Annotated in this window: 153 protein-coding genes, 6 tRNA genes, 1 other RNA gene and 4 pseudogenes (2 of these 164 only partly in view); 48 read left to right on the top strand and 116 right to left on the bottom strand. The window is 54.7% G+C overall.

The genetic code is table 11. The features are described 5' to 3' along the window. Window positions 1-752: the 5' portion of a tyrosine--tRNA ligase gene (gene tyrS / locus GN112_RS29340; RefSeq protein ID WP_155313408.1), read on the bottom strand. 538 nt of this gene lie to the left of the window's left edge; the window shows 752 of its 1,290 coding nt (coding positions 1-752); the start codon lies at window positions 750-752; the stop codon falls past the left edge of the window. Window positions 753-945: 193 nt separating this feature from the next. On the opposite strand from tyrS, the gene GN112_RS34645 reads away from it, so the two are divergent. After that, window positions 946-2,202, top strand: a complete 1,257-nt coding sequence (locus GN112_RS34645) for a hypothetical protein (RefSeq protein WP_231716904.1) — start codon at window positions 946-948, stop codon at window positions 2,200-2,202. A gap of 67 nt (window positions 2,203-2,269) precedes the next feature. On the opposite strand, the gene rny is transcribed toward GN112_RS34645, so the two are convergent. The 19 genes from rny to GN112_RS29245 form a co-directional block, all read right to left on the bottom strand. Next, window positions 2,270-3,832, bottom strand: a complete 1,563-nt coding sequence (gene rny / locus GN112_RS29330) for a ribonuclease Y (protein ID WP_155313407.1) — start codon at window positions 3,830-3,832, stop codon at window positions 2,270-2,272. A 156-nt stretch (window positions 3,833-3,988) separates the two neighbouring features. Further along, a non-coding RNA gene (gene ssrS / locus GN112_RS29325) (6S RNA) lies at window positions 3,989-4,168 on the bottom strand. Window positions 4,169-4,274: 106 nt separating this feature from the next. After that, window positions 4,275-4,568 carry a cell division protein ZapA gene (locus GN112_RS29320; protein WP_162459169.1) on the bottom strand — a complete coding sequence of 98 codons (294 nt, stop codon included), beginning with the start codon at window positions 4,566-4,568 and terminating at the stop codon, window positions 4,275-4,277. 31 nt (window positions 4,569-4,599) lie between these two features. Beyond that, window positions 4,600-4,845 carry a hypothetical protein gene (locus GN112_RS29315; RefSeq protein WP_155313405.1) on the bottom strand — a complete coding sequence of 82 codons (246 nt, stop codon included), beginning with the start codon at window positions 4,843-4,845 and terminating at the stop codon, window positions 4,600-4,602. A gap of 282 nt (window positions 4,846-5,127) precedes the next feature. After that, on the bottom strand, window positions 5,128-5,535 hold the full coding sequence (locus tag GN112_RS29310) for a F0F1 ATP synthase subunit epsilon (protein WP_155313404.1): 408 nt from the start codon (window positions 5,533-5,535) through the stop codon (window positions 5,128-5,130). A gap of 18 nt (window positions 5,536-5,553) precedes the next feature. Continuing rightward, window positions 5,554-6,969 carry a F0F1 ATP synthase subunit beta gene (gene atpD, locus GN112_RS29305; protein ID WP_155313403.1) on the bottom strand — a complete coding sequence of 472 codons (1,416 nt, stop codon included), beginning with the start codon at window positions 6,967-6,969 and terminating at the stop codon, window positions 5,554-5,556. Window positions 6,970-6,991: 22 nt separating this feature from the next. After that, window positions 6,992-7,882, bottom strand: coding sequence for an ATP synthase F1 subunit gamma (atpG, locus tag GN112_RS29300; protein ID WP_155313402.1), 891 nt, complete (start codon window positions 7,880-7,882; stop codon window positions 6,992-6,994). Window positions 7,883-7,934: 52 nt separating this feature from the next. Continuing rightward, window positions 7,935-9,452: a F0F1 ATP synthase subunit alpha gene (gene atpA / locus GN112_RS29295; protein WP_155313401.1), complete on the bottom strand. Its 1,518-nt coding sequence runs from the start codon at window positions 9,450-9,452 to the stop codon at window positions 7,935-7,937. Next, complete coding sequence (gene atpH / locus GN112_RS29290; protein ID WP_155313400.1) at window positions 9,452-10,003, bottom strand: ATP synthase F1 subunit delta; 552 nt, start codon at window positions 10,001-10,003, stop codon at window positions 9,452-9,454. The genes atpA and atpH overlap by 1 nt, the downstream gene beginning before the upstream one ends. After that, complete coding sequence (locus GN112_RS29285; protein ID WP_155313399.1) at window positions 10,003-10,617, bottom strand: F0F1 ATP synthase subunit B; 615 nt, start codon at window positions 10,615-10,617, stop codon at window positions 10,003-10,005. The genes atpH and GN112_RS29285 overlap by 1 nt, the downstream gene beginning before the upstream one ends. Then, window positions 10,617-11,042, bottom strand: a complete 426-nt coding sequence (locus GN112_RS29280; RefSeq protein ID WP_155313398.1) for a F0F1 ATP synthase subunit B — start codon at window positions 11,040-11,042, stop codon at window positions 10,617-10,619. Before GN112_RS29280 ends, GN112_RS29285 begins: the two co-directional genes overlap by 1 nt. A 145-nt stretch (window positions 11,043-11,187) precedes the next feature. Further along, window positions 11,188-11,592: a bactofilin family protein gene (locus tag GN112_RS29275; protein WP_162459168.1), complete on the bottom strand. Its 405-nt coding sequence runs from the start codon at window positions 11,590-11,592 to the stop codon at window positions 11,188-11,190. A gap of 61 nt (window positions 11,593-11,653) precedes the next feature. Next, window positions 11,654-12,757 (bottom strand): rod shape-determining protein RodA, encoded by a 1,104-nt coding sequence (rodA, locus tag GN112_RS29270; RefSeq protein ID WP_155313396.1) that lies wholly within the window; start codon window positions 12,755-12,757, stop codon window positions 11,654-11,656. A gap of 3 nt (window positions 12,758-12,760) precedes the next feature. Continuing rightward, window positions 12,761-14,635 (bottom strand): penicillin-binding protein 2, encoded by a 1,875-nt coding sequence (mrdA, locus tag GN112_RS29265; protein WP_231717169.1) that lies wholly within the window; start codon window positions 14,633-14,635, stop codon window positions 12,761-12,763. Further along, window positions 14,632-15,156 (bottom strand): hypothetical protein, encoded by a 525-nt coding sequence (locus GN112_RS34640; RefSeq protein WP_231713979.1) that lies wholly within the window; start codon window positions 15,154-15,156, stop codon window positions 14,632-14,634. The genes mrdA and GN112_RS34640 overlap by 4 nt, the downstream gene beginning before the upstream one ends. After that, window positions 15,153-15,989, bottom strand: coding sequence for a rod shape-determining protein MreC (gene mreC, locus GN112_RS29260; RefSeq protein ID WP_155313394.1), 837 nt, complete (start codon window positions 15,987-15,989; stop codon window positions 15,153-15,155). The genes GN112_RS34640 and mreC overlap by 4 nt, the downstream gene beginning before the upstream one ends. A gap of 3 nt (window positions 15,990-15,992) precedes the next feature. Next, window positions 15,993-17,033, bottom strand: coding sequence for a rod shape-determining protein (locus GN112_RS29255; protein ID WP_155313393.1), 1,041 nt, complete (start codon window positions 17,031-17,033; stop codon window positions 15,993-15,995). A 123-nt stretch (window positions 17,034-17,156) separates the two neighbouring features. Next, complete coding sequence (locus GN112_RS29250) at window positions 17,157-18,245, bottom strand: serine hydrolase domain-containing protein (protein WP_162459167.1); 1,089 nt, start codon at window positions 18,243-18,245, stop codon at window positions 17,157-17,159. Window positions 18,246-18,257: 12 nt separating this feature from the next. Then, the gene (locus GN112_RS29245) at window positions 18,258-19,178 is read right to left on the bottom strand and encodes a S66 peptidase family protein (protein WP_162459166.1); all 921 of its coding nucleotides are present in this window, start codon (window positions 19,176-19,178) and stop codon (window positions 18,258-18,260) included. Window positions 19,179-19,237: 59 nt separating this feature from the next. Between GN112_RS29245 and GN112_RS29240 the strand changes: the two genes are divergently transcribed. Then, window positions 19,238-19,314: transfer RNA gene (locus GN112_RS29240), tRNA-Pro, on the top strand. Between the two features lie 150 nt (window positions 19,315-19,464). Here the strand turns inward: GN112_RS29240 and thiM are convergent. From thiM to GN112_RS29215, 5 genes are all read right to left on the bottom strand, one after another. Beyond that, window positions 19,465-20,277 (bottom strand): hydroxyethylthiazole kinase, encoded by an 813-nt coding sequence (gene thiM, locus GN112_RS29235; RefSeq protein WP_197743431.1) that lies wholly within the window; start codon window positions 20,275-20,277, stop codon window positions 19,465-19,467. After that, a complete protein-coding gene (locus tag GN112_RS29230) occupies window positions 20,252-21,094 on the bottom strand; it encodes a superoxide dismutase (RefSeq protein WP_231717168.1) in 843 nt (280 codons plus the stop codon). The genes thiM and GN112_RS29230 overlap by 26 nt, the downstream gene beginning before the upstream one ends. A gap of 70 nt (window positions 21,095-21,164) precedes the next feature. Further along, on the bottom strand, window positions 21,165-21,659 hold the full coding sequence (locus GN112_RS29225; protein ID WP_231717167.1) for a tRNA (cytidine(34)-2'-O)-methyltransferase: 495 nt from the start codon (window positions 21,657-21,659) through the stop codon (window positions 21,165-21,167). Next, a complete protein-coding gene (locus GN112_RS29220) occupies window positions 21,659-22,990 on the bottom strand; it encodes a M48 family metalloprotease (RefSeq protein ID WP_155313390.1) in 1,332 nt (443 codons plus the stop codon). The genes GN112_RS29225 and GN112_RS29220 overlap by 1 nt, the downstream gene beginning before the upstream one ends. Window positions 22,991-23,085: 95 nt before the next feature. Then, a complete protein-coding gene (locus GN112_RS29215) occupies window positions 23,086-23,433 on the bottom strand; it encodes a zinc ribbon domain-containing protein (protein WP_155313389.1) in 348 nt (115 codons plus the stop codon). Window positions 23,434-23,696: 263 nt separating this feature from the next. On the opposite strand from GN112_RS29215, the gene GN112_RS29210 reads away from it, so the two are divergent. The 4 genes and pseudogenes from GN112_RS29210 to GN112_RS29195 all read left to right on the top strand — a co-directional run bounded on the left by GN112_RS29210 (window position 23,697) and on the right by GN112_RS29195 (window position 27,850). Next, complete coding sequence (locus tag GN112_RS29210) at window positions 23,697-24,539, top strand: amidohydrolase family protein (protein WP_155313388.1); 843 nt, start codon at window positions 23,697-23,699, stop codon at window positions 24,537-24,539. Between the two features lie 984 nt (window positions 24,540-25,523). Beyond that, the gene (locus tag GN112_RS29205; RefSeq protein WP_155313387.1) at window positions 25,524-25,937 is read left to right on the top strand and encodes a YncE family protein; all 414 of its coding nucleotides are present in this window, start codon (window positions 25,524-25,526) and stop codon (window positions 25,935-25,937) included. A 12-nt stretch (window positions 25,938-25,949) separates the two neighbouring features. Then, window positions 25,950-26,378 (top strand): annotated as a pseudogene (locus GN112_RS29200) (DsbA family protein); the annotation flags it as partial. Beyond that, window positions 26,375-27,850: a two-component system sensor histidine kinase NtrB gene (locus GN112_RS29195; protein WP_155313385.1), complete on the top strand. Its 1,476-nt coding sequence runs from the start codon at window positions 26,375-26,377 to the stop codon at window positions 27,848-27,850. The pseudogene GN112_RS29200 and the gene GN112_RS29195, both read left to right, overlap by 4 nt. 21 nt (window positions 27,851-27,871) lie before the next feature. Here the strand turns inward: GN112_RS29195 and GN112_RS29190 are convergent, their stop codons facing one another. The 11 genes and pseudogenes from GN112_RS29190 to GN112_RS29140 all read right to left on the bottom strand — a co-directional run bounded on the left by GN112_RS29190 (window position 27,872) and on the right by GN112_RS29140 (window position 47,540). Next, on the bottom strand, window positions 27,872-31,816 hold the full coding sequence (locus tag GN112_RS29190; protein ID WP_155313384.1) for an efflux RND transporter permease subunit: 3,945 nt from the start codon (window positions 31,814-31,816) through the stop codon (window positions 27,872-27,874). A 103-nt stretch (window positions 31,817-31,919) separates the two neighbouring features. After that, the gene (locus GN112_RS29185; protein ID WP_155313383.1) at window positions 31,920-33,713 is read right to left on the bottom strand and encodes a heavy metal-binding domain-containing protein; all 1,794 of its coding nucleotides are present in this window, start codon (window positions 33,711-33,713) and stop codon (window positions 31,920-31,922) included. Between the two features lie 132 nt (window positions 33,714-33,845). Next, the gene (locus GN112_RS29180) at window positions 33,846-34,232 is read right to left on the bottom strand and encodes a hypothetical protein (protein ID WP_155313382.1); all 387 of its coding nucleotides are present in this window, start codon (window positions 34,230-34,232) and stop codon (window positions 33,846-33,848) included. Between the two features lie 21 nt (window positions 34,233-34,253). Then, window positions 34,254-34,724 (bottom strand): annotated as a pseudogene (locus GN112_RS29175) (DsbA family protein); the annotation flags it as partial. 12 nt (window positions 34,725-34,736) lie between these two features. Next, on the bottom strand, window positions 34,737-34,967 hold the full coding sequence (locus GN112_RS29170) for a hypothetical protein (RefSeq protein WP_155313380.1): 231 nt from the start codon (window positions 34,965-34,967) through the stop codon (window positions 34,737-34,739). Between the two features lie 57 nt (window positions 34,968-35,024). Beyond that, entirely contained in the window at window positions 35,025-36,821 is a 1,797-nt protein-coding gene (locus tag GN112_RS29165) for a S8 family serine peptidase (protein ID WP_155313379.1), read from the bottom strand. A 69-nt stretch (window positions 36,822-36,890) separates the two neighbouring features. Next, entirely contained in the window at window positions 36,891-37,343 is a 453-nt protein-coding gene (locus GN112_RS29160) for a hypothetical protein (protein WP_155313378.1), read from the bottom strand. A 161-nt stretch (window positions 37,344-37,504) separates the two neighbouring features. Then, window positions 37,505-39,346 carry a cadherin-like domain-containing protein gene (locus GN112_RS29155; RefSeq protein WP_162459165.1) on the bottom strand — a complete coding sequence of 614 codons (1,842 nt, stop codon included), beginning with the start codon at window positions 39,344-39,346 and terminating at the stop codon, window positions 37,505-37,507. Window positions 39,347-39,362: 16 nt separating this feature from the next. Further along, window positions 39,363-40,727 carry a multicopper oxidase domain-containing protein gene (locus GN112_RS29150; protein WP_155313376.1) on the bottom strand — a complete coding sequence of 455 codons (1,365 nt, stop codon included), beginning with the start codon at window positions 40,725-40,727 and terminating at the stop codon, window positions 39,363-39,365. Window positions 40,728-40,742: 15 nt separating this feature from the next. Continuing rightward, window positions 40,743-42,020, bottom strand: a complete 1,278-nt coding sequence (locus GN112_RS29145) for a multicopper oxidase domain-containing protein (RefSeq protein WP_155313375.1) — start codon at window positions 42,018-42,020, stop codon at window positions 40,743-40,745. Between the two features lie 78 nt (window positions 42,021-42,098). Next, window positions 42,099-47,540 carry a peptidase associated/transthyretin-like domain-containing protein gene (locus tag GN112_RS29140; RefSeq protein ID WP_155313374.1) on the bottom strand — a complete coding sequence of 1,814 codons (5,442 nt, stop codon included), beginning with the start codon at window positions 47,538-47,540 and terminating at the stop codon, window positions 42,099-42,101. An 835-nt stretch (window positions 47,541-48,375) separates the two neighbouring features. Here GN112_RS29140 and GN112_RS29135 point away from each other — a divergent pair. After that, window positions 48,376-48,753 carry a hypothetical protein gene (locus tag GN112_RS29135; RefSeq protein WP_155313373.1) on the top strand — a complete coding sequence of 126 codons (378 nt, stop codon included), beginning with the start codon at window positions 48,376-48,378 and terminating at the stop codon, window positions 48,751-48,753. Window positions 48,754-48,864: 111 nt separating this feature from the next. Here the strand turns inward: GN112_RS29135 and GN112_RS29130 are convergent, their stop codons facing one another. From GN112_RS29130 to GN112_RS29090, 9 genes are all read right to left on the bottom strand, one after another. Next, on the bottom strand, window positions 48,865-49,860 hold the full coding sequence (locus tag GN112_RS29130) for a hypothetical protein (protein WP_155313372.1): 996 nt from the start codon (window positions 49,858-49,860) through the stop codon (window positions 48,865-48,867). Then, window positions 49,857-50,543 (bottom strand): ABC transporter ATP-binding protein, encoded by a 687-nt coding sequence (locus tag GN112_RS29125; RefSeq protein ID WP_155313371.1) that lies wholly within the window; start codon window positions 50,541-50,543, stop codon window positions 49,857-49,859. The genes GN112_RS29130 and GN112_RS29125 overlap by 4 nt, the downstream gene beginning before the upstream one ends. A gap of 159 nt (window positions 50,544-50,702) precedes the next feature. Next, complete coding sequence (locus GN112_RS29120; protein WP_155313370.1) at window positions 50,703-51,839, bottom strand: ABC transporter permease; 1,137 nt, start codon at window positions 51,837-51,839, stop codon at window positions 50,703-50,705. Continuing rightward, window positions 51,836-52,162 carry a hypothetical protein gene (locus GN112_RS29115; RefSeq protein WP_155313369.1) on the bottom strand — a complete coding sequence of 109 codons (327 nt, stop codon included), beginning with the start codon at window positions 52,160-52,162 and terminating at the stop codon, window positions 51,836-51,838. The genes GN112_RS29120 and GN112_RS29115 overlap by 4 nt, the downstream gene beginning before the upstream one ends. Window positions 52,163-52,184: 22 nt before the next feature. Continuing rightward, window positions 52,185-52,691, bottom strand: coding sequence for a nitrous oxide reductase accessory protein NosL (locus GN112_RS29110; protein ID WP_197743430.1), 507 nt, complete (start codon window positions 52,689-52,691; stop codon window positions 52,185-52,187). Continuing rightward, the gene (locus GN112_RS29105; RefSeq protein ID WP_155313368.1) at window positions 52,684-53,238 is read right to left on the bottom strand and encodes a nitrous oxide reductase accessory protein NosL; all 555 of its coding nucleotides are present in this window, start codon (window positions 53,236-53,238) and stop codon (window positions 52,684-52,686) included. Before GN112_RS29105 ends, GN112_RS29110 begins: the two co-directional genes overlap by 8 nt. A gap of 34 nt (window positions 53,239-53,272) precedes the next feature. Beyond that, a complete protein-coding gene (locus GN112_RS29100) occupies window positions 53,273-54,637 on the bottom strand; it encodes a sigma-54-dependent transcriptional regulator (RefSeq protein ID WP_155313367.1) in 1,365 nt (454 codons plus the stop codon). Between the two features lie 18 nt (window positions 54,638-54,655). Then, the gene (locus tag GN112_RS29095; RefSeq protein WP_155313366.1) at window positions 54,656-56,554 is read right to left on the bottom strand and encodes a GAF domain-containing sensor histidine kinase; all 1,899 of its coding nucleotides are present in this window, start codon (window positions 56,552-56,554) and stop codon (window positions 54,656-54,658) included. A gap of 111 nt (window positions 56,555-56,665) precedes the next feature. Beyond that, complete coding sequence (locus GN112_RS29090; RefSeq protein ID WP_155313365.1) at window positions 56,666-57,091, bottom strand: MerR family transcriptional regulator; 426 nt, start codon at window positions 57,089-57,091, stop codon at window positions 56,666-56,668. A 14-nt stretch (window positions 57,092-57,105) separates the two neighbouring features. Here GN112_RS29090 and GN112_RS29085 point away from each other — a divergent pair, with 14 nt between their 5' ends. The 3 genes from GN112_RS29085 (at window position 57,106) to GN112_RS29075 (ending at window position 58,191) form a co-directional block, all read left to right on the top strand. Beyond that, on the top strand, window positions 57,106-57,375 hold the full coding sequence (locus GN112_RS29085; protein ID WP_155313364.1) for a hypothetical protein: 270 nt from the start codon (window positions 57,106-57,108) through the stop codon (window positions 57,373-57,375). Between the two features lie 292 nt (window positions 57,376-57,667). Continuing rightward, window positions 57,668-57,829: a hypothetical protein gene (locus tag GN112_RS29080; RefSeq protein ID WP_155313363.1), complete on the top strand. Its 162-nt coding sequence runs from the start codon at window positions 57,668-57,670 to the stop codon at window positions 57,827-57,829. Next, entirely contained in the window at window positions 57,826-58,191 is a 366-nt protein-coding gene (locus GN112_RS29075; protein WP_155313362.1) for a hypothetical protein, read from the top strand. Before GN112_RS29080 ends, GN112_RS29075 begins: the two co-directional genes overlap by 4 nt. A gap of 17 nt (window positions 58,192-58,208) precedes the next feature. Here GN112_RS29075 and GN112_RS29070 read toward each other — a convergent pair whose 3' ends face one another. Then, window positions 58,209-60,269 carry an NAD(+) synthase gene (locus GN112_RS29070; RefSeq protein ID WP_155313361.1) on the bottom strand — a complete coding sequence of 687 codons (2,061 nt, stop codon included), beginning with the start codon at window positions 60,267-60,269 and terminating at the stop codon, window positions 58,209-58,211. Window positions 60,270-60,443: 174 nt separating this feature from the next. Here GN112_RS29070 and GN112_RS34950 point away from each other — a divergent pair, with 174 nt between their 5' ends. The 3 genes from GN112_RS34950 (at window position 60,444) to GN112_RS29055 (ending at window position 62,748) form a co-directional block, all read left to right on the top strand. Continuing rightward, window positions 60,444-60,701, top strand: a complete 258-nt coding sequence (locus tag GN112_RS34950; protein WP_162459164.1) for an IS66 family transposase — start codon at window positions 60,444-60,446, stop codon at window positions 60,699-60,701. 383 nt (window positions 60,702-61,084) lie between these two features. Next, window positions 61,085-61,885 (top strand): hypothetical protein, encoded by an 801-nt coding sequence (locus tag GN112_RS29060; RefSeq protein ID WP_155313359.1) that lies wholly within the window; start codon window positions 61,085-61,087, stop codon window positions 61,883-61,885. 14 nt (window positions 61,886-61,899) lie between these two features. Then, window positions 61,900-62,748: a FlgO family outer membrane protein gene (locus GN112_RS29055; protein ID WP_155313358.1), complete on the top strand. Its 849-nt coding sequence runs from the start codon at window positions 61,900-61,902 to the stop codon at window positions 62,746-62,748. A gap of 406 nt (window positions 62,749-63,154) precedes the next feature. Here the strand turns inward: GN112_RS29055 and GN112_RS29050 are convergent. Continuing rightward, window positions 63,155-63,304, bottom strand: a pseudogene (locus GN112_RS29050) (IS1595 family transposase); the annotation flags it as partial. 268 nt (window positions 63,305-63,572) lie between these two features. On the opposite strand from GN112_RS29050, the gene GN112_RS29045 reads away from it, so the two are divergent. After that, the gene (locus GN112_RS29045; RefSeq protein ID WP_155313357.1) at window positions 63,573-64,193 is read left to right on the top strand and encodes a hypothetical protein; all 621 of its coding nucleotides are present in this window, start codon (window positions 63,573-63,575) and stop codon (window positions 64,191-64,193) included. A gap of 64 nt (window positions 64,194-64,257) precedes the next feature. Then, window positions 64,258-64,926, top strand: coding sequence for a FlgO family outer membrane protein (locus GN112_RS29040; RefSeq protein WP_155313356.1), 669 nt, complete (start codon window positions 64,258-64,260; stop codon window positions 64,924-64,926). A 379-nt stretch (window positions 64,927-65,305) separates the two neighbouring features. Here the strand turns inward: GN112_RS29040 and GN112_RS29035 are convergent, their stop codons facing one another. The 3 genes from GN112_RS29035 to GN112_RS29025 form a co-directional block, all read right to left on the bottom strand. Then, the gene (locus tag GN112_RS29035; protein WP_155313355.1) at window positions 65,306-65,914 is read right to left on the bottom strand and encodes a flavin reductase family protein; all 609 of its coding nucleotides are present in this window, start codon (window positions 65,912-65,914) and stop codon (window positions 65,306-65,308) included. Between the two features lie 50 nt (window positions 65,915-65,964). Further along, window positions 65,965-68,085, bottom strand: coding sequence for a TonB-dependent receptor (locus tag GN112_RS29030; RefSeq protein WP_155313354.1), 2,121 nt, complete (start codon window positions 68,083-68,085; stop codon window positions 65,965-65,967). Window positions 68,086-68,201: 116 nt separating this feature from the next. Further along, window positions 68,202-68,720, bottom strand: a complete 519-nt coding sequence (locus tag GN112_RS29025) for a helix-turn-helix domain-containing protein (RefSeq protein WP_155313353.1) — start codon at window positions 68,718-68,720, stop codon at window positions 68,202-68,204. Between the two features lie 312 nt (window positions 68,721-69,032). Here GN112_RS29025 and GN112_RS29020 point away from each other — a divergent pair, with 312 nt between their 5' ends. From GN112_RS29020 to GN112_RS28960, 12 genes are all read left to right on the top strand, one after another. Beyond that, window positions 69,033-69,416 (top strand): hypothetical protein, encoded by a 384-nt coding sequence (locus GN112_RS29020; protein WP_155313352.1) that lies wholly within the window; start codon window positions 69,033-69,035, stop codon window positions 69,414-69,416. Continuing rightward, entirely contained in the window at window positions 69,409-72,423 is a 3,015-nt protein-coding gene (locus tag GN112_RS29015) for a DEAD/DEAH box helicase (RefSeq protein WP_155313351.1), read from the top strand. The genes GN112_RS29020 and GN112_RS29015 overlap by 8 nt, the downstream gene beginning before the upstream one ends. A gap of 1 nt (window position 72,424) precedes the next feature. Then, on the top strand, window positions 72,425-77,317 hold the full coding sequence (locus GN112_RS29010; RefSeq protein ID WP_155313350.1) for a hypothetical protein: 4,893 nt from the start codon (window positions 72,425-72,427) through the stop codon (window positions 77,315-77,317). A 139-nt stretch (window positions 77,318-77,456) separates the two neighbouring features. After that, entirely contained in the window at window positions 77,457-79,628 is a 2,172-nt protein-coding gene (locus GN112_RS29005) for an AAA family ATPase (RefSeq protein WP_155313349.1), read from the top strand. After that, the gene (locus GN112_RS29000) at window positions 79,625-80,464 is read left to right on the top strand and encodes a hypothetical protein (protein WP_155313348.1); all 840 of its coding nucleotides are present in this window, start codon (window positions 79,625-79,627) and stop codon (window positions 80,462-80,464) included. Before GN112_RS29005 ends, GN112_RS29000 begins: the two co-directional genes overlap by 4 nt. Window positions 80,465-80,507: 43 nt before the next feature. After that, complete coding sequence (locus GN112_RS28995) at window positions 80,508-87,134, top strand: DEAD/DEAH box helicase (RefSeq protein ID WP_155313347.1); 6,627 nt, start codon at window positions 80,508-80,510, stop codon at window positions 87,132-87,134. Window positions 87,135-87,142: 8 nt separating this feature from the next. Then, on the top strand, window positions 87,143-89,212 hold the full coding sequence (locus GN112_RS28990) for a UvrD-helicase domain-containing protein (protein ID WP_197743429.1): 2,070 nt from the start codon (window positions 87,143-87,145) through the stop codon (window positions 89,210-89,212). 76 nt (window positions 89,213-89,288) lie between these two features. Beyond that, window positions 89,289-89,762 (top strand): peroxiredoxin family protein, encoded by a 474-nt coding sequence (locus tag GN112_RS28980; RefSeq protein ID WP_231717166.1) that lies wholly within the window; start codon window positions 89,289-89,291, stop codon window positions 89,760-89,762. 283 nt (window positions 89,763-90,045) lie between these two features. Then, window positions 90,046-91,365: an L-cysteine desulfidase family protein gene (locus GN112_RS28975; protein ID WP_155313344.1), complete on the top strand. Its 1,320-nt coding sequence runs from the start codon at window positions 90,046-90,048 to the stop codon at window positions 91,363-91,365. Further along, window positions 91,358-92,995 (top strand): lipopolysaccharide biosynthesis protein, encoded by a 1,638-nt coding sequence (locus GN112_RS28970; RefSeq protein WP_155313343.1) that lies wholly within the window; start codon window positions 91,358-91,360, stop codon window positions 92,993-92,995. The genes GN112_RS28975 and GN112_RS28970 overlap by 8 nt, the downstream gene beginning before the upstream one ends. Beyond that, a complete protein-coding gene (locus GN112_RS28965; RefSeq protein WP_155313342.1) occupies window positions 92,992-94,089 on the top strand; it encodes an SPFH domain-containing protein in 1,098 nt (365 codons plus the stop codon). The genes GN112_RS28970 and GN112_RS28965 overlap by 4 nt, the downstream gene beginning before the upstream one ends. Then, complete coding sequence (locus tag GN112_RS28960) at window positions 94,086-95,114, top strand: SPFH domain-containing protein (RefSeq protein ID WP_155313341.1); 1,029 nt, start codon at window positions 94,086-94,088, stop codon at window positions 95,112-95,114. The genes GN112_RS28965 and GN112_RS28960 overlap by 4 nt, the downstream gene beginning before the upstream one ends. A gap of 63 nt (window positions 95,115-95,177) precedes the next feature. Here GN112_RS28960 and GN112_RS28955 read toward each other — a convergent pair whose 3' ends face one another. Genes GN112_RS28955 through GN112_RS28935 form a run of 5 tightly spaced genes read right to left on the bottom strand, consistent with a single transcriptional unit; the run spans window position 95,178 to window position 100,022 of the window. Beyond that, the gene (locus GN112_RS28955) at window positions 95,178-95,516 is read right to left on the bottom strand and encodes a TolC family protein (RefSeq protein ID WP_155314439.1); all 339 of its coding nucleotides are present in this window, start codon (window positions 95,514-95,516) and stop codon (window positions 95,178-95,180) included. Window positions 95,517-95,567: 51 nt separating this feature from the next. Continuing rightward, window positions 95,568-96,908, bottom strand: coding sequence for an MFS transporter (locus GN112_RS28950; protein ID WP_155313340.1), 1,341 nt, complete (start codon window positions 96,906-96,908; stop codon window positions 95,568-95,570). Between the two features lie 34 nt (window positions 96,909-96,942). Continuing rightward, entirely contained in the window at window positions 96,943-97,761 is an 819-nt protein-coding gene (gene rhaD, locus GN112_RS28945) for a rhamnulose-1-phosphate aldolase (RefSeq protein ID WP_155313339.1), read from the bottom strand. Window positions 97,762-97,808: 47 nt separating this feature from the next. Next, on the bottom strand, window positions 97,809-99,047 hold the full coding sequence (locus GN112_RS28940; protein ID WP_155313338.1) for an L-rhamnose isomerase: 1,239 nt from the start codon (window positions 99,045-99,047) through the stop codon (window positions 97,809-97,811). 51 nt (window positions 99,048-99,098) lie between these two features. Then, window positions 99,099-100,022, bottom strand: a complete 924-nt coding sequence (locus tag GN112_RS28935; RefSeq protein WP_231717266.1) for a rhamnulokinase — start codon at window positions 100,020-100,022, stop codon at window positions 99,099-99,101. Window positions 100,023-100,042: 20 nt separating this feature from the next. Between GN112_RS28935 and GN112_RS35465 the strand changes: the two are divergent. The 3 genes and pseudogenes from GN112_RS35465 to GN112_RS28925 all read left to right on the top strand — a co-directional run. Then, window positions 100,043-100,108 (top strand): annotated as a pseudogene (locus GN112_RS35465) (DeoR family transcriptional regulator); the annotation flags it as partial. A gap of 24 nt (window positions 100,109-100,132) precedes the next feature. Next, window positions 100,133-100,705 (top strand): DeoR/GlpR family DNA-binding transcription regulator, encoded by a 573-nt coding sequence (locus tag GN112_RS28930; protein ID WP_414736155.1) that lies wholly within the window; start codon window positions 100,133-100,135, stop codon window positions 100,703-100,705. A gap of 413 nt (window positions 100,706-101,118) precedes the next feature. Then, window positions 101,119-101,481, top strand: a complete 363-nt coding sequence (locus GN112_RS28925) for a hypothetical protein (RefSeq protein WP_155313335.1) — start codon at window positions 101,119-101,121, stop codon at window positions 101,479-101,481. Window positions 101,482-101,504: 23 nt separating this feature from the next. On the opposite strand, the gene GN112_RS28920 is transcribed toward GN112_RS28925, so the two are convergent. Together GN112_RS28920 and GN112_RS28915 are read right to left on the bottom strand one after the other, a co-directional pair. Then, window positions 101,505-104,165, bottom strand: a complete 2,661-nt coding sequence (locus GN112_RS28920) for a response regulator (protein WP_155313334.1) — start codon at window positions 104,163-104,165, stop codon at window positions 101,505-101,507. 107 nt (window positions 104,166-104,272) lie between these two features. Continuing rightward, window positions 104,273-106,363: an ATP-binding response regulator gene (locus tag GN112_RS28915; RefSeq protein WP_155313333.1), complete on the bottom strand. Its 2,091-nt coding sequence runs from the start codon at window positions 106,361-106,363 to the stop codon at window positions 104,273-104,275. 221 nt (window positions 106,364-106,584) lie between these two features. Here GN112_RS28915 and GN112_RS28910 point away from each other — a divergent pair, with 221 nt between their 5' ends. The 3 genes from GN112_RS28910 (at window position 106,585) to tdh (ending at window position 110,144) form a co-directional block, all read left to right on the top strand. Continuing rightward, a complete protein-coding gene (locus tag GN112_RS28910) occupies window positions 106,585-107,604 on the top strand; it encodes a GGDEF domain-containing protein (protein WP_155313332.1) in 1,020 nt (339 codons plus the stop codon). 247 nt (window positions 107,605-107,851) lie between these two features. After that, entirely contained in the window at window positions 107,852-109,042 is a 1,191-nt protein-coding gene (locus GN112_RS28905) for a glycine C-acetyltransferase (RefSeq protein WP_155313331.1), read from the top strand. Window positions 109,043-109,109: 67 nt separating this feature from the next. Then, window positions 109,110-110,144 carry an L-threonine 3-dehydrogenase gene (gene tdh / locus GN112_RS28900; protein ID WP_231717165.1) on the top strand — a complete coding sequence of 345 codons (1,035 nt, stop codon included), beginning with the start codon at window positions 109,110-109,112 and terminating at the stop codon, window positions 110,142-110,144. A gap of 22 nt (window positions 110,145-110,166) precedes the next feature. Here tdh and GN112_RS28895 read toward each other — a convergent pair whose 3' ends face one another. The 54 genes from GN112_RS28895 to GN112_RS28630 form a co-directional block, all read right to left on the bottom strand. Beyond that, window positions 110,167-110,406, bottom strand: a complete 240-nt coding sequence (locus tag GN112_RS28895) for a hypothetical protein (protein WP_155313330.1) — start codon at window positions 110,404-110,406, stop codon at window positions 110,167-110,169. Between the two features lie 136 nt (window positions 110,407-110,542). Then, complete coding sequence (locus GN112_RS28890; protein ID WP_231717164.1) at window positions 110,543-112,330, bottom strand: acyl-CoA carboxylase subunit beta; 1,788 nt, start codon at window positions 112,328-112,330, stop codon at window positions 110,543-110,545. After that, a complete protein-coding gene (locus tag GN112_RS28885; protein WP_155313329.1) occupies window positions 112,312-112,704 on the bottom strand; it encodes a carboxymuconolactone decarboxylase family protein in 393 nt (130 codons plus the stop codon). Before GN112_RS28885 ends, GN112_RS28890 begins: the two co-directional genes overlap by 19 nt. A 224-nt stretch (window positions 112,705-112,928) precedes the next feature. Beyond that, on the bottom strand, window positions 112,929-114,221 hold the full coding sequence (locus tag GN112_RS28880) for a TRAP transporter large permease (protein ID WP_155313328.1): 1,293 nt from the start codon (window positions 114,219-114,221) through the stop codon (window positions 112,929-112,931). A gap of 53 nt (window positions 114,222-114,274) precedes the next feature. Then, a complete protein-coding gene (locus tag GN112_RS28875) occupies window positions 114,275-114,769 on the bottom strand; it encodes a TRAP transporter small permease (RefSeq protein ID WP_155313327.1) in 495 nt (164 codons plus the stop codon). A 127-nt stretch (window positions 114,770-114,896) separates the two neighbouring features. Next, window positions 114,897-116,120 (bottom strand): TRAP transporter substrate-binding protein, encoded by a 1,224-nt coding sequence (locus GN112_RS28870; protein WP_231717163.1) that lies wholly within the window; start codon window positions 116,118-116,120, stop codon window positions 114,897-114,899. Window positions 116,121-116,195: 75 nt separating this feature from the next. After that, window positions 116,196-117,347, bottom strand: coding sequence for a hypothetical protein (locus GN112_RS28865; protein WP_155313326.1), 1,152 nt, complete (start codon window positions 117,345-117,347; stop codon window positions 116,196-116,198). Window positions 117,348-117,752: 405 nt separating this feature from the next. Then, window positions 117,753-118,373, bottom strand: a complete 621-nt coding sequence (gene rplQ / locus GN112_RS35580) for a 50S ribosomal protein L17 (RefSeq protein ID WP_155313325.1) — start codon at window positions 118,371-118,373, stop codon at window positions 117,753-117,755. Window positions 118,374-118,381: 8 nt separating this feature from the next. Beyond that, complete coding sequence (locus tag GN112_RS28855) at window positions 118,382-119,401, bottom strand: DNA-directed RNA polymerase subunit alpha (protein ID WP_155313324.1); 1,020 nt, start codon at window positions 119,399-119,401, stop codon at window positions 118,382-118,384. A gap of 81 nt (window positions 119,402-119,482) precedes the next feature. Beyond that, window positions 119,483-120,112, bottom strand: coding sequence for a 30S ribosomal protein S4 (gene rpsD / locus GN112_RS28850; RefSeq protein ID WP_155313323.1), 630 nt, complete (start codon window positions 120,110-120,112; stop codon window positions 119,483-119,485). 70 nt (window positions 120,113-120,182) lie between these two features. After that, window positions 120,183-120,569 carry a 30S ribosomal protein S11 gene (gene rpsK, locus GN112_RS28845; protein WP_155313322.1) on the bottom strand — a complete coding sequence of 129 codons (387 nt, stop codon included), beginning with the start codon at window positions 120,567-120,569 and terminating at the stop codon, window positions 120,183-120,185. Between the two features lie 26 nt (window positions 120,570-120,595). Then, window positions 120,596-120,976 carry a 30S ribosomal protein S13 gene (gene rpsM / locus GN112_RS28840; protein WP_155313321.1) on the bottom strand — a complete coding sequence of 127 codons (381 nt, stop codon included), beginning with the start codon at window positions 120,974-120,976 and terminating at the stop codon, window positions 120,596-120,598. A 13-nt stretch (window positions 120,977-120,989) separates the two neighbouring features. Beyond that, complete coding sequence (gene rpmJ / locus GN112_RS28835; RefSeq protein WP_083456323.1) at window positions 120,990-121,103, bottom strand: 50S ribosomal protein L36; 114 nt, start codon at window positions 121,101-121,103, stop codon at window positions 120,990-120,992. A gap of 90 nt (window positions 121,104-121,193) precedes the next feature. Next, window positions 121,194-121,412, bottom strand: coding sequence for a translation initiation factor IF-1 (gene infA / locus GN112_RS28830; protein ID WP_054696899.1), 219 nt, complete (start codon window positions 121,410-121,412; stop codon window positions 121,194-121,196). A 70-nt stretch (window positions 121,413-121,482) separates the two neighbouring features. Continuing rightward, window positions 121,483-122,793: a preprotein translocase subunit SecY gene (gene secY, locus GN112_RS28825; RefSeq protein ID WP_155313320.1), complete on the bottom strand. Its 1,311-nt coding sequence runs from the start codon at window positions 122,791-122,793 to the stop codon at window positions 121,483-121,485. A 2-nt stretch (window positions 122,794-122,795) separates the two neighbouring features. Further along, window positions 122,796-123,236 carry a 50S ribosomal protein L15 gene (rplO, locus tag GN112_RS28820; RefSeq protein ID WP_155313319.1) on the bottom strand — a complete coding sequence of 147 codons (441 nt, stop codon included), beginning with the start codon at window positions 123,234-123,236 and terminating at the stop codon, window positions 122,796-122,798. A 3-nt stretch (window positions 123,237-123,239) separates the two neighbouring features. Next, on the bottom strand, window positions 123,240-123,413 hold the full coding sequence (gene rpmD, locus GN112_RS28815) for a 50S ribosomal protein L30 (protein WP_414736154.1): 174 nt from the start codon (window positions 123,411-123,413) through the stop codon (window positions 123,240-123,242). Window positions 123,414-123,440: 27 nt separating this feature from the next. After that, window positions 123,441-123,938, bottom strand: a complete 498-nt coding sequence (gene rpsE / locus GN112_RS28810) for a 30S ribosomal protein S5 (protein ID WP_155313317.1) — start codon at window positions 123,936-123,938, stop codon at window positions 123,441-123,443. Window positions 123,939-123,964: 26 nt separating this feature from the next. Next, window positions 123,965-124,333 carry a 50S ribosomal protein L18 gene (rplR, locus tag GN112_RS28805; RefSeq protein ID WP_155313316.1) on the bottom strand — a complete coding sequence of 123 codons (369 nt, stop codon included), beginning with the start codon at window positions 124,331-124,333 and terminating at the stop codon, window positions 123,965-123,967. Between the two features lie 70 nt (window positions 124,334-124,403). Continuing rightward, window positions 124,404-124,943 (bottom strand): 50S ribosomal protein L6, encoded by a 540-nt coding sequence (gene rplF / locus GN112_RS28800; protein ID WP_155313315.1) that lies wholly within the window; start codon window positions 124,941-124,943, stop codon window positions 124,404-124,406. A 78-nt stretch (window positions 124,944-125,021) separates the two neighbouring features. Beyond that, window positions 125,022-125,426 carry a 30S ribosomal protein S8 gene (gene rpsH / locus GN112_RS28795; protein ID WP_462477458.1) on the bottom strand — a complete coding sequence of 135 codons (405 nt, stop codon included), beginning with the start codon at window positions 125,424-125,426 and terminating at the stop codon, window positions 125,022-125,024. A gap of 37 nt (window positions 125,427-125,463) precedes the next feature. Continuing rightward, window positions 125,464-125,649: a type Z 30S ribosomal protein S14 gene (locus GN112_RS28790; RefSeq protein WP_155313313.1), complete on the bottom strand. Its 186-nt coding sequence runs from the start codon at window positions 125,647-125,649 to the stop codon at window positions 125,464-125,466. A 29-nt stretch (window positions 125,650-125,678) separates the two neighbouring features. Then, window positions 125,679-126,218 (bottom strand): 50S ribosomal protein L5, encoded by a 540-nt coding sequence (gene rplE / locus GN112_RS28785; protein ID WP_155313312.1) that lies wholly within the window; start codon window positions 126,216-126,218, stop codon window positions 125,679-125,681. Between the two features lie 32 nt (window positions 126,219-126,250). Then, window positions 126,251-126,580: a 50S ribosomal protein L24 gene (gene rplX, locus GN112_RS28780; protein ID WP_162459163.1), complete on the bottom strand. Its 330-nt coding sequence runs from the start codon at window positions 126,578-126,580 to the stop codon at window positions 126,251-126,253. A gap of 29 nt (window positions 126,581-126,609) precedes the next feature. Further along, window positions 126,610-126,978 carry a 50S ribosomal protein L14 gene (rplN, locus tag GN112_RS28775; RefSeq protein ID WP_155313311.1) on the bottom strand — a complete coding sequence of 123 codons (369 nt, stop codon included), beginning with the start codon at window positions 126,976-126,978 and terminating at the stop codon, window positions 126,610-126,612. Between the two features lie 18 nt (window positions 126,979-126,996). Then, window positions 126,997-127,254, bottom strand: a complete 258-nt coding sequence (gene rpsQ, locus GN112_RS28770; RefSeq protein WP_155313310.1) for a 30S ribosomal protein S17 — start codon at window positions 127,252-127,254, stop codon at window positions 126,997-126,999. 9 nt (window positions 127,255-127,263) lie between these two features. After that, window positions 127,264-127,467, bottom strand: coding sequence for a 50S ribosomal protein L29 (gene rpmC, locus GN112_RS28765; protein ID WP_155313309.1), 204 nt, complete (start codon window positions 127,465-127,467; stop codon window positions 127,264-127,266). Then, a complete protein-coding gene (rplP, locus tag GN112_RS28760; protein WP_155313308.1) occupies window positions 127,464-127,880 on the bottom strand; it encodes a 50S ribosomal protein L16 in 417 nt (138 codons plus the stop codon). Before rplP ends, rpmC begins: the two co-directional genes overlap by 4 nt. Window positions 127,881-127,898: 18 nt before the next feature. Beyond that, a complete protein-coding gene (gene rpsC, locus GN112_RS28755; RefSeq protein ID WP_155313307.1) occupies window positions 127,899-128,549 on the bottom strand; it encodes a 30S ribosomal protein S3 in 651 nt (216 codons plus the stop codon). 13 nt (window positions 128,550-128,562) lie between these two features. Then, a complete protein-coding gene (rplV, locus tag GN112_RS28750) occupies window positions 128,563-128,904 on the bottom strand; it encodes a 50S ribosomal protein L22 (protein WP_155313306.1) in 342 nt (113 codons plus the stop codon). Between the two features lie 16 nt (window positions 128,905-128,920). Continuing rightward, window positions 128,921-129,202 carry a 30S ribosomal protein S19 gene (gene rpsS / locus GN112_RS28745; RefSeq protein WP_155313305.1) on the bottom strand — a complete coding sequence of 94 codons (282 nt, stop codon included), beginning with the start codon at window positions 129,200-129,202 and terminating at the stop codon, window positions 128,921-128,923. A gap of 67 nt (window positions 129,203-129,269) precedes the next feature. Further along, complete coding sequence (gene rplB / locus GN112_RS28740; protein WP_155313304.1) at window positions 129,270-130,094, bottom strand: 50S ribosomal protein L2; 825 nt, start codon at window positions 130,092-130,094, stop codon at window positions 129,270-129,272. A gap of 17 nt (window positions 130,095-130,111) precedes the next feature. Further along, on the bottom strand, window positions 130,112-130,399 hold the full coding sequence (rplW, locus tag GN112_RS28735; protein ID WP_155313303.1) for a 50S ribosomal protein L23: 288 nt from the start codon (window positions 130,397-130,399) through the stop codon (window positions 130,112-130,114). Further along, window positions 130,399-131,019 (bottom strand): 50S ribosomal protein L4, encoded by a 621-nt coding sequence (gene rplD / locus GN112_RS28730; RefSeq protein ID WP_155313302.1) that lies wholly within the window; start codon window positions 131,017-131,019, stop codon window positions 130,399-130,401. Before rplD ends, rplW begins: the two co-directional genes overlap by 1 nt. Window positions 131,020-131,100: 81 nt before the next feature. Next, window positions 131,101-131,730 carry a 50S ribosomal protein L3 gene (gene rplC / locus GN112_RS28725; protein ID WP_155313301.1) on the bottom strand — a complete coding sequence of 210 codons (630 nt, stop codon included), beginning with the start codon at window positions 131,728-131,730 and terminating at the stop codon, window positions 131,101-131,103. A gap of 15 nt (window positions 131,731-131,745) precedes the next feature. Continuing rightward, window positions 131,746-132,057 (bottom strand): 30S ribosomal protein S10, encoded by a 312-nt coding sequence (rpsJ, locus tag GN112_RS28720; RefSeq protein WP_456236859.1) that lies wholly within the window; start codon window positions 132,055-132,057, stop codon window positions 131,746-131,748. A gap of 17 nt (window positions 132,058-132,074) precedes the next feature. Next, window positions 132,075-133,268: an elongation factor Tu gene (gene tuf, locus GN112_RS28715; RefSeq protein ID WP_155313290.1), complete on the bottom strand. Its 1,194-nt coding sequence runs from the start codon at window positions 133,266-133,268 to the stop codon at window positions 132,075-132,077. 127 nt (window positions 133,269-133,395) lie between these two features. After that, window positions 133,396-133,866 carry a 30S ribosomal protein S7 gene (gene rpsG, locus GN112_RS28710; RefSeq protein ID WP_155313300.1) on the bottom strand — a complete coding sequence of 157 codons (471 nt, stop codon included), beginning with the start codon at window positions 133,864-133,866 and terminating at the stop codon, window positions 133,396-133,398. Window positions 133,867-133,906: 40 nt separating this feature from the next. Continuing rightward, complete coding sequence (gene rpsL / locus GN112_RS28705) at window positions 133,907-134,278, bottom strand: 30S ribosomal protein S12 (RefSeq protein ID WP_155313299.1); 372 nt, start codon at window positions 134,276-134,278, stop codon at window positions 133,907-133,909. A 112-nt stretch (window positions 134,279-134,390) separates the two neighbouring features. Continuing rightward, window positions 134,391-138,800 carry a DNA-directed RNA polymerase subunit beta' gene (gene rpoC / locus GN112_RS28700; RefSeq protein ID WP_155313298.1) on the bottom strand — a complete coding sequence of 1,470 codons (4,410 nt, stop codon included), beginning with the start codon at window positions 138,798-138,800 and terminating at the stop codon, window positions 134,391-134,393. 69 nt (window positions 138,801-138,869) lie between these two features. Beyond that, window positions 138,870-142,955: a DNA-directed RNA polymerase subunit beta gene (rpoB, locus tag GN112_RS28695; protein WP_155313297.1), complete on the bottom strand. Its 4,086-nt coding sequence runs from the start codon at window positions 142,953-142,955 to the stop codon at window positions 138,870-138,872. 140 nt (window positions 142,956-143,095) lie between these two features. Then, window positions 143,096-143,485: a 50S ribosomal protein L7/L12 gene (gene rplL / locus GN112_RS28690; RefSeq protein ID WP_155313296.1), complete on the bottom strand. Its 390-nt coding sequence runs from the start codon at window positions 143,483-143,485 to the stop codon at window positions 143,096-143,098. Window positions 143,486-143,552: 67 nt separating this feature from the next. Then, window positions 143,553-144,077, bottom strand: a complete 525-nt coding sequence (rplJ, locus tag GN112_RS28685) for a 50S ribosomal protein L10 (protein WP_155313295.1) — start codon at window positions 144,075-144,077, stop codon at window positions 143,553-143,555. A gap of 293 nt (window positions 144,078-144,370) precedes the next feature. Then, complete coding sequence (gene rplA / locus GN112_RS28680) at window positions 144,371-145,075, bottom strand: 50S ribosomal protein L1 (protein ID WP_155313294.1); 705 nt, start codon at window positions 145,073-145,075, stop codon at window positions 144,371-144,373. Window positions 145,076-145,157: 82 nt separating this feature from the next. Then, entirely contained in the window at window positions 145,158-145,580 is a 423-nt protein-coding gene (gene rplK / locus GN112_RS28675; RefSeq protein ID WP_155313293.1) for a 50S ribosomal protein L11, read from the bottom strand. Window positions 145,581-145,647: 67 nt separating this feature from the next. Further along, window positions 145,648-146,178 (bottom strand): transcription termination/antitermination protein NusG, encoded by a 531-nt coding sequence (gene nusG / locus GN112_RS28670; protein WP_155313292.1) that lies wholly within the window; start codon window positions 146,176-146,178, stop codon window positions 145,648-145,650. A gap of 16 nt (window positions 146,179-146,194) precedes the next feature. After that, window positions 146,195-146,551, bottom strand: a complete 357-nt coding sequence (gene secE / locus GN112_RS28665; RefSeq protein WP_155313291.1) for a preprotein translocase subunit SecE — start codon at window positions 146,549-146,551, stop codon at window positions 146,195-146,197. Between the two features lie 82 nt (window positions 146,552-146,633). Continuing rightward, window positions 146,634-146,710, bottom strand: a tRNA-Trp gene (locus GN112_RS28660). A 36-nt stretch (window positions 146,711-146,746) separates the two neighbouring features. Continuing rightward, window positions 146,747-146,890 carry a 50S ribosomal protein L33 gene (gene rpmG, locus GN112_RS28655; RefSeq protein WP_456236865.1) on the bottom strand — a complete coding sequence of 48 codons (144 nt, stop codon included), beginning with the start codon at window positions 146,888-146,890 and terminating at the stop codon, window positions 146,747-146,749. 27 nt (window positions 146,891-146,917) lie between these two features. Beyond that, window positions 146,918-148,111, bottom strand: a complete 1,194-nt coding sequence (tuf, locus tag GN112_RS28650; protein ID WP_155313290.1) for an elongation factor Tu — start codon at window positions 148,109-148,111, stop codon at window positions 146,918-146,920. A 69-nt stretch (window positions 148,112-148,180) separates the two neighbouring features. Next, window positions 148,181-148,257 (bottom strand) — tRNA-Thr (locus tag GN112_RS28645). A gap of 68 nt (window positions 148,258-148,325) precedes the next feature. Continuing rightward, a tRNA-Gly gene (locus GN112_RS28640) sits at window positions 148,326-148,401 on the bottom strand. A gap of 133 nt (window positions 148,402-148,534) precedes the next feature. Further along, window positions 148,535-148,619: transfer RNA gene (locus tag GN112_RS28635), tRNA-Tyr, on the bottom strand. Window positions 148,620-148,639: 20 nt separating this feature from the next. Then, window positions 148,640-148,715, bottom strand: a tRNA-Thr gene (locus GN112_RS28630). A 395-nt stretch (window positions 148,716-149,110) separates the two neighbouring features. Between GN112_RS28630 and GN112_RS28625 the strand changes: the two genes are divergently transcribed. Further along, window positions 149,111-150,973 (top strand): lytic transglycosylase, encoded by a 1,863-nt coding sequence (locus GN112_RS28625; RefSeq protein ID WP_231717162.1) that lies wholly within the window; start codon window positions 149,111-149,113, stop codon window positions 150,971-150,973. Between the two features lie 26 nt (window positions 150,974-150,999). Here GN112_RS28625 and GN112_RS28620 read toward each other — a convergent pair whose 3' ends face one another. Both GN112_RS28620 and GN112_RS28615 read right to left on the bottom strand, forming a co-directional pair. Continuing rightward, window positions 151,000-152,697: an ABC1 kinase family protein gene (locus tag GN112_RS28620; protein WP_155313289.1), complete on the bottom strand. Its 1,698-nt coding sequence runs from the start codon at window positions 152,695-152,697 to the stop codon at window positions 151,000-151,002. A gap of 10 nt (window positions 152,698-152,707) precedes the next feature. Further along, a complete protein-coding gene (locus tag GN112_RS28615) occupies window positions 152,708-153,025 on the bottom strand; it encodes a phasin family protein (protein ID WP_155313288.1) in 318 nt (105 codons plus the stop codon). Window positions 153,026-153,418: 393 nt separating this feature from the next. On the opposite strand from GN112_RS28615, the gene GN112_RS28610 reads away from it, so the two are divergent. The 14 genes from GN112_RS28610 (at window position 153,419) to GN112_RS28545 (ending at window position 167,274) form a co-directional block, all read left to right on the top strand. After that, window positions 153,419-154,168 (top strand): ATP-binding protein, encoded by a 750-nt coding sequence (locus GN112_RS28610; RefSeq protein WP_155313287.1) that lies wholly within the window; start codon window positions 153,419-153,421, stop codon window positions 154,166-154,168. A gap of 107 nt (window positions 154,169-154,275) precedes the next feature. Then, window positions 154,276-155,226 (top strand): histone deacetylase family protein, encoded by a 951-nt coding sequence (locus tag GN112_RS28605; protein WP_155313286.1) that lies wholly within the window; start codon window positions 154,276-154,278, stop codon window positions 155,224-155,226. A 57-nt stretch (window positions 155,227-155,283) separates the two neighbouring features. Beyond that, window positions 155,284-155,961: a CBS domain-containing protein gene (locus GN112_RS28600; RefSeq protein ID WP_155313285.1), complete on the top strand. Its 678-nt coding sequence runs from the start codon at window positions 155,284-155,286 to the stop codon at window positions 155,959-155,961. Between the two features lie 13 nt (window positions 155,962-155,974). After that, window positions 155,975-156,805 (top strand): 50S ribosomal protein L11 methyltransferase, encoded by an 831-nt coding sequence (locus GN112_RS28595; RefSeq protein ID WP_155313284.1) that lies wholly within the window; start codon window positions 155,975-155,977, stop codon window positions 156,803-156,805. 25 nt (window positions 156,806-156,830) lie between these two features. Next, window positions 156,831-157,670: an MBL fold metallo-hydrolase gene (locus GN112_RS28590; RefSeq protein ID WP_155314433.1), complete on the top strand. Its 840-nt coding sequence runs from the start codon at window positions 156,831-156,833 to the stop codon at window positions 157,668-157,670. 9 nt (window positions 157,671-157,679) lie between these two features. Then, on the top strand, window positions 157,680-158,432 hold the full coding sequence (locus tag GN112_RS28585) for an SIR2 family NAD-dependent protein deacylase (protein WP_155313283.1): 753 nt from the start codon (window positions 157,680-157,682) through the stop codon (window positions 158,430-158,432). A 50-nt stretch (window positions 158,433-158,482) separates the two neighbouring features. Further along, window positions 158,483-160,054: an ASKHA domain-containing protein gene (locus GN112_RS28580; RefSeq protein WP_155313282.1), complete on the top strand. Its 1,572-nt coding sequence runs from the start codon at window positions 158,483-158,485 to the stop codon at window positions 160,052-160,054. 352 nt (window positions 160,055-160,406) lie between these two features. Beyond that, a complete protein-coding gene (locus tag GN112_RS28575; protein ID WP_155313281.1) occupies window positions 160,407-160,853 on the top strand; it encodes a cytochrome c3 family protein in 447 nt (148 codons plus the stop codon). Between the two features lie 75 nt (window positions 160,854-160,928). Next, window positions 160,929-162,212, top strand: a complete 1,284-nt coding sequence (locus GN112_RS28570) for a 4Fe-4S dicluster domain-containing protein (protein ID WP_155313280.1) — start codon at window positions 160,929-160,931, stop codon at window positions 162,210-162,212. Then, on the top strand, window positions 162,202-163,164 hold the full coding sequence (locus GN112_RS28565) for an RnfABCDGE type electron transport complex subunit D (RefSeq protein ID WP_155313279.1): 963 nt from the start codon (window positions 162,202-162,204) through the stop codon (window positions 163,162-163,164). The genes GN112_RS28570 and GN112_RS28565 overlap by 11 nt, the downstream gene beginning before the upstream one ends. Before the next feature lies 1 nt (window position 163,165). Beyond that, on the top strand, window positions 163,166-163,759 hold the full coding sequence (rnfG, locus tag GN112_RS28560; protein ID WP_155313278.1) for an RnfABCDGE type electron transport complex subunit G: 594 nt from the start codon (window positions 163,166-163,168) through the stop codon (window positions 163,757-163,759). A 15-nt stretch (window positions 163,760-163,774) separates the two neighbouring features. Beyond that, window positions 163,775-164,398: an electron transport complex subunit RsxE gene (gene rsxE, locus GN112_RS28555; protein ID WP_155313277.1), complete on the top strand. Its 624-nt coding sequence runs from the start codon at window positions 163,775-163,777 to the stop codon at window positions 164,396-164,398. A gap of 18 nt (window positions 164,399-164,416) precedes the next feature. Beyond that, window positions 164,417-164,989, top strand: coding sequence for an electron transport complex protein RnfA (locus GN112_RS28550; protein ID WP_155313276.1), 573 nt, complete (start codon window positions 164,417-164,419; stop codon window positions 164,987-164,989). A gap of 176 nt (window positions 164,990-165,165) precedes the next feature. Continuing rightward, the gene (locus GN112_RS28545) at window positions 165,166-167,274 is read left to right on the top strand and encodes an FAD-dependent oxidoreductase (RefSeq protein ID WP_174247677.1); all 2,109 of its coding nucleotides are present in this window, start codon (window positions 165,166-165,168) and stop codon (window positions 167,272-167,274) included. Window positions 167,275-167,382: 108 nt separating this feature from the next. Here the strand turns inward: GN112_RS28545 and GN112_RS28540 are convergent, their stop codons facing one another. From GN112_RS28540 to GN112_RS28530, 3 genes are all read right to left on the bottom strand, one after another. Then, on the bottom strand, window positions 167,383-168,357 hold the full coding sequence (locus GN112_RS28540; RefSeq protein ID WP_155313275.1) for an RluA family pseudouridine synthase: 975 nt from the start codon (window positions 168,355-168,357) through the stop codon (window positions 167,383-167,385). Window positions 168,358-168,371: 14 nt separating this feature from the next. Then, window positions 168,372-168,935 carry a CarD family transcriptional regulator gene (locus GN112_RS28535; RefSeq protein ID WP_155313274.1) on the bottom strand — a complete coding sequence of 188 codons (564 nt, stop codon included), beginning with the start codon at window positions 168,933-168,935 and terminating at the stop codon, window positions 168,372-168,374. Between the two features lie 267 nt (window positions 168,936-169,202). After that, window positions 169,203-169,806 carry the 3' end of a sodium-translocating pyrophosphatase gene (locus GN112_RS28530; protein ID WP_162459162.1) on the bottom strand. It continues 1,397 nt past the right edge of the window, so only the last 604 of its 2,001 coding nucleotides appear in the window; the start codon falls outside the window, past its right edge — the gene reads right to left on this strand; it ends in the stop codon at window positions 169,203-169,205.

Here is a 169,806-nt window from a genome sequence, read left to right as displayed (position 1 = left end):
TAATCATAGGGGGAGGTCCGATCCGGGTCGAGCCAAACCGCCCCCGCCGCCGTCTTGCCCATTTTTGCACCGCTGGCGGTGGTAATCAACGGGAAGGTTATGCCAAAAGCGCTCTTGCCTTCAACCCGCCGTATCAGATCGATCCCGGCAACGATGTTTCCCCATTGGTCGCTTCCTCCCATCTGCAGGCAGCAACCGTAACGTTTGCGCAGTTCGAGAAAGTCGTAAGCCTGCAGCACCATGTAATTGAACTCGATAAAACTCAACCCGTCATCGGAATCCAGGCGCATCTTGTAGCTTTCTGCCTTGATCATCCGGTTGACCGAAAAGTGCCGTCCGATATCCCTTAAAAACGGAATGTATGCCAACTGCGTCAGCCAGTCCGCATTGTTGACCATGATGGCCTGCTCATTGGAAAAATCAATGAATCGGGACAACTGATTCTTCAACCCCGTCACGTTGGCAGCCACATCTTCAACGGTGAGCAGCTTGCGCATTTCGGTTTTTCCACTGGGATCCCCCACCAGGCCGGTACCGCCACCCACCAGCGCAATGGGTCGGTGTCCGCAACGCTGCATATGCGCAAGGGACATGATGGGGACCAGGCTACCCACATGCAGGCTCGACGCCGTGGGGTCAAAACCAATATAGCAGGTAATTTGTTGCGCATCGAGGTAGTCGCGAAGTTCTTCATCGTGGGTGGTTTGCTCGATAAAACCGCGTTTGCGGAGGACATCCAGAACGTTTTCCATTTTTTCTCTCACTTTAATCATTTCTGATTATAACGGATTTTGGGGAGTTTGATTCCAATAAGCCGAACATACAGTGGCCTATCCCCCGACAAAAACACAACATGTTGATATTATTGAAGATTTGAGTCTAGACTTTTTACTAATAATTTTATATAGTTAGAGACACATCCCGCCAAAGGAGGTCTCTAACTATATGGGAATAGCAGATACAAGATCCGCTAACCGAAACAACAGAATCATATGTTTGCCCTTTTCTCAAGGCAATTATGAATGCAACATACTCAACCCGGTTGATTTCAGAACTTCCGTAAACAAAAGGATCGAACTGTTTCCGGAATTATTCCCGGCTGAAATCGAAAATGGATATCGGATGAAGGATCTTTATTACTCAAAAAAACAATCCATATGGATCCGTCGAATTAAAATATCCGGTGTTGCTTACACCATTCGTCCTTCATTTGTACTGCCATACCTCGTTGGATTTGTTGACGAAATCGAAGATGCAATGTTTTTTAGAAAGTTCGACATACCATTTTGGGCCATAAGTCGTGTTTTCGGAAAAGATCCCATGTATTGGTATCGAATCGAACAATCTATCGGGCGAAACAGCATTGTCGGAACAACTGTCCGAAATCCTCAAGATGTTCCCGAACATCTTGCCGCTGATGAAAAGCATACTCGAATTTTAGGTGAAAAAACGTATGTGGCCACGACAGTTGGTGATGGCTGTATTCTCGGTGCAGCCGTTGCCAAAGACGCCGGAGAACAAGCGTTAACAGATGCGTATCAAGTGTACAAACAAGAGGCCCAGTGTATAAAGCCGGAATATTCACCGGAAACCGTGAATATGGACGGCTGGAAAGCCACCCGAAATGCGTGGCAATTCCTCTTCCCGGCAGTAGTTATCATTTGCTGTTTTCTTCATGTGTTTATCAAAATTCGTGACCGTGCCAAAAAGAAATACCGAGATATTTTTGAAAACGCCGCATCAAAGCTATGGGAGTGTTATCGCGCTGAAAGTAAGGCATCGTTTTCCCAAAGAATAAGAAGGTTGTACGAATGGTGCGAAAAGAATGCTGTGCCATCCGTTATCATAGATCCCATAACGAAGTTACGGAAAAACATTGCCGCCTATCGTGTTGCCTACGATCATCCTAAAGCACACCGAACCAGTAACATGGTTGACCGGTTGATGCAAAGAATGGATCGCCACCTGTACAGTACCCAATATTTTCATGGATCGATGGATGCAGCGCAGTTGAGTATTCGAGGATGGACGCTCATCAATAATTTTTCACCATACAATCCTCGAACGGTTAAGTTGCACAATGGATTTAAAAGTCCGGCGGAACAGCTAAACCAATTCAGATATCACAACAACTGGTTGCAAAACTTGTACGTTTCGGCTTCTTTGGGTGGGTACCGGAGACCTCCCCAAAATCCGATATAATCAGAATCATTTTAATTCGCGTGACGCCAACGACAAGGATACCACGCCCTTTGTACGGGGATGGGGTTTATTTATTTGCATACTCCACTGCCCGCGTTTCCCGGATAACCGTCACCTTGATCTGGCCGGGAAAGGTCAACGACTCTTCAATCTTCTTGGCGATATCTCGGCTTAGCAAAACCGATTCCTCATCGGACACTTTTTCACTTTCCACAATGACGCGAATTTCGCGTCCGGCCTGAATGGCATATGTATTGGAAACCCCTTTAAAGCTGTTGGCAATGCCCTCGAGATCTTCTATCCGTTTAATGTAGTTTTCGAGCAGCTCTTTTCTGGCGCCGGGTCTGGCACCGGAAAGTCCATCGGCGGCCTGGACCAGCAGGGCATAAACAGAAGATGGGGGAACATCCTCGTGATGGGCGGCAATGGCGTGAACCACACCTTGGGATTCCCCAAATTTTTTTGCCAATTTTGATCCGATCACGGCATGGGGGCCTTCGACTTCATGATCAATGGCCTTGCCAATATCGTGAAGCAGCCCCATCCGTCGGGCAACCTTCTCCTTTAATCCCAATTCGGAAGCCATGATCCCGCACAAAACGCCCACCTCAACCGAATGCTGCAATACATTCTGGGCATAACTGGTACGATACTTCAAACGCCCCAGATACTTTATCAACTCGGCATGAATCCCGTGAACCCCAAGATCGAAGGCTGCTTGCTCGCCTGCCTCTTTGATGGCCGTATCAACCTCCTGACCCACTTTTTTAACAACGTCCTCAATGCGTGCCGGATGAATTCGTCCGTCAGAAATCAGTTTGATCAACGATAGCCGGGCGACCTCCCTCCGAACCGGATTGAATCCTGACAAAATGACCGCCTCCGGCGTATCATCAATGATCAGGTCGATTCCGGTAGCCGCTTCAATGGCACGGATGTTGCGGCCTTCCCGCCCGATAATACGGCCCTTCATTTCATCACCCGGCAGCTGAACCACCGAAACCGTTCGCTCGGCAACGAAATCACCCGCATACCGCTGGATGGCGGTGGCCATAATTTTTTTGGCTTTTTTATCGGCCTCTTCCTTGGCTTCGTTCTCGATCCGTTTGATCAGTTTGGCACCCTCATAACGCGCCTCGTTTTCCATCGCCCGGATCAACAGTTCCTTGGCCTGCTCTGCCGTCAACGTTGATATTCTTTCCAGCTGTGCCTTCTGTTCATCGAGAAGCGCTTTGTATTTTTCTTCATCTTCGGTGACAATTCGCTGCCTTTCCGATAAAGAGGATTCCTTGGCAGCAATATCGTTTTCCCGTTGATCGAAAATCTCTGCCTTGCGATCGATATTTTCTTCTTTCTGGATTAACCGTCGCTCGAGCTTTTTTAATTCGGAGCGGGTCTCTTTGGCCTCTAATTCAAATTCACTTTTCATTTTGAAGAGGATATCTTTGGCCTCGACGCCCGCCTCTTTTATCAAACTTTCCGCTTCGTTTTTGGCTGCATTGGTTATTTTTACGGCTTCATCCTCTGCATCCCTGAGTTTCTTCGATCCAATGGCACCTTTGAAAAAAACAGCTGCAGCGCATCCGGCCATTGCGGATATCACTGCAATCAAGAGCGTATATATGTTCATGCGTATCTCTCCGGCTGCTAAAATGTAGATGTATGTAAAAGCGCATCATCTGACTGCCAGATGACGTCCTTAATAGCCTTTTGGGAATTATGATACAAGACTGGCGTACATGCTTTGCTCGCACGCCTGAGAGGAAGAAATGGTGAAAAGCGGTGGTGTACCCCCACCATTGTGCCGTGTTGGCCGGTCTTTGATCCAAGGGATCAGGTGGGCGCCTTGTAACTTCTTTAGGCTTTTCTGTACAAGCAGAACTTGCTCACCGAAGTTAGGTAAGGCTCCCGTCAAGTGAGTGTTGGGTCAAAGTTCACCTTCCAATCACGAACACGGCAGGGGTTGATTCAGTGCGCCTTTTTCAATCACGGTTGCTGGTACCAACACAGATACCGCGTGTCTCTTAAAAGTGAAAAAGTGTTATCTCATCGATAGTCGGGAGATCGCAGCGTTATTGCATCGCTTTTTCCAGCTCGCTGAGAACCACTGCAGATTTTTCGGTCATTCGGTCAAACAGCTGCTGATAACATTTTTCGAGTTTGTAATTTTCACTGGCAAAATTAAGCCCTGTAAGAATTAAGATGGTCTCTTTATCGACATTGACCGGTTTACCGTCAAACTGGGATTGGACCTTCCTGACGGCGTCTTCGAAGTGGGCGGCTACCTGTTTCGCATCAGCCTCACCGGGTTCTGTCTGGAAGGTAAATTTACGACCAAATATTTGCAGTGTGACCGTTTTCTCCAATTCACATCCGTTCCTAAAATCGCAGGTCGGTTTACGGATCCTCTTTTACCCCTTCTAATCTTCCGATCAGATTGTCAATTTTCGTCCTGATGAGTTCAGTAAATGCATCGTGCTTTTTTTCTATTTCTTCTTTTTCGCGGATCAGATTTTCCAGCTGCCCGATCCTGCTGTTCAGATCCTCGTTTTCCTGTTGTAAGTGCTGGCGTGCTTTTACAACTTGTTCCACTTTTTGTTCAATGAGTTCAAATTGTTGAAGTATTGCTTCTATATCCAGCATATTATCGTTTTCCTTGATTCCTATATAACCGGGCCAGGGTTTTTAAGTCAAGTGAATTTACCGGACGCCCCACGGCCATCACACACCGACCGGAGGAAACCATTTTCACCGACCGGCTGCTGGCCGCCGGCTCCGATTGATGATCAGACATCTTTGCCAAATGCAAAAAGGGGCAAACCGGATCCGGTTTGCCCCCCCTGTGTTTATCGCTACGCAATCGATACCGGAGTCATCTTCGGGCCAGCATCACTACTGATGGCCCTTCAGACACCCGTAAATAAATCATCGTGTCTCTGCAAGCTGAATTCGGCTGATCGCACGAAGCAACGCTGCTTTGGCACGGACATAATCAATGTCTATCTCGGTGCCTTGCATCCGCTTTTCCGCCCGCTCCACTGCTGCTTTGGCCCGTTGGACGTCAATGTCCTTACGACGTTCAGCCGACTCGGCCAAAACGGTGACGCGATCGGGAAGCGCTTCGGCAAAGCCGCCGCTGACAAAAACAAACCGCTCGCGACCACTTTCATCCTTGTATTTCAGGGAGCCGGTCTTCAGTGTGGTCAGAAAAGGCGTGTGTCCGGAAAGTACGCCGAACTCACCCAGTGTACCCGGCGCCATGACGATTTGGGCACCTTCACTGACAACAGACTTTTCAGGTGTAACCACTTCAAGTCTTATGTTTTCCGCCATTGGTTGCCTCTCTCTGTATTAAGCCTCGGCCATTTCTTTTGCCGCTTCCAGCACTTCTTCGATACCACCCCTCATGTAGAAGGCCTGCTCCGGAATGCTGTCATGAACACCTTCGCAGATCTCTTTAAATGCACGAACGGTATCCTCAACCTTCACGTATTTTCCAGGCTTGCCGGTAAACGTTTCGGCCACGTGGAAGGGCTGTGACAGGAAACGCTGGATTTTGCGGGCTCGCTGAACGGTCAGTTTGTCTTCGTCCGACAACTCTTCCATACCAAGAATGGCAATGATGTCCTGCAACTCTTTGTATTTCTGCAGCATGGTCTGCACCTGCCGGGCGACCAGATAATGTTCCTCGCCAATAACCATGGGGTCGAGAATCCGGGAGGTGGAGTCGAGCGGATCCACGGCAGGGTAAATCCCCAGCTCGGCAATCTGCCGGGAAAGGACAACGGTTCCGTCCAAGTGGGCGAATGTGGTTGCCGGCGCCGGGTCGGTCAAGTCATCGGCAGGTACGTAAACACACTGAACGGCGGTAATGGAACCTTTGTCCGTTGAGGTGATACGTTCCTGCAGACCACCAAGGTCCACGGCCAGGGTCGGCTGATAACCGACCGCGGAGGGCATACGACCGAGAAGGGCGGAAACCTCAGACCCGGCCTGGGTGAAACGGAAGATATTGTCGATAAAAATCAGCACGTCCTGTCCCTCTTTGTCGCGGAAATATTCCGCACAGGTCAGGGCAGACAGGGCAACACGGGCACGAGCCCCCGGAGGCTCGGTCATCTGCCCGTAAACCAGGGCGGCCTTGGGGAGAACGCCGGATTCTTTCATCTCGTGGTAAAGGTCGTTACCCTCACGGGTACGCTCGCCCACACCGGCAAACACGGAGATACCGCCGTGCTGCATGGCAATGTTGTTGACCATCTCCATCATGATAACGGTTTTGCCCACGCCGGCACCACCGAACATACCCATTTTACCGCCACGGGGAAACGGCACGAGCAGGTCGATCACTTTAACACCGGTCTCGAGCACACGGACTTCCGTGTCCTGCTCGGTAAACAGCGGAGCCGGGCGATGAATCGGCATCATCTTTTCCTGGCTGACCGGACCAAGTCCGTCCACCGGGCGGCCGACAACGTTAAGCACACGGCCCAGGCTGGCTTCGCCGACGGGCATCATAATCGGTGCGCCGGTATCTTTCACTTGCATCCCGCGCACGAGACCGTCGGTAACGTCCATGGCGATCGTACGCACGACATTGTCACCAAGATGCTGCGCAACCTCGACAACCAGGTTGTCTTCCTCGTCGTTGATGGCCGGGTTGCTGATCAAAAGTGCAGTAAGAATGTTCGGCAACTGTCCCTGTTCGAATTCAACGTCCACAACAGGCCCCATAACCTGCGTGATTTTACCTATATTTTGTGACATTTACAGCCTCCTCAAATGTTTTTTACCCCTTCAGGGCCTCGGCGCCACCGACAATATCCATCAGATCGGCAGTAATGGCTGCCTGCCGGGCTTTGTTGTAGGCGAGAGTCAAATTGTCGATCATATCGTTACACGCCTTGGTGGCGTTATCCATGGCGCTCATCCGGGCAGCATGCTCGCTGGTGGATGTTTCCAAAAGGCCCCGGTATATCTGAACATACACATTGCGCGGCAGAAGATCGCCCAGCAGTTCCTCCGCTGAGGGTTCGCAGAGGTGTTCGGCCAAGTACTCCGCCGGCTCGTCCGCCTCGTCGGTGTCGGTTTCGATGGGGGGAATCGGCAACAGTTTCTGCATGATCGGAAGTTGTTTGGCCATGCTGACGAACTCAGAATAGACGAGGTAGACCTCGTCATAGGTGCCATCCAGAAAGCCATCGACCAATTTTTTTCCGGCTGTTGAAGCGACGTTGAAACCGAATTTGCTGCCAACGACGCCCAGGTGCTCGTCGACAAGATCGTGATTTCCTTTCCGGCACCAGTCCCGGCCTTTTTTGCCGAAACAGGTAAAGGAGTATGCTGCGTCCTGGTTAGGATTGTTTTTGATGAAATTTTTTACCGAGTCGGTAAGATTGATGTTGAAGCCGCCGCACAACCCCCGGTCGGATGTGCAAATGACCACATGGATCTTTTTCACATCTTCTTTGGGTATCAACAGGGGGCTGGCTTCGTCACCGGCCTTTTCCGCCAGACTGCCAAGAACTTCAGAGAATTTTTCAGCATAGGGGCGAAATCCGTCCATCGCCCCTTGTGCGCCACGCAACCGTGAGGTTGCCACCATGCCCATGGCCTTGGTGATCTGCTTGGTCTTCTTGACACCCTGGATTTTAAGCTGGACATCCTTTAATGATGGCATAAAGTTTACGTCCTTATTGCATTAGGTCTTAAATTCAGCAGTTTTCCAAGCCCTATTTAATGGTGTCTTTGAATTCTTCGCCGTAAGCCTCAAGGGCGCTCTTCAGCATGCCTTCGATCTCGTCGGTGATATCCTGTGCTTCTTCCAGTTTGGAGAAGATCTGCGGATAACGCTCTTCGACAAAGGGATAGAGGCCGGCTTCATACTTGGCAACCATGTCCGAGGCAAACTGATCCAGGTAGCCGCGGGTGGCGGCGTAAAGAATCGTGACCTGTTTTTCGTGAGACAGCGGTTTATACTGGGGCTGCTTGAGCACCTGCACCAAACGCTCACCACGGGTCAGCTGACGCTGGGTGGCGGCATCCAAATCACTACCAAAAGCGGCGAAGGCTTCGAGTTCACGGAACTGGGCCATGTCCAGCCGCAAGGTACCGGCCACCTTCTTCATGGCTTTGGTCTGGGCCGCACCACCGACGCGGGATACCGAGAGACCGACGTTGATGGCCGGACGCACACCGGCAAAAAACAGGCTCGGCTCCAGGTAAATCTGGCCGTCGGTAATGGAGATCACGTTGGTCGGGATGTAAGCGGAGACGTCACCCGCCTGGGTTTCGATGATCGGCAATGCGGTCATGGAACCGGCGCCGAGTTCGTCACTCAATTTGGCGGAGCGTTCCAGCAGCCGGGAGTGGTTGTAGAAAATGTCGCCCGGATAGGCTTCACGTCCCGGTGGACGTCTGAGCAGCAGGGAAACCTGGCGATAAGCGGCCGCCTGTTTGGAAAGGTCGTCATAAATGATCAGGGCGTGCTGGCCCTTGTCACGGAAGTATTCGGCCATGGCGCAACCGGCGTAAGGTGCCAGGTACTGAAGGGTGGCCGGATCGGAGGCACAGGCCGAAACGACGGTGGTGTATTCCATGGCGCCTTCACGCTCGAGGACGGCGGCCACCTGGGCAACGGTGGATTTTTTCTGGCCACAGGCCACGTAAATGCAGAACACGTCGGTGTTTTTCTGAGCCAAAATGGCGTCGATGGCAACGGCGGTTTTTCCGATCTGGCGGTCACCGATGATCAGCTCACGCTGCCCCTTGCCCACCGGAGTCATGGCATCGACTGCTTTGAGGCCGGTGTAGCAGGGCTCATGCACCGATTTTCTGGCGATAACACCAGGGGCCACCATCTCCACACGACGAAAATCCGGGGTCTCGATCGGGCCCTTGCCGTCAATCGGCTCACCCACACCGGAGACCACACGGCCGAGAACGGGTTCGCCAACGGGCACCTGGGCGATCTTGCCGGTCCGTTTGACCATGTCGCCCTCTTTGATGCCGGTGTCATCACCCATAATGGCGATACCGACGTTGTCCTCTTCCAGGTTGAGCACCAGACCGAGGATGCCGCCGGGGAACTCCACCAGTTCGAGTGCCATGGCTTTCTCGAGGCCGTACACGCGGGCGATCCCGTCACCCACTGACAGAACGACACCGGTTTCGCTCAGTTCAATCTTCTTGTCGTAATCCGTAATCTGTTCTTTGATGATCTGACTTATTTCTTCAGCTCTTAGTTCCATTAGACACTCTCACCCCTTTTTAAAGATTGTCTCATATTGAGCAATTGAGTCCTCACGCTTCCGTCAAGAACCAGATCGCCGATGCGGGTCACGATACCGCCGATCAGGTCCGGATCCTGCTCAACCTCCAGAATGATATCTTTACCTGTCCGTTTGGACAGGGCCGAGCGAATTTTATCGATGGCTTCGGAGGACAACTCCGTGGCCGAAACCAGGCTGGCCCGGGCAACCCCCTTGAGTTCATCGGCAAACTTCTGGAAAAAGTCGTTGATGTTACCCAAAAAGCCGATTCGCCCCTTGTCGAACAGAAAAAGGAGAAAAGTGGCCATGGCTTTGGACAGGTTCAGATTATCGATCAAATTCAACAGCACCTTCTTGCGACCGTCCGCGTTGTAGAGCGGGTTGACCAGCACCTGCTGAAGGCTCTTTTCCTGCTCGATCAGTTTTGCAAAAGCGCTTAACTCTTCCCGGTAGGTATCCGTCTGGCCATCTTCTTTACCGATCAGCAGAAGCGCTTTGGCGTACCGCCTTGCAATCGCCAAATTCTTCACTATGCCACCACCTTCTCTAAATATTCATCCACCAATTTTTCCTGGTCGTCCGAAGTGATCCTCTGTTTGATGATCGCCTCGGCCTTTACCAGTGCCTTTTCCACGATTTCTTCCTTGAGCGTCGCCTTTGCCTGCAGAAATTCGTACTCGATATTCTTGCTGGCCTGCTCTTTCAGCTTCTCGGCGGCCGCTTCGGCTTCTTTCAGGATTCTGGCTTTGGCGTCTTCACCCTGCTTGATGTATTCGCCGAGCAAGACTTCAGCCTCCTTGTCCAATTCGGCCATTTTGGTGTCATACTCGGCCAGCTTTGCCTCCGCCGTCTTCTTTTTCGCCTCGAGCTCCTCCAGTTGCTCCTTGATCCCCTTAATCCGTCCGCCCAATGCCTGGGAAACGGGTTTTTTGAGAACCAGAAAAAGTCCGATGAACAGCACGGCAAAGTTCATTACCCGATAGGTGTCCGTAGCCACCCATCCCTTGGCGCCGGCCTCTTCGTGCTCCCCCCCGGAGGACGCAAGCGCCAGGGCCCCGCTACCAAACAAAAGAAGCGCAGCCATCAGCAGTGGTATGATCCACCGACCCCGGTTGCGCTTCCGTCTGAAGATTGAAACGTTCATTAAGCAACCCTCCCCAATATTTTTTGTTCTATCGCATCTGCAAATGCGTCTATTTCTTCTTCGAGAGCGGTTTTCACGGTATCCATCTCCGCAGCGATTTTGGCCTTGACCGATTTGAGTTCAGCCTGGGCGGACTCGTTGATCTTGCCGACGATCGCCTTTTCCTCCTCCATGGCCGCCTGCATCAGGGTCTCTTTTTCTTTCTGGCCCGCAGCCCTGGCCTGGCGGATACCGTCTGCATATTCCTTTTCTTTGGTAACGACTTGCTGGGCGGAGTCGTCAATGGCGGTTTCCAGTCCATCCACTTTCGCTTTTCGCTCCGACAAAATCTTCCGGATCGGTTTGTAAAGCACCATGTTCAAAATCCAGATCAAAAGCAAAAAGTTGACAATTTGCAAGACTATAGATCCATCGACGCTTACCATATAGGAGCCTCCGTTGAAGTAAGATTTAAAATTGCCGAAACTGATAAATTGTCTATGAATGATATAACTTACGAAAGGTGCGAACTCCGGCGGTCTATACCATCAGAGTTATTGAATTGTCAAAGGTTTTTTAAAAATTAATCGGTCATGCGGAGCCTGCGTCAGGCTTTTGTTTGGCTTCGGCCGGGGGCTTTGCCGTCAGTGGCTCGGGCTTTGTCATGCTGCAGTTTCCATTGAACTGAACACCGGATTCGATGGAGACGACCGGTGCCTGAATGTCACCGGTGATCTTGGCCGGGGCATTGACCTCAATACGCTCGGAGGCGTGGACATGGCCGTTGACCGTTCCCTTGATAATCGCCGTGCCGACCCGTATCTCAGCCTGAACCACGGCCCGTTCGCCAACGATCAACATGCCCTTCTCGGAAACGATTTTCCCACTCACGGCACCATCCAGCCGGATCGTATCCTTGAAAGCCAGGGTGCCCTCGATGGTGGTTCCGGTACCCAGCAGTGTGGAGATGTGATCCGCCGGCTCTTTTTTTTTCATTGTGTCCCCCTGTTTCTGTGTCTTGAACATCAATCTCCCTGCCCCCTGCGCACCATTCGCGTTATTCAAACTTGAAACGCCGCATACTTACATTCATCAGCAAACCAATCCCCATCAGCATGGTAATGATTGACGAACCGCCATAACTGACAAAAGGCAGGGTGACCCCCACCACGGGCATGAGTCCCATCACCATTCCGATGTTGATCAACACCTGCCAGGCAATCATGGCGGTCACCCCAACGGATAGAATGATCCCGAAAGGATCCCGGCAGCGGCCGGCAATGTTCAATCCCCAGGCAATCATGATCATAAACAAAACGATCAGGGTCAGGGATCCGGCCATCCCCCACTCCTCGGACAGTACCGAAAAAATGAAGTCGGTATGCTGTTCAGGCAAAAAAGAAAGGGTATTTTGGGTTCCCTTCAAAAACCCCTTGCCGGTAAGCATGCCCGATCCGATGGCGATTTTCGACTGGATGATGTGATAGCCGGCGCCCAGCGGATCGCGATCCGGGTTAAGAAAAGTCAGGATCCGCTGCTTCTGGTAACCCCGCAGAAAAAACCAGACCAGCGGAACCAGCATGGTAAACGTGGCCACCAGCCAACTGAAGGTTCGGCGTTCGATTTTGGCGAACAGGGTCATTACACCGGCAATCAAAGCGATCACCATGGCGGTTCCCAGATCGGGTTGCCGGACGATGAGGGCAAAGGGAATCGCCGTCAAGAAAACCGGCATCATCAGATCCCGAAACGACATTCCCCCGGTACTGATCATTTTGGCATAATAGCGGGCCAACACAATGATAACCGCCACTTTGGCCATCTCCGAAGGTTGTAGGGAAAACGGCCCCAGCGATAACCAGCGGCGGGATCCGCCGACGTATTTACCGAAAAACAGAACCGCAACCAGAGATGCGACCGAAGCCAGATAAATCGCATTCGCGAATCGCTCGAACTGTTTGTAATCAAAAAGAAAACTCAGCACCATAATCACCATCCCGCCGCCATACCAGATCAACTGCTTTTTAAACAGGACAATGTCCGGTGGCGCTGCACCGGCGGACACGGCACTGTACAGCACCACCAGCCCGATGCCCCCAATGGCCAGGGTCAGGGTCAGCAACCCCCAGTCAAAACACTGCAGCAACCGTCGATCAAACATGCATCAGTCTCCCTGGCCGGGTGCAACCGAACCTTCCGGAGCGGTTGTATCGGCAGCTTGCGAACCACCGGAAAGATAGAAGCGGATCATTTCGGCGGCTACCGGTGCCGCCGCACTGGACCCATGCTCGCCATGTTCCACGATCACGGAAACGGCGATTTTCGGATGCTCACGCGGCGCATAGGCCACAAACCAGGCATGATCCTTGATCGGCTCCCCCTGGCCGTCACCATCGGTATCCTCTTCCCGCCGCCCCACCACCTGGGCCGTTCCGGTCTTGCCGCTCATGGCCATGCCGTCCAGCCGGCTGCGCCAGGCCGTCCCATGGCGGGAATTGACCGCCTTGAACAATCCTTCACGGACAATATTCAAGTTTTTTTCACTAACCGGCAGGCGTCCGACCACCTCCGGGGTACTGTCATAAAGCGTTTTGCCATCGGCCGTACGGATGGTCTTGACAATTTTGGGTCGGTAGCGGGTGCCCCCGTTACCCACCGTAGCGGCAACCATGGCCATCTGCAAAGGTGTGGTCAGATTGAATCCCTGGCCGATCACTACCGACAGCGTCTCGCCTTTCTGCCAGGATATCCCGGTGCGGCGTTTCTTCCATGCGGCGGTGGGAACCAGCCCGCTGCCCTCGTGGTTCAGATCGATCCCCGTGGGTTCTCCCAATCCGAAGGCCCTGGCGTACCAGGCCAGACGGTCGACGCCGAGTTCCTGCCCCAGCTTATAAAAATAGACATCACAGGATTCGCTGAGTGCCTTGTAGATGTCCACTTCCCCATGTCCCCAACGTTTCCAGCAGCGATAGGTGCGATTGCCGAATTTGAGAAAACCGGGGCAGAAGACCGAACTGCTTTCGTCAATCAGCCCTTCTTCAAGACCGGCGGCAGCGGCAATGATCTTATACGTCGAAGCGGGGGGGTATTCGGCCTGAATGGCCTTATTCTCCAGCGGATGCTGCGGATCGGAGATCAATACGTTCCATGCATCGTGGCTCATCCCCGAAATAAAGGCGTTCTGGTCAAAAGAGGGACTCGAAACCATGGCCAGAACCTGGCCGGTATCGGGTTCCACCGCCACTGCCGCACCGGCCTGGTCGACCAGCAGTTCCTCGGCCACCACCTGGAGGGCATGGTCGATGGAGAGCACCACGTTGTTTCCCGGAACCGCATCCACCGTACTGAGCACCCGGACCACCTGGCCGGTGGCATTGACCTCCACCTGCTGACCGCCGCGTTTGCCGCGCAGCCACGGCTCCCTTGCGCGTTCAATGCCGTACTTGCCGATATAGTCGCCGGTTTTGCACCCCTGATGGCGCTTTTGCTTCAACTCATCGACGTTGATCTCCCCCATATAACCCAGAATGTGGGCCGCGCTGGGACTGAACACGTAATCCCTGCGCGGCGAAATGTTCACCATGATGCCGGGCAGGTCCCAGCGGTTGACCTCAATGGCAGCCAGTTCATCACGACTGATATCCGGTTTGAGCAGCACCGGTTTATAGGCCCGGGAACCCTTGGCCTTTTCCAGCTGCGCCCACAACTGCGCCTCGGGGATACCGGAGTAATCTGACAATTTGGCAATGGTGGGCTCGAGGGGGCCGGCATCCTTGACGATGATATTCAAATCGTAGGCCGGCCGATTATCCGCCAGAAGGCGGCCCTGGCAGTCGTAAATCAACCCCCGGGTGGCATCGACATTTTTCAGGCGGATGCTGTTGATCTCCGACTGACGGCGAAGTTCCGCCCCGTTGATGACCTGAAGGTAAAACAGACGGGCAATCAGGATTACGAACGCAGCCACCACAATGGTTAGCGCCACGCTGAGTCGCTGGCTGAACCACTCACTGTCCACATTGTCCAGGTAATTGGTCAAGGATTTCCCAATGAATTTTTCCGGGCGAAATACGATTTCCCCAATCCATCGACGGTTTTCTGCCCACGGATAAACAGCAGCATGAGGAAGGGACCGGTAACCGTACCCCAGAGGATCTGTCCGGCAACGACAGAAAAAAGGGACTCCACCGGCCATGCCGCCGAAGCCAGCACAACGGCCGAAAAGGCGACTGCCAGGCTCTCAAACGCCACACCGGCGATCACCAGCAGCGGCATCAGAATCACATTGCCCACATGCAGGAACTGAATGGCCCAACGCCCGCCCGCATACATCCACAGGTAGACACTCAGGTAGACACCGAACACACCACCGGAAATTCCGTCCATCACCAGCCCCCCCACAAGAAGCGCCGGGAGGGCTTCCCGGGGCCGCTGGCAGACCGCCAGATAAACCACGAACGGAGCAAACAGATCATACAAATAGGCCGCCCCTCCCACCAACAGGGTGGTTTGAAGGATGATCAACCCAAGACAGACAAGCAACAGATAGGCAACTATCATCGTCCACCGTGAAACATCTCAACGGCCGGTTTATATATGACAAACACCTCTTCAAGAATCTCGAAGTCCACGTCCGGCGTGACCGACACCTTTTGAAAAATACCGGCGTTCGACCGCACGACTTCAGAGATGCGCCCCACCCGCAGGCCCTTGGGGAAAACGCCGTCAAGGCCTGATGAAACCACCGTATCCCCGACACGGATTTCGTGTTTGCGCAACACGTAATCGAAAATGCAGAAATCGGCACCGCCGCCCTTGACGATGCCGCGCGCACGGGTCTTCTGGACCAGGGCGTCGACGGCACTGTTGGGATCGATCAGCAAAAGCACCTTGGCAAAGTGCCCCGAGGCCTCGACCACCACGCCCACAATCCCCTCGGGGACCACCACGGGAAGTCCCTGGCGGATGTCATTGACGGTGCCTTTGTCCACAATGATCGTTTTGGACCAGGGCGACGGGTCCTTGCCCACCACCTGGGCGGCAATCATGCTTCGGGGGGTCTCGTCGTCAAAGTCCAGCAGGTGGCGCAACCGGGCATTGGCCAGTTCGGTCTCACTGCACCGGTTGAGCTTCTGCAGACTTTCACCCAGTTTTTTTTTCAATTGCCGGTTTTCCTCGGCCGTGGAAACCAGGAAAAAGTAACGCTGCCAAACCGACTTGATCGACTGCATGAAGGCGGTAAGATGCTTTTGAAATGGGGAGACGATGATCATCGCGCCCCGGCCAAGGCCGGCAGGGGCCTGGGCATGTTTGCCCGTTATGGTCAGGAGGATGACGTTCACCGCGACCAGAACGATCACCACGGCAACCAGAATCATCCTTTTTGAAAACATGGGTTAGATGATAATAACCTGTTTGAGGATTTCGATGCTGTCCAGCGCCTTGCCGGAGCCCAGGGCCACGGTGGAAAGGGGATCTTCGGTCACCGTAATGGGCAAACCACTTTCTTCCCGAAGCAGTTTGTCGAGATTTTTCAGCAGGGCGCCTCCACCGGTCAGCACGATGCCGCGGTCAACAATATCGGCGGCCAGTTCCGGCGGTGTCTGCTCCAGGGCGATTTTCACCGTTTCAACAATGGCTTCGATCTGCTCGGATATGGCCTCGCGAATCTCTTCGGAATCGATGGCCAGAATCTTGGGAATACCGGTCACCAGGTCACGCCCCTTGACCTCGATGGTCTCCACCTTGTTGGGATCCGGATAGGCATTACCGATGGTGGTTTTGATGATCTCGGCCGTACGCTCACCGATGAGCAGGTTATACTTGCGTTTGACATACTGGATGATGGCCTCGTCCATCTTGTCGCCGGCCACCCGCAGGGAGCGGCTGTAGACGATACCGGCCAGGGAGATGACCGCCACCTCGGTGGTACCGCCGCCGATGTCCACCACCATATTACAGGTGGGCTCGGTGATCGGCAGGTCGGCGCCGATGGCCGCCGCCATGGGCTCCTCGATGAGAAAAACCTCGCGGGCGCCGGCCGACTCCGCCGATTCGCGCACGGCACGCTTTTCCACCTGGGTGATGCCCGACGGCACGGCGACGATGATGCGCGGCCGGACAAAGGTCCGCCGGTTGTGCACCTTGTGGATGAAGTGACGCAGCATGGCCTCGGTCACTTCAAAATCGGCAATCACTCCATCACGCATGGGACGAATGGCCACGATATTTCCCGGCGTGCGGCCCAGCATATTCTTTGCTTCCAAGCCGACAGCCAAAACCCGGTTTTTGGTGCGATTGTCCGTACGCACGGCCACCACCGAAGGTTCACTGAGAACAATGCCTTTGCCTTTGACGTAAACAAGCGTGTTGGCCGTGCCCAGATCAATGGCCAGATCGCTGGAAAAGACTCCCAGAACGGAATCGATAAAGTTCATGCCGCCTCTTATTGTAATTGATTCGTAACGTCCCCGAATGGCCGCTTTGCCCGGAGGGCACACTTTTTGAACGGGTACCAGAAACATCCGGTCATTTCAAGCCTTAATTTGTTGAAATCAGCTTTAATTCGATTGAATTCCAATTTGTTCCATGATCCTGTCGTGGATCATGGGGCGGAATTGACGCAATCGGTTGTTCCACCGGAAGGGGTGCACCCTATTGGTCAGCAGGATCACGGTAACATCCTGTTTGAGATCCATCCAGAAAGAGGTCCCGGTAAATCCCAGGTGCCCGATGGTGTCGGCCGAGAAATGGCACCCGGCGCTGGAGCCGGCCACCGCCGGTCGGTCAAAACCAAGGGTAAAGCTGCGTTGCGTTTCTCCATATAACATCTGACCAAGCATTTGTCGTGAGAAAAGCGCATCGTCCGGTACCCCGCGAAGCCCCTTGGCCAGCCGGCAGAGCAGGTCAAAAACCGCCTCGGCCGTGCCGAACAGACCGGCCTGCCCGTCGATCCCGCCGACCGCCCAGGCGTTGTCATCATGGACTTCGCCGACCAGCAGGCGGTTTCTCACTGGACAGAGTTCCGTGGCGGCAAAAGTGCGATCGGAACGCGTGCCGGAAAAAAGATCGATGAAAAACAGGTCGCCAATCCCCATGGGTCCGTAAACCCGATCGGCCAGAAAGCGGTCCATGGGACAGCCGGCCACCCTTTCGACCAGCCGGCAAAGCAGCATGAAGCCCAGATCGCTGTATAGGGTCGCCGTGCCGGGCGGGGCAGAAAGCGGCACTGTTTTCAACAATTCCAGCACGGCAGCTTTACGCATTTTCGGGCTAATGGACTTCATCATCATGTAGAAAAGCCGGTGAGCCGGCAAGCCGCTTTGATGGCAAAGCAGTTGCCGGGGGGTGATGGCGGCCTTATCACTGCAGGCCAGTTCCGGCAGGATCGTCCCGACCGTCTGGTCCAGGGCGATGGCGCCGGTGTCGACCAGCCGGGCCACGGCCAGGGTCGTGGCCATCGGTTTGGTCAGGGAGGCCAGGTCGAAAACCGTCCGACGGGTCATCGCTTCGCCGGTGAAGCGGTTCGCCAAACCGTAGGCCTTAAAAAGCACGGGGTACCCCGACCGGCCAACCAGGAGAACGGCGCCGGGGAAAATTCGGTCCCGCAGCGCCTGTTCCATCAGATCGTTAACGGAGTCGAAAATCATCGCCGTCCCCATTCAATCCAGCGCGGGCGAGCCAAACGCCAATGTACCGGAGGCCGTATCCAGAACGGCAGCGATGCCCACCGGCAAGGTCGTATTGGTCCCTTCGTGGCCCACCGGAAATCCGCCCAGGATCGGGATATCCAGGTCGCCCAGCCGATCGGTCACGATCCGGTCGACCTCCGTGTTCGAACCGCATTGGCTGAAGGTCCCCAGGGCCAGGCCGGCGAGGTTGTCGAAACAACCGGCCAGACGCATCTGGGTCAACATCCGATCAATGCGGTAAGGTGCTTCGCCCCGATCCTCGACCAGCAGGATCGCAGCGTTGAAATCGGGCTGAAACGGGGTGCCGAGCAGATGACAGAAAAGGGTCAGGTTGCCGCAGCAAAAGCGCCCGCTGGCCCGTCCCGGCGACAGCACCCGGGGCGGTTCGGCAGGCAGCCGAATCGGTGCCCGGGTGGTCAGAGCCGATAAAAACCGCTCATGGGTAGCGGGATCGCCGTGGCCCAGGGTCGTTACCGTGGGGCCATGAAAAGCCACCATGCCGCAGCGGCGGGTAAGAAAATCCAGCAGCACCGTAATGTCGCTGAACCCGACAAAAGGTTTTGGGGTCCGGGCAATGACCGCCGCGTCGAGCAGCGTAAGAATGCGCATGGCACCGTAACCGCCACGGGCACTGATGATGCCGTCGATCCCCGGATCGCTGAACAGACGCATCAGTTGATCCGCCCGCCGGCGGTCCGTACCGGCCAGGTAGCCGTCCCGATCAAAGATATCTGGCGGCACCACCAGTTTGAATCCCATGGCACGCAGGACCTGGCTACCGGCCTCGAAAGCCTCCTTGTCAAAGGGACTGGCCGGTGCGGCAATACCAAAGGTATCGCCGGGTTTCAGCACCTTTGGGCGGTTTCGTTGTGAAAAAGGCGGTGCGCTCACTTTTTTGGGTCGTCTCCTTGACACGGATTAATGATGGTGATAGATGTCGGTTTTCTCGTCGGGGCGTAGCGCAGACTGGTAGCGCACTTGAATGGGGTTCAAGGGGTCGGAGGTTCAAATCCTCTCGCCCCGACCAGATCAAAAAGAAGAAAACAGGGGATTGCGGTTAACATCGCAATCCCCTTTTTTCTTGCTTTTTTGTCCGGGGTACAAACTGGGGAGCAAGAATGGCTGTCCCCCCGGCACGGTTTCATCGAGACAATCGCCAATGCTGACGAAGGCCTCTTCATCCGGATTCGTCTACCTTGAGCCAGACATCAATCTCGGCCTGTCCGGCAGCATACAGGGCGTCTATAAAAGCGATATAAAAGCTTCCCGGCCGGTCACTCACCTTCAGGGCCAGTTCCCCGCACAGTCCGTAAAAACCAAAGGCGGCGGCCACGGCGTCAAGGCGGTCCGCGCCGGCCACGGCGCAAAAGGCGCCCACCACGGCCGACAGGCCGCATCCCAGACCGGTCACCCGGGTCATCAGCGGCACCCCGTTGGCCACACGCAGGACCCGGTCGCCGTCGGTGATCAGGTCCCGCTCACCGGAGATGGCCACCACACAGCCGTAATGGCTGGCAATACCTCGGGCGGCATCGACCGCCGCATCGGACAGGGTTAGGGAAGAATCCACGCCCTTGGTTGTCACACCGGCATCGACCAGGGAAAGGACTTCGGATGCGTTCCCGCGGATGACCGAGACCGATGCGTCATCAATGAGATTACGGACACTGCGCGACCGATACGCCGTGGCACCGGCTCCGACCGGATCGAGGATCACCGGGCACTCCGTGCGGTTGGCGGCCCGGGCCGCCAGGAGCATGGCCTCAACCCATGGATCCGACAGCGTACCGATGTTGACCACCAGGGCCCCGGCCAGGGATGCCATCTCCTCGACCTCATGACGGCTGTGGGCCATGACCGGGGACGCCCCCACAGCCAGCAGGATGTTGGCCGTGGCATTCATCACCACCAGATTGGTGATGTTGTGAATCAGGGGCGCCGTTTTCCTGATTTCAGCGAGAAGATCAGCCGTGGTGCGCTTCATCGGCATGGGACGATCCTTCCTCTTCGGCCGCCGCGGCCGAAGCCGCTTCCTGGGGGTCAGCCGGGGTGGCAGCGTCGGATTCGGTATCGGTTTCTGCCTGTTCTGTCTGCGCTTCCATCTCGGGCAGTTGGCTGGCCACGAAGTCCCAATTGACCAGATGGTCCAAAACGGTTTCGACAAATTCCGCACGCCGGTTCTGGTAGTCCAGGTAATAGGAATGCTCCCACACGTCCACTGCCAGAAGCGGCACCAGACCGTGGGCGATGGGCGTGTCCGCATTGCTGCCGGTAAACACGGCCGGCTGCCCGTCCTCAAGCACCAGCCAGGCCCACCCGCTGCCAAACCGGGCACCGGCGGCACTCACAAAGGCCTCCTTGAAGTTCTCGAAGCTGCCAAAGGCGCCATCGATCATCTCGGCCAGCAGCCCTTCGGGCGCACCGCCGCCCTCGGGTGTCAGGCAATTGAAAAAGAAGGCGTGATTGTACGCCTGGGCGGCATTGTTGAAAATTGCTTGGCGGTCTTCATCGCCGGAGGTCATGCGGATTACCTCCTCGGGCGATTTTCCGCCGCAGTCCGTTCCCCGGGTCAGGGCAATGGCCTTCTTCACATAACCGGCATAATGCTTGTTGTAATGCAGGTCCATGGCCTGGGCACTGATGTATGGGGACAGCGCCTCAAGCGTGTAGGGCAGCGGTTCCTTCACGAAATGGGCCGGCTCATTGCCGATCCCGCATTGCACCATAAACAGCGCCGCCAGGATACAGACCGACAAAAGGGATGCACGCAGAACGAATCGACGTTGCTTGACGGGATAACTTGCCATGGGTTTTCTCCTTTTCAATTTTTCGAATGAACGGGTTTGTTAAAAGTATAGGCATTCATAATACTTACCATCATGGCGGTCGGCCGGCCCTGAGGCTTTCGTACAAGGCAATCCCCGCTGCCGTGGAAAGATTCAGCGACCGGATCGCGCTGCTGATGGGAATGCGGTAGCAGGCGTCGGGATAACGGGAAACGACAGTGTCGGGCAGGCCGCCGGTTTCGGAGCCGAACACCAGAAACATCCGCTGAGGTGCGGGCATCTCCCAGAATAGCCGCGCGCCCCCCTTTGAGAAAAGTACCACCTCGCCGTCCCGCGGAGCCATAATCTGGCAAAAGGCATCAAAACTGTCCCATACCGTCGGCACCACCCGATCCCAGTAGTCCAGGCCGGCGCGTTTGACCTGGCGGCTATCCAGTGAAAAGCCCAACGGGCGGATCAGGTGCAACCGGGCTCCGGCCCCCAGGCAGGTGCGGCCGATATTACCGGTATTCCAGTGGATTTCAGGCGCCACCAGAACCACATGGCGTTCCGGGCCATCCGGATGCAGTTCGCTACAGACGGACACTATTTAACGACTCCCCACTCCTTGAGCCGCTTGTAGGCGTATTGGGCCTGATCCCCCTGCTGAACGTTCTGCAGGTACGTCTTGTAGGCCTGGGCCGCCGGTTCGAGCCTTTCCATGCCCTCCAGGGAGAGCCCCTGGAAAAACACCGTATTGGGATTGCCGGGCAAACGCTGCTGGTAAACGGAGAAATCTTCGTAAGCCGCGGCATATTTTTTATTGCGAAGCTCGGTAATCCCGCTGATATGGTAGGCCTGGGCCTCTTGGGGGTAGACCTGTTTGGCGCGCTGGACATATCGCTCGGCGGCGGCGTTTTTTTTCTGAGCCAGCTGACACTTGGCCATCAGCAACAACCCGGTATAATCATCCGGCGCCTCGGCCAGGGCCTGTTTGAAAAGCGCCTCGGCATCACCGTATTTTTCCTTGCCCATGGCCTCCTCGCCATCCTGCATTTTTTTAATAGCCCCCTTGATCTTCCTGAGCCGTGCCGTGTTGTCCATGTAACGGTCCCGGTACAAAGGGTTGCCATTGAACCGGGCATAGTCGTTTTTCGCCTGGCTTACCGCCGTCTGGTAACGCTCCGTGGACATGGGATGGGTGGAGAAAAGCAGATCGGTGGCACTGGCCTGATGCTGGTTCATGGTGTTGAGCATCTCCATCAGGCCGACCATGCCCTGGGGACCATAACCGGAACGGGTCATGTATTCCATGCCCAGCCCGTCGGCCTGGCGCTCGTTGTCCCGACTATAAGAGGCCAGCAGGGCGCCGGACCCCAGCTGGCCGAGCTGGCCGGCCAGATCACCCGCTCCCGATCCGATGGCTGCACCGGCAACAATGGACAGTCCCCCCACCGCAATGCTGGCCAACTGGGCCTTGGACATGCTCGATGCGGTATGCCGGGCATTGACATGCCCCAGCTCGTGTCCCAATAGAGCCGCCAGTTCGGCCTCGTTGCCCAGTTCCAGAAGGATTCCCCGGGTGCAGGCGATGCTGCCGCCGGGAAAAGCATAGGCGTTCACGTAGTTGGCATTCACGCAATGGAAGTCGTAGGGCATTTGAGGGCGATGGGTATTGGCCGCCAGGTGCTTGCCCGTGGTCTGAACGTAGTTCTGCAGGGCCCGGTCCTGGGTGGTTCCATAGTCGGAAGAGAACTGATGGGGCGACTGTTTTTTGTCGATGGCAATCTCCTCGTCTTCGCTCATCATCATCAGCTGGGACCGGCCCGTAACCGGATTGGTCGCGCAGCCCGTGGCCAGCCCGGCAGTCGCCATGGAGGTCATGATGAGAAATTCACGGCGGCTCAACCCATTGATTGCCCGTCTTGAAATCCGCATATCCGCCTCTCTCCTGATTGGTTTTGTTATCGGTCGGTTGTCCATGGCCGGCCGTCTCCTTGGTCCGGGAAAGGGTCGCCGGCAGCCCATCCGGATCATGCCCGCTGACCGCAATGCGGACAATAGTTGAAGGAGCGGTCAAAGGACTTCCCACAGGCCACGCAGGTGATGTCGGTTCCCGACAGGGGCGCTGCCGGCTCCGGCGATGGGCCTGTGTTCATGGGCCGCCCACAGTACTCACAAAGCAGAAACCGCTCCCCCTGTTTAACCCGGACCAGGGGGATGAAAAACAGGCTCAGGTAGTGGTCCACCCGGGTGGTATAGGCCTGCATCCGCCCGCATGCGGGACAGCGACGGGGCTGGTCATCCACCCGCCGGGTTTTGGGTTGTACGCCAGCGATCAGAAACATGGCGTCCTTTTTATTAACATCGGTCATCGGCATGCGGGGCACTATCCGCCCAGGGTGATCGCATTTAGAGCCGGGATTAGAAAAATCTGGTCGCAGGCATGGCCAGCTCCTACAGAAGACGGTGTAGAACCAAACGATTGGCACACGTAGGAGCGGGCCATGCCCGCGAAAAAACAAAAATCAATCCAAATGCGATTGCCCTATCTCTCCGCCGTTTGGCGGTTGCATGGTCAGGCCGTATTGTTATAAGAAAAATGGTCTTAGTCAATATACAAATCCCTTGGAGGAGGAACCCCATGATCATCGATTTTCACGTACACACGTTTCCCGCCGAAATCAGGGACCACAGGGAGCGCTTTCTGGACGACGAACCCGAATTTAAAATGCTCTACGAGAACCCCAAGTCCAAGCTGGTGTCCGCCGAGGACATCATTGCCATGATGGACGACCAGGGGGTGGACATCTCCGTGGTGTTCGGCTTTCCCTGGCGCAATGCCGACACCTGTCGGCGCAACAACGACTATGTCATCGAGGTGGTCAACCAGTACCCGGAGCGCCTGCGGGGGTTCTGCTGCGTGGACAGCCTCAATCCGGACGCCGCCGATGAGGTTCGACGCTGCCTGGATGCCGGACTCAGCGGTGTGGGCGAGCTGGCCTTCTATGGCTGCGGCATCGACGACCAGTGCCAGATCAGTCTGGACCCCATCATGTCCCTGTGCCGGGAACGCGACCTCCCCGTGCTGCTGCACACCAACGAGGAGGTGGGGCATCTCTATCCGGGCAAAACCCCCAACACCATGATCCAGATTTATGAGACCATCTCCCGCTTTCCCGACAACACCATCGTTCTGGCCCACTGGGGAGGGGGGATTTTCTTTTACCAGCTGCTCAAAAAAGCGGTCAAAGAGACACTCAAGAACGTCTATTACGACACCGCCGCCTCACCGTTTCTCTACGACAGCCGGGTCTACGCCTACGCCAGGGATCTGGTGGGGATCGACAAGGTGCTGCTGGGTACCGATTACCCGCTGCTCAAACCGGCCCGTTACCTCAAGGAGATGCGCGAGGGCGGCCTGAGCGAGGCGGACATGCAGCGGGTCTGCGGACAAAATGCGGCCGGGCTGTTGAAACTGAAATGAGCCAGCACGGTTGATAAAACCCGTCCAGCAAATGGGACACCTGCCCCGGACGGCGCCCTCACCGTCCGGGCGGTTATTTTTTTGATAGGCCCGATGGGCATTGCCCGGACGGAATCATCCTTGAATTTGCCGAGTACAAACGGTCCTGACCGAACACAGGACGATGCATGCCGGCGATGTCAAGTTTCTCTCATTGCCTTGACACCGTTGCGCATGCCACCGCCGCCGTCCTGATCGGCGCTCGGGCAAATACAAGGCATACGAATACCGACGCCGGTCCGCCTCAACCCTTCTCTCCGGGCAATATTTATCGTCATGCTGGTTCATGGAATCACTTCCAGCCATCTGATAGTGTTTGAGATAATGTTTTTGGCAAGGCCAGAGGGAGGAAGCTGTATAAGCCATACCGCGACGACCGATAACGTAGCCCAAAAACATTATCTTGAATGCTATGAGTTTGATTAATCGTCCCGCAGTGCCTTCCCATCCTTCGTAAGCACACGGTTTTCCCATCTGATGGGAAGGCACAACGGCTTGAATTCAATCCACAGCATGGGTCGTGCCACCGACCGGCTAATGGATATCGCCCCTCTCCGAGCGCTGTCTTTTTTCATTCCCATCTCACCCGCCAGTGGTGAGGCCATTTCATTTTGCAGCAGCATGCTTACTATTGATTTAGAATTCAGTTGGTTTTCTGATTCTGTGTCAAATTGACATAGCCTATTTTGAACGCCCTTGGGGGGACGATCCCCAAGGCGGACCATATTACCACGCCAATTCCAGAGTAATGCCCTCACAATGGTGAATCAGCCGATACCAATAGCATCTTTGAAACGGCTCCTCACCTATGGGTTGCCTTTGCACATTAGCGGCGCCGAAGGAAAATCCGTTTTGCTTGTGTGTATGGTTGGCGAGTTTTTTGCTGACTCAAAGGAGAGAAGATTCATTTCATTCTACAAAGCGCTATCGAGGAAAAGGTGATTTATGCGATTTAATTTTTCAAGAACATTGTTCATTCTACTAATGGTGCTGGCTGTGTGCAAAACCGCCTGGGCAACCGCCGAGTGGCAGGTCCTGCAGAACATCCGGCTCGACGCCAAACCAGTGGATGTGATTGTCGCCGCTGACAATCGCTGGATCTATCTGCTCAACGATCGAGGGCGGCTCCTGATCTATGGGACCAACGGGCAGTTGAGGGACCGCATCGACGTAGGACCGGACATCGACCGGATTAAGGCCGGCCCCAGGGAAGACCTCGTTTTTCTGATCAGCCAGACCCGCAGTACCGTCCAATTGATCAGCGTCAGTGTGATCGAGTCCATCGACACTTCGTCCGCACCGTTCAAGGGACCGGCCGATGCGCCGATCACCGTGGCCGTGTTCAGCGATTTTCAATGACCGTACTGCGCCCGGCTCGCGCCGGTTCTCGATCAGGTGATCGAGCAGTATCCCCAACAGGTAAAAATCGCCTTCAAACACTTTCCCCTGCGAAACCACCGTTTTGCCACCAAAGCCGCCCAGGCCGCCGTGGCTGCCGGGCGGCAGGGACATTTCTGGGAATTTCATGATCAGCTGTACAAGCGTTACAACCGGCTGAATGACCAGGCCATCGAAGAGATTCGGGCCGCCCTCGCCCTGGACCCCGAACAGTTCAAAGCGGACATGCTGGCCCCCGGCACCATCGCCCGGATCAACGCCGACATGCAAAGCGGTGCCCAGGCCGGAGTCCGGGGAACGCCGACGGTGTTCATCAACGGCAGGCGGCTGATGGACAAATCATTGCACGGTTTCCAGGTGCTAATCAATCCACTGCTCGACCAACTAAAGGTGACGGAATGACAGGAGAAGCAACAAAAACATCCGGTTTTGCTCCATGGCTGACGGCCAACCTGAAATGGCTGATGACCCCCCACAGCCCGCTGCGCACGCTGGGAACGATCGCCATCGCCGTTTTTATCGGCGAAACCACCGTGATGCTGATTCTCACCCTGCTTCCCCCGCTGCCGGTTTTTTCCGAAGCCATCGTCGATTCGACCCTGCTGATCGTGGTGACCTCTCCGGCCCTTTACCTCTTTTTGTTTCGACCGATCATTCGGCATATCAATCAGCGGGAAGAGGCCGAGCGCAGCCTCCGAAAAAACCGGGATCTGCTGCAGACGGTATTCAACGGCATTTCGGACCCGCTCATTTTGCTGGACGCAGAGGCCCGTGTGAGAATGATCAACAAGGCCGCCGGCCGCTATTACCGGATCGGCGATCGGTTCATTGACGGGCAGCCCTGTCACGTCGTTTTCATGGCCGGCGATCAGCCTTGCCCGGAATGCGATATCCCCCATCGGATTACCGAAAACACCAGCCACACATTCGAACGCAAAGGCCTGTTCGACCCGACGCGTATCGAAGAAGTGGTGGTCTACCGTTCCGGTGAATCGTCCAGCGATACGGGCGCGGCGATCATGAAAATCACCGATGTGACCGAATCCCGCATGCTGGAGCGTCAGATGCGGCAGCGGGAACGGCTGGCGTCATTGGGACTGTTGATCTCCGGCGTCGCCCATGAAATCAACAACCCAAATACTTTCATATCGTTCAATATACCGATATTAAAGGACTATCTCGATGAACTCATCCCCATCATCGACGATTATGCCGAGGGGCATACGGATTTCGAAGTGGCCAACATGCCTTATACCGAATTCCGCCAGGATCTCTTCAAACTCATCGAAAATATCACCCACGGATCCCGGCGCATCGACACCATCGTTTCCCAGTTGAAGGAATTCTCCCACATCCGGGACGGCCAGAAACTGGATGAAATGGATGTTGCGGCGGAGATCGACAGAGTGGTGACCCTGGTCAATCCACAAGTCAAACGCATGGTCAAGCGGTTCGAAATGGATGTCGCCCCCGGCCTGCCACGGCTGTTTACCGACAGCCAGGCCATTGAACAGGTCGTTCTCAACCTGCTGATCAACGCCTGCCAGGCGGCGGACAAACCCGATTCATGGGTTCGCCTGAAGGTCGATGCGTCCGCCACGGACCCGTATGCGCTGACCATTGAGATGAGGGACAACGGATGTGGTATGGACGAAACCACCATAAACCATATTTTCGACCCGCTGTTTACCACCAAGGGACCCGATTCGGGAACCGGCCTGGGCCTTTACATCTGCCACAATCTGGTGGACGGCCTTGGCGGCATGATCGAGGTCAGCAGCCAGGTCGGTGAAGGCAGCACCTTCCGGGTGGTGGTTCCCGATCTCCGATCACACGCTTCCCGGCCGGCCGAAACACCGAAACTTCAAAATTGACCGTATTTTTCTATCGCTCCATTAAACCGCCCCATCCCCATTTTCCCTTTTGGCCCCTGAAGCGCCCAGGATGCGGCACATTTCAACGGCCGCCGCGTGTTCCTTGATCGCACAGTAAAGCACCGGTACCACCAACATGGATACCAGCCCGACAGCCATTCCACCCACCGTCGGGATCGCCATGGGAACCATGATGTCGGCACCGCGTCCCTTTGAGGTCATCACCGGCAGGAGCGCCAAAATGGTGGTGGCGGTAGTCATCAGACAGGGACGCACCCGCTTCAGACTGGCATGGATGGTCGATTGGCGGATCTCGGCGATGCTTTGCATTTTCTTCCGCGCAAAAGTGTTTTCGAGGTAGGTCGCCATGACCACCCCATCGTCCGAAGCGATGCCGAACAGTGCCAGGAATCCCACCCAGACGGCCACACTCAGATTGATGGGGTGAACCTGAAAAATCTCCCGCATGGCCGGTCCGAACAGCGGGAAATCGAGGAACCAGGGCTGCGCGTAGAGCCAGATCATGATGAACCCGCCGGCCCAGGCCACGGCCACCCCCGAGAAAACCAGCAGACTGGTGGAAACGGATTTGAACTGGAGATAGAGAATAATAAAGATAATGACCAGGGCCAGCGGCAGGATGACGTGCAGCTTCTTGTCGGCCCGAACCTGGTTTTCATAATTACCGGTAAACGAAAAGCTGATCCCCTCGGGGATGTCCAGCTCACCATCCTCGATTTTTTCCTTCAGATATTGCCCGGCCGATTCGACGACATTGGTCTCGGCAAATCCCGGCCGTTTGTCAAACAGCACATACCCAACGGAGAATGTGTCTTCACTCTTGATCACCTGGGGACCGGGAACATAGTTGATCGTGGCCAGTTGAATCAGAGGAACCTGGGTGCCGTCCGGGGCCGGCACCAGAACCTCGCCGATGGTATCCAGATGGTCGCGCAGTTCGCGCAGATAGCGCACCCGCACCGGGTGCCGTTCGCGCCCCTCGATGGTGGTCGAGATCTGCTTTCCGCCGATGGCCACTTCGATCACATCCTGAACCTGCTGCAGATCGATGCCGTACTGGGCGATGGCGCGGCGATCGATATCGATCTCCAGGTAGGGTTTGCCGACGATGCGGTCGGCGATCACCGAAAGCGGATCGACGGAAGGAACTTCCCGGAGATATTTTTCGATCTTCCGGGACGTCGTTTCAATGGTCTGCAGGTCGGAACCGATGACTTTGACCCCCATACTGGCTCGAATGCCGCTTTGCAGCATAACCAAGCGGGCCGATATGGGCTGAAGCTTCGGAGCCACCGTGGTTCCGGGAATCGAGGCGGCGGCGACAATCTCATCCCAGATGTCGTCGGGTGTTTGAATGCCCGGCCATGCGTTGCGCTGGTCATTGATCGCCGGGTCCAGCCTCGGCCGCCAGAGACGGAACGGTTGGCCGTGGCTGTCGGGAATCAGACGCTGATGGCCGTCTCTGAGAAATTGTCCCCGGACATGATAGGGGCGCCCGTCCGGTGCGGCCAGGGGATGGCCCTCAACATTGCGAAAGAAGTCGAGTACGGTAGAATCAAAACGAAAGGTACCAATGGTTCCGTCCGCATCCCTGAGGTACTCGTCATGGTAATTGATCAGGGTTTCGATCATGGATACCGGGGCGGGATCCAGCGGGCTTTCCGCGCGCCCCAGCTTCCCGACCACGGTATCGACCTCCGGGATCGCCTGAATCGCCCGGTCCTGGCGCTGGAGAATATCCATGACTTCACCGATGGAGGCATGCGGCATGGTGACCGGCATGTACAGGAAGGCGCCTTCGTCCAGGGGGGGCATGAATTCCTTGCCGATCCCGGGAAACTGACGCGCCAGAAACGCCATGGGTAAAGAATTTCTCACGAGACCGGGCAGCCAGGCCGTCAGAGGGCCGGCACCCTGCCACACCGTCACGCCGAGCAGCAGGATGAGTAAGGGGACGGTAAGAAAGGTGACCTTGTGACCCAGGCACCACCCCAGAATACGCGGGTAGTAATGCTGAAAGGTCCGGAATCCGCCCAGCAGCAAACCGATGACCAGCACCACGAAAAAGAAGTTGGGCACCAACCCTTTTCCCAGCCCCAGCGGCCGCCAGTAATTGGCGAGCACCAGCGCGACGCCAATGGCCACCAGCAAGGAGTTGACCTGCCGCATGCGGCGACCGATGGGTGCCGGGACCCTGAGGGTCAACAGGTTGTAGGCCCCGATGATGGCGACGAAGCCGCCGACTTTCCAACCGATCGTGAAGACCAGCACAGCTCCCAGGTAGATCAGGCCCTCATAGAAAACCCAACCGCCCTTGCGTCGCCCCGCCTTGCGGGTGAAAAGCACCTGGGCAAGGGGGGGAATCACACACAGGGCGACCATCAGCGAAGCCAGCAGGGCAAAGGTTTTGGTGAAGGCCAGGGGGCGGAAGAGCTTGCCCTCGGCCGCCACCATGGTGAACACCGGCAGGAAACTGACAATCGTGGTCGAGACCGCGGTCAGAACGGCGCCGCTCACCTCACGGGCGGCCCTGGCCACCACCGCCGTACGGTCCTCGGCCGGATCGGCCCGATCCAAATGCCGCAGGATATTTTCGGTCATGATGATACCCATGTCCACCATGGTACCGATGGCAATGGCGATGCCCGACAGGGCCACGATATTGGCGTCGACGTAGAACACCTTCATGGCGATAAAGCAGATCAGGATGGCCAGGGGCAGCAGGCCGGAGATGAGAATCGAGCTCCGCAGGTGGACCATCAGCAGGATGACCACGATGATGGTCACCAGAACCTCCAGGGTGAGGGCCGAGCGCAGGGTGTCCAGGGTTTCGAGGATCAGACCGGTGCGATCATAAAAGGGAACGATCTTCACCTTGCTGAGCGTGCCGTCGGTGAGTTGCCGTTCGGGCAGCCCCAGGGCGATCTCGTCAATCTTGGCCTTGACCCGCTTGATCACCGCCAGGGGATTTTCCCCGTACTGGACCACCACCACCCCGCCCACGGCTTCACGACCTCCCTTGTCCAGGGCGCCGCGGCGGTCGGCCGGTCCGCGGCTGACATGGGCCACATGGCTGACCAGAACCGGCGCCCCATCGACGGTTTTGATCAGGGAGTTCTTGATATCGGCCAGATCCTTGATCAATCCGAGCCCGCGGATCACGTACTCCACCCGGTTGACTTCTATGGTTCGCGCGCCCACATCCACGTTGGCCCGGCGAACGGCATCGACCACCTCTTCCAGGCGGACGTTGCGATAGCGCATGCGGTCCGGATCGACGTCGATCTGGTACTCCTCGACAAAGCCCCCCACCGAGGCCACTTCGCTCACGCCCGGAACGGACAGGAGGGCATAGCGCACGTACCAGTCCTGAAGGGTTCGGAGTTCGTGCAGATCCCATCCGCCGGAAGGATTTCCCTGGGGGTCGACCCCTTCCAGGGTGTACCAGAAAACCTGCCCCAGGGCCGTGGCATCCGGCCCCAGGGTGGGCTTGACCCCCTGGGGCAGGTCGCGGCCGGGCAGGCTGTTGAGACTTTCCAGCACACGGCTGCGCGACCAGTAAAAGTCGATGTCGTCGTTGAAAATAATGTAGATGAGTGAAAAACCGAACATGGAGTAGCCCCTGAGGGCCTTGACGCCGGGAAGTCCCATCAGGGAAACGGAAAGGGGGTAGGTGATCTGGTCTTCGACATCCCGGGGAGAGCGGCCGCTCCACTCGGTAAAGACAATCTGCTGGTTCTCCCCGATATCGGGAATGGCGTCCACCGGCACGGGGTCACGCCACAATCCTCCCAGATGCCAGTCGAAAGGGGCTACCACCAGCCCCCAGCCAATCAGGATGATGGCCATGAGGCCGACAATCACCTTGCGCCGCATACAAAAGTAGATGAGCCTTGCAAGCCAGGAAGACGACGGAAGGCATTGGGATGTCGAAGTTTCGTTCATGGGCTATTTCGCAAGAAGAATGTTCAATTGTTCGTAAAAAACGACGAGCACCTCAGACATTGCCTTCTCCCACTAAGAACGGACCTTCGATGACCAGGCCCTTTTATCGAATTTCCTTTTTCAATTTCTCCAACCGCGCTTTGATTTGACGGTATCGGTCGGCCGACGGCTTGCGGGCCGCCGGACGTGAAATCCCTTTCGCAGTAGACGGCATCGGTTCCATTTTATCCTCATGCCCCATGGCGGTCATTCCCATGGCCGGGGCGGCGGCGTGCCGGGAGTGCCCGGCCATCGTCGCCTGATGGCCGCTGTCGTGGTGCATCAGGCCGGACCCGGCGATTTCCGTCTCGACCTTTCCGGTGGTGGGCATCGCCATGGCCGGCATGGCGGCATGGCCGGCGTGCATCCCCATCATCGCCCGGCGGCCGGCACCTTGCTCCATCATGCTGGGTTTGGCAAGAATTTGAACCGCGCTGTCGATCTTGAAGTTGCCGTTGGTCACCACCGTCTCTCCTTCCATGAGTCCCTGCCTGACCACATAGTAGTCGCTGGCCCGCGGCCCCAGCAGCACCTCACGCCCCTCATAGGTTCCCGATTTTCCAGGGTCCTCGACGTAAACCACCGCCCGATTTCCGGTGATGAGAGGAGCGGTGTCGGGGATCACCAGGGGGGCGCCGGCTGATTCCTCCCCGGGTGCCGCCGCACCATCGGCGGTCAGGGTTGAATGGATCACGCAGCGAACCAGCATATTCGGTTTCAACCGTTTGGCCTTGTCTGTGTATAGCACACCGACCTCGAACGTACGCGTCCGGGGGTCGAATTCCGTATCCAAGTACAGTACTTTTCCCTTGAAGATTTCTCCCGGGTAGGCATCCACCGTGAACTCGGCTTCCTGGCCGAGGCGGACCCAGGGGAAATCCGTGGCGTAGCCTTCAAGCCGGGCCCATGTATACTCCGGATTGGCAACCGTAAAAACCGTTTCACCGGTATTCACGTATGCCCCCTTGAAAGCGAACTGCTCCTGAACCACACCGGTCGTGGGGGTAATCACCGTCGAGATACCCGAGGGCAGGCCACGGGCCATGACCCGTTCGATGTTCTCCTCGGTCAACCCCAGCAATCGCATTTTGCGCTTGATCTGGGCGAGCTTTTCCAGTGCGGCCGTTTTGGCCGCGATTTCCGCCGCCGGCGCCTCTCCGGTCCTGGGAATGCTGAACTGCCGACGCGGCGGGCGCATCTGCCGTTTGTAAATCTGACCTCTCGCCGGCCGAAAATCGACCGGATCGGGAAATGCCTTCAAGACTTCGAAAAGGTCCTGCTCAAGGACAAACAGCTCCGAGGAGTGCATGTCGAACAGCGGATCGCCCCGGCGCACGGTCTGGCCGGCACGCTTCACATAGATGCGGTCGATGATTCCGGGAGCAAAGGCCGTCACCTTGTACTGTTCGACCGGATCGTATTCGATTTTACCATAGAGCTTGATTTTGGCGGTAACGAACTTTCGTGCCACAGGAGCAGTCCGGACACCGATTTGGTGCAGTTGCTGCGGTCTGAAGGTCACCTGTGGGGATTTATCGGCGTGGCGATGGTCCGTTGTCACCATCGCCACCAGATCCATCCCGCAGACCGGACATTTTCCGGGTTTTTCCATGGGTGGGACACAGTTCATGGGACAGATGTATAGGGCTTGCGCCTCGGGCATTTCCCCCGGCATCTGGGCCGCATGGACGGTCTGAACGACCGGGTGGCCGTCATGCGGCGGGTGCATGGGCTCCTGGCCGGTGTGAGAATCGGCGTCGTTACCATTCAAGCCATACCCCAACCCGGCACCTACCATTAAGGCAATGGCCAGCACCAGGGATTTCTTGATACGGGTTCTTTTCGTCAGCGTTTTCATGACCGGCCTGCCTTTGTTGGGATGCTGTGCATCCGGCCGTTCCCCCCTGGGTCACGAAAACCAGAGGGCGGCCGGGTGCCGCGCAAATGGGTTATCGACCAAATTTTGGGCGCAATGGGGCCTTTGTTTCATTTACTGCCGGGCGTTGTGCATGATCCGTTTGTGTTCCCGGTCCAGCCTGAACTCATAGACCCCCCAGCACTTCTCCTGGCATTCCAGCTGGCCCCCGCAATCGTCGGTACAGGCGGTGTACTCCTTGGACAGCTTGTTTTGGATGCCGGCCCACTCCCTTTTCTGCGAATTCGGAACGGCGCTGGTATCGAACATGGCATCGAGTTTGTTTGAATGGTTCGACTGGCTCGCGGCAGCCTTACCGTTTGCCTGCCCATTGGCTGCGGCCGCATGGCTGTCGACACTAACCATGGCCAGCACCAGGCCGAGCGCCGCAGTAAAAAAGAACATTTTCATAAACCAGTGCCATTCATTATCCTGTCGCATGACGTTGATGTTATTTTTCATGGGTCGGTCTCCTTGTCGTATTTATCGATCCGAAATGTCGTCAGCCGCATCGCTTAATGAGATGGCGGCCCCGTGATCCAATTTGTCGAGGATGTTTTCGATGTCGGCCTGAAAGCGGGCAAAACTTCTGTTTCTCAATAGTCTGCCATTAATGAAAACGCTTGGTGTTGAGTTCACGCCGATGCGAAGCCTCTCGCGAACATCCCTGTCGATGGCCGTAATCACCCCGGCGGCGTTCATGTCCCTGAACAGCCGCTGCTGGTCAAGGGAGAGGTCCCGGGCGATCTCCATGATTTTGGGGAGGTCGATCTGCCGATAATTCAAAAACAGCAGGTCGTGAAATGCCCAGAACTCGCCTTGCATCTCCGCGGCCAAAGCGGCGGCGGCCGCTGCCCTGGCATAGCGATGGCCCGGCAGGGGAAAATTCTTGTAAACCACCTTCACATCCCCGGCATACGTCTCGAGCACCTGCTCGAGGACCGGCTCGAGGCCGGCGCAGGCCGGTCACTGAAAATCACTGAACACGGCGATGGTCACCGCTGCATCGGCCGTCCCCCGCTGGGGGGAAGCCGACGTGTCGATGGTTTGAATTTGAAACGCATTCGCATTGGCCTTGAAGGCCATCGCGCTTTGGACCGTATCAGGCGGGGCCGGGCGCGGTCCGGCATCCGTGCGAACGCCCGGGATGGCGGTTAGCAGGGTGATGGCCAGTATCATCAGCAGTCTTTTTTTCATTGGTTGTATCCTCCCATCAGGCGTTTTGCGGGGAGCAAAGGACAATTGGGGTGGCGCCTACTTTTTCTTGCCTTTCCCGTAATTGCCGCCCCCACCGCTGCCGCCACCGCCGGCATCCAAAGTGGTGGCTGATGCCGTATACCCTTCCACACCGCCGACGGCGATGTTGCCCGGGTCTTGCGGCACGTTGCGCACGGAAATGCTCCACAGGCTTTTTTTACGGTTCCAACCCATGGACCCATAGCCGACCAGCTCGAGCGCCGCATCTTTACCCAGATCACTCGTGGCCTCGACAGTAAGCTTCTGGTCCGCGGCAAGGTAAACGGCACTGACGATATCGATGGTCAGGTCATAGCCGTTGCAGTTCTGGTCGATGCCGTCATTCTTGATATCGCTTGCGGATGGGTTGCGGTCGACGTTGTCATCGTCGCAGTCTTCTAGCGTTCCGCACCCGTCAGTGGAAAAATAGCCGTCGTTGTCGCTGTCCGCACAGCCCGGCGGGTTGCTCAGAAAGGTACCCGCCGCGGCCGCCTGAACCAGCCCGTATCCGGAAGCATTGTCCTCGAGAGGTTCACCCAGGTCGACGGCTGACTGCATCAGCGCATCTTCCATTTCCACAACCGGGGCGCCGGGGTAGGCATCCTTGAGCAGGGCCATGGCCCCGGCCGCATGGGGGGCAGCAATGGAGGTTCCCGTAACCGCCCCGTAGCCGCCATATTTATTGGCGGTATTGACGTCGACGCCGGGGGCGCTGACCTCCGGGAACAGCCCGCCGCAGGCCGACGGCCCGCGTCCGCTGAAGACTGCAATGGTGCCGGTCTGATCTACGGCACCGACAGCGAAGCTCTCCGGATAATTGGCGGGGCTGGTATTGCTGGAGGCATAGGGGCCGCCGTTGCCGCCGGAAAACACCATTGCGATGCCGGCGGCTTTAAGGGTCTGCACATCCTGTTGGAATTCGGTAATGCACTGCCCCTCGGCACCCGACAGGCCCCAGGAGTTGTTGATCACATGGGGGGCGTCCGCGGTGTCCGGCAGGCCGTCCGGATCCAGCAGCCACTGGTAGCCCAGATGGATGTCGCTGTAGGATGCCGTTCCGCTATCACTGAACAGTTTCACCGCGATCCACTTGGCCCCCGGAGCCACGCCGATCGCAGAACCGCCGGCCAGGACTCCCATCACGGCGGTGCCGTGTCCGGTTGAATCGTAAGGTGTCGAATGCTCCCCGTGGGGATCAAACCAGCTGTTACCGCCACCTCGCCACGACGCGGTAAGATCCGGGTGATCGGCATCGACCCCGGAGTCCATGGTGGCCACCACCACGCCCGAGCCGTCGATCCCGGCCGCCCGCATGGCGGGTGCCTGAATCGCACCCAGATTGTCCCAGGCGCTGCCGGACGACATGGTCAGCTCGGTCTCCGGATCAATCGGCGCGTAAATCGTATCGTCCAGGACGATGCTCGCCACATCCGGATGGCCGGCGAACTCCAGGATCTGTTCCGGGGTCAGGCGAACGGCGATGCCGTTGATTATCCACAACGAAAGCATTTCCTGAATGCCTTTGGCCCTCAGTGTGGCTCTCAGCAATCCCTGCGAGGTGTGGGCATTGTCCTTCAACAGGGCGGACAATCGGGATGCCGCCTTTTGGCTGGCATGACCGGTTTCCACGTCCACGGTGTTGTTCAAACGGATGATCACCGGCATGGCCTCATCGGGCGCGGTCGATGCCATCGTTTCCGTCAGGCGGGCGCCGATTTCGCCAGCCCGGGCCCAACCTCCGGTGGCGAGGACCAGGGCCAGAGTCACGACCGCGGCCACCGCCGCTAATGATTTGATTTTGGTTGTTTTCATCATGGGAACCGCCTTTCAACAGCAATCGACACTCCAACAGCGTAAAGGTGGGTGAGCGACGCGGCAACCGCGTCACTCCACCGTGAGGTTGTCGATCCTGGCATCGCCGACGACCACCGATACCGGGTCGCCGGATTTGATCAGGTTGGTCGGGTTGCCGAAAAACATCCAGTAGATGCGGCCCTTTTTGTGCTGGTAGGTGCTCATCAGCGGGCCGACCTTTGCCGTGCGCGGCACCGCCAGCACCTTGCCGGTTTTCTGGTCGACCAGGTGGGGCCGGTTCTCTTTGGTGAACAGGGTGTCGGCCTTCCGGCTGTCCAGCACCCGGTAGCGAAAGTCCACCATGTGATTGTTGGCCGACAGCCGGACGCTGGTCACTTCGATGCCGTATTTTTCGGCCACGGAGTTCGGCTTGGCCGGTGCCGCAGCCTGGCTGGCAGCTGCGACAAGGGCGAAGCCCAGCATCAGGACGAATGACAGGGTGAGGATGGTTGGGACCCGATGGGTGATATTTGATGGTTGCATGGGGATCACCTTTCGTTGTTGGTTTCGATGGATCGGAGTTGGCTGAAACGGCTGTCCCTCCCCTCGCCCGTTCCCGCCTGGGAAAGGGAGAGGAGAAGCGGTGGTTCAGGTTTGCGCCGGTAACCACCGGACAGCCGCAAGAAACAATACCGGGCCAGACGCTATTGCACGTTGATTCGCACGGTGGCCACGTTGGATGTCGCCCCGACGTCGTCGTTGACGGTGTACTGGAACGTGTCCGTACCGCGGTAGCCATTGTTTCTCGGCGTATACGTGATGGTGCCGTTGCCGTTGTTGATTACGGTACCGCCGGCCTGGGTCGTCGATCCGGTGGTAATCACAACCGACGTCGCATCGATGGTGCCGTCGGAATCCGTATCGTTGGCGACAATATCGTAATTAGACAGTGTTGTTCCCCGGGCCGACGAGGTGGTGTCATCATTGGCGACCGGTGGTATGTTGTCGGGTGGCGGCGGCGGTGCAATGACAGTGACGGTCACCGTGGCCGTTGAGCACAGCGGGCCCGGATCGCAGGCGTCGTAGTCGAAAGTCGCCACATCACCAGCCGTTAGCCCTGTGGCGTCAAAATCGAATCCTCCATCACCGTAACCGGTAAGGCTGCCGAGTGCTGGCGTCGTCCAGTTCTGGGCGTTGAGGGCATCTCCGTCGGGGTCGGAATCGTTCCCGAGAACCCCGGGGGCCGCCACATTCAAAATCTGGCCTTCGATCGCCTCGTAACTGTCAGCCGCCGCCACCGGCGCATCGGGAAGCCCGTTAACGGTAATGGAGACCACCGCCGGCGCGCTGTTCGGTCCACCCCCGCCGTCATTTGCAGCGTAGGAGAACTGGTCGGCACCAAAGAAGTCCGAATTGGGGGTGTAAGTGAAACTGCCGTCGGACGCTAACGAGAGCGCTCCGGACGACGGACCGCTCACCAGCACAGCTGCTAACGCCCCACCGGTATCATTGGCGAGCACGCCGGCTGGGTTCGGAGCCACACCGTCAGCCGTCAACGTGCCATCCTCATCCACCGAGTAGCTGTCGGACACCGCCGTCGGTGTCCCACCCACTGCACCGGCCTGTAAAACGGTAACCATGCCTCCGTTTACCAGGTGAAGCGCCCGGTCATAGACCGCATAATCACCATCGGCGCCGGCATTGACGACGGCATCGATGGTTTTGCCCGCCTGCAGCTCGATGCCATATTGCCAGATGGGTTGTGGGTAACGATTGCCGTCCTCACCCACGAGGTTCATGTACAGCCCGCCGCCGATTGTCGGCACCACGGTACGCAGCCCCGCATTAACGAAACGCAGCAGGATGTCCTGGTTCGTTCCGATGCCGGTGGGGGGGGTGGCCGGATCATAGGCCTCGCCGTTGATCAGGAAATACTGGGGATTCCAGTTGATCACCCGGGCGCCGCCGTAACCGGCGGGATCTGCATTGAGGGCCGGATCGATCTCACTGAAGACGAGTACCTGGTCATCAAAGTAGGAAACATCGGCATATGCCATGCCCGGGGCCTGATCCACGACCAGAGCGCCATAGAGCCCCATGGGCACCTGGGTGCGGATCCGGTCCGTGGCGCTGTGGAAGAGAAAGGTACCGGATCTGTTGGTGAGGTCGAAGACGTATGTGGCGGTTCCGCCGGGATCGGCCTCAGCCGTAAACTTACCCGCTGTCCCGCCGCTGGGTATGCTCATCAGGCCGGGAACGAAAAACGATACCGGCTCGGATAGGTTGTTGGTCAGGTTGATGGTCAGGGAATCTCCGGAAGCGACCCTGATCACGGGATTGGGAAGCGTCGCGGCGCCTGCCGCGCAGCTCGCTCCCGGCACATAGCCCCAGATCGGCACCACCGTGGTGTCCGGCATGGTCACGCTGCCCGTCGTTGCACAGAGATCAATGGTCACATCCGCCGCCAAGGAGGGCGCCGCAAGGGCGAGGACCACCAGCACCAGGACCGGCAGCCTGAATCGATTGAATCGTATCGTGTATTTCATCATCATCCCTCCTTTTTTAGTGTATCGGGGTGCCAGGCGGTTCGACCACCATCATGGAGAGCATGCCGCCGGGAAAAATGTCGAAGTTGGTCAGCTCCTTCTCCGCGTGGGAGTGCCACATAAAGAAGAACCCGCCGTAAGGATTGAGGCCGCCTTCACCTGGAGGCAGAGCGCCTGAACCGCCCATGTAGGGACTGCCGGACCACCAGCCGCCGAAGGCCAGGTTCTGGGTCTCGGGGAGCACGACCGGAAACTTTTTGTCATGGTCGGCGCAGTACTCGTGTTCATAGGTCGAGCCGGCCGAGACGTCTCCGAAACCGTCTCCGTCACCGTCGATACAGTCGTGAGCCGGCATGCCATCCAAAGTGGAGCCATAAATATCCCATCCCAGCTTTTCGCCGGTCCATTCGAAAATGGCGTCCACTGTCTGGCCGGGAACCGACAACGTGGTGAAGCGTTTGCGCGGGGCCAGGGTCTCGCCGTCCGCCAGGGTCAGCAAGCGCCCGTAACGGGCGATTTCCTTGTAATGGTTGCCGTGCAGGTGCAGCGGGTGCTGATCTCGATCGCCTCCGATAATCCGTACCAGCAACCGTTGTCCGGGAGACATGCGCGGCGTACAATTATACGGCTGGTGGGGCAGCCACCCGACAAAAGGGGCCGCCAGGTCGTCGGGCGCGGCCCGGCCGTTGATGAACCAATAGACCGGCCAGCGCTGGGTGAGGTCAATCTCGGCGAAGCGGTTCTGCTCGGCGAGCTGGTGAATACCCGGATCCATGGAGGTGAGCAGAAACATCACCTCGTGATCGAATGCGGTGTCCGCGCGATCATAAGCGTATCCCACGTCGCCGCCGATATCCATGGCCGGCCGCACGATAATGGCCCCGACCAGGCCCATTTCAATTTGCAGCTCGGGCTGGGTGCCGGAATAGTAAGTGTAGGTGCCTGGATCGGTGGCTGTGAAGGTGTAATTGACAGCGGTACCGTTTGGGCAGGTTTCCCGGGTCAGCGGGCCGTCCTGGTCACCGCCGCTGGCTGTCACGGTGTGCCCTGGAAACACCATCGATGTGCACTGGGGCAGACCGCTTGTCAGGCTGATGGTCACGGAGTCGCCCTGGTTCAGGATCAGGGTCGGCCCCGGATACTGGGGCACCCCGACGCCTTCATTGCCGCCAAGGTCCTGGTAGCCCCAGAAATGAATGGAGCCGCCGTCGGGCGTACTCAGTTCTCCGGCACCGGCCGTAAAACTGAATGCGGTCACGTTTTCGATGCCGTCAATGCGGGCTTGGGCATTGGCGTGGCCGGGGTTAACCAGCGCGAGCACAGTCAGGACCACGATCGCGAGAACCCCGGAGGGTCGTATCCTTCTGTAGATTCTGTTCATAGCGTTCCTCCTTCGTTAGTTGATCACGATCTTGGTCATCATGCCGCCCAGATCCGCTGCTTCGTCGTTGTTGGCCAGGTACTGCAGATTGGCTGCATAGATGTAGTATTCACCAGGGTCGATCCCGGCGGTGTCAAGGATCACGTCAGCCGACATGCCGCCACCCATGCTCACCGAGTTGGTGGTGTAGTGAAGCTTGCTGCCGTCAGCGGCCATCAGCTCCTTGGCATCGATCGCCACGACCTCCATGGGGATGGACGGGCTGATCAAGGTATGGGTGACGGTGATGTTGAGGTTGGAAAGCCGCAGCAGGATCCTGTCGCCCTGGGCAGCAGTGATCAGGGATGACTCCGACTGGGACACGATGCCGCCGTTCTCTGCCGGCGCCGGTAAAGCCCCCGGAACGGTAGTGTCCGGGTAACCCCGGCCGTTGATCATGGGATAACGGTCCCACATCATGGCAAAGGGCAGCGGCTGCACGGTCCAGGAGGCGTCGTGGAAATCGGGATCGAAGCCGCCCAGCTGCAGGGCATACTCCACGTCATAGCCCGTGGAACCGTCACCGTCGTTGTAGGCGAATTGGTTGTAAATCCTGCCCGAGCCCGCCGGATACTCGATAGGGCCGGCCTGGGCAGCCCGCACATACAGGTTGCCCAGCATGCCCATCTGCATGTGCTCGGTAGCCTCCACGTGACAATGATACATATAGGTGCCCGGGTCCTGAAGATTGTAATAGTAAGTCAGGGTGGCCCCCATGTTGATGGCGATGCCCGATTCGGGCAGGCCGTCGAACACGGTCGACGAATTCGGAAAGCCGTGGAAGTGCACGGTATGCGGATCGAAGAGGTCGGGCCGGATCACCATGCCCACGTTGGTCAGGCTGAGGTAGAATTCGTTGCCTTCGTCCACGGCAATGGCCGGCGCGGGAAATTTGGCAGCCAGGGCACCGGCGGCCATTATATCGTCGGAAATGTCTCCATTGCCATTTTCGTCACCAATTCCGGTCAGGTCCTCGAAACTGAAAATGTACATGGGTCGGCCGTCGGCCATGGTCACGAAACCGTCACCACCGCCGAGGTGCATACATTGGATATTTCCTCCCAATTGTGCCAACAGGGCAGGCTCGTCGTATCTTCCAGCCTGCGGGCCGGTGCTTTGAACGTCTTCGCAGTCGCCGTCCCCATTGATGTCGCATGGGCATTGAACATCCACCGCGGCCCAGGACGGCACCGCCAACACAAGGATCAGCAGACCTGTCAGGAGCGGAATCGTCAGTCGGTTGATTGTATTCATGGTGTCACTCCTTATGGTTTTCCCCCTCTCCTTTTCCTCGGATAGGAGGAAAAGGGGAGAAAGGGGGTCGTTGTTTGATTACTCGGCAATTTCGTCTGCACCGATGTCGAATGCTCCTTGTGGCCGCTGTTCACCGTCGTAGTCCTCGGCGAGTCCGCTGGCAGCAGCACCCGCGGCCGGTGATCCGGATATGATGTGATAGTCGCCGAACAGGGAGCCGGGGAGGCCGTCGTTGGGTGCGGCATCGTCATACAGGGACAGCGGACCGTAGCCCGGACGAACGAAGTTGCCGCCCTCGTCGAAGGCCGCCGGCGCCTGGATGGCGGTGACGACCTCAGGCTGGGCCACGGCCCCTCGCGCACCGTTGAAGTACTCGGATACAAAGAGGCTGCTCGGATCCGTGGGACCGGTCCAGCCGCCGGGAGTCAGCAGGTTGTCGGTGCCGGCAAGGGCCCCCACCGTTCCGATGACCGCCAGGTCATCGAAGACCAGAGCGTTGCCGCCGGGACAGGCCAGTGCACCACTCGGATCCGGGCAGATCCCGTAGGTCGAGAGGCAGGCCGGGTCACCAGGCGTGCAGCCGGAAGCCGCGTCCACCCAGAAGAAGAACTGGCGGTTCTGCCAGACGATGTTCTGCGAGAACGCCGTCGTACCGGCACCGGAAAGCGTCGGATCGGCGGAGAACGTGCCGATGTTACCCGAAGCAGCGGCTAACTGCGTGCTGTGGGCACGGCTGGCGATACCCGCACCAGGCTGCGGTGTGGACTGGTTGGGGCTGCCGGGTGAAAATGCTTCGCCGGCAGTCGCCAGGCTGTCATTGTTGGCAATGGTGTTGTCCTGAATTTTCACTGCCACCGCGTCCTGCAGGGAGATGCCGCCGCCGGCCAGGCCGGCCACGTTGTCGACGATCATATTGTTGAAGATGTCCACCGCGTACCACTGCGGCGGGTCATTTTGGTTGTTCGGCGGGTCGTTGTTCGGGTTATTGGCCACATCCAGGCCGTTGACAGCGGTCAGACGCAATCCGCCGCCGTCACCGGCACCAGCCGAGTTGCCCTGGATCAGGTTACTGAGGACCTGGACGCTACCGGCACCGGGAGAAAGACCGCCCGGCGTCAACGGTGGTGCACCGCCGATAAAGATGCCACCGCCCGAGACGGTCAGGCCCTGGTTGAAGGTTTCGTTGAAGACGACAATGTTGTCGGCGATCAGCGGCAGAGGACCGGATTGGCTGCCTTGCTGCATCTCACCGCGGCCACTCACACCGATATGGCCGATACCGCCGCCGTCGGCGGTGGAAAAGTTGCCGCAGACCCAGTTCTCGGTCACGGCATAGGAATCGGCACCGGTGCACATGGAGATGCCGCCACCCGCACCGCCCAGGCCGCCGTTGAAGACCACCTGGTTATGATGGATCGACACGAAGTCGTTGTCCGCATCGATATAGCCGAACCCGTCCGGATCGGTGAGGATCGGATGACCGATGCGGACGCCGCCGCCGTAAAAGCCACTGTTGTTGGCGACACGGTTGTTGGAGATCTGCAGGTAGTCCGCATATCCGTTGGCGATGATGCCGCCGCCGGTGTCCGCACTCTTGATGGTGAAACCGTCGATGCGGGCACCGCGATTACGGTCACGCTCGAAACGGCTGTTGCCGCCTGCCGTGGCGAGCACCAGGATGCCGGCACCTTCTTCGGTAAACAGGGTGGTGGGTTCGGGGTTTCCGGGAGCGACCTCCTGACCGTTCAGCAGGTCGACGCTGCCATTGGCGATCAAGCCCTCCACCAGTGCGCGCCACGTGTCAAGCTTGTCGGTGGGAGCCTTGATGGCGTTGATGACCGTTGAGCCCTCACCGAACCCCTGAAGCTGCACCGGTTTCCACATGACCACCATTTCGTTGTATACGCTGGGCCGGACCATGATCAGGTCGTTGTCGCCTGCCGCGTTGATCGCGTTCTGGATGGTCTGGTCCAGGGGCGGAAGCGCCTGCGGCGTGGCCGGGCCGATCACCGTTGCGGTGGCCCCCTGTCGCAGGCCCACCTGGACGGTGACGCCGGCCACCGTGGATTGGCCGTTACCACGGGTCACAATCAGCTGGCGGCCACCGATCACATCGGCAGCGGGTAGGTCGCCAATTTTGATGTCGGCGGGGACGGTGCAGGTGATCGGGTCGCCCCAGGTGCAGGACAATGCCCCGAGGTCGCCCAGGGTCACGGTGCCGGAGGCGCCGAAGCCGAAGTCGCGGGTGATAAACTTGTTGGTGGTATCCGAACCGTCCGGGCAGGCACCCGCGGCCGGGTTGCAGTAGTCGGGGTTCTGAACTGTTGTCTCACCCATGGAGGTAATGGTGAGGGTCTGCTCGCCGCTGACGAACACCCCGCGGCCAGCCGGGTTGCCAGCGGTCACCGAGTAGGTCGGGATGTACGGCCCGCCGCCGACGCCGTTGGTCTGCACGTCCACCGAGTAGATCCGGGGCGTGCCGTCCGGGTACTCGCAGTCCAGCGGGAACTGGTCCGGGCCGGTAAAGGCCGCCACCGGCACCACCGGGGTGTCCAGGTAGGTCGTCACCCCCGGCATATACTGAAGGGTGTAACAGAAAGTGCTGTACTGCTGGTTCCAGTTGGGGTCGGGGTTGTTGGGGTCGTCGCCCGGATCGTTCATGCAGGCCGTCAGCATATTGGGCGACATACCGCTGGGCTGCGGCAGGTTGGCCGTAATCGTGGAGGGGGCCAGGAAGTTATAAAGCCCGTACTGATCGGAGAGGGTCTTTCCGATCACGCGGCCGGTGAAGTCGCGAATGGTGATCGGCAGGAAGGGGGGAGCGTACTTTTCGCCGAAATTGGGCGAGTTGGGATCGAACTCGTTCTGGGTGTCGTCAAGGATGAACCCCAGGCCGTGGGCGGCCACCGGCACCTCGGTAAACAGGTGGAAGTCAGCAGCGGCATTGGCACCGGCCGACACGGTGACGAGTTTGCTGTCGCACAGGGGCCTGTCGGTGCCGGCAAACGGTGCCGGGATGCCTTCGTCCGGGAACAGGGTCAGGAGACCAGGCACGGTGTGCAGCGGACCGACACACTCCGCCGGCAGCAGCTCGGGAGCCGGGGTGTATTCGTCGCCAAAGTCCACGTTCTTGTCCTCAGGCTTGACAATCTCGTATCCCGGGGGCGGCATCACCTCGACGATGTAGTCGCCGGCTTTGATATAACCGATGGTGGGGTCGGCGTCCGACGGGTTGACCCAGTCCGGACAAACGCCGCCCGGGCAGTCAATCTCCGGTCCAAAGGCGAAACCGCCGTCAAACACGGCCGGCCGCGCCTGGTTGAACATGCGCAATCCGTCCCAGCAGTCCTGCTCGTAGAAGGTGGTACCGTCGGGAGAAAACATGAAGGGGCCTGTACCATCGTTGCCCCACTTGCAACCGGTGGGAATGTTGGCGTCCCAGCTGTCGGTCTCGGTGGAAGCGAGCAGCGCTCCCTTGGTGGCAACCCCGGTGACGGGATCGACGCCTAAGGACTCATACAGGTTGACGGTCACATTCGGGATCCCCGGTTCCCACGGTTCGGCCGCTGCCAGTTCGGGATCGTTCTCGGCCCGGGTCACGGCGTAAAAGACAATGCCCGAAATACCGCCGTTGCCGGCGATTCCCGGAGCGATGTCCGGATAATGGCGCTTGCCCCAGAGAAAGGCGTTGGTCTGACCGATGAATCCCTGGAAGCCCTGGGTGAGCACCGTTCCCTGCTCGACGCGGTAATCGATGGTCTCCGTTCCCGGACCGGTAGGCGGGTTGGTCTGGTCCTGGGGATTGATCGCGCGGCCAAAGGTCCAGTCAAGGCCGTCCAGTGGCGGTTCCTGACCACCGGAATCGCCGATCGGCCCGCCGGCATCAACGACCACCTGCAGGCCGGTGGCCTGGAAGCGGGCGAAGTCCACCTCGGCGACCAGCCAGGAAAAAAACGGAAAGACCTGGTCGAAGGTGTAGGCGCCGGTGCCGTCGGAAACGTTGCCCTGATAGACGGTACCGTCACGCCAGCGTATGTTGAAAGCGGTTTCGGGAGCGCCGGGAAGTTCTCCCAGATCCCACTCTCCGTTACCGTTGATATCGTCAAAAACACGGTGTTCGGAACGGTGAAACCACTGGAATACCGGCACCTCGCCCAGGTCACAGGAGCCGCTGGGAGTGCTGCACACCCCACCCGTGATCGTGACCCCGTAGGTGGCGAAAATCAGATCGAGGTTGGAATCCCATACGGCGAGCTGGTAGGTGCCGTCGGGGACGTTGGGAATCGTGAAGCCACAGTTCTCATCGGTCGGCGCGGCATAGATACCGGTACCGATTCCGCCCCCCGCCATGTCGTTGAGGCCGACCCACGGCGTGGTGTGACCGAAACAGGCGCCGTTGTAAAAGGCGTAGTCCGGCGGCCGCGACATGTGCTGGTTGACAATGGTGCCGCTGAGGGCGGTGGTGCCGCCTTCAGGGATGTTATCGAAATCCTTGACAAAACCGATAAACACATGGAATCCGGGCGGGCCGAACTCGGCAAAGTAAGGCGGTTCGCCAGCCTTGACCCAGGCGTCGATCACCTTGGTGCCCTCGATGGTCGCGGTCTGCTGCCAGCCCATTCCAGCGGGTGGCACCGCCGAGATACCGTATTTCCCGGGGGCCAGGTTCTTGATGGTCAGCCGGCCGTCGGGGCCGGTGATCAGGGGTGCAAAACCGGTGACATTTCCGGTTGCATCATAGGTAGTGCCCAACGGGTTGCCGAAAGCGTCCTGGCTCTGCACGCCGGCAGATGCACCGTAACGGCCGCCGGCGTCCTCGACGAGGATCTGAAACCCGTCCATGGGATTGTCGGGCAGGCCGTCGCCGTTCCCGTCATTGGCCGGATCCTCGGTGGGCAAATCGGGCGCGTTGTTGATCGGCGCATTGTCATGGAAGATCAGAATCGTGATCTGGGCGGTCTCGATGGGATGCGCGTTGACATAGACGGTGGTTGCCGGAATATTGCCGGCTCCATCAGTGACGAAAGAAGCGCCACCGATGGTGTAACCGGAGCGCGGCACCACCGAAACATAGTAGTGGGTGTCGGGAGCAAGCACGCCACCGGGGACAGGGAGTTCGGCACATGCCGCAGCGGCCTGCCAGGCGGCGTCCGTTCCGGCGCAACCCTTGGCCACCACCGGCATGTAGCTCTGGTGAAAACCCACTGACAGCGTCTCACCGCCGGTAAGGCCGTCGTTGAGCTGGTCCCAGTTGGGATCGAAGGTGGTCGGATCGGCGGCGCCACCGGGAAGCGTTTGGACATGGTAGGTTTTGTCCTGTTCAACCAGCCAGCGGTAATCGGAGCCGCCAAGGCTGGTCTCGGTGCCGTCCGGCGAAACGCCAATAACGGTCAGTCCCGGAAGATTCGCCGCGCCGGCGTTGGTACCGGTTATCAGGCCGATACACAAAACAAGTGCGAGCAACCCGAAACGACTGAACCTTGTCCGCAAACCAGGTAGTTGCTTATTGATTTCGCCCATGGAAGCCTCCTTTGGTTAGATAGGGAATCGGCCGTTCGGAAAAAACGGGTCGCCGGTCGCGCCGAAAACCCCCTTGATATTTTGATTTTCTTGAATTCCTGGGTAAAACGAACGCCCATCCCCACAGGAATGGTCACTGCTTTGCTGCCGCTTAGCTAACTCAATTCCTGTGCCAGGGCGGCAAACGTTCCAAGAAATAAAATAAAATCTTTAATTTCTAATAGTTATTCTTTTTCCGGATGATGGTAGGAGGATGGGCCGGGAAAAACGCGATTCATGCCGACCTATGTCAAAATGACACAGGGACATGTAAAATAGGATTTATAATCGGATAGTTAAAATAGAACTGGCCGATTATGACACAATCAATAATCGACCAGTGAACCCTTTTTTCTCTCGCCCGCTTCGCTCGAGAACGCTGAGACGCAGAGGGGATCGATTTCTGAAGTGCGAAATCAATTAAAAATGGATGAGAAACCTTCATTCAAAATTTAAAATTCATCATTAAAAATTGGTTTTCTCTGCGGCTCTGCGAGAGATTATTTTTTCAGATGACGGAGCGAAAGCGATCTCATCATTACAACTCGCTCCCATGCTCCGCGTGGGAGCGTCAATGGCGTTCATAGACGGTGAGGGTTCCCACGCTGGAGCGTGGGAACCCGGCAAACCGACCTGCGCCTGTTGGCCTATATTTTGCTGAATGGGGTTCAACCATATTTTTCCATGCTTTCCGCCGATTCATGGATGGCGCTGGCCGATATCAGGGAGTCCCGGCAACGATAAAACATTCCGGAGGCCCTTATCCTTCTTCTTTCACAAAACCACGAGAGCGCTTATGAGATCCGACCGACGACAACATAGACGCTTCGACACGAATCCGGAAACGGTGAAAACGGTCATTGTCTCCCATCGAAAACAATTTTCCGTCAGGGACATCAGTCTGGGCGGGATGATGGTCGAATATGTTCCCGGGGCCAATGAACGCTTCGATACCTTATCGATCGATGTGATCGCCACAGCCCACGATCAGGTTTACCTGCGAAACATCAACTGCCGGACCGTCTACGACATTCTCGCCCTGGCGGAAAACAAAGCCTTCAGCGGAGAGACGATCAGACGGCGCGGCCTGAAATTCACCGGGTTGACCCGAAACCAAACCCACACGCTGAAGCGCATCATCGACCGGTTGCGTATCGATTCACCCGACAACTGAAGAACGAACTCGCTCCCATGCTCCGCGTGGGAGTGTCAATGGGTTCATAGACGGTGAGGGTTCCCAGGCTGAAGTGTGGAAACCCGGCAAGACGGATTCATAAAAAGCAGCTTACCCCAGACGGAAATCCGAAAACAGCATGGGATAGACGGCGATGGCGATGGTCAGCAGGCTGGCGCCGAGGCTCAGCCAGGCGTATCGGCGCTGCAGCACCGGCACGATGGCTGCCAGGCTGCGAATCTTACGGAAGCGGTCGAGCACGCCGATCCCCATGCCGAAAATGGCGGTACCGAAAATGCCAAGATAGAGGGGATAGCCCACATAGCCGTAATACGCCTGCAGCAGGTCAAACGGACAATGATGGGTGGGGAGTTCGTAATAATAAGGTGAAATCCAGGCGATCACCGAAAGAATGGCAACGACGAATCCCGTCAGGCTGATCCAGCCCAGCAGCCGCCCTCCCCGTCCGGTGACAAGCAGATGGATGCAAAGACGCACCTGCAACGCCAGGCACGCAAAAAAGACAACCCGCATCGCCGACGGCGGCAGGGCGGCAACGGTCCCGGCGACGCTGCGGGCGTCGCTGCTGAACAACACCCCGCAACAGGAGGTGATCACATGGGCCTTCAAGCCTTTGAAATAGCCGAACTGAAGCAGGGCCGCGGTTATGACCAGGACGGTGACCACCACCAGCAGGCGATACTTGAAACGGATCAGGGGGTAATCTTCCGCCTGGCTGTCGCAGCGGTTGACGATCAGCCAGACGCCACAGACCAGCACCGAAGCGATTTTTACCACCAGGGTGGGATAGCCGTAATCGTTGACATGCAGGGATCCGGCCGCGCACATGGCACCGACAAACATGGGGTGCAGATAATCTGCCGTATAAACGAACAGGAACAGGCTGAAGATCTCGAAACTCAGCAGGTAGGCCATGATGGTGGATATCAGGTGGGTACGGCGTTCCAGTCCCAGCTGTTCCTCACTTCCGCTGGCAAGATCCCAGTGCCGGACAATCCGGATCCCCCAGGCGTAGGCATAGACGGCGAACCCCACCGTGAGCAGGGATCCGCCGATCAGGGCGACGATGGCCGGGTTGACGATCATGCCACCGCCGCGTCGGTGGCCAGGCGGCCGTCATGGAGGCTCACCACCGTGTCCACGGCACGATGACGGCAAACCATGGGATCGTGGCTGGCGATCACCACCGTGTGTCCGCGTTCTTTGAGGTCGGCAACGATGGCCATGAACTGCTCGCTGAGGTCGCTGTCCAGGTGGGCGGTGGGTTCATCGGCGATGAGCAGTGACGGCCGGTTGATCAGGGCACGGGCGATGGCCACGCGCTGCTGCTCGCCGCCGGAGAGATGTTGAACCGGCAGGGTAGCCAGCCGGGTGATTTCCAGTTGGGCCATCAGTTCTTCGGCACGCCGGCGGACGGCCTTGAACGGTTCTCCCAGGGGCAGCGCGGGCAGGATCACATTTTCAAGCACATTGACACCCCGGATCAGATGGTAATTCTGGAAAACAAACCCCACCTGGCGCCGCCGCAATTCGGCCAGAAACCGTTCCGGCAGGCTGGTGATTTCCCGCTCCCCGAAAAAAATCCGCCCGGAGGTAGGGCGCGCCATTCCGCCGATCAGGCTCAAGAGGGTCGTTTTTCCGGAACCGGACGGTCCCTGGAGCACCGTGATCCGCTCACCCGTTATGCCCAGGGTCACCCTGTCCACGGCCGTGTGGGACCGGGAACTGCCGGCTGCGTAGGTTTTGGTGACGGCATTGAGTCGAATCATGTTGGATTCCCATTGGGTCGCAATCACAGGGTAACCGTATTTGGTTTTCGCATCCCTTTAAAAATGGATTAGAAACCTTCATTCAAAATTTAAAATTCATCATTAAAAATTGGTTTTCTCTGCGGCTCTGCGAGAGATTATCTTTTCATCAAACGAGGGTCACAGTTGTCGCATCACGGCGTCCGGATCGATCGTCGCCGCTCGCCAGGCCGGTATGATTGTCATCAGGGCATAGGGAAAGACGGTCAATCCCAGTACCGCCGCCAGCTGATAGATGTCCACCGCCGGCACCGGATTCAACTGGGGATAGAGGACGCCCCAGCCTTTGATGGCGTGTTCGAACAGGCTGGCATCGGCCAGGTAGACGTGCAGGTAGGCACCGATCGCACCCAGCAGAAATGCCGACAGAGAGATCACCAGCCCTTCGTAAAATTTGAGCGTCAGCACGTCGGCAGTGTCCCAGCCGATGGCCTTGAGGGTGGCGATCTCACCGCGTTCTTCGGCGCTCAACTCGGTGGCCTTGTCCAGGGCGAAAATGAAAAAGGCCAGCAGCGCTCCCGCCAGCATCACCAGGATATAACCGCTGCGCCAGTCGAACAGCGCGCCGTAGGTACGCAGGATCTCATCCCGCAACACCGGCCGGGTGTCCGGCAGGCGACGCACGATCTTCTCGGCCACGGTCTGGATCTCGTTGGGGTTGCGCACGGCAACGGTAAAATCTGTGGCCAGGCCGGCGGGCAACCCGAAGATCTTCTGAAAATCGGACGGATGCACCAGCATCAGGTCGGCGCTCACCAGTTCCGTGTCCGCCGGCAACAACGCACCCACCGTAAGAGTGACCGGGGTACCGTCAACGGTTTTAAAATAGACCTCACCACCGGGATGAACGCCCCAGGTCCTCGCCACGCCGGTACCGATCCGGGTTCTGCCGGGCGGTATATCCCCCTCAGCCATCACGGTGTAGTTGGCCTGGGCGGCCGGATGGTAGTAATACCCCCAATAGCGGGGCGTCACCTGCCGCACCCCGCGAATCTTCCGGAGAGTTTCCCGGTAATCGAGGGGGATGGGCATCACCCGGCCGGCAAGCATTCGCTGAACGGTGATTTCCGGGGCATCGCGAAGCACGGCGACGGCCTCCTTGCGCAGGGAAGCGGTAAAAAAGAGGACCGAGACCAGGAGAAAAACGATCAGCGCGTATCCGGCCAGCAGGGCGCCGTTCTTCATCTTGCGGCGCAGCAGGGTGGACAGGCAGAAGTCGATGAACGCCCGCTGGCGCCGCCACCAGATCCGGATCATGGGGCACCGCCAGGGTAGACGATCTGGCGCCCGGGGAACAGATGCGCGGGGGGCGCCAGCAGGCTTTCCGAGGGAAACTGGGTGATGGCCAGGGGGTGGTTCTGAAATGGTACAAAGCGGTCGGCCAGACTCGGATGGCGGGTGTAGGGGGCTTCGGTGAACAGGGCGATATCGGTCAACTGAAGCCCACGGACCAGTTCCCGCTCCCGTTCCAGCCGGCCGGCGGCATCCTGCCGCGGCTGGAACGGATGGAACCCGATGAGGAGCAGCAGCAGGGCGGCGCCGGTGGCCGTCATGCCCAGATAGAGTGTCGATTTGCGCATCCCCGCCCCCTGGCCATAACCGTCAATCCAGTCGGCTGATGGTTGCCGGTTTGACCTGCTGAAAAGTCAGTATCCGGCGCCCGTGGTGGTCGTTCTTGAATTCCCGGGCATCGGCCTGCGTGCGCAAGGGAATCAGCTCATGCCCCATGGGGCCGAAAACGTCACTGCCAACGACATAAAACGCCTCGCGGGCGTCCATGGGTACCATATCGTAATACTCGGTGACACGGATCCGGCGAATCTGTTCCACCCGCCGGTTGGGATCGTAGCGATCCAGATCGAACAGATACTTGAACATGTCCTTGGCGCCGTCAAAGTAAACGGTGTGCCCGTCCGCGTAAGTCACCGACGCCAGGAAGTCCGGATAGCGGTGAACCACCATCCCGCAGACGGGACATTTGTGGGTCGAATCCGGCACGGGGAACGGTTCGTCCTGGGATGCGACGGCGGTGATGGCAAACACGCACACCGTCAGTACGGCCGCACCGATCCCCACCATACGGGCCATGCCGCGCCGCAGGTCACTCATGGGCCGCTTTTCCGTGGGTCATCTGGCCGTGTTTCATCTGCCGCATGCGCTTGCGCTTTTCGCGGATCATGCGCGTGTCCTTGTACATGTCCTCATAGGCCGCCGATATGGCCGCCTCGAAGTCCGCAATCCGGCCGCCCTCTTTTTCGACAAACCGGCGGGCATCTTCGGCGTTAGCGAACGCCCACTTGGCATTGGCGGTCATCACGCCCATCTTCTTCCCGCCGATTACCCAGGTCGCCGTTTCCACATCCACCAGCCGATGGGTGTTCAGATCCGCCACCTCGATGGTAACGGGGATTTTCCCCGGATGGTAGGCCAGCTCAAGCGCCGCGCAGTGCAGGGAGCAGGCCCCGAACTGAGAGCCGTCGGCATAATGAATCAGCATCCGCGAATGAGCAAACTGATGGCGGTCCATGCCGCAGATGGGACAATGGGGGATCGCCGATATGTCATCCTGCCCGGCCATCCCTGAAGGTGGCAGAGCCCATAGCAGACACACCAGGATACCCATCAATGCCAATACTCGAGCCGTTTTATTCTGCATCTCTTCTCCTTTTTTTCGTGATGGCAGCAAAAAATTAGGCTACGCCGTAGCTCTCCAGCTTTCGGTGCAGGGTGCTGAGGCTGATTTCCAGCAGGCGGGCCGTTTCCGACTTGTTCTTCTCGGCCTGGTCATAAATTTTGAGAATATGCCGTTTTTCCACCTCCTGCAGGGCGACCGGCCCATCATCCATGACGCCTCGTTTTCGCGGAGAACTTTTCTGCACCAGATGGTCCGGCAGGTGCCCTGGTGCGATGGGCGCGCCCTGGCTGAGATTGATGGCCGACTGAACCACTGACTTCAGCTCGCGGATATTCCCCGGCCAGGCATAGTTGTAAAGCAGGACCAGTGCTTCATGGGTGACCTCTTTTGGGGCGAACCGGGCATCGGCGGACTGAATGAAGTGATCCACCAGCAAAGGGATGTCATCCTTGCGCTGGCGTAACGGCGGCAAGTGCAGCCATCCGCCGCGCAGACGGTAAAAGAGATCTTTGCGGAAGCGCTTCCGGACAATCAATTTTTCGAGGTCGGCATTGGTGGCGGCAATGAAACGAATGTCCACCTGTTGCGGTCGGCTGGCGCCGATCTTGATGAACTCCCCGTCCTGCAAAACGCGCAAAAGTTTTCCCTGAAGCTCGACAGAAAGGTTGCCGATTTCGTCCAGAAACAGAGTGCCCCGGTGGGTCTCTTCCAGGTAGCCGGCACGATTGGTCTGCGCACCGGTAAACGCGCCTTTAATGTGACCAAAAAACTCGGCGGAAAAAAGATTGCTGTCCAGGGCATCCATGTTGATCGGTGTATAGCGCTTCCCGCTGCGTGTGCTGGCCCGGTGGATCGCCCGGGCGAGCAGTTCCTTGCCGGTGCCGGTTTCGCCGCTGATCAGAATCGGCACGTTGCTCTGGGCATGCAGTTCCGCCTCCTTGAGAATTTTGAACATCAGGGTATCGCTGGTGACAATCTCGGCAAATGCGTCCGGTTTTCGCAGGCTCGGTACATCATTGCTTTTGCTGATGTCGAGAATGTCGACCAGCCGTTTTCTCTCTATGGCCCGGGAGAGAGAGAGCACCAGGTCCTCTTTGGAAATGGGCTTGACCAGATAGTCGTAGGCCCCTTTTCGCAGGCATTCCACCGCCACGCGGGCCTCGTCGATGGCTGTCACCATGATGCATTCAGTTTGGGGGCTCAGCTCCTTGAAGCGTTCCAAAAGCTCGATGCCCGACAGTCGCGGCATGGTGATATCGATCAGGGCGATATCGTACTCCTTGCCGGCCTCCAGCGACTGGGCGATCACCATGGGATCCGATTCCAGACTCACCTTTTTGAAACCGGATGTGATCAACCCCCGGCGGACACTGTCGAGAAAATCAACTTCATCGTCAATGACAACAATATGGCTTTCCATGGTAACCCCTGCTCCGAATCACTTCCGATCTGTGCTCGTCAATGACGCACCGCCGGTATTCCCATTTTCCCTGTAACCGGGTGCATTCACCGGCAATTCGACGGTAAAACGGCTGCCCTTGCCCACCTCGCTTTCAAGGTACAAACGCCCGCCGATATCCCGAATCAGGTTACGGCAGACATAAAGCCCCAAACCGGTGCCCCCTTCAGCGATTTTTGTCGAGTAGAAAGGCTCAAAAATCTGGCGCTGGGTTTGTGGATCCATTCCGTGGCCGTTATCCTCCACCATGAGAATAACCCGTTGATCGTCCTTTTGGCTGAGTCGTGCTATCAGACGAATATAGGCATCGCCCTTATCCGCCGCCTGGGCGGCATTGACCAGCAGGTTGAGAATTACCTGTTCTATGATACCCGCATCGCTGTATACCGCCGGCAGGGGTTCTTTGATCTGAACCTCAAACCGGCTGACGGTTTTTTCAATCTTGCTGCGCACCGTATCGAGGACTTTCGATATAACCTCGGGAAGGAAGAGGCTCGTGCATTTTATCTTTGGGCGGCTCAGCCCCAGCGTTTTCAGATTGCGCAGAAAAAGATCGATGCGCCGGCTGCCGTGGTCGATGGTCTCGATCAGTTTGAAGACGTCCCGACGAAATTCCTCATAGGGCACATGGGAAACCTCGAAATCCGGATTTGCCGCAGCATGGGCATCCAAGACCGGCAGCAAATCGGTGACGTATCCGTGAAGAACCGAAATATTGAAGGCGATAAAACTGTTGGGGTTTTTAATTTCGTGGGCCACGCTGGATACCAGCATGCCGAGGGAGGCCTGTGTCTGCAGCCGATTGAGTTGATCCTGGGTGTATCGGGTACCGGTGACATCATGAACCTGCATGACCGCGCCCTGTATTTTTCCGGACACATCCTTGATCGGAAACAATTGCACGACTTCTCTTTTCTCCCAGTCCCTGAAACCGTCCCGTTCAAATTCCATCGCCCGGCCATCGGCAACCGCCGAAGGGATACGGCAGGTCTGGCAAACGGTGCTGAATTGGCCAAGCCCTTCAAAACAGAAACGTCCCAGCGCCGTTTCAACGCTCTTGGAATCGTAGTACTTCATGGCCGCCCGGTTGACCATGATGACCTGTGCCTTTTCATCCATCAGGATCAATGGATCGGAAATGGATTCGAACACCAGCTGCAGCAGATGTCGGCTCTGTTTCAGTTCCTTTTCAGCCAGACGGCGCTGCCGGATCTCCGCATTCAAGGTGGCCACAACCGTCTTGAGTTGGTTGCCGCGCTGATGAACCGGCGACGCCATGTCGTGACTATCCCCCCGGAGCCTTGCCAGCGCCCTCGTTTTTTCAATACTGACACCCAGTTGCAGGGCGGCATGCTCCAGCAAGACTATGAGATCCGGAGAAAATCGTTCGGGGCGTGAATCGGCCACATGCACAAGGCCCAGGACCTGGTCCAATGAGCGAATGGGAAAAAGACCGAGAGACCGGTACCCAGCCTGTATGCAGGTTCCCCGGAGCGGCCCAGGATCCGAAAGGACCGGATCGTGCAGAAGGCGATCCGCATGATTGGTAACAAACGATCCACCATCGGTATAGAATGGTTGAGCTGGATCGGTCTGCTGATGAAACACCCGGGTGCAAAAACAACGGTCGTCCTCAAGATGAAGGCTGGCTTCTTTACCCAAAAACGCGTCACTGAATCCTTCATGGGCGCTATAGGTCAACCAGTCTGTATCGTGATGGGTACGGATCCCTACGGCATCACACCCGGAGACATCCTTGATGGCGGTGACAAATTCGCGGAATACGGCATCCTCATTGTCCGCCGTGTTGGCAATGGCGAGAAACCGATAGGCTGCTTTGAGCAGCGGATTTTCCGAATTGTTATGTGGAGCCATCATTCACATGAAATGTCCAAACACAGCAGATGATCGTTCGAATTCATTTATTATAGGTGAAGGCAGGCGATCCAGCAATGCCGATCCGTCGATTCATCATCGCGCCACAAACCATCACGGCTTTTCAAGAAGGGCGGTGATCCGCTGGTCACGGTTCAGGTAAATGGGACACTGCCGGCATTTATTCACCCGGTCAGGAACCCCCGTCTTTTCAATCATCTCGTAACACGGCAGACGGACGCTGCCATACGTCGGGCAGATCTCCTTCTGACCGCACTCGAAGATGACCCAGCAGGGCGCCGCCGACAGGAAATACTTCAGGCAGGATACGGTAAATCCGTGCTCATGGATCAGTACCTTAACACGCTGGATCTGACGGATATCGGCTTCCGTATACCGGCGGTTGTTGGTTTTCGGTTCCCGGATCGGCCGGATGAACCCGTTGGTTTCGTATTCCCGGATACGCTTTTGTGACAATCCCACCCGTTTTGAGACGTCGTTGATCAGGTAGGTGACCTCAGGTTTGTTGTCCGGATCCATGGTTTCATTTACCCGTGTCAGAATTTGAGCAAGTGGGGCTGTATCAGGATGGCCGTATTTGGATTGATTGTTGTTTTTTCGCGGGCATGGCCCGCTCCTACGCTTGTCGACTGCTTGTTTATACACCGTTTTCCGTAGGAGCTGGCCATGCCTGCGACCAGACGTTTCTAATCCGGGTTCCAAATGCGGTTGCCCTGGGAGCTGCGGCCTTCAAGGTTGCCGTCAGCTATACCATGAATATGAGCGGTGCACAATTTTTTGCACTTTCGGTGTGCAACCAATGAACTTCTGGATAAACACAAACGCCACAAAATCCCCCTTCATTCCGACCAGTCGCCCCCCCTGGAGACGCCCGAGAAAAATATAATTAGCTTTTAATTACAGATGGTTAAATGAGTTTCGAAATGCTGCTGGCGGTATTTCAGAGTTCATCCCATATCATATGATACTTATTTTGTATAGAACCTATAAAGTTCAGATACCGTGATGCCGACAATGGAAGACAGAAGTCGGCGGGCAACCGCATTTCCGCCTGAAAAACGGAATTGGCGTGAATTCATTTCAGGAGATGGTTACATGGCAATGAAAGGCAACACAAAGAAAAGCGCGGTCGTACTCTCCATCCTGATCAGTCTGTCACTGATTGCGCCGCCAGCCTGGGCGGTTCCGGCCTGGCGGGATAGCGGCGATGATTCAAAACGGACCAGCCGCCCCGTGGATGCGGACGGGGAAACGTGAACACGGCCATCGCACAGGGGCTCACCGCCATGGGCTATCCGCCCGACGAGCCCTATGACTGGGTCCTGACCGACACCTACCAGATGCTCAACCACGGGATCAGCCCGGCGGCGAATGCCCTGGCCTGCGCGGACTGCCACGGCGGCATCGATCGCATGGACCTGCAGGGTGATCTGGGGTATGCCCTTAAAGCCGACCGATCCAGTGTCTGTATCCAATGTCATGGCACCAAGGAGAACGAGAGCTTTACGGTAATCCACGACAAGCACGTGAAGGACAAGCAGTACGACTGCAGCAACTGCCACACCTTCTCCAGACCCGAGCGGGGCCTGGCCATGAATGGGGTCGGCATTGAGGATTGAAGTGAACGAATTGGTACTCAGCGATCAGGCACATGGGCCTTCAGCTCTTCCAGCCAGACTGCCGATTCCGCGTCACTGGGCGCCCGCCAGTCGCCCCGCGGCGAGAGTGAGCCACCGGACCCCACCTTGGGGCTGTTGGGCACACAGGTCCGCTTGAACTGGCTGGTCCCGAAAAAGCGATGCAGAAAAAGCGCCAGCCAGCGTTTGATGGTGGGTAGATCATATTGGTTGCGCTTGTCCGCAGGCATGGATTGGGGCCACTGGCCGTGATTCCGGTCGCCCCAGGCAGCCAGGGCCAGAAAAGCGACCTTGCTCGGCCGGAATCCAAAACGGCTGGTGTAAAACAGGTTGAAATCCTGCAGTTCGTAGGGACCGATCTTCTCCTCGGTACTTTGGGCGGGTTTGTCCGGATCCGCATCATCGCCCGGAACCAGCTCGGGCGAAATTTCGGTATCCACGATGGACTGCAGGATGGCGCCGGTCGCCTTGTCAAACTGACCGGTCTGGATGACCCAACGGATCAGGTGCTGAATCAAGGTCTTGGGCACGGAGGCGTTCACGTTATAGTGCGACATGTGATCGCCGACACCGTAGGTCGACCAGCCCAGGGCCAGTTCGCTCAGATCGCCCGTGCCCAGCACCAGGGCGTTGTGGTGGTTGGCCAACCGGAACAGGTGGGAGGTGCGGTCACCGGCCTGGACGTTCTCGAAAGTGACATCATACACCCGCTGGCCGTCCTTGTACGGGTGGCCGATATCCTTGAGCATCTGCAAGCTGGTGGGGCGGATGTCGATCTCCGTGGCGGTGACCTTGAGCGCTTGCATGAGGCCCAGGGCGTTTTTGTAGGTCATGTCACTGGTGGCAAACCCCGGCATGGTGAAGCCCAGGATATTGGCTCGGGGCAATCCCAGGCGGTCCATGGTCCTGGCCGCCACGATAAGCGCCTGGGTGGAATCCAGTCCGCCGGAAACACCGATCACGATTTTCTTGATGCCGCTGCTGGTCAGCCGCTTGGCCAGGCCGTGCACCTGGATGTTGTACGCCTCGTAGCAACGTTCATCCAGCTCAGCGGAGTCGGCCGGAACAAAAGGGAAGCGTTCGATCCGGCGTTTCAGCGGTACGGGACCATCGGGGATGAGAAAATCGAAGGGAACCCGGCGCACACCGCGCACCCGGTCCATATGATCGCTCACCGAATCGTGGAAACTGGTCATGCGCATGCGTTCCTGGATAATCCGTTCCAAGTCGATGTCGGAAACAATGATCTGCTCATCTGTCGAGAAGCGCTGGGACTCGGCCAGGCACTCGTTGTTTTCGTAGATCAGGGCATGGCCGTCCCAGGCCAAGTCGGTGGTGGACTCGCCCTGACCGGCAGCGGAATAGAGATAGGCCGCCATACAGGTGCCCGACTGCACGGCACAGAGGTTGCGACGGTAATCGGCCTTGCCGATGATGATATTGCTGGCCGACAGGTTGACCAGCACGGTCGCCCCGGCCATGGCGGCAATGGTGCTGGGGGGAATGGGCGTCCAGACGTCCTCGCAGATCTCCGCATGCAGGCAAAAATCCCTGATGCCAGCGGCATCGAAGATGAGATCGTTACCGAAAGGCACCGTCTGCCCGAGAAACGAGACCTCCCTGCCAACGGCATCCCGGGACGAGGCGAACTGGCGTTTTTCGTAAAACTCACGATAGTTGGGGATATAGGTTTTGGGAACGATCCCCAGCAGCCGGCCGCGATAGACCACCAGCCCGCAATTGAACAACTTGCCCTCGAAACGCAGCGGAGCACCGACGACCAGCACCGGCGTCAGCTGCCGGCTCTCCGCCAAAAGATGCCGGATCGCTTCGACCACTGCCGCCAATAACGCATCCTGATGGAAAAGATCCTCGTTGGAATAGGCCGAGAGCCCCATTTCCGGGAATAGCGCCAGGGCCGCGTTCATCTCCGATGCCTGGCGGGCAAGGTGGATCGTCCGCGCTGCGTTATAAACCGGATCGGCCACCTTCAAATGGGGGATACAGACCACCGCGCGGACAAATCCGTGGGTGTAGATGGAATGGAATTCGGATTTCATCGTGACCTCGTTCGTATGCCGCAAAGGGTTCCCAAACAACTACTCTTCCTCAACAACGGAAACGCGTTGGCCACCGTGTACGGTTCCGCTTAAGATTTCCCATTTTTGCCTCTCCAGGCAGTCATCCCGCAACATGCGTTCAGTAACTCATACACCAAAATGACTCGTTGGTACATGGGGAGTCGCCTTATTGACATCCATCTGGGAGGCTGCTTAAAAAAGCAGAAAGTAGATCATCTCTTCCCAAAACATGAAAATCGGCTATTTACAGGAGGCTATGACCAGCTTTCCCAAAACCATCTGAAGCTCGATAACAATGCTGCCAAAGACGCCATTCGCCCCTTTGTAATGAGGAGAAAGAACTGGTTGTTCTCCGGCGCACCCCGAGGAGCCGATGTCAGCGCCACCTTCTTCAACACCACCAAGGTGTAATGGATTTGAACCCTATGCCTGTACCTGTTTGCCAAACTACCGTTGGCCAGGACCGCGGAAGATTACCAGGTGCTTTTGCCGATAAATGTCGACAAAGATGCGCTGACCACTTCGATTGACATCGCCTCCTTTTTGTCACTTATTTACGATTTACCCCAGCCTTTCACAATCCCCCCCCATGCTTTTGGTTCATCATGACAAAGTTTTCATGGCTTGTGAAGATGGGATTTAATGGACGTTTGTTACTCGCTTCCTACACGTATACCAACTACAAACCACTAAAGTTATTTGATCAATCGACGATACTACTTTTCAAGCACATCTAAGATGCAAAATAAAATATGGTATTTTATAATAATTTCTTGGAGACAGGGGAGAGAAAAATGCGCCGATTATTAATTTTGATTTGTTTACTGCCGATTTTTGTTGGGTGCTCAATTCACGCGGAAACACCGGTAACGTCCCAAGCACCGATTCCGGCATATTATCGACTGACTACCCAGCGCCAAATGCAAGCCGCCGAGCACTGGATGCTTCTGGCCCGTGATGTCGCCGAGCAAGTGCATGCCAAAACCCAGAATTACAATATTTGTGAAGCCAGCAAAACAATTTATGTCTCACCATCGGGAGCAACCGTATTTAAGAAAGCATTACATGATTTACTGATTACCGAATTTGTAAAACTTGGTATTTGCGTATCAAACAATGAACATGCAGATCTTGTTTTGAATTACGATCTACAGGTTATCGAACATACAAGACGAATCATTAAAACCCGTCAGGGTGTCTTTAAATCCCTGGCGCCCGGCTTTTACGTTAAACGGGATACCCCGCTTTCTGGTCCATCCCGCTATCATCGAACTTACTACCACAATCGGCATGAATATCGCAGCCATCCAGAATATTACAACAATTATTATTGGGAGTCACCCGAACATGAGGTCAAAAGCGCCGAATTGTATACCGAAGCAGGTGCCTACACGCTCGAGCTGCCTAAAAATGAAATTCTCTTTACGGTTTCCTTACTGGACGGCAACAGATACATATTCAGACATTCATCGTCATATTATATTAACGATTTAGAAAGCTGGCATTATCGAATCGATAGCGCACAACCGAATAGTTCAATCGATAGTGCACAACCGAATAGTTCAACAAAAATATACCACATTGTAAATCAATAGGATGGAGAAACGATATGAAAAAAACCCGAATTAAGTTTTTATCGATCATATTTGGCATGAGCCTCTTCTCAGCGGTATTTGCAGTCAACCCGTTGTTAGCATCCAGCGGATCCTCGTACTACCGCCCGGCACCGGACAAACATTTCATTTCAGATGTTTATCGTGCTGCCGACACGCTTGAAAACAACATCTTATACTCTTTGAACCGAACAAAACCGATTATTATAACCAGCTTTGTAGACTTTAACAATCTCCAAGAAGCATCTTCGTTCGGCCGTTTGGTTAGTGACTTGTTTGCAACCCGTTTGGCTCAGCATGGTTTTAAATTGATCGAATTAAAATTACGAAAAGAAAATATCGTTGTCAACGATACCGGAGAATTCGCACTGAGCAGAGATCTGCTCCAGCTGTCCAATGCTCAGTCGGCGCAGGCGGTCATTGTGGGGACTTATGCCATCAATGGTTCAACGGCAATCATCAACGTGAAGATGCTCAATGCCGATAACGGCGCAATGATTGCCACGCATGCATTCAATTTGTCCGTAAGGCATGATTCATTAGCTATTACCCAGGTAAAACAAACGATCAACCAGTCTAATATCGAAGAAAGCCAAACTCAGAAAGGATCATCCGGTGTACTGGAAAATGTATGGGTGCCGCTCGACTTAAGGCAATCAACCGATGCAAAGCTTGTTCAGCATCGTCTTTCCGAATTAAAATTATACGATGGTAAAATAGACGGCATATGGGGGCCTGAATCGAAACGGGCACTGTCGAAATTTATTATAATCAATGATCTTGGCCAAAAAATAAAATGGAATGCAAAAATTCAAAGAGCGGTTTTTGAAGGTACGGGACGATAAATTCGGACGTCGGAGTGAAGCGGTTCGGCGGCACATTTTAAATTTAGACAATTTCTGTCAAAGAATATACCCGCCTGCTTGTCTTTTCATCCGTCTTCTGCGTTGGGCGTTTCCACACATAACCCCACTATGCGGAAAAAATCCCCCATTTCACTGATCTCATATCCAACATCCGGATAGGTTTTCAGCCACTGCCGGATACTGTTCAAACTTTACGAAGAAACCCAGTATGTGCTGGTCATGGGCCGGGTGCTGCGGCTGGAGGTGGATGACGCGGTGTTGAATATATCATGCCTATCCGGATATTGCACACACGCTTATTCAACCGCGTCGATCTCCAGGATGTTTCCACGCACCCTTGTAATAGCGCCCCGCGTAGGTCGGTGAATCCACCCTCGCAGCAATTTGTGGCACCACCGACGAACGTCTCATCCACTTCAACTGGCCATTTACCTCCAATAGAATCACGTCTTGGCCGAACCATTGCGGCACGCAATTTGTTCAGTATGCTGAACGCAGTCTCGTAACGTTTGATTCCGAGTATCTTTTGAAGTTGTGTGCAACATCCGGATAGGCATGGAATATACAAGGAAAGTTCGATGTGGAGTCATCTTTCTCCCATTTTGGGTACGGATTCTGCATAGTGTTTAAACGTCATATGTTTAAATGTGAATGCATTCATAATAAAACATCAAAAACAAATAGTTACTGTAACGGAAGATCTGCTTGACCCGGTCAATATCGACGGAACAGCGTCGAAAGCGTCAAATTATTATTGAAAGCGCGCTATTTTTTCGACATTTCCACAGGTGGAGTTATAGGCGATGGCAAAATTACACGTAAGAAAGTCGATCTTGTTGTTATTTTTAATAAATGTGTTGATTGCGATGAGTACTGGATGTGCTTATCAACGCCAATTGAAAAAAAAGGCCATTGGATTGCCGGAAGAGATCCTGATCAAGAAACCGGTACAGAATCATTACCATCCCAAGATCGTTGTATGTGATTTTCAATCGCCTCGCTATGTCGGGGGTATTGGAAAACGCGCGTCCAAGATGTTGTTTTTGGAATTGTTAAAGAAAAACATAAATGCCGACCTGCTTCCCGCAAACGTGCCTATGCCTGATACAACCGAACAGATTTTCGAATTAATGACGGAGAAAAGCTATGACATGCTTGTGGCAGGCGAGGTGACCTATTTTCTTGACGGTATGATTTCGGCTGACTCGCGTGTGGAATCGGAAATGGTCATCTACAGCATTTCCAACGAGAGTTTATGTACGGTGGGATATGCCAAGGCGATCGAATCCGCTTCTCCGTTGCCGACAACATTCTTCTTTTCAATTCGTAGTTGGGGGCGTCCGGCTCCATCTGCCGAGAGCCTGCTAAAACGCAATAGCTCCAAATTTGCCCTTATGATTGAGGAAATATTGGCGAGAAAATAAATTAATTCACCAATCCGATATATATTATATCAATGACCCGAAGCATCGTATTATGTGAAGGATTATGAGACGAAAGATAGCCGGGCAAACCAATGGGGGAGGACTTTTGATGTGGTCGATTAGGGAACGACAGTATTGTATACAAACCTTTCTCTATATTTTTCCAATGCTTACTGGCCTCCTGATTGGTTTCTCTGGATGTGCTACGTTTGATGGAAAGGCTGACAATACGATAAACCTAAAAACTGTGCCTTATAGCGAAATTCTGGAAGCCAGTTATGCGGCGGCGGATGTTATCACCTCGGACCTGAAAAAACGAATAGGTGATAGAGACGGCACTATTATATCAGCAAGCCTTGTCAACATAAACGATTTGGAAGAATCATGTCCTCTGGGGCGCCTCATCTCTGAACAGGTTTCCTCACGCGTTGCTCGCCATGGGTATCATGTGCTAGAAATGAAATTGCGACAGCGCTCTGTATACATCAAGAAGGGTCAGGGTGAGTTTCTTTTATCACGCGAAATTAAAGAACTTAGCAAGACACATAACAGTGCATTTGTCATTGTTGGTACCTATGCGGTTGCGGAAGGTAGCGTTTACGTTTCCATCCGTGTTGTCGATGCGGTCGAAAATACGATCGTTACAGGATGTGAATATCAATTGGAAAGAAATTATCAGACAAATTCATTACTGACTGAGTATCTCAGAGGCTGCTTAAAAAAATCCGTCTAAGGTTGGCGGAAAAAAATAACTCCCCCAGATCGCGCCGGATTTGGGGTCGTCTACAAGGCGCCGTCACCCGTGCATATCAGGGGATATGTGCGGGTGGCGGCAACGCGGTAGACGGGCGCAAAGACAAGCAGGATGGAGGAATTATTTATTTCCGGCGACCTTAGAGTGCAGGCAAGAAATAAGGCGTTCTCTGTCAAAGAATATACCCGCCTGCTTGTCTTTTCATCCGTCTTCTGCGTTGGGCGTTTCCACACATAGCCCCACAATGCGTAAAAAAGCCCGCCTTGAATACAAATGAAAATCATGCGCATCCGGGTATATTCTTATCCGCCAATCGCCCTAGCCCGGTAATCAAAGGAATCTGCCAAACCTGCGGGTTCTACTCCTGGTATTTATTTTCCAGCGGGTCCCGGCCGTCGGCAAACATGGCACTGAACGGTTCGAAATGGTCGATACCCGCAACGGTACAAAAATCCATCCCTTTGCGGGTACCGGCCATCATCAGTGGGCGGGCTTTGGTGACATCGAACTCCCCTTGTGCATTCAACACCGCGTCATCCACTTCCAGCCGCAGCACCCGGCCCATGACCAGCACATACTGGGTTTCCTCGTAGAGTTTGAACAGTTCACATTCCATCCAGGCGTAGCCGCCGGCAATGCCGGGCGGCCGAACCGTTTCCGAGGACTTCTCGTTCAATTTGGCCAGTTCGAACTCGTCCGCCTCCGGCGGGGAAAACCGGGCTGTGGGGATCACCTTGTCCGAGAAATCGGCCCCCACCATGTTAATCACAAACTGGCCGGTCTCGCGGATATTGACCAGGGTGTCACGTTTGAATGCCGAAGCAATACAAATCAGGTCCAGGGGCCTCAGGACGGGCATGACACAGGCGTACGGGGCAATATTGCGCACCCCGTCCTTGCTGATCGTGGAGATAAACGCCACCGGAAGCGGGATGATCCCTTCGCGCATCATTGGTTTTAGAATCATTTAACGTCTCCTTGTTCTTCGCTGTTTTTTGGTCTGGTAAAAAAGAGTGTTCAGAATTCAATCCGAACCCCGGCGATCACCATGGCACCGGGCATGGGATACCCCTCCTCCTCTTCGTAATCCTCATCGAAAATATTCTCCGCGCCGAGTTCGAGATCCAGCGTAAGCTTTTGCGTTGAAAGCAACCGGTAGGCGGCCGTGGCATTCACCAGGGTATAGGCGCCCAGGGTTTCCAGGCCATCGTCGCTGAGATGATCCCGGTCGCTCACATAGTTGAGCCAACAGCGCAGGCGCAGTTTTTCGTAGATGTAGTCGATGCCGGCGTTGAACAGGGTCTCCGGCAAATCGGGGAGCTGGTTGCTCAACTCGTTGTCGATGTCATAGGGGTCGTCGGACTTGTCGCCTTTCTGCCAGGTAAAATTGGCCCAGGCGCGCAGCCCGTATGGCAGGTTGACGGAAATTCCGGTTTCCAGGCCTTTGATTTCCACCTCACCGATGTTGTAATAGACCGAGCCGACACCCGCTATGGTGGTTGATGAGATGTAATCGTCGATATCGTAGTAGTATCCGCGCACGGTAAACGACGCCGTATTCCCGATGGTCTGGGAGTAGGCGAGCTCATACTGACGCGCCTCTTCCGAATTGAAATCCGTATTGAAGTATCCCGTGCCGTTGTTCAGGTACCACCAGAAGTACTCCGGGGAGGTGGGATAGCGGTGGGTAATCCCGAAACGGGCGGTGACGGAAGCATCTTCCCAGGGGTGGTAGGTGACGGCCAAGCGGGGGTCCAGGTGGTCTTCGCTCAGGTCGGTGGGCTCCGCCTGCCATTGGAATCCGAACGCGTCCGGATCGACACCGTCGGCCCGGAACCACTCCTGCCGGAGCCCAAACTCGAGGGTGAGTACCGGCATCAGGGCCCAGGTGTCCTGAAGGTAGAGGGCATGGTAGGCCATCAGATCCGGCTGCCCCTCGAAGCCCTCTCTGACAAATGTAAAATAAGGGGAATAGATCGCTCCGCTGAAATAGGATGGATCGATATAATTGATCTCCTGACCGCCCCAACCGTAGCTCCGGGTCTCGCCGCCGGCTTCGATGTGGTGATCGCGGAGCTTGTATTCGAATGCCGCCTGCAGGGACCAGTTGTCATCCTCGGCTTCGGTCTCGCGTTCGTAGATCTTCTTCCCGGTGTCTGCCGCGTAATAGGTCTCCGTGCGATCCTGGTTCCAGAGACGGTAGTCCAGCCGCAACCGTCCGGCGTCCATGGTTTTCTCGATGAAGGCGGTCAGGCTGCGGTTTTCGTCCTCGGTCAGCGTTCCGTCCCCCCAGGCCAAGGCGCCGTCCAGCAGTCGGCTGCCGATGCCCGGCCCGCCAAGCTCTTTTTCGTCGGCATCCGGTTCACCGCTGTCGTAATAGGGGCTGTCCGGCTGGTTGTATACCGGATTGCCGTTCTCTTTGTCGGAATAATCCATCCCGCCGCCGATCTGCCAGCCGGCGGGCAGGTCGAACGTCAGTATGGCCGAGAAATTGTCCCGGTCCATGGTGTTGTTGCGCAGATAGCCGTCGCTTTCGAAGTGCCCGGCCGAAAAGGCCCAGCCGACTTTTCCCACCTTCCACGAATGGGCCACACTGCTGTCCCAGGTATCATGGCTGCCATAGGCCGTCCTGGCCACGGTTTCCGGATCCTCGGTGGGTTTCCTGGTCACGATATTGACGACGCCGCCCAGCGTATTGCCGAATTTGGCCGGGCCGGCCCCCCGATAGATCTCGATCTGTTCGACATTCTCCGGCGAGAGAATGCTCCAGTCGATGGGACCGTTGCCATAGGATCCGTCCCGGTTGAGCGGCACACCGTCCTTGGTAATGCGCAAGCGGGTTTCGTCAAATCCCCGCAGGCGCAGTTTACTGCCATCGCCGCCGGAAAGGGAACTTCTTCTCATCTGAATGCCGGCTTCGTTGCCCAGCGCATCCAGAACCGAACCCGACACACCCGGCGCCTGGATCGTCTCGGCCGTGACCACATCCTTGCTCAGCGTTTCCGTCCGCTCGGCCGATACGGTAATCTGTTCCAGTTCAGTCGTCGAATCCGTCTCTCCGGACTCCCCGGCAAACGCCGGACAGATCGTCACGGCAACGCCCAACGCAATCAATCCAATCCATGTCGTGCACCTCATACAGCCACTCCTTTCTCTCCACGCAATCCAAATAAAAAAACCACGAAGCACGCGTCCGGTCACCAACGGACGCGACAACCTTCGTGGTCGTCACCATGCAGAAACAGATTTACGGATCAGGGCAGCGTGTGATGAATCAACAAAAACTCGGCATCTTCCAAAATGTCGATCTGGTGCTCGTGCAACGCCTTGAAACGGACCGCCATGTCGGGACCCAATTCGTGGGATTCCCCCTGCACGGTGATCCGGATCGTTCCGGCGGTCACCAGGCACACCTCGGCGGTATTCTCGTGGTAGCCGGGTTCCGATACCTTATGAATTCCGGCCCCCGCCTCGAGACGATAAATCTCGAAATTGGAAAACCGGATATGCGCGCCGTCGAGACCCTCGCCCGCAAATGGCGCGGTTTCACCGCGCTCACAATGGGCCACCTCGGCCATGCGGATCAATTCGCTGGTCGGCAGTTGAAAAACGCGGCTCAACGCCCCGAGCGTCTCGATGGTAGGGTTGCCGTTGCCCGATTCAATTTTGGCCACCGTTGCCCGGGTGACCGTCGCCCTTGCGGCCAGTTCCTCGGCCGTCAGCCCCCACTTCATGCGGAGTGTTTTTATAATTGAGAAGTCAAATTTTTTCATGGATAATATGTGTTGGTTTTCCAGGCCATGTATATCATAGTTTTTATTTTGTCAATTTTAATAAGCATCGGGGTCGTCGACGGGATAAGGTCTTACCTTCTGGCGACACATTTCATAAGACCATCAATTGACACGCGAAGCAGCGTATACTAAATGTTTTTGTACATTTATTCATTTCCCATATTTGGTTACTGACTTTGTATGTCGGCTCGAGGGAGGGAGTGGTAAAATCCCTCCTTAAAATCCCACCCAAAGAGAGTTTTCTCAAAAAAGACAAAAGGAGCAAAGATGGCAGATTTGTTTCCGGAGGGATTGACCAAAAAGGAATTTGATCTGCTGAACCGATGCTCAAACGAAATATCGGACACTCCTCTGGATGATTTGTTAAAACAGGCTGCGCGTCATCTGGAAAAGGTCCGGTGTGCGCATATCGAAAATCTTTTCGTTAATTTCAAACTTGCCAGGCATATTTACCAGACCTTTCAGCGATTAACCGATGAGTGGGAAAATATTCCATCGCACGGTAAACCATGGCTGAAAGGCATGATCCGCTATTTTACCCTCTCCTCGGACCTCGAGTGCGATTTTACTTCACCCATCGGTTTCGATGATGATGTTGAGATCATGAATGCCTGCCTGAGACTTGCTGGCCGTGAGGAGCTATGTATCGCTCCAGAGGACTTTGACGATGTATAAAAGCAAAACGCCACCAACACCCGGGGCGCGGATTTTATGCCGCGATGCGGAGTGGTTAATTACCAAAGCGGATTCCATCGATTTTGAGGACAACTTCGCCATCCATTGCGTTGGGATCGATGATCTGGTCAGGGGCCACCAGAGTATCTTCTTAACCCAACTGGACGACATTGCGCCTGTGGATCCGACCCGCACGAAACTCATCAAAGATGATTCCAACGGGTACAAATTGTCCAAGCTATTTTTAGAAGCGCATCTTCGTCAAGTTCCAGCTACCGGTATCGAACCGAATTTTGACGGATTGGGTGTTTTCAAACGGATGCAATTCCAGGAAGACACCGTTCGGCGAGCGCTACAGCAGTTGCGTCCAAGGTTGCTTCTGGCGGATGCCGTGGGTCTCGGAAAAACCATTCAGGTGGGGATGATTCTGTCTGAGCTCATGCGGCGTGGTCGAGCCGGACGAATTCTGGTGCTGGCCAAAAAATCCATGCTCACCCAATTTCAGTCAGAGCTTTGGAACCGCTTCAATATCCCTCTCGTTCGATTGGATTCGTCCGGTATCGCGAAGGTTCGACTCAAGATTCCTGGCAATAAAAATCCATTCGAAGTCTTTCACCGGGTCATTATCAGCATCGACACCCTCAAAAACGTGGCCCGTTACGAGCATTTCCTGAAAGATACGCGTTGGGATGTGGTGATCATCGACGAAGCCCACAATGTTGCCGGTGCCAGTATCCCGGAGCGCCATTTGAGCTATCGCCTGGCTCGCCTGCTTTCCCGTCGTTCGGACAGCATGCTGCTGACCACGGCAACACCGCACAATGGCAAAAAGGAGACTTTCGGACGATTGATTTCCCTGCTCGATCCCTCGGCCATACCGGATCCCAATTTCAAAGAATATGATGCCCAGGACATCAAAGAATTTTTCATGATGCGGTTCAAAGAGGATATCCGCCAGGACGCCACCGGCATGCTGGCCGAACGGGAGGTTATCCCTTTGGCCCATACCACCGCCGATGCAACCGATGCCGAAGAGGCAGTCTATGAGGCACTTGCCAAGCTGCGAGCGGACCTGAAACAAGAATATGACGATGCCGATCAATTCCAAAAGAAGCGCCGGCACAATGCCTTGCTTCAATATGGGTTTTATAAGTTGTTTCTATCCAGTCCGGAAGCCTGTTTGAAAACCGTCTCCAACCGACTGGCAAAGCTTGCCGGGGATGATGAAGCGTCAGTTGAAATTCCCCGGTTAGAGGAATTGGGCAGCCGCCTGAAAAATCTCACCCTTGAAAAATCAACCCGCTATGCCATCCTGAAACGGCAGCTTGCAGAAATCGGATGGAATGGCAAACCGAAGAGTCCGCGTATTCTGATTTTCACCGAATACCGTCAAACCCAGGACGCCCTGGCTCACGCATTGGCTAAGGATTTCATAATAAAACACAATGATAAATTTGAAAGCCAATCTGACCAGCCCATTGCGGTTATCCATGGCGGGACACCGGATACGCATTTAATGAAAACTGTTGAAGCCTTTGCCACGGGATCCTCACCCCTGCGAATGATGATCGCCACGGACGTGGCCTCCGAAGGCATCAACCTGCACCATGAATGCCACCATATCATCCACTACGACCTGCCCTGGTCGATCATCACCCTCATCCAGCGCAATGGCCGCATCGACCGACTCGGACAGGAAAAAAGCCCCATCCTGCGCTATATCATCGTCAATACCGGGCAGGGGTTATTGAAAGGCGATCAGGCCATTTTCAATCGGTTGATCGACAAAGTGGAAGAGATCAACCACCTGCGGCAGTCCGGGGAAAGCGTATTGCAACTCTACGATCCAGAGGCCGAGGAAGAATACATCGCCAATCAGGGAATCTTGGCCGGCAACGCCAATGTGCTGGAGGAGAAAACATCTTCGAAACTCAATGGCTCCTCGCTGGAAGCCGATGCCCTGGAGCTGATGCTCAAAGAAGCCAGTCAGGCAGACCATGACGACTTCATGAGTTTCCTGTTGGATGATGACGAAACGGCCCCGGACACCAGTAATCCATCCGAGGACGTACCATTTCAATCAAAACAGTTTCGGCTTTTCGCGGATCGCGATTTCCTAATTACCGGCTATCAATTCCTGAAAGAACGCAATCCGGATTACATAAAGCTGCAATCCACCGACCGCCTGGTTATCGTCAATGCACCCGATGACCTCAAGCGCCGATTGGGCAAATCAGAAAACCGCACGAATGTGATTTTTGGTGCCACGGCCATCCCCATGGAATCCTGGCCCGAAAACGATCAATTCCGGTTGACCGGCGATCCCGATCATGTGGAACTGGCCATCAAGGCGGCCCGCAACGCCTCGGGGTATTGGTCAAATGAGCTTCTTTGCAGTGAACAGCATCCTATTTTGCAGTGGTTGAACGAACGCTTGCTGATGACCGTCGATCGCGGTCAGGCGCCGATCATCGTTTCACCCCATTTGCAGCCCGGCCAACTCTGTTTCTGCTTTATCGGTCAGGTCAGCTCCAAAAGCGGTATTCCGCTGATTGTGGATGGACACGCGATTTCTTTTTTCAAAGGGGACACCAAACCAAAGCAGCAGCCACTCGAGTGGGTACTGTCCACCGTCAAATTCGATCAGATAAGCAATACCGGGGCAGAACCGAACATTTTGGCCGCACAGCCGTTGCTGCATTCAGCGGTCAATGAAAGCATCAAGCATATGCATTTCTTGAAAAACCGACGTGAAAAGCAGCTGGTTCCCCTGTTGCGCAAGGAAGAGCGGCGCCTAAAAAAGTGGAAAGATCGCCGGGAGGACATCCTGCTCAACAGGTTAAACGAATGCGCTCAAGGCTCAGACAAAGCAAAACAGCTTCAACAAAACATCGAAGAGATGAACGACTATGTTCGCGACCGGCAAAAAAACTGGCGGGATTCCCACTTTCAGGCCGCGAGCCATCCATCTACACGGTTGATTATCGCTATTCAAGGGGCAGCGTAAGATGTCGTTGGACACCAGCATAAACAATGTCGGTGAGTATTACAGCTCACACTACCTAACCAGCACCTTTTCAAAAGACGTCAAAAATATGATCGCCGAATGGCGCAAGCAGGGTTCCAATGCCGTGCCCCGCCGGGTGCAGCAGCTCTCCCAGCGATATTTCCGGGCCAAAACTCAGGCCCTGGAGGAAATGGTGCCCGATGATCGGTGGCAGGCCGGCGACGAGCTGGCTGCCTGGCACGCACACCTTCTTGAAAACCTGGGATACACCGACCGAAAACGCTTGGATATCCCGGTGGAAGGCGCCAAAACCGTTGTTCCGGCCATGGCCCGCGTTACCCGCTTTAACCGACCCTGGCTGGTCATTTGCGAAACCGTCTTTTGCCTGCCGGAAACCAGCCTCAAGGATGGCCGGCCCAGCGAAGATCCGTTGGAAATGATGCCGCTTTCCGCCCAGCTCGACGCGCAGGATGAGCACCCCTTATGCAGCGGCAACTGGTCCCGTCTGATCGGCCGGGTGTTTACCGAGGAGGACGCCCCCCGCTGGATCATGTTTTTGGCCGGCAGTCTGGTCCTGCTGCTGGACAAACACACCTATGCCCAAGGCCGCTATCTGGCCTTTGATTTTGATGATGCATTCGGCCGCGGGGAGAAGGTAACGTTTGACCACATTGCCGCCTTTTTATGCGCCCGGACCTTGTGCCCGGATGGACAGGCCGACGACCTTTTGCATGACACCTTCGAGGAAAACAGTCATAAGTTCGCCCACGGTGTTACGGAAAATCTGCAGTGGGCCGTTAGAGAAGCCATTTCTGAATTGGCCAACGAATGGGTGGATGATCGCCGCCGCCGGCAGATTTCTTTTACCCGGCGCATGGACAATGAACTGTTGCCGGATGGATCGGATAAAATCGATGCCGAAGATCTCCGGCATGAAGCGCTGATTTTCGTTTACCGCCTGCTTTTTTGTTTTTACGCCGAGGCCAGGGGCGGTGAGCTGGATATCCTGCCCATTACCGATGACGTCTACCGGCTGGGCTACAGCCTGGAATCCTTGCGGGACCTGGAGCAGGCGCCCTTGACCGCGACCACCGAGCAGGGCACTTATTTCCATGAGCATTTACGGATCCTGTTCAACATCATCCACGAAGGATTTAATCCCAAGGAATCCAAACCACCAGCAACCGGGCGGCCACCAATCCAGGCTTCCGTATTTGAAGACCGCCGCTATCATGAGCAACAGAATCTGGTCAGTCACCTCGAAGCAAACGCTTCCGTCGGCCAACCCAAGACCTTTGTCATACGACCGCTCACCGCAACGCTATTTGATCCGGCTGCCACGCCGTTGCTGGGCAATGCCCGGATTTCCAACGGGTGCCTGCAAAACGTCATCCGTAACCTTTCACTGAGCCAGGATGAAAAAAACAAATCCATTGGCCGGGTCAACTATGCCGAACTGGGCATCAACCAGCTGGGAGCGGTGTACGAGGGGTTGCTTTCCTATAAGGGCATGTTTGCCAAGGAAAACCTGATCCAGGTCAAACCGCCCAAAGGGGATTTTAAAGACAAGAAAACCCCCACCTGGTTTGTGCCGGCCACCCGGCTTGACGAATTCCGAAACGAAAAAGAGAAGAACATCGTCGAGCGCATCGACGGAAAACCCAGAATTTATACCAAGGGGACCTTCATTCTCCATCTCTCGGGCATTGATCGAGAACAGAGCGCTTCATATTATACGCCGGAAGTACTCACCAAATGTCTGGTGGAAGAGGCCCTGCGCGAGCTGCTCAAAAATTTCACGCCAGAGGATGCCGACAGGATCCTGGAACTGAAAATCTGCGAGCCGGCCATGGGCAGCGGCGCTTTTTTAAACGAGGCCACGGACCAACTGGCCCGGCACTATCTTGAACTCAAGCAGAAGCAGACCGGGATGGATGTCGAACCGGGCCGCTACCTTGACGAGCTGCGGCGGGTCAAGCATTACATCGCCACGCGCAATGTCTATGGGGTGGACCTGAACCCCACCGCCGTTGAGCTGGGCGCCCTCTCCTTATGGTTGGGCAGCATTCACCGGTTACTGGTCAAGTTTGGCGAGAATGGCGAGCCGGATCGCTATCAATCCGGCGCCACGCCCTGGTTCGGGCTGCGGTTGCGTTGCGGAAACAGTCTTATCGGCGCGCGCCGGGCCGTATGGACGGACAAACAACTTTCAAAGAAGAAGCATTATGGAAAAAATGGCGCCGTCCCGCGTCTGCTTAAACCAGGTGAGTCACGCAAACCAAAAGAGATTTACCACTTCCTGGTGTTTGACGAGGAGATGGTGCCGACCCACAAGGACACGCTCATGCGCCAGTTTCATTCCGAGGCGTGCGACGCGGTCAAATACTGGGTCAACAATGAGATCAAAACCGCCTGGGACCAGGAGGAGGTTGCCGAAGCCCTGCGAATCTGCGAGTTAATCGACGTCCACTGGCAGACCTATACGGATCAGCGCAATCAGGCCCTGGAAAAAACGGCCTGCACGGCCACGGTGTGGCCCCGACCGTCCTGCGGCCCTGTTGCCTTGAAAGACAGTCCCGATCTTGACCAGCAGGAAACGGTCCGTGCCCGATTGGAAGCCCACAGCGGCAGCTTCCAACGTCTCAAGTTGCTCATGGATACCTGGTGTGCGTTGTGGTTCTGGCCCTTGGATGACGTCGAAAGCCTGCCCACGCGCAAGGCATTCCTCGCCGCCGCCGGCCTGCTACTGGGCGACCAACCCCCTGAACCCAGCCTGCGGCCGCTTCTGTCGGCCAACCTGGGCTTTGAAATCGACGGTCTGCTGCTCGCCGCCGGCGGCCAAGTACCGGACAGCCGCCAACTGGCCGATGCCGTGGCCTGGTTCGGCAAGGGGCAGGAGATTGCCGGGGGACATCACTTTCATCACTGGGCGCTAATTTTTCCTGAGATTTTGGGAAAATCGGCATCTATTGTAGGGTTTGACTTAGTATTAGGTAATCCACCCTGGATACCAGTCGATTGGAAAGAAGCGCCAACATTATACGAAATGGATCCCATCTTAGGAGTAAAAAATGCAAACAGTGCAGAGCTGAAAATAGCAACACCTAAATTGATGGAAAACAATGATAGTGTATGCTTTTATTCAAATAAGTTTGCTGATGTATGCGGAGTGTCTACATATCTTGCCAACAAACTAACATATCCAAACTTGGAAGGAATGCGTACAAATTTATATAAAAATTTTATCATTCGGAGCGCCGAAATAATTAATAATGAAGGTTTAGGCGCTTTGCTCCACCCAGAAGGAGTATATGATGATCCAAAAGGAATGAAATTTAGAAGTTTCTACTACAAGAGATTGATAGCGCACTATCATTTTCAAAACTGGCTTCCACTATTCAAGGACGTAAAATCTAATCGAAATTTTAGTATTAATATCTTCAAATCAAAATCAAAAAATATTTTTTTTGAAAACTTATCATATTTGATCCATCCTAAAACTCTAATTGAGTCCCGAAATCATGTGAATTTAAATGATCCAATTCCAGGGTTAAAAACGGAAAAGGGGCGTTGGAATTTAAAAGGACACCGAAAAAGATTTGTTACGATTACAGTTGATGTCCTAAATATATATGCAAAGCTATTTGAAGAAAAGAACTCTCCGGCAGAGTGTTCTCGATTGCTTCAAGTCCACAACACCGACGTGTTAAGTGTCCTATCAAAGTTATCCTCGCCGTTTAAATCACTTTCCTCAATGATTAATGACTATTTTCCTACAATGATGTTTAATGAAACTCTCGCAGACAGAGCTGGGATTATTTCAAAGATAAGGGGAGGATGTTATTGTCCTGTAAAATCTGATGATGTAATATTATCAATGACGCATATGTATGTTGCAACCCCACTATGTAGAACTACGATAGCAGATGGAAGCGATCAAGAAATTGATCTGACTAAAATAGATGAAAACTTTCTACCTTCTACTAAATTTAAACCCATTGATGTTGATGGGTATTTAGAAAAGCTAGATTTAAAAATAAATTTTAGTAAAGCAACAATAAAAAAGCCAATTCTTAAACATAAATATAAATATTGTAATAGGACAAGAGCACAACAATCAGATGCACGGACACTAATTTCGGCAATTCTGCCAAAAGGTTTTATGCATATTGATAGTCTTTTTTCTATTATCTTCAATGACGATAGAATAATGGTCTTATTTAGCGGATTCACGCATTCAATTTGCTGCGATTTTCTTATAAAAATTACAGGTAAAGATCATTGCAGGCACGATATCGTAGGTAGATTGCCCATTCTTGAAGGACCTTATAATGATTGTATCATTAATAGGACTCTTAGATTGAATTGTTTAACAAAAAATTACAGCGATTTATGGAGAGAAGTATCAACTGGTTTAATGCATTATGATATCTGGGCGATAAATGACCCTAAATTGTCAAACCCATACGAATATGATTGGAAAAACATAGATCCCATAAAATGGGACCCGAAAGCCCCACTGCGCAGCGACTTTTCACGAAGACAGGCTTTGCTGGAGATTGATGTCTTAACAGCCCTTTCATTTGGATTAGAACTTGAGGAGCTTTTAACAATATACCGGCTACAATTTCCTACGTTGCAATCATATGAGCGAATAGACGAATATGATTCGCATGGAATTCTAATACCGAATACTACTCGCAGAAACAAAGGAGGCAAAGAGGTACGCGAAGCACGAAACAATTGGGACGGCCAAACCCCCTTGACCGTAACTTGGCCCATCGATAACAGCCTTTCCACCGTCACCCAAACCTTTTATCCGCCCTTTACCGGCGTGGATCGTGAGGCGGATTATAAACGGGCGTATGATTGGTTCAAGGATAGATTCACCTGAGCTATCCCGAAGCGAACGATGATGGATTGAAATGGGCAGCGGTACAAGACAAACTGGTTGATTTGAAAAGCTTTTTACGACAAACTGAATATGGGACGGTAAGCATTTCATTCGCCATATCAAAAACATAGGTTGGAATATGAACCAGGAAGAAAACCGTGCAAACCAGGACAGGCGAACCCGGGTAGGGCTGAAAAGCCTCTATCTGGACCCGAACAATTACCGGTTTATCGATGATGAAAAATATACCCCTGTCGATGAAGACCGGTTGACGGATGCCGATGTCCAGCGCCGTACAAACAATATCCTGCTGGGGAAAAATGGTGAAAATGTTCGCGATTTGATTGACAGCTTCAGAAAAAACGGTTTTTTGCCCGTGGACCAGATCCAGGTCCGTCAGTTGGGCAGCGGGAAATACTTGGTTGTCGAGGGAAACCGCCGCGTTGCGGCCTTGAAGCTGCTGCAGGTGAGGTATGAACACGAAGGTTACGATCTTGGTAACCTGAATCCGGAAATTTTTTCCAAACTTCCGGTCGTGTTTTATACCGGCGTGGATGACACCCACCATTTGGTGTTGATGGGGCTTAAACACATCAGCGGCAACAAGAAATGGCCGGCAATCAATCAGGCCGAGCTGTTGCGCACATTATACGAAAAGCACGGGATGATTGCCGATGATATCTGCAAGGCAATCGGGATCAGTAAACGGGAGTTCAATGCAACATTAAGCACTTTGGCATTGATCGACCAATACAAGGAAAGCGATTACGGGGATCAATTTACCTCGGAAAAATACTCCTTTTTCAGGGAGATTGTCAGGAGCCGTAATCTAAGAGAGTGGCTGCAGTGGAATGATAGTCAAAAACAAGCTGGAATGCCCATGAATCTTGAACGACTCTTCAGTTGGCTATCAGAGGAAGAGGTGATCGATGATGATGACGAAGCTGAACAGGATATTATTGGAAACTCTCGAAAATTAGAACCGGTTATCACCAAAGCCAGCCAAATCAGAGAACTTGCCAAACTGATCGATGATCAGAAAGCGCTCGGCAATCTGGACGCATCCAGAAACCTTGCCGAGGCAACGCTTGCCAGCGAAGTGTTGAGCAAGGATAAAGTTAAGAATGCATTGTCCATCATTAACCAGGAAGTTGGAACGATATTCAACATGTCCCGCCATATCAGTGACGCTGACCGCTCTGAAATCGGCGAGCTTTCCCGAAAACTTTCCGGTGTCATTGATATTCAAAACGCGCAAGCGCTTTCAGCCTCCACGAGGAACGTTTTTTTGGTTGAAAAGCCGCGCTCACACTTTAAATCGATCAATATTAAAGAATTCAAAAAGTTCGAAAAGGTCATGCTGGAAGACCTGACCATGGTAAATTTATTCGCCGGTGTCAACAATTCCGGGAAAACATCGATCCTTGAAGCGGTTGCCCTGCTGACGTCCTTGAACAGCCCCCGTGCGTTTATCGACCTAGGCCGGCGACGAAGCCAGTTGACGTCCGAATCCTTGAATGTGAAATGGTTTATCGGAGAACTGCCTGAAGGATGTCTCGAAGGGGTTTTCGATGGGAAGAAAGTATCATTGAAGTGTCAGAATGATATCGAAGAGGATATCGCAGACCAGACATACTATCTGAGTTCGTTTGAATTTATTGCAAGGCATGATGGAAGGGAATGGCGTTCGGTAACCCATTTTTTTGAAAAATATCCCCAGCGAACCGAAGGCGCGGTACGGTCATTGTGCCCGGTTGTCTTCTCCAGTCCATTTATCGGCCTTGAAATGGAGATGCTGAGAGAATGCCACGACAAAAGTGTCGAGTTTGGCAGCAAAAAGATTGTCGTGGATTTCATCAGAAAGCATGTGGATAGCGGCGTTCAGAATATAGAGTTGGTCAAAGATGGTCGGTTCAGGGTTAGTCATAACGATTTGGAGCGCGCGCCGGATTTAACCCAGTTCGGTGCCGGCATGCAACGAATTTTCAATATCGGATTGTTATTTGCCGGAGCACGGAATGGCGTGCTTTTAATTGACGAAATTGAAAATGCCATTCATGCAGCAATGCTTCCCAACGTGGTTTCATTGATTGATGAATTGTCTGAAAAATTCTACGTACAGGTTTTTCTAACCTCACATAGCAAAGAATGTATCGACGCCTTTGCTCGATGTGATTCCATTCGGCCCAAATTGGCAGCATATGCCTTATTGGACCGCCATGAAAAAAAATATCTACGCTTCGATGGTGAAAGAATCGCGCGCCTTTTGGATTCTATTGATTTCGATCTGCGCGGAGGGAAGAAACGTTGAATCTATTATTCATTTTATGCGAAGGACCTCACGATGCGCAGTTCATTGGCCGGCTTTTGGATGCATCGAACCAATATGAAGCCTACAAACAGAAAATCAGTGATTATCCGCCTCCGCTGAATCAATTTCTGAGCAACAAATTCAAAAATCACGACATTGATACCATCGTCATCGGGCGTCCGAAGCATCCTATGATTCCCGTTCTTGCCTACAGAAAAGCACAGGACGACATCCTGATTTTACCATATCCAATTGGTGGAATCGACAAATCCGCGGAAGGGATAGGCTTGCTCGAAGAGTTTTCGGAAATTCTTTCTCCGGAAACATTATCCGTTATCGATAGCGATATTGAAAAATATGCGGTGCTGTTCGTGTTTGATGCCGACAGTCGGGGCATTAATGGGACCTTGGCGAAATTCAGCGATGATTATCGACCTGTTCTGGGTGAGATGGAAGAACTGGCTGGCGAAACCTGGTTTGCATCGAACGGCATTTCTTTCAGCGTTTTTATCTTCACCGGAAAAGATGGAGATACGGGTACGCTGGAAGACAATCTGATCAATCTCTTTCAACAGAAAAACGCGGATTTGGTGGAAAATACATTTGCGATGTTGGACGCATATTCCGACCATGAGACAGCTACGATCGAGAAAATGGCCAAGCGCTATAAGTCCGCCCTGACCGTCTGCGGCCAGACTGAAAGGAAAAATGCAGGCAGCGCCCTTACGGTAATCATTCGCGATACAAAATTGCTCGATAATGCCATCGATATAGATAATGACGCGTCCCAGTGGGGGCGGATGCTTCGTTTGATAGATTCAGCCTTCGATAAGTGACTTCCCTGAACGAAGATAAACGACCTAAAAACTGAATACAACCATGCTACCAGCCCACATCGCCCAGAACATTCGCCGGCAGATCCTGTACTACCTCCAATCGACCTTTTCGTTCCGGGACAAGAAAGTCGAGGGTGCCTTTCAACGCTTTCTGGAAGACCCGGAATCCGGTATCTATAAGGGACCCTGGGTTCAGCTCAAACGTCCCTTTCGCCCAGCGCCCGAAGGGGTGGCCATGCCTTTTGATATCGAGGTGCCGTTTCACCCCTTTTTGCATCAATACCGGGCCTGGAAACGCTTGTCTGCAAAATCCGACGCGGCCCGGAATACCATCGTCACTACCGGTACGGGATCGGGCAAGACCGAATGTTTCCTGTTTCCCATTCTGGATCATTGCCTGCGGACCAAAAAGCAGGGCCAAAGCGGAATCAAGGCCATCATTCTCTACCCCATGAACGCCCTTGCCGCAGACCAGGAAAAACGATTTGCGGCCGCTATCTGGGACGATCCAGCACTCAAGTCCGCCGGCATCCGGGTGGGCAACTATACCGGCCGCTATGATCCCGCTGATCCCGGAAAGAGCCAGGACAGTGGCTATAAGGAGATGGGTCCGGGCCACGGTATCACCAACCATGAAGCCCAGCAGGAAAATCCGCCGGATATTTTGCTGACCAACTACCGCATGCTCGATTTTCTCTTGATGCGCCCCCAGGATAAACGGCTTTGGCGATTTAACGGACCGGATGTGTTGAAATACCTGGTGCTGGACGAATTGCACACCTATGACGGCGCCCAGGGCGCGGACGTGGCCTGTCTGATTCGCCGGCTAAAAGACCGTTTGAGCATTCCCACGGGCAGGCTGTGCGTGGTGGGCACCAGTGCGACGCTGGATGATCGGGAACTGCTTAAAGAGATACAGGCCGACGGTTCGGCGGACGCCGCCGAAGCGGGCAAGGATCGACTGGCTGCCTTTGCCGCAACGCTTTTCGAGGAAGAGATCCCGGTAGAAGCCGTCATCGGCGAAGATCGTCTCAGCGTGGAACAGATTGTCCATTCCGATTTGAGGGAGGTTGCGTTCCCCAACCCGCAAACCTGCCATCCCTTGGAGGATGAGGATTCGTTGCGTTATGTCATCCGCCAGTCCCAAAACTGGGGCGGGCCCGTGTGCGAACCGGCGAGCCATGAGAATGGTGAGGGACAAGCTGGGCAAAGCGATGCGGCGATTGAACAGTGGGAACTGGAACTGGGGCACTGGCTCAAGCACAGGGTATTGTTCAAATATTTGCTGGAGGTTTTTCACGCTGCGGAAATCCGTCGCGAAGACCCGCTTGCCTGGACCGAACTGGTGGATCGGCTGACCCGCAAGGATTTCGGGCTTCAGGCAATCGATAAAGCGGCAGATCGGCAGATCGTCGTGGCGTCTTTTTGTTCCCTGGTTGCCCACGCCAGAGAGCTGCGCAGCAAGCGGTCCTCGGTCCTGGTGCCCACCCAGGTGCAGCTATGGATACGCGAATTGCGGCGTCTGGGGCGGATTGTATCCCGGGTGCCGGTTTTTGCATGGCTCGATGAACCGGTGCCCAATACCAAAAGCCTGCCTGCTTTTCATTGCAGCGAGTGCGGCGAATCCGGTTGGGTGGCGCTGCATGACCTGGATCAGGATTCCCAAATTAACTCCCGCGAAGTCTCCGGATGGGCGATGGAGAGTGATCCCAGCCGGATCTACCGTGGCTGGTTCGGCACCACCGACCAGCAGAGTGGGGTAAACCGCAAAAGCCAATATATCTTTGTGATCAGCCCGGATGACAGTTCCGGGATGAAAGGGGATGAACCCGCCCTCAGGCAGATGCCCTTGACCGCCCTGGATGCCGAGGACCTCTATTTCTGCCCCGAAAGCCTGGTGATCCGAAGAGGAGACGGGCCGTGTCCACTCACCGGCGATACCCGTAATTTTAAGGTCCGGGTGAGCAATGCGACCCGTAGAATGCAAAACGGACAGGTGGTGGGGGCTCAGCGCTGCCCCCGCTGCGGATCGGCCGAAGGTCTTTTTTTTATCGGTGCCCAGTCCGCCATCCTGGCAAGTGTGGCCATCGATGAAATGTTTGGATCCATTCTCAACAGCGATCCGAAGCTGCTGGCCTTTACCGACAGCGTTCAGGATGCTTCTCACCGAGCCGGTTTTTTCTCTTCACGCACCTATCATTTTACGTTTCGCACCGCATTGCAGCATGTCGTTAACGCCGGTGCGTCAGGCGGCGGTTCAGCAGATGGAATTGGGGGAGCGCACAATGGCTTAAAATTGACCAAGACCGGCCGACGCCTGTTCGATTACTGGTCCCGGGAGGAACCTGGCCGACCGGGAAGTGTTCGTGAAACCATGACCGCCCTGATGCCGCCGGATCTTCATGATTACAAGCCGTTTCGTGATTTTCGCAACAATCCGGCCTTGGCGAAGCCCCCATCGAGATTATTGGATGAAATTACCCGCCGCCTCACCTGGCAGGCTGTCAGTGAATTCGGACTAATGCAGACCCATGGACGCACCATGGAATTGAACGGCAGTGCCTGTCTCGGATGGGATGAAACCATTATTAGCGATACGATTCGGCGACTTCAGGAAAAGCTGCCCGGTATCAACCCGGTGTTGGCCAGGATCGATGACGATCACCTGCGCATCTGGATTTACGGCATGCTGCATCGCTATCGGGAACGGGGGGGCTTGTATCATTCCTATCTGGATGCCTTTGCACGGCATGGTTTCTGGGGTAAGTACCCCCTCGGCCGGATCATCGAAGGGCGCGAGACCTACCCGTCGGCTATCCGCTACAAACCAAAACTACTCGTTACCACGCCACAGCGAGACCATGAACATGTGCTGGCGCATACACGCGGCGGACAACAGCCATGGCATATCCGCTGGGCCTATCGCGCACTTGGAGAACCTGCCGTTCTCGAAGCGGACATCATCGATGCGATTCAGGCGTTTCTCATTTGTGGAAACGATGCCGGCCTTTTGATGTGCTTGCATAAAGATGGATCAAAAGATTACTACGCCATATCTTCGGAAGCCGCCTGGTTGGTTCCCCATGGCATTTGCCTGGCATGTGATGAAACTGACCGCTATATCGTCAGGCCCGAGCCGGAGGCAAATTTCTGGAAAAATGCGCCCAGCATGGAATATTACGCCACCCGGGGGCGCTATGTGGTTCGTCAGTTCGATGCCCGCCAGCGATATTATCAGGATCGATACCATAAAGGCGCGTTGCGGCGCGTGGTGGCCGAGGAGCACACCGGGCTTTTGGCCACCGAAGAACGTGAGAAAGTGGAGACTTGCTTTAAAAAATCCGAGCATGCCGACGATCCCAACGTGTTGACCTGCACCAGTACATTGGAGATGGGGATTGATATCGGCGATCTTTCCAGCACGATGTTATGTTCCATTCCGCCCAATACGGCCAGTTATCTTCAGCGTATTGGTCGTGCCGGGCGTGCCACCGGGACGGCGTTGATCGTGTCCGTCGTCAACCAGCGGCCCCATGACCTGTTCTTTTACGCCCGACCCATGGAAATGCTCAAAGGCAAAGTGGACCCGCCCGGTTGCTGGCTGGATGCCTCTGCCGTTCTGGTCCGCCAGTATCTGGGGTATTGTTTTGACAGCGCAACTCGGGAGGACATGCTTAACAAGATTCCCACCAGCTGCGGGCAGTTGGTGGAAGATTTAAACCATACCGATGGTCATATCCCCGCGGCAATGGCCTGGGTGACAGCCAATGAAATGGAGCTGCAAAACAGTTTCCTTAGACGGTATCGTCATACCGTCCAGGAGGATACCCGGCAACGCTTTTTAAAGGATACGGATACCCAGTTGCTCATCCAAAAAATGCACCAGGCCACCCAAGAGTTTGACCGGATGCAACGCGATTTGGACAACGCCCGCAAACGGCTCAATGACCAGCTCAGCAAACTGGATACGGAAGAAAAAGATGCCCGCATCGAAATCCAGAGAGAACTTCGAATTATCAAGGCTCGCCGTAACAGCCTCAGCCGAACAACGACCTTGGAACTGTTTACCGATCACGGCTTGCTGCCCAATTACGCCTTTCCTGAACGCGGCGTGCGGTTCTATGGCGCGATTTACAACAAACATCGCCATGCAGATCAGGAATACAAGCCGGTAGAGATCTACCGTAATGCCACCTCAGCGCTCAAAGAGCTTGCCCCATACAACACATTCTACACCCACCGGCGTCAGTTCGATGTTCAACAGATCGTGATCGGCAATCCCCAACAACTCCTCACAGAGTCATGGGCGGTTTGCGGTTTGTGCGGTCATATGCGCAGGCTCGAAGAATTGAGCCAGCCCGATGCGAATCCGGCTTGCCCGCAATGCGGCCATTCCGTGGGGCGTGGCAGCCAATTGGAAATCGGCCAGCATCGGCAATTTATCGAGTTTTCCCAATCCCAGGCACTGTCCTACATGGAACACTATGAGAGCCTGTCTGGCGATCGAGACGAGGAACGCCAAAGGGGGTATTATGATGTCATCGCCTCTTTTGATCAAACCAAGGAACGGTCGGCCGGGGCGGTGGGTGATGACAGCCTGCCTTTTGGAATTGAGTATCGCTCTTCGATGATCCTGAGGGTCATCAATACCGGCTACCTGGTGGATCAAAAAGATATTCCTTTCGGCCCGGATACGTTTATATCTGACGAAGGTTTCCAGATCTGTCAGCACTGCGGCATTGCCATTCCACCCCACCTTACGCCCCAAAACGATATCGCAGCACTACACCGCCGCAGTTGCCAGGGGCGCAGAAAAGCCGAGAAGCTGAGGCAGGAAGGCAAAGACGGTCAAACGGCATTTCAGTATCTTCCTCTATATTTGTACCGCCAATTAAAATCCGAGGCCATTCGGCTCTTGTTGCCACTGGCCGACGGTGAAGATGTGGATACCCTGGTGGCCTGTATCTACCTGGGCCTGCGACTGCGATTTGAAGGGAATCCTGCGCATCTGATTGTTCAGCCCCAGATTATGCCCGAACCATCCTCGGGCATCACCAAGCATTACCTGGTCATCATGGATGCGGTGCCCGGCGGCACCGGTTTTCTAAAAGCTTTATATCAGGAAAAGGATGACAAGGGGCGCGAAGGTGAAGGGATTATGGACGTACTGAGACGGGCCAGGGATACCCTTGAAACCTGTCCATGCCGTAAGTTTGTTCAGCAGGATGAAATGGAGGATACCGATGGGTGTTATCGGTGTATTCGAACCTACCATCTTCAGTACAAGGCCGACCAAATCAGCCGCGAAAGGGGCATAAAACTGTTAAGCCGGCTCATTGAGTCTGGTGCGCAACGGGTCGACAAGCGTGAACTGGAGCAGATTAAGGCGGATTCGCTTTACGGCAGTGTGCTGGAAAAGAAATTCGTCGATGCCCTGCGTTCCTTTGTTGAAGACCGCAAGGGATCGTGGTCTGAAACCATTATTAAGGGCAGCCAGGGATTTCGTTTTTCATTGCCCGATTCTGAACGTTTGTGGGAACTTGAATTGCAACCGTCATTAGGCGCAGCCCAAGGCGTGCTGGTACAGTCACAGCCTGATTTCCTGCTCTCTTGCGATGACGATGGCATCAAACCGGTGGCTATTTTTTCGGATGGCTTCGAATATCACTGCTTCCCAAACAACCGACTCGCCGACGATATGAATAAACGCAGGGCAATTCTGGAAAGCGGCAATTACAGGGTTTGGGGGGTGACCTGGGAAGATGTCACCAATGAAAATCAGACCCACGAAATGGTTTGCCATCCTCAATTGGCCGGCTATCTGGTTAAATACCAGCAGTCCCTTTCTCAAAAGCATAAGGATGAGATTCCCCACGCCACAAAATTTGTGGGAAACGGCATGCAGCAACTCAAGGCGTTTCTGAGCGCACCGAGTGAAATCGGATGGAAACTGATCGCAGATTACATCATTTTTCATCCGTTGTTGTTGTTGGCCGATAAGCGGAAAGTAAAATATTCGGAATTACAAGCCGCGTTTGAAGGGTGGCGTATTGGCGGCGCCATGTCACCATTGTCGAGCGATAAGAACGGTGAATGGGTATATAACGATCGCGCCTCTCTCACCCAGGATTTTATCGCTTACATTACGACCGAAAACGCTATTATCCATGCCAAGGATAAGGCTGGCATTATTGGTCGATTGGGCGACAGCGAACAAGAAGTGTCGGGTAGTGATTACAAAGAACGCTGGCGTCGCTTCCTGGCATGTATCAACGCATTTCAATTTACCGATTCATTCAGTTTTTGGACGTCAAGTGAAGCCATGGAAAATACTGCTCCGGAAATCGTGTTCGAAGGAGAATACGAAATTGCGGAGGGGTGGAAGGATGTTCTTGAAGAAACCATTTCGCGTTTAAAGCCGGTAGTGGAAGCCTTGGCCAAAGCGGGGTTGCCTATTCCAAAGGTTGAATTCACAAATGATGATATTGATGACGATGCCTTTGCCGAACTGGCATGGGAAGGCGGAAACGGTAAAATCGCCATACTGGCCGGCGACCAGCAAGGGTTTGCAAATAAATGGCAGAACCAGGGATGGCGGGTAACGCTGCCGGATGAAATTGAGATCAAGGGTGTTGATTGGCTGATCGATGAGATCAGAAAGATCGCATAAGGAGATGGATGATGGCTCAATTGATGATGCACCGTGATGTGTTAAAGGGCTACCACAAGTTACCAACCAAGGTTCAAAAAAGGGTTGCTTCGTTCATGGATCGTTTTCAGGCGGATCCATCCGATCCCTCGTTACATGTCCATAAGCTTGATGAAACAATGGTCGATTCAAAAGTACGCGGGGCCAATTTGCCGGATGGATATCGAGCCATCATCATCGCACCTGAAAAGGGCGATACCTATCTCATGGTTCATATTGACGTCCATGACAAGGCATATGCCTGGGCCAAGAACAAGCGGTTTGAAATGCATCCCAAAACCGGGGTTTTTCAGGTTTTTGATGTTGAAGAGATGCAATCTGCAGTGGCGCAACAGCCAGAGACCTTTTCGCCAGCCGATAACTATCCATTATCGGGTTTATCCCATGACAATCTTTTTAAAGCGGGCGTGCCCGAACCTTTGATTCCGGCGGTAAAGGCCATTTCATCGGATGAGTCACTTGAAGCGCTTAGTGATTATTTGCCCAAAGATTGCCGCGATGTCTTGATGGGCATTGCGGCTGGCATGACCCTTGATGAGGCGCTGGATGAAATGCTTGGCTTGGATGCCACGCCAGCTCCGGAACTTGTGCCTGATGGGCCGGGAGATTTTACAAATGTAGCCAAAAGGGCCAATTTCGATTTGGTTTTGGTCAAAGGGGAAGAACACTTAAAAGATATTTTGCAGGCATCTCTTGAAGAGTGGCGAATTTTTCTGCACCCTTATCAGAAAAAACTTGTAGCGTGGGAAACCAAAGGTCCCATGAACATCAATGGATCAGCGGGGACGGGAAAAACGGTTTGTCTGATTCACCGGGCTGTCCATTTGGCAAACCATTTAGATAACCCTAAAGACAAGGTTTTGTTGACGACGTTTACGACCAATCTGTCTATCACCCTAAAAGCGTATATACGACAACTGGACGAAAACGCTGCGGATTGCATCGAGGTGACCAATTTGCACGCGTTGTCAAGAACCATCTGCACGCGATCCGGCTGGAAAGGTCGAATCGGCGACGATGAAGATTTTGATTCCATCTGGGCTTCGATATGGGTTAACCCGGAACTGGGCCAGTTGCCAATGACAGAAGATGAAATGGTGAACGAGTACTGGCAGGTCATTGACGCAAATGGCATCGACAACGAGGAAGATTACCTGACGACGGTTCGCTCGGGAAGGCCAAGGATTAGTAGAAAGCAAAGGCGGCAAGCGTGGCCAGTATTCCGGGCTTTCCAGCGGGGGCTTAAAAAACGCAATATTTTGACCGTTGAAGGGGCCGTTCACCAAGCGCGCCTATCTGTTGAACAGAAAAACTTTCATAAATATCGGCACGTGCTCGTTGACGAAACTCAGGACTTCAGTCTTGAGGCGCTGAAATTGATTCGATCTTTGTGTCCCATTGAAGAGGGTTTCAGCGATCCTCTTTGCACCGTGGGTGACGGGCATCAAAGAATTTACCGCACCAAAATTCCCATGAGCAGAGCTGGCATTGAAATCAGAGGCCGCTCCAGGCGTCTTAAAATCAATTACCGCACCAGTGAACAGATCAGAAAATATGCCCAGGCAATGCTCCAAGGAATTGAAATTGACGACTTGGACGGTGGCCAGGTATCAATCGCCGGTGACCACTCAGCTTTCAAAGGGCCTGAGCCGATCATCGCACCATGCAAAGGACCAATCGAAGAGGCCAAGGCGATTGTCGCTTGGGTACAAAAGTTGATGAAGGACTACGGTCTGGAAGATTATGCGATTTGCATTACCCCATACAAACCGGAAATCGTTACCGCATTGACAGATGCCAACTTATCCATATTGCAATTGAAGCCACGCGAAGTTGATCCAGGAAAAGATGAACCCGGTGTTCGGCTGGGTACGATAAAAAGGATTAAAGGATTGGAGTTTCGCGCGATAGCGCTGGCATGCGCTGATCCCGATGACCCGATGAATTCCCTGGCAAAAGCAGAAATCCTGGATCGGTGCGAACGATATGTGGCGGCGACACGGGCAAGGGAACATTTGCTTGTTACCATCTGCCACTAAGGGGTCGCACACCCACTCAGAGCATGGAAGCGGGGGAGAACTCACTGACAAACCGCGTAAATGAAAGGCGGCCCTGATGCCCCGTAAGGTTACATTGAACACCAAGGCACCCGATTTCGAACTGGAAGACACTAGCGGCCGCCCCGTTCGGTTGTCCGATTACCTTGGCAAGAAGTCCGTCATCCTGATTTTCAACCGAGGGTTTGTCTGACCGTTCTGCCGGCGGCACATGGCGCAGTTGCGCGATGAATATGACAAATTCGAAGCTCACAATGCCGCGATTATCGTTATCGGACCGGAAAAACCCGAAGCGTTCGAAGCATACTGGAGAAACCATCGACTGCCATTTGTGGGGCTGCCCGATCCCACGCATACGGTCCTGAAACGTTACGGCCAGGAAGTTCGTTTGTTCAAGCTGGGGCGCATGCCCGCTCAGGTGATCGTGGACCCAAAGGGACGGGTCCGTTACGTGCACTATGGCCACGCCATGACCGATATCCCTTCCAACGCGGAGATCCTCGGCCTTTTGGACCAAATCGAAGAAGAATAAGGATTTTTCGTTAAGGGTTGGAGCCCCAACCATGATCCATCACCAGTGACCGGTCAAACCAACCCAGCACCTAAACCCTTCAACCGATCGGCCGATATCATCCTATCCGGACCAACGCAAAACCGAGGATAGCACAGTGGTCGATGTGCTTTCGAACTGCAACGGGCCGTATCCATCAGGGTGAATCGATCATGGGACAGTTGTTTTTGCCGGCAAAAAAAAACATAATAAGATTCTCAGGCACTCATGCCGGCCGCATCCTTACTCACAGCATGGCGGAAACATGACATATACGGTTAAAGATATTTTGGCCCTTCAGGTGGCGCCGGCCCTCGGCTGCACCGAGCCGGTAGCCATCGCACTGGGTGCGGCGGCGGCGGTGTCGCTGCTGCCGGGCAGGCAGATCGACACTATCGAAATCTGGGTCGATCCCAACATTTACAAGAACGGACTGGCGGTCACCATTCCCGGTACCGGCGGCCTCAACGGGCTCGACATGGCATCGGCCCTGGGCGCGATGGGTGGCGATCCGACTCTGAAACTGGAGGTTCTTGATCCGGTGGACGATGCGGCCGTGGCCGCGGCCCGGAGCATGGTGGGGGACGGCCGGGTCACGGTTCACCTGCTCAGGGAGCAGGCCGGGCTGTATATCAAAACCGTGGTCAGCGGTCATGGGCATGCGGCGGAATCGGTGATCACCGGCCTGCATGACAATATCGTTTCTCTTGCCCTTGACGGCCAGGCCGTCACCGAAAGCGAGTTGTTGCCGAAATCGCCATCGGCCAACGGCAAGAGCCACCTGGCCGCCATGGAAACCTGGCTCAAGGAGCGCTGCCTGGATGATCTTATCGAGTTGCTGGACCATCTGGATGACGACGACTATGATTTCCTGGAAACCGGCGTAAACGTCAACCGGCGCCTGGCCGAGTATGGCCTCAAGCATGGCCCCGGACTTGGGGTGGGACGCACCTTTGAACGACTGGTCCGCCAGGGACTGATCAAACGGGACATGATCACCGCGGCGAGAATTCTCACCGCATCGGCCGCCGATGCCCGCATGTCCGGTGCCCGGCTGCCGGCCATGAGCAGTGCCGGATCGGGGAACCATGGGCTCACGGCGACCCTGCCCATCGTGGCCATCGAGCCGTTCATCGACGTGGACCATGCCATGGTGCTGGCCGCCATCGGGCTGAGCCACATCATCACCGCCTATGTCAAGGCCCATACCGGCCGCCTTTCGGCCATCTGCGGCTGCTCGGTGGCGGCCGGTGCCGGCGCCACCGCCGGCGTGACCTACCTGATGGGCGGCACCAAAGCGCACATTGCCGGCGCCATCAAAAATCTCATCGAAGACCTGGCCGGCGTAATCTGTGACGGTGCCAAGTGCGGCTGCGCCCTGAAACTGGCCACCGCCGCCGGAACCGCCGTGCAGGCGGCCCTGTTCTCCCTGCATGGCGTCAACGTCAGTTTTACCGACGGGATTGTGGGGCGGTCATCGGAAGATACCATGCGCAACATCGGTACCCTGACCACCCAGGGAATGATCGAAACCGACCGCACAATCCTCAACATCATGCTGGAAAAGCAGTTCTCCGATGTCTGATGCAAACGATAAATCTCCGCCGCCGGAGGACACCGGTATGGGCGGGAACGAACGGCCGTCCGGCACGCGTGGAAACAATCAAGCGCCAGCGTTGGATTCAGCGGAAAAAGTTCAACGGATCGTCCGTGGGCTGGAGCAGGCGTTTGCCTGGCTGGCCGACCACCTTCCCCGGAAAAGCGGTGGCGAAACGCCTTTGCTCAGCCAAGCCGTCCTGCCGGCCCTGGACCGCCTGGCGGGCATTGTTACCGGGCTGGCCGCCATGCTCCTGGTCGATCACCATTACGGGCCGGTCGGTCTGGGGCTTTTTGCCTGGTTTGTCTCCCTGCTGGCCATTGCCGGCTACCTGGGACAGTACGGCATCGCCACGTTTGTCGAAAACCGCATGGCCCGTGCCCAGGCCCAGGCGGATGCGGAGGGGCTGGCCGCCGATGCCCTGGCCGCCCTGCTGACCCTGGGCCTGGCCGCCGCAGGCCTGTCCATTGTGGCGGCCTTTCAGGTGGCCGGTCCGGGCTGGGGAGCCGGGGACGCCCTGCTCTATCTTCTGTTGGGGCCGACGATTCTTTTTCAGAACATCAACAGCCTGCGTCTGGCGCTGCTGGACGGGGCCGGCCGGCATGCTCAGGCCGCCGGACTGAGAATCCGTCAACGCTTCACGTTGCTTGTGGTTCTGCTGGTCCTCTGCCTGGCTGAGGCGCCGGTGCCCTTCCTGGCCGGTGCGTTTCCCCTCAGCCAGTTGATCATGGCACTGATGGGGCGCAAGCGGATCCAGCTGCCGCCTGTTTCGGCGGTTCTGGCCGGTCGCAAACAGATTTTCAGGACGATCGATCACGGCCGGGCGTTTCTGTTTACCGGCAATTCCCTGGATGTGGTCTTTTACCTGGACATGCTGATTCTGGGATGGTTTGTGGGGCCGGTGGAACTGGGCGTGTATGCCCGGGCCATGATCCTGATGCGGCTGTTTCTGGTCATTCCTTCCGGGTTGCGACCGGTTCTCCGGCAACGGGCCAACCGGCTGGTCGGCAGCGGTGACCGACAGGAACTGGTTCAACTGGTGGCACGCTCCTCGCGGGTGCTGTTTGCCGTTCACGGCCTGCTGGCGCTGTTCATCCTGGTCCAATTTCCGCGGACGATGGCCTTTCTGTTCAACCTCCGGCAATGGACCGACCAGGCTTTTGCCGTGTTTGCCCTGGTGCTGCCGGGGCTTGTCTTTCACTGTCTGGCCACTGCCCTGGGGCCGCTTTTCGAGGCCGACCAGGAGAACTTCAAACTCAAACGGCTGACCCTGGTGGTGGCGTTGGTCAACCTGGTGCTCAATCTCAACCTGATCCCCTTTGCCGGAATCGCCGGCGCGGCCCTTTCCACCACAGTGGCCATGTTTGTCCATTTCTGGCTCTTTTGCCGGTGGCTACCGGTCGATATGAAAAACATCGGGATCTTCTGGCCCGGAGCCGCGGCCGCCCTTTACCTGACCTACGTTCCCCTGGCCGCCCTCAATGTTGGTCCGCTGGCATCCCTGCTGCTGGCGTTGCTGCTCTTTGGCACCCTGCTGTGGAGCAGCGGATATGTCTCACCCACAAAACCAGTCGATCGTGAATTGATACCAACCCTTCCCCAAGGAGGAATACAATGACGGAAGAGAACCCGCAAGGGCCGCAGCTGTTCAACATGATGAAAAAGCGGCGGATTGCCATTCCCAAAATCCGAATCCCCGGTGGCGGCAAGTTCAAGTATCTGATCATCGCCATCGCGGTTGTGGTTTTCGCCTACAACCTGCTGTTTGTCTATGTACAGCCCAACGAGTTCGGCATCAAGGTGGTGCGCCTGGGCATCAGCCGCGGTGTTCAGCAGGAGGTTTACACCGCCGGTCTCAACCTGGTGATTCCGGGCATGCAGCAGATGTACCGGCTGCCCCGGGACGTGCAGGTGCTGGAACTGACCGATTATCCGCGCACGGCCGCCGACCAGGCCCGCAAAGACCGCGTGGCCCACATCCAGACGTCGGACGGCTTCTTCGTGGATGTGGATGTGTCGATCCTCTACCGCATCGTGGATCCGTATCTGGTGTTTACCAAAATCGGTCCCGGCACCCTCTTTGAAGATAACGGCATCATTCCCAAAGCCGAACCGGCCCTCAAGGAGACCCTGGGCAAGCTGACCACCGAAGATTTCTACAACAGCCCCCTGCGCGTCAAAAAGGCCCAGGAGGCCCGCGACCTGCTCAACGCAGAGCTGAGTTCCAAGGGCATCGAGGTCGAGCAGGTGCTGGTACGCTATTTCCGCTACAGCCCCGAGATCCAGAAGAACATCGAAGAAAAGAAGCTCAAGGATCAGCTGGTCTTCACCAACCAGGCGGCCGCCCGGGCAGCCAAGGAAGAGGCCCAGCTGAAGAAAATCGTCCAGGAGGGAAAAGTCTCCGTGGATGTGGAGATGGAGCAGGGCCGCGCCTATGTAACCCGCAAAATCGCCGAGAAAGACCTCTATCGGCGGACCAAAATCGCCGAAGCCGATCTTCTGGTCAAACTGGCCGAAGCGGAGAAAGTGCGCCTGAAAAACGATGCCCTCAAGGGGGTCGGTTCCGAACGCATGGTGGGCCTGAAAATGGCCGATGTCTACAAAGGGCTGGATCTGGTCGTTCTGCCCAGTGACGGCCAAAGCGGCGTCAACCCGCTGGATCTGGACAACGCGCTCAAGCTGTTCGACGTCCGCAAAGGAGGTGCCCAATGAAGCAAACGATTCTTATTCTCCTGGCCCTTTTCTGGATGCTGACCGCCACCGGCTGCGTTTTCTACACCACCGGTGAGACCGAGGTGGGGGTGCGTACCCGCAAATTCGCGCTGACCGGCAAAGGTGTCGAGGACAAGGCCTATGCCCCTGGCTCGACCTATATTTTTCTTCCCTTTATCAACGACTGGCACACCTTTGACACCAAACTGCAAAACCTGGAGATGGTCTTCGACCAGAAGCGCGGTGATCGCCGCACCCGCGACGACCTGCTGTTCAAAACCATCGACGGCAACGACATCAGCCTGGACGTGATCATCGCCTATCGCATCGACGCCGACAAGGCCCCGTACATTCTTCAGAACGTGGCTAAGAACAACCGCATCCTGCGGGACAAGATCGTGCGCACCATCGCCCGCAGCAAGCCGCGCGATATTTTCGGTGAACTGACCACCGAGGAGTTCTACGTGGCCGACAAACGCGAACTGCAGGCCCAGCGGGCCAAGGATGTGCTGCAGGAGATGCTGGGCCCCCTGGGGATCGTGATCGAAAAAGTGCTCACCAAGGACTATCGTTTCAACGCCGAATACCAGAAGGCCATCGAGGACAAAAAGGTGGCCGATCAGCAGGTGCAGAAAAACCGGTCGGCCCAGCACGCGGCCCTGGAAGAGTACAAACGCAAGCTGGAGGAGGCCAAGGGCGAGGTCAACAAGCTGATCGCCGATGCCGATGGTGCCTACCGCAAGGCCAAGATCGAATCCGACGTCTACTTCGAGAAACAGAAGCTGCTGGCCGAGGCGATCAAGGCCGAGGGCATTGCCGAGGCCAAGGGCATCCAGGAGATGAACAACGCCCTGGCCGGGTCGGGCGGCGAGGCCCTGGTGAAACTGCGCATTGCCGAGGCCCTGCAAAACAAACAGATCATGCTGCTGCCCGTCTCCGAAGGGGGCATGAACCTGAAAACCACCGACATCAACCAACTGATCAACACGATGGGCGTCAAGTCCCTTGCCGGGGCGAAGAAGTAGTTCGTCTTTAACAAATACCAAAAACTCCCTCGCAAAAAACACGCAGGGAGTTTTGAAATATTGTCAAATCTGTCCGCCGCCGAGGACCTTATAGAGGGTAACAAGATTACTTAAATACCCAAGCTTGACAGAGACGACGTCCTGCTGGGAAGAAAGAAGCGATCTTTGTGAACCAAGAACGGTGAGGAATGTATCCACACCGTTCTTATATCTAGACTCAGAAAAATCGTAATATTTTTTATTGGATTCAACCAACGCGTTTTGCGCTTCAAGCTGTCTTTTGTATGTCCCCCTTGCGGCAAGCTGATCGGCAACCTCCTGAAAGGCTGTTTGAATGGCCTTTTCATAGTCTGCAACAGCAATCTTTTCAAGACGGGAGGCTTTCTCACATTCCCGGAAAATGTCATGTTCTGGGCGTCCCCGGCAAGGTCGGGGTTTACCCTTGTTACAATCCTATGTGGCCATATACTCCTGGGGTTGTTCGCCAGTCTGTTCGTTGACGGACAGGGGTGAAGTCCCCACGGAACCGTATCGTTCCGCTTCAATTTGTTCCAGCGTTTTGCCGGCGGTATTTGGGTTGAAGATCGTACCGATCAGCATGCTGATGGTGGCAAAGGCGACGAGGAAAATCGCGGCGACTTTAAATCCGAAAGATTCGGTAATAACCGGCAAACACAGACTCCAAAAACCGAGAAACACACGGGCCGAGAAAAAGAGCACGCCCTGGGCGGAAGCCCGATAGCGAGCCGGGAACAGTTCGCTTCCCCACATCTGATAGAAGGCCTGCTGCCCGGAACCGTTGTTGATGCCGACAAGGATGGCGAAAGTCACGAGCAGGGGCATGGTCAGGGATTGTTCGGGCAGAAGAAAAATGGACCACGCCGCGATGAACAGGCACGCCACGACGCGGTAGATGACGCGGCGGCTATACCTGTCGGCAAGACGCATGAAGAGGGTAAGCGTCGAGAGGGCCGAGGTGAGGAACAGGCCAACGGTGAGCGCGTTGGCCGTCGCGTTGCTCACGCCGCCGACCTTTTCATAGATGTACGGCAGGAAGAAGCCCATGGTGCCCGCGCACAGGTTCCAGATCGTATACACGCCGAAGAGGAACATCACGCCCTTGAGGTTTGGGCCGATGAAGAGGTCGCGCATGCGGGGCTTGCGCCACAGGCCCTTGGCGATCAACTCTTGTTCCTTTTCCTTGTTGGCAATCCAACTATCGGATTCGGGCATCCTGAGACGCAGAATCCAGGTGATCAAGGCCACGACGATGAGGTGCGCGAACACGATGCGGTTGCCGAGCAGGCCCAGTCCCCCAAGGATAACAGACATGACGAGGACCACGGCTGGCCCCAGCGCCCAGGCGACCTGTGCGGATCCGCAATGTTTGGCCCGATTTTTCGCCGGCGCGTTTTCGGCAATCAGCGTCCAGGAAGCGACAACATCGGCCCCCACGGAAAGGCCCACCACGCAATACCCGGCGAACAGCATGGGAAAATTCACCGCGAACACGATAAGGAGCATCCCCAGCATGTAAAATACCAAGTCGTAGGTATATACGAGCTTGCGGCCGAAACGGTCGCAGATATAACCGCCGATCAGCGCGCCGAGAGCGGCGGAAATGGCGTTGGAACTGAATGCCGCCAACATGCCGAGTTGAACGCTGCCCATGCCAAGATACGCTTCCCACAAACTCAGCCCGGCCGCGCCGGCCACGATGGATCCGGCGTCAATGTAGCTGGTCATGGACGCGACGATGGTCTTGGTCCAGGTGGACTGTTGTTTTGTGCTCATGAGAAACCTCTCCTTCTGTTATCGTTTTTTGGCATCATCGGAAGAATTTTTCCGGAAGCGTCACGTTGAAATCGCTGGCCAGATGCCGCAGCTCGTCCGGAGCAATTCCCTGATGCGCGCCACCCATGGAACGTACCTTCACACTGATTTCAGCGGATTTTTCCACGGTATCCATAAGACCAAACGTCTCGTCGAAGTCCGCGCCGGAGCAGAACACCCCGTGATGCGCCCAGACCACGACGTTGTATTGTTCCATCAGTTTGCCGGTCGCCTTGGCGATTTCGCTCCCCCCGGGCACCATCCAGGGCACCACGCCCACGCCTTCGGGGAAGACCACCGGGCATTCCGTGGCCATGCCCCAGAGTTCGCGGGTAAAGGCCCTATCCGTCAGGGGCAGCACAAAGGACAGCGCAATGATGTTGGCCGGATGGGCATGGTAGATGACGTGGTGTGCGCCGTTTGTGCGTTTCGCGGTGATGGCGTGGTTTATCAGGTGGGTGGGGAATTCGCTGGTGGGCCTGCCGCCGCTTTCCAGTCCCCAGACCAGGCTGAATTTTTCACCCGCTTCGTCGATCAGGGCGATGGCGATATTGTCCGCGGGGCATTCGATCACGTTGCGCATGTATTTGCCGCTGCCCGTGACAAGAAAATACTCTCCGGCCAGATCGGGCAGGCGAAGACCGATGTCGGTCCATTCAGCGGGATCGCGCAGCGATGAACGGACCGTTTCAATTTCTTCCGGCCTGATCCGGTAACTGAGGTTGCCGCCGTTACGCTCGTGCCAGCCCTTTTTAAAAGCGTCGTCCGTCAACCGGATAAAACCGCGCACAAAAGGCGCGTCTGTTACGTTCATCTGTGTTGCTTCCTGCAACGCTATGGTTTTGCGTATGTTCACTTGTTTTACTTCCTTTTGCTCTGTACGGTTTGTTCATAATCCCGAATGCGGTTGAACCATTGGCAACGAACCGGCACGTTGTGCATTTCGCAGAAACGGTCCCATATATCGCCGAAAGGATAAAGTTTGAGTTCTTCCTGGATTGCCATGAGTTCAGTGAACGCGCCCCGGGTTTGCAGGCCGGCCAGTTTGGCGTGCGGCATGAGCAGGGCGTACAAAAGCGCCTTCTGCATGTTGCGCATGCCCACCACCCAGGCGGAAACGCGGTTGATGGACGCATCGAAGAAATCCAGGCCGATCAGTACCCGATCAAGGGCGTTGCAGCGTACGATTTCCTTGGCGATCTCCTGCAGTTCGTTGTCGAAGCGCACCACGTGGTCGCTGTCCCAGCGTACCGGCCGTGTCACGTGCAGGGCGAGTTTGTCGAAGAACAGCAGCATGGTGGGAATCTTGTCGGAGATGACCTCCGTGGGGTGGAAATGTCCGGAATCGAGCAGGCAGAGCACGCCGTTTTGTGCGGCGTAGCTGAGGTAGAACTCGTGGGAGCCCACGGTGTAAGACTCCAGCCCGATACCAAAAACCTTGGACTCCACGCTGTCCACGATGTGTTCCGGGTTGAACTTCTCGGCGAAAATGGCGTCCAGGGAATTTCTCAGCCGTTCCCTGGGGCCGAAGCGATCCGCCGGAACATCTTTGTATCCATCGGGAATCCAGACGTTGTTCAGGCACAGTTGGCCCAGTTCCTTGCCAAAATGGGCAGCAATACGGCGGCAGGCCTTGCCGTGTTCGACCCAGAAGGACCGGATGGCCGCATCCGGATGCGAAAGGGTCAGGGAGTCAGCTGCTTTGGGATGAGAAAAAAAGGTGGGATTGAAATCGAGGCCCAAACCGCGCTCCCTGGCATACTGCACCCAGGACTGGAAATGCTTCGGTTCCAGTGCGTTGCGGTCGGCCTTACCGTCGGTCGCGTAACAGGCGTGAACGTTTACCTTGTGTTTGCCGGGAATGAGGCTGAACGCCACGTCCATATCGGCAAAAAGCTCTTCGGCGGTGCGGGCCTTGCCGGGATAGTTGCCGGTGGCCGCGATGCCGCCGGACAGCTCGCCGGAATTCTCAAACCCGGACACGTCGTCACCCTGCCAGCAGTGCATGGAAATTTTGACTTTTTCCAGGGTCTGCAGCGCCGCCTCAACATCGACCCCGTATTCCTGGTACATGGCTTTGGCCGTTTCAAATCGGGACATGGCAGTCCTCCTTTTATGAATAGGGTTTTCACCGGGAAAGCCCGGTCGCTTTCAGCTACACGCAACAACAACCTTTTCCACGGCAAAGGAACGGCGCACGGCATCCCGCGCTTCGGGAAGATCGGCGATACTTCCGGCCCGCAGCATCTGCACGAGCAGGTTCCCGATGGCCGTGGCCTCCACGGGTCCGGCATAAACGTCCTTGCCGGTATATTGGGAGGTCAGTCGGTTCAGCAGGCCGTCCCGACAGCCGCCGCCGATGATGTGAATCCGGCGGTATGCTTTGCCGGTCAAGGCTTCAATCTCGCTGGCGGTTTCCGCGTAGCAGCTGGCAAGGCTCTTGTAGGTGCAGGCTAGAATTTCGCATTCCGTTTCCGGCACGTCCTGGCCCGTGCGGGCGCAGTATGCCTTGACGGCCGTAATCATGCTCCGGGGGGCAAGAAAGGCCGGGTCGTTCACCTTGACCGTTGAGGGAAAATACAGGCCGATACCGGCCAGGGTATTGATTTCGTCAAAGGAATACAGATGCTTGAATTCATTACGAATATTCTGGAGCATCCACAGCCCCATGATGTTCTTGAGGTAACGGTAACGGTAGTGGTAGCCACCCTCGTTGGTGAAGTTGCGTTTACGGCTTTCCTCGGTGCAGTCCGGGATCAGGCGCTCTATGCCCATGAGGGACCATGTGCCTGAGCTGATGTAGATGGAATCATCGTCTTTTGCAGGCATGGCCAGCACGGCGGAAGCGGTATCGTGAGTGGCGGAGAGGACGACTTCCACGTCAAACCCTACAGCCGCCCTGATTTCCGGCTTCAAGTTGCCCACGACGGTTTTGGGCAGGGACAGCTTGCCGAAAATATCCACGGGCAATTCCAGGGCGTTCAGCAATTCGACATCCCAAGTCCGGGAATGCGCGTTGACAAGCTGGGTAGTGGTGGCGTTGGTATACTCGTTGACCTTTTTTCCGGTGAGCAGAAAGCAAGGAATTCAGCGTAACCCCGGAAACGGTCCGCCGCGACCTTGAGCGCCTGGAAAAGGACGGATTTCTCCGCCGCAGCTACGGTGGCGCGGTTCCGGCCCAACCCATCAATGAAGATCTGCCTTTTGCCAACAGGACCGCGGCCAATCACGCGGAAAAGCAGGCCATCGCCGCAAAGGCCACCGGGCTGGTCAACAACGGCTATAGCATCATGGCCGATGCCAGCACCACGGTGCTGGCGCTGATCGACATCCTGCAAGCCAAAACGGACTTGACCATCATCACCAACTCGGTGAAGCTGCTCAACGATTATGCGAGGGCCGGCTTCACCCTCATCGGCACGGGCGGCGGGTTACGTGCCCATTCTTTCGCCTTTGTGGGTGCTCTCGCCTGCCGGACGTTGGAAGCCTACAACGTTGACCTGGCACTGATTAGCTGTAAAGGCCTGGATCGTGAAAGAGGTGTGATGGAGTCCAACGAACCCGAAGCGTTGGTTAAGCAGGTGATGGTCCGGCAGGCAAAAACACGGATCCTTCTGGCTGACCACACGAAGTTCGACCAAATCGTGTTCATGCGAACCCTGGATTACGCAAATCTGGACTATGTCATTACGGACCGCGAACCCAAACGGGCCTGGGTGGATTTTTTCAAGAAAGAAGGGGTCCAGCTCATCTACTAGAGAGGGGGATTCATGTTTAAATCGAGGCCGTTGATATGGCGCTTCTCAGGTTTGGCCGGCAACCCGGTCTCACCATAAAGCGCGACGCCAGCAGGGTAACGAAAACCATCCCCTAATTGGGATACGAAATGACAAAACGATGGAATCGCGCATTTGCCATCATGGATCAAAAGATTATATGGTATGTTCAAGCTGCTGAGTTAGAGCCTGTTTGATAAATCCGTCTAAGGCCCGCTAACGGCGTTGGGAAGTGTCTCAAAATGCTCACATATTACATATATGCTCCGCTTTTGAGCCACTTCCCGCCTTGTTATCGGGCCTGATCCAGACTTCTCAAACAGGCTCTTACGGAAGCACCCGAAAAAGCATCATGCGCATTGCCCCCCCCCATACTACCAACGAAAGGAAAAAACATGAAAACAGCCATACTGATTGGAATCGGCTGTCTATGGATGGCCATCCCGACGGCACTGCACGCACTGACGGCCCAGGAGATCCTGCTGCTCAAGCAGAACGGGGTGAGTGAGAAAACGATCCAGATGATGCTGGAAAGTGAAATCGAAGCGAACCGGTCGGCGCAGGCGAAAAATCGCGCCATGGGCATTCGAACCATCACCAGACCCAACGGCCAGCCGGCGATTGTCTACTCCACCGGCAGTGGTAAGAATGAAGCCCGAAAAGCGCATGAACATCAAAAAGAACAGCAGGCCTGGGAAATGCTGCGCCATCTTATTGTGGATACCCGCCGGGACAGTGTTGAATCGTCAACGGAATAGTCCGTTGATGCCCGGGCATCGGGTCAACCGGTGACCCGCGCCATCATCGCTTTGAGGTGGGTTTCGAAGCGGCCCAGTTCCGCTGCCAGTTGCCGGATCAGTTCCCCGGCGCCGTCAAGCCGCCCAGCGGCCGCCACTTGTTCGAGCTTCAGGGCGGTCGCGGCGGCGGTATCCGCCTGAAAATTACGCGCCATTCCTTTCAGGGCGTGGGCGGTCCGGCTGACCAGTTCAACATCCTTCGCGTCAATGGCTTTTTCGATCGTCTCCAGCATCGGCGGATAATCGCTGATAAACATTCCGGCCACATCCTTAAAGAACGTACCGTCATTGTTGAACGCCTCCATCAACACGGCCAGGTCGGCACCGGCGTCCGTCCCTGCCGCCGCTTCCGAAGCCGCCGGTGCCGGCGCGGCAACAGGCAGGATCCGCAAGATGGTCTTGCGTAGCGTCGCCGATGCGATGGGCTTGGGCACATAGTCGTCCATACCGGCCTCGATGCAGCGTTCACGGTCGCCCTTCATGGCATGGGCGGTCATGGCGACGATGGGGATGTGCCTCCCGGTTTTCTGCTCCTCCTCACGGATTCTCAGCGTGGCGGTGATGCCGTCCATCTCCGGCATCTGAACATCCATCAGCACCAAATCGAAGTTCTGGTTGGCCAGAGCTGCAATGGCCAGGCGGCCATTTTCCACAATTGTCGTCCGGCAGCGCCAGTTCTCCAGAAGCCGCCGGATATACTTCTGGTTAAAGGGCGTATCCTCGGCAACGAGAATGTTCAGTGGTGGAAGGGCGGTCTCCTGTTCACCGGATCTCTTCTCCTTGACGACTTCGATGGGAACATTTTCCTGGGACAGGGATTTGATGATGGCATCGAGCAGATCGGAGGGCCGTACCGGTTTGGTCACCACCATGGCTACCCCCTCGGCGTTATAGCGATCCGCCGTTTTGGCGGTGGTCGTCGTCAGCATCAATGTAATGCGGGCCGCGGGAGCTTCCCGGGAACGGATATAACGGACCAGAGAAAGGGTGCCGGCCCGGGTCAGGTCGGAATCGATCAGGGCCAGATCGACCGCCTCACCACGCTGTTGCATCCTCGTCAACACTGTTTTGGCGGACTCAGCCGACGACGCCGCCTTGGGAACCATCTTCCAGCTGGCCAGCATTTCACACAGGATTTTCAGGTTGGTGGCATTGTCGTCAACCACCAGCACGCGCAATCCGCTCAGATCGACGTCTGCCGGCAGCACCGGGGCAGCCGGCGCCGCTGTGTTCACATCGAATGCGGCGGTGAAGTGAAAAATACTGCCCTTGCCCAGCACGCTTTTCACCCAAATTCGTCCTCCCATCAGGCTGACCAGTTGTGAACTGACCGCCAGCCCCAAGCCGGTACCGCCGAATTTCCGGCTGGTACTACCGTCCGCCTGGCTGAATGCATCGAAAATGAGGGCCTGCTTGCCGGTGGGAATGCCGGCTCCGGTATCCCGAACGGCCATGTGCAACATCAGGCGGTCATTCTCAAGGGAATCACATTGGGCGAAAACGACAATTTCACCGGAGTCCGTGAATTTGATGGCATTGCCGATCAGGTTGAGCAACACCTGCCGAAAACGGTGAGGATCCCCCACCAGGCGGTCGGGAACGTTTGGCGCCACTCGATAGGCCAGTTCGAGATGCTTCTCATGGGCCCTGACGGCCAGAATCTTGAGCGCCTCGCCCAGGAAATCCCGCAGGTTGAAGGGCGATCGTTCCAGCTCCAGCTTGCCCGCTTCAATCTTTGAGAAATCGAGAATATCATTGATGACCGACAGGAGTGCATAGGCCGCCGACTGGACCACCTTGAGATCTTCCCGCTGCTCCCGGGAAAGCGGTGAGGCCAAAAGCAGTTCCACCAGTCCGATAATGGCATTCAGCGGCGTTCGGATCTCATGACTCATGTTGGCCAGAAACTCACTTTTTGAGCGACTGGCGGACTCGGCAGCCATCTTTTCCTGTTTCAGTGCATCGGCCTGGCGCCGGCGGGTCACATCCCGCAGGATGCCCCGATACCCGATCACCTGGCTATCGCTGTCAGTAACCGGCGAAATGGAAGTTTCCACCCACCGCCGGGCACCGTCACGGCGCACGATGACAAACCCAAGGTCTTTGATGGCCCGCCCTGTCTGTCGTACTTTTTCAAAAACACCGAACACCTTTCCGGTTTCCGCCGGTGTCAGCAACCGCCGGAAGTCCTGCATGGTTAGCTGATCCGCGGCATATCCGGTAATTTTGCGGAACGACTCGTTGAATACGGTCAGGTTGCCCTGGAAATCGATTTCATAGTACCCATCCTCGATATTTTCGAGGATGGTGCGATGCTTCTCCTCACTGCCGGCCAGGGCTTCATCCAGTGCCTGACGCTGACGCAGGGTGTAGCCCACCTGGGAGCCGAAAATCATAAAGAAGCACAACACCAGCAGGCGGCTGAGAAATTCGTTGAACCCGGGATTCAAGAAATGCGTCAAAAAGGTTCCGGTTTCGGCATTCAAGGAGAAAAGCAGAGAAGCAAAAATCCAATAGACAGAAGCCACGCCCACGCCCATCAGCAATACCCGATCGGCGAGCCTGGCGGCGCTGCTCCGCGTCTGGGGATGAAGGAGCCGGTCTTTCAGGCGTGGTGTGTTTTTGGGGGTGTGGGGATCTGCCATCGCGTCCGCGTTTTCCTTCCCTGACCGATGGAAAAATATGGGTTACCAACGCGCCCGGGATGGGTCATTCCCACGTCCACCAAGGGGCGGGCCAGCCGCCAGGCGGCTTACTTGTCGTCGGCAAGGGTTTCCTTGATTTTCAGCGCCAGCTGGCTGAGGTTGTATGGTTTTTGAATAAAGCCGTCACAGCCTTTTTTTATGACCGATTCCGCCTGGCCTTCAATGCTGTACCCGGAGGACAGAATCACCCGCACGTCGGGCCTCGAGGCTTTTACCCGGTCGTATACGGTCTCTCCGCTCAAATCAGGCATGATCAGATCCAAAATGAGCAATTGGATTCGGTCCCGGTTGGCTTCGAAGACCTCCAAGGCCTCTCTGCCACCCTTTGCCAGCAGTACGTCGTATCCGAGCTCGGTCAGCATGGCCTGGTCGGCTTTGAGAATGTATTCCTCATCATCCACCACCAGGATGGTTCCGGAACCCCTCGCTAACGCCAGACCCCTCCCGCCGGTGGTCAATGTCCCTTCGTCTTTGGGTTTCTGGAGGATCCGGGCTGCGGGCAAGTAGATCGAAAAGGTACTTCCGCGTCCGATCTGGCTATCCACGGCAATGATGCCCCGGTGCTTTTTGATGATACCGAAAACAGAGGCCAGTCCCAGTCCGGTTCCCTCACCCATGGGCCGGGTGGTGTAAAAGGGCTCGAAAATCCGCTCGGTTGTCTTTTCATCCATACCGGCGCCGTTGTCGGCCACTTCGATTTTCTGGTATTGCCCCGGTTGAAGATGGTAGGGCTTGACAAACGTTTTGTTTAACGAAACCGTGGCCGTGGAAACGGTCAACGTCCCGCCTCTGGACATGGCATGCCACGCATTCACATAAAGATCCATCAGGACCAGTTCAATCTGGGCGGCATCCACTTCGGCCATGACCATATCTTCCGCCAGTTGCTGAACCACATGAATCTCTTTGCGCGTCCGGGCAAACATGCTCGCCGACTTCTCAACAATGTCATTGATATCGACCATCGCCATGGAGTAGCGGCCGCCCTTGGCAAAGCTCAACAGCTGGCGGGTCAGTTTGGCACCGCTGTCGATACAGCGTTCAATACCGGCCAACTCATCGTATCCGGGGTCGCCCATCTTTTTTTCCTGGATCAAAATGGAAACATTGCCCTGAATACCCATCAACAGGTTATTGAAGTTGTGGGCAATCCCACCGGCCAGGTTTCCAATGGCATCCATGCGCCGCACATGCTGCAACTGATACTCCAGATCGCGCTGCTCCGTCACATCGGCGATCAGCAAAATGATCGTGTCGGCTTCGTCCTGCACCGGAAAGCTGCGGATGACGATCTGACGTCCGCTCAGCTCAAGGGGGCGGGTTACACCAACGGCCGTCGACGTTCCAGCGGGGGGCTGCAACAAGAAATCGATGCGGCTCTGAAATTCCTCGTCGAACAATTCACGCAACCGGACGGAAAGCAGATTCTCCAGGGGAACGCCAAAAAGTTTCACGGCCGTGGAATTGGCGTAAACCACCCGCCCGGTAAAAATTTCAACGATCCCCTCGGTCATGCTTTCCAAAATGGTTTCCAGATGGCGATTGCGCCCCAGCAGCTCTTTGGTCATGCGACGGGCATACACCGGAATACCATCAATGGAGGCGATACCGAGAATTTCATGCTCGGAAATCGATTTTGCGGGGTCTGCCGAATCATTAATCGCGGCCAGCACATGTTTGCCCATCTGACCGAAAGGGCCTTTGGCGATGCAGGCGTTGACACCGATTTTCCTGAAATCCAGATCCATCTCGGCCACAGCGGCGGAAATAATCACCAGGTAGCATTGTCGCATATGCTCCATGGTCCTGATGATCTGGCACAATTTATCCCCGCCGATTTTCGGGATGATCAGGTCGACGAAAACGATATCCGGCTGGTAGATGGTCAGCAGGCTCAGCGCCGACAGGCCGTCCTCGCAGGTTTTTACCTCGTGGCCTTCCGCATCGAGCAGGTTGGATAAAAATTTTAAAATCATCCGGTTGTCATCGACCACCAGAATTTTCTTTTTCATGGGGTTTCGCCCCTCCATGGCCGCCGATGAAAGCCTGTGCTGTCGGACGGCACAGCAACTGGCATCATGGGTGCGGTCGTTTTCCGGATGCCGGATCAGGTTGACGGGATAACCCTTTCGGGTCAATCGATTATGCACAGGCGAACCATGCCGGTCAAGCAATTTCTATTCCCCTTTCCTCCTTCTATCCGTTTGATTTTAATTGACACTTCCGCGTTCCCCCCATAGATAAGAACTGTACCGTTTACAAAAAGAATGAATAAGGCGAACCCGGCACCACCCAGTTGCATGCCATAGTCCGGGTTCAAAGCACGATTCGACTTTTTCTGAAGAAAGAAACCAGCAGCATGCACTACACTGATACGATTGATGACTCCCGGCAATATCTGCGTCTCGCCCTTGAGCTGATCGGCAAACATGGACTACCTACAGACCCCTTGAATTACTGCATCTGGTACGAATATGCGTCTGGAAGGAATGAACACCTCAATCAATCTATCGACGAGCATATCAAAAAAAACGGCTCATTTTCGGTAGACGTTCTGCGGCAAATCTACAACCAGCACGTCATTGGCCAGGCCGAAACAGTCACCCACCTGGTTCGGGAAGAACTGAAAAAAGTTTTTGCCGAAATCATCGGTACCATCAAAACCACCCGTCAGGACTTCTCCGAATCGGAAAATAAGCTGGAAAGCATCAACGATGCCCTGGTGCCCGACCTCCCTGAAGCGGATGTGGAAAAAATCGTCCACCGGATCAAGCAGGAAATCAATAATCTTGAAGTCTCCAGCAGCTCCTTCAGGGAACAGCTCCGCCAGGCGACCCATGAAATCGATCAGCTAAAACTCAAAATGGCACGCTACCGCAAAGCAGCGCTGAAAGATCCGCTGACCCGGGTTGCCAACCGCCGGGGGTTTGAGGACACCCTGAAAGAGGCTATTGGAAAGACCGGCGGCGCCGGTTCGCCCCTGTGTCTGATCATTGCCGATATTGATCATTTTAAAAAGGTCAATGACACCCATGGCCACTTGGTGGGCGATAATGTGTTGCGGATGGTCGCCGCCACCATCAAGGATTCCATCAAAGGCAGAGATCTGGTTGCACGCATCGGCGGAGAGGAATTCGCCATACTGCTGCCCGACACCCCCATCGATGGCGCCGAGAAACTGGCGGAGAACATGCGTCTCACCTTCGAAGCGATAGACCTCAAGAAGAAAAACAGCGGTGAAAGTCTGGGCCAGGTCACCCTCTCCTTCGGGGTCACCATGTACCGCCACGGAGAACCCACCGAGGCATTCATCCAACGGGCGGACGAGGCGCTGTATCAATCCAAGGAGACCGGTCGCAACCAGGTAACCCGGTTTTAAGCGGCTGACACAAGCATCCCCCCACCAACGCTGGATCGGGTATCGGTGCTGCATCAGATGATGTTCAGTCGTTATTCCCGCCCCTTTGCCTCCAAAGTACCCATGCTATAAAAGGCTATGGTTGCCTGGATTCGCTCTGCGGTGGTATTTATAGATAGTGTCGATTCAAAGACCCACCATAGTCACCCTATCCAGGGGAAACGACATGGCAAAACAAGCCCCCCCACCGTGAAAGGAGGCCGCTGCTATGCAACACCGCCTGTTGAACCATCTGGCCAGCGAAATTGAAACCTTGAAAACAAATGGCCTTTACAAGGACGAACGCCTGATCACCTCCGCCCAGCAGGCCGCCATTACGGTCCAGGGCGGCCGAACCGTTCTCAATTTCTGCGCCAACAACTACCTGGGCCTGGCCAACCATCCGCAACTGATCAAAACGGCCCAGACCGCCCTGGCCACCTATGGATTCGGCATGTCTTCCGTGCGCTTCATCTGCGGTACCCAAGCGATCCATAAGACCCTCGAGCATCGTATCAGTCAATTCCTGGGAACCGAAGACACCATCCTGTACAGCTCCTGTTTTGACGCCAATGGCGGCCTTTTCGAGGCTCTTTTGGACGAAAACGATGCCGTGATCAGCGACGCCCTCAACCATGCCAGCATTATCGACGGCATCCGGCTGTGCAAAGCCAGGCGCATGCGTTACGCCAACAACGACATGGCCGATCTCGAAGCACAGCTCAAATCGGCGGCCGGCTGCCGTTTCCGGATAGTTGCCACCGACGGGGTTTTCTCCATGGACGGCATCATCGCCGACCTCAAGGGGATTTGCGATCTGGCCCGGCGCCATGACGCCCTGGTGATGGTGGACGATTCCCACGCGGTAGGATTTGTCGGCGAACACGGCCGTGGTACCCCCGAGTACTGCGGGGTGGCCGATCAGGTGGATATCATCACCGGCACCCTGGGAAAGGCCCTTGGCGGCGCCTCGGGTGGCTACACGTCCGGCCGGCGGGAAATCATTGCCTGGCTGCGACAACGCTCGCGGCCGTACCTGTTTTCCAACACCCTGGCGCCGGTGATTACCGCCACCGCCATCGCCGTACTGGATCTTTTGGAGGAGAGTTCGGAGCTGCTCGACCGGCTCAGGGAAAACAGCCGTTACTTCAGGGAGAATATGCAGTCGGCGGGTTTTCGCCTGGTACCGGGGCAGCACCCGATCATTCCGGTCATGCTCGGTGACGCCCGGCTGGCCCAGAAGATGGCGGCCCGCATGCTCGAGGAGGGCATCTATGTGGTTGGATTCAGCTTTCCGGTGGTGCCCCAGGGAGCGGCGCGCATCCGCACCCAGATGTCCGCCGCCCACACCCGGGAGCACCTGGACCGGGCCATCGACGCCTTCGTCAAGGTGGGCCGCGAGCTTTCGGTGATTCAATAAGCGTCTGTTTGAAAAACCCCGTCTAAGGCCCGATAAAAAACTCCAAGCGGGAAAGGCTGGTGTGCAAATGGAAACCATGAAGGCCATCGTCAAACTGAAACCCGAACCCGGTATCTGGATGGACCGGGTGCCCTTCCCCCGCATCGGTCACAACGACGTGCTGATCAAAATCGTCAAAACCGCCATCTGCGGGACGGACATTCACATCTACAACTGGGACGAATGGTCCCAACGCACCATCCCCACCCCCATGGCCATCGGCCACGAATTTGTCGGCATCATCACCGACATGGGCAGCGAAGTCAGGGGGTTGAAGGCGGGGGACCGGGTCTCCGCCGAAGGGCACATCACCTGCGGCCACTGCCGCAATTGCCGGGCGGGCAAGCGCCACCTGTGCCGCAACACCATCGGCGTCGGCGTCAACCGACCGGGATGTTTTGCCGAGTATATCAGTGTGCCGGCGTCCAACGTATTCAAGGTCCCGAAAACCATCAGCGACGATATTGCCGCCATCCTGGATCCCTTCGGCAACGCCGCCCATACGGCCCTCTCCTTCGATCTGGTGGGTGAGGATGTTCTGATTACCGGTGCCGGGCCCATCGGCATCCTGGCCGTGGCCATCGCCCGCCACGTGGGGGCCCGCCACGTGGTGATCACCGATGTCAACGATTACCGCCTGGAACTGGCCGAACGCATGGGCGCCAGCGCCGCCATCAATGTGACGCGCACGTCCATCGATAATACCGTCCGGCAACTGGAAATGAAGGAAGGCTTCGACATCGGCCTGGAGATGTCCGGTAACGTCCAGGCCTTCAGGGATCTGCTGGCGGCCATGAACTACGGTGGCCGAGTCGCCATCTTGGGCATTCCCACCGGTGAAGTCTCCCTGGACCTGACCCAGATTATCCTCAAGGGGTTGAAGCTGAAAGGCATTTATGGCCGCGAAATGTTCGAGACCTGGTACAAGATGACCAGCATGCTCCAGAGCCGCCTGGACATCTCATCGGTGATCACCCACCGTTTCCCTGTGGATGACTTCATGCAGGCCTTTGACGTGATGCGCTCCGGCCAGTCGGGCAAGGTGATCTTGGAGTGGGTGTAGTTTTCCCGCCGGGCCATGCTTCTCAACTTCGACTCCCACACAGGGCCACCACCCGCTCACGCAAATTGCCCGCGGTTACCCGCGCCAGCGCCACTGGCCGGCCGGCCACCAGTTCCACACGCGCCCAGAAACGCTGGGGTAGCCGCATCATGGTGCCAAGAAGAATGGCAACGAATGTGCCCAAAAACTGGGTCCAGAAAAACGGTCCGAGGATCCCCGGATGAAGGGCCGCACCGTCACCCGCGCCGGTTTCGGCGTGCATGGGCTGGCAAGCTGTTTCCGGGAAGGTTTCACCCGCGCGTTGATTTCCCTGAACCTGTCACAATACCCGGAGAGCCTGATTATCGTATTTAAGATCAAAATAGATCCAAATACGGATCGCCCTGGTAGCCGCTCTCCTATCCCCTGATCACACGGGGGGTGAGCATCTGGTGGTGGGGGCAGATCGACTTGGGGTTCTGATAGGCACAACCGGCAAAAGCGGCCAGGTAGCGCCTGATTTTGTTCATTTTGACGACTTCATCGACAAAGCCTTTGCAGGCACAGTAGAGGGGACGTGAGTTGTCGTGATATTCCTGGGCCATCCGGTTCATTTTGTCGATGATCGGCTGAAGCGGCTTGCCGGCATCCTTCTCCTTGACCAGGCGCCGTGAGAAACTGGCCGCGGCGGCCGTCTCACCATGCATCACGTAAATCTCGGTGGTGGCCACCCCCAGCGTCAGGGCGTTATGCCGATTGGCCGTGGGGCCGCCCATCACATAATGGGCCGCGGCCGTACCTTTACGCAGGACCACCAGCAGTTGCGGCACATCGGTGGACTGAATGGAGTAGATCAGGCTCTGGCCCAGACCGAGCAACTCGGCCTTTTCCGCGATATCGCCCACATCGATTCCGCTGGTATCCTGAAACCAGACGATGGGTACCCGGTCGCGACCGCACAGGGTGACGAACTCGTTCATCTTGATCAGCCCCTGGCGGTAGAGTTTACCGCCAATACCGGGGTAGTCGGCATATTCGGGATAATCTTCCCCCAGCCAACCCTGGCGGTTACCGATCACCCCCACCAGAAACCCGTCGATCTTCACCAGACCGGTATACACCTCCGGCCCGTAATCGGGCCTGAATTCAAGATGCTCACTGCCGTCAACAATGCGGGCCAGCACTTGATCGAAGTCATAGATCTGTTTCTGGTTGAAGGGCACCAGCCGATAAATATCATCCGCCGGAAAAAGGGGCGCCTTGGGTGCGTCCACACGAAAAAACCGGGGGTCATAGGCCGGCATCGCCTGCATATACGCTTTGACGCCGTCGAGCACATCGGTTTCCTCATCATACACGTATCGGAAAAACCCGGTGCCGTCGTAATGGATGTCCACCGATCCGGGTGGTTTGGTTTTGTACTGCTTGGCCGCCTGGATCAGGGTTTCGGCTCCTTCGATATCAAAAAAGCCCTTGGGCGACATCCCACTGAGGATTCCCCCTCCACCGACGGCGATATTGCAGTCTTTGTGGGCAAACAGAACTGTTGGGCTGATTGCCTGGTATCCGCCGCCGGCGGGATTGGTGCCGTGAATGGCCGCCAGGATCGGTACACCGGCCTGGTTCAATTCGGCATGCCGAAAAAAAGTGGCTCCGCCCCCCCGCCGGTTGGCGTAAAACTTTTCCTGTTCGGGCAATTTTACCCCGCTGCAATGAACCAGCCAGACCAGGGGAACATTCAACCGCTTGGCCAGGTTGGTCACGCGCAGGATATTTTCCGACTGACCGGGCAACCAGGCCCCGGCCAGGACCTTGTTGTCAAAACCGATAATCACGGCCCAGTGGCCGCCGATTTTGCCCAATCCATCGACCACATTGGTAGTCCCCTCGGTGTTGTCCTCCGGGTTATACAACGAGTGCAGGGGACACCAGGTGCCGGGATCCACCAGATATCGAAGCCGCTGCCAGACGGTCATCTGGCCACGGGCGTTGATTTTCTCCTCCGGGAGCCCGGCCTGTTTGACCTTATCCGCCTCCGCTTTCAGCTGATCCTCGACGTCCCGGATCTGTTTGAGATTGGCTTCGGCACTTTTCATCTGTCCGGCATTCATCTCTTTTCCGAGGATCGGCATCTTCTGGAAATAGGGGCGCATGGTTTTACTCCCGAATTTGTCGTTGATGGGGTCGATTATTCGTCGATCGGCCACTGTCCTTTCTCCAGCAGGACTTCGCGGAGCACCTTAAGGGCGGTGTTGACGGTGGGGATACCGCCATAGGTAAACGTCTGAAAAATTACTTCGGCAATTTCCTTGGGGGTGCAGCCCACGTTCAGCGCTGCCTGAATATGCAGTTTCAGCTCTTCCGGCCGCGACAATACCGTCAGAACGGCAATGGTAACCAGTTGGCGGGTCGGGTGAGAAATTTTCTCACGGGCGTAGAGCTTTCCGGTAATGAACAAGGAGAGGTCCTTGCCCAACGCTGCGTCAAAGGCCCGCCACAACTCAAACGGTTTCTCCCCCCCGACGTCCTTGAAATAAAGTGCTCCGGTGGCCTTTGTTTTTTCTACGAGATCATCGCTCACGAACGGCTCCTTTCCGATGGCTTGAATGGGATTGAAAATGGGAATGAAAAAATGAGAACCTTTTCAACCTATAGCAAAGGCCACCGGCGGTGACAAGCAAAGGCACATCCGGCCGGAAGGGTGGATAGAAACACAACGCAGTCACACTGGCCCGTGAAGCATGCATAAAATGGGACCTGCCTGCGGATCATGCAGGCAGGCAAACCGCACAAAGCGGCAACCGGTCAGATAAAGTGCATCAGCCTGGGAAGCCACAGGGTCACTTCAGGGAAAAAAGTCATCAGCAGAAGCACGGCAATCTGAATGGCCAGAAACGGCATGACCGCCTTGGACACATAGATCAGGTCCCGCTTGGCGATGGCGCCGGTAATATACAGGCTCACCCCCATGGGCGGGGTACAGTAACCGATCGCCAGGTTAACGGTCATGATCAGGCCGAAGTGCATCCAGTTGATATTGAACGCGTCCAGCATGGGCAGGAAAACAGGGCCGAGAATCATCGTGGCAGAGATGATATCCATAAACATACCCACCAGCAGGAGCAGAATGTTCATGGCGATCAGGAAAAGGGCCGGCGAGGTAATCGCCGAGAGAACGGACTCGGTAATTCGGCCCGGGATGTCCTCCAGGGTAAGCAGTCGTCCGAAGCAGGTCGCCCCAGCGACGATGATCAGCAAGGTTGCCGAGGTAACGGCCGAACTGACGGTAATTTCTTTGACCTGACTGAGTTTCATTGACTTGTGGATGAACAATTCGACGATGAAGGCGTATACGCAGGCCACCACCGCGGCTTCATTGGCCGTGAAGGCACCGGAGAAGATACCCCCGAAGATAATCACCGGCAGCATCAGCGACCAGAACCCATCCTTTAAAACAACGATCGTCTCTTTAAGCGATGGGATGGGCATGCGGACGATCTCTTTTTTCTTTCTGAAAAAAAGAAAGGAATAGAGGCAGACCAGAAACATGATCAATACCCCGGGGATGAAACCGGTTAAAAACAGTCCTTCGAGGGACACATTGCTGATCATGGAATACAGGATCATGCCAATACTCGGTGGAATGATGACCCCCAGGTTCGGGGACGTGGTCATCAGCCCCAACGTGTACGTTTCCGGGTATCCGTTATCCAGCAGGGCGGGAATCATGAATCCGCCCAGGGCCACCACGGTGGCGACGGTCGATCCGGAAATCGCACCGAAAAGACCACACGCCAGCACGCCGGCCATGCCCAGTCCCCCCGGTAGCCAACTGACCATGGCGTTGGCCACCTTGATCAGCTTCTCGACAATGGAACCGGCTGTCATGATATTTCCACACAGGATAAAGAATAAAACCACGACGAGGGCAAAATTATCCATGCTCCTGAAAATAGTCTGGAACAACAGCAGCAAGGGCAGATCGGTAAAAATAATAAATCCTAGCACGGCGGTAAAAAAAAGGCACATGAAAACGGGGATGTAGCTGGCCATGCACCCCAGCAGAATCAGCATAATGATAATGTCACTCAACTGCATAAAAGCGGGTCTCCTTGCACGCTATACATTCCTTTGAATTCAGGAAGATGGGATCATGCGTCCACCTGTAACGATGTCAGGTCCTTATAAATGATTTGTAAGGTCCGAATAAACATCAACCCTCCTGTCAGCGGTAAAATTGCGTACAGATATACCAGTGGAATCTGAAGAATCAGTGTTTTTTGAAAAGTTCGAGCCTGCATAGCTGCCATTTGAGATCCGTAAATCATCATCATTACGGAAAAAATAAGAATAACTACGTTGCTGAAATAGGTCAGCGGCATTTTCAGTTTTGGGAACAACTGGACCGAAGCGTCGATCTTGATCATCGAACGGCTTTTCACAGCCGAACAGCATCCGATAAAGGTGGTGTATATTATTACCTCCCGCACCAGTTCTTCCGACCATGCCAAGGTATAGTTGAATCCATAACGAAGGACCACATTAACAAATAAAGCCACCAGTGCCACCAACACACTTATAAAAATTGTCCAATCCTCAAACGTGGTAAGTATCTTGTCCAGTTTATAAAAAACCTTTCCTGTCATAAAAATACCTTTTTGTAACGGTCCGTAATGGTATCACTCATGCGTTGGCCTGTTTGCTTAGGCTGGTCAACATCAGACAAAGAGGGGGTGCCGTTTGCCCCCTCTTTTAAAAACTGGATTGCATAGATTATTTTGTATATCCCATAAAATTTTGGACTTCTTTCAGGTAGTTTTCGGGTCGATAGGTATCACCGGGATAAAGCTGGTTTATCTCATCCGCGAATTTTTCATGAGTTGCATTGCCCTGTTCCCTCACAATATCCATTTCACTATCGGATAGTTTGAAAAATTCAATTCCATTTTCCTTTGCAGCAGCAATTTGATCAATCTCCTGCTGGATAGTTTGCTTGCGGATGTCAGCACAAACATCATGTACAGTTTCAATAAAGGTTTTTTGCAGGTCAGATGGAAGATTGTTAAACCAAGCCTTGTTAAATATCCAGATAAAAAGCCCTTGGGCGTAATTAAGTTGGGTGAAATATTTAGCGACATCAAATTTTTTCGTAATATTACAGACCATTGGAGTGTGATCGAGACCGTCAATGACCCCTTGCTTTAGGGCAACAGGCACATCCGGCCAAGGCATAACGACAGGATTGAATCCCCATTTCTCATAATTTAGCTTATTAACTGCCGCTTCTGCTATTCTAAATTTTACTTTTTTAGCATCGGCGATAGTTTTAACCGGAGTTGTGGTGGCCCAGCCATAATTGCCGTACCCGGTGATATCCAATCCCATAATTCCCTGATGGTCCATGGCCATCATATAGTGGTCGAACAGTTTTCCGGAACCGACAAATTTTTCCAACTTTTCGAAGGAATTGATCAAAAAAGGCAAATTGATCAGACCGAAACGCGGCCCTAGATTAGTTGCAGCGACCGAGCTGACACCCATCCCCTGGATGGCCCCCATCTGCAGTTGATTAAGGACTTCAACTTCACCACCGAGCATTGAAAACGGTTTGAAATCAATATAAATTTGACCGTTTGTACGTTTCCATAATTCATCCCGCATAGCAAATCCAGCGTACACACCTTTGATAACTGGATGGGAGACATTAGAAACAATGCATTTGTATTTTGCGCCGGATGGATCAAAATTAGCTTTCCATGCATCAAGCGATAGTCCTTTTTTCTTCGGGGTTTTTGCTTTCGTAGCTTCCTCTACCTTAGCTTCCTTTTTAGATTCAGCCACATCTTCTTTCTGGCCACATGACATTAATAGTGAACCAAAGAGAAAAAATACAATAGCAACTACCCACACCATTGATCGACCAAGGTTTACAGAAGATCTTTCCATAATTTCCCCTTTCTTTATATCAATTTGAGATTGCACCAACAGCTCATTCATATAGCTTCAAGTTTAAATTTTCGAATTGATATCAGTCTGATAAACCATTCCATCGTGTATGCCCTTATGTTAATTTTAAATGTTTTTTTGGAAAAAATTTCTTGGCAACGCAAATCTAAACTTCCTTTTTGGAGGCGGCATACAGTTCCCATTTCGAAGATGCTTCTCCAATGCATTTTGATCATTATGAACTGAAATTTCTTTTCCTTTTGGCATATCTACAACAAGGACATAATTACCATTTTGATCAAAGATGCCCGTGCCTGCATGTTCTTTACAACAAAGCGTAGATTCATCCTTAATTGTAATAAAAAAAGTTTTATATCCGGATTTATCTAATAATAATCTACCTAGTTCGGCAAGAGCCTTGGAGTTCCCGTATTTGGAATAAAATGTATTTTTAGGAGTGCTGTATTCATTAGGTTCGTAAAAATAATTATTATAAATAAAAAAATGAATCAACTCTGGAGCATTCAACCTATCATAAACAATTTTATGATCATTCCACCTATTTTGATGTTTAATTAGAACGCTATCATAGGCTATGTAAGCGTGTCCAAACTTTTCAGGGACCTTTTCTGCCATTGATATTATATAGTCGACAGCGCCTTTATTTTTTTCATAGTAATTTACTATTTTCTTTTTCAGGTCTGAATCCATACATGAATGAAAAAGCGCATGGGCTTGTTGAGTCCTCCAACGCCATCTATGATAGTGCATATTATTCTCAAGAACCCAAGCTTTATACAATAAGCTTTCAGTGCTGTAATTATATAATAAACCTTCTATTTCACCATAGTTTTTATCTATAAATAGCCACAGAAACGCTTGAAGTGTGGAGCAATACTTTCTATCTTCTGGCAAACCGACAGCATACATTTCTTGGAATATTTTATTAAAAACTAATTCATTATCAAGGTAACAATAAACTAATCTTTTGATCGCTATGATCTCATCTTTTGATATGCCGTCCAGTAACTCTGGTATCTTTCCAATTTCATATGCGAACTTTCTATTCTTGCGGGATATAACATTTATTAATAATCTCGCATCATTAAAGTTTTGATCTGAAACTAATGGATTTTTGAAAAAGTATGATTCATCAAGAATACTGATGTTTTTTAAAGATGTAGAACAACCGCAAATACAGCAGACACAAATTACTATCATATAGGATAGTAAAAACATTTCCCTATTTGCTATTATATTTCTTTGGTTCAAGGCCATATGGTTGTTCACCACTTGAAAAACAGACGTCAATGCGGTCAACTTGAAAGAACTGCTTGGACTTGTCAGCTATCACACCGCAGGGTCTTGGCTACAAAAGCTGAAACGATGCACCATTGGAAAAATAATTCATGCAAATCGTGTAGTAGGTAATAATATCGCGTAAAATCAAGAAGAAAAATATTCCTTTTGATCTGGCTCTAATCTCGGATTACTTCTCACTTTGTTTCTGTTGATAAATTCAATAGTTTTTATGGATAGTCGTATTTTATAAATCTTATTCATCAATATGATTGATTTTCTATAACCATACATTCAAAATGTCAAACGGTTTAAGCAACCAATAGATAAGGCCCCGGGGAACCGGAGCCTTATCGAATCAATTCTAATTTGTAAGCCGAATGTCTATTTTACATCATCCGCCGTATCACCGGAATCGTCGGCCGCTTGATCAGGTTGTTTTTCGGTCTCATCGCTTTGGGCGTTATCGTCGTCCGCAGCTGCGGTTGCCTCGGGAATCTCGGCGGCAGGCTCCGCATCGCTTTCAGCTGCAGCCGTCTCGGCAACGCTATCGGCAACCGGGGCGCTGACGTTTGTTTCAGCCTTCTGAACCTCGGGTGCGGCTTTGGTCTGGGTTTTCGCCTTCTTGCCGGCGGCCGGTTTCGCGTCGGAAGCGCTGACGAGTTCAATGATGGTCAATGGTGCCGCATCACCGGCCCTGCGCCCGATCTTGAAAATACGGGTGTATCCGCCGTTGATGGCACCGAAACGTTCACCGGCCTCCTGGAAAATCTTGTAAACCACCTCTTTCTCGCGCACGATGGACATGGCCTGCCGCATCGCGTGCAGGTCGCCGCGTTTTGCCAGGGTAATAATCTGGTCGGCCCAGCGACGAAGCTCTTTGGCTTTGGCTTCGGTGGTTTTGATGCGGTCATGTTTGAGCAGCGAGGTCACCATGTTTCTGAACATGGCCTGGCGGTGACTGGTGGTCCGATTGAGTTTGACACCACTTTTTCTATGTCTCATTGGAACGTTTACTCCCCTTCTTCGACGGATTCTTCAGGCGGTTCGAAACTGTCAAGCTTCATGCCCAACGAGAGACCCATTTCCGCCAAGACGTCCTTGATTTCATTGAGTGATTTACGCCCAAAATTCTTCGTTTTGAGCATCTCCGCCTCGGTCTTCTGAACCAACTGGTAGATTTTCAGGATTTCTGCATTCTTAAGACAGTTGGCACTTCGGACAGACAACTCAAGCTCTTCTACGCTACGGTAGAGGTTGTCGTTAAAGGCCGGCTTTTCCTGGTTATCTTCATCGCTTTCGGTAAGCGGTTCGGCATCTTCATCGAAGTTGATAAAAATACTGAGCTGCTCTTTGAGTATCTTTGAACCAAAGGCAACAGCGTCCTCCGGCGTAACACTTCCGTCAGTCCAGACTTCCAGGGTCAACTTGTCATAGTCAGTCCGTTGGCCGACACGAGCATTGCCAACGACGTAGTTAACCCGTTTAATGGGCGAGAAAACAGCATCAATGGGAATCGTGCCAATCGGTGCATCCTCATCTTTATTGGCTTCAGCGAGAGAGTATCCCTTACCCACCTTTACCACCATCTCCATATTCAGCTTACCGGTACCAGCGATCGTGGCGATTTGCTGATCGGGGTTGAGGATCTCGACATGTCCGTCGTCACTGGTTATTGTACCGGCATATACCGGACCTTCACCCGTCGCTTCTACTCTGATGGTCCTTGGTGTTGCGTCGTCCATTTTAAGCCGGACTTCTTTGAGGTTCAGAATGACTTCCGACACATCCTCAATAACACCGGGTATGACACTGAACTCATGTTCAACGGACTCGAACCGGACGGAAACAATTGCAGCACCGTACAAGGAGGACAGAATGGTTCTTCTCAACGAGTTACCTAATGTTATGCCGAACCCTCTCTCCAATGGTTCGCATACAAATTTCCCGTATGCATCGTTGCTGCTGACGCGGACCTTATCGCACTTGATCATCTCGCGCCAGTTCATGTACATAAGTTCGTTTTTAGACATTACAAATTCTCCAAGAAGGATTTAAATATCAATGCAGTTAATTTCTCAAGCAGGCTCGTCCTCGAATAGTGCTATGCAACTTTATTTCGAATAGAGCTCTACGATGAGTTGTTCCTGCATCGGTAGCGTAAGGTCTTCGCGAACTGGGAAACTTTTGATCTCGCCTTTGAATTTTTCTTTTTCGACAGCCAGCCACTGAGGCATCCCGCGTCTGACAACGGCGTCAAGTGAGTCGCTGATGATCTGAACGGCGCGACTTTTCTCTACGACCTCGACCGTATCGCCAACGTTGACCAAGTAGCTGGGGATGTTAACCCGCTTCCCGTTGACCAGAAAGTGGTTATGTCTGACAAAGTGTCTTCCCTGAGTCCTTGAATTGGTAAAACCGAGCCGGTAAACCACATTGTCCAGCCGCCTTTCGAGCAAAATAAGCAGGTTCGTTCCGGTTATGCCTTTCTGCCGGTCGGCCTTCTCGAAAAAAAGCCTGAACTGTTTTTCCGAAAGTCCGTAGGTGTTCTTGACTTTCTGCTTTTCACGAAGTTGAATTCCGTAATCCGATGGTTTTCCCCGTCTTCTCTGCCCGTGTTCGCCAGGTGCATATCCGCGCCGGTCGAATGCGCATTTATCGGAATAACAGCGATCCCCTTTTAGAAATAATTTCATATTTTCACGTCGGCATATCCTGCAGACGGAACCTCTGTATCTTGCCAATTCGTCCTCCTTTTAAACCAGACCTTTTCATGGCGCGCTTCAAAAAACGTTGGATGACCAGTCCCTTGGTCTACACTCGCCGTCTTTTCGGCGGGCGACAGCCATTATGCGGAATGGGCGTCACGTCTTTGATCATAACGACATTGAATCCAGCTGCCTGAAGGGCACGAAGTGCGGACTCGCGGCCAGCCCCAGGCCCCTTAACATACACCTCGACACTCTTCATTCCATGTTCCATCGCCTTTTTGGCCGCGTCCTCGGCAGTCAATTGGGCGGCAAATGGCGTGCTTTTTCGGGATCCCTTGAATCCGTGAATACCGGCGCTGGACCAGGCCACCACATTCCCCATGGCATCGGTAATGGTTACGATCGTGTTATTGAAGGTGGACTGAATGTGAACCACTCCGCTGGAGATGTTCTTTCTTTCCTTTTTCTTGGTCTTGGTTTTTCTAGGCATTTATCTTTTCCTGACAGGTGATTGAATTACTTTTTAGCCGCGCCTTTTTTCTTGATCGCAGACCGCTTGGGACCTTTCCGTGTCCTGGCATTGGTGCTGGTCCGCTGGCCGTGGACAGGTAAAGAGCGGCGGTGACGGAGTCCCCGATAACACCCCAGGTCCATAAGCCGCTTGATGTTCATGGAAACTTCGGTTCGCAGTTCACCTTCAACCTTGTGTTCGCTGTCGATGACCTTGCGAATGTTGTTTACCTCTGCCTCGGAAAGATCGTCTGTATTGGTATTCGGGTCAATATTCAGTTTACTGAGGATACGGTTCGAAGTGGTTCTACCGATACCGTAGATATAGGTCAGACCGATTTCTATCCGTTTTCGTCTAGGTAAGTCTACACCAGCGATTCTAGCCAAAGCTCAACCTCCTCTAACCTTGCCTCTGTTTGTGTCTTTTGTTCTCACAGATAACCCGTACGGTCCCTTTTCGCTTGATGATTTTGCATTTGCTGCAAATCTTCCTAACGGATGCTCTGACCTTCATGGTTGACTCCTTCATGCCGCTCAAGTTGCCCAAGCGGTGGATACTTCCGCGTTACGGAAATCGTTTCTTGGCTTTTAAGTGCCTTAGCTTTTATTTTGAACGATAGGTGATTCGGCCACGTGTCAGGTCATAAGGTGACAGTTCAACCGTAACCTTATCGCCAGGCAGGATTTTGATAAAATGCATACGCATCTTACCAGAAATGTGCGCCAATACCTGGTGTTTGTTTTCTAGTTCAACTTTAAACATTGCATTCGGCAGTGTCTCCAAGACAATGCCTTCTACCTTGATGGCCTCTTCTTTTGCCATTCTATTCTCCTGCCCCGCATCGTGTTATTCGTTAGGCTTCGTTTGCCGCCGCTCCGGTTTCCGGATTCAATTACCGTCGACCGCGTATTCCGCCCTTTTTCAAAAACCCTTCGTAGTGCCGCGTCAGCATATGCGATTCCATCTGTGCCACCGTATCAATGGCAACACCCACGACAATCAGCAGCGCCGTACCGCCAAAGTAGAAAGGCACGTTAAACCGACTGATCAGTATAGACGGCAGCACACAGACGGCCGATACGTAAATCGCTCCGCCCAAAGTTATCCGGGTCAGTACCCGATCGATGTAGTCGGCGGTCCGTTTTCCCGGGCGGATACCGGGGATGTACCCGCCATTCTTTTTCATGTTATCCGCGACATCGACGGGGTTGAAGGTAACCGCCGTATAAAAATAACAGAAGAAAAAGATGAAGCCAACGTAGAGCAGTTCATAAAACAGGTTTCCAGGCCGCATGGAATCGGCAATGGATTTCATCCAGGGAATCGTGATGAAGCTCGCGATAGTAGCCGGAAACATGATGATCGAGGATGCAAAAATCGGTGGAATTACACCGGATGTATTAATTTTAAGCGGCAGGTGGGTACTCTGGCCACCGTACATCCGCCGTCCGACGACCCGCTTGGCATACTGGACCGGTATTCGACGCTGTCCCTGCTCGACAAAAATAATGAATCCCACCACGACAATCATCAGGGCAAGCAGTACGACCAGCGCGAAAATGTTCATCTCTCCGGTTGAAATTAACCGGAAGGTATTCATGATGGCGGTCGGCATTCGGGCGACGATACCGGCGAAAATGATCAGTGAAATGCCATTGCCGATGCCCCGCTCGGTAATCTGCTCTCCCAGCCACATGATAAACGCCGTTCCCGCTGTCAGTGTCAGAACGGTCATTAATCGAAATCCCCAACCCGGCATGAGCACAATCGGTGCGCCCCCAGGAGAGGTCATGCTCTCCAGCCCGACGCTGATTCCTAACCCCTGAATGATACTTAGTATAACGGTGCCGTATCGCGTGTACTGGGTGATTTTTTTTCGTCCCTGTTCGCCTTCATTTTTCAGCCGCTCCAGGTGCGGAATGACGACGGTAAGCAGTTGCAGTATGATGGATGCACTGATGTAGGGCATGATCCCCAGCGCGAAAACGGAAAGCTGCTCCAGTGCACCGCCTGAGAACATATTGAAAATACCGAAGATGGTACCTTCCATTTTGGCGAAAAAGGAAGCCAGTGCAACGGTATCGATTCCCGGCGTCGGAACATGAACGCCGATTCTGTAGACGAAAAGCAGTGCCAACGTGTACAGAATGCGCTTTTTCAGTTCAGGAATTTTAAAAATGTTTCCGAATCCGCTACCCACCATTGTTAGACGACCTCTATCTTTCCGCCGGCGGCCTCAATTTTCTGTTTGGCACTCTCACTGAATCCGTTGATGCGAACGGTCAGTGGAATCTGTACATCGCCTTTGCCGAGAACCTTGATGCCATCCCGGTCTCCTTTTACCAGGCCGGTCTTAACCAAAGCGACTTCGTCAACCACTGCGTCGGATTCGAATCGGTTCAAATCCTGAACGTTGATGATGGCATAAACTTTTTTAAAATGGTTCTTGAACCCCCGTTTGGGCAGACGCCGGTGGATGGGCATCTGTCCCCCTTCGTATCCAGGCCTGACACCGCCTCCGGAACGGGCGTTCTGCCCCTTGCTACCCCTGCCGGCGGTCTTTCCAAAACCGGATCCTACCCCTCGACCAATTCGTTTTTTCGCCTTCTTTTGGCCCTTTGCGGGTGCCAGATCGTTGAGTCTCATGGGTTATTTCTCCTCGGCAACCACCAAGTGGGATACCTTTTGAACCATTCCTCTGATGGAAGGCGTATTTTGCAATTCAACTGATCGATTCATTTTTGTCAGCCCCATTCCGCGAAGCACCTTGCGGTGTTTTTCAGGCCTTCCGATCATGCTTTTAACCAACGTGATTTTTAGCATACTGCTCATGGTTCGCTTTCCTTATCCTTATCTCAAATCCTGGACGTTCAGTCCCCGTCTGGCGGCAACCGACTCGATACTTTCGAGTTGCTTGAGTCCGTCGACGGTGGCTTTGACCACGTTATGCGGATTGTTGGTTCCCATGCATTTGGTCAGTATGTTCTGTACGCCGACGGCTTCCAGGACGGCACGCACAGCCCCTCCGGCGATAACGCCGGTTCCCTCGGAGGCAGGTTTAAGCATGACCCGTCCGGCTCCGAATTTACCGATTACCCGAAAAGGAACGGTACCTTCGGTCAGGGGGACTTTGACCATGTTCTTTTTGGCTTTTTCAACGCCTTTACGGATCGCTTCAGGAACCTCCCCAGCCTTTCCAAGTCCGTAACCGACGCTTCCTTCACCATCACCGACGACGACGATGGCACTGAAACTGAATCGGCGACCGCCTTTGACCACTTTTGCCACGCGGCTGATGTGAACGACCTTGTCGATCAGCTGGTTGTCTTCTGTATCTTGCTTGAACAAGGGTTTGCCTCCTTCAAAAATGTAAGCTAAAAGTCAAGTCCGGCTTCCCGGGCACCCTCGGAAAAAGCCTTAATCCGTCCATGATAGAGAAAACCGTTACGATCGAAAACAACCTTTTTTACGCCCTTGTCCTTGGCGCGTTCTGCAAGCAACTTACCGGTGAAAACGGCTTTGGCGACTTTGCTGTCGAATTTCGGTTGCGCCTTGACTTCCTTTTCGTTGCTGCAGGCAGCCGCGATGGTCGTTCCGGTGGTATCATCGATAATCTGCCCGTAAATGTGCTTGCTGCTCCTGAATACGCTCAATCGTGGTCTTTCGGCAGAACTGATGATGCTTTTCCGGATGCGTTTTTTGCGCTTAAGCCAAATTTCTTTTTTCTGGTTTGTCGAGCCCATTTGTCTTTCCTTTGATGGCCGCTTGATCATACTTGGGCCGCATCAGGCAACGCTGCTGAATCAGCGCTGGTTATTTCGTACCGGTTTTGCCGGCCTTCCGCTGGATATACTCATCAGCGTACTTAATCCCCTTGCCCTTGTAAGGCTCCGGTTTTCTCAGCTTCCGAATTGATGCGGCCGTCTGACCCACCTTTTCCTTATCGATACCGGTCAGCCGAATCACGTTGTTCTTGTCAACCGTGGCACTGATCCCTTCCGGCAGCGCGAAATCAATGGGGTGGGAGTATCCCAGATTCAACAGAATCGAGTTTCCCTTCATTTCTGCGCGGTAACCGATGCCGTTGATCTCGAGAACCTTTTCGAATCCCTTGCTGACCCCCTCAACCATGTTGGCGACCAGGCTGCGGGTCAACCCCTGGATAGAACGTGACTTCCGGTCCTCGTTTTCGATCACCACTGATATCGAATCCCCACCCACAGATAGATCGACACCCGGATGAATGGTCCGGCTCAGGGTCCCCTTCTCCCCTTTTACAACCAACACGTGATCTTTGAAATCAACGCTGGTCTTCTGAGGAATTGTGATTACTTTTTTGCCTACTCGAGACATGTTGTGCACCTCATTGTTTCATCCAGTAGCCAGCAAGATCGATATCTCATACGGCTGCTGAACAAACGATTAGACATTTTACCAGACGGTGCAGAGAACTTCCCCGCCGATGTTTTTCTCCCTTGCCATTTTATCTGTCATCACACCCTGGGAAGTGGACATGACGGCAATACCAAGGCCGTTGTAAACCGGTTTGACGGATTTTGCATTCAAATAGTTTCGCCGGCTGGGTTTACTGATCCGCTCGATATTGATAATCGTATGTTTTTGGGCCCCGGTGTATTTCAAGTAAACTCTCAGGACGCCCTGCTTGCTATCATTGATAAATTTGTAGTTACGGATGTAGCCTGATTCTTTTAGAACTTTGGCGATCTCGGTTTTTATCTTGGAGCCTGGAATGTCGACACTGTTGTGTTTGGCCTTCCCGCCATTCCGGATGCGGGTTAGCATATCGGCAATAGGATCGCTCATTGCTGTTTCCACCTCTATTAGTTGTTAAGGGGTCTCTTCCTACGGGTGATTACCAACTGGACTTAACAACGCCGGGGAGACGGCCCTGGGAAGCCAGATTACGGAAGCAGATACGGCAGATGCCGAATTTTCTGATGAAGCCACGCGGTCTTCCACATATGGGGCACCGATTGTAAGTCCGCACACTGAACTTCGGTTTCCGTTTTGCCTTTTCTCTGAGTGATGTCTTCGCCAATGCTCTCTCCTTGTAACCACCAGGCTGTATTAATTTCTAAAGGGCATCCCCATCAATTTGAGGAGTTCTTTGCCTTCAGCGTTGTTTTTTGCAGTTGTCACGATGCTGATGTTAAGCCCCTTGATCTTGTCGATCTTGTCATAATCGATCTCGGGAAAAATCAGCTGCTCTTTGACGCCCAGCGAGTAATTGCCGGCTCCATCGAACGCCTTACCGGAAATTCCTCTGAAATCTCTGACGCGCGGCAGTGCCACGTTGATCAATTTGTTCAGAAAATCATACATCCGGTCTTTCCGCAGGGTAACCATGCAACCAATGGGCATTCCTTCGCGAAGCTTAAAGGCAGCAATGGATTTCTTCGCCCGGGTGACCACCGGCTGCTGACCGGAAATCAGCTTGAGTTCTTCAACGGCAGCGTCAATAATTTTGATATTGTGTATCGCTTCACCCAACCCCATGTTAAGGACGACCTTGACAATCTTGGGAACCTGCATGGGGTTGCTGTAGGTGAATTTCTCTTTTAGCTTCGGCACTACCGTTTCGTGGTAGTAATTCTTTAGCTCTGACATGTTCATCCTCCGAGAGCCCACCTCATCCGGTACTAGGCGTCTATGATTTCATTGCATTTTCTGCAGATGCGGACCTTTTTGCCATCGTCCAGGACTTTGTTTTTCACCCTGACCGGTTCAATGCATTTGTTACACATCAGCATGACATTGGACCAGTGGATTGGCGCTTCGCTCTCGAGTATCCCGCCCTGCCGGTTCTGGGCATTGGGTTTGGTGTGCCGCTTGACAACATTGATGTTTTCGATGAGCAGGCGATTCTTTTTATGGATGACTTTAAGGACCTTGCCGACCTTGCCTTTATCTTTGCCGGCAATGACCTTTACTTTGTCGTCCTTTTTAATCTGTATCGAGTCTTTGATCATTTGTCTTTCTCCACAAGGCGAGGCCATGGTTACAAGACCTCAGGGGCAAGTGATACGATTTTCATGAATCGTTTTGCACGGAGTTCACGGGCCACGGGTCCGAAAATACGAGTGCCTAGCGGTTCACGCTGATTGTTGATCAGCACGGCTGAGTTGTCGTCGAACCGGATATAAGAGCCGTCGGGTCGCCGGATTTCCTTTTTCGTGCGCACGACGACAGCTTTCAGCACGTCGCCTTTTTTCACTTTGGCGTTTGGAATGGCCTCTTTGACCGCAACGACGATAATGTCCCCAATCCCGGCGTAGCGTCTTTTGGAGCCCCCCAAAACCTTGATGCAGTATACCGCACGCGCACCAGAATTGTCCGCAACTGTAAGTTTTGTTTCGGCCTGAATCATGTTTATCGTCCTTTTTCGCTACACGGCTTTTTCGATGATTTCGGAAACTCGCCACCGCTTTTGCTTGCTGATGGGTCGCGACTCAGTGATCATCACTTTATCACCGATGTTACAGCTGTTGTCTGTGTCGTGGGCGGCGAACTTGTTGCGCCGGCGGATATATTTTTTGTAAAGTGGATGTTTGACGAGTCGCTCCACTTGTACGACTGCGGTTTTATCCATTTTGTCGCTGACCACGGTACCGATAAGTTGTCTTTTTATTCCACGAGTTTTCATAACCGCATCTTAATTTTCTTTTGAGGGTTTCAGTTTCTCGTTCAAAATCGTATTCAACCGAGCGATATCCTTTTTCGTCTGTGTGATCTTTTTCGGATTCTCGAGTTGACCGATTTCGTGCTGAAATCGCAAATTGAACAGAGTTTCTTTCATATCGGCGACTTTCTGCTGAATCTCGACGGAACCGAGGTCTCTGATTTCTGATGCCTTCATAGTTGCTCACTCCTCTCCACAAACCGTGTTTTGATGGGAAGCTTGTGAGCAGCGAGGCGAAGGGCTTCCTTGGCCATCTCCCGGCTGACGCCGGTCATTTCATAAAGCACTCGACCGGGCTTGATGACCGCCACCCAGCCTTCGGGCGCGCCTTTTCCCTTACCCATGCGGACTTCAGCGGGTTTTTTGGTGTAAGGTTTATCCGGAAACAATCGAATCCATATTTTCCCGCCTCTTTTTACGTGGCGCGTCATGGCGATACGTGCCGCCTCGATTTGTTTGGAGGAAATTCGGCCGCAGTCGATGGCCTGCAGCCCGAATTCGCCGAAATTCAGATTGCAGCCCCGATAGGCGGCGCCCTTCATTCTTCCCTTTTGACTCTTTCGATATTTGACCTTTTTGGGGCTCAGCATGTCGTATCTCCCACAAGCCTATCCACTAATTTCGGCTTGATCCTTTTTGAGAATTTCCCCATGGAAAACAAAAACCTTAATTCCGACGATTCCATAGGTGGTTCTGGCTTCGGTAATGCCGTAGTCAATATCCGCACGCAAAGTGTGCAGTGGCACACGTCCTTCGCGATACCATTCGGTACGGGCCATTTCGGCGCCCCCCAACCGACCGGAACAAATGATCTTAACGCCTTGGGCGCCGAACCGCATGGCCGAGGAAACGCCGCGCTTCATCGCCCGCCGGAATGCCACCCGGCGTTCGATCTGCATGGCGACATTTTCAGCAACGAGCTGGGCATCCACTTCGGGCTTCCGGATTTCCTGGATGTCGATGAGCACTTCCTGGCTGACGCGACCCTCAAGTTCTTTCTTGAGCTTTTCGATTTCCGACCCCTTTTTCCCGATAACGATTCCGGGACGGGCCGTGAAGATTCGAAGTCGAACCCTGCGGGTAGACCGTTCAATTTCGATTTTAGATACACCGGCATGATGCAGTTTACCTTTGATGAATTTTCGGATCTGGTAGTCTTCAAAGATGTAATCCGCATATTTCTTGCCGGCAAACCACCGGGATTCCCAGGTCTTTACGATCCCCAGCCTTAGTGAAATAGGGTTGACTTTCTGGCCCAAGCTAATTTCCTCCTTAATGGACTAAACCTTCGGATAGCACGACAGTGATATGTGAGGTTCTTTTGAGTATACGCGCGCCTCTGCCCCTGGCCCTTGCCTTAAATCGTTTCAGCGACGGCCCCTGATCAACAAGCAGATTGCTGACAATCAGTTCGTCGACATCGATGCTTGTGTTCTGGTCGGCATTGGCAACCGCCGATCGCATGATTTTTTCGACGATGCCGGCAGATTTCTGCGGCATGAATTTGAGTGCGTTGATCGCATCCTCGGCCGGTTTGCCTTTGATGGCGTCGGCGATCATCCTCACCTTCTGGGGAGAGATGCGCACATGTCGTTGAGTAGCTCTGACCTCCATTTAGGGCCTTCCTTTTTTATCTTTTAACTTTAGATTTTTTATCCGCTGCGTGCCCGTAATAGGTTCGCGTCGGTGAAAATTCGCCCAGCTTGTGACCCACCATGTTCTCACTAACAAAAACCGGGATAAATTTTCTTCCGTTGTGAACGGCCAAAGTGATACCTACCATTTCAGGCAGGATAGTGGACCGCCGCGACCAGGTTTTAATCACCTGGTTGCTCCTGGAATTCTGGGCTTCAGTCACCTTTTTAAACAGTTTCGGGTCGATGAAAGGACCTTTTTTTAACGAACGTGGCATTATTTCTCCTGCAATATTCCGTTAATTCGGTGCGGGGGTGAGGGAGGCCGCCCCGTTGAATCCGGTGCTATTTGGTACGCCGCTTGACGATATAACGATCGGTTCGTTTATTTTTGCGGGTACGGTATCCCTTGGTGGGCATTCCCCACGGAGAGCACGGGTGCCGTCCGCCGGAGGACCGTCCTTCACCGCCGCCCATGGGATGATCCACCGGATTCATGGCCACACCGCGTACCTCGGGCCGGCGTCCTTGCCATCGCCTGCGTCCGGCCTTTCCCAGGGAAACGTTTTCGTGGGTGACATTGCCAAGCTGTCCGATGGTTGCCTTGCAGTTCAGCAAAACCATGCGGACTTCGCCAGAAGGCAGCTTCACCAGCGCATAGCGGTCTTCCTTGGCCATCAGCTGGGCGAAGGTTCCGGCGCTACGAACAATCTGCCCGCCCTTGCCGAGTTTCAGTTCGATGTTGTGAATATGCGTTCCCAGCGGAATATTGGCCAGCGGGAGTGCGTTGCCGGCCTGAATGTCCGCTTCGGGACCGGACATCACCGTATCTCCAACCGACAGCTTCAGCGGGGCGATGATATACCGTTTTTCACCGTCCGCATAATGCAACAGGGCGATCCGTGCAGACCGGTTGGGATCGTATTCGATGGCGGCGACGGTGGCCGGAATTCCATCCTTATCCCTTTTAAAGTCAATCAAGCGGTAGTATCGTTTATGCCCGCCACCCCGATGCCGACTGGTCACACGGCCATTGGCGTTACGGCCGCCACTCTTTTTCAGAATTCGTACCAGACTTTTTTCAGGTGTCGTCTTGGTAATCTCTTCGAAGCCGGCGTAGTGTTGGAATCGACGTCCCGGGCTGGTCGGTTTTACTTTTCTAATTGCCATCTCTAAGCTCCTAGCGTCTATACACCTTCAAAAAAGTCGATCCGTTCACCTGGCATCAAAGTCACGATGGCTTTTTTCCAGTCTTTGCGTTTTCCGAGAATACGACCCCGTCGCGTGGTCTTTCCCCTGACGTGGGCGGTTTGGGTCTTGGCCACCTTGACGTTAAATATTTTTTCGATGGCTCTGGCAATTTCGACCCGGTTGGCCCGTTTATCGACCTCGAAGGAGACCTGGTTGCATTCCTCTTTCTGAATACTGGTTTTCTCGGTAATCACCGGTCTTTTTATGATGTCGTATTGATTCATCAGCCCAATCTCCCCTCTATCCCTTCAATCGCCGGTTGGAGGATGACCAGCTTGGGGTATTTAAGGATATCGTAGACGTTCAGTCCTTCGGTCTGAAGAATCTTGACGCCAGGAATGTTGCGGGATGAAAGTTCCAATCGCTCGTTCTTCTCGCCGGTAACGATCAGCGCCTTTGTGGCATCGATGGTCTTTACGATTCCGGCAAACACACGGGTTTTGATTTCATCCAGGTCAATGCGATCGACAACGATCAACTGCTGCTCCTGAACTTTACTGGACAAAGCCATTTTCAGGGCAAGTTTGCGCACTTTTTTAAGGACTTTTTTGGAATAGTCCCGGGGATCCGGACCGAAGACGACACCGCCCCCGCGCAGCACGGGAGATTTGATGTCGCCCTTGCGGGCACGCCCCGTTCCCTTCTGGCGGTAGAGTTTGTGGCGGCTGCCCCTGACATCGGAACGCCGTTTGACCGACGCCGATCCGGCCCTCCGACCAGCCAGTTGAGCGGTAACAACCTGGTGAAGCACGCTCTTTTTAACCGGCACATTGAAAATCGTTTCATTCAATTCCGTTTGAGTGACGACTTCTCCGGCAATATTTATTACATCAACAACAGCCATAATGTTCCTCGTCCACTGCCACCCGGTCCCCCATCGTTTTTTTGGTCAAGCGGGTCGGCGGTCAGCTCGGGATCCTTTTGATTAAGCGAAAAGGACCTTGTTAATCGTTACGATAGCTGATTTGGAACCCGGTACAGGTCCATTCAGCAGGATGAGATTCTCTTCCGGACGGATATCGACAATTTCCAGGTTTCTGACCGTTTTCGTCTCAACCCCGTATTGCCCGGGCATTCGTTTTCCCTTGATGACTTTCGCCGGCCAGGCACTACACCCGATAGATCCCGGAACCCGGTGGTTCTTGCAGCCATGGGTCTGGCGCCCGCCACCGAAACCATGTCTTTTCATTACACCCGAAAAACCACGGCCTTTGGTGGTACCGGTAACATTCACTTTTTCTCCGATAGAAAAAAGTTCGGTACCGATCATCTGCCCCAGCGTGTACTCATCCGGGTTCTCGACGCCAACTTCCTTCACCGTGCGATAACAACCGTCACCGCTTTTTTTGAAGTGGCCTTGCAGCGGTTTGGTCGTTTTGCTCGGTTTTTTATCACCGAAACCGATCTGAAGCGCCTGATATCCGTCAGTGGCAAGCTTCTTGATCTGCGTAATAACACAGGGACCGACTTGCAAGACGGTGACAGGGATGTATTTCCCATTGGACGCGAACAGCGATGTCATGCCCAGTTTTTTTCCAACCAGTCCTTTACACATCTCTCATATCCCGTATTAAAGTTTGATCTCCACATCGACGCCAGGAGACAGATCAAGCTTCATCAGCGCATCAACGGTCTGCTGGGTCGGCTCAAGAATATCAAGAAGCCTTTTATGAGTCCGCATTTCGAACTGTTCCCTGGATTTTTTATCCACGTGGGGGGAGCGCAGGACACAAAACTTATTTATTTTCGTAGGCAGTGGAATCGGTCCGACAACTTTGGCACCGGTTTTTTTTGCCGTGTCGAAGATGTCACTGGCCGACTGGTCCAGAAGCTTGTGATCGTAAGCTTTCAGCCTGATCCTGATTTTGGAGTTCATTATCATTGTTACCGACTCTCTTTTTATTCGATAATTTCGCTGACGACACCGGCGCCGACCGTACGACCGCCCTCACGGATGGCAAACCGAAGCTCTTTCTCCATGGCGATCGGCGTGATCAGCTCCGCCGTGATGGCCACGTTGTCACCGGGCATCACCATCTCAACGCCCTCGGGAAGATTCAAAATCCCCGTCACGTCCGTGGTCCGGAAATAAAACTGCGGACGATAACCGTTGAAAAACGGGGTGTGACGGCCTCCTTCTTCCTTGCTCAGAATGTACGCCTCGGCTTTGAACTTCGTGTGCGGCGTAATCGATCCCGGTGCCGCCACCACCTGGCCGCGTTCGACTTCGTCACGCTTGGTGCCGCGCAGCAATACCCCGATGTTGTCCCCCGCCTGACCTTCATCAAGCAGCTTGCGGAACATCTCCACTCCGGTACATACCGTCTTGGCGGTTTCGCGGATACCCACGATCTCTACGTTGTCACCCACATGGATGATGCCGCGCTCCACACGGCCCGTTACCACGGTACCCCGGCCGGAAATGCTGAACACGTCTTCGATCGGCATCAAAAACGGTTTGTCCACGTCGCGCTCCGGCTCCGGAATATAGCTGTCAATCGCATCCAGAAGCTCGAAAATGCACTTCGCTTCTTCCGCGTCCACACTGTCACTCTCCAGCGCCTTCAATGCGCTGCCACGGATGATCGGCGTGTCGTCACCGGGAAACTCGTACTTGTCCAGAAGCTCCCGCAACTCCAGCTCCACCAGCTCGATCAGCTCTTCATCATCCACCATGTCGCATTTGTTCAAAAAGACGATGATCCGGGGAACACCCACCTGGCGGGCCAGAAGAATGTGCTCACGGGTCTGGGGCATCGGGCCGTCGTCGGCGCCCACCACCAGAATCGCTCCGTCCATCTGGGCGGCGCCGGTAATCATGTTCTTGATGTAGTCCGCATGGCCCGGGCAGTCCACGTGCGCGTAATGGCGAGTGGCCGTCTCGTACTCCACGTGGGCCGTGGCAATCGTGATCCCCCGCTCCTTCTCCTCGGGCGCCTTGTCAATCTCGTCGAACGGAATGAAATCCGCCATCCCACGCATCCCGCTCAGCTTGGTGATCGCTGCCGTCAGGGTCGTCTTGCCATGGTCGATATGCCCGATCGTACCTACGTTGACATGCGGCTTTGTCCTCTCAAATTTTTCCTTCGCCATCTCCCGGTCCTCCTGTTAACGGGGAGTGTTACCCCAACAAGGCAATAGGCTTTGATCGTCAGGCAGCGGATCGGCCTGATCACCGCTCAAAACCTAGTGCAGATAAAAAATATATGGAAGTAAGTCCTTACCAGCGGTAATGGGCAAAAGCCTTGTTGGCATCTGCCATCTTATGCGTGTCCTCGCGCTTTTTAACCGAAGCGCCACGATTGTTGGCAGCATCCATCAGTTCCCCGGCCAGTTTGGCGTCGAACCCTTTTTCCCCGCGACTGCGCGCATAGCCGATGACCCAGCGGATTCCCAGGGCTGTTCTGCGGGAAGGCCGGATTTCGGTAGGTACCTGGTATGTCGATCCACCCACACGCCTGGATTTGACTTCGATCATCGGTTTCACATTGTCGAGCGCCTTTTCGAAAACCTTCAGTGGTTCTTCATTGGTTTTCTCGCTGATAATATCAAAGGCGCCGTAGAGCAATGTTTCGGCGGTGCTTTTCTTCCCATCGCGCATGATGGAGGCAATAAATTTCGAGACCAGCTTGCTGTTGTATTTAACATCCGGGATGATTACCCGTTCAGGGACTTCTCTTCTTCTCGGCATAGTTCACACCATTTTAATTAAGTAGCAAATATCAGCCGGACTATTTCGGCCGCTTGGCACCATACTTGGACCGCCCCTGCCGCCGGCCATCCACGCCAAGCGTATCCAGGGTTCCACGAACAATGTGATAACGGACACCGGGAAGGTCTTTGACGCGGCCGCCACGGACCAATACGACCGAGTGCTCCTGCAGATTGTGCCCAATCCCGGGGATATACGCCGTGACCTCCACACCAGTGGTCAAACGCACCCTGGCGACTTTCCGCAACGCCGAGTTTGGCTTTTTGGGTGTTGATGTATAGACACGGGTACAGACCCCTCTTTTTTGAGGTGCACCTTTAAGCGCCGGTGTGTTGGTCTTTTTTTCTACTCTTTTCCGGCCCTTACGTACTAGCTGGTTGATTGTTGGCATAATAACCCCTTCAACTGGTCTTTGGCATCATTTTTGTCGCGCACAGAAACTGGCTTAGTATCGTTTACGACTCCATTTGTCAATAATATTTTTAAAGTCAGCATCCGCTCCATCAATCGGTCCGGTTTGCGGTCACGGCAAGAGTTCGGTATTCAGAAACCCCGGTTCCGGCGGGAATGATCCGCCCCATAATGACATTCTCCTTGAGACCCCGCAGCCCATCCACCGAACCGGCAATACTGGCATCGGTCAACACTTTGGTGGTCTCCTGAAACGAAGCGGCTGAAATAAAGCTGTCGGTGCTGAGTGACGCCTTGGTGATCCCCAAAATCAACGGCTCGGCCGTCGCCGGCTTTCCACCTTTGGCGATAATCGCCTCATTAGCTTCCTCAAAGGTGATTTTGTCCACCTGTTCTTCAAGAATAAAGTCGGTGTCGCCGATGTCGGTGACTTTCACCCGTCGCATCATCTGACGCACAATCACCTCGATGTGTTTGTCGTTGATGCGCACTCCCTGCAGGCGGTAGACTTCCTGAACCTCGTCAACCAGGTATTTGGCCAGGGCGACTTCCCCTTTGATCTTCAGGATGTCCTGAGGGTTGGCCGCCCCGCCGATCAGGGGTTCTCCCGCCCTGATGTAATCGCCCTCGTAGACATTGATATGCTTGCCGCGGGGGATCAGGTACTCCTTCTTCTCACCCACATCCACCGGTGAGATCGTGACCCGCTGCTTGCCTTTCTTGGTGGCCTTGGAAATCGAAACGTAGCCGTCAATTTCACTCAATACCGCGACTTCCTTCGGTTTTCTGACTTCAAAGAGCTCGGCCACCCGGGGAAGACCACCGGTAATATCCTTGGTTTTGGTTGTCGCTCGGGGCAGCTTGGCAATAATGTCGCCAGCTTTTACCGGATCGCCCTCCTCCACCATAACGATGGCATCCACCGGTAGGATATAGCGTGCCATTCCCGAACCTTTGGGAAGCCTGGCGGTCTTGCCGTCCTCTCCTTTTATGGAGATGCGGGGGCGCTCTTCGGCGGTTTTCGACTCGATAACGGTACGACTGGATTTACCGGTAACCGGGTCGACCTTTTCCTGGATCGTCTTTCCCGGAATCAGGTCACCAAATTTCACGCTCCCGGGCACCTCGGTGATGATGGGTGTCGTGAAGGGATCCCAGACGGCCAACAGATCGCCGGGATTGACCATCTGGCCTTCCTGCACCACGATGTGGGCGCCATAGATAACCGGACATCGTTCACGCTCACGGCCGGTGTCGCCCACAATGGCGAATTCTCCACCCCGGCGGTTCATGACGATCAGTTCATTGTCCGCATTTTTAACCACGTTGAGATCCACGAACTTGATCTTCCCGACGGTCCGAGCACGAATATCGGCCTGCTCCACACGCCGGCTGGCCGTACCACCAATGTGAAAGGTGCGCATGGTCAGCTGGGTCCCGGGCTCACCGATCGACTGGGCGGCCAGGATCCCCACAGCCTGTCCCATCTCGACCGTCCGCCCGTGGGCCAGATCACGACCGTAACATTTGGCGCAAACGCCATGTTTGGTCTTGCAGGTCAGTACCGATCGGATCAACACGTTGGTGACGCCGGCATTTTCGATTTTCAGGGCATCACTTTCGTCAATCTCTTTGCCCCCCCGGATGATCACCTCATCGGTAAACGGATCCAAAATGTCATTCAGGGTGGTCCGCCCCAGAATACGCTCACTGAGGCGCTGGATCACTTCGCCGCCTTCGAGCAGGGGTTCGACCTCAACGCCCAGGGTGGTCCCGCAGTCATCCTCCACCACGGCACAATCCTGGGCCACATCCGCCAGACGCCGGGTCAGGTAACCGGAGTTGGCCGTCTTCAATGCGGTGTCGGCCAACCCTTTGCGGGCGCCATGGGTGGAAATGAAGTACTGCAGCACGGATAGCCCTTCACGGAAGTTGGCCTGAATCGGGGTTTCGATAATCTCGCCGGAGGGCTTGGCCATCAGCCCCCGCATACCGGCCAGCTGACGCATCTGGTCCTTGCTGCCGCGGGCGCCGGAGTCGGCCATCATGTAAATGGGATTAAAACTCTCGACCATGAGCGCCTGACCGGAGTCATCCAGTTTGGGGTTGCCCTGGGCATCGACCGCCGGCTCCACCTTCATGGCGTCCATCATTTCGTTGGCCACATCGTCAGTGGCCTTGGCCCAGATATCAACGACCTTGTTGTATTTCTCCCCCTGGGTGATCAGACCCTCGGTATACTGACGGCCGATTTCCACCACTTGTCTGTCCGCACGGCCGAGAATATCGCCCTTTTTATCCGGAATGATCATGGCATCGATGGAAATGGAAAGGCCGCCTTTGGTCGAATACTTGTATCCGATGTCTTTCAACCGGTCGGCCAGAATGACCGTCGCCTTGGGACCGAGATTCCGGTAGACATAATCGACCAGCCCGCGCAGGGCACCCTTGTCCATGACCTTGTTGATGGTTTCAAATGGAATTTCCGGTCGCCGCTCGATCAACTGGAAAAAATGATATCCGGTAGCGGTCGAGATGATCGGTGAAAAATCGTTTTCGGAAAGCCGGAACAGGGCGGCGACATCGCCTGACTCCGCCTCGAAAATACGGATCATATCCTCTCGCCTGAGCAGTCCGATCTCCCCGTTACTCTTCTTGTCAGGGCTTTCCGAGTAGGTCTCGACAAGCCCCTCGAAATCCTCTCCGGCCTTGGCGGCATCCATAGCGGTTTCCAGTGTCTTCTGATCGCTGGTCATGATGTGCCGCAGCCGCACCACCTCTTCTTTGGGCATGATTTCCCAAAGCAGAATCCGCCCCACGGACGTTTCCACGCGCTGCCCGGCGATACGCACAATAATATTGGCATGCAGGTCAACGGCACGGCCGTCGTAGGCGGCGCGGACTTCTTCTGGATTGGCAAAAACCTTGCCCTCACCCCGGCAGCCATCTTTTCTGCGGGTCATGTAGTATAAGCCCAGAACGATGTCCTGGCTGGGGACAATGATCGGGCTGCCATTGGCCGGCGACAGGATGTTGTTGCTGGCCAGCATCAGGACGCGGGCTTCGATCTGGGATTCAACGGACAACGGCACATGCACGGCCATCTGGTCTCCGTCGAAGTCGGCATTGAACGCCGTACAAACCAGCGGATGAAGCTGAATGGCCTTGCCCTCGATCAGCGTCGGTTCAAAGGCCTGAATGCCCAGTCGGTGCAAGGTCGGTGCACGGTTGAGCATCACCGGGTACTCCTTGACCACTTCATCCAGGGTGTCCCACACCTCCGGGACTTCGCGCTCGACCATCTTCTTGGCACTTTTCACGGTCGAAACCAGTCCCTTTTGCTCCAGCCGGTAGTAGACAAAGGGTTTGAACAGCTCCAGGGCCATCTTCTTGGGCAGCCCGCACTGATGCAACCGCAGGTTCGGCCCGACGGTGATGACCGTACGTCCAGAGTAATCCACGCGTTTGCCCAAAAGGTTCTGCCGGAACCGGCCCTGCTTGCCTTTGAGGGTATCACTCAGGGATTTGAGCGGCCGTTTGTTGGTGCCCGTGATCACACGGCCATGGCGGCCATTGTCAAAGAGCACGTCCACCGACTCCTGCAGCATCCGTTTTTCGTTGCGCACGATGATTTCCGGCGCCTTCAGATCCATGAGCCGCTTGAGCCGGTTGTTGCGGTTGATCACCCGCCGGTAAAGGTCATTGAGATCGGAAGTCGCAAAACGCCCGCCTTCCAATGGAACCAGGGGCCTCAGGTCAGGCGGCAGCACCGGGATGACATCCATGATCATCCAGACCGGCTCCAGCCCCGAACGCATGAACGCATCCACGATCTTGAGGCGCTTGGAGAGTTTCTGCCGTTTGGCCACACTGCTGGTGGCGCGGATATCCTTGCGCAGTTCCTGATAGAGTTCGTCCAGCTCGATACTTTCCAAAAGGACCTTGACGGCTTCCGCACCGATACCGGCCTCGAACTTGCCAAAGCCGTACGTATCGATGGCTTCCTGGTATTTCTCGTCGGACAACAGTTGGCCCCGGGTCAGGGCGGTGTCCTTGGGGTCAATGACGATATAGGAGTCAAAATAGAGCACCTTCTCCATATTTTTGAGCGTGATATCGAGAAGGTTGCCGATCTTGCTGGGCAGGCTCTTGAGGAACCAGATATGCGAAACCGGAGTGGCCAGTTCGATATGCCCCATGCGCTCACGGCGGACCTTGGACTGAATAACCTCGACGCCGCACTTCTCGCAGATCACTCCGCGATGCTTCATCCGCTTATATTTACCGCAGTTGCATTCGTAGTCCTTGGTCGGCCCGAAGATCTTTGCACAGAACAGTCCGTCGCGTTCCGGCTTGAAGGTTCGATAATTTATGGTCTCCGGTTTTTTGATCTCGCCATGGGACCATTGCCGGATCTGGTCGGAAGAAGCCAGCGAGACTTTGACGCCGGTATAGCGCCGGGGGTCTGTCGGCTTGGAGAAAAAATCGTATAGTGTTTCCATAACTGTTTCCTTTAAAGGCGTTAAGGATGATGGGTCAGGTGGCAGGTCACTCTTTCCACGCGGCCCCGCTTACTCCTCCAGGAGGGATACGTCCAGCCCCAGGCTCTGGAGTTCCTTGGTGAGCACCTTGAACGACTCGGGAATCCCCGGTTCCAGCACATTCTGGCCCTTGACGATCTTTTCGTACATGCGCGTCCGGCCGGCCATGTCATCGGACTTGACGGTCAGAAACTCCTGCAGGGCGTGTGCGGCCCCGTAAGCCTCCATGGCCCAGACTTCCATCTCTCCGAGCCGTTGACCGCCAAACTGGGCCTTGCCGCCAAGGGGCTGTTGGGTAACCAGTGAATAGGGCCCGATGGAGCGGGCATGGATCTTGTCATCGACCAGGTGATGAAGCTTGAGCATATACATCGTGCCGACGGTGATCTTCTCCTTAAACGCTTCGCCGGTATGGCCGTCGTAAAGCGTCGTCTGTCCGGTCGGGCTCAAATCGGCCTCAGACAACAGGGTTTTGATTTCCTCTTCCTTGGCCCCGTCGAATACCGGTGTTGCCATATGAACGCCATTTCTATAATGGCCGGCCAGGGCTACGACATCGGCGGCGTCCATGTTCTCCACATCACCGGCCGCCTCGCCGAAAATATTATTCAGTTTGCCGCGGATAGCATCGACCTGCTGCGCATCGAGCAGGGCATTGAGCTGGTCGCCCAACCCCTTGGCCGCAAGGCCCAGATGAATTTCGAGGATCTGGCCGACATTCATTCGAGAGGGTACGCCCAGCGGGTTGAGCACCATGTCCACGGTGCGCCCATCGGCAAAGTAGGGCATATCTTCGATGGGCAGGATTCGGGAAACCACGCCTTTGTTGCCGTGGCGACCGGCCATTTTGTCGCCAACGGAAAGTTTGCGTTTCATGGCCACATAGACCTTGACCATTTTGATCACGCCGGGGGGCAGTTCGTCGCCTTTCTCGAAATGCCCCAGCCGGTTTTCGAGCTCATTTTCGCAGCGATCGACCTGCTCACGGTAGATCTCGAGGACCTGATGGACCCGTTCGGTCAAATCCGGATCATCGAAAAACAGGCCTTCCAGATCGGCCACGGGGATTTCGGCCAGGCTCCCCGCCTCAATGGTGGCATTCTTGTTCAGATAGATCCGCTTGCCTTTCTTCAGTGGTGCCGCACACTGTTGTCCATCAAGCATTTTCTCCAACTGCGAGCGAACACTTTGACCGATGATTTTGATCTCGTCGTTTTTGTTTTTCTCCATGCCGGCTATTTCGGCCGCCTCGATCGCCAAGGTCCGCTCATCCTTTTCCACACCCCGACGAGAAAATATTTTGGCGTCAATAACGATGCCTTCGACACCCGGCGGCACCCGCAAAGAGGTATCCTTGACATCACCGGCCTTCTCTCCGAAAATCGCCCTGAGCAACTTTTCTTCCGGTGAAAGCTGGGTTTCCCCTTTGGGCGTGATCTTGCCCACCAGGATATCGCCCTGTTGGACTTCCGCACCCAGCCGAATGATTCCGCTGTCATCCAGGTTTTTCAGTGCTTCCTCACCGACGTTGGGGATGTCGCGGGTCACCTCTTCCTTGCCCAGTTTGGTATCCCTGGCAACCACCTCGAACTCTTCGATATGCACCGATGTATAGACGCCGTCCCGAACCAGGCGTTCGCTGACCAGGATGGAGTCTTCGAAGTTGTACCCTCCCCAAGGCATGAAGGCCACGGTAACGTTTTTGCCCAGGGCCAGTTCTCCCTGCTCGGTGGCAGGCCCGTCGGCAATGATTTCACCGGCCTTGACGAACTGGTGTTTCTTGACAATCGGACGCTGGTTGAAGCAGGTGTTCTGGTTGGAACGTACAAACTTAAGCAGGTTGTGGATGGACACCTGTTTGCCGGTGCGTTCGTCGGGCGTGGCATGTTTGAGAACGATCCGCGAAGCATCCACATCGACCACCTCGCCGTCCCGTTTGGCGACAATGGTAACACCGGAGTCTTTGGCCACCACGCCTTCAATGCCGGTGCCCACGAGCGGCGCCTCGGCCTTGATCAGGGGAACCGCCTGTCGCTGCATGTTCGACCCCATCAGTGCGCGGTTGGCGTCGTCATTTTCGAGGAAAGGAATCAGCGAGGCCGACACGCTGACCAGCTGATTGGGCGAAATATCCATCAACTCGATGCGTTCGCGGTCAACCATCATGAATTCACCGGCCACCCGCGAAGTGACCGTCGGATTGATGTAAACCGACGCATCATCAATGGGCGCATTCGCCTGGGCAATGGGGTGATCTTTTTCCTCAAAAGCACTGAGAAATCGCACGTCCTTGGATACGGTGGCGTTATCGACAACCCGGTAAGGGGTTTCGATAAACCCGAAATCGTTCACCTTCGCATAGGTGCTGAGGGACACGATAAGACCGATGTTGGGCCCTTCAGGGGTCTCGATGGGACAGATCCGGCCGTAGTGAGAAGGATGCACGTCGCGGACTTCGAAGCCGGCCCGTTCACGCGTCAGGCCGCCGGGGCCCAAGGCGCTGAGTCTTCGCTTATGCGTGGTTTCGGACAGTGGATTGGTTTTGTCCATGAACTGGCTGAGCTGACTGGTGCCGAAAAACTCCTTGACCACGGCAGAAACCGGCTTCGGATTGACCAGGTCATGGGGCATGAGGGCGTCGACCTCCTGCAGGCTCATCCGCTCCTTGATGGCGCGCTCCATCCGGACCAAACCGATACGGTACTGATTTTCGAGCAGCTCGCCCACGGCCCGGACCCGCCGGTTGCCCAGGTGGTCGATATCGTCGACCACACCCTGGGTATCCCTGAGTTCGATGAGCGTTTTGGCAGTTAGCAGGATATCCTCTTTGCGCAATGTTCTTACGTTGACCGGGGTTTCAATTCCCAGGCGCAGATTGATTTTAAGCCGCCCGACGCCGGACAAATCGTAGTAGGCGGATTTGAAAAACAGATGATCGAGAAAATCCTGGGCCACTTCCGGAGTGGCCGGGTTCCCAGGCCGTAGCAGGCGATAGATTTCAATCAGTGCCTCTTCCTTGGTGGCGACCTTGTCGAGCATCAGCGTCTTGCGGATGGAATCGCTGCTGGATGCCCCATCGATAAAAAGCAGTTCAAACTCCTGAATTCCGCCATCGGCGAGGCGCTTGAGCAGGGCTTCGTCGATCACGTCATTGGCGCTGGCGATCACTTCTCCGGATTCAGGGTCGCCAATAGCAAAAGCAACGGCCTTGTCGAGGACATCTTCCTGTTCAATGGGCACCCGCGTGAAATTGGAGGCCACCATCTGTCTGAGGGCGCGCTGGGTGAACATGCGGCCCTTCTTGACAAGCGCCTCTCCCGTGTTCGGGTCGAGGACATCCTTGCTGGCGCGGGTTCCTTTGAGCAGTTCGGGCGTGAATTCGCGATAGTAGGCCCCATCTTCAACGATAACTTTCTCTGTCTTGTAAAAATAGCTTAGCAAATCCTCTGTGGAGTAGCCAAAAGCTTTGAAGAGCACGGTAACCGGAAATTTCCGGCGGCGGTCAATGCGGATATAGACAATATCCTTGGGATCGATTTCAAGGTCAATCCACGAGCCACGAACCGGGATGATTCGCGAACTGTAGATAATTTTACCACTGGAGTGGCTTTTCCCCTTGTCATGGTCGAAAAAGACACCTGACGAGCGGTGCAGCTGGCTGACAACGACACGCTCGGTACCGTTGATGATAAACGTGCCCTTTGCCGTCATCAGCGGAATGGTACCAAAATAGATCTCCTGTTCTTTGATGTCCCGGATATTGGACACGCCCGTGTCCTTGTCGGTATCGTAAACCACAAGCCGCACCGTAATCCGGACGGGCAGCTCGTACGTCATGCCGCGGTGGACACACTCTTCTTCGCTGTGCTTGATCTCAGCAAATCGATAAGACACGAACTCGAGAGAGGCGCTTCCAGTAAAATCCTTAATCGGAAATACGGACTTGAAGACCGCCTGCAGACCGATATCCTCCCGCTTTTCTGGAGGAATGTCCATCTGCAGAAACCGCTGATAGGAGTCCCGCTGCATACCGATCAAATCAGGAATCTCCACGATTTTCTTAATTTTGCCGAAGCTTTTTCTGATTCTCTTGTTCGCCGTTGGTCTTTTCGACATGGCAACTCCGATAATATATTTAGGAATACGAAAATGGGATCAAAGGATGATCATCCTTTGCACCCCATTTTCATATTCAATGCTTTAAAATATAAATACTTAATATTTCTATATATTTTTGCGTTTTTGATACTAACGGGTTATTTGAGCTCAACCTGGGCGCCGGCCTCTTCGAGCTGAGCCTTGATCTTTTCTGCCTCATCCTTGGCCACGCCCTCTTTAACCGGTTTGGGGGCTTCGTCGACCAGGGCCTTGGCTTCCTTGAGGCCGAGACCGGTGATGGCGCGGACCTCTTTGATAACCGCAATCTTCTTGTCGCCGGCGGCGGTCAAGACAACGTCAAACTCGTTTTTCTCTTCTTCAGCCGCGGCACCACCACCTTCGCCGGTAGAGCCGGCAGCCATCATGGCCACCGGGGCGGCAGCGGAAACACCGAATTTCTCTTCCATCTCCTTGACCATCTCGGAGAGTTCGAGAACGGACATGTTAGCGATGAACTCGATTACATCTGCTTTGGTAATATCAGCCATTTGTATTTGTTCCTCCAAAATTGATATGGTTTTCAGTCATGCGATAATGTTTTGATAAATGGGGAGATCAGGCCTCGGCTTCCTTCTGGTCCTTGATGGCCTGGAGCACATTCAGCATACGCCGCGGCACATCGCTCAGGGCGGTGACCAGCGATGTCGGCACAGCATTCATCACCGAGAGCACCTTGGCCAGCATGACTTCCCGCGATGGTAGCGTTGATAGCGCCTTGATCGCATCTAAATCCAGCTCTTTCCCGTTGAGCACGCCGACCTTGATTTCGAATTTTTTGTTCTCTTTTACGAAATCGGCAAGTATTTTGGCCGGTGCGACAGGGTCAGTACTGCTCAGCGCGATGGCACTGGGGCCTTTGAAGTGATCTTTGATCAGCGCAACGTCGTTGCCTTCGGATGCACGGACCAGCAACGAATTTTTGACAACCTGATATTCGGCACCCGCCTCCCGCAGCTTTCTGCGCAGCGCATTCATCGACTCTACGTTGAGTCCCTTGTAATCCGTAAGAATGACAAGGGCCGCCTTTTCGAACCGGGCCTGGAGATCACTGGCGATCTGTTTTTTTGTGTTAATATCCAATGTTAGCTTACACCCCCTTCCTTAATCTGCAAAAACCGGAGGACACATAGTGGCGTTTTGGGTCAACGAAGTCCTTCTAAAACATCCGGATGGTAACAATGACGTATTGGGAAGGGCTTATCAAACACATAAACTCCGTCTCGGCAGGCCGGTGTAAACCGATTATACACGCGGCCTCGATTTTTGGACGAGGCCGGTGAACCTACGGTCTTTGACAGCGTAATGAAGCGGACCGTTATAGAGCCCGCAGTTATAATACTATCGCGTTTGATTCGAAGATAGCGATAACTTGCCTATTTGACAAGATCTTTTACTAATGTTGTGTCGATCTTGATTCCCGGTCCCATGGTCGTGGAGACGGCGATCCCTTTCAGGTAGGTGCCCTTGCTGGAAGAAGGTTTCAATTTCAAGATGGTTTCGAGAAATGCGGTAATATTCTCAACGATTTTCTGGGTGCCAAAGGAGACTTTGCCCATCGGTGCGTGAACGATACCCGCTTTCTCCACCCGGAACTCGATTTTGCCAGCTTTCAGTTCCTGCACGGTCTTGGCCACATCAAAGGTAACGGTGCCGGTTTTGGCGTTGGGCATCAAACCTCTTGGGCCCAACAGCCGGCCGATCTTTCCGACGGTTCCCATCATGTCTGGCGTGGCAATGGCCTTGTCGAAACCGAACCAGCCCTCCTTGATTTTATCCACGAGTTCTTCGTTACCAACGAATTCCGCACCGGCGTCTCTGGCTTCGGTCTCTTTTTCACCTTTGGCAAAAACGAGGACCTTGACTTCCTTGCCCAAACCATTGGGAAGCACGACAGTGCCACGGACCATCTGGTCGGCGTGACGAGGATCGACCCCGAGGCGCACGGCCACATCGACGGTTTCATCGAATTTTGCGTAGGAGGAAGAAATGGCGGTATCAATCGCTTCGTTGAAATCGTATCGCTTGGCAGAGTCGACCTTGATTGATGAATCTTTATATTTTTTACCACGCTTCGGCATTTTGTTGTTTACTCCTTGATATTGAATGGCTCAGCGCCCGCTTCTATCTCTGATCTGAACAAATCAGGCTTTGACCGAACGGCTATTGTACCTCAATTCCCATGCTTCTGGCGGTTCCCTGGATAATTTTACAGGCCGCAGCAAGATCATTGGCATTTAGATCAGCCATTTTCAGCTTGGCAATCTCTTCAACCTGAGCCATTGACACCTTGCCCACACGGTCGCGTTTCGGATCGCCGGCACCCTTGGCGATCTTGGCGGCTTTTTTCAGTAAAACAGCGGCGGGCGGAGTTTTGGTAATGAAGGTAAAGGAGCGGTCCTGGTAAACAGTAATAACCACGGGGATGATCATACCAGCGTCGTTGGCGGTCCGCGCATTAAACGCTTTACAAAAATCCATTATGTTAACACCGTGTTGTCCCAGAGCCGGACCGATGGGCGGAGACGGATTTGCCTTGCCTGCTTCGACTTGAAGCTTGATTTGAGCCATTACCTTTTTAGCCATTTTTCGATCGATTCCCTTGAAATTCTATTAATTTGATGATTGTAAAAACGAACTTCAGCCATTGACGCTAAAGCTTCATCACCTGGACAAAGTCGAGTTCCACCGGTGTCGAACGCCCAAATATACTGACCAGCACCTTGATCTTCCCTTTTTCGGGATTGACCTCTTCGACAGTGCCATTGAAATTGGTAAACGGGCCATCAATAACACGGATTTCGTCACCGGTTTCAAAGAAGTATTTGGGTTGCGGCTGGTTTTTGCCGGCCTCCATCCGGTTCAGGATGGCATCCGCCTCCTCATCCGATATGGGTGTCGGTTTCTCCCGACCGCCCAGAAAACCAGTAACTTTTGGGGTATTGTTCACGATGTGCCAGGTTTCATCGTCTAGATCCATTCGAACCAGCAGGTATCCCGGGTAAAACTTTCTCGAGGATGTGCGCCGCTTCCCCTTGACCAGTTCAACAATCTCCTCGGTAGGGACCAACACCTTGTCGAACTTGGAAGGATTGGGGGAGGTGGCGATCTTTTCGTCAAGTGACGCTTTCACCTTGTTCTCGAAACCGGAGTACACGTGAACGATATACCATTTTTTTGCCACTATGAAAGCTCCTGCGTTATTGCAATACGGCACGGATAAGGCCGGAAAGCCCAGCGTCGACAACACCGAGAAACAGCGATATAATGGTCACGATGACCAGCACCACCACCGTTGACCCCATGGTCTGCTTCTTTGACGGCCAAGTGACCTTTTTCAGCTCCACCTTGACTTCGCGGAGAAACTGGATCGATTTGTCGATGATGTTCTTTTCTTTGGCAACCGTGGGTTTGCTTGCCGGTGTATAGCTCTTTTTGGCTGCTGGTGGCGCACCCACCTGGACAGCAGGGGAATTCTGATCCCGGCCGACTTCATCCGCAGATTGCGTTTTTCTGATCTTTTTGGTCGAATCTTTTTTTCGAAGTAACCGTCCCATCTTACCCCGTTATCCTAAAAATAAGCGGATTGTTTTTATCACCGATTTTTTTAGCCCACTGCCGCATGAAATCTCAACGCAGTGGCAGGCCAGGAGGGATTCGAACCCCCAACACCCGGATTTGGAGTCCGATGCTCTACCAATTAGAGCTACTGGCCTGCATGGTTTCCGCTGCGCCATTTTCCGGTTGCCGCGTTATTTGGTCTCTTTGTGCGGCGTGTGCTTTTTGCAGAAGCGGCAATATTTGCTGAACTCCAGTTTGTCCGGCGTGGTCCGTTTATTTTTGGTTGTCGTGTAATTCCTGCGCTTACATTCCTGACAGGCCAGTGTTATGATCACTCTCACTTGGAGACACTCCTTGGAAGGCTATTCAATAATTTCGCTGACGACACCGGCGCCGACCGTACGACCGCCCTCACGGATGGCAAACCGAAGCTCTTTCTCCATGGCGATCGGCGTGATCAGCTCCGCCGTGATGGCCACGTTGTCACCGGGCATCACCATCTCAACACCCTCGGGAAGATTCAAAATCCCCGTCACGTCCGTGGTCCGGAAATAAAACTGCGGACGATAACCGTTGAAAAACGGGGTGTGACGGCCTCCTTCTTCCTTGCTCAGAATGTACGCCTCGGCTTTGAACTTCGTGTGCGGCGTAATCGATCCCGGTGCCGCCACCACCTGGCCGCGTTCGACTTCGTCACGCTTGGTGCCGCGCAGCAATACGCCGATGTTGTCCCCCGCCTGACCTTCATCAAGCAGCTTGCGGAACATCTCCACTCCGGTACATACCGTCTTGGCGGTTTCGCGGATACCAACGATCTCTACGTTGTCACCCACATGGATGATGCCGCGCTCCACACGGCCCGTTACCACGGTACCCCGGCCGGAAATGCTGAACACGTCTTCGATCGGCATCAAAAACGGTTTGTCCACGTCACGCTCCGGCTCCGGAATATAGCTGTCAATCGCATCCAGAAGCTCGAAAATGCACTTCGCTTCTTCCGCGTCCACACTGTCACTCTCCAGCGCCTTCAATGCGCTCCCCCGGATGATCGGCGTGTCGTCACCGGGAAACTCGTACTTGTCCAGAAGCTCCCGCAACTCCAGCTCCACCAGCTCGATCAGCTCTTCATCATCCACCATGTCGCATTTGTTCAAAAAGACGATGATCCGGGGAACACCCACCTGGCGGGCCAGAAGAATGTGCTCACGGGTCTGGGGCATCGGGCCGTCGTCGGCGCCCACCACCAGAATCGCTCCGTCCATCTGGGCGGCGCCGGTAATCATGTTCTTGATGTAGTCCGCATGGCCCGGGCAGTCCACGTGCGCGTAATGGCGAGTGGCCGTCTCGTACTCCACGTGGGCCGTGGCAATCGTGATCCCCCGCTCCTTCTCCTCGGGCGCCTTGTCAATCTCGTCGAACGGAATGAAATCCGCCATCCCACGCATCCCGCTCAGCTTGGTGATCGCTGCCGTCAGGGTCGTCTTGCCATGGTCGATATGCCCGATCGTACCTACGTTGACATGCGGCTTTGTCCTCTCAAATTTTTCCTTCGCCATCTTAAAACCTCCCATAACTGGACAATTTCTGGCTGTTTGTTTTTAACTCAATCGATTTAATAAATAAGGTGGAGCCCACGATCGGAATTGAACCGATGAACCTCTTCCTTACCAAGGAAGCGCTCTACCGACTGAGCTACGTGGGCTTTATAGGTACAACAAGATAAAGAACGATGAAATGGCAGGCCATGAAAAGATCGGCGTTTAAAAGCGATGGAGCGGGAGACGAGGCTCGAACTCGCGACATTCAGCTTGGAAGGCTGAAGCTCTACCAACTGAGCTACTCCCGCGTTCAAACACGGTCTACGCTAATATTAACGCGTCTCAATGCATCTCTTGCTACTGACCAGACAGCAGCGTCGCAAGCCATGTAGTTGAATATCGATCTTAAACTTTAGGATCTCCTACAAGCACTCACAAAAATGGTGGTGGGGGGAGGATTTGAACCTCCGAAGGCGTCGCCGACAGATTTACAGTCTGTTCCCTTTGACCACTCGGGAACCCCACCATGGATATCAGCTGTGACACTGGAGCCAGCGGAGGGATTCGAACCCCCGACCCACTGATTACAAATCAGTAGCTCTACCAACTGAGCTACGCTGGCGATACGGTTCTTAAAGAACAAATCAATCATACGCTTTCTAACAGACAAATGCAGTACGATGGATTGAAACGATGCCTTTTACACCCTCTCTTCCATATTTTCAAGGGGAAATTAAATTTTTCCTGTTTTTTTATTTTGACAGATGCCGATATTAAACTTGCTGCGGTTCTTCATCAGGAAATCTGCATACGAAAACGGCTGTTGTGAAATCACCCCTGCATTGCCGAATGTCGATCCCAAGTCGGCATATTGGCCTCGGCCACCTGGATTTCACCGACATCCGAACTTGACAAAATTGATTGCTAATGTTTAAGAGGCCTACAACCAAGCGGTTTTGCATCCATCAAATGTCCTTGTCCGCCACCCACGGCAACACCCGACAAAAGGATATCCCATTGTCTATTAAATATATTCACCGTTATGTATTCATGATCCTCTGGCTGCTGATCCTTGTCCAGGGGTGTGCCCACCCGACCGCGCGAAACGGCGATCCCGGTTCCCCGCCAGCCGTTCCGATGGTGGAACCGGGTGCCATCATCGACGACAACGGGAAAACCCCTCCCGCACCGCCGGCAATCATCGGTTCCGACGCCATGAACGCGGCCGGGGTTTCCGAGAACACGGGAGTGGCCACCAATCCAGTGGCTCATATGGGGGAAACCGACCTTAGTGACATTGCCGGTGGCGATGCAGCGCCGCCGATCCACACCGCCCAGCATAAGCTGGACGAGGCTCTCGACTTCTGCGATGCCGCCCAGGAATTCTGGCAGAACGGGGAATTGGAAAGCGCCCTGGAAGCGCTTGACAAGGCTTATTCGCTAATCCTCAACCTCGAGCCGGACAGCCCGGACAAGCTGATCCAGCAGAAAGAAGATCTCCGGTTTCTGATTTCCAAACGGATTCTTGAAATTTACGCATCGCGCAACATTGTTGTCAATGGAAACCACAATGCGATTCCCCGAGATCTCAACGCCAATGTCCAAAAAGAGATCAACTTTTTCACCAAAGGACCGGAAAAACGTTTTTTCATCGAGTCCTATCGTCGTTCCGGAAAATACCGTGACATGATCGTCAGCAAACTGGAGGCCGCCGGCCTGCCCACGGAACTGTCCTGGCTGCCGTTGATTGAAAGCGGTTTCAAGGTTCAGGCCCTTTCCCGGGCTCGGGCACTGGGACTCTGGCAGTTCATCCCTTCCACCGGTTACAAATTCGGTTTAAAGCGCAACCAGTACGTTGATGAACGCATCGACTTTGAAAAATCAACGGACGCAGCCATCGCCTATCTCAAGGAACTCCACGGGATTTTTGGCGACTGGGCGACCGTATTGGCCGCTTACAACTGTGGTGAAGGGCGGGTCCTGCACGTCATCCGGACACAAAACATCAACTACCTTGACGATTTCTGGGACCTCTACGGCCGTCTGCCCTACGAAACCGCCCGCTATGTTCCCCGTTTTCTGGCAACCCTGCACGTTATTGAGAATGCAGAAAAATACGGTCTTAACTGCATCGAACCCGACCCGGCCCTGGCCTTTGAAAAAGTGGACGTTCATCGCCGGGTCCACCTGAAGAACCTGGCGCCCGCACTGGGCCTGTCAGTGGAAACCCTCAAGGAATTGAACCCTGAACTTCGCTACAGCATTCTGCCTGACGCCAAGTATCCGTTGCGGGTGCCGGCAGGCCAGAAAGCGCTGGTGCTGGCAAGCATCGACAAGGTTCCGGTGTACACCCCTCCGACGCCGGCCTTCGCCTACCACCGCGTCCGAAAGGGCGAGACCCTCTCCTCCATCGCCAGACGATATGGGACCAGCGTCAAGCAGATCATGCGGGCCAATCGCCTGAGGCGCTCCGGCTATATCGTTGCCGGCCAGAGACTGAAGGTTCCCCGGCGGGGAACAACGGTCAGCGCGTCACGCGCGCCGGCAACGGCCAAGGTGTGGAACCGCAAGCATGTGGTCAAAAGCGGCGACTCCCTCTGGATCATTGCCAAGCGCTATGGCACGACGACCAAACGAATCCAGGAAATGAACAAGCTGAAAGGAACCATGCTGAGTATCCATCAGGTATTGAGGGTTCCCTCGGCAACGACGCGCACCTCACGATCAGCCAAACAATCCGAAACCTATTACGTGCAAAAAGGCGAAAGTCCTTATCTGATCGCCCGCAAATACAACATGTCCCTCAACCATTTCCTGAAGCTCAACAACCTGACCCCCCGCAGCACGATCTACCCGGGACAAAAGGTCATCGTTGACTAGCGAAACCGGATCCAATCGGTATCGGATTAAAGTCTTCCCTTCTTGATGATGGCCACCAGAAGCCAGACACCCAGGATGGCAGCCGTGAGAAATCCGATAATGCCGATCAGAGAGATCCCGTAAAACAGCGGAGGGGTCTTGGAAATGACGATCAGCGCCGAACCGATAATCAGTGCGGCAATGATGATCGAAAAGGAGATGCGGTTGCTGATCTGGTCGTGAGTGGCCAGCATACTTTCCATGCTTTTCAGCTCCAGCATGAAGGTAAACTTCTTTTGCCGAATGTTGCGGGTGATTTCCAGAAGATCCTTGGGGAACTCCTGAACGAAATCCAGATACTGCCCGAAGATACTCACCGCGTCGCTGCTCAACCGTTTGGGCGAAAACCGCGCCAATTTTACCTGTTTGATAAACGGCTCAGCATGGGCGATCATATCGAAATCGGGATCCAGGGCAAGCCCCACGCCCTCGACGGTGCTGATCGCTTTCATCATCAGAAAGATTTCGGGGGGAATGCGCAGCCGGTGGACGGAGGCCATCTCGAGCATATGCTGCAGGAGCTTGCCGACCTGGATGTCCTTGAGCGATTTGTAAAGATGTTCACCCAAAAAATCGGCCACGTCTTTGGCCAAAAGACGCATGTCCGGCTCCTCGTCCCACATGGTCACCTTTAACAGTACCCGGGCGGTTCGGGACTCGTCGCGACGCACCACGGCATCCACCAATTCCACGAAAAGTTCCCGGGTACTGCGGTCCACGGTGCCCATCATTCCGAAGTCGAGCAGGCAGATCACGTTTTCAGGCAAAACAAAAAGATTACCCGGATGGGGGTCGGCGTGAAAAAAGCCGTGTTCAAAAATCTGGGTGAGCAAAATGGAGGCACCGCGGTGGGTAATCAGCTTGCGATCGTATCCCTTGGCATCCAGCTGATCCAAAAGGGAAACCTTGATGCCATCCATGAATTCGGCGGTCAGCACCCGCTCGGTGGTGATTTCGCGGTAAACCTTGGGGATGTAAACCGTCTGATCGTGAAGAAAGGCACGCGCCACCCGCTCCATACTGGTGGCTTCCAGCGTGTAATCCATTTCCTTTTCAATGGATCGGGCAAACTCCTCGACGATCTTGACCGGCCGGTGATGAACCAGCTCCTCGATGTGCCGCTCGGCCAGGGTTGCCAGGTGAAGCATGATCTCCAGATCCACCTCGACGATCTTGCGGATCCCCGGCCGCTGAATCTTGACCGCGACCTCTTCCCCATCAACCAATCTCGCCCGGTGAACCTGGCCGATGGAAGCCGATGCAAGCGGCTCGGGATCGAAGTGGGCAAACAGATCATCAATGGATTGCCCGGTCTCCTTGTAGACAATACGTCGAACCTCGGCAATGGAAAATGAGGGTACTTTGTCCTGCAGCCGGGATAGTTCCCGGATAAAATCCACCGGTACCAGGTCAGGACGGCTGGAGAGGATCTGGCCCATCTTGATATAGGTGGGGCCCAGTTCCTCAAGGGCCATGCGCACACGCTCGGCCCGGGAGTGGCGCTCTACGCGTTCACCATGGTGGCGGGAGATCATCTGCAGACCGATCTCGATGTACTGATCGATCTTCAGCATCTCCACGATATCATCGAAGCCGTATTTGAAAAATACCGCCAGGATCTGCCGGTAACGGTTCAGGTTTCGATACGTGCGCCCGATGACGCCGATTTTGCGAATACTGATCATTCAGGCCGCGTCAGGCTTTTTCCTCGTCGTCCTGGTTGCTGATCAGTTTCTTCAGATCACGGATCTCTTTTTTCAGCCCCTTGAGTTCTTCCTGGGTCACCACGTCAGCCTTTTTAAGCAGGTTCTTGACGCTTTGCTCCACCCGTTCTTCCAGCTTTTTCTGAGCATCTTCGTAGCGGCTCTGCAGTTCGTCAATAAACTTGCGGCCTTCGGATTCGGTCATCTTGCCCTGTTCGGCCATCTCCTTGGCCAAATCCTCCACTTCGTCCCAGGCTTTGAGGGCCAGGCCGACACCGGCCAGCATACTCTTTTTCATCAGTTCAAACATCGGGGGGTCTCCTTTGTCGGTGGCAATGGATCGGTTTTTGCCCTGAATGGGCACTGCCTATCCATTTAGCACATGAGACGGGACCCATCAATGAGATGGTTTACACGATTTTCATTTTAATCGAATTCATCCTTCAATTGGCATTTGGATCTTGGCATTTGCCATTCTGCCGTCCGAAGGCGAGGGGCACCGATAACGTCATTCACCGGACACCAATTCAAATGCGGCTCCCCGGACGGGTATGGGACAATCCCCCTTGACTGTTTACCCCGGCTGTCTTAATCATGTCTGGATTGCCCGGCGGGCCATTCCCCGCCACAAGGACGCGCAAGTACCGAACGAATCGGTTTTATCGCATCCAAACCCCTTGCTTGCGGAAAGGAGTGCCAGAAGATGCCCGTATCCATCGCCATGGCTGGAAAAGGCGGAACCGGAAAGACCACCGTTTCCGGTATGCTGATCAAATATTTGGTGGGTCAGGGAAAGGGCCCGGTGCTGGCTGTCGATGCCGATGCCAATGCCAACCTGAATGAAGTCCTGGGCCTTGAAGTCACCGAAACGGTGGGCAATGCCCGCGAGGAAATGAAAAAGGGGATCGTTCCCAGCGGCATGACCAAGAATGTGTTCATGTCCATGAAGCTGGAGCAGGCCGTCATGGAAGAGGAGGGCTTCGATCTGGTGGTTATGGGCCAGCCCGAAGGGGCCGGCTGTTATTGTGCGGCCAACACCCTGTTGTCCGGATTCCTGGAACGGTTGTCCGGCAATTATCCCTACCTGGTCATGGACAACGAGGCCGGCATGGAGCATTTGAGCCGTCTGACCACCAAGAACGTGGATATTCTGCTCATCGTTACCGACACCTCCAGACGTGGGCTCCAGGCCGGTCTGCGAATCCATAAACTGGCCCAGGACTTGAAACTTGGCGTGGGTAAAAGCTACATCATCATCAATCAAGCCAAAAGCGAGCCAAACGACGAGGTGAAGACAATGATTACCGATGCCGGCCTGGAGTTGGCCGGAGTGATCCCCGCCGATGAAGAGGTCTACGAGTTTGACCTGAACGGCCGCCCGACCATCGATATCAATGCGGACAATCCGGCGCTGAAGGCAGCCTATTCGATTTTCGAGCGGATCATCCCGTAAGCGGACATCTTCCAAAAGCAGCGCCAGGCATCGTCACGCCCCGTAATGGCAGTCAAAACCAGTTGCAAACCTTTATTAACCCCCCGGACGCACCGGAAAGGACGCCTATGAAACGAACAGGCTATTTGCACGACAACAGGTATCTGCTCCACGATACGGGACCTTATCATCCGGAAACGGCCGACCGCCTTACCGCCATTTTCGACGGCATCCAAGCAGCGGGGCTGCTGGACCAGCTGATCCTTCTGCCGGCGGTTCGTGCCGATCTCAAATGGATCCAGACCGTCCATGCGCAAAGTTATATTCGCCGTTTCGAAGAGGTCTGCCTTTCCGGCAACCGCACCTTTGATTATCCGGACAATCAGATGTGCGTGGACACCTACGAAACTGCTTTCCTGGCCGTTGGCGGGGTGATCGATGTCGCCCGCCGGATCATGGAGGACGAACTGGACAATGCGTTCTGCGCCATCCGGCCGCCCGGACACCATGCGGAATCGAATCAGGCCATGGGATTCTGCTACTTCAACAACGTCGCCATCGCCACCCGCTACCTCCAGCAGACCCACGGTGTCGAACGGATCGGCATTATCGACTTCGACGTTCACCATGGCAACGGGACCCAACAAATTTTCGAGGAAGATCCCAGTGTATTCTATTATTCCATCCACCAGCATCCCTCTTTTGCCTTTCCGGGTACCGGCCGGGAATTCGAAGAAGGCGAGGGGCCGGGCCAGGGGTTCACGAAGAACTCACCCGTGCTTCCCGGCCAGGGGGATGGGACATATAAAAAATTGATCGAAAGCGACATGCTGCCGGTCATCGACCGTTTCAACCCGCAATTCATCATCGTATCCTGTGGTTTCGACGGCCATGAAGACGACGACATGTCCGACATCAGCCTCTCCACCGAGGGCTATTCATGGATCATGGAAACGATCATGAAAATGGGCGATCAATACGCCGCCGGCCGGGTCCTGTCGGTCCTGGAGGGCGGCTACTGCCTGGAGCGGCTGGGGGAACTGGCCGCCAACCATGTCAGGATTCTGCTTGACGCCTGATTCCGGAACGTAAGCTTTGACGTCCTTTCCCTAATCACCCACTGTCTGGAGGATAACATGTTTGTCAGCCAATCCATGGTATCAGAAGTCATCACCATCGATGCGGATGCATCCGTTTTCGAGGCCCAGGAGAAAATGGCCGCCAACCACATCCGCCACCTGCCTGTCGTGGACGCCGGCCGGCTCCTGATCGGCATCGTTACCGACCGGGACATCCGCAGTGCCATGCCCTATCGCATGATCAAAAACAAGGGCACGGCCGATGAGCGGGAAAAGCTGGCGCAACTGAAAGTGGCGGACATCATGACCAGCGATCCCAAAACCATCTCTCCCATGTATACCCTCCCGGATGCGCTGTTGCTGATCCAGAAGGCGAAGGTGGGTGCGTTTCCCGTTGTCGACGATGACGGCAGGCTCATGGGCATTCTATCGGTGCGCGATCTTTTGCGGGCATTCATCAATGTGCTGGGAATTCGTGAACCGGGCACCCTGCTATGTATCGAAGTGGAGGAAAAGGTCGGCCAGATGAAAAAAATCGTCGACGCCATCACCGAAGAGAACATCTCCCTGGGCAGTGTTCTGGTGGCCCGGACCTGGGAAGCGGGCAAACGGGCTGTTTTTCCCTATCTTCTGACCAACACGGTCACCCGAATCAAGAAGAAGTTGGTCGCCATGGGGTATCGCCTGATCGACCCCATGGAATGGTACCTCGACCAACTACCGAAAAGCAAATGAGACCTCTGCCGAGATGACTATGCTCATTAGCGCCAACCCTTATCAGGATCTTTATATCTACTACCTGTCGGGGCGCTTCCGCCCCGGCAGCGCCTTTGATCCGGACCATTATATCGGCTGCTGGGAAGAAGGTGGGTTCTCTTTTCTTTTCTTTACCCGGCCTAACCTTCCCCTGGTGGAAAAGGCCGTTGCCCATCTGCAGGATCTGGTCCTGCTGGATCACTACCACATGACCTACGACCAGTGGCAAGGCGGTGATGTCACGCCCCAACGCATCGGCAGGTTCACCATTTCACCGCCCTGGTACGCCACGGCGCTGGGTCGCAGTGACACCACGATTATCCTCGATCCCGGTGTGGTCTTCGGAACCGGCACGCACCCGACCACACGGGACTGCCTGGAAGCCCTGGAACTGGCATTTTCTGGCGGGATCCCGGAGTCGACGCTGGACCTGGGGACGGGCACCGGACTGTTGGCCCTGGCCGCTGCCCGTCTGGGCTGCCCGAGGGTGCTGGCCACGGACCTGACCCTGCTTGCCGCCCAGACCGCCCAACGCAATGTCAGGCTCAATCGCCTGTCCCGTCAAGTCCTCGTCGCACAAGGGGATGCCGAGAAATTTATAGACTTTACGAGCGATCTTGTGGTATCCAACATTCATTATGACATCATGAAAAAGCTGATCCGCAGCACCGGTTTTCTACAAAAAAGGCGTTTCATTCTATCCGGCCTGATGCGCAGCCAAGCGGCTCGAATCGAATCGACACTGGCCGGACTGCCGGTAAAAATTATCAAACGATGGAATCAAAACGGCATCTGGACCACCTTCTACGGTGAAGCCGGTTGACCGGCGGAGACAAGAGAGATTGAGCATGGTCATCACCTGCTGGGGCTCCAGAGGATCCATTCCCGTTTCCGGAAAGGAGTACATCAAGTATGGTGGTGACACCACCTGCATGACCATCCACACCGACAGTGACGACATCATCATCGTGGATGCGGGAACCGGTATCCGGCGTTTGGGCAACCATTTGATCGACCAGGGGCGTTACCATTACAATTTCCTGCTCACCCATGGCCACTGGGATCACCTGATGGGGTTTCCTTTTTTCAAGCCGCTGTTCCTCAGACGCACCGAAATCCACATGCACCGTGCCCCTTTTCATAAAAAATTCATGCAGAGCATGTTTTCCAAGGTCATGGCCCCCCCCAACTTTCCGGTACGCTATTCCGACCTTAAGGCCAGAATCGTCTGGCAAGAAGGCCATCCGGCGGAGTTCAAGATCGGGTCGGCAACAGTGGTACCGATTCCCATCAGCCACCCCAACTCCGGCAAAGGCTACAAATTTATTGAAAATGGCAAGACCTTCGTCTTCATTACCGACAACGAGCTGGGATTTGTTCATCCCGGAGGCCTGCCATTCGAGGAATATGTTGCGTTCTGTACCGGGGCGGACCTGTTGATCCACGATGGCGAGTACACGCCTGACGAGTATGCCCGCCTCGTTGAATGGGGCCATTCGTCCTATACCGACGTCCTCGACCTGGCCTTTCGAGCCGGTGTCAAACGTCTGGGGCTGTTTCACCTCAACCAGGAGCGCACCGACGACCAAGTGGACGATATCGTCGAGCGCTGCCGCGAGATTATCGCCCGCAAGGGCAAAACCTTGGAATGTTTTGCCGTGGGGCGGGACATGACCTTTACCCTTTAATCAATAGCCATGTCAGATTTGTTTGCAGACGCAGTCGAAACCCTGGCCAAAGCAAAAAAAACCGTTGCCCTCACCGGTGCCGGGATCTCCGTTGAAAGCGGCATTCCGCCCTTTCGGGGCAAAGGGGGGCTTTGGGAAAAGCTCGACCCCATGAAATACGCCCACATCGATGCCTTTCTGGAAGATCCTGAGACGGTCTGGAATGTTCTCATCAAAGAGATGAAAATGGTATTGGACAAGGCCCGCCCCAACACCGCCCACATCGGTCTGGCCGATCTGGAACGGATGGGCATTCTCCAGACGGTCATCACCCAGAACGTGGATGGTCTGCACCAGCGGGCCGGAAACAGCGATGTCATCGAATTCCACGGCAGTTTTGCCTGGCAGCGTTGCCAAACCTGTGACTGGACGATCGAGACATCCCGGGTGGATCTTTCCGAAATACCGCCGCGATGCCGCTGTGGGGGTATCCTGCGGCCCGACTGCATTTTTTTCGGTGAGATGATTCCCCATGACGCCCTGCTGCGTTCCCAGCAGATCTCGGCCGCCTGCGATGTCATGCTGGTCGTCGGCACATCGGCCACGGTCCAACCGGCCGCCAGCATGCCCTTCATTGCCCGGGACAATGGTGCCGTGGTGATCGAAATCAATCCCGAACCCACATCGCTCACCCGGCGGATCAGCAACCTGCCGCTGTTGGGGGCGGCCGGCACGATCCTGCCGCGGCTGGTCAAAGCCATGCGCCGACACCAAAATGCCTGAACCGCTTTCCCCCTGCCCGAAAACCGCTGACGATCCCTAAAGGAGTAGAAATGACAAGTGCCCCTGACCATCGCTGGGTCATACCGGTAACCCTGACGCCGCCCATACTGGCCGACAACACGGCCGACGCCGACCGGCTGGCCGCCGCCTTGAACAAGGCGTTGGGCACAACGACCATGCATATCGGCCTGACGCAGCTGAAAGCGCTGCCGGAACAGCTGCGCCAGTGGAATTACCAGGCCCGGGCGGTGCTCTTTAAAACCGAAAACGACCGTGGCAGCCTGGTTCACCTCACTGCACCCGATGCAACCGAGCCCCTTTGCGGTGCGGCGGTGGACCTGGGCACCACCCGGGTGGTCCTGCGCATCATCGATCTTGAAACCGGCGAACCGTTGGGCGAACGGGTTTTCGACAACCCCCAGGCGACCGTGGGGCCCGACGTCCTGGCCCGCATCCACCATGTTGACGCCCCCGATGGGCTGGACCGCCTCAACCGCCTGATCGTCGACGGCCTCAATACGGAACTGAATGCCCTCTGCCGGACGTGCGCCATCCGATGTGAGAACATCCATCTGATTGCCGTTGCCGGCAATACGGCCATGACCCATCTGCTGCTGGGGCTCAACCCGCGCTGGATGATCCGGGAGCCGTATATCCCCGTGGTCAACCAGCCACCGGTGATGGAAGCGGCCGAGCTTGGCATCACCGCGGGGCCGAACGCCCGGGTGCTGATTTTCCCCAATGTGGGCAGCTACTTTGGCGGCGACCTGATTGCCGGCATTCTCTTTTGCGACATGGACCGGCGTGAAGAGACGGCGATTCTGGTGGATGTGGGCACCAATGCGGAGGTGGTGTTGGGCAACCGCAACTGGATGATGGCCTGTGCCGGCGCCGCTGGGCCAGCCCTGGAGGGCGGTGTGACCCGGATGGGTACAACGGCCGGCCCCGGGGTCATCGACCGGATTGCCATCGAGGAGCGGACCATGCAGTTCGACGTGCATACCATCGGCGATCAACCGCCGCGAGGCATCTGTGGCTCCGGCGTCATCGACCTGGCTGCAGCCCTGTTCCGGTCGGGAATGATCGATATCCGCGGCAAATTGCTGCCCGAGCGTTGCGGTACGCGCTTCACAATAAAAAAGGATCTGGCCCATCTGATCGTCGTTCCGGCGGCCATGTCGGGCACCGGCGAGGATCTGTGCATCTCCCAGGCCGATCTGGACAGCCTCGTCCGGTCCAAGGCGGCCATGTACACCATTTTGGAAACCATTACCGGCAGCGTCGGCATGACCCAGGCAGAGCTGGAAACCTTCTTCGTTGCCGGTACCTTCGGCGCCTACATTGATCCGCAGTCGGCCATCACCATCGGGATGATCCCCGACCTTCCGCTGTCAAGCTATCAGAGCCTGGGCAACAGTTCATTGGGCGGTGCGGCACGGATACTGACCGATCCATCCGGCTTCGACCGGATCAAACGAATCCGTGACGGCATCACCTATATGGAGCTGAATGTAAATCAGGATTTCATGAACCGCTTCTCGGCGGCAAAATTCCTGCCCCACACCGACACGGCCCGCTTTCCGTCCGTACGTGTACCGGGCAATGGGGGCCGAAACTCGTAACCCGGGACCCCCCGCGTTCCGTCGCGTTGTTCATCTTCTCACCCAGAAGCCGATGACGACTGCCGCGAATAAAAATCGAACGGCTTAGCGTCTCTTTTTCCGGCTGAGCCACCATCCGTTCCCGTCAATTCTCACATGCCGTCCGCGTCCCGTGCCTGCTCTCCTGTCAGCGGTTCGCGGGCACCGGTTTCCCGCCTTTGATACAGGCTTTGTATTTAGTATTCAACGGCTTGCCAATGATCCAAATAAAGCCTTGAAAGCTTTTGTGCATTATGATAGTCGATGGTTTGTTTTTTTTAGCCCACTCTATTCACAACAATTACAACCTAACTTCAAAAAGGATCGAGTCCACATGACGTCGAAGAAACAGCTGCTGTTTGCTTACGGTCTGGCAATCCACCTGTTGCTTGTCGGAATAATCTGCTATGCGGCTTTTCCGGCCAAAGCGCCCGAGGAACCCATCCGGATCATGTACCAGACCAATGCGGGAAAAGTCCTTTTTGACCATTACACCCACACCGATGCCACCGGTTACGGGGCCAGCTGCTTCGATTGTCATCATCACCCCATGGATGACGACAGCGCGTTGATCGCCTGCGGGGAATGCCATCAGGTCCCCGCCGAAGATGGCGCGAAGCCGGATCGCTGCCTTGACTGCCATGATGAAAGCGACATTGAAGACACCGAAATGATATCCCGTGCGGATGCCTTTCATCAGGGTTGCATCGAATGCCATGAGCAGTTCGAAAAAGGACCGCAGTCGGGATCGGACAACTGCTCCAAATGCCATGTCCTATAGTCGGGCAAATCGCTTAAAAGAAAACCGTAATGGCACCGTCAACACTTACTGCGGACCTAACAAAAGGTTGAGCCCATGCGAAAACGATCATTTTTCGGTCTATCCACGCCTTGTTTCAAGTACGAACTGGCCACCGATGCATCTGCCAGCCCGGTGGCCATTCCCGCACCGGAGCAGGTTACCCTGTATATCAAAAAGCCGTTCAAGCAGGCCAGCAGCACACTGAAAGTGGGCACCCCGGTCCAAACCGGGCAGCGGCTGGTGTTAAACGAAAATGACGATGTTTATGCGATTTCGTCGGTCACCGGAACGGTTTGCGCAATGGCGCCGTTTCTGGCTGACTACGGCAATGCCTGGACGGCGGTGACCATTAAAACCGAGGGGAATGAGGTCATCGATCCCGAATTTAGCGCCGCTGCCGAAGCCCCATCCCTGGAAACATTGACTCGTTTTCTCGCCGCCGGGCCCGGCGAACCGGACTTCGCGCCGCTGATGGACGAACGCAATCCGGTCAGCACCATTATCATTTACGGCGGCAATGCCGATCTTCTCATTGACACCAGCCTCTATGTACTAAAAAACAACATCGAAGCTATCAATGCCGGCATCGAAGTTCTGAGAAAAGCGACCGGTATTGAAGAGATTGTTATCGCTGTTCCGGAGGAGAGCGTTCAGAACTACTCGGGCCATCTGGATGCCCGCATTCAACCCTTTTCCTCTCAGTATCCCTATGCGCAACCGCTGATGATTTTAAACAGCCTCACCGGACGCCTGCCGGACGAAACAGGTATGGCCTCCCTGGGCATCCATTTTCTGCGCGCCGAATCCGTTGCAGCCATTGGCAAGGCCTTCTCCACCGGGTGCCTGACGATCGAAAAAAACGTCACCGTCATCGACAAACAGGGCGTCAAGCACATGGCCCGGGCAAAAATCGGTACACCGGTGGCCGCACTCCTGAAGGCCTTTGGCGTGGAGGTCAATGATCAGGACAAAATCATCTTCGGCGGCCCCATGACCGGTAACGCCATCTATAGCGAAGATCTGCCCCTGGGACCGGATACCGATGCCGTAATGGTCCAGGACAAGAGCATTATCCCCCTTTACAGCGACTATCCGTGCATCAACTGCGGAGACTGCGTACGGGTCTGCCCAGCCAACGTGCCGGTCAACCTGCTCATCCGCTTTCTGGAAGCCGGGCAATATGCCGAAGGCGCGGATCTGTACGATCTGTATGCGTGTATCGAGTGCGGCCTGTGCAGCTACGTCTGCGTCTCCCGTATCCCGATTTTTCAGTATATCAAACTGGCAAAATATGAATTAGGCCGGACCCTATCTGCGGAGGAGATGAATGAACAGTAAGAAGACGCTAATTGTTTCCCACGCACCGTTCTGGCATGACGGCAGCGGGATTCCCGAGCGAAGCTATCACACCATCATCGCCGCCCTTCCCGCCGCAATCGCAGGAATCGCCTATTACGGTGCACCGGCTCTGGGCGTTATCTGTATGGCCATGTCGACGGCAATCTTGTGGGAGCTTCTGCTGAACCGGGCCATGCGGCGGCCAATTACGGTGGGTGACGGCAATGCTGCTCTGATCGGTCTGCTACTGGGCATGATGCTGCCCGCGTCAACGCCGTGGTGGGTGGTCCTCGTCGGGACATTTCTCGCCATTGTTATCGGCATGCAGATTTTTGGTGGAATCGGCGCCAACCCGTTCAATCCGGTTGTTTTGGCAATTGCTATCCTGATGATTTCATACAAGGGCCACCTCGATTTCGATGCCGGTCTGGTTAATTTTTCTCTTGATTTTCCGACCACTTCGGAACCGCTGGCCGCCCTCAAGGCCTTTGGACCCGCAGCTGTAGAGCATCTCCATCCACTCGACCTGCTCATGGGACGCCAAGTGGGCGGCTTGGGCAGTGCCAACGGGTTAGCACTGGTGATTGGTGGCATCTATCTGATGATCCGGGGAATCATTCGCTGGGAAGTCTGTGTAAGCTTTATCGTCGGGACTTACATTACCGCCATGTTGTTTAACATGGCTGATCCTTCGCGCTTCGCCGATCCTGTCTTTCATCTGTTGACGGGCTATACCTTGTTCGGCGCCTTCTTCCTGGCCACTGAAAGCACCACTTCTCCGGTCAATTTTGTCCCCATGCTGATCTACGGCACACTAGGCGGTGTAATGACGGTTCTGATCCGCAATATCGGCATCTATGTGGATGGCGTAATCTTCGCGATTCTTCTGATCAATCTGATAAATCCGCTGGTCGACAAGATCAGACCCAAGGCGATTGGAAAGGTAGCGTAACATGGGTGAAATGATCAAAATGGTGGTCGTTCTGACCGTACTAAGCGTCATTTCGGGTGGGGGCCTCTCTTGGTTGAAGGGTTTTACCGAACCCAAAATTGAGAATCAGGTAATGAACCTGGTAAAGGGCCCCGCCATCCGACAGATCCTCAAGGATGCCGAAAACGATCCTGTGGAAGACCGGTTTAAAATCAAGGATGGCGAGGAAGAGCGCAATGTATTCGTCGGCGTCTTCGGTGGAACGGCGGACACGGTCGTTATGGAAGCCAGCGCCAGCGGTTTTGCTGACAAGGTGGGTTTGGTGGTCGCCATCAACATGGCCGACGAAACCCTTCGCGGGATTGCCGTCACGACGCACAAAGAGACACCCGGACTCGGCGCCATGGCCAAAGACGACCCCAAATTTTCAGCGCAGTTTGCCGGCAAGCCGATTGGTACGCCTCTCAAGGTGACCAACGACGGTGGCAGTGTAAATGCGCTGAGCGGCGCCACCATTACCTCCCGGGCGGTCTGCGCTGGCGTCAACAATGCCATCACCTCTTACAACAAACTGAAACCACAGCTGGAAGAACAAATCAAAGGCATGGGCAAATAAAGGAGTCTAGCAAAAATGGCCAAATCGATTGCTTCTGAATTTACCAAAGGCCTCTGGAAGGAGATACCGCCGTTTCGCCTGGTCCTTGGTCTCTGCCCGGTACTGGGTGTTACCACTTCCATGAAAAACGGTATTGGTATGGGACTGGCCACCACTTTCGTCCTGCTCTGCTCCAATATCCTGGTTTCTCTTTTGCGGAAGGTCATTCCCGCCAAGGTGCGTATCGCCTGTTTCATCATCATCATCGCCACTTTCGTTATCGTGGTTGAGCAGATGATGGCGGCCTTCGCGTACACGCTGTTCATGGACCTGGGTGTGTTCATCCCCCTTATCGTGGTCAATTGTATCGTCCTGGGGCGAGCGGAGGCATTTGCGTCTAAAAACGGCGTCGTCCTTTCCGCTGCTGACGGCCTGGGCATCGGAATCGGCTTTACCTGTTCGCTGGCCGTCCTCGGTGCAGTTCGTGAACTTTTGGGCACCGGCGGACTTGCCGGTGATGTGTTCGGCTTTCTGCCCTATAGTATTCCGAATATTTTCGGAGCATCCTATGAGCCCTTCGTCTTTGCCGTTCAGGCGCCGGGAGCATTTGTCGCTTTGGGTCTGCTCCTGTGCCTGATGAACCTTATTCCGAGCAAATAGCGATAAAGGAAGTGTGCAATGGACTATATTGAACTCATCATCGCCTGCATCTTCGTCAATAATATTTTACTGGCCCAATTTTTGGGAAATTGCCCTTTCCTCGGCACATCAAAGAAAATGGAAACCGCCGTGGGCATGGCCATGGCCGTCATTTTCGTACTGGTCATGGCCGGTGTAATGACTTGGCTGATCTTCAATTATCTTCTGTTACCCTATAAACTGGTTTACCTGAGAACGATTGCCTTTATTCTGGTCATCGCGTCACTGGTTCAGTTCGTAGAAATGTTTCTCAAAAAGAGCATGCCGGCGCTTTATGCCGGTTTGGGTATTTTTCTGCCTCTGATTACCACGAACTGTGCGGTTTTCGGTGTCTGCGTGCTAAATATTGACAAAGAGTACAGCTTCATGCAGTCGCTGGTCGCCTCCTTCGGGTATGCCGCCGGATTTGGTCTGGCATTGATTCTTTTTGCCGGTGTTCGTGAACGGATTCTTCTGGCCAGGGTGCCGAAACCGTTGCAGGACACCTCTATCGCACTGGTTACCGCCGGAATCCTCTCACTGAGTTTTTACGCATTTCGCGGAATGGTGTAGTCAGCGCACAGGCCCCTGACGGGACACGCATCAGTATTATCAAAACCGAAACCGTTTGGGGGGACTTGAGTCGTTCCAAACGGTTTTTTAGTAGCAAATTGTTTTGCTGCCAGATTGGGTCTTCGCCAATGCAGATCCATCCCTTTGCTGACGGCCCTTAAATAAAGGAGGTTTTCGTGACCATCGCTATTCTTGTCATGCTTGGCATTGGTGCCACCTGCGGCATTATTCTCAGTGTTGCATCCAAAGTCTTCTACGTTTACGAAGATCCCCGTATTGGTCAGGTCGAATACTTCCTGGCCGGCGCCAACTGCGGTGGCTGCGGATTTGCCGGTTGCGGCGCTGCGGCAGTGGCCATTGTCGAGGGCCGGGCCAAACCCGGTATCTGCGTTGCCGCCGATTCCGAGGCAGCCGTCAATATCGCCGGCGTCATGGGCGTTGATCCGGGGACGGCAGAACCGGTCAAATCACTTAACCCGTGCAGCGGCGGTGACCGTGCGGAAGACAAGTTCATTTACAACGGAGCGATGACCTGCGCCGCCATGACCGCGCTTTACGGCGGGAAACGGGTCTGCTCCATCGGCTGTCTGGGAATGGGTGACTGCATCAAAACCTGCCTCTTCGATGCTATTCACATGGGGCCAAATGGGTTCCCGGTGATCGACGAAATGAAGTGTGTGGGTTGTGGTGCCTGCGCGGCCGCCTGCCCCAAAGACTTGCTGTCGGTCAAGACCATGTCCGAGCGTCTGCTGGTTTTCAATGAGGAAGACCACGCCCTGGCCCCCTGTCAGCAAACCTGCCCGGCGGAGATCGACATTCCCAGATACATCCGCCAGATCCGTGAGGGCGACTACGAAGCCGCGGTCAGCACCATCCGTGAACGCAACCCGCTGCTGCTCTCCTGCGGCCGCGTCTGCCCGCATCCCTGTGAAACCTACTGCCGCCGGGCTATTGAAGATGACGAGGCCGTCTCCATCAATCAACTCAAGCGATTTGTGGCCGACTATGAGATGAACAGCGGAACCCGTTTTCCGATTCCCTGTGCGCCGGATACCGGTAAACGCGTGGCCGTCATCGGCGGTGGCCCGGCAGGCGTCAGTTGTGCCTACTTTCTGCGGCGACTGGGGCACCATCCCACGATCTACGAAAACATGTCCAAACTGAGCGGCATCACGCGCTATGGGATACCGGAATATCGCCTGCCCGACAAAGTCCTCGACTGGGAGATCGAAGGCATTCTCAATCTGGGGATCGACGTGCACTACCACACCTGCCTGGGACGCGACTTCACTATCCAGAGCCTACGAGAAGAAGGCTATGACGCCATTTTCGTTGGTATCGGTGCGTGGAAAGATTATAAGCTGGGCATCAAGGGGGAAGATCTCAAGGGCGTATCGCAGGGCATCAATTTCCTCTCTTCCGTGGCCGACTCCCCTGACAAGCGCATTCCCATCGGCAAACGCGCGGCGGTCGTTGGCGGCGGCAACTCGGCCATCGACTGTGTGCGCACCCTGCTGCGCCTGGGCTGCGAAAAAGTCTATCTGGTCTACCGCCGGACACGCAAGGAAATGCCCGCCAACGAGGTGGAAATCGTTGCCGCTGAACATGAAGGCATTTCTTTCCAGTTCCTGGCCGCCCCGACCCGCGTTATCGACGATGGCCAGGGCAACGTCAAAGGGTTGGAATACCTTCAGATGGAACTGGGCGAACCAGACGCCAGCGGCCGGCGCCGACCTGTGCCGATCGAAGGGTCAGAGACCATACTCGATGTGGACATGGTAATCTCGGCCATCAGCCAGCAGCCTGATGTCAGCTTTATGGAAAAAGAACCAGAGAAAGAAGACATTACCATTACTCGCTGGAATACATTCGATAACGACCCGGAAACCCTGCAATGCAGCGTCCCCTATCTGTTTACCGGTGGAGACGTGGCGACCGGCCCCTCCCTTGTCGTGGATGCCATCGGTGGCGGGCGCCGGGCGGCGCGTTCCATCCATCAGTATATTACCGGTGAGGAGGTCAAAGGATCTCCCAAGTCCTTGCGCAAACAGCACATTCCCGAGTCGCTCTTTCAAACGGTTCCCGGCGTGGTGAAAAGCAAACGGACCCCCATGCCGGAATTGCCGGTAAAAGATCGCATCGATTCGATGATTGAAGTCGACCAGGTGATCACCGAGGCGGATGCCAAACACGAATCGAGCCGCTGTCTCAACTGCTGCCGGGTTTGCTACAATCCGGACACCATCGCCCCTTCCACCCCTGAGGGCGAACAAAGCGCCGCCTGAGCGAATTTCTTCACCCCGATTTCACCCAACGCCGCCGGAAATCCGGCGGCGTTTTTTATTTCCCTTGAAATCCTCTGCGATAAAAGTGGCTTTGAGCCACAGTTGCATTTAGCGTGAGTTCATGCGGAGCTTCCTGAGGACTTCATCCATATCAAATGGCAAGGGCGCTTCAACAATCAACCGACGATCGTCCAACGGATGGCGGATCTGAAGCTGTCGCGCATGCAGCATCTGGCGCTGAACGGGTTCCACCACCTGTGCAATCAACGGCGCGACCTGGGTCAGTTGGCGTTTAAGGCCTCGACGGGAATATAGCGGATCGCCAACCACCGGGTGCCCAATGGCCTTACAATGCACCCGAATCTGGTGGGTGCGCCCCGTCCGGATGTCCAGTTCCAGCAGACTCAAGCCAGCGAAATGTTCCCTCACCTGCCAGAGGGTCAGCGCCGGGCGCGGGACGCGGCTGTGCACGGACATCCGCTTGCGCGCCACCGGATGCCTGCCGATAGGCAGATCAATGCTGCCGTGTTCGTTTAGGGGATTGCCATACACCAGGGCCAGGTAGAGCTTATGCACCTGACGGGATTTGAACTGTGCGGCCAGATGGTGCATCGCACGGCTGGTTTTGGCCACCACCATGGCACCGGAGGTATCTTTGTCGAGGCGATGAACGATGCCGGGACGCAAACCACCGGATATGCCTTGCAGGTCTGGACAGTGATGCATCAGGGCATTGGCCAGGGTTCCGCCACTATGGCCGGGAGCCGGATGAACAACGATGCCGGGGGATTTGTTGACAACCAGCAGTTCGTCGTCTTCATAGAGAATTTCAAGGGGAATCGCTTCAGGCAAAAAAGCGGGCGTGTCGGCTGGTGGAATGGTTCCTGAAATCTGTTCTCCGGACTTGACCACGTATCCCGGTTTTCTGGTCTGCCCGTCTACGGTGATTCGTCCCTGCCGGATCAGCACGGCAGCAAAGGATCGCGAACAGTGCGCCACACAAGCGGCGACCAAGCGATCGAGGCGGTCTCCCGCCTGGCAGGGGACAACTGCAAAAGAGAAGCGCGATGGTGGGTTAGACATACGGATGAAACGGCTTAGTCGCCTGCCTCATCAGTGGTAAAAAGAGACTCAATTTCTTTAATAATGGCCTTCTCGTTTTTGTTTTTGGCAGTCGAAAGCTCTTTGACGAGAAGATTCTGAGCAGTATCGTAAAGTTTGCGTTCCCCAAAGGAGAGGTCTTTGGTCATTTTGAGCAGTGAGAGATCCCGGTAGACCTCGGCCACCTCGAAGAGTGAGCCGGTTTTGATCTTTTCCATGTACTCGCGATAACGCCGGTTCCATGTCTGGTTATCCATGGGCTGGTCCTGGCGCAGGCGCATCACATCGAAAATTTTGGGGATATCTTTTTTCTGGATAACGTCCCGGAGCCCCACGGAAGCCACATTCCAGGTCGGAATCATGATCACCATTGCATTTTCAATGATTTTCATGATGTAAAAATCGTGTTCCTCACCATTGACGACCTTGGTTTCGATGGCTTCAATACGACCGACGCCGTGGGCCGGATAGACAGCGAGATCCCCTACCTTGAATCGCTTATGTAATGCCGGGCTCTTGGCGCTGTCGCTATCGCTATCGCTATCGGATTTGTCTGCCATGTATGTACCAGTGAGCTGGGATTAAGCCGTGGTTTGTGGGGTTCTTATCCCGGTGAGTACCGGAAAGTCGGTCGTTTGGCCTATCCGCTGCTTCCCTCTGAAAGGAATCCCCCTCGCTTCAAGGGGAGTGCAAAAATAATAACCATATGTAATAGTAGAATATACCATTGCAGGGGGGAATAATCAATAAAAAAAGGATTGGCGCCGCTTGGCGCCAATCCTTGAATGACAACTGCAATTGCGGCGAGATAACCCCGCCCTGCCGGATTACAGCAGGAACGGAACCATCAGCAGGGCCACAACGTTGAGGATCTTGATCATCGGGTTGACAGCCGGGCCGGCGGTATCTTTGTAGGGGTCGCCGACGGTGTCACCGGTTACAGCGGCTTTGTGGGCTTCGGAGCCCTTGCCACCCAGGTGTCCGTCTTCAATGTATTTCTTGGCGTTGTCCCAAGCCGCACCACCGGTGGTCATGGACAGGGCCACGAACACGCCGGTAACAATGGAACCGATGAGCAGACCGCCGAGAGCGATTTTGCCCAGCAGGAAGCCGACCAGCAGCGGAGCCACAACCGGCAGCAGCGCGGGAACCAGCATCTCTTTGAGGGCAAACTTGGTGACGATGTCAACGCAGGCACCATAATCGGGTTTGGCGGTACCTTCCATGATGCCCGGAATTTCGCGGAACTGACGACGAACTTCCTCGACCACGGCGCCACCGGCGTTACCAACGGCCTTCATGGCGATGGAAGCGAACAGGTAGGGCAGCAGGCCACCGATGAACAGACCGATAATCACGTTAACGTCGGAAAGATCGAATTTGATGGCTTCTTTACCACCACCCTGGATCTGGAATTCCATCACATAGGCA

The organism is Desulfosarcina ovata subsp. ovata (assembly GCF_009689005.1).
Lineage (GTDB): Bacteria > Desulfobacterota > Desulfobacteria > Desulfobacterales > Desulfosarcinaceae > Desulfosarcina > Desulfosarcina ovata.
Note: the sequence above shows the minus strand (reverse complement) of the source record. Positions and strands in the feature narration are given on the sequence as shown.

Bases quoted from the DNA above. Each gene is read 5' to 3' on its own strand.
- GN112_RS28990 (WP_197743429.1), top strand. From the start codon at position 87,143: ATGATGGCTCAATTGATGATGCACCGTGATGTGTTAAAGGGCTACCAC.
- rpmJ (WP_083456323.1), bottom strand. From the start codon at position 121,103: ATGAAGGTCAGAGCATCCGTTAGGAAGATTTGCAGCAAATGCAAAATC.
- rpoB (WP_155313297.1), bottom strand. From the start codon at position 142,955: ATGTCGAAAAGACCAACGGCGAACAAGAGAATCAGAAAAAGCTTCGGC.
- GN112_RS29145 (WP_155313375.1), bottom strand. From the start codon at position 42,020: ATGAATACAATCAACCGACTGACGATTCCGCTCCTGACAGGTCTGCTG.
- GN112_RS29230 (WP_231717168.1), bottom strand. From the start codon at position 21,094: ATGGCAAGTTATCCCGTCAAGCAACGTCGATTCGTTCTGCGTGCATCC.
- mreC (WP_155313394.1), bottom strand. From the start codon at position 15,989: ATGTTTTCAAAAAGGATGATTCTGGTTGCCGTGGTGATCGTTCTGGTC.
- GN112_RS29135 (WP_155313373.1), top strand. From the start codon at position 48,376: ATGAGATCCGACCGACGACAACATAGACGCTTCGACACGAATCCGGAA.
- rplL (WP_155313296.1), bottom strand. From the start codon at position 143,485: ATGGCTGATATTACCAAAGCAGATGTAATCGAGTTCATCGCTAACATG.
- GN112_RS29090 (WP_155313365.1), bottom strand. From the start codon at position 57,091: ATGGATCCGGACAACAAACCTGAGGTCACCTACCTGATCAACGACGTC.
- secE (WP_155313291.1), bottom strand. From the start codon at position 146,551: ATGGGACGGTTACTTCGAAAAAAAGATTCGACCAAAAAGATCAGAAAA.
- rpsQ (WP_155313310.1), bottom strand. From the start codon at position 127,254: ATGAAAACTCGTGGAATAAAAAGACAACTTATCGGTACCGTGGTCAGC.
- GN112_RS28615 (WP_155313288.1), bottom strand. From the start codon at position 153,025: ATGTTTGAACTGATGAAAAAGAGTATGCTGGCCGGTGTCGGCCTGGCC.
- GN112_RS29005 (WP_155313349.1), top strand. From the start codon at position 77,457: ATGAACCAGGAAGAAAACCGTGCAAACCAGGACAGGCGAACCCGGGTA.
- GN112_RS29185 (WP_155313383.1), bottom strand. From the start codon at position 33,713: ATGAAAACGCTGACGAAAAGAACCCGTATCAAGAAATCCCTGGTGCTG.
- GN112_RS29110 (WP_197743430.1), bottom strand. From the start codon at position 52,691: ATGAGTGACCTGCGGCGCGGCATGGCCCGTATGGTGGGGATCGGTGCG.
- GN112_RS28585 (WP_155313283.1), top strand. From the start codon at position 157,680: ATGTCAGATTTGTTTGCAGACGCAGTCGAAACCCTGGCCAAAGCAAAA.
- rpoC (WP_155313298.1), bottom strand. From the start codon at position 138,800: ATGGAAACACTATACGATTTTTTCTCCAAGCCGACAGACCCCCGGCGC.
- GN112_RS29190 (WP_155313384.1), bottom strand. From the start codon at position 31,816: ATGAACGAAACTTCGACATCCCAATGCCTTCCGTCGTCTTCCTGGCTT.
- GN112_RS29255 (WP_155313393.1), bottom strand. From the start codon at position 17,033: ATGAACTTTATCGATTCCGTTCTGGGAGTCTTTTCCAGCGATCTGGCC.
- GN112_RS28870 (WP_231717163.1), bottom strand. From the start codon at position 116,120: ATGAATGAGCTGTTGGTGCAATCTCAAATTGATATAAAGAAAGGGGAA.
- GN112_RS28540 (WP_155313275.1), bottom strand. From the start codon at position 168,357: ATGTCTAACCCACCATCGCGCTTCTCTTTTGCAGTTGTCCCCTGCCAG.
- GN112_RS28895 (WP_155313330.1), bottom strand. From the start codon at position 110,406: ATGCACGCCGAAACCGGCGCGGGTGACGGTGCGGCCCTTCATCCGGGG.
- GN112_RS28880 (WP_155313328.1), bottom strand. From the start codon at position 114,221: ATGCAGTTGAGTGACATTATCATTATGCTGATTCTGCTGGGGTGCATG.
- GN112_RS28580 (WP_155313282.1), top strand. From the start codon at position 158,483: ATGACAAGTGCCCCTGACCATCGCTGGGTCATACCGGTAACCCTGACG.
- atpG (WP_155313402.1), bottom strand. From the start codon at position 7,882: ATGCCATCATTAAAGGATGTCCAGCTTAAAATCCAGGGTGTCAAGAAG.
- rplW (WP_155313303.1), bottom strand. From the start codon at position 130,399: ATGAATCAATACGACATCATAAAAAGACCGGTGATTACCGAGAAAACC.
- GN112_RS28950 (WP_155313340.1), bottom strand. From the start codon at position 96,908: ATGAGCACAAAACAACAGTCCACCTGGACCAAGACCATCGTCGCGTCC.
- GN112_RS28940 (WP_155313338.1), bottom strand. From the start codon at position 99,047: ATGTCCCGATTTGAAACGGCCAAAGCCATGTACCAGGAATACGGGGTC.
- rhaD (WP_155313339.1), bottom strand. From the start codon at position 97,761: ATGAACGTAACAGACGCGCCTTTTGTGCGCGGTTTTATCCGGTTGACG.
- GN112_RS29025 (WP_155313353.1), bottom strand. From the start codon at position 68,720: ATGAAAAAATTTGACTTCTCAATTATAAAAACACTCCGCATGAAGTGG.
- GN112_RS29195 (WP_155313385.1), top strand. From the start codon at position 26,375: ATGACAGGAGAAGCAACAAAAACATCCGGTTTTGCTCCATGGCTGACG.
- rpsK (WP_155313322.1), bottom strand. From the start codon at position 120,569: ATGCCTAGAAAAACCAAGACCAAGAAAAAGGAAAGAAAGAACATCTCC.
- GN112_RS29115 (WP_155313369.1), bottom strand. From the start codon at position 52,162: ATGCGCAAATCGACACTCTATCTGGGCATGACGGCCACCGGCGCCGCC.
- GN112_RS29035 (WP_155313355.1), bottom strand. From the start codon at position 65,914: ATGATTCTAAAACCAATGATGCGCGAAGGGATCATCCCGCTTCCGGTG.
- rplB (WP_155313304.1), bottom strand. From the start codon at position 130,094: ATGGCAATTAGAAAAGTAAAACCGACCAGCCCGGGACGTCGATTCCAA.
- GN112_RS29030 (WP_155313354.1), bottom strand. From the start codon at position 68,085: ATGAGGTGCACGACATGGATTGGATTGATTGCGTTGGGCGTTGCCGTG.
- GN112_RS29160 (WP_155313378.1), bottom strand. From the start codon at position 37,343: ATGCAACCATCAAATATCACCCATCGGGTCCCAACCATCCTCACCCTG.
- rpsS (WP_155313305.1), bottom strand. From the start codon at position 129,202: ATGCCACGTTCGTTAAAAAAAGGTCCTTTCATCGACCCGAAACTGTTT.
- rplC (WP_155313301.1), bottom strand. From the start codon at position 131,730: ATGTGTAAAGGACTGGTTGGAAAAAAACTGGGCATGACATCGCTGTTC.
- GN112_RS29060 (WP_155313359.1), top strand. From the start codon at position 61,085: ATGCGCCGATTATTAATTTTGATTTGTTTACTGCCGATTTTTGTTGGG.
- GN112_RS29250 (WP_162459167.1), bottom strand. From the start codon at position 18,245: ATGATTTTCGACTCCGTTAACGATCTGATGGAACAGGCGCTGCGGGAC.
- rpsL (WP_155313299.1), bottom strand. From the start codon at position 134,278: ATGCCAACAATCAACCAGCTAGTACGTAAGGGCCGGAAAAGAGTAGAA.
- GN112_RS29150 (WP_155313376.1), bottom strand. From the start codon at position 40,727: ATGAACAGAATCTACAGAAGGATACGACCCTCCGGGGTTCTCGCGATC.
- rplQ (WP_155313325.1), bottom strand. From the start codon at position 118,373: ATGAGACATAGAAAAAGTGGTGTCAAACTCAATCGGACCACCAGTCAC.
- infA (WP_054696899.1), bottom strand. From the start codon at position 121,412: ATGGCAAAAGAAGAGGCCATCAAGGTAGAAGGCATTGTCTTGGAGACA.
- GN112_RS29210 (WP_155313388.1), top strand. From the start codon at position 23,697: ATGATCATCGATTTTCACGTACACACGTTTCCCGCCGAAATCAGGGAC.
- GN112_RS28590 (WP_155314433.1), top strand. From the start codon at position 156,831: ATGGTCATCACCTGCTGGGGCTCCAGAGGATCCATTCCCGTTTCCGGA.
- rpmD (WP_414736154.1), bottom strand. From the start codon at position 123,413: ATGCTAAAAATCACGTTGGTTAAAAGCATGATCGGAAGGCCTGAAAAA.
- rplO (WP_155313319.1), bottom strand. From the start codon at position 123,236: ATGAGACTCAACGATCTGGCACCCGCAAAGGGCCAAAAGAAGGCGAAA.
- rsxE (WP_155313277.1), top strand. From the start codon at position 163,775: ATGGCCAAATCGATTGCTTCTGAATTTACCAAAGGCCTCTGGAAGGAG.
- rpsJ (WP_456236859.1), bottom strand. From the start codon at position 132,057: ATGATAATGAACTCCAAAATCAGGATCAGGCTGAAAGCTTACGATCAC.
- GN112_RS28535 (WP_155313274.1), bottom strand. From the start codon at position 168,935: ATGGCAGACAAATCCGATAGCGATAGCGATAGCGACAGCGCCAAGAGC.
- GN112_RS29095 (WP_155313366.1), bottom strand. From the start codon at position 56,554: ATGATGGCTCCACATAACAATTCGGAAAATCCGCTGCTCAAAGCAGCC.
- GN112_RS28605 (WP_155313286.1), top strand. From the start codon at position 154,276: ATGAAACGAACAGGCTATTTGCACGACAACAGGTATCTGCTCCACGAT.
- GN112_RS29315 (WP_155313405.1), bottom strand. From the start codon at position 4,845: ATGCTGGATATAGAAGCAATACTTCAACAATTTGAACTCATTGAACAA.
- GN112_RS28610 (WP_155313287.1), top strand. From the start codon at position 153,419: ATGCCCGTATCCATCGCCATGGCTGGAAAAGGCGGAACCGGAAAGACC.
- GN112_RS28905 (WP_155313331.1), top strand. From the start codon at position 107,852: ATGCAACACCGCCTGTTGAACCATCTGGCCAGCGAAATTGAAACCTTG.
- GN112_RS28595 (WP_155313284.1), top strand. From the start codon at position 155,975: ATGACTATGCTCATTAGCGCCAACCCTTATCAGGATCTTTATATCTAC.
- GN112_RS28565 (WP_155313279.1), top strand. From the start codon at position 162,202: ATGAACAGTAAGAAGACGCTAATTGTTTCCCACGCACCGTTCTGGCAT.
- rpmC (WP_155313309.1), bottom strand. From the start codon at position 127,467: ATGAAGGCATCAGAAATCAGAGACCTCGGTTCCGTCGAGATTCAGCAG.
- GN112_RS29170 (WP_155313380.1), bottom strand. From the start codon at position 34,967: ATGAAAAAAAGACTGCTGATGATACTGGCCATCACCCTGCTAACCGCC.
- rplR (WP_155313316.1), bottom strand. From the start codon at position 124,333: ATGGGCTCGACAAACCAGAAAAAAGAAATTTGGCTTAAGCGCAAAAAA.
- GN112_RS29080 (WP_155313363.1), top strand. From the start codon at position 57,668: ATGGCAATGAAAGGCAACACAAAGAAAAGCGCGGTCGTACTCTCCATC.
- GN112_RS29140 (WP_155313374.1), bottom strand. From the start codon at position 47,540: ATGGGCGAAATCAATAAGCAACTACCTGGTTTGCGGACAAGGTTCAGT.
- GN112_RS28865 (WP_155313326.1), bottom strand. From the start codon at position 117,347: ATGGCCTTGAACCAAAGAAATATAATAGCAAATAGGGAAATGTTTTTA.
- rnfG (WP_155313278.1), top strand. From the start codon at position 163,166: ATGGGTGAAATGATCAAAATGGTGGTCGTTCTGACCGTACTAAGCGTC.
- GN112_RS29015 (WP_155313351.1), top strand. From the start codon at position 69,409: ATGTATAAAAGCAAAACGCCACCAACACCCGGGGCGCGGATTTTATGC.
- GN112_RS29165 (WP_155313379.1), bottom strand. From the start codon at position 36,821: ATGATGAAAACAACCAAAATCAAATCATTAGCGGCGGTGGCCGCGGTC.
- rpsG (WP_155313300.1), bottom strand. From the start codon at position 133,866: ATGCCGAGAAGAAGAGAAGTCCCTGAACGGGTAATCATCCCGGATGTT.
- GN112_RS28620 (WP_155313289.1), bottom strand. From the start codon at position 152,697: ATGATCAGTATTCGCAAAATCGGCGTCATCGGGCGCACGTATCGAAAC.
- tuf (WP_155313290.1), bottom strand. From the start codon at position 148,111: ATGGCGAAGGAAAAATTTGAGAGGACAAAGCCGCATGTCAACGTAGGT.
- GN112_RS29120 (WP_155313370.1), bottom strand. From the start codon at position 51,839: ATGATCCGGATCTGGTGGCGGCGCCAGCGGGCGTTCATCGACTTCTGC.
- GN112_RS28995 (WP_155313347.1), top strand. From the start codon at position 80,508: ATGCTACCAGCCCACATCGCCCAGAACATTCGCCGGCAGATCCTGTAC.
- GN112_RS29155 (WP_162459165.1), bottom strand. From the start codon at position 39,346: ATGAAATACACGATACGATTCAATCGATTCAGGCTGCCGGTCCTGGTG.
- GN112_RS28575 (WP_155313281.1), top strand. From the start codon at position 160,407: ATGACGTCGAAGAAACAGCTGCTGTTTGCTTACGGTCTGGCAATCCAC.
- GN112_RS28920 (WP_155313334.1), bottom strand. From the start codon at position 104,165: ATGGCAGATCCCCACACCCCCAAAAACACACCACGCCTGAAAGACCGG.
- GN112_RS29275 (WP_162459168.1), bottom strand. From the start codon at position 11,592: ATGAAAAAAAAAGAGCCGGCGGATCACATCTCCACACTGCTGGGTACC.
- GN112_RS28970 (WP_155313343.1), top strand. From the start codon at position 91,358: ATGTCTGATGCAAACGATAAATCTCCGCCGCCGGAGGACACCGGTATG.
- rplF (WP_155313315.1), bottom strand. From the start codon at position 124,943: ATGTCTCGAGTAGGCAAAAAAGTAATCACAATTCCTCAGAAGACCAGC.
- GN112_RS34950 (WP_162459164.1), top strand. From the start codon at position 60,444: ATGGGGAGTCGCCTTATTGACATCCATCTGGGAGGCTGCTTAAAAAAG.
- GN112_RS28550 (WP_155313276.1), top strand. From the start codon at position 164,417: ATGGACTATATTGAACTCATCATCGCCTGCATCTTCGTCAATAATATT.
- rplA (WP_155313294.1), bottom strand. From the start codon at position 145,075: ATGCCGAAGCGTGGTAAAAAATATAAAGATTCATCAATCAAGGTCGAC.
- tdh (WP_231717165.1), top strand. From the start codon at position 109,110: ATGGAAACCATGAAGGCCATCGTCAAACTGAAACCCGAACCCGGTATC.
- rplP (WP_155313308.1), bottom strand. From the start codon at position 127,880: ATGCTGAGCCCCAAAAAGGTCAAATATCGAAAGAGTCAAAAGGGAAGA.
- GN112_RS28910 (WP_155313332.1), top strand. From the start codon at position 106,585: ATGCACTACACTGATACGATTGATGACTCCCGGCAATATCTGCGTCTC.
- GN112_RS29215 (WP_155313389.1), bottom strand. From the start codon at position 23,433: ATGCCGATGACCGATGTTAATAAAAAGGACGCCATGTTTCTGATCGCT.
- GN112_RS29310 (WP_155313404.1), bottom strand. From the start codon at position 5,535: ATGGCGGAAAACATAAGACTTGAAGTGGTTACACCTGAAAAGTCTGTT.
- GN112_RS28600 (WP_155313285.1), top strand. From the start codon at position 155,284: ATGTTTGTCAGCCAATCCATGGTATCAGAAGTCATCACCATCGATGCG.
- GN112_RS28855 (WP_155313324.1), bottom strand. From the start codon at position 119,401: ATGTCTAAAAACGAACTTATGTACATGAACTGGCGCGAGATGATCAAG.
- GN112_RS29010 (WP_155313350.1), top strand. From the start codon at position 72,425: ATGTCGTTGGACACCAGCATAAACAATGTCGGTGAGTATTACAGCTCA.
- atpA (WP_155313401.1), bottom strand. From the start codon at position 9,452: ATGGAACTAAGAGCTGAAGAAATAAGTCAGATCATCAAAGAACAGATT.
- GN112_RS28960 (WP_155313341.1), top strand. From the start codon at position 94,086: ATGAAGCAAACGATTCTTATTCTCCTGGCCCTTTTCTGGATGCTGACC.
- GN112_RS29125 (WP_155313371.1), bottom strand. From the start codon at position 50,543: ATGATTCGACTCAATGCCGTCACCAAAACCTACGCAGCCGGCAGTTCC.
- GN112_RS29285 (WP_155313399.1), bottom strand. From the start codon at position 10,617: ATGAACGTTTCAATCTTCAGACGGAAGCGCAACCGGGGTCGGTGGATC.
- rplN (WP_155313311.1), bottom strand. From the start codon at position 126,978: ATGATTCAGGCCGAAACAAAACTTACAGTTGCGGACAATTCTGGTGCG.
- GN112_RS28925 (WP_155313335.1), top strand. From the start codon at position 101,119: ATGAAAACAGCCATACTGATTGGAATCGGCTGTCTATGGATGGCCATC.
- GN112_RS28965 (WP_155313342.1), top strand. From the start codon at position 92,992: ATGACGGAAGAGAACCCGCAAGGGCCGCAGCTGTTCAACATGATGAAA.
- secY (WP_155313320.1), bottom strand. From the start codon at position 122,793: ATGGTGGGTAGCGGATTCGGAAACATTTTTAAAATTCCTGAACTGAAA.
- GN112_RS34645 (WP_231716904.1), top strand. From the start codon at position 946: ATGGGAATAGCAGATACAAGATCCGCTAACCGAAACAACAGAATCATA.
- rplV (WP_155313306.1), bottom strand. From the start codon at position 128,904: ATGGAGGTCAGAGCTACTCAACGACATGTGCGCATCTCTCCCCAGAAG.
- thiM (WP_197743431.1), bottom strand. From the start codon at position 20,277: ATGCCGATGAAGCGCACCACGGCTGATCTTCTCGCTGAAATCAGGAAA.
- GN112_RS29055 (WP_155313358.1), top strand. From the start codon at position 61,900: ATGAAAAAAACCCGAATTAAGTTTTTATCGATCATATTTGGCATGAGC.
- GN112_RS29205 (WP_155313387.1), top strand. From the start codon at position 25,524: ATGCGATTTAATTTTTCAAGAACATTGTTCATTCTACTAATGGTGCTG.
- tuf (WP_155313290.1), bottom strand. From the start codon at position 133,268: ATGGCGAAGGAAAAATTTGAGAGGACAAAGCCGCATGTCAACGTAGGT.
- GN112_RS29100 (WP_155313367.1), bottom strand. From the start codon at position 54,637: ATGGAAAGCCATATTGTTGTCATTGACGATGAAGTTGATTTTCTCGAC.
- GN112_RS29040 (WP_155313356.1), top strand. From the start codon at position 64,258: ATGAGACGAAAGATAGCCGGGCAAACCAATGGGGGAGGACTTTTGATG.
- GN112_RS34640 (WP_231713979.1), bottom strand. From the start codon at position 15,156: ATGATAGTTGCCTATCTGTTGCTTGTCTGTCTTGGGTTGATCATCCTT.
- rny (WP_155313407.1), bottom strand. From the start codon at position 3,832: ATGAACATATATACGCTCTTGATTGCAGTGATATCCGCAATGGCCGGA.
- GN112_RS29105 (WP_155313368.1), bottom strand. From the start codon at position 53,238: ATGCAGAATAAAACGGCTCGAGTATTGGCATTGATGGGTATCCTGGTG.
- GN112_RS28875 (WP_155313327.1), bottom strand. From the start codon at position 114,769: ATGACAGGAAAGGTTTTTTATAAACTGGACAAGATACTTACCACGTTT.
- GN112_RS29130 (WP_155313372.1), bottom strand. From the start codon at position 49,860: ATGATCGTCAACCCGGCCATCGTCGCCCTGATCGGCGGATCCCTGCTC.
- rodA (WP_155313396.1), bottom strand. From the start codon at position 12,757: ATGTTTGATCGACGGTTGCTGCAGTGTTTTGACTGGGGGTTGCTGACC.
- rplX (WP_162459163.1), bottom strand. From the start codon at position 126,580: ATGATCAAAGACTCGATACAGATTAAAAAGGACGACAAAGTAAAGGTC.
- GN112_RS29180 (WP_155313382.1), bottom strand. From the start codon at position 34,232: ATGAAAAATAACATCAACGTCATGCGACAGGATAATGAATGGCACTGG.
- rplE (WP_155313312.1), bottom strand. From the start codon at position 126,218: ATGTCAGAGCTAAAGAATTACTACCACGAAACGGTAGTGCCGAAGCTA.
- rplK (WP_155313293.1), bottom strand. From the start codon at position 145,580: ATGGCTAAAAAGGTAATGGCTCAAATCAAGCTTCAAGTCGAAGCAGGC.
- GN112_RS29045 (WP_155313357.1), top strand. From the start codon at position 63,573: ATGGCAAAATTACACGTAAGAAAGTCGATCTTGTTGTTATTTTTAATA.
- GN112_RS29220 (WP_155313390.1), bottom strand. From the start codon at position 22,990: ATGCGGATTTCAAGACGGGCAATCAATGGGTTGAGCCGCCGTGAATTT.
- atpD (WP_155313403.1), bottom strand. From the start codon at position 6,969: ATGTCACAAAATATAGGTAAAATCACGCAGGTTATGGGGCCTGTTGTG.
- GN112_RS29280 (WP_155313398.1), bottom strand. From the start codon at position 11,042: ATGGTAAGCGTCGATGGATCTATAGTCTTGCAAATTGTCAACTTTTTG.
- GN112_RS28975 (WP_155313344.1), top strand. From the start codon at position 90,046: ATGACATATACGGTTAAAGATATTTTGGCCCTTCAGGTGGCGCCGGCC.
- rplD (WP_155313302.1), bottom strand. From the start codon at position 131,019: ATGGCTGTTGTTGATGTAATAAATATTGCCGGAGAAGTCGTCACTCAA.
- GN112_RS28570 (WP_155313280.1), top strand. From the start codon at position 160,929: ATGCGAAAACGATCATTTTTCGGTCTATCCACGCCTTGTTTCAAGTAC.
- GN112_RS29070 (WP_155313361.1), bottom strand. From the start codon at position 60,269: ATGAAATCCGAATTCCATTCCATCTACACCCACGGATTTGTCCGCGCG.